Consider the following 230686-nt stretch of genomic DNA (forward strand, 5'->3'; position numbering starts at 1 on the left):
TTGCCGACGGGAAATACGTTTATTGCCGATACTTATGTGAATGATGATCCAAGCCCGGAAGAGTTGGCCGAAATAACACTGATGGCGGCGGACACGGTACGCCGTTTCGGCATTGAACCTAAGGTAGCCCTATTATCACGCTCAAGTTTTGGCTCTGCGGATTGTGAATCTGCGCGAAAAATGCGTAAGACGTTGGAATTAGTACAACAAATGGCGCCATCACTCGAGATTGACGGTGAAATGCACGGTGATGCTGCTCTGATAGAAACCATTCGTCGTGACATTATGCCGGACAGTCCGCTGAAAGGTTCTGCCAATCTGTTAATTATGCCAAATATGGAAGCGGCGCGTATCAGCTATAACTTATTACGAGTGACCAGCTCTGATGGTGTCACCGTTGGGCCTGTTCTGATGGGAGTCGCTAAGCCTGTCCATATTCTGACGCCAATTGCTTCTGTACGCCGTATTGTGAATATGGTGGCACTGGCGGCCGTTGAAGCGCAGACAACGCCGCTATAAATAAGGCGGATGATAACGTGCCTGTTTCAAGAATGAATCAGGGATAAATGCGTGAATCACCCTGTTAAGTCCAGACTTAGCAGGGTTTTTTATTTGTAAACGATTCTCATTATCTATAGTATGCGGGCAATTTTTCTTTTGATCATGGACAGTCATGAAAACATCTACCTACCATCGCGCCAAATGAGAATATGCTGATTTTGTCTGGTATACGCTGAAAGTGAGCGAAAATGTCACCCAATAATGGTAAGAATCATAGGGAAGTGGGTCATCAATAGATAAAAATAGTTTTCATTTATATAATGAATTGATTATCATTCGTTGCTATTTATTATTGACATAATGCGCCATAAGCAATGTTGACGGACATCACGTATAAAAATATTCACACTCATCATGTGACAAAATCCTTTCTCGCTGCGATTACACTGCATGCCTTGTTCGTAGGATGGTTGGTCTACAAACCTCAGGATGTGGATATTGAGGAGTTTCTGCCTCCGCCCGCGGTGATGGTAGAACTGTCAACACAGACGGAAGCCATCCATCAAATTCAGAAGCAATCAATTGGTATTGAACAACAGCACTCTGTTGCCAGTAAGCAACAGGAAAGCAAAATTGACGAAGTTAACATGCCGAAATGGGATATCAATGAAAATGCCTTGCTTTTAGTGGATAAGCAGAAGAAAAAAAAGAAAGAGCAAGAGACACCGAAAAAAACGCCACCCGTTAAACGCGTGCAAGCAAAAAAGCTGGAAAGTGAAAAATCCCGCAGTAGTGAGGCACCAACGACCAGTAGTGCGATGGCGAATAACGTGACGGTCCGTACTGCTGCCTCCTATGAAAGTAGTTCTGATGCTATCGCAGATGCTAAAGCCGTCTGGCAGGCAGAAGTAACCGGGCATTTGAATCGTTATAAAAAGTACCCGGCAGATGCGCAGAGAAGAAACCGAACAGGACGTCCGATCGTGAAATTTACCGTTAACGCATCGGGCATGGTGCTTGAAAATGAGTTAATACGACATTCAGGGACCCAGTCACTCGACAGGGAAGCAAGGATGGTGCTGGAAAGGTCACAGCCATTACCGAAGCCTCCCGACGTTATTTTAACTCATGGCAAGATCACGGTTGAACTGCCGATAGACTTTTATCTATCTCAATAAAAATACCAGACTGATGGCATATCACAGAATAAAACAGTATTTTCACCAGAGATGAAGGTGCCAAATAAAAAAGAGAGCGAGCGGCAAGGTTATACACGGTAAGAGAGTAATTTAAAGTCAATATGGCATTTACTCATTTCATCATCATATAAAATGAGGGTTAGGGAAGAGACGTATCGCCTTTATTTTTTTCTCTGGCTGGTCTTTGTGATCTGCGTCACCTGACTCTCAATCCAGCCATCTTGCAATCGTGTTTTTACGCTTTCGCCCGCTTTCACCTGTTTAACTTGCTTCAACAGCTTCCCATCGGATGTTTCGCTGATACTGTAACCGCGGCTCAATGTTGCCAGTGGACTAACGGCCTCCATTCGTGAGCAGGAAACGGCAAATTTTTCCCGATTATGGCTCAAGTGTCGCTCAATAGCCTGCTGTAAACGAAAATCAAATTGCTGGATAGCTTGGCGATAGTGCTGGATTTCCCGTCCTGGATGAGTTTGTAACAATCGCTGATTCAATTTCTCATATGAAATTAAACTTTGTTTTAGACGACGTAACAAACGATCAACTAACTTTTGTCGTAACTCAGCCAAATGATGCTGCTGGCGCGCTAATCGTAAATCAGGACTCTGTTGTTGCAGCCGGTGGTGCAACACATTGGAGGCTCGTTGCTTTTGCGCAAAAAAATAATCCATTGCCATTTCAAGACGTTGTTGCAGAGATTGAATTTGCCGCAATAATTCGATTTGATTGCGGCTAACTAACTCTGCTGCCGCAGAAGGTGTTGGTGCACGTAAGTCGGCAACAAAATCGGCAATGGTGACATCGGTTTCATGCCCGACAGCGCTGACGATAGGGATCTGGCTATGAAATATCGCTTGGGCAACGTGCTCATCGTTAAAACTCCATAGATCTTCCAGCGATCCTCCGCCACGGCCGACAATCAGGACATCACATTCTTGTCGCGCATTTGCCAATTCGATCGCCCGAATAATCTGTAATGGTGCTTCGTCTCCCTGAACCGCGCTAGGGTAAATCACAATCGGCAAAGAAGGATCGCGGCGTTTTAAGATATTCAGAATATCGTGCAGTGCCGCACCGCTGACGGAAGTAATGATCCCCAGCCGTTTGGCAGGTGAAGGAAGGGGTTTTTTATGAATTTGTTCGAAAAAGCCTTTCGTCGCAAGTTTTTGTTTTAATAGTTCAAACTGCTGTTGCAGTAAACCCTCTCCGGCGGGTTGAATATGCTCTACTATCAGCTGATAGTCACCGCGAGGCTCGTATAATGTAATCTGTGCCCGAACCAATACTTGCTGACCATTTTGGGGACGAAATGTTGCCCTCAGATTGTGGTTTCGAAACATGGCCGCCCGAATTTGTGCTCGTTCATCTTTCAATGTGAAATACCAATGGCCTGATGATGGCTGAGAAAAATTGGACATTTCGGCGGATAGCCAAATTCTGCCCATTTCCAGCTCCAATAGCTGACGAACTGTCTGATTCAGACGGCTAACAGAAAAAATTGCGGTATTGGTTGGTATCGACATGTGAGCTAGATCAAATTTTAAAACAAAGACTTAATTAATCGATATTAATCTCATTGCATGACTAATCAAGAATTTTTTTCAAAAAATGCTGGAGGCAACCGATTTCGGCCTGTATAATGCCGCGGCAATATTTTATCCCTCTTATTGCCCATAGCTTGGTGAGATATTGCTCATGTTACGAATTAAAAAAGAAGCATTAACTTTTGATGATGTATTGTTAGTTCCCGCCCACTCAACTGTCTTACCTAACACCGCAGATCTGTCCACTCAATTAACTTCCACTATTCGCCTGAACGTACCTATGCTTTCCGCTGCTATGGATACGGTAACGGAATCTTCACTGGCAATCGCACTGGCACAGGAAGGGGGAATTGGTTTCATTCATAAAAATATGTCAATCGAGCGTCAGGCTGAAGAAGTCAGCCGCGTGAAGAAACATGAAAGTGGTGTTGTGACTGATCCGGTGACTGTCACACCACAGACAACGTTACGTGAAGTCCACGAACTGACGGAACGTAATGGGTTTGCCGGATACCCGGTAGTCACTGAAGATAACGAATTAGTGGGTATCATCACCGGGCGTGATGTGCGCTTTGTGACGGATCTGGATCAGCCAGTCACGGCGGTAATGACACCGAAAGAGCGTCTGGTGACAGTCAACGAAGGCGAAGCCCGCGAAGTGGTTTTACAGAAAATGCACGAAAAACGTGTAGAGAAAGCCCTGGTTGTGGATGATAACTTCCATCTGCTTGGCATGATTACGGTGAAGGATTTCCAGAAAGCGGAACGTAAGCCGAACGCATGTAAAGATGAACAAGGCCGCCTGCGTGTTGGTGCTGCGGTTGGTGCGGGTATCGGCAACGAAGAGCGTGTTGATGCATTGGTGGCTGCGGGTGTTGATGTGCTGCTAATTGACTCTTCCCACGGTCATTCTGAAGGTGTTTTACAGCGTATTCGTGAAACCCGTGCTAAATACCCTAATCTGCAAATCATCGGGGGGAATGTTGCGACGGGTGAGGGCGCGAAAGCGTTGGTCGACGCGGGAGTGAATGCGGTTAAAGTTGGTATCGGCCCCGGTTCTATTTGTACAACCCGTATCGTGACGGGTGTCGGTGTTCCTCAAATCACGGCGATTGCGGACGCGGTTGAAGCGCTGGAAGGAACGGGGATTCCTGTTATTGCAGACGGTGGTATCCGTTTCTCTGGTGACATCGCCAAAGCGATTGCTGCGGGTGCCTCCTGTGTGATGGTCGGGTCCATGCTGGCAGGCACAGAAGAATCACCAGGGGAAATCGAACTTTATCAAGGCCGTTCATTCAAATCTTATCGTGGAATGGGTTCTTTGGGGGCAATGTCGAAAGGCTCTTCTGATCGTTACTTCCAGACGGATAACGCCGCCGACAAACTGGTTCCTGAAGGCATCGAAGGCCGTGTGGCTTATAAAGGATTACTGAAAAGCATCGTCCACCAACAAATGGGTGGTTTGCGCTCTTGTATGGGGCTGATGGGGTGTGCAACCATCGATGAACTGAGAACAAAAGCAGAATTCGTTCGTATCAGTGGTGCAGGCATTCAAGAAAGTCACGTTCATGACGTCACCATCACCAAAGAATCACCAAACTATCGTTTAGGTCTGTAATTTATTCAGCGTGGCCCATCACTGGGCCAGTGACTTTTTTATTTTTTTTATTGCCACTTGTTTTTGGAATTCATCTAAAATGACAACTAATATCCATCAGCATCGCATTCTTATCCTTGATTTTGGCTCGCAATATACCCAGCTTATTGCCCGCCGTATTCGTGAAATTGGTGTTTATTGTGAACTTTGGACATGGAATGTCACTGAAGAGCAAATTCGTGAATTTAACCCAGATGGTATTATTCTTTCCGGCGGGCCAGAGAGCACGACTGAGCACAATAGCCCAAGTGCCCCAGAATATGTTTTCAATGCAGGCGTCCCGGTTCTGGGCATCTGCTATGGCATGCAAACAATGTCTATGCAATTGGGTGGTCGCGTTGATAGCTCCGATGAACGTGAGTTTGGCTATGCACAAGTTGAAATCCAAAATAACTGTGAACTGTTCCGCGATATTCAAGATGCGCTAAGTGAGACCGGTCATCCGTTGTTGGATGTCTGGATGAGTCATGGTGACAAAGTGACAGCTATCCCAGCTGATTTTACAAAGGTTGCCAGCACAGATACGTGCCCGTTTGCCATTATGGCTAATGAAGAAAAACGTTTTTATGGTGTGCAATTCCACCCGGAAGTGACTCATACTCATCAAGGCCTGAATATTCTGAAACGTTTTGTGCTGGATATTTGTCAATGTGAAGTGTTATGGACGCCAGCTTCTATTATCGACGATATTGTCGAACGTCTACGTGCTCAGATTGGTGATGATCACGTCATTCTGGCGCTGTCTGGTGGTGTTGATTCTTCTGTGACGGCATTATTATTAAACCGTGCGATTGGTAAGCGCTTAACCTGCGTTTTCGTTGATAATGGCCTGCTGCGTTTGAACGAAGCGGATCAAGTGATGGCGATGTTTGAGGGTAAATTTGACCTGAATATCATCCATGTTAAAGCAGAAGATCGTTTCTTGTCTGCATTAGCCGGAATTGATGAGCCAGAAGCTAAACGTAAAACTATCGGCCATGTCTTTATCGATGTATTTGACGAAGAAGCGGCAAAACAAACCCAAGTCAAATGGCTGGCACAGGGTACGATTTATCCAGACGTGATCGAATCTGCGGCATCGGCAACGGGTAATGCTCACGTGATTAAATCTCACCACAATGTGGGTGGCCTGCCGGAAGATATGAAACTGGGGCTGGTTGAACCGCTGAAAGAGTTGTTCAAAGATGAAGTCCGTCGTATTGGTTTGGAACTTGGCCTGCCATATGACATGTTGTATCGTCATCCGTTCCCAGGCCCGGGTCTTGGTGTTCGCGTATTGGGTGAAGTGAAAAAAGAGTATTGTGACTTACTGCGCCGTGCTGACGCTATCTTTATTGAAGAGCTGCATAAATCTGATCTGTACAATAAAGTGAGTCAGGCATTCACCGTCTTCCTGCCTGTTCGTTCGGTGGGGGTTATGGGCGATGGCCGTAAATATGACTGGGTCGTCTCTTTGCGTGCGGTAGAAACGATTGACTTTATGACAGCTCACTGGGCACATTTGCCCTATGATTTTCTGGGGCGTGTCTCGAATAGAATCATTAATGAAATCGATGGTATTTCACGAGTGGTCTATGACATCAGCGGTAAGCCACCAGCGACAATTGAGTGGGAATAATCCCGCAATAAGAATTAGCTGGCACTGACTAGCAAAATAAGCATATAAGCCCATGTAAAAATGGGCTTTTTTGTTTTTGGTGCTTGTACTGTCTGGCACTGATTAGCAGCATCAAGCACAAGTTGAATGTGGTATTAAAGCCGGTATTATCGGAGCCAGATGCCATGATAACAGCCTGATACCATGCGATAGTTTTTGATCCCTTCATGGTATTAAAAATAAGTAATTATTTGTTTTCAAAGAAATTAAATCGTAATTTCCTACTGTTGTTTTGCATGGTATCAAAAAGTTAAAAAAGGATGAAAATTAATGCTGACTGATACCAAACTGAGAAATTTAAAACCGAAAGAAAAGCTCTATAAAGTGAATGACAGGGATGGGCTGTATGTAGCTGTCACGCCCGCTGGCTCTGTCTCATTTCGTTATAATTACGCCATCAATGGTAGGCAGGAAACGGTGACTTTTGGTCGTTATGGTATTGGCGGGATTACTTTAGCTGAAGCCAGAGAGAGACTTGGGGAAGCTAAAAGAATGGTGGCTGATGGTAAGTCCCCGGCTAAAGAAAAAGCCAGAGATAAAGCGAGAATTAAAGGTGCGGAAACATTTGGTGCATGGGCTGAAAAATGGCTTCGTGGGTATCAGATGGCTGACTCTACGCGGGATATGCGGCGATCAGTTTATGCTAGGGAACTTAAGGGTAAATTTGGCAACCAAAAGTTAAATGAAATCACACATGAAGACTTATGGGCGATCACTGACACCATTGTTGAACGTGGTGCGCCAGCGACAGCGGTTCATGCAAGAGAAATAGTGCTTCAGGTTTATCGCTGGGCGATTGAACGAGGCCAAAAAGTAGAAAACCCGGCAGATTTAGTGAGACCTGCAAGTATTGCAAAATTTGAACCCAGAGATCGAACATTAACGTCAGGTGAAATTGGTTTGATGTATCGCTATCTGGAGAAGGTCGGGACAACGCCATCAATTCGGGTTGCTGTAAAACTGCTATTGTTAACAATGGTACGTAAAAGTGAGTTAACTAATGCAACCTGGAGCGAAATTAATTTTAGTGAAGCAATTTGGACTATCCCAAAAGAGCGAATGAAACGCCGAAATCCGCATCTGGTTTTCTTATCGCGTCAGGTGATGGACATTTTAGTTGCTTTAAAAACCTTCGCAGGTGGTTCTGATTTTGTTCTTCCATCGCGCTATGACTCTGATGCGCCAATGAGTAGTGCGACCATGAATCGAGAGCTAGATCTTACGTATAAAGCAGCACAAAAAGACGGACACGACCTTGCTAAATTTGGACCTCACGATTTACGCAGAACAGCGAGTACGTTGCTGTATGAAGCAGGCTATAACACGGATTGGATAGAGAAGTGCCTGGCGCATGAACAGAAAGGGGTTAGGGCAGTGTACAATAAAGCAGAGTACCGTGAGCAGCGCACCGCTATGTTGCAGGATTGGGCTGATATGATAGATGAGTGGACACACTGAGTCATATTGATGTTAGTAATCAGCTAAGATTTGGCCTGACATAGTTATGATACAAAGCCAAATCTAATCTTATGGGGCATTTTGTACTGGAAGAGGGTATTACTAACATTATTAGATATTGGCCAATGTGGATAAGCTAATTAATTTACAACTCAGGGGAATATGGTTATTAATGCTCGGCCTTTGAAAAAGGCCGAGCATTAATAACCTAAAAAATCACTATTCTTCAGGTTCTTTTTCAATTTCTTGCGGTAGAGATGGAAGATTGTAGATATCATCAGGTGTGAAACCTGAGATTTGCTCAAGCAGTCTTTCTGAGGAAAGGATTGGTTGTTTTTTGCTTCGTTCATATTCGTTGTGAGAATAACTCCCTTCATTTACCCAGTCGAAATACCGATTGATGCTACCAATTAGGGTATTGCAGGTATGCTTGTTACTACTTGTACTGCCGATTGAGTGCTGCCCCGCTGTAAAGCGAATAGACGATTTGGCAATATAGGATAAGTCTTTGCCACTGAGTGTCGATAGATTTATTCGTTCTATTGTTGCCTCATTCAGGGCAAACTCTCTTGCCCAGTGTTCATCAACGTTGCCGAGATAGTACTCAAATGCGCTGTAAAAATAACCTGTTGTTATGAGTTTGCGGATTTGCCAAGCTACCTCTTTTTTATCATTGCGGCGCTCTAACTCTTCTAACAATATCGGTAACGCCATCAATCGGCTGTCCGAAATGCCAATGATATTTAAGTGAAATTTAGCATCCCACAGTATCTCATTAAAGTGATCCAGTGCGGAATCATCCAGCGCATTGAAAGAGGATATGGACATTTTAATTAATCCATTGATTGCCAGGGACTGGAAAAGCGCCTCTGTCATTGTATCTGAAGGAAATATGTATTTCCCAGAACGTGTTAATGTTTTGAATCCCCAATCATCACCGCAGCCATCAACAAAAGCACATAGTATCATCAGCATTCGAGTTGATATTTTTTCAAGCGAGGAGGGGGCAATATGTTCAGGATTTAATGGGTGATCAGTTCTCGTGCCAATTTTCTCCTCTAATTTGGCGATTGAGTGCCTGAGAGATACAGCTTTATCGTCATCATCAATGTAATCTATCCAGTAATCAGCTTCCTCGATATCAGCCATCGTTATAGCGGCATGTGCCGTGTTAAATGCTAGTGAACTTAGATAGTTAGTGTATCCTGCCGAAAGGTTGGGGGCACCGAAAAATCTCCTTGCAACCTCGATGCTGTGTTTGGGGTTTCTATCAATACTAAAATAGGATTCAAAAAAAAGCAGACTCTGGGATGTGTATTCACCAACTTGATGGGATATAAATTGAGTTAGTTTTTCAAGAGTTTGGAGTTGGCGTGAATTATCCAGCAGGATGCGGTGTGTTGCTTCATAAAAGGTTAGCAGCTGAGCATTACTCAGCTTGTTGATGTCAAAAATAGGCAACTCTTTATTAAAGGATGATGAAATGCCCATCAAACAGTTAAAGTAAGTAGTATATTGTTGCTTTGTACCCGAAAGAATAAAGGCCCTGATGATTTCCATATAGGGGCTGAGTGAGGTATCATTTTTCACCAAGGAAAGTACTGTGCTAATTTGCTCGCTAAACTCATACCGTTCATCTTGGTCTAATGCTGATTGAATTAGTGGTGTAATTGGGAGATCAGAAAACGCAATCAAGTTCAGAACAGCCTGTCTTTCTGTTTGAAAGGCTTTTTCCTCCCTTGCTACTACAGCTTTACTGAAATAATATTCTACAGTAGTCTCGCTAGCTTCTTCAGTATGAAGAATGACCTTTTCACAAACTGAGAAAAAACTCTCTTGTTTCTGAATTGGTACTTGTTCTTGAAGTGGCTTAGCCACACGAAATTTACGAGAGATATTGGCTTTAACTTGCTTTTTATTCCGCTTTTTCATCACTTAAATCCACTAGATAGCTTTAGACAAAGTGTACCGCGTAGTAGTTGCGAGCTCAATGAAACAGATGATTTATTGATCATTTGCGTTTGTTTGCGAGCATACCATAAAAATAGGGCTTCACTTTTATAGAATATTTGATAAACGGTTTTAGCTTCCTTCCCTTTAAGGCTAATGCCTTAGTCTTACTCAAATAAGTGAAACTCTTCACGTACAGACAGTATCGCCTTAGAAACGGCCTGGTTTGACGATGGTTTATTGGTGATTTCTCCCAACTTGATGCCAACCTGTTGGTTAGACAAACCTTGCCTACGGAGAACAAGCATACGTTTTTTGTTATCAGTCAGTCGGGAGTCAACCATTCTTCGTGCCAAATCGCGCAGCTCTGCTACATTAGTGGGGTCGAGTGATGAATCAAACATATAATGATAAAAATACTCATCGATTAACTTATCACCAGATTTTGCATTGTAGCGATCTGGATGGGCGATTTGGCATCGAAGCCTTAAAAGTTCTTGTTCAAATTGTTCTTTAGAGCGCATGGCTTGCTTATACATGGCGTTCCATGAGCCATCATGCAATTTTGGTCGGTGATTTAAGCAGTATGTGTGGCTTAAGTCTGGGCGTTTTTTCTTTCCCTTTTTTTCATAATCTTCGTATTCATCATCTTCAATAGTGCCATATTTTTTCCATGTTCTAACAAATATGGAAAATTCTGTTGGATTCCCACAGAAGGCGCAAAGTCTCATTTTCCTTTCGGTATTTAAGTCAATATCCGGTGCTAGCTTAGATCTTTTAGGTCGTTTCCCTTCGCAAAGAGAAAATAGCTCTTTAAGCATATCCTGAGTCGAAATAAATAAAATATCTTGTTCTGTGTATGAGCAATGATTAATAAAGTTACGCAGATGAATATGAATTTGATCGGTAGTAAAGTGAAAACCTTTTAACTTAATTAGCTCACTATAGGTTAAGTTTTCTTTTGATATTGGGCTATAGATGAGGTATGTCTTTGGAAGAGTAGCTAAATATTCAGCTATAGCGGGGTCAATTATTTTTTCAATCAGTTTAATAATATTATGACTTTTGGATTCCAAGGAATACGAATGCCATTCTTCTCGAAATAAGCTAACAGCATTGGATACAGATATGTCGGAATACTTCCAAATAGGGGTCGTGTATTAAATGGTTAGAAGGATCACTAAATATAGTTTTCACGCTCAATGAAAGTGCCTATCACTTTATCGTGCATTTCTTCAGATTTGGAATAACCGATTGTTTTTCTATTCAGCCTTTTTATTCGGGTACGATGGGTAAGGTTGGTTCTCTCTATACGTTGGGTAAATATCTTTCCAGTAAGATGGACTTCTTCAGGAAGACAATCATAAACGGCATAATCATCCGTACAGTAAAACCGGATATTAAAGGGTGACAAGAGTGCCAGTAGTTTTTCCCATGTTTTTCTGCTGCGATCCCCAAAAGTATGTGCCACTATCCGTTTCATACGCGGCTCCCAGGCATACCAGAGCCAGCGCTGATTTTTCTTACTCCCCACAAACGACCACTGCTCATCCACTTCACAGATAAGATGAATGTCATCCCCGTCAAGAGGAAGCGTCGTCACGTTCCGGGGGTTGAGTTTTTAAGCGTTTTCATCACAGTAGCTGTTGCCACCTTCAATACGCGGGCCGTGTCACGGATGCCGCTGTTATTCATCGCCATATCAATAATCTGCTCTTTGACTCCCGGTTTGCAAGCTTGATAGGTGTATGCCAACTGAAAGACTTTACTGCAGGCATAGCAGCGGTAGCGGGGATAACCTCTATGACCTTTTCCATGTCCTTTAACATCTTCTGATTTGTGACAATAACGACAATCAACTTCTACTTTAGCCATGTTCCACCACGAAATACCGGAAGATTATCATAACAACTAACTATTTAATACATGACCCAAATAGGGATATAAAACTCGCCAAGCTTATATCGTACTTTTTCTTCAGTTTCAAACATTTTTGCATCCAACCTTTTTGTCCAATCTATATCAGTAAATTACTGGAATCGTCAGGCATTATCAACTAAAGAATGACGTAAAGATTGGAGAAGCTATGAATGCTTTAGTAACGAAAAAAACGCTGATCAACCGTAAGACATTGTTGAAAATGATCCCATTATCAGACCGAACCATCTACAACTTGGAACAACGAGGGGAATTTCCTCGTCGCATTGTGCTGACAAGTCGGAGCGTTGCCTGGGATTTAGCTGAAGTTGAAAACTGGATAGAAGAAAGACGCAGATCACTGTTAAAAGCTGCCAGACCAGGAGATTTATGCAGGGAGTTATCATGGCGATTGAAATAATGTCTGCATTTACAAACGAACCACCTTTATTTGACTATGTTTTACCCAATATGGTCACTGGGACTGTAGGGGCAATAGTTGCTCCCGGAGGTGTAGGTAAGTCTATGCTGGCTTTGCAATTAGCTGCTCAGATAGCGGGTGGGCCTGATTTATTAGGAATGGGCGAGCTAATGACAGGTAATGTCGCGTATTTACCAGCTGAAGATCCAACGATAGCGATATATCACAGACTATATGCTTTAGGTGCAAGCCTTACTTATAAGCAACAGTAATCCGTGGCAAATGCACTCATGCTTGAACCTTTAATTGGGAAGTCCCCAAATGTAATGTCCCCTGAATGGTTTGATGATTTACGTAATATTACCCGAATTCTGGATAAAAAATTGGCGAAGTGCCTGTTCCAAGAGCAAAGTTTTGGTGCACACCAAAAACCGCTCTAAGAAGGAACAGGCAATGAACAAACTAGTTGAAATTTTCTGCGATGTCGATGACTTTTGTCGTTTTTCTATTCCTCAATGGGAACAGTTTTGTCTTAATAAGGGGCATCGTCTACGCCGCAGGCAAGGTCACATGTATCCCAGTGAAATGATGACCATCCTGATCCGCTTTCACATGTCGCATTACCGTGATTTTAAACATTTTTATCTGGAGCATATTTGGAAATATCATCATCACGATTTTCCAACTTTGCTCAGTTATACCCGTTTTGTCAGTGTTTCCCCTTCCGTTTTAGTGCCGCTGTGCAGTTATCTGACTCAGTTAAAAGGAAAGCCCACGGGGATCGCTTTTATTGATTCCACGAGTTTACGCGTGTGCCATAACATTCGTATTCCCCGCCATAAGGTGTTTGAGGGGGTGGCACAGCGAGGAAAAACCTCGATAGGGTGGTTTTACGGTTTCAAATTACACTTGATTGTTAACCATCAGGGCGAAATTCTGGCACTCAAAATCACCGCCGGTAATGTGGATGATCGGGAACCGGTTCGCGAATTAGCAAAAGAATTAACGGGTTCTCTTTATGGTGACAAAGGCTATCTTAGTCAAGAACTGGCAGGTGCTTTAGCGCAAGCGGGTGTAACGTTCATGACGAAAAAGCGCCGTCACATGAAAGCGCAAGTGCTGGCTGAATGGGATAATATAATGTTATCAAAGCGTTTTATTATTGAAACAATTAATGGGCAATTAAAAACCATTTCTCAAATAGAGCATTCCTGGCACCGAAGTATAAAAGGATTTCTATTGACCGTTTTAGGTGGTGTCATTGCTTACTGCCTAAAATGGAAGAAACCGTCACTGAAAGTTTTCTACTCAGAAGAAGATTTTCCAATGACGGCTTAAACGGAATTCGGATTATTTTAGCAAGATCTCATACTTACTCGCATATGGAATATTTCGACTATATTCAAAATTAGCTTTTCGGCTCATATCATTGTAGAACCGTTTTTCATTTGCCCCGGTTTTTCCAGTGCCATTGAGTGAATACAATAACGTGAATTTTTATTTTTTTATTTTTTTATTTTGTGACTCATCAAAAATCTTTATTATCCCTGTCCTCAATACCTCATAATAAATGGAGATTTTATGCATTGGTTTTTACGCACAGCGGTTTTTACACTTGTCTTACTGGGTGTGAGTTATAGCATTTATAGCCGTTTTTTCCCTTATGTAACAAACGAAAACAGGAAAGAAGAGATTGAAGTCACCACGCAAAACACGCTCCTACCGGTGACCAGTGAAGACTGGGGGATCATTCTGGGGGCGCCCTATGCGGTTTTTAATGGTCATGTGGTTAATGATTATACGCCTGAAATCGCCGAGGATAATGGCTTATCGTCGGCATGGGGGATCAAAAACCGGCAGGATTTACTTCAGCAATTATTTTGGCTCATTATGGAAGGGCACTCTACTGATTATTATGAAATAAGAGATACTGTTATTCACCTATCAAAAAACGATTTCGACATGTTATTGAGCAATATTGAAAAAAGTCAGTGGGATGAAACGGAAAAACAAGAACTCATTTGGCAATATAAAATGATGTATCACAATACCCATGACATTCAAAACATGGAATATCTGGCTTGGGATTATGTCCGGTTCAGTATGTTATGTTTAGAAGGTGCCCGATTGAAATATATCACCAAAGAAGAAGCTCAATCCTGGACGCGGATGTTAGCCCCGCGTCTGCGTAAAATGTATACGGGATGGGATGATTTGTGGCATCATTTATTTATCACACGTTGGTTCTGGTCGGCTCAGGATAAGCAATGGACAAGCAGCCAATCAGATTACCTTGCTATCGTGGATAATTTATTACAGGACAAGAGCAGCCCTGTGAACGTGATTCAATGGGATGTACCACTTTCCTCCACGGATACTACGTCATTTTCTGAGGCGCTGGTAAGCTTGCAATTACCTAAGTCCATGGTCACTTTAGAATTAGAAGGTGATGACGATGTTACTGTCGGGGTCGATGAATTAAATGAAATTATTCGAGCACATCTGAATATCTCTCCCCCTAAATGATATCTAAAATATAAAACATACAGGGGCACTGTGATCTGTGCCCCTGATAATCACTCTGGTGTTTTAGGCCCGTCAATATCTGGTACTGACGAACAGTCAATACGGTTCAGCAGCACACAGTTTTTTTCCACTCAGTGAGCATGGTCTGTTCTCTGTTAATGGACATATTGAGGTCTACGGCATATTGTAGCGGGCTATTGAGTTATTGGCCTGAGATAGACAATGCTGTTTTTCTGATTCCAGCTGCTATTGCAATTGCGTAGATGTTGGGGACGGATTTGTTATTCCGTCGGTCTCTTCCTCTGTAATCGGGAGTAACCCCGATCCAATCCGCTTTCTTCTCTTACTCAACGCATTCAGCTCTTATCATGACATCATGATAAGATTGTCGCTAAGCGTAAACTTGATAGACTCAGTGACAGAGTTTTTCCTCTTTCGCATATCGGGTTGGTGCTTTCGGAGACGTACGTTCGCAGACAATATAGCCCGCTCCCAACAACTTGAAATGCATATACCAAGATAATGGAATACTCATGATCAACCCAATTAACTCAATGGCGAGAAAAAAGCCCATAATCCGTTCGTGCAGTGTTGTCGATTTTTTCTTTTTTTTCTTTGTTCTGGTTTTTTCTAGTTTTTTTAGTTTTTCTGGCGTGAGAATTATGCCCAGATAGATTCCAAAAAGTAAAAAATACAGTATGAATGGCGAGGAAAAAACAAGCATGAACATGACCCAAGAAGATTCAACCCGGTCTTCCATCTTAAACGCCGCTATCAGTTCACTGCCCGCAGTGAAAACAACAAAAACCATGACTACTAACATGACTAATAAAAATAAAATAGTGCCAACCCTTTTTTCTGTTGTCATGGCTTTCTTCCCTATGTATTCGACGTGTTGTCCTGATTATGCTGATGGTCATCAGAATTTCAAAACATCATTCTATTATCAATACTAGGCCGTGTCCCTTAATGTAAATTGGTAGTATTATCATCTAAACGGTTTTCAATATAGGAAAAGATGATGGCACGCTACGACATTCCTGATGACGCATGGATATTGATAGAATCTTGTTTGCCCCTGGTTCATTCAGAACGGGCAGGACGTCCCTATGTTGAACACCGTCGTGTGATGAATGGGATGTTCTGGGTATTGTGCTCTGGAGCACCGTGGCGCGACTTACCGGAACGCTATGGGCCTTGGAAAACGGTCTATAACCGATTTAATCGTTGGTCAAAATCGGGCATTATCAACAAGATATTTAATCGGTTACTGTCCGTTCTGGATGAAAAAGGGTTGATTGACTGGACTGAAATTTGCCTGGATGGTAGCCATATTCGCGCCAGTAAAGAGGCCGCCGGCGCGAAAAAAAACAGCCCGATATCGCTGACGATCATGCGCTGGGTCGCTCACGCGGTGGTTATGGCACCAAAATCCACCTGGCAACCGACCGAAAGGGTTTTCCCCTCAACCTAATATTGACCGCAGGGCAAGCCCATGAAAGTCAATCCGCCATTCCATTGCTCGATGGCATTGGCGTCCAACGCAAAAATGGTTTCATGAAACGACGTGGCAAAGCCGTGCTGGCCGATAAAGGTTATTCGGGCGGAAAACTGCGCGGTTATCTGCGTAAATTGAGGGTCAAGAGCATTATTCCGTATAAAATCAATGAAAAAGGCAGTACTAATGGCCGCACAAAATTTGATAAACAGGCTTATCGTGACCGGAATGTGGTCGAACGCTGTTTCGGTTTTCTGAAAGGGAATCGGCGTATCGCAACCCGTTACGAAAAAACCGCCCGGAACTATTTATCGATGGTGAAATTAGGCTGTATTCGACTCTTTTACAAGCGGTTATATAATTAAGGGACACAACCTAGTACTACAGCCGTAATTGTTCTGTAAGCCGATGATTTCCCCGGCGACGATAATGACATTGTTGTGCCCGGTATTGATGCCGTCGTCGCCAGTCTGACCAATGTAAAACCTGTTCGATTGTTTCTCCCGCTTTTTCCATCAGCTTTGACAACAGCTTACGCAATTCCGCTACACTGAGCGGAACCTGGCCTGCCGGTGTTTTTTTTCTCCTCTACCCGCAGAACCGCCAGGACTGCATGGGCCAGTAACGACAAGGTAATATGCCGGTGCCAACTCTGCCATCGCCGCACTTCGTAGTGATCCAGTCCACATTTCCCTTTGATTTCCTTAAAGCCACTTTCGATTTCCCAGCGACAACCCGCCACCTGAACCAGCGTATTAAGATCCGCCTGTTCTCGCAAGGCATACACCACATAGTAAGCCCGTTCCTGTCTACTATCCCGGCTGCGGCGAACCAACAGATAATGACCATAACGCCGCTCCTCTTCACTGAGCTGTAAACGCCATAATGGCACAACAGCCCAGTCATACTCTCGCTCACCTTTTGTTCCCGTTCCCGCTGAGCGTGTTTTCCAGTCAGTGGCAGTCAACGTATCGGCAATCCGTTCAGCACGGAGATATTTGGGTCCTTGCCACCATAAAGGGGTATTACAGGGAATGGCTAACACGAAGGGCGGGTGTCGGGACGCCAGCCAGACCCTCAGACGACGGTCACGGCCATACACTTCATCCGCGGTCACCCAGCGACAGGGCACGCCAGCATCCCATGTCCGTTCCAGCATCTGCCGGGCTAACTGGGGTTTCGTTGCAAACGTGACACTGGCCGGGATACCCGCAGCTTCACAGCGGGCACGGTCATCGATCCACTGGCGAGGCAGGTATAAGGCCCGGTCAATAAAAGCATGACCGCCGTGGCCGCCGTAACACAGAAATACGCCTATCTGGCTGTTTTCTACTCGTCCAGCGGTCCCACTATACTGACGCTGTACCCCGGCAGAATGGGTCCCTTTTTTGATAAAACCGGTTTCATCAAGGATGAGAACCCCCTGTTCATCGCCCAAATGTTCAGTGACATAATCCCGCAGGATATCGCGGGCCATCTCGACATCCCAATCAGCGCGTTCCAGCAAATATTGAATGCCATCGGGGGAACTTTCCCCTAGCCATTCAGCCAGTTGCCAGCTATTTTTACGTTCAACATCACTGAGCAATCCCCGAAGATAGGCGAGGCTGCGTTGTCGTGGGCCGGTAGAGTGAAATAAGGGAGCCAGACGGGCATGTAATGCCTGTAGCGCCTGTTCCCAGATTTTGGCAGGGGATGGCATGTGACACCACCTTTGATTTAAGGAAGAAGAACCCCATCATGGCACAATATGGATTACGGCTGTAGTACTAACAATTGGCTAAATATCATAACAACGTCCATCAAGGCTCTAAATGTGAGTATCCCGCTAAAAAGTATCATTGACTTTCAGCGATCTTCCGCCATCCCTTTATCCGATGGTATTGACATACAGCGCAAAAATGGTTTTATAAAGCGGTGCTGGCTGATAAAGGCTATCCGAGCGAAAAACGCCGCAGTTATCTGCGTCAATTAAGAATAAAGAGCATGAATTTGTTTGTACATTTGGAGTGGATATGAACTACTACGCAGAGGATCACTTCTAGGTAACGTAAATAGCCTTGGAAGTGTTATGAAAAAACTTAAATTACAGTATAAAAATTCTGAGATATTCTCGGGAATAAGACGTGATTGGAAAAATTACTGCCGACTTTTGCTATGACCACCCAATCAATACATTCAGTCAATATGGCAAGCAACTTATTTTACCCAAGCTCAGGAAGAGAAAAGCTTAGAGTGTGATTCTTTTCACGCTTTATGTACAAAGCGAGTAAAACTAGGAAATATTCCTAATTCAACTAGGAGCTTAGCTCAAGCCAACCTTTCTTCAGTTTTTTAAACTGCACGGTAATAACCATACCTATAAAGATGATATCTACGAAAATTTTCGCTTTCTGGCGACTTATCTTTTTCATCCGCTTTAAAAAGATGTTTTTCTCATGGTCACCTAAGGATTCTCAAATGCTTAAGATTCTAGAACAAATTCGTAAACCGACACTGGATCTACCAGTGGAAGTACGCCGTAAAATGTGGTTTAAACCTTTCATGCAGTCATATTTGGTGGTTTTTATCGGCTATATGGCGATGTATTTAGTCCGTAAGAACTTTAATATCGCCCAAAACGATATGATCTCGACTTATGGCTTGTCGATGACGCAGCTCGGGTTAATAGGATTAGGTTTTTCTATTACTTACGGTATTGGTAAAACGGCTGTTGCTTATTATGCCGACGGCAAAAATACCAAACAATTTTTGCCATTTATGTTGATCTTGTCTGGCCTTGCCATGTTAGGGTTTAGCATGAGCATGGGACATTCCAGCATCAGTATTTTCCTGATGGTGGCATTTTATGCATTGAGTGGTTTTTTCCAAAGTATAGGCGGGCCTGCCAGCTATTCCACCATTACAAAATGGACGCCTCGCAATAAGCGTGGAACCTATCTGGGGTTATGGAATATGTCGCATAACGTAGGAGGCGCCGCCGCCGCTGGGGTAGCACTTTTTGGTGCCAACTATTTCTTTAATGGTCATGTGATCGGGATGTTTATTTTCCCTTCGATTATTGCGCTCATTATTGGCTTTATTGGGCTACGTTATGGCAGCGATTCGCCAGAAAGTTATGGTTTGGGCAAGGTAGAAGAGTTATTTGATGAAACCATCAGCGAAGAAGATCTTGCCGCAGAAGAAAACCAGATGACCAAATGGGAGATCTTTGTTGAATATATCTTAAAAAACAAAGTTATTTGGCTACTCTGTTTTGCCAATATCTTCCTTTATATTGTACGTATTGGTATCGACCAGTGGTCAACGGTGTATGCTTATCAGGAATTGGGACAATCAAAAGAAACGGCGATCACCGGTTTTACCCTGTTCGAAGTCGGGGCGTTGGTCGGTACATTAATGTGGGGGTATTTGTCAGACTTGGTGAATGGTCGCCGTGCTCTGGTTGCCTGTGTTTCTTTAGGTTTGATTATTGTTTGTCTTGAATTCTATCAACATGCAACCAGTGAATATATGTACCTGGGATCTCTGTTTGTACTGGGTTTCCTGGTATTTGGCCCACAACTGTTGATCGGTGTGGCTGCAGTTGGTTTTGTACCGAAAAAGGCAATCAGTGTAGCTGATGGTGTCAAAGGCACATTTGCCTACTTAATTGGTGATAGTTTTGCCAAGTTAGGTTTGGGCATGATTGCGGATGGTGTACCTATTTTTGGTCTGACTGGCTGGAAAGGGACGTTTGTTGCACTTGATACTTCTGCATTCATATGCCTTAGTTTGCTTGCTTTTGTCGCGATTGCGGAAGAACAAAAAATCCGGAAAATGAAGAAAGCCCGCTAAGTGATGATTGATATTGATGCTGCCGTTTTTTTTGACCCCGGCAGCATCTTTTCACGCCTTTTTCCAACATCTCATTTTTTATATCTTGCAAACGGCTGATGACAACCTACTGATTGCCATCATGCAGGCTATTGCGAAGCGATATCAATAGGAGTAGTTTATTCCGTTTATTAATCTGCTAACCAATAATGATGATTAAAGTAGCATTAGTTGATGATCATGTTGTTGTACGTTCAGGGTTTGCTCAATTACTGAATTTAGAACCTGATATTGACGTTGTGGGTGAGTTCGGTTCATGTGCCGAAGCCCGGCAAGGATTACCCGGATTGGGCGCAACGGTCTGTATCCTTGATATTTCGATGAAAGACGAAAGTGGATTGTCTCTCCTGAACGATCTCCCCTCAGGTATTAGCTGTATTATGTTGAGTGTGCATGATTCTGCCACTATGGTAGAAAATGCCCTGAGAGCCGGAGCCCGCGGCTACCTCAGTAAGCGTTGTAGTCCGGATGAGTTGGTTCAAGCGGTGCGAACGGCCGCCAATCATGGTTGTTATCTCACACCGGAGATTGTGCTTAATCTGACGTCATCAAAGAGTCATCTGGCACCATTGGAACATCTGACGAAAAGAGAACGACAAGTTGCGCAGATGCTGGCCAGTGGTATGGATGTTAAAGCGGTGGCGGCTGAACTGGGATTAAGCCATAAAACAATCCACGTCCATCGAGCCAATGCGATGAGTAAATTAGGGGTAACGAATAACGTGGGTTTGGCAAATCATTTTGCCATGAGTGATCACTCATGCGTCAATATCTGATTAATTCATTTTGTGGCTGCTTGTTGTTTTCTTGCTGGTGGTTTTGCTTATGGATCATTGCGTACCATTTTGTTAATGATTTTGAGTTGGCTATTTTGTTTTTCCCTTTTGCTTTGCGTCTTGGGATGGCTCTCCATACCCCCAAACGCTATTGGATAACCCTTTACGGTGCCGAATGGGGGCTGACCATTTGCTTAGCGTTCTTAATGGCACAGCCACAATGGTTGACCGTATTAACGGCCAGTATGATCAGTTTCCCGCTTATTGGGTTTGCCAATCATTATTATTGCGGCAGTCAATGGCAGCGATTTGTGATTATGGCCGGTATCATTCTGGCAACATCGATTATTAATGTGGTGGCGATAAGTCACCACAGTTCTGCATTGGGTATCGCATTCCTGGTGAGTTTAACAGGGGGTGTGATGTTAGTTCCTTTGTGTTATCTAATATGGCATTACCTGTTCCAAAATATTTGGCTGCCGCTGACGGCAAGTCTTGCCTCATATCGCCTTCAGTTTCATCTCAAACACGTTATTCTTTATGTTTTATTATTTGTACTGAATATCGTGCTCCAGGTGGGGCTTCCGAATGAATTGCGTTATTTTGCGCCATTTTGTTTAGCTATCCCCATTATCCTATTGGCTTTTCGTTACGGCTGGCAAGGTGCTGTCGTCGGTACGTTGTTGAACAGTATTGCATTGATTGCCGCCCGTAGTGGCGTTTCGCATATCGAAATCACGGATCTCTTGTTATCACTGTTGGTGCAGACAATCACGGGGATCATGTTAGGTCTGGCTGTACAGCGTCAGCGTGATCTCAATGCACAATTAAGGCGTCAACTCGATTGTAATCACAGCCTGTCTCGTCAATTGGTGAAAGCGGAAGAATCGGTAAGACGGGAGATTGCCTGTGAACTGCATGATGAAATTGGTCAGAATATAACAGCCATTCGTACACAAGCCAGTATTATTCAGCGGATAGAAGTGGCGCCGATGAGTGCCAATTGCGCCAAAATGATCGAAGCATTATCACTCAATATTTATGATACGACGAAAGGGCTATTAAGCCGGTTGCGACCTAAGATCCTTGATGATCTCGGCTTGAAAGAAGCGATAGAGCAATTATTGCGGGATATGAAATTTGAGGCGCATGGCATATTAGTGGATGTGCATTGGGCGGAGGATTCGGTTGCCGCGATTGAGCAACTCAGTGATACAACCAAAGTGACATTATATCGTCTTTGTCAGGAAGCGTTGAATAATGCCATGAAATATGCTCAGGCGGATCATATTGAGTTGTATTTTTCTGTTAAAGGTATGATTCATGTTTTGATCAAAGATAATGGTATTGGCTGTAAGGCCGAAGATCATATGAAAGGATTTGGTCTGCGTGGTATGCGTGAACGTGTACAGGCTCTCGGTGGCAAGTTCACCATTAACAGTGAAAAACAACAAGGTGATTCAATCTCGTCGGGGACGGATTTATCCATCATCTTGCCCAAACTTTAAGACACGATCATGACAGTTTCTTCTCCATCCAGCTTATTCAATAACTGCCAATTATCTGATGAAGAAATCAGAGAACGTTATCGTTATTGGCGTTTGCATATTATGTTGAGCCTTTATATCGGGTATGCCGTCTTTTACTTTACCCGGAAAAGTCTTAATTATGCGATGCCTGTTATGATCCCTGATCTTGGTTTTGATAAAGGGGATATTGGTCTGATGGGGACGCTATTTTATATCACATACGGGTGTTCTAAATTCCTGTCCGGCATGATTTCTGATCGTACCAATACACGCTATTTTATGGGCATAGGATTAATTGCGACGGGGATTATTAATATCTTTTTGGGGTTATCCAGTTCGGTTGTGATGTTTATCTTTTTATGGGTATTAAATGCGTGGTTTCAGGGCTGGGGTTCGCCAGCGTGTGCCAAACTACTGACCAGTTGGTATTCGCGCTCAGAGCGTGGTTTTTGGTGGTCGCTCTGGAATACTTCACATCATGTAGGTAGTGCACTGATTGCATTATTGATCAGCTTCTTGACACTACATGTTAGCTGGCGGGAAGGGGTGATTGTGCCCGGCTGTTTAGGCATTTTGGCCGGCCTATTTTTATGTTGGCGATTACGTGATAAGCCGACCACCATGGGATTACCGACTATTGGTCAGTTTCGTCATGATCATTTAGAAAAAATACATGAAAATCAAGGGAGAGGGTTAACAACGCGAGAAATATTGAAAACCTATGTTTTCTGCAATAAATCTATTTGGCTGCTGTCATTCAGTTATGTTTTAGTATACCTCGTTCGAACTGTGATTAATGATTGGGGCAATCTCTATCTGACAGAATATCACCATTATGATTTAGTCAGCGCAAACACAGTCGTCTCACTTTTTGAAGTTGGAGGCTTTGTCGGCTCACTGGTCGCGGGTTGGGGATCTGACAAAGTGTTTGGTGGCAATCGTGGGCCGATGAACCTGATATTTGCTATGGGCATTTTCTTATCCGTCGCGGCGTTATGGTTAATGCCGATGACGGGATTAATTTTTCAATCCATCGGCTTTTTTATCATTGGATTTTTTGTTTTTGGCCCCCAATTATTGATTGGGATGGCGGCTGCGGAATGTTCACATAAAGATTCTGCGGGGGCAGCCACGGGGTTTGTTGGTCTCTTTGCTTATACTGGCGCCGCACTTGCTGGTTATCCTGTTGCCATTATTTTAAAGTATTACCATTGGACGGGGTTATTTATGACGATTTCTGTCTGTGCAGTCATGATAGGCTTGTTATTACTGCCATTTTTGCAAGCTCAGGCTCCTCGGCAGAAGGTGTAGTTCATCTTTAAGACGACAGGGAGATGAGGTGTTACGTGTGATTTTTGTTTTATAAATGTTAAATGCGATCGCGCTATTTTTAAGTTATTCAGGGTTATTATGGTTTATAATAAAAATTCATTGTGTTAGCGGAAGAATAACCCTAAGAGTGTATGTTTGAAATATATTGTTTATGACATGATGTTCAGGTGTAAAACATAGGTAAAATTCATTGTTTGGTTTTCTATGAAAAAAGATGGTTGTAAAAAATCAATGTTTGCCAAAATAGGTGATTTTTGTAAAATAAATAAATGGGGAATATTCAGAAAAGAAATTTTATTTTTTTATTTTTTTTATTGTGTATCTTATTATTGCGGGGGAGTTTAATCTGGTTGAACCGGTGATTAAATATATCGACTATATTATGGCATTATTATTGTTAACGGCTTTTATCAGTATCATTGTTAAGGTGGTTAATTTATTTTATCCTGTAAAAGAAGAATATGAAAACAACAGAGATAAGTATTTAATTGAAAAAACGGGCCTTTCCTCTAAAATACTTGCGTTATTAATTTTAATTTGCTGCGTTATTGTCATTTCTTGTGTGTATATATTTATCACTGATACGGTTACATATCATTTTTCATTAACGTTATTCTTTGCTATGTTTAACAGTTCAATTATCTATTTAATGATAATAATCATTAAGAAAGTTTAATAATATGGTATCGTTTGTTGCAAAATAAGTCATTGACGGTTTTCTGGTAAGAAAGTGTCTGCTGAATTAAATAGCATGGTATAGTACGCCCCTGATTTTCCCTATTCATCGGAATGTTATGTCTTATCAATGTCCTTTATGTCATTCACCATTACTGTTTGCTCACCAGCAACTGGCCAGCCATCAGTGGCGTTGCGAAAACAATCATCAGTTTGATTGTGCAAAAGAAGGGTATGTCAACTTACTGCCTGTTCAGCATAAACGCTCAAAAGAACCCGGGGATAGTGTCGAGATGATGCAAGCGAGAAGGGCGTTTTTGCATTCGGGGCATTATCAGGCGTTGCAGCAAAAAACAATTGAGTTACTCAACAAATATTTGCCTGAAGAGGCTGAAACCATACTGGATATTGGTTGTGGCGAAGGTTATTACACTGCGGCGGTTCAGGAACAGTTGGATCTTCATCGGGATTTGGTGGTATACGGATTGGATGTCGCGAAAGTGGCGGTCCGCTATGGCGCTAAGCGGTATCCTCAGGTTAATTTTTGCGTCGCATCCAGCCATCGGTTGCCATTTGCCGCGCATTCACTGGATGGTATTTTGCGTATTTATGCGCCCTGTAAGCCAACAGAATTAGCCCGGGTCGTGAAAACCGGGGGGATTGTTCTGACCGTGACACCCGGTTTCCGTCATTTGTACCAATTGAAGGAATTAATTTATCAGGAAGTGCATTTACATCCTGAAAATCATGAGCTTTGGGAAGGATTTGAATTAATTTCAACTGACAACCTATCTTATGTGATGTCGCTAAATGGTGAACAAGCTCACCATTTATTGCAGATGACCCCTTTTGCCTGGCGGGCATCAGAAGATGTTAAAGCGCATTTGATAGCGAAAGAACAGTTTAATTGTGAGGCAGATTTCACGTTAAAAGTATATCGACGTATTTGATAACAAGAAGAGTGATGTGCGGCGGGCGATGTACAACCGATCTTGCGTTGCGGCTAATAACGCCGCAACAGGCTGAAGAAAAAGGTGCTCTTTCCAGATCATTGGCATCCATAATCATTTATTTTGCGTACATAAATAATTTAAGATGTTCGAATAATATATTGAAACCAATCGCAATTAAGATTAACCCGCCGACTAGCTCGGCCTTTTTGCCCAAGAGCGGGCCAATATAGCGACCAATGAGTATACCTAATGTGGCCATGATCATGGTGATAAGACCAATTGTCATGGCGGTGTGCAGGATATCTACTTGCAGGAAGGCAAGGCCAACACCAATTGCCATCGCGTCCAGGCTGGTTGCTATTGCTGTAAGAATTAATGTGACTGAACTATGACGTTGGGGCGTGGTTTTGTGAGCGGTTTCCGGCTCATTTTTGCAACTTTCCATGATCATTCGGCAGCCAAGAATTAACAGTAATGAAAAGGCGATCCAATGATCCCATTCCATAATGTATTGGCTAGCATACAAACCCAGCGACCAACCGATTAACGGTGTGCAGGCTTCAACCAAGCCAAAAATAATCCCGGTGCGGATAGCTTCGCGGAAATGTGGCCGGTGAAGGGTAGCGCCTTTTCCTATGGCAGCGGCAAAAGCATCCATAGAAAGGGCGAGAGCGAGAATAAGGGTTGCATAGAAACTCATCAAAATAGCCTCGGTTGGGTGATTCCATATACACACAACACGCCCCCAACCAATGGCGCGGTTATGTGTCTATGGTCTTGCCAACCGATTAATACTCAACTTCTTACAAGTTATTGTTTTATTAGCCTATAACTTGAAGTTTATCGAGTATAATAACCTAAAATTTATTTGGTTATTCAGGTATTCGTACCACGTTTTATTTTAAACGAGTATGTTGATACGAATTTTCCAGTGATTTTCTGGAACAGGCTACTCCCCAATGACTGCTGCGGACAATATCATATTCAGGATAAAAGGCAAAAATATTTTGTTATATTTTGAATATTGAAACGATAATGCTTATCGTTATCTTTATTTAAGGCAGTAAATAAGATCAATAAATCACATTGATCTTATTTGATGTACTGGATATTAAAACCAGTGAGGTTATTTATTTCTGATGAGAAATTGATAAATTTTTTCCAAATCATCCAGTTTTGTGACGGAGATATAGATCTTACGTTGTTCTAAATCCATCATGAGAATACCATCTTCAGATAAGTTGATGGCTTTGATGTTTTCATAAGCGAAAAAACGGTTGCTATAGTAAAAGCCGTTTTGTTTAAACATGAGTTTTGGTGAGCGAATATAACCTAAGTAGAGTGTCACCAATATGATAAATGATAATAAATAGGTGGTGAACGGGCTGCCATACGAGATAACATTATTATAAATAATAATGATAATCAAAATGATAAAGATCAGGGCATCAAGCCGATATTTTTTCTTGAGTTTTATGTTTAATAACGTTTTGCCTTTAAGTTGATTGATAATAAATTCGTCATAAATTGCAAAAGCGAGCATTAACACAATGGATACTATCAAGATGATATCATTCAAACTCATTTTATCCCCTGATTTGAAAATCAATAAGGTAACGTTTAATCAAAGGGGAGGATAACTCCTCCCCCTCTATTTTTAATTTGATCCGGTTTGCTTACCTAGATCATTTGGGAACAGCCAGAAAACCAAAATGGTAACCGATAATGCCGATGGCAAAGAAACCGACAATAATCCATAAAGGATTTACTTTTTTCCGTAATAGCCACATACAACCAAATGTTAATAGCAGTGGGGCTATACCCGGCAGTAATTTGTCCAGGATGGTTTGAATGGTCGTTATTTTCATCTCGCCGGTGAGTGGATCAGGGACTTTGGAAATCACGAAAGGGATATCGATTTTAGTCCAGCTATTAACCAACGCACCCATAACAAACAGACCCAGAATTGAGGCGCCTTCTGTCATTTTTTGCAGGAAACCGCCTCCCATATCTTTGACGATATCCATTCCCTTTTTATAACCATAGGTGACACCGTAATAACGTGTCAGCAAACGTATCAGGTTAAATAAGAAGAAGAACAGCAATGGTCCCAATAAGCTGCCGCTCATCGCAATACCGGCACCCAGTGCCGCAAAAACAGGGCGAACGGTGCCCCAGAAAATAGGATCACCGACACCAGCCAATGGTCCCATCAGACCGACTTTGATACCGTTGATAGCACCGTCATCAATATCTGCGCCATTAGCACGTTGTTCTTCCATCGCCATCGTAACGCCAAGAATAGGTGCAGCGACATAAGGATGGGTGTTAAAAAACTCCAGATGGCGTTTGATCGCTTGCTTTCTTTCTTCTGTATTGTCGGGGTACAGTCGGCGAATGGCCGGCACCATTGAGAAGCAAAATCCCAGTGCCTGCATACGTTCAAAGTTCCATGAGCCCTGAAATAAATTAGAGCGGAGGAAGACACCTCGGATATCACGTTGTGTCAGTTTTTTCTGACTCATGTTTGTTGTTTCTGACATGTTGTTCATCCTCTTAATCTAATTCGTTATCAAGGTCATTTGGGGTATTGCCAGCGGGGGCGGCTGCCTGTGATTGATTGTATTTTGGACTGAGCTGGATATACAAGATCGCCATAACGGCACCAATGATACCCAGTATCACAAGGTTCTGGACATAGACCGCGACGACAAAACCAAGATAGAAGAATGGCATGAGGTAGCCTGCGCGCATCATGTTAATGACCATGGCGTAACCAACGACAACAATCATTCCGCCTGCGATATTGAGTCCCATGGTGACAACTTCAGGAATGGAATGCAGCATCTCCTGGACACCGGATGTTCCAACGGATAATGCGACTCCCAATGACGGCAGGGCGATACGCATTGCCTGGAGCATTAATGCGGAAATGTGAAGAATGCTGATTGCTCGCAGATTACCGTTTTCTGCGGCTTTATCTGCGGCATGCTGGAAACCAACAGTCAGCGTGCGCACAATGATCGTCAGCACTTGACCCGCCGCAGCGAGAGGGATCGCCAATGCGATACCCGCGCCGATATCTTGTCCACCGGCGATGACCAGAATCGTTGAAATGATAGAAGCCAGTGCGGCATCCGGGGCAACGGCTGCACCAATATTCATCCAGCCAAGGGCAATCATTTCTAATGTACCGCCGATAATAATGCCGGTTTTTATATCACCAAGCACTAAGCCGACTAAGGTACAAGCGATCAACGGGCGGTGGAATTGAAATTCATCAAGAATTGACCCCATACCTGCTATACAGGCAACGATGAATATCAACACAAGTTGAACAACGGTAATGTCCATTGTCTTTCTCCTGTAACCAAATGTAATTTGGTAAGCATTTCGTTATTGAGTAATGGTGAGTAAAAGAATATCGATATTATTTCTTAAACTTTTTTCAGCAAATCCATCATGTTTAAACGGGTATCGCTGGCAACTTTGCGGGCTTCCAGTTCTATACCGCGCGCGTTCAGTTTTTCAAAGGCTTTAATGTCGGTTTTGTCAACGGAAATTGCATTATTGATCTGGGTTTTCCCTTGACGGAAAGCCATACCACCGATGTTGATGGATTCGATAGTGACACCATCTTCGACAATACGCAGCACATCTGTTGGGTTGGTGAATAGCAGCATGACACGTTCACCTGCATATTTGGGATTGTTGTAAACCCTGACACATTTAGCAACATCCACAACATGTGAACTGACGCCGGGAGGGGCAACTTGTTTCAATAAGGTAGAACGAACGGTGTCTTGAGCAACTTCATCACTGACTACAATGATGCGCTTAACATTCGTTTCTTTTGTCCAGCGGGTAGCAACTTGGCCATGAATCAGGCGATCATCAATACGAGCCAGGACTATCTTCATATGGCCGTTTGCAGACGTTGGCGAAACAGTCGAGGGTGAGACAGGTGGCACGCTGGGTTTGACCGGTTCAGGTTTTGTCGCTTCTTCTTCAACGTGTTCTGTTTTAAGCGCCCGAATACCTTCTTTCCCTGCCTCTAATGCAACAGCAACCAATTCTTTCATGGATGGATCGTCATCACGACACATAAACGCTTCAACAAGCATCGGCACGTTCACACCCGTAATGATTTCGTAGTTATCTTTGTCAATAACAATCCGGTTTGCGGCATTGAATGGACTGCCACCCCACGTATCGACGAAAAACAAAACACCTTGCGCTGTATTCAGCGATTCCAGCTTTTTGTTGTATTTATCAAATAATGTATCGGCATTTTCACCGGGTACAAAGTCGATATAAGCGACATTTTCTTGCTCCCCAATCAACATTTCTGTGGTATGAAGTAGCTGTTCTGCCGCAGCCCCGTGCGTGCCAATCATAATGGCTATACTCACTTGTGTTCCCCTTACTATAACAATTGAACTCAAACTTACTGAAGGCACATGCTCAACATTTCTAATGTATTGAACTTCCTATTCCATTAATAGGGTAGTCGTGAACATAAAACTGTCGCGAGAATTTGTCTCAAAATTTCACCTCGTCTGGTTTTATATTTCGTTACATAGGAAAATATGTCATTAGATTATCATTTGCAGGATTTGAGAAAATTGCTATGGGTCAGAAAAATAAATACAGGCTGTTTTGAGAGATAAAAAAAGATTTTTCACTAAAAAATAGCCAAAAACACACATTTAAATATTTATGATTTGTTCTTGGTTAGTTTCTTATTTTGTTTCCGGTAACATTTTATCCGTTTTTTCGTAAAAGAATTTGGATGTTTTATCGTGAAATAGAAAATAATGTACTTTATGAATTCGTTTCAGCCAAAATAATATCCCTACCGGATGGCAGGGATATTAGGTCAGATAAAAATGAAATATGATAAAAAATAGGCAATGCGCCTACTGACGCCATCACTTATCTTTAGATGAATGAGTGATAACTTATATTAGTCACACTGAACTTTTATGGCCAAACCCCCGCGTGAAGTTTCACGGTATTTAGCGTTCATATCTTTGCCCGTCTCATACATGGTTTCAATGACTTTATCGAGTGAGACACGGGGCTCACTGGTACGGCGTAATGCCATACGGGCAGCATTGATGGCTTTAACGGATGCAATCGCATTACGCTCAATACAAGGCACCTGTACTTGACCTGCGACAGGGTCGCAAGTCAGGCCAAGGTTATGTTCCATGCCGATTTCTGCTGCGATACATACCTGCTCAGGGCTTGCGCCAAGCAGTTCGGCAATGCCAGCGGCTGCCATAGAACAAGCCACCCCAACTTCACCTTGACAACCGACTTCAGCACCAGAAATAGAGGCGTTCATCTTATATAAAATGCCAATTGCACCAGATGCCAGGAAATAGCGGGTATACAATTCGGGTGTGACCGGCTCTATACAGTGGTTGTAATAGGCTAAAACCGCGGGAACGATCCCACATGCGCCATTGGTAGGCGCTGTAACAACTCGGCCTCCCGCAGCATTTTCTTCATTGACGGCCAATGCAAACATATTGATCAAATCAACCACATTCATTGGATCATTCGACAATTTATTTGATGATGTCAGCATACGGTGTAACGCAGCTGCACGGCGCGGAACACGTAATGGGCCTGGCAAAACCCCTTCAGTATTCAAACCACGCTCGATACAGGCTTGCATGGTGTCCCATACATCCGCGAAATACTCAGCGATTTCTTCTTTGCTGTGTAAATCCAATTCATTTTTCATCATCAAGCCAGAAACCGACAAGCCTGTTTTACTACAGTTCATCAGCAGTTCTGCCGCAGAGCTGTATGGGTAAGAAACAGGTTTGGTATCTTGGGATGGCTTGCCAAAATGTTCTTCGTCAACAATGAAACCACCACCGATAGAGTAGTAAGTTTTACTGTAGACTTTTTTATCACCTGCGAACGCATGGATTTGCATGCCGTTTTCGTGCAGTGATAGGTTATCGCTACGGAAGTTCATACCGCCATCGCGAGGAAAATCGACTTCATGTAAACCATTTGCCAGTGGCAAACGTTGGGTTTGCTCTACATCACAAATAAAACCTGGGATTGAATCAATATCAACAGTCGCTGGCATATTACCTGCCAGGCCCATGATGATAGCGATATCCGTATGGTGACCTTTCCCGGTTAATGAAAGTGAGCCGTATACATCAACAGCTACACGCGTGATAGAGGACATAACCCCCTGGTTTACAAGATCATCGACAAATTGTTTGCCTGCTTTCATAGGACCAACAGTATGAGAGCTGGATGGGCCAATACCCACCTTAAACATGTCGAAAACGCTAATCACGCCAGACTCCTTTAAGAGAAGAAGAGATATAGTTATTTATATAAAAGCGCGCTACTTTACTGTTATTTAGTAGTGTTGATAAAGGAGTTTACAGCTTTTTTTTAATTATAATAGCAATTGCTATGATTATGGATAAGTAGTGCACAGTTTTATGCCGTTTTTTGTACTGTTCAGGGTGTTTTTTGTACTTGTTGTGCCAAACGATAGATAATGGCGGCCGTTAATCCCCAAATCATATGTTCCTGATGCCAAAAAAAATAGACCCGGCGTTGTCGGTTGCGGCGTTTGATATCCAAATATCGGTAGTGGGAAAGGGACAGTGTGTCAACCAGTGGAACTTCAAAAATACCTGCGACTTCGGCGGGATTGGTCTGAAAAGAGATCGGTGCGGAAACTAGCCCAATGACGGGTGTGACGCAATAACCACCAATACTATCCAGAGGGGCTAATTGTCCCAATATTTGCACTTTATTTTGCGGTAGACTGACTTCTTCTTCTGCTTCACGTAATGCGGTGGCAATCAAGGAAAAATCGTCAGGATCGGCCGCGCCGCCCGGAAACGCAATTTGTCCTGCATGGGAACGAAGATTTGCGGCACGCTGGGTAAACAATAACGTTGGTTCTGGCTTACAAATAATCGGCAGTAATACCGCCGCGTTCCGTTGATGACTTGCCAATGGCACAGGTTGTATTGGCAATTGTAATTGAAACCGATGAATGAAGTCAGAAATCGATGTCATGGTCTCTATAATTCCCTTAATCGAGGTAAAATTTGGCCAAGTTTATCAAATGTTTCCTGATACTCTTTGTCAGCGACGCTGTCGGCGACAATACCGCCCCCCGCCCAACAGTAAATTTTTCCTTTTTCTGTGAGTAAGGTACGAATGGTAATATTGCTGTCCATTGTCCCGCAGAAGCTAATATAACCAATAGCACCACAATATCCATGCCTACGATGGGGTTCTAATTCTTCAATGATTTCCATTGCGCGAATTTTGGGCGCACCAGTAATTGATCCCCCCGGAAAACAGGCACGGAGTAAATCAGTGGCATGATATTGCTCAGGTAATGTCGCGGTGATGGTACTGACCAGATGATGTACGGCCGGAAAAGGTTCAACCACAAACAATTCAGGGACTTTGACAGAGCCGGGGATGGCCACTCGTCCAATGTCATTTCTCAACAGATCAACAATCATCAAATTTTCAGCACGATCTTTTCGTGAGTTTGCTAATATTTCTGCTTGTAGCTGATCTTGGGCAGGATCAGACAGGCGTGGGCGTGTTCCCTTTATCGGACGGGTTTGGATGTGATTATTTTCCAGAAGAATAAAGCGTTCAGGTGAAACACTGATAACATAGTGTTCCGGTAAGCGGATAAACGCGGAAAAAGGCGCGCGGTTACTTTTATTGAGCTGGACAAAGGCCTGCCATTCATCGCCCTTATAATCAGCCTGAAAACGCTGTGATAAATTGACTTGATAGCAATCACCTTCCCGCAGATAACGATGAATTTGCGCAATTTTTTCTCGATATTGTTGTGCCGTCATGTTGGATTGCCACTGACCGGTCAGAGAAAAATCTTCCGTCTTGGTTGCTTGCAGAGAAGCTAACCAGGCCATTCGTTCATCAATATGATGATAGCTCACTAATGTTGCTTGCTGTAGCTGATGATCAATAATCAATCCCCAATCGTAGATACCGATGGCCATATCAGGAAAGCACAGTTCATTAGCGGCCAGTTCGGGTAATTTTTCGACACGTCGTCCGAGATCATACCCCCATATACCTAGTGCTCCCCCCTGAAAAGGGAGGTCAGGATCAAACTGGGCATTGATATCACTGGCATGAAGATGTTCTTTTAGCAGGAGAAAAGGATCGTCCTGAGAAGAAGAACGCTCGCCACGATGATGAATTTCAGTCGATTTTCCTCGTGTAATAAATGTGGTAACAGGCTCGGCGACGAGAATATCAAACCGGTTATGCGGATGTTCAGCACTTCCAGAATGTAACAGCATGGCCCAAGGGGATGCAGAAAGGGGGGCAAAGTAGTGAATGGCAAGATCAGGCGAATAAGGTAGTTGTCGTTTTTGTAATACAGTTTTCATGACGGAATCAGTGTTTGGTTCTTCACAAGAGATGACAGAGTAATTCACGGAGATTATCACACAATCTTACGCCTGACTCAGGATAAAAAGGCTATAATCGGCGTTTGCTATTAATCGCTATATTTTGTTTAAGGTTATCGCTATGTTTTCAGGTATGCCGACATTATCTCATGAGGTGCAGCAAGCGGCTGTAGAACGGATCCATCAACTCATGTCAGAAGGCATGAGCAGTGGGGAAGCGATTGCCATCGTAGCCCGGGAGTTACGCGAAAAGCATCGGAACCATGAGCAGGTTCATGTTTTATTTGAAGATGATGAAAAATAGTTGCCATGCATTTTTAACAAAACTCACATAATGACTTTCTATGGCATGTTAATTTATCACAACGTTTAATCCACAAACTTTGGATGGTAATAGGAGGTAATATGAAGACAACTCAATGCATTCGCCGTATGGGTCTATTGAGTGCAGGTGTTCTGCTTTCTGTTTCGTTTACAGTAACAGCCGCTGAGAATGATCATGTGGCAAAGTTTATTTCTTGTAAGAATTTGACCAAAGATCAGGTCGCGGCACAGGTTAAGCAAGATTTCTTGCAGAACCGGATTAATCATTGGGATAAAGACAGAAAACAATTAGGCACATCGAAGCCGATTGCCTGGGTTAATGTTAATGATATGACTGGCGATACGAATGCCTTGCAGGTTCCCTTGATTGTCCGGGGAACGAAAAAGGATAAGAGTTACAACGTCACGATTGACTGCCAAAAAGAGACCATAAGTTATAGTGAAGTGAAGTAAATAACTGGTCATGCTATCTTTTGAATATAGACGGGATACAGAGAAAGTATCCCGTTTTATTTCAATGACGAAGAGGGCTTTATGACGGAACACAGGAAACTCTATCCCGCTTATGATGCGTATCAAACAGGGTATTTAGATACGGGAGAGGGGCATCAGATTTATTGGGAATTGTGCGGTAACCCGAAAGGCAAACCCGCCGTTTTCCTTCATGGTGGTCCGGGTGGGGAGATTGCAAACTATCACCGCCAGTTATTTGACCCTGAACGCTATCATATTATGTTATTTGATCAGCGAGGGTGTGGACGTTCTACGCCCCATGCGAGTCTGGAAAATAATACCACCTGGCACTTGGTTGCGGATATTGAGCGATTGCGTCAATTCATGGGCGTGGAAAAATGGTTGGTTTTTGGTGGTTCATGGGGATCAACGTTATCTCTGGCTTATGCTGAAAAGCACCCAAATAGTGTATCGGAATTGGTGTTGAGAGGAATATTCTTGCTCCGCCCACAAGAATTGCACTGGTATTATCAAGAAGGGGCGTCTCGTTTTTTCCCTGAAAAGTGGGAGCGTACTTTATCTATTCTCTCGGAAGAAGAGCGCAGCGATGTCATTACTGCTTATCATAAACGACTGACGAGTGAAGATTTACACGTACAGCTGGAAGCCGCCCGTTTATGGAGTCTTTGGGAAGGTGAAACAGTCACGTTATTGCCTTCCACAAGCTCAGACTTTTTCTCAGAAAATCATTTTGCTTTAGCATTTGCCCGTATTGAGAACCATTACTTTATCAATCATGGTTTTATCGATGAAACTCAGCAATTACTGGATCATATTGATGTCATCAGGCATATCCCTGCGGTAATTATACATGGTCGCTATGATATGGTGTGTCAGGTGCAGAATGCATGGGATTTGGCGAAGGCATGGCCGGAAGCTGAATTATGTATTGTTGAAGGTGCTGGTCACTCTTTTGATGAAACGGGCATTTTGCACCAACTCATCAGGGCGACGGATAAGTTTGTTGGAAAATAGTCACGACAACCACCCACAAAAAGGTGGTTGTTTTTTTATCATTCGGTCAACGGCTTTTGGGTTCATAAGGCAATCGTGATAAAAATCTCGATTGCTGGCGGTAGTGGTGCAAACGTTGTTGGAAATATTCCCGCAGATGTGATGGCTGTGATTGTTCAACGGTGCCAAGAATAACAGGGATATTATAGCGTTCTCTAAACGCAACGCCGGATGCTGCTAAATCAACATTGATCTTATCCATCTCATTTTTAGATAATTTGGCTAAGTTATGTTCCATTATGATGGCCTCTCTGAAAACGTATTTTCATCCCTCTGGGAAGAAAATTAATCGACTCTTTTGGGTTTGGTAAGTTGTTTAAAAAGTCAAAAATAGACTCAGTAAATATAAATAATATCAATTATCATTTCTATTGAAAGTGTTTTTTTGAATAAAAATATCATTAAATAAAATTGATTCTTGTTTTCTGATATTTAATGAGATTTATTCTTGTTAAAGATTAAAAAATAAATCATTATTTATCAATGCGTTAAATATTTTTATTTTATTTTTGTTTTATGTGATTTTAATTGGCATAATACGTCCAGTTTAATTATTTTTTAGGAGCGCCGTCCGATGTTAAAACAAGAAATGATCAAAAAATTAAATGAGCAACTAAATTTAGAATTCTATTCTGCAAATTTATATCTGCAAATGAGTGCATGGTGTAGTGATAAAGGATACGAAGGTGCGGCCGCATTTTTAAGATCCCATTCACAGGAAGAAATGCAGCATATGCAACGCTTGTTTGATTATTTGGGTGACACGGGTTCAATGCCTGTATTAGGGGCTATTCAGGCGCCCCCTGTTGAGTTTAATTCGATCGCTGATGTTTTTAATCAGACTTATGAACATGAAAAATTGATTACAGAAGAGATCAACAAACTCGCCCATGTTGCGATGATGACACAAGATTACTCTACCTTTAATTTCTTGCAATGGTATGTTGCTGAACAGCACGAAGAAGAAAAACTGTTCAAATCCATTCTGGATAAACTGGATATGGTTGGCGAAAGCGGAAAATCGTTGTTCTTATTGGATAAAGATCTGAAGGGACTGGCGATGGCGCCAACACACGCCTGAGATATATTCTAGTCTCCAGTTTATTGCTGTTTTGCTGGCTGCTCTGTCATGTGAAATTGTCCGGGCAGAGGCAGCCAGATAAATTAATTTGACTCCGTAACTCCCTACCTTGTTTTTATACAGGGTGAAATGGGTGTTACGGTTCTCTCTCTTTTATTTCCCATTCTATTTTTGCGTCGTGCTTCACAGGTCAAGACATTACTTGTCGATTGGCGCAGATCAAACATATTTTTTGCTATAGAATCCCTGCTCAGGTATAAAAATTCATCTGCATATTACAGGGTTATCTCTATGTTTATTCCCAACATCGGTTCATTTTGGACCAAATTATCTGCCCTTATGGTGCTGTTTGTGGGTTTGTCTTGTCAGCAGGCTTTGGCCCACGCCCATCTGAAAGATCAGACGCCGACAGAAAATACAACGGTCGAAGCAGCCCCGAAAGCCATCACATTGAGCTTCTCCGAACGTATTGAACTTGGATTTAGTCAGGTGAAATTGATTGGCCCGGAAAAGAATGTCATTCAAACAGGTAAGTTGGAACTTGATCCTGAAACCAAAACTAAGTTAATCCTTCCGCTTGAAGGTCAGCTTACTGCGGGTAAATACACGGTTGATTGGCGTGTCCTTTCTGTCGATGGTCATAAGACAAAAGGTCTCTATAGCTTTACTGTGAAATAATGATTTCTCTAGAATCTCTATCCATATTCTGCCGTTTCTCTCATTTTGTTGTCGTCATGTTGATGTTCGGTCTTAGCTTATTCACGGCAATGCTTGTTTCCGGTCATTTCTCGACACTGATGAGAGAACGGTTGAAAGTTGGCGTTTTAGTCAGCACTGTGCTGGCTTTTATAACCTCGATAATCTGGTTTATCGTACAGGCTGGATTAATGGGGGAAGGCTGGGACGATGTTTATTCACCAGATATATGGCTGGCGGTATTGGGAACATCGTTTGGGCAAGTGTGGATGTGGCAGTTATTGATCGCTGTTCTTGCCGTGGGTGGGTTGTTCCTTTCTAATGTTAAGGCCAGAAATTACCTGTTGTTGGGGTGCTCAATTTTTTTACTCTCCAGCCATGCTTTCCTTGGCCATGCGGCCATGTATGAAGGTCGCGTGGGGCTATTACTGCAAATTAACCAGGTTATCCATTTACTGAGCGCAGGTTATTGGTTTGGTGGGTTGTGGCCGTTCTTGCTGTGTTTACAATTTCCGCGCTTAAGGACGATATCGGAGACACATTTATCCTCTAATCAGGTGCATTCAGGTAATGAAACCGATGTTAAAAGCATGGCAGAAAAACCAGGCAATAATCGGAATAATAGTGGAGAGGTTGCCATTAACTTTTATTCGGATAGCGTATCAGCGATGAGAAAATTTTCGCTTTATGGGCATTTTGCTGTTTTTCTGGTGATTGCGACAGGGGTTGTCAGTAGTGTCATTTTAATACCGGGTTGGCCCATCTTCAATCAGACGCTTTCTGAATATCAATCCATGTTGTGGCTAAAAATAGCGCTGGTTGTTGGTATGGTATTTTTGGCTTTGATAAACCGTTATATCTTAGTTCCAAAATTGAAGCATAAAGGATGCTATCAGCAATTGATAATCAATAGTTGGCTGGAGATTATTTTGGGGACAAGTGCGTTATTATGTGTCGCTATTTTTGCAACACAGCCTCCTGCATGATCCTGAATGTTATTTCGGGGATATGAGCAGGAGAATGGGCGATAACATCATGATATGTATCTATCAGGGGAAATGATAATGAAACGACTATTTTGGGCTTTGCCTTTTTTGCTGTTTTCTTTCCAGGGCGTCACTGCACCGATAAAAACCATTAGCAAACTCCAGTTTGGTCAACAATGGGCATTTACCCGCGAAGAGGTAATGCTTGATTGTCGGGCAGATGGTGCATTGTTTGTGATAAATCCCAGTACATTGATGCAATATCCATTAAATGATCGGGCAACTCAGTTTATGAAATCCAATCAGGTTATCGCATCATCGTTGGACACGATCCTCTTAAATGATCCTGAACACCCCAATCAAAAGATGAGCATAGAGCCATTCCAAAAAGTAGCGCTAACTTTATGTGACCAGACGGATGATAAAAAGTAATTGTTAGTTTATGTTTTCAGAATGATATCATTACTAAAATTAACCAATTTTGATTAAAATTTGGTAAATTTTATCATCTCAACTACGCTTTAAGTGGCAAGTTGTTCTACGTCTCAATGGCAATTTTTAGCGCGGGGCTCCTTGATTGAGCCATTTTTCCCTAGGCCGAGTATAGGAATCGACTCGGCCTCTTTTTGTTCCTGAATAAAGAAAGAATATTTTACTCTCTTGTCAATAAATTATTTCATTTTCCTATAGATATAATCAATATATCCAATAAACTGCGATGCGCATTGCCTGCATGATGATGTGCCTTATTTCCCCTTGCGTTATGAGAGCGAATCAATGCATCTTGCAGTGCGCTGGATATAGAGGAAATAGCATAATCGATTAGAGTAATGATAAGATATTTTACCATGAGAATAGGGACAAGGGGATTCTCCTGGGCGCAAAACAGGCTATTCTTTAGTATAAACTGTGACATATCCCTAAATTTTATAAGTGAATAGGGGTAAAAATAATTAAAGAAAATTTTAATTCGAGAAGAGAATCGGTATTCTGAAGATGTTTAAAATGATCGTTATCAGTTTCTCTTAGGTTTTTATTGTGAATTTATTGTTGTTATTTTGTTTTTAACATATCGATTGCGTAGGGGCTTATGGATAGAAATAAATTTTATCAAGAGTTGACAGATAGCTTAATAGCACTGCTTTCGGGTGAGTATGATTTTATCGCTTCTCTTGCTAATACCAGTGCATTGTTATATGAACGTTTAGGTAATGTTAATTGGGTTGGCTTTTATTTAATAGATAATGATACCCTAGTATTAGGACCATTTCAGGGGAAGAACGCTTGTGTTCGTATTCCTATCGGAAAAGGCGTATGTGGAACGGCGGTCGCGAGTAAGCGTATACAGCGTATTGCCGATGTACATGCATTCCCCGGTCATATTGCTTGTGATGTCACCAGTAGTGCTGAAATTGTACTTCCTTTAGAAGTTAATGGGCAAATTATTGGCGTTTTGGATATTGATAGCACGGTTTTTGATCGGTTTGACGAAAATGATGAAAATGGCTTGAACACGCTAGTTTTCAGGCTTTGTGAGCATTTGGGGCAATGTGTTATGTCAAAATATCAACAACAGAACGTAACTTAACATATGTATAACGTGGCATTTATCAGCAACACTATTATAATGTCGCCTGTTCGTGCCTGCGCTGGTTGGCAAAACCGTTGTAATCAGGAAATTTCATGGAAAATCAACCTAAGTTGAACAGTAGTAAAGAAGTCATTGCTTTCTTAGCTGAGCGTTTCCCGCTTTGCTTCGTGGCAGAAGGTGAAGCACGTCCTTTGAAGATCGGGATCTTCCAGGACATTGTTGAACGTATTCAGAGTGAAGCGTGTTTAAGCAAAACACAGCTCCGTTCTGCACTGCGCTTGTATACGTCTAGTTGGCGCTACCTCTATGGCGTTAAAGAAGGGGCTCAGCGTGTTGACCTTGACGGAAATACGTGTGGTGAATTAGACGCTGAGCACATTGAGCACGCTCGTCAGCAACTGGCAGAAGCGAAAGCGCGGGTACAGGCTCAACGAGCTGAACAGCGTGCCAAGAAACGTGAGGCTGACAACGTATCTGACAAGCAAAGTGAGCGAGCTGTGAATAAAAAGCCGTCTCCGCGCCGTCAGAAGGCGTCCGGTGAGGGTGAAAAACGTCCAGCCCGTTCGCCAAATCGTCCACAACAATCGCGTAAACCCGTAGATAAAACCACGAAAAAAATTGCACAACCAGAGCTGATCTCAGTGACTGATGTATCCTCTTTGAAAGTCGGCCAGACAATCAAAGTTAATGTAGGAAAAAGTTTAATGGATGCCTCTGTACTTGAAGTTGCAAAAGATGGTGTAAGAGTGCAGCTACCAACGGGTTTAGCAATGATTGTACGCGCAGAACACTTAAAGTTCTGATACGGAGGCCAACCTGGGCATGAACAAACTCGTAACTTTGGCTTTCGTTTTAGGTCTATCATTTTCTGGCATAGGTTATGCGGATACTGATAATGGCAATGTTGCTAATGGTGACAAATCGACCAGTACCCATACCATTAACGGTCAAACGATAAATAACGGTCATGGTCCTGCTGTCGTTAGTCTGAGTCAGTTGCCAGATCTGCAACCAGAACTGCAGCATCCGACGATAAGTAATCGGATAGTGAATCGCTTTCTTCATTCACATTATCGTCAGTTTTATCTGGATGCGGATTTCTCAGGAAAAGTTTTTGATCGTTACCTAAACCAACTTGATTATTTACACAATGTTTTTTTGGCCTCTGATATCTCGCAGTTTGAGGCGCAAAAGGGAGCATTGGGAGAAGAGCTTGAGCATGGCAATCTGAAACTGCCTTATGCTCTTTTTAATTTGATGCAAAAGCGTCGTTTTGAACGCTATCAATATGTGCTTTCCCGGTTAGATCAGCCTGTTGATTTAAACAGTCATAACACAATTGAAACCAATCGTACAAAAGCACCTTGGCCAAAGAGCGTTGAGGAGCTGAATAAACTTTGGGATGCCAAAATCAAATCTGATTGGATAAATCTCAAGTTATCTGGAAAAAATGATAAAGAAATTAAAGAAACACTCACCAAACGCTACCGGACGTTACTGAGACGTCTCACGCAAACCAAAAGTGAGGACGTTTTCCAAAATATCATGCTGGCTTTTGCCCGTGAAATAGATCCGCATACCAGTTATCTCTCTCCTCGTGATACGGAACAGTTTAATTCAGAGATGAGTTTATCCCTTGAAGGGATCGGTGCTGTTTTACAATATGACGATGAATATATTTCGATTAGTTCATTGCTCGCAGGAGGTCCTGCGGCTAAAAGCAATTTATTGAAAGTCGGAGATAAAATCATTGGCGTTGGGCAGATGGGTAAGCCAATTGTTGATGTTGTCGGATGGCGTTTGGAAGATGTTGTTGCGCTTATCAAAGGGCCGAAGGGGAGTAAAGTCCGTCTTGAAATTACGCCAAGTGCGAAAGGGGCAAAAAACCATATTGTGACCTTAACCCGCGAAAATATCCGGCTTGAAGATAATGCTGTCAAGATGTCGGTGAAAACAGTAGGGAAGGAGAAAGTGGGTGTTTTGGATATCCCCAGTTTCTATGTCGGTTTGACTAACGATGTAAAAGTACAGTTACAGAAGCTCACCAAAGAGGGTGTTTCTGCGATTGTTATTGATTTGCGTGGCAATGGTGGTGGCGCATTGACCGAAGCGGTATCATTATCTGGTTTGTTTATTTCTACTGGTCCCATAGTTCAAATCCGGGATAACATCGGCAGGCTAAAAGAAGAAGCAGATACTGATGAGGCGATATATTATAAAGGTCCTCTGGTCGTTTTGGTTGACAATAGAAGCGCCTCTGCGTCTGAAATATTCGCGGCAGCGATGCAAGATTACGGCCGTGGATTAATTGTTGGTGAACCGACTTTTGGTAAAGGGACAGTTCAACAATACCGTCCGCTGAGTCGCATTTTTGATCAGATGTTACGTCCGCAGTGGCCAGAAACTGGCTCCGTGCAATATACGATCCAAAAATTCTATCGAATTAATGGAGGCAGTACCCAGCTGAAAGGGGTTACCCCTGATTTAATTATGCCAACGGGGGAAGTACCTTCTGACATAGGAGAAAGCCAGGAGAGTAATGCGTTACCTTGGGATAGCATACAACCTGCGCATTATACTTCCTCTAACGTGATTTCAGCGTTAACACCTCTCTTGATTGAGCAGCATAATCAACGTATTGCCAATGATCCTGAGTTTAAATATATCAAACAAGATATTGCTTACTACAAGGCCATCAAAGAGCGTAACGGCGTTTATTCTTTGAACTATGCTCAAAGAGAGAAGGAAAATAACGAATACGAAACAATGAGATTAAATCGTATTAATGAACGCTTTAAACGCGAAGGCAAAAAGTTGTTAAAATCACTTGATGATTTACCTAAAGATTATAAAGGGCCAGATTCTTACTTAGATGAATCTGTTAAAATTGCACTGGATTTGGCACACCAGCCTGCTGAAATAGCCGTAGCGAAATAATTTTAGAATTCGCGTATAGATAAAAAGGCTGGCTTGATAGCTGGCCTTTTTAGCATATTATCAGGTTGTGTTTTGTAAAGTTACGATGTTTTTATCACTTAACATCTTAAAAAACTTGAATAATATGGGGAGAATCCCCATTTCATAACTTAACTTTTCGTTATGCAGTTTGAACATTAAAGGAAGCAAATTTATATGATGAGAATCGCCTTGTTTCTTCTCACAAACCTCGCTGTTATGGTGTTGTTTGGAATCATACTTTCAATTACAGGTATCCAGCAGAGAAGTATGGCTGGTCTCGTAATTATGGCTGGTCTATTTGGTTTTGGTGGTTCATTCATTTCTTTACTACTATCGAAATGGATGGCTCTGCGTTCTGTTGGTGGTCAGGTTATTGAAAAACCTGCCAATGAAACCGAGGCCTGGTTAATGGAAACGGTACGTCGCCAGGCAGATCAGGTTGGTATTACGATGCCACAAGTGGCTATCTATGATGCGCTGGATATTAACGCATTTGCGACCGGAGCACGCCGTAATGCTTCACTGGTTGCGGTTAGTACAGGGTTACTGGACAATATGAGCCGTGATGAAGCTGAAGCCGTCATTGCACATGAAATTAGCCACATTGCAAATGGTGACATGGTGACGATGACCTTGCTGCAAGGTATTGTGAATACCTTCGTTATCCTCATCTCACGTATCATTGCACAAGCGGTAACCAGTTTCCTTTCCAGCAACGATGATGAAAAAGAAAGTGGTAGTAGTGGTAACCCCATTGTTTACATGGTGGTTTCGATGGTATTGGAGATCGTATTTGGTATTCTGGCCAGTATTATTACCATGTGGTTCTCTCGTTACCGTGAGTTTCATGCAGACGCTGGATCAGCAAAGTTGGTTGGGCGCGAAAAGATGATTGCTGCGTTGCAACGTCTTAAGACCAGCTATGAGCCTCAGGAAGAGGGACGTATGATGGCATTTTGTATTAATGGTAAATCAAAGAGTTTCAGTGAATTATTCTTATCTCATCCTCCATTGGATAAGCGTATCGAAGCGCTTCGTAGCGGTGAATATATAAAATAAATGCTCTCTTTTCTGCTTAGTCAGTAAAAAAATAACACAAGCAATTCACTGTTCTGTTAGTCAGATACAAAGCCGAGGCTCATCATGACCCTTGGCTTTTTTGATCCGCTTTTATTAACGATCTATAGAGAAAATATAGTGTAGTGGACCATTGCTTATCAGAAGGAATTGAAGGTGAAACATGAAAAAGAGGGTAACTTATAAACCCGCCTGTTTTGAACCTTATCGTCAAAGCGGGCGGGTTTATTGGACTTGAATTAAAATTGATTGAGAGCGGCTTCTTCGTTTTGCTCAAGTATTTCCTTATTGGTTTTTCCCATTAACTGACTGGTGATTGCACCTGCTGTCATCGCACCGTTCACATTGAGTGCTGTGCGCCCCATATCGATCAGCGGTTCAACAGAAATCAGCAGTGCGACTAACGTGACAGGTAGCCCCATAGCAGGCAAAACAATTAAGGCTGCAAATGTTGCCCCACCGCCAACGCCCGCAACACCCGCAGAACTGATAGTCACAATTCCGACAAGCGTTGCAATCCACACCGGATCAAAAGGATTGATACCAACGGTTGGTGCAACCATGACCGCTAACATCGCAGGATAAATACCTGCACAGCCATTTTGTCCGATAGTTGCACCAAAAGACGCAGAGAAGCTGGCGATGGACTCTGGTATACCGAGGCGACGAGTTTGAGTTTCAACATTTAAGGGAATACTCGCAGCACTTGAACGGCTGGTAAATGCAAATGTGAGTACCGGGCCTGCTTTTTTAAAGAATTTCAGGGGATTGATTCCTGTGAATACTAAAAGCCCGCCATGTACGACAAACATCAGACCAAGAGCGATATAGGAAGCAACAACAAAATTACCTAATTGGGTAATATCATGGAGATTCGAACTGGCAACAACTTTAGTCATTAAAGCCATTATGCCGTATGGCGTGAGACGCATAACCAATCTGACCAGTTTCATTGCCCAGGCTTGCATAGTATCAATAGCCATGAGCGCACGCTCACCACGTTCATGATCATCTTTAAGCATTTGTAGTGCGGCGATACCTAAAAATGTCGCAAAAATGACAACACTAATAATAGAAGTAGGGCGTGCGCCTGTCAGATCAGCAAAGGGATTTTTAGGAATGAAAGAAAGAATGATTTGAGGCACACCCATATCTGCAACCTTACCAATATAATTGCTTTCAATGGCAGATAAACGAGCCGTTTCTTGAGTCCCTTGAATGAGACCAGTTGCACTTAGACCAAACAAATTAGCGATGACAATACCCACTAAAGCGGAAATGGCTGTAGTGAATAGTAAAGTACCAATGGTAAGAAAGCTGATTTTTCCTAAGGAAGAGGCTTTATGTAAACGTGCAACTGCGCTTAGGATAGAAGCAAAAACCAATGGCATGATAACCATTTGTAGTAGTTGCACATAACCATTACCGACGATATTGAACCATTTAATGGATTCTTTCACGGTAATGTTGTCTGTTCCATAAATGAGGTTTAGTGCCAGCCCAAAAACGACACCGACAATCAGAGCTACAAGAACTTTTTTGGACAAGCTCCACTGATTTGAACTCGATTTTGCTAATAATATAAGTAGTGCTACAAAAATGAGCACATTGATGATGAGTGGTAAATTCATCCCTAATCTCCAAACTTATTTATCCTTTTATATCGTGAGTTGCGGTGTATCGTGCAGCTCGCAATATATGGATATCAGTATATGTGTATGTAATATCTATTTTTATATGATGATATGTAAGCGCTTTGGGGATGAGAAGGTACTCTTTGCTCTTGACCCAATCTGATGATTTGTAAGCTGTATTTCAATTTGAAATTTAACGATTACATATCATGAAATGCTGAAAGGAGAATGTTATCAGTATAAGAAGTTTCTTACTTATAATTAAATGGAATTTAATATAATTATTTTTTACTAGTCAGCTTAATTGATTATAAATGCTCATGTATTTTGTCTTTTTTTGTTAAGTTGACTGTCACTATCTAAGTGATTTAAAAGATTTCTTTTAGGGTTTAGCAAATAATTTTAAAAAATATTTATATTTTTTAGATAACCCCATTTAAACATGGGGTTATGCTAGCGTGTTGGACGCGGGTGAGTGAACTATTTGTAGAAATGCTGTAATTTATCAATATTAAATTTATCAAACTGTATTTTGTCAAACGGTGTTTTGTCTAAATAGTGAGTAAATGAAAAATTGATATGTTGTGGAAGAATGATCGCGATCACGACGACTAATACTGCAATAAAGCGTTCCGCTTTTTTGCGTTCTTTACCTCTGAGAACAGGAATACGAAAACGCATTTTCAGGGGCCATAACAGTGGAATACCGGCAGGTGTCAGCATATCAGCAATAAGATGGCTGATGTAACCGATAATCATGGCATGGATAAAGTCAGTCGGAATAGGCCAATCAGAAGGTATTTCAGTCTGGAATAGAGTAACCCCCACGAGTAGCGCTAACAAACTATGCGTAAATCCACGATGCCCACATAATCGTGCAATGGGAATGGAGATAAAGCGAAATAATCGACCTAATGTTGAGCTTGGGTGATCAATATCGGGTAACAATGAAGCCAGAAGTACACCGGGAAGCATGTGCAACCAGTCTCCCTGTGCTATTTCTGGCGTGATTTCTAGCTGGTGAGCCAATACAAGGCTGGCAACGGAAAAAAGAAGATGTCCTTCTGCTGTCATAACTATTTATGTTAACTGTTTCTATTAATTTATGTTGATTGCTGTTTATACATACAGTAAGGCAGTATAGAGGGTTTTGTCTCAGGATGATAGAGGGTAAATAAGAAAAATCTTTATTTTCATGTGATGAGTCAATCGATCTGTGCCATATCAAACAAACAGGCCGTCTCATTTGCCCTGCCATTACAGGGAAACAGATATGAGGTAATGGCAGTGCGCGGTTATCACGTAATATTTTCTATTGTTAATTTTTCCAATGAATTCAGTTTGATATCAGCTAATGACCAACGAGGATCATTGAAATGATTCGCCGAAGGAACCACAATTGAGCGCATTCGCGCCGCTTTGGTGGCGATCATACCGTTAAATGAGTCTTCCAATGTGAGGCAATGAATTGGCTTGACCCCAAGTTGGTTAGCTGCCAGCAAATAAACTTCGGGATGAGGTTTGCTGTAAGGTAACTGTGCAGCAGAAACAACAACATCAAAGTAATGCCGTAGGTTAAATAATTCAAGGACTTGTTCGAGCATCTCATAAGGTGAAGCTGAGGCCAGACCAATTTTCAACCCACGTTCGCGGCAGAGATTTAAAGCATATTCTACTCCTGGTAACAAAGGACGGCTTTCTTTAACGGATTGGACGACGTAATCAATGATGCGTTGCTCGGTTTCCCTTTTGGAAATGCCTTGCCAGGGGGAGGCTTGATACCATAATTCAACAACATGATCGATTCGTAACCCCAATGTATCAGGCAGTGTTGTGGCCAGATTCAAATCTAACCCTAGTTCACTGAATACCTTTTTTTCGCCTTGTTCCCAGTAAGGCTCAGAATCAATCAGCAAACCATCCATATCAAAGATAGCGGCTTCTATCGGTAAACGAAATGACATTTCATATCTCTCCGCGAGGTGATAATGATTAACGAGGTTTGATTGTAACAATCCCGGTCAATTAAATCTCGTTATCGATGATAGTAAAAAGAAGAAATGGAAAGGATGAAAAGACCCATCTTCTTAAAAAGAATGATGACCTTAGAGGGTGAATAAAAAGAATTTTGAGTTCATGAAAATGATATTGATAAATTTTTTTTATGTTTATTCAGATAAAAGTTTATCGATCGTATTTTGTACAAAAATAAAATTATCACCGCCGAAAAGATGACATTTATTCAATAAATAATAGAGTTGATAGATAGGTTGGCGCTCAAGGAAACCTTGGGGTAATGGCCAGATATTCTGGTAGCCATCAAATATTTGCAAGGGAAGCTCCGGGTAAAACGGCAGCATCGCCAGATCACATTCACGATCACCCCAATAACAAGCAGGATCAAAAGTGACGGCGCAATTATCGCCCAATGAGGCACAGTTCGTGGGCCACAGATCACCATGAAGGAGAGAAGGTTGGGGGTGGTGGTTATGTAATTTTTCAGTGATTATTTGGACAATTTGGCTAATATTACCAAATATCATGCCCTTATCAGCGGCAAGTTGTAATTGCCATCCGACGCGTTTTTCGGCATAGAAATGACTCCAGCGTTTTTGCCACCCATTAGGCTGTATGGTGGTTGCTAGCATGTTATCAAAATCAAAACCAAATTTAGGTTGCTCACTCCATTGATGCAGTTTTGCAAGATGCTGACCAAAAAGATAAGCACTATGTGCATCAAAGGGTTTTAAGGGCAAATACTCTAGCAGCAGGAAGCTATAATTGCGGTCGTGACCGACACCATAAACCTCGGGAACACGAGCCGTTTTACTGCGAGCCAGTAATTCCAGTTGTTCTGCTTCTGCCTTGAAAATGGGCAGCATTTCTTTCACATTGGATTTGATAAAGATATGTTGTTCACCGTATTCAATGTGCCAGGCACGGTGAATATCACCTCCTGCTAATTCCGTTTTATTGCGGATCTCAGCGTCACCAAAATGCTCACTTAATAGATGGTTCACTGTTTGCCACATGCTTCACCTCATTAAGTTGACAATTGCTATGGTTATATTACAGACAGATGTAATATTTGAACAGACTAAAAGTGGGTTTAATCGTAATTAATGAGGCTATATCTCAAATTTGATATAGCCTCTATTTTTTAATTTGATTTTTCTGGGATTGGCGATATCCGAGATGGCATGTTCCCTAGCGTTTCTTTGTTTATCTTCTTTCGGGCTAATTTTATCTGGTCATAAATAAGAGTCATAGTAAAGAAAATAGCCTGGATGATGACGATACAGGGACCTGTCTCACCGTCAATATGGAAACTGATGAGGGTTCCAAGTACGCTGGAGGAGACAGAAGCAAGCATTGCTACAATAAGCATACGATCGAAACTTCGGCAAAGCATGAAGGCAATAATGCCTGGTGAGATTAACATTGCAATGACCAGGATGATGCCAACCGCCTGCAATGAGGCAACAATGGTGAGTGCTAACAGAGATAACAATCCGTAATGAAGCCGTTTTACCGGCAGACCAACCACTCTGGCCTGATTAGGATCGAAACAGTAAAGCATAAAATCCTTTCTCTTTAGCAACACAATCGTCAGCGTAATCCCGGCAATGCCCAGTGTCTGGAGTAATTCATACTGGGTGATGCCGAGTATGCTGCCGAATAGAATGTGTGTCAGGTGTTGATCGGTATCTATACGCGTAAACAGGACTAACCCGAATGCAAACATACCTGAAAAAACAATACCCATGACGGTATCTTCTTTAATTCTGCTGTGTTCTTTTAGGTATCCAGTCGCAAATGCACAAGATATACCGGAAAGAAATGCACCGATGGCAAGTGGCATCCCCGTGATAAATGCAAGCACGATCCCCGGTAAAACAGCATGGGAAATTGCGTCTCCCATCAATGACCAGCCCTTTAAAACTAAATAACAGGAAAGCACCGCACAGACAGCACCCACAATAATGGCTGTAAAGATAGCTCTGCGCATAAACTCATGCATGAAAGGTTCAGTGATTAATTCAATTAATGTGTTCATGAGCGTCGTTCCTGGATCAATGCTAAAGATTCTTTTCTCGCTCGTTTGCGGGAAGCTAACATGCCATGTTTGGGGGCAAAAAAGAAGGCGAGCAGAAAAATCACTGTTTGCATGGTGACAATGACACCGCCGGTTGCACCATCGAGGAAATAACTCAGATAGGTGCCGAGCCCACTGGTGAGTGCACCGATGGTGATAGCAATGATCAACAAGTGTTTAAATCTATCTGTTAATAAATAGGCGGTTGCGCCAGGTGTGACTACCATTGCGATAACCAAAATGGCGCCTACAGTCTGTAATGCTGCAACAGTACAGGCACTTAATAAAGTGAAAAAAATGATTTTTAATCGAAGTGGTGATAAGCCGATAGAGCGTGCGTGAGTTTCGTCGAAGAAAACAACTAATAAATCTTTCCAAAGTGCCATTAAGATAACAAAGGAAACCCCGATGATGATCTCAACTTGTAAAACATCTTCATCTGCGATCCCCAAAATATTACCCATAATAATGGATTGTACGTTGACGGATGTCGGGTTTAAGGAAACGATCAATAATCCGACGGCAAAAAAAGTGGAGAAGATAAAACCGATCACTGCATCTTCACGTAACCGGGTGATATGACGAACTAATGTCATTGACAGTGCAGCAAGGATCCCCGTAAAAAAAGCACCACCGGCATAAGGTAAACCGAGAGCATATGCACCCGCTACACCAGGAACAACAGAGTGAGAGAGGGCATCCCCCATAAGTGACCAGCCTTTCAGCATCAAATAAGCCGATAGGAAAGCACAAACAGCGCCAACAAGGGCACTGACCCACATGGCTTTCACCATGTAGTTATAGTTGAAAGGTTGTAAAAGTAGCTCCATCATGGCTGGTTTCCCTTTTGTTTTGGACTTTGTCGTGGTGGAACATGATGATTATGCCCATAAAAGACGGCAGCACGTTCATCATCAGTAATCACTGTCAAGGAGCGTGAGTCATCGTCTTTATGTAATTCAGTGCCGGAAAGATTAATATGACGTAAAACCCCACCGAAGGTCATTTCCAGATTTTTTTGCGTGAACGTATTTTCCGTTTGACCGCTGGCGAGCACAGTGCGGTTGATCAAGATAACATGATCACAAAATTCAGGGACACTGCCAAGATTATGTGTTGAAACTAAAACCAAATGACCTTCGTCACGTAAGTCACGAAGTAAGTCAATGATCGCATTTTCTGTTTTAACATCGACTCCGGTAAAGGGTTCATCCAGCAATAAGACTTTGCCTTCTTGAGCTAATGCACGGGCTAAAAATGCGCGTTTTTTCTGCCCACCCGACAGTTCACCAATTTGGCGGTCACGCAGTTCTGTCAGACCGACGCGTTCAAGTGCTTCATTGACAATTTCATGGTCACGTTTGCTGGGGCGCCGCAAAAACCCCATTTTTCCATAGCGACCCATCATGACGACATCGGAAACTAAAACCGGAAAATTCCAATCCACATCTTCAGTTTGGGGAACATATGCGATGATATTTTGCTTCAATGCGGTTTTGATCGGTTGATTATTGAGGGTCACTTTTCCCTGAGAAGGGATAATTAATCCCATGATGGTTTTAAATAATGTCGATTTTCCACTGCCATTCATGCCAACCAGGGCGCAAATGGTGCCACCGGTAATATCAAAACTAGCCTCATAAATTGCTGTGTGTCCATTGTTGTAAGTGACAGTGGCGTTATCCACAATTAAATGGGGTTGCTCAAATAATGACTGTTGGTTTGATGATGAACGACTCATTGATTAAATCCTTTTGCGATAGTGTCGACAGTGGTATTCAGCAGATCGATATAAGTAGGTACTGGGCCTTTTGGGGTGGAGAGAGAGTCTACATAAAGTACTCCACCGTAACGGGCTCCAGTTTCTTTACTGACTTGTTTGGCGGGTTTATCTGAAACCGTACTTTCACTAAAGAGAACCGGGATCTTATTGGCTCTTACGGTATCAATAACACGTCTCACTTGTTGAGGTGATCCCTGTTCCTCAGCGTTGATCGGCCATAAATAGACTTCTTTAAAACCATAATCTTGAGTGAGATAGCTGAAAGCGCCTTCACTGGTTACCAACCAACGTTGTTCTTCTGGAATACGAGAAAGACGTTCTCTAAGAGGAGCATCCAATTGGGTTATCTTTTCGGCATAAACGTTGGCATTGTGATTATAAATCTCAGCATTCTCTGGATCATATTTAACCAGAGCCTGGCGAATATTCTCGATATAAATCAGTGCATTTTTCGGTGACATCCAGGCGTGAGGATTAGGATTCTGATTGTAGGGACCTTCACGGATGGGTAAAGGTACAATGCCTTCGGTTATCACAGCCGTCGGTTTATTTTCCATATTTTCAAAGAAGCGCTCGAACCAACGTTCTAAGTTTAAACCATTCCAGAGAATAAGGTCTGCACGTTGAGCTTTGATGATATCTTTGGGGGTGGGTTGATAATCATGGATTTCTGCACCAGGTTTTGTGATTGACTCAACAATTGCAGCATCTCCGGCAACGTTTTGAGCCATATCTTGAATAATCGTAAATGTTGTCACCACTCTGAATTTCTTCTCTGCATGAGCGTGTTGGCTGAATAATGTTATTGTGAACAGAACAATCATTAAATTGAATATTCGAAAAACAGCAGAAAGCGGGTGTTTTTTGTTCATCAGGATAAACCTTACCTGTTATACATATAATTATTGATAATGATTATCAGTATCGTTTGTGTAAAGTCAAGGCGATATCGGATGAAATTGATAATAGATAGAAAAATATTTTTGGTTTATCTGTAAAATTATATAATCTCTATAGGATAAATTCTATTTAGGGGAAGCTGCATGAAAATAAAACTCCGCCATACTATGGTGTTAGCGTTATTATTGACGGGGTGTGCAGGCCAACAAGCGCATCAGTCAGACGTTAATTCGCCAATGACGGCAAAACGTGTGTTTAATCACAATAAATCAGCCTTTGAACAGGGTAGATTAGCGAACAAATCCACGCCATTTGATCGATTTATTAAGCAAGCAGCGAAACGTTATGGTGTTGATGAAACGCTTATTAAAGCGATTATTCAGGTGGAATCTGGTTTTCGGCCAGCGGTTGTGAGTAAATCTAACGCGATTGGCTTAATGCAAATTAAAGCGTCTACAGCTGGGCGCGATGCATACAAAATGAAAGGGAAAGCCGGGCAACCGACGATACATGAATTGAAAGATCCTGCCACTAACATTGATCTTGGCACGGCTTATATCAGCATTTTAAAAAAATATCATCTGGATGGAATTACCAATCCAGAAACGTTGTATTATGCAACGATAGTCGCTTATGTTAATGGCGCTGGAGCATTGTTACGTATGTTTGATGCAAACCGGGCTATGGCCATTAATAAAATCAATCGAATGACGGCAAACGAATTTTATCAATATGTTCAAAATAATCATCCGGCGCCTCAGGCTCCGCGTTATTTGTGGAAAGTGAAAAATGCTTATGGTGCTTTTGAGGCAACTCAATAATTTTTTGTAAACTATAGTATTACTATTTTGAAATGATTATTTCACAAGTAATGTTGATTATTATTTTTTAATTAAAGATGTCTTTGATAATTTATGAGTTGAATTTTTTTTAAATAAAAAGAGCTGTTTAATAAAAATAATTATCAGCCGATAGAATAAAGTGATTTGAATTAATTCTATGGCATCAAACTTTATGTATGTTGGTAAGTTGTCCCATTATGGTGACAACAATGATGATGGATTTATACACCAGTTGAAGTCTATTCCAGTTATTCAATATCACCATTTGACCTTAAAAATAAACAGGATAATGATCGTATGTATGACAATCGCCTAATCACACTAGATACGATAAATCAATATATAAAGGAAGGAACCACAAGGAAGAGTAAAGAATGGAAAGCGACGATAGGTACAGCAAATACTGGTTTTGATATAGGTGATGATGGTTGTCCTTGCAACGATAAGAGTAATTAAAAATTCAACGAGTTAAATGTATGCTCACAGAGCTATTTTAACACTTACTCTATGTGATACTATATCATGCGAGTTAGGGCAAATGTACCGGATGCTTTTGAAATTGCGTTCCTAAATGTGTACACATCTTGCGGAGTGAAGCAAGAATTTGTTTCTAACGTGCTAACTAATAATGAATTTTATTTAATGCAAGTGATCTTTCGTGTGGATCACCACTGTATATAAGGATTTTAAATGCCTGTAATTACTCTTCCTGATGGTAGTCAACGTCAATTTGAACATGCTGTTTCCGTTATGGATGTCGCTTGTGACATTGGTGCTGGTTTGGCAAAAGCATGTATTGCTGGTCGTGTTAATGGCGAATTGGTCGATGCCTGTGAATTAATCGAAACCGATAGCAATCTTGCGATTATTACCAGCAAGAATGAAGAAGGTCTGGAAATTATTCGCCACTCATGTGCTCATTTATTGGGTCATGCCATTAAACAGTTGTGGCCTGATACGAAAATGGCTATCGGCCCTATCGTTGATAATGGATTCTATTATGATATTGATTTGGATCGTTCTTTGACTCAGGAAGATATTGAGCTGCTTGAAAAGCGTATGCTGGAACTTGCCAAAAAAGACTATGATGTCATCAAGAAAAAAGTGAGTTGGCAAGAAGCACGCGATACATTTGTAGCCCGTGACGAAGAGTATAAGATTCAGATTTTAGATGAAAATATCAGCCATGATGATCGTCCTGGTCTGTATCATCATGAAGAATATGTTGATATGTGCCGTGGGCCACATGTTCCTAACATGCGTTTCTGTCATCACTTTAAACTGCAAAAAGTGGCGGGTGCTTACTGGCGCGGCAATAGCGATAACAAAATGTTGCAGCGTATTTATGGTACGGCATGGGCTGATAAGAAGCAGCTTAATGCCTATTTGCAACGTCTGGAAGAAGCTGCAAAACGTGATCACCGCAAAATTGGTAAGCAGCTTGACCTGTACCATATGCAGGAAGAAGCACCAGGCATGGCATTCTGGCATAATGATGGTTGGACCATTTTCCGTGAGCTGGAAACGTTTGTTCGCATGAAGCTCAAAGAGTACCAATATCAGGAAGTAAAAGGTCCATTTATGATGGATCGTATCCTGTGGGAAAAAACCGGGCACTGGGAAAACTATAAAGAGCATATGTTCACAACCTCATCGGAAAACCGTGAATATTGTGTCAAACCAATGAACTGCCCAGGTCATGTTCAAATATTCAACCAGGGGTTGAAATCTTATCGTGATTTACCTTTGCGTATGGCTGAATTCGGGAGTTGTCACCGTAATGAACCATCCGGCGCTTTACATGGTTTGATGCGTGTACGTGGCTTTACCCAGGATGATGCCCATATTTTCTGTACTGAAGATCAAATTCTTCAAGAGGTCAGTAGCTGCATCAAAATGATTTATGATGTGTATGGCACATTTGGTTTTGAGAAGATTGTCGTTAAGTTATCGACCCGTCCAGAAAAGCGTATTGGTACAGAAAAACAATGGGATGAAGCCGAAGCCGATCTTGCTGAGGCATTGACCAAAAATGGCATTGAATTTGAATATCAGCCGGGTGAAGGGGCATTTTATGGCCCTAAAATTGAATTTACTCTATATGATTGTTTGGATCGTGCGTGGCAATGTGGTACTGTGCAACTCGATTTTTCACTGCCAGCACGTTTGAGTGCGTCGTATGTAGGTGAAAATAATGAACGTAAGGTTCCTGTAATGATCCACCGTGCTGTCCTGGGCTCTCTGGAACGCTTTATCGGTATCCTGACAGAAGAATATGCGGGCTTTTTCCCAACATGGTTGGCACCTCAGCAGGTCGTCATCATGAATATTACTGATAGTCAGTCAAATTATGTACAGGAATTGGTTAAAAAACTTCAAGATGCAGGCATTCGTGCAAAAGCAGACTTGAGAAACGAGAAGATTGGTTTTAAAATCCGTGAACACACTCTGCGTCGTGTGCCTTACATGCTTGTTTGTGGTGATAAAGAAGTCGAATCGGGAAAAGTCTCTGTTCGTACTCGCCGAGGCAAAGACTTAGGTAGCATTGACGTCAGTGCATTTACAGAAAAACTGCTGACAGAAATACGCAGTCGTAATCTTCATCAATTGGAGGAATAAGGTATTAAAGGCGGAAAAAGAATCCAACCGGCGCGCCCAAATCGCATTAATGAAGAAATTCGCGCCTCTGAAGTTCGTTTAACTGGATTAGATGGCGAACAGATTGGTATTGTCAGTCTGAGAGATGCTCTTGAAAAAGCTGAGGAAGCTGGTGTTGATTTAGTCGAAATCAGCCCAAATGCCGAACCGCCGGTTTGTCGTATTATGGATTACGGCAAGTTCCTCTATGAGAAGAGTAAGTCAGTCAAAGAACAGAAAAAGAAACAAAAAGTTATTCAGGTTAAGGAAATTAAATTCCGTCCTGGTACAGATGAAGGCGACTATCAGGTCAAACTACGCAACCTGATTCGTTTTCTGGAAGATGGCGATAAAGCCAAAATCACCCTGCGTTTCCGTGGGCGTGAAATGGCTCACCAGCAGATTGGTATCGAGATGCTTAACCGTATCCGTGACGATTTGAATGAACTGGCAGTGGTTGAATCCTTCCCAACGAAGGTTGAAGGCCGCCAGATGATCATGGTGCTCGCTCCTAAGAAGAAATAGTCAGGCAAACAAGTAATGAGCTTCAGCTAATTTTGGTTGAAGCTTATTCGCCTGATTAGTTCGTTGTAATTAACAATGCGAAGTGGAAATTAAAATGCCAAAGATTAAAACAGTACGCGGTGCAGCGAAGCGCTTCAAAAAAACCGCAAGTGGTGGTTTCAAGCGTAAGCATGCTAACCTTCGTCACATTCTGACTAAAAAATCAACCAAGCGTAAACGTCATTTACGTCCAAAAGGCATGGTCTCCAAAGGGGATCTGGGCCTGGTTGTTGCTTGCCTGCCGTACGCATAAGCAATTTTTTTAATTAGAACTTAGAGACGATAGGAGAAGTATATGGCTCGCGTAAAACGTGGTGTTATCGCACGTGCACGTCACAAAAAAATTCTGAAACAAGCGAAAGGTTACTACGGTGCTCGTTCGCGCGTTTATCGTGTTGCTTTCCAGGCTGTTATCAAAGCTGGTCAGTACGCTTACCGTGACCGCCGTCAGCGTAAACGTCAATTCCGTCAACTGTGGATTGCACGTATCAACGCTGCTGCACGTCAGAACGGCATGTCTTACAGCCGTTTCATCAACGGCCTGAAAAAGGCTTCGATTGAAATTGACCGTAAGATTCTGGCTGACATCGCTGTATTCGACAAAGTAGCATTTGCTGCTCTGGTTGAAAAAGCGAAAGGCGCTCTGGCATAAGTCAGGTTAAAGGGGGGAGCTTGCTCCCTCTTTTACTTTTTTCCATAATGTGGCTGACATTTGATTCCATGATGAGTGTAAAAAGGGTATAGGAGAAAGAACAAAATGATGAAGTTAGCTTTTTTTCGTTTCTTTTTTTACTTTAGCACCTGAAATCAGGGGGCTGTGCGCGTAAGAAAAGAAACGAAAAATAGCGCTTGAGCCTCCAGTGTGGAGGCTTTTTTATTTTTATGGACTCATTAACAGATAAGGTGAGGACATAATTTAACAACTAATCGGCCATCTGGCCAAAGGAAGAGGAAAACGATGTCACATCTTACTGAGCTGGTTGCGAAGGCAAAAGCAGCCGTGGAAGAAGCCCAGGATGTTGCCGCGTTGGATTTGGTGCGAGTTGAATACCTGGGAAAAAAAGGCCATTTAACTCTCCAGATGTCATCGCTGCGCGACTTACCGGCCGAGGAGCGTCCAGCGGCAGGGGCTGTTATTAATCAGGCGAAACAAGAAGTGCAGGAAGTATTGAATGCGCGTAAGGCAAAGCTGGAAGCTGAAATTCTGAATGCGCGTCTGGCTGTGGAAAAAATTGATGTTTCGTTGCCTGGCCGTCGTATGGAAAATGGTGGCTTACACCCCGTAACCCGCACCATTGAACGTATTGAAACTTTCTTTGGCGAGCTAGGTTTTTCTGTTGAATCTGGCCCAGAAATCGAAGATGACTATCATAACTTTGATGCTCTGAATATCCCTGCACACCATCCTGCGCGTGCAGATCACGATACTTTCTGGTTTGATGCGACACGTTTGTTGCGTACCCAGACTTCTGGTGTTCAGATCCGTACGATGAAAGATCGTCAGCCACCAATCCGTATTATTGCGCCAGGGCGGGTATATCGCAACGATTACGACCAGACACATACCCCAATGTTCCATCAGATAGAAGGGCTGATCGTTGATAAAAACATCAGTTTTACCAATCTGAAAGGAACACTGCATGACTTTTTAAATAACTTCTTTGAAGAAGATATGCAAGTCCGTTTCCGTCCTTCTTATTTTCCATTTACAGAGCCTTCTGCGGAAGTCGATGTGATGGGTAAAAATGGTAAATGGTTGGAAATATTGGGTTGTGGGATGGTGCATCCAAACGTCTTGCGCAATGTTGGGATTGATCCTGAAGTCTATTCTGGTTTTGCTTTTGGTATGGGAATGGAACGTTTGACTATGCTTCGATATGGCGTTACAGATTTGCGTGCATTCTTCGAAAATGATTTACGTTTCCTCAAACAATTTAAATAAGGCGGGTATATCTCATGAAATTCAGTGAACTCTGGTTACGCGAGTGGGCAAACCCTGCCATTAGTAGTGAAACATTGTCTGATCAAATCACCATGGCGGGTTTGGAAGTCGATGGTGTTGAAAAAGTGGCAGGTCAATTCCACGGCGTTTTTGTTGGTGAAGTTGTTGAATGTGGGCAACATCCAAACGCAGATAAACTGCGTGTTACAAAAGTGAATGTCGGCGGTGAACGTTTGTTGGATATTGTTTGTGGTGCACCCAATTGTCGGCAGGGGCTTCGTGTCGCTGTTGCGACAGTCGGGGCGGTGCTGCCGGGTGACTTCAAGATTAAGTCCGCGAAACTGCGTGGAGAGCCGTCAGAAGGAATGCTGTGTTCATTTTCAGAACTGGGTATTCCTAATGATCAGGATGGCATTATCGAACTGCCAGCAGATGCTCCGATTGGGACTGATCTGCGTGATTATATGCAGCTGGATGATAACGCGATTGAAATCAGTATCACACCAAACCGCGCTGATTGTCTGAGCATTATGGGTGTGGCCCGTGATGTTGCAGTTATCAATAAGTTGTCGATAACAGAAGCGAAAATCGAAGCGGTTAAACCCACGACAGATGCGACATTCCCTATTCGTGTTGATGCGCCTGAAGCTTGTCCACGTTATTTAGGGCGTGTGATCAAGAACGTGAACGTCAGGGCGACTACGCCATTATGGATGCAGGAAAAACTGCGCCGTGGGGGCATCCGTTCTATCGATCCGGTTGTTGACATCACCAACTATGTTTTACTTGAGTTAGGCCAACCGTTACATGCGTTCGATTTAGAACGGTTAAATGGATCAATTATTGTTCGCTTGGCTGAGCAAGGTGAAAAACTTACCTTATTAGATGGCAATGAAGTCGAACTTTCTGCTGAAACACTTATCATTTCTGATGAAAAGCAACCACTTGCAATGGCAGGTATTTTCGGTGGAGAATATTCAGGTGTTAATGCGGAAACGCAGCATATTATGCTAGAGTGCGCCTTTTTTGCACCATTGGCAGTGACGGGTCGTGCTCGTCGTTACGGTTTGCATACCGATGCTTCCCATCGTTTTGAACGGGGTGTTGATCCACAGCTTCAATATAAAGCGATGGAATATGCCACTCAGTTACTGATCGATATCTGTGGTGGGGAAGTCGGGGAAGTCGTTGATGTTACTAGCGAATCTCACTTGCCCAAACCCGCGACGATGACGCTTACCCGCAACAAATTGGATCGTCTAATTGGTCATCATGTTGCTGATGAGCAGGTAACGGATATCCTGACGCGTTTGGGTTGCCGAGTCACTGTCGGACATGAGAGTTGGCAGGTTGTAGCACCTAGCTGGCGCTTTGATATGCAGATCGAAGAAGATCTGGTGGAAGAGGTTGCCCGTATTTACGGTTATAATAACATTCCTGATGTACCTGTCCGTGCAGATCTGATAATGACGTCGCATCGTGAAGCGGATTTGTCACTGAAGCGGGTTAAAACAATGTTGGTGGATAAAGGCTATCAAGAAGCGATTACTTATAGCTTCGTTGATCCTAAGATTCAGCAATATCTTCACCCACAGGAAGAAGCCCTGATCCTGCCTAATCCCATTTCGGCGGATATGTCAGCGATGCGTTTGTCTCTGCTGACAGGGTTACTGGCAACGGTTGCTTATAACCAAAACCGCCAGCAAAGCCGAGTCCGTTTATTTGAAACAGGGCTGCGTTTTGTCCCTGATGAAAAAGCGGAACAGGGCATTCGTCAAGAATTAATGCTCGGTGGTGTTATTGCCGGAAACCGTTTCGAAGAACACTGGTCGATTGAAAAACAATCAGTTGATTTCTTTGATTTGAAAGGTGATTTAGAATCCGTTTTAGAATTATCTGGTAGACTACCTGACATTTCCTTTAAAGCAGAAGAACATTCAGCTTTACATCCTGGGCAAAGCGCTGGGATTTATTTAGGAAATAGTTATATTGGTTATATTGGTGTTGTTCATCCAGAACTAGAGCGTAAACTGGATTTAAATGGCCGTACTGTCGTATTCGAGTTAATGTGGGGCAGTCTGGTAGATCGCATTATCCCTGAGATGAAGGAAGTCTCTCGCTTCCCATCGAACCGTCGTGATATCGCCATCGTTGTGCCAGAAAATGTAGCAGCAGAAGATGTGTTGGCCGAATGTGAGAAAGTTGGCGTAAATCATATAGTTGGCATAAACTTGTTTGACGTGTATTGTGGTAAAGGGGTCGCGGAAGGCTATAAGAGCCTTGCTATTAGCTTAATTCTACAGGACACCATGCGTACACTGGAGGAAGAAGAAATTTCTGCGACTGTCGACAAATGCGTAACTGCATTAGCACAGCGATTCCAAGCATCCTTGAGGGACTGAACTTATGGCGCTAACTAAAGCTGAAATGTCTGAAAAACTGTTTGAAAAACTGGGTATTAGCAAACGTGAAGCTAAAGATCTGGTGGAGATCTTCTTTGAAGAAGTGCGTCGTTCTTTGGAGAATGGGGAGCAAGTAAAATTATCTGGATTTGGCAACTTTGATTTGCGAGACAAAAATCAACGCCCTGGCCGCAATCCGAAAACAGGCGAAGATATTCCGATTACGGCTCGCCGTGTTGTTACTTTCCGCCCTGGTCAAAAACTGAAGAATCGGGTGGAAAAAGCATTACCCAAAGAATAAGTGCATAAAAAGGCCGCGCAATATGCGGTCTTTTTCTTATTTTTTCTCTCAATGGTTTCATATCACATGCGCTCAGTTTATGAGTTGATCTCCTATCAGAGAAAGCGTAACCATCGCGTGATGGCAATGTTGTCTGTTCTATTCATCCTTCTTTTTATTTTGTCATTATGTGCCGGTGAAATCTGGTTTTGGCCGGATCAATGGCTATCGGAGCCTGCCCGGTTATTTATTTGGCAATTGAGACTCCCTAGAGCGATTGCCGTCATGGCTGTTGGTGCGAGTCTGGCGCTGTCAGGGGCAATTATGCAGGCTTTGTTTGAAAACCCGTTGGCAGAGCCGGGATTACTTGGGATCAGTAATGGCGCCGGAGTGGTGGTTGTCTGTTTAATCCTTATCTTCCAGGGTGTTGCACCATTATGGTTATTAAGTCTTGGCGCTGTGTTTGGGGCGCTTTTTATGACGGCTATTTTGTTGGGATTTTCCAGAAAATATCAAATGACCAATACCCGCTTATTATTGATTGGTGTTGCTTTTGGTGTGATCTTTGGTGCGTTGATGACATGGATGGTCTATTTCAGTACAAGTTTGGATCTCCGACAATTGATGTATTGGATGATGGGAAGTTTCAGCGGCATTGATTGGCGCCAAAAATGGTTGGTTATTGCATTGCTGCCTGCCATCTTAGGGTTGAGTGGCAAAGGTCATATTTTGAATTACCTCTCTCTGGGGGAATTACAGGCCCGACAACTGGGTGTTTCTCACCACAAATGGCGTAATGTATTTGTCTCGGTGATTGGGCTATTAGTTGGTTTGAGTGTGGCCCTTGCAGGAGCGATCAGTTTCATTGGCTTGGTGATCCCTCACATCTTAAGGCTGATGGGATTGACTGATCATAAAGCCTTGCTTCCGGCTAGTGCATTGGCAGGGGGCAGTGGTTTATTGTTAGCAGATTTAGTTTCCCGCCTGTCATTATCTCATGCCGAAATTCCTATTGGGGTTGTCACGGTGACGTTAGGATCTCCGGTTTTTATCTGGTTGTTATTAAGAACACGTCACTATTAAAGCAATACCATTCTTGGTTATGAATGTGGGCAAGGCGATAAGGATAATAACATGATCGGTCAGCCGATTTTGGCGCTGGATAATATAACGGTTACCAACAGATTACGTTCGTTGTCTGGATCTGTTACGGCTGGAAAGCAAATTCATTTGGTTGGGTTAAATGGCTCAGGGAAGAGCACACTGCTTTCGGTAATGGCGGGTGTTTTGCCTTATCGTGGTACTCTTCGCTTGAATGGCCGGAACTTGCGGGATTATCACCCGCATGAGCTGGCGACACATCGAGCCTGGTTTTCTCAATCGGCTTCTGTTCCTATCATGCCGGTTTTTCAGTATTTAGCTCTGTTCCGTCCTGGAAGCGCATCGTTGGTTCAGAGTGAACAGGTGTTGTATCAACTTTGCCAGCAAATGAAACTCCTTCCGTTGCTTGCGTTATCAATGGGGCAACTCTCTGGCGGGGAGTGGCAACGTGTCAGATTAGCCGGCGTTTTTTTTCAAATATGGCCGGAGTTAAATCCCGATGGGTGCTTACTTTTACTCGATGAACCAACCAATAACCTCGATATCACCCAAAAAGCCATTCTGGATAACTTAATAAAAAGATTTTGTGCATTGGGGGGAACGGTATTATTGAGCAGCCATGATCTTAACCACACTTACGAACAGGCCACTGAGGTCTGGTTGCTCTTACATGGAAAATTGTTAGCATCGGGTACGCCACAGAATGTAATGACAAATGGGAATTTATCTGAAATTTTTGAAGCAAATATTGGACATATCAAAAATGGTGACTATAAATTATGGAGGGTCAACCAAGTATAATTGCCACAAGTGAAACTGACCATAATCAATACCTGCTATCTATTCTTGGTATTTGGTTGATCTGAATTTATTTTTCGTTGATGTTTTTTTGAACATTTTCGGGTTAAAATAGATCAATTTAAATACAATTTCGGAATGTGCAAGCGCATAAAGCGATGATGGATGGTTTTATTATGGGCGGTTCTTTGATAGATAGTTTTTTGCCTTTTTCTCGTCCTGCCATTGGCAAAGAAGAGATAGCAGCAATAGAGAAGGTTTTACATTCAGGTTGGATCACGACAGGCCCACAAAACCATCAGTTAGAGCAGGATTTTTCTCTTCGATTTGGCTGCAAACATGCGATTGCGCTATGTTCTGCGACAGCGGGCATGCACTTAGTTTTATTAGCGCTGGGCGTCGGCCCGGGTGATGAAGTTATTACGCCTTCCCTAACTTGGGTTTCCACCATTAATCTGATCTGCTTGTTGGGCGCCGAACCGGTTATGGTTGATGTTGACCGTGATACATTAATGGTCAAAGCAGAAACCGTCAGAAAAGCAATAACATCAAAGACCAAAGCGATTATTCCTGTCCATTATGCGGGCGCACCTTGTGACCTTGATGCGCTTCGCGTTGTTGCTCAAGAAGCCAATATTCCCCTGATTGAAGATGCTGCTCATGCAGTCGGTACCCGCTATAAAAATGAATGGGTAGGGGAGCGGGGTAGCGCTATTTTTTCTTTCCATGCCATTAAAAATATGACCTGTGCTGAAGGCGGCATGTTAGTGACAGATGATGATGAGCTTGCCCAACGGCTCCGTTGTTTGAAATTTCATGGGCTGGCGGTTGACGCTTTTGATAGACAAATTCAGGGGAGAAAACCTCAGGCAGAGGTTATTGAACCGGGTTTTAAATATAATCTGTCAGATATTCATGCTGCGATGGCGGTTGTGCAGCTCGGCAAGCTGAACTCAATGAATGAACGTCGTCGCGCATTGGTTGCCCGCTATTCTGCTGCCTTGAGTCATTCTCCTTTGCAAATGCTGAAAGTGCCTGAATATGCACATTTGCATTCCCATCACCTTTTTATGGTACGTGTTGATAAAAATAGATGTGGAATTGACCGCGATACTTTCATGACATGCCTAAAGGATCACAATATTGGGACAGGCTTGCATTTTAGAGCCGCACATACACAGAAATATTATCGTGAGCGTTACCCACAACTTTCCCTGCCTGTCACTGAGTGGAATTCGTCAACACTTTGTTCATTACCTCTTTTCCCGGATATGAATAATGACGATGTAGATCGTGTTGTGAATGCAATCACGACAATTCTTGCGGAGCATAATTAAGTGATATTTGAGAAGATTAAAAAAGTTTCTATCGTTATTCCTGTTTATAACGAGGAAGAAAGTTTGCCTCAGTTATTGGAAAGAACGCTTGCCGTGTGCCAAAAACTAGAACAGAAATACGAATTAATTCTGGTCGATGATGGCAGCCGCGATAGCTCTTCTGACATCTTAACTCAGGTAGCTGAATCTCCTGAAAATCATGTAATAGCGATCTTACTTAACCGTAATTATGGGCAACATTCAGCCATTATGGCCGGTTTTCACCAGGCTGATGGTGATCTGATTATTACCCTTGATGCGGATTTGCAAAATCCGCCCGAAGAAATTCCCCGTTTAATTAAAACGGCAGAAGAGGGATATGACGTCGTCGGGACGCGTCGGGCTAATCGGCAAGATTCCTGGTTTCGTAAAACCGCATCAAAAATAATCAATGCAATGATCACCAAAGCGACGGGGCGTGTCATGGGGGATTATGGGTGTATGTTGCGAGCCTATCGACGCCATATTGTGCTGGCCATGCTCCAGTGCCATGAACGTAGTACGTTTATTCCGATTCTTGCCAATACCTTTGCGCGCAAAACAACCGAAATTGATGTCGCCCATGCCGAGCGTGAATTCGGGGATTCCAAGTACAGCTTGATGAACTTGATCAACCTGATGTATGACCTTCTGACGTGCTTAACAACCGCGCCATTGCGGTTATTGAGTGTCGTGGGAAGTGTCATTGCCATCACTGGTTTTCTGTTAGCGATGTTATTGATTGCGCTACGCCTGATATTTGGATCGATCTGGGCTGCGGAAGGGGTATTTACCCTGTTTGCTATTCTTTTCATGTTCATTGGTGCCCAATTTGTCGCCATGGGATTACTGGGGGAATACATTGGCCGGATATATAACGATGTTCGTGCCCGTCCGCGTTATTTTATTCAAAAAGTGGTCGGCGTTAAAAAGACCAATAATAATCAGGAAGAAAACTAATGAAAGCCGTTATTTTTGCCTATCATGATATTGGTTGTGTTGGACTTAATGCATTAGTTAAAGCGGGTTTTGATATTCAGGCAATCTTTACCCACACGGATAATCCGAATGAAAATCACTTTTTTTCGTCTGTTGCGCGCGTCGGCGCTGATTTGAATTTACCCGTGTTTGCGCCAGAAAATGTCAGTCATCCACTGTGGGTTGAGCGCATTCGCGAGATGAAGCCGGATATCATTTTCTCTTTTTACTATCGCAACATGCTGAGTCAGGACATTTTATCCTTGGCTGCAAAAGGCGCATTTAATCTTCATGGCTCTTTGTTACCACGATATCGGGGGCGTGCCCCGGTTAACTGGGCCGTTCTCAATGGCGAAACCCAAACAGGCGTCACATTACATAAAATGCTGGAAAAACCGGATGCGGGAGATATTATCGCGCAACAGGTTGTTCCGATTGGAGAAAATGATACGGCGCTGACCGTCCATGGAAAAATACGCACGGCGGCGGTTGAATTACTCGATAGCATTCTGCCTCAAATCAAAGCAGGTCACTATCCGTCAACACCCCAGAATGAAAGCCAGGCAACTTATTTTGGCCGTCGTACGGCTGCAGATGGTGAGATCGTGTGGAATCAGCCAGCCAAAGAGATTAATAACTTAGTCAGGGCTGTGACAGAACCCTATCCGGGTGCATTTACTTTTTTGGGTGAACGTAAGATGACAATCTGGCGTTCACGCCCACTTAATCAGAACCATGCAAAACGCCCTGGCACGGTCATATCGACTGATCCCTTGGTGATTGCCTGTGGTGATGGGGCGTTGGAAATTATTAGCGGACAAGGCGAGTCAGGACTTTATGTCCAAGGTAACCGACTGGCTTTTGAAATGGGCGTTGTGGCAGGCGGCTATGTTGGCTCGAAAGCAACGACCCAAGTTAACCGCCGTAAACGTGTACTGATTCTGGGCGTCAATGGATTTATCGGCAATCACCTGACTGAACGATTGTTAAGTGATGGCAATTATGACATTTACGGGATGGATATTAGCTCTTCCGCTATTGAACGATTTATTGGTAATCCCCGCTTTCACTTCATTGAAGGCGATGTCAGCATCCATACTGAGTGGATTGAATATCACATCAAAAAATGTGATGTCATTCTGCCATTAGTCGCCATTGCGACTCCGATTGAATATACCCGTAATCCTTTACGCGTCTTTGAATTAGATTTTGAAGAGAATCTTAAAATTGTTCGTTATTGTGTTAAATACAATAAAAGGATTATTTTCCCGTCAACATCGGAAGTTTACGGCATGTGTGATGACAAAGAATTCGATGAAGACACTTCTCGTCTGATTGTCGGGCCGATCAATAAGCAGCGTTGGATCTATTCCGTTTCTAAGCAATTGCTTGATCGTGTCATTTGGGCATATGGTGTAAAAATGGGATTGAAATTTACCTTATTCCGTCCATTTAACTGGATGGGACCAAGGCTAGATAATCTAGACTCGGCGCGTATTGGTAGTTCAAGAGCCATTACCCAATTGATTCTGAACTTGGTAGAAGGTTCCCCCATTAAATTGGTCGATGGCGGTGAGCAAAAACGTTGTTTTACGGATATTCATGACGGTGTTGAAGCACTGTTTAGGATCATTGAAAACCGGGATGGGTTATGTGATAGCCAAATCATAAATATTGGTAATCCGGCAAACGAAGCGAGTATTCGCCATCTGGCTGAAATGCTGTTGGCGAGTTTTGAGAAACATGAGCTGCGCGGGCATTTTCCGCCATTTGCCGGATTCAAGAAGATCGAAAGCAGCAGCTATTATGGACAAGGTTATCAGGACGTTGAGCACCGTAAACCGAGCATTAAAAACGCCGCGCGTCTGATCAATTGGAAACCCACGATTGATATGCAGCAAACCATCGATGAAACATTGGACTTCTTTCTTCGTGGCGCAGTTGAAGAATTCAACAGAACACACTAAAAACCAAGTAAAAATTTAGGCAGCAGAGAAGGAATAATGCCATGAAGAAAGTGGGTTTGAGAATTGATGTAGATACTTATCGGGGCACTAAGGAAGGTGTACCACGGTTGCTTGAGACTTTACAAAAGCACCATATTCAAGCCAGCTTTTTTTTCAGTGTCGGCCCAGACAATATGGGGCGTCATTTATGGCGGTTGTTGCGTCCTAAATTTTTCTGGAAGATGCTGAGATCAAATGCCACAGCACTTTATGGTCTGGATATTTTGTTGGCGGGTACGGCCTGGCCGGGGAAGAAGATTGCAAAAGATCTGGGGCATTTGATGAAGCAAACGATGGATGCAGGTCATGAAATCGGCTTGCATGCCTGGGATCATCAAGCCTGGCAGGCGAAAGTGGAACGCTGGTCAGAAGATGAATTAGCAGAACAAGTAAAATTAGGCGTCGATGCGTTAGAACAGGCAACTGGGAAGGTTGTCACTTGTTCAGCCGTTGCGGGGTGGCGGGCGGATGAACGTGTCGTGGCGGTCAAACAACCGTTTAATTTTGATTACAACAGTGATTGTCGGGGAACACATCCATTCAGGCCACTGTTACCTGATGGGCATGTAGGTACCGTACAAATTCCTGTCACATTACCCACCTATGATGAAGTTGTGGGGACATTAGTCAACGATGCGAATTTTAATCACTTTATTCTTGATGCCATCAAACATGATCAAGGTGTTCCTGTTTATACGATCCACACCGAAGTCGAAGGAATGTCGAAATCTTTACAGTTTCAAACTTTGCTGAATATGCTTTATCAACACAATATTAAATTTTGTAAATTAAGTCAGTTACTACCAGAAAATAGAGATTCACTGCCTGTCGGGAAAATTGTTCGCTCGGATTTTCCCGGTCGTGAAGGTTGGTTAGGTTGTCAACAAGAGGTGTAACGTAAACATGTTGAATATTAGGACGAGTAAAGCAGGAGCCATTTTGATGGCTCTTTTTTTTGTTCTTACTTACTTATTGCCTCTGAACAGCCGTCTATTATGGCAGCCAGATGAAACCCGTTATGCGGAAATTAGCCGGGAAATGTTGCAACGTGGCGATTGGATAGTCCCTTACTTTTTAGATGTTCGTTATTTTGAAAAACCCGTAGCAGGGTATTGGGTGAACAATATCAGCCAATGGATTTTTGGTGACAATAATTTTGCTGTTCGTTTTGGTTCCGTGTTCAGCATTCTCATCAGTGCGTTGCTTTTGGCTCGTTTGGCCATGATGATGTGGCAATGTCGTCAGACTGCGTTTGTCTCCAGCCTGATTTATATTTCCATGTTTATTGTCCTGAGCATTGGTTCTTATAGTGTGCTCGATCCGATGTTCTCTTTATGGGTGACAGCAGGGATCGTGAGCTGTTATTGGACACTCAAGGCGGTTACGACCAAAGAGCGGAGCCTGGCCTGGTGCGTCTTGGGGTTAACTTGTGGTATGGCTTTTATGACGAAAGGATTTTTGGCATTTGCGCTGCCCGTGTTAGCCATGATACCGATCACAATGTATCTGAAGCGGTTTCAGGAAATGGTGCGTTTCGGGTCTCTTGCCGTCCTTTCTGCTATTTTAATTAGTTTACCGTGGGTGATTGCTATTGCTCTGCGTGAACCGGATTATTGGCATTATTTCTTTTGGGTCGAACACATCCAGCGTTTTGCTTCTGAAAATGCTCAGCATATAGCGCCCGTTTGGTATTACTTACCGATATTGATCCTGGGGGTGATCCCGTGGTTAGGATTACTGCCTGGTGCTTTGATTAAGAGCTGGAAGGAGAAAAAAAGTCATCCAGAAATGTTTTTCCTGTTTTGTTGGTTTGTGATCCCATTCATATTTTTTAGTATCGCAAAAGGGAAACTGCCGACTTACGTTTTACCTTTTATCGGCCCTTTAGCGTTGATGATGGCAAAATATGGTGTTGATTGTGTTAAAAATGGCAATATGAAGGCGTTGAGAACAAATGGGCTGGTGAATGTCTTCATCGGATTGCTTGCCATTTTGATCCTGTTTGCCTTGCAATACTTAAAAACCCCCCCGTTTTATCAGCCGACAGAGTGGTTGAAATGGATCACAGGAATTCTTGCCTTTGGCGTTTGGGGGACAGTGGGTTATCTGTGTTTCATGCGTAATGGTAAATATTGGTTATGGGCGGCGGCTTGCTCCATTATGCTCAGCCTGTCGATAGGCCGTGCATTACCTGATCGGATAATAAACGCCAAACTTCCGCAGCATTTCATCCAACAAAATGAAAAAGAGTTAGCAGACAGTCAATATATCCTGGTTAGATCTGTTGGCGTTGGTGCCGCAATTGCGTGGGAATTAAAACGCAGTGATATTTATCTATTTGATCGTACTGGGGAATTAGAGTATGGGCTTAATTATCCTGATAGCCAACATCGATATATCACAGATACCGCGTTACCTGCGTGGTTAGCGAAAGCGCGTCAAGAAGGTCAGGTTGCCATTGTTTTTCTCTTATCTGCACAGGAGAAATTGCCTGAATTACCCGAGCCAGACGTTGTACGACGTAGCAATAGGCTTGTACTTATGATTTATAAAAAACAGTGATGAGCAGTAATATAACCTTATTGATTTTAGTCAGTTTACTCACCTGCCTGGGGCAGTTATGTCAGAAACAGGCGGTGATGTGTTGGCAGAAAGAGACTCCCTATAAAAGGGTTTCTATGGTGATGTGGTTATTTAGTGCGATTCTTCTGTTGGGTATTGGGATGATATTTTGGTTGCGATTATTGCAATTTTTGCCACTCAGTATTGCTTACCCTATGCTTAGTATTAATTTTGTTGTCGTGACTTTAATGGGGCAGTTTTTGTATCGGGAAAAAGTGGGGCTAAAACACTGGCTGGGGGTTTTGGCAATTATGGTTGGGATTCTATTAATGAGTTTGAGTTAATGAAGGGTTACCTCTGGGGTGTGGCGAGTGTTTTATTGATCACGGCGGCACAATTATTATTGAAATGGGGCGTTGTCCGTCTGGCAGATTTTTCGTTGTCAAGACATTGGCTGGATACTGACTGGCTTTGGGCAAATTATCATCTTTTGCTGATGATGATGGCAGGGTTGGCGGGTTATGCACTGTCCATGCTATGTTGGTTTTTCACCTTGAAATACTTGCCATTGAATAAAGCATACCCCATGATCAGCCTGAGCTATGTTTCTGTTTTTTTAATGGCTGTTCTATTACCCTGGTTTAATGAAACCCTCTCGTTGTTAAAGATATTGGGTATTTTTTTTATTCTATTGGGCATTTGGCTCATTAGTAGGCCGGAAACAAAACGATCGCATTAATGATTTTGATAAAGTTTATTATTTCTATATGTTTCTATTATGTTGACTGAGGGAAAGCAGATGATAATAAGAATGAGGCATGTGTGCTTATTATTGAGTTTGCTTATCGTAGGCTGTTCTAGCCCTGTTCCCAAATCTCATTCGCCGGCGTCGAAGGCGGCGCTCTCTGATCCCATCATGGTTATCTCGCAGTTAAAAGATCAATTTGAACAGTGGCATAATACGCCATACCGCTACGGTGGTTTGAATAAACATGGGATTGACTGTTCTGGCTTTGTTTACCGAACCTTTCATGACCGTTTTAATATTCTGTTGCCTCGGACGACTAGCGAACAATCCAAATTAGGCACACGGATCAGCAAAGATGATCTGATGCCGGGGGATTTGGTCTTTTTCAAAACGGGGGGTGGTAAAAGTGAATTGCATGTGGGGATTTATGATACGCACCATGAATTTATTCATGCATCCACAAGCAAAGGGGTCATCCGTTCTTCTCTTGATAATGTGTATTGGCGGCGTGTCTTTTGGCAGGCGCGTAGATTATGACTTTCTTTGAATCTTCTTCCCGATCCTTATTTTCCCTCGCATGGCGAGGGGAAAATAAGTTATTGTCTGAGATAAATTTGTGGCTGGTCAGTTTCAGGGTGTTGCATCACCCCTAAATCGGCCTGATACCATTGTTTAAGAATATCGTCACGCAGTACATCATGTGGTGTGCCGGATGCCACTAATCGCCCTTTGTGCAGCAGAATAATTTTATCAGCATAGAGTGCCGCAAGATTTAAATCATGGAGTACACAACAGACAGCAATGGGTTGCCGCCGCGTTAGGCGGTGAACCAGTCGCAGGGTATGTTGCTGGTGATAAAGATCCAATGCTGACGTGGGTTCATCCAAAAACAGACAAGATTCTGTTGGCTCAGGATGCCAAAGTTGAGCCAAAACCCTTGCCAGTTGAACCCGCTGTTGCTCTCCCCCCGATAGGTGCTGATAATTCCTGCTTCTCAGTTCCTCACATTCTGTTAACGCAATGGCTTCATCGATGGCGGTCATCTTGTGCGCATTTCCGTGGGGAACACGCCCCATGGCGATGACTTCTTCCACACTAAAAGGAAAAGAGAGAGAACTGTATTGCCGCATGACTGCGCGAATGCGAGCTAATGGCTGAGTTGGCCAGTGAGAAATAGGGATGCCTTTTAATAAGCAGAGTCCTGCATTGGGGGGAATGTAGCCAGTTAACAGACGCAATAACGTGGATTTTCCTGCTCCATTTGGACCAATAATTGCGACAACTTCGCCTTGACGAATCGAAAGAGAAACATCGTTGATTATTTGGCGCTGCCCGATGAAATAATGCAGATTTCGAGCCTCAATGACAGGAGTTGATATGCTCGGTTTCATCATAAACGGCCTCCTGATGGCTTAAGAATAAGCCATAAAAAATAGGGGGCGCCGATCAACGCTGTGATAAGACCAACCGGCATTTCAGCAGGAGAAACCCATGTTCTGGCCAATGTATCTGCTGTTAACAAAAGACATGCCCCTCCCAGCGCAGATATCGGCAGTAACCAGGTATGATCCCCTCCGAATTTGAGTCTGGCAAGGTGCGGGATAACTAATCCAATGAAACCAATGACACCCGTTAAAGCAACCGCACAGCCGACTAATAAGGCACTTAGCAGTAATAATTGGTATTTTGTGCGTTGGACATTAACGCCTAAATAGTGGGCTTCCTCATCGCCTAATTGCAGTAAATTGAGTTTCCGGGACTGGCTAAACGCCAGTATACAAACGGGAATAATAAATAATGCGGTAATCGTCAGGGTTGGCCACGCTATTTGACTAAGTGATCCCATCATCCAAATAGAAAACTGGCGTAATTGTTGGTCGTTACTGATATAACTCAATACGCCAATGAATGATGCACATAATGCATTGATGGCGATACCTGCAAGTAGTAGTTTTGACAGATTACCGTGGTTATATTTGTTAAGAATAAATATCAGGGATGATACCCATAAACTGCCAATAAAAGCAGCAACAATATGCCCGTATAACGCGATGCTGGCGGGTAGACTGAAAGGCAGAACAATCACCATAGCGACAGTCAATGCCGCCCCGCTACTGATCCCTAGTAAGCCCGGGTCAGCCAGAGGATTGCGAAATAACCCTTGCATTATGGCACCGGATACAGCCAGTGCAATGCCGACCAGGATCGCCAGCAAGATACGTGGTAATCGAATGTTTAACCAAATCTGCCACTGAGTGTCCTCCAAAGAGGACTCCCACAGTGTTTTAAAGGAAAGCGGTAATGCTCCCATATTTGCTGAGCTGATTGCTAAAAAGAACAGCAACACCCCCAGGATCATCAAACCCAAAGTGGGGGATTGAGAACGACTCATTGCACTTTCTCCGCAACATCACGGACTTGTTTCATCACCGTTGGTGTTTGCAAACTAAACCCAAGCAAACCCATTTCATCAACTACCACAACCTGTTTTTTCTTTCCAGCTGGCGTGAAACTTAATCCGGGAAGCTGCCAGACTTTATCCATCCCCCCCAACGTTTTTAGCCCTTCGGTGCTGATCAGTAACAAATCTGGTTTACTGGCAATAACCCCTTCCTGCGATAATGGACGGTATCCTTTAAAGCCTTGCATGGCATTTTTTGCACCAAGGGTGCGGATAATCTGATCTGCTGCTGTTTCTTGCCCCGCCGCCATTGGCATGATACCACCGTGACTCATGACAAAAACGATTTTAGTGGGAATCGCAGACGTGGTTATGCTGGCTAACTGTTGCCGATATTGGGCAACCAGTTCCTGACCCCGTTTTTCCTGGTTGACCGCCCTGGCGACGGTCATAATTTTTTCAGGAACGGCTTCTAACGAGGTTTCGCTGGTCACTTTAATGACTTTTACACCCGAATCTTCAACTTGCTTGAGTGCCAGAGAAGGCTGAGCTGATTCACTGGTGATCACCAGTGAGGGGCGCATGGATAAAATCCCTTCTGCATTCAACATTCTCATATACCCGATATCGGGTAGAGAAAGCAGTGCTTTGGGGTTTAGGCTGGTGCTGTCCCTTGCAACAACATGCTGTCCTTCGCCAAGAGCAAAAACAATTTCAGACACATCGCCACCAATTGTCACAATGCGTTCAGTAGAGAACGCGTTGCAAGAGAGGGTCAGCATAAATGTTAGAAGCCATTTTTTCATGCTAGACACGTTTCCTGTTCTGGTTGCAGTTTAGGCAAAGCGGCGATCTGTTCGCGCCATTGGGCTTGTTCAGGCGTGCCTTCAGTACGCTGACCATACAGTTGGGCGATTTGATTGCCATTTGCATCAAATAATTCCAGGCTGGTGACAAAACCACAGTCTGTTGGTTTGCGGGTTACCCAACTTTCGGCAATAGCACTTTCAATCAGATGCAGAGTGAAATTGTGGTTGAAAATGTTGAGCCATTTTTGATGAGAATTTTCTGCCTGATAAGGCATCAGACGCGCCAGTTTGCCGGTGAAAATCTGAACACAACCACGGTTTCCGACAAAGATCATGATTTCATTTTGATCTTGATGAGCGACTTCAACAAGTTTAGTTAATGCTGAATTATCAACACGATATGCCAAGTCCTCTTTCACTGCGTTGAAAATTTGTTGGCGATTAAGATTGTGGCGTTTCATCATGATAAAGAATTGATGAACGTCAGTCATTGCGCGCCATTCTTCATCTAGCTGTACTTTCAGTTGGTCGGTGACTTCCGCATGCTCAGGGATTTCTTCCGGCTGGATCACCAGAGCAGGATTTTCATTGGTCTGGTATTTTTCGATCAGGGCTTCCCATGCAGCCATGTCAGTATTACGGGTTGCATAAACTTTATGTAATGCATCACCCTGGCGATCAAAAAATTGAATGCTGTGGCGCAGACCATTTTGAGCTGGTTCAACTAAAGAGAAAACGCTACTCCAGTGGTCAAAGAATAGGCGTAGGTCAAGCTCACGTGGGTTGAGGATCAAACCGACATGTGGGCTGAATTTTGTATTCTCGTAGCGTCCAATATGTTCATGAACGGCGAAGTCATTACGGGTAATCGCCTTGGTTTCACCAACTGCGGCCAGTTCCTGAAGCAGAGTAGGCGCATCAATATTTAAACGCTTTGCATCAATACCGACACGGCTATGCAATAACTCTCCTTCGCTGACATTAAGATAAGCGGCCAGATCGCGTGCGTATTTGGCTTTGTTTTCTGCTTTGGCTTGTAAGTAACGTTCATAAAGAGTTGGATTCACAGTTGCTAGCTCCTTGAAAAGGGTGTTTAAAGATCATTTTTTTACAATAATACTGCTTGTTATTTACCACTGGTAGCTGACGAACAATTTCGCATTACGGCCACGCTGTAGTGCCCCTTGTGATGAGTAATAGGCTTTATCAAAAGCATTACCCAGTACAACGGAGGTAGTCAGCCCTTTGAATGTGTCATTGCCACGATAGCTGATATAGAAATCGTTCACCCCGTAACCTGTGTATTAATACAAATAACCGAACATCCCGCTGATATTTGGCAGGTGAGCTTGTCAGATCGCGTGTTACGTCAGAATAAATTTGCTGGATTTGGTCGAAAGCTGCTTTGATAGCCAATTTCTGTCGCATGCGGTTTTTCCAATAGCCGTTGACCATTAATCTTGACAAAATCGTTGGATAGTTCAGGAATAATCTGCTGCCGTAGGCGGTTGGTGTTGTAACGTTGACAATGGGCTAATTTTTCCATAACCAGATTTGAACAATAATTATTTTAATATTGAGAATAATTATCGTTTCAATGATGGGTAACTTCAAGTTATTTTTTTTGCCCCTGAAATAGATAGGTAATTTATTGATTTTAATTTGTTTTATTTCATGATTTCTGGCTTCAATAATCAGCAGAAGCCAGAATACGGACAGAATTCAGAAACGATTTTCCATCGCTTCGTTCAGGATACTGATAAATGTTTCCGTATCTTGCCAGCTAAGGCACGGATCGGTGATGGATTGTCCGTATGTCAGAGATGCTCCTTTGATCACTTTTTGTGTTCCCTCAACTAAAAAGCTTTCCGCCATGACACCCGCAATCGCCGATGAGCCAGATTGAATTTGCTCACCAATATTTCTTGCGATATCCAGTTGACGACGATGGATTTTCTGGCAATTAGCGTGGCTACAATCCACAATCAAACGTTCAGGCAGGTTAAATTCACGTAATTTGTGGCAGGCGGTGGCAATATCTTCGGCACTGTAATTCGGTTTTTTCCCGCCACGCATAATAATATGCCCATGAGGATTTCCGTGGGTCTGATAGATAGTCATCTGGCCATTTTTATCCGGGGATAAAAAAGTATGCTTAGCGCGAGCTGCCCGTATGGCGTCAATAGCGATGAGCGTATTGCCATCCGTTCCATTTTTAAAACCAACAGGACATGACAAGGCCGAAGCCATTTCCCGGTGAATCTGGCTCTCTGTTGTTCTGGCTCCAATTGCTCCCCAGCTAATTAAATCGGCAATATATTGACCGGTGACCATATCCAGAAATTCTGTAGCAGTAGGAACACCTAACGCATTAATATCAATCAAGAGCTTACGGGCAAGGGAGATCCCTTTATTAACCTGGCAAGATCCATCCAACATGGGATCTGAAATCAAACCTTTCCAGCCGACCACTGTTCTCGGTTTTTCGAAATAAGTTCGCATGACGATTTCTAGGTTATGTTGATATTTTGCGCGCAGAGCACGTAAATGGGCGGCATAATCAAGGGCGGCATCAACATCATGAATGGAGCAGGGACCAATAATGACCAATAAACGTTGGTCATGGCCTGTCAGGATGGATTCAATCCGCTTTCGTGACCCGGTCACATTCTGCAATAGCTTATCTGATATAGGATATTGTTTTGCAAGTGCTGTAGGTGTTATCAAACGATCAATACGGTGGGTTCTTAATTCATCTGTTTTGTACATATACTTTCTCGAATTCTACTTCACATTGAGACGGTGTCTGGTGTGATCGGAAAATCACAATAACTCAACTTCTAACAAATTCAACAGAGAATCATGATATTTGTGCAAAACAGTGTCGAGAATAAATTTTGCTAAACCCCTGGTATTTGGTAGTCAAAACATACGACGTTTCAGTCCCATACAGTCAATAATTTTGGTCGAAATTTCTTCGACAGAATAATTGGTCGTATTCAGGTAATTGATCTTATTTTTTCGGAATAAAGCCTCAACTTCTGCAATTTCAATCCGGCATTGATGTAATGAAGCATAACGGCTATTTTCCCGTCGCTCTTCACGAATCGCTGCCAGCCTTTCAGGGCTGATCGTTAGGCCAAATAATTTATGCTGAAAAGGTTTTAATGCTGCGGGTAATTGCAGATTATCCATATCGTCCGAGGTGAAAGGATAGTTTGCCGCCTGAATACCAAATTGCATGGCGAGATAGAGGCTGGTGGGTGTTTTTCCACAACGGGATACGCCGAGAATAATAACGTGAGCGTGTTCCAGGTTGCGTAATGAGATGCCATCATCATGGGCGAGGGCGTAATCAATGGCAGCAATGCGTGCATCATATTGCCCCAGGTTCTTTTTAGATAAGCCGTGAGTCCGATGTAATTCAGGCTTTGGTTCTAAACCGATTTCTTGTTGTAATGGTGCCACCAGGGTTTGAACAATATCCTGACAGAATCCCTCGCTACAGGTAATAATACGTCTGACCTCCTCTGAAATGATGGAATAAAAAACTAATGGTCTGATTCGGGTTTGCTGATATAGCGCGTTGATTTGATCCCTGATTTCTTCAGCTCTGGTTTGGTTTGTCACGAAAGGTAGCGTATAGGAAGTGATGGTAATGGGAAATTGGGATAGTACCGCGTGACCTAATACTTCGGCTGTAATTGCTGTTCCGTCAGAAATAAAAAAGACGTTGCGTTCGAATAAAGGGTCTTTGGGGACGAGGGAGGGATGTGTATCTATCATAGTTTCTTTATCTCTTTAATTGTATTCCTCTCAAACGGTATCAGCGTATCAAGTTTTTCAGATGATAGCTGTAAAAAAATAATATTGTTGGGTTGATCGATTCACCTTTCTATATCTGGCAACACAATGTGTTAGGCTATTTTCTGCTGTGAAGAACAGCATCAATTTTCCGATTTGTGCTTCCGAATATAAAAAAGGATAGTTTCTCATGTCCAATAGCGGCCTCACCTCAAGCAATGTGCTCTGGTATAACCAATTAGGTATGAATGACGTTAATCGGGTCGGGGGGAAAAACGCCTCTCTTGGCGAGATGATTACCAATTTGGCTGAACTTGGTGTATCAGTTCCCAATGGTTTTGCTACCACGGCACAGGCATTTAATGATTTTCTGGAACAAAGTGGTGTAAACCAGCGTATTTATCAATTGCTGGATGAAACCAATGTAGATGATGTTAATCAATTAGCTAAAGCTGGCGCACAGATTCGGCAGTGGGTGATTGATACCCCATTTACCGCCCAACTTGAAAAAGATATTCGTGATGCCTACCTGCAATTGTCTGAAGGTGAGCCGGATGCCTCTTTCGCTGTGCGCTCTTCTGCAACAGCAGAAGATATGCCGGATGCCTCGTTTGCTGGACAGCAAGAAACTTTCTTGAATGTGCAAGGCATTAATGCGGTGATGATCGCTATCAAACATGTCTTTGCATCATTGTTTAATGATCGCGCGATTTCTTATCGTGTTCATCAGGGGTATGACCATCGCGGTGTTGCACTTTCTGCGGGCGTGCAGCGCATGGTGCGTTCTGATTTAGCGTCATCCGGGGTGATGTTCACAATTGACACAGAATCCGGTTTTGATCAGGTTGTATTTATTACATCCGCTTATGGTCTGGGCGAGATGGTCGTACAAGGAGCGGTAAACCCTGATGAATTTTACGTCCATAAACCCACGCTGAAAAATAACCGTCCTGCAATAGTGCGCCGCAACCTTGGCTCTAAAAAAATCCGGATGGTCTATGCAGATAGCAAAGAACATGGCAAGCAAGTCCGTACGGAAGATGTCCCAGATGAGTTATGCCATCGTTTCTCCCTGACCGACAATGAAGTCGAAGAATTAGCCAGACAGGCGCTATTAATCGAAAAACATTATGGCCGTCCGATGGATATCGAGTGGGCGAAAGATGGACACAATGGCCAGTTATATATTGTGCAGGCTCGCCCTGAAACGGTTCGTTCAAATCAGCAGGTCATGGAACGCTACCAACTTAACGAGCAGGGGCACGTTTTGGTGGAAGGTCGGGCGATTGGGCATCGCATTGGAGTTGGCGCCGTCAAGGTTATCCATAATCTCAGTGAAATGGATCGTATTCAAGCGGGTGATGTGTTGGTCACTGACATGACTGATCCCGATTGGGAACCGATCATGAAAAAAGCGTCTGCCATTGTGACAAATCGGGGGGGACGTACCTGTCATGCTGCCATCATCGCTCGTGAATTGGGTATTCCTGCCGTTGTTGGTTGTGGTGATGCGACTGAACGTTTGCAAGAAAGCCAGCAAGTCACCGTGTCTTGTTCGGAAGGTGATACGGGGTATGTTTATCAGAATAAATTGGATTTCAGCGTTCAGAGTTCCCAAATTGATCAATTGCCGGAACTGGATGTGAAGATCATGATGAATGTGGGCAATCCTGATCGCGCATTTGATTTTGCCTGTTTGCCAAATGAGGGCGTTGGCCTGGCTCGACTGGAGTTTATCATTAACCGCATGATTGGTGTGCATCCGCGTGCGCTACTCGACTTCTCTGAGCAATCCCCTGAGTTGCAAGAACAGATTAACTCATTGATGATTGGCTATGATGATCCTGTTGAGTTTTATGTGGGGAAATTAACCGAAGGTATTGCAACGCTGGCAGCCGCCTTCTGGCCTAAGCGTGTGATTGTTCGCTTATCCGATTTTAAATCTAATGAGTATGCGAACCTGGTTGGTGGCGAGAAGTATGAACCTCACGAAGAAAACCCGATGTTGGGTTTCCGTGGTGCTGGGCGTTACGTTTCTGACAGTTTCCGTCAATGTTTTGCGTTGGAATGTGAAGCGGTTAAACGAGTACGTAATGTGATGGGGTTGACTAACGTTGAAATCATGATCCCGTTTGTACGCACCGTTGCTCAGGCTGAAGCGGTTGTCTCAGAGTTGGCTTCTCAAGGCTTGAAACGTGGTGAAAATAACTTAAAAATTATCATGATGTGTGAAATTCCATCGAATGCGTTATTGGCCGATCAATTCCTTGAGTATTTTGACGGTTTTTCCATTGGTTCGAATGATATGACCCAATTGGCTTTGGGATTAGATCGTGATTCTGGTGTGGTATCCGAATTATTCGACGAACGCAATGATGCAGTGAAACAATTGCTTTCTATGGCTATTCAGGCGGCGAAGCGTCAGGGGAAATATGTGGGTATTTGTGGACAAGGTCCTTCTGATCATGAAGATTTTGCGGAATGGTTAATGAAAGAAGGCATTGATAGCCTATCGTTGAACCCTGATACTGTCGTGAAAACGTGGATTTCTTTAGCTGAAGATCACTAATCGAATTTAAATTTAAAAGCCTGTTAGAATTGCTTACAGGCTTTTATATTCTATATGAATACACATGGAATATAGGTTAAATGATCTTTTTTAGTACAGATGATTAATGACAGAGAAAGTAAAAATAAATATAAAAAAAAAGCCTATCATGGGCTGACAGGCAAAGACTACACACAGCAATATATATTACTTCATTGAACTCAGACTATGGCGTTATAGCCTGAGTAGGCAATACACTGGGAAACATTTGTTTCGATGAAATGAATGTTAATTTAATAAATGAGTTTATTCATTAAGAATCTTCTTAATAAATCGCATTCAGAAAAGAAAATGCAGAAAAATAACTTTTTTGCAACAATATTCACATGCGCATTAATCTTTTTGCAAAAAAGTAGTGTATTTTAGCGAGAATTCTGGATGGTGTATTTATCCGTATGATAATTGCACGGGAATAGGGTTTTCCCGTGCAGTGATCTGACTATCTTAAATGTTTTTTTCGGAATGTTGTGCGATATCTACGCTCTTATCTTTAGGGTGAGGAACTTCATCCATCCATGCCAATAGCAGGCTATAAGAAACAGCCAGCACAACAGGCCCAATAAATAATCCAATAACGCCCAGTGAAATTATTCCGCCGATAACACCAGTCAGAATTAATACCATCGGTAAATCGGCACCAAGACGAATTAAGAAAGGGCGTAGAACGCCATCCATTGTGGTCAGTATCAGACTCCAGATAACCAAAATAGTGCCCCAGGTTGTTTCTCCTGTCCAATAAAGCCATGCGATAGAGGGAATGAGTACCAGTAAAGGCCCAAGCTGGGCAACACAGCAGACAAACATCAGCACGGTCAACAGCATCGGATAAGGTATGCCCACAATGGCCAGCCCGATCCCCCCTGCGATAGCCTGAACCAACGCGGTGACTACGATACCAAGAGCTACAGCACGGATGGATTGAGCGGCCAGTAACACCACGGCATCCCCCCGTTTATCTGCCAGCCGGATAGCAAAATGGCGAATACCCAGCATGACCTGCTCGCCTTTCCAATAAAGTAATATGCTGAACATGACCATGAGAACCAGGTGGAAAAGAAAGCGTCCGGCATTGGCTGCTTGGGCAAAAAACCACGTTGCGGCTTTTCCAATATAAGGCGGAATTTTATTGAGAAGTGCGTTACTGCCATCAGCAACTAAATCCTGCCACTTAAGCGATAAGCTATCGCCAATAACAGGTACCCTATTAAGCCATTCCAATTGTGGCAGTTGAAAAGAAGCAGGTGATTTTGCCCAAGCAATCAATGGCGCGCTGTTTTCCAATAAACTGCTGACAAGTAATGCAATCGGGATCACAAATAATAAGACCAGTAGCAATGTCATGACAGAAACGGCCATCCAGCGTTTTCCCCATAATCGTTGCTGTAATTTTTTCAATAATGGCCAGGTTGCGATAACCACCATGCCTGCCCAAATAAAGCCCAAAATAAAGGGGCTTAAAACCCAAAAGCTGGTGGTAATGAGCAATAAAATAAAAAATAGTGCAAATAGCAGCTTGAGCAAATCTTGGTGCGGTTGCGATTTTTCCATGAAATTATTTCTCTTAGTAATTAAAATGGCAGTTGGCAGTTTCCAGAGTAAATCAATATAACGTTACTTCATTGGTTGCTCAAAATCGATGAAGATTGTGATATGGTTGAAAACCTGCCTGCTCAGAAACCTGAAAATTATCTGAGTAGTGCTATCTAAGATAGTATTATAGATAAAGCAATGTGGATACTTATTAGAATAAGGGGCAATTAGCCAATGATCCCACGTATATTAAAAGCCCCCCATGTCAGTGAACTGACTCAGGACTATTTGACTGCACTCAAAGAAGCGGGTTTTACCGGAGATACGACCAGTAGTTATGCCGATAGGTTAACGATGGCAACAGATAACAGTATCTATCAATTGCTACCACAAGCCGTTGTATTTCCTCGCTCCAGTGCCGATGTTGTGTTGTTAGCAAGGGTAGCAGGAGAGGAACGTTTTAAAACCCTGACATTGGCTCCGCGGGGTGGGGGAACAGGGACAAATGGACAATCACTTAATAAGGGGGTTGTCGTGGATATGTCCCGTTATATGAAGCGTATTCTGGAAATTAACCCTGAACAAGGGTGGGTTAGAGTAGAAGCCGGTGTTATCAAAGACCAACTTAATCAATATCTAAAACCCTTTGGCTATTTTTTCTCGCCAGAACTGTCAACCAGTAATCGTGCCACATTAGGCGGTATGATCAATACGGATGCTTCCGGTCAGGGATCACTGGTTTATGGTAAGACCTCAGATCATGTATTGGGTGTCCGAGCTGTTTTATTAGGGGGGGAAATGTTAGATACCCGTCCTATGAGCACAGCATTGGCGGAATCGATTGCGCAGGAAGCGAGTACGACCGGTCGTGTTTATAAAACGGTCTTGGAACGTTGCCGTGAACAACGGAAATTGATCATTGAGAAGTTCCCTAAACTGAATCGGTTTCTGACAGGATACGATTTGCGCCATGTATTCAGCGATGATATGCAGTTTTTTGATCTCACCCGTATTTTGACGGGGTCGGAAGGGACGCTGGCCTTTATTACGGAAGCGACGCTGGATATTACACCATTACCTAAAGCCAGGCGTTTGGTAAATATCAAATATGACTCTTTTGATTCTGCGCTGCGCAATGCCCCGTTGCTAGTGGAGGCTAAGGCGCTTTCCGTTGAAACGGTAGACTCTAAGGTACTTAATCTGGCACGTGAGGATATCATTTGGCATTCAGTGAAAGAATTAATTACTGATGTTCCTGATAAGGATATGCAAGGCCTGAATATTGTCGAGTTCAGCGGTAATGATGAGCAAAAAATTGATCAGCAGTTGCAAACGCTGTGTTTACGCCTGGACAAATTGATGGAACAGAATCAGGCAGGCATTATTGGCTATCAGACGTGCCACGATTTGATAGATATTGAGCGCATTTATGCCATGCGGAAAAAATCCGTTGGATTATTAGGCAATAGCAAAGGTTCTGCTAAACCGATCCCCTTTGTTGAAGATACTTGTGTGCCTCCGCAGCATCTTGCTGATTATATTACTGAATTTCGCCAGTTGTTGGATAGCCACAAACTGGATTACGGCATGTTTGGGCATGTTGATGCGGGTGTTTTGCATGTACGCCCGGCGCTGGATATGTGTGATCCTCAACAAGAAATATTGATGAAACAGATTTCCGATGACATTGTTCATTTGACCGCCAAATATGGGGGTTTGTTATGGGGGGAACACGGAAAGGGGTTTCGGGCAGAGTATAGCCCGGCTTTTTTCGGCGAAGTCTTATATGATGAATTGCGTCGGATAAAAGCGGCATTTGATCCACTTAATCGGCTTAATCCAGGGAAAATTTGTCCACCTATGGGATTAGATGCACCGATGATGACCGTGGATGCCGCCAAGCGTGGAACTTATGATCGCACGATACCGGTTAATGTCAGAACCGCATTCCGTGGGGCAATGGAATGTAATGGTAATGGGCTATGTTTTAATTTTGATGTCAGAAGCCCGATGTGCCCATCCATGAAAATCAGTCAGCATCGCATACACTCCCCCAAAGGCAGGGCGACTTTAGTGAGAGAATGGCTGCGGCTTTTGACCGAGCAGGGTGTTGAACCCCGGTTATTGGAACAGGGACTGGATCAGGCGCGCCCAAGTTTGCGGGGGTTGATTGAAAAAACACGCAATAGTTGGCAGGCCTGGCGAGGTGAATATGATTTTTCACATGAAGTTAAAGAGGCGATGTCGGGCTGTTTAGCCTGTAAAGCGTGTTCCACACAATGCCCAATCAAGATCGATGTACCTTCATTCCGTTCTCGTTTTTTAGCGCTGTATCACAGCCGTTACCTGCGACCATTGCGCGATCATATTGTCGCCAATGTTGAGCACAGTACGCCGTTGATGGCAAAAGCCCCCCGGCTCTTTAATTTTTTCCTGAAACAGCCTTGGGTACAAACAATTAGCCAGCATACCCTCGGTATGGCTGATTTACCTTTACTCTCCTATCCGACATTACAACGACAGCTTGCTGGTCATTATGCAGCCAGGACCACACTGGAACAGTTGGAAGGTTTGTCCCCCCTTCAGCGTGACCAACATATGCTTATCGTTCAAGATCCTTTTACAAGTTATTACGATGCAAAAGTCGTCACGGACTTTGTGCAATTGGCTGAAAAATTGGGATATAAACCGGTGTTACTGCCATTTTCACCCAATGGAAAAGCGCAGCATGTTAAGGGATTTTTGCATCGGTTTGCTAAAACGGCAGGGAAAACAGCCGATTTTCTGAATCGGATTGCACGTCTGAATATCCCTATGGTTGGAGTCGATCCTGCGCTGGTTTTGTGTTACCGGGATGAATACAACGATATTCTTGGTAAACAGAGGGGAAATTTTACAGTTCAATTAGTCCATGAATGGTTAACGACTATTTTGCGGGAACAAGAAAATGTCAGTGACATTTCCATGCCAGGGCATCACTGGTATTTATTGGGGCACTGTACAGAAGTGACGGCATTACCGAATAGCGGTAAACAGTGGGCTGAGATCTTTCGACATTTTGGTCATCAATTAACGCATGTCAGTGTTGGATGTTGTGGTATGGCAGGCACCTACGGTCATGAAAAGAAAAATCTGGCGAAATCTGTTGGTATCTACAAACTTTCATGGGCACCGACACTGAATAATTTGTCTTTGGAACAATGCCTGAGCACCGGGTATTCATGCCGTAGTCAAGTGAAACGTATGGAAGGAAAACAACTTAAACATCCATTACAAGCCTTATTGGAGATAATGCTATGATTTGGAAGCGTAATATCGATTTGGATGCCCTTAATCAATTCAACGAGGGGTCTATCGTAAGACATGTAGGGATTGAATTTACCCAAATTGGTGATGATTTTATCGAAGGTATCATGCCTGTCGATCAACGAACTAAACAACCATTTGGGATCTTACATGGGGGAGCATCCGTCGTTTTGGCTGAAACACTCGGTTCATTTGCCGGTTATCTGTGTTCTGAAGGTGAACAGAAAGTGGTCGGTGTGGAAATTAATGCTAATCACCTTAAATCTGTCCGCGAAGGCGTTGTCAAAGGGGTCTGTAAACCTGTCCATCTTGGCCGCTCACATCAGGTTTGGCAGATTGATATCTATAATGATCAAAAACAACTGTGCTGTACATCCCGCCTGACAACGGCTGTTTTATCTTAATATTGTCACTGTTTTGTGTGTTGTTGTCTCTGCCAGTGTGTGTCTGGCAGGGACAGTTGGAGAATATTTCTGGTATAAAAAAGTAGCCCCCATGAATGCGATAGCATAGTTTGGCTAAGTAGGCTATTAATTAACCATCAACACTCAAGTATTCTTTTCAGGAAGCGCATATGAAGCGATTTTCAACTTTTACCGGCATGTTCTTGAGCAGTATGTTATTGCTCAGTGGGATGACTTATCCAGCCCATGCTATTGAATATCCATTGCCCCCTGCTAACAGTCGTCTGATTGGTGAAAATGCCACATATATTGTGCCCGATGGTGGGCTTTCGTTGGAAGCGATTGCAGCGAAATACAAAATCGGTTTACTGGCGATGTTGGAAGCTAATCCTGGCGTTGATCCCTATTTACCTACCCCGGGAACCCGGCTGATTATTCCGTCACAGATGCTGCTTCCAGATACTCCTCGCCAGGGAATTATCGTCAATCTGGCGGAACTTCGACTCTACTATTTTCCTCAAGGAAAAGATGTTGTCGTTGTGTATCCGATTGGAATAGGTCAACTTGGGCGAGAAACACCCACCATGACAACCTCGGTCAGTCAATTGATTAAACATCCGACGTGGACACCAACCGTGAATATTCGTCGGGATTATGCAAGCAGAGGTATTATTTTACCCGCCGTAGTCCCCGCAGGCCCGGATAATCCTATGGGGGATTTTGCGTTACGTTTGGCTGCCGGACATGGTGAATACCTGATCCATGGTACCAATGCCAATTTTGGCATTGGTATGCGTGTGAGTTCAGGGTGTATTCGTTTGCGACCCGATGATATTGAGAGTCTGTTTCGAACTGTTCCGCGAGGGACACGGGTTCAAATCATTAATGAACCGGTGAAATATGCAATCGAGCCCGATGGTCAGCGTTATGTGGAAGTGCATCAGCCTCTGTCAAATAAAGAAAACGATGATCCGCAAATGATACCGATCCCACGTTCTGAAGGCTTGATGAAATTTATTGAAGATCGTGGAACCGATGAAGCACTTGTCGATCAGGCCATTATGCGTCGCTCAGGTATGCCATTACAAGTGAATACTGGCTTGGTTATCACTCATCAACAAGAAAATAAAATGACAGAAAAAGAGGTTGCGCCCACCATTCAACCGGCTAAATTGCCGCCACTCCACCAGCCAACGCCGGTTTATCAATCTGAACCTTAAGAGGGTGGCTCAAATCAGAAAGTAGGGCAACAAAAAGAATAGCGTACTACTGTACGCTATTCTTTATTTACCTGATTATTTCTTGTATGAACGAACTTGGTTATTAAGACGCTGATTTGCCCGCGCCGCATCATCTTTAGCTGACTGTACATCAGAACGAACCGAATTAAGGTCACTGCTCAACTGGTCAACTTTAGAACCGAGAGTTTGTACCTGAGAGGCGAGTTGTTCAACTTTAGTTGCGCTTGAACAGCCTGCTAACAGAGTAGAAGCTAGAATTACTGCACCAAATACAACTTTAGTACGATTCATCACATTATCCTCTAGATTAAGTTAATCTCCAAATAGCCATCTAAGTATTACACAATCTATTTTAGAAAGAGAATAATTTTTTGCTATAGGAAAAATTCTATCATTATTTATCTTAAAAAAAAGAAAATAAATTTCGTATATTAACAATAAAATGATTTTTGATAGATGATTTAACTAGTCCAACCCTAAAGGTGACAGGGTGTATATTCTATTTACTTTTTTAGCATAATAAGCAAAAAAAGCGTGTGAACGATCATGCGCCTTATTCATTCCCGCCATGAATGATGTATTGTTGGATGGTAAGAAGCCCGCATGAATAGCACAAAATGCGTGCTTCTTTTTATGATTGCCAGCACGGCTCAAAATGATGACCGCGCTGGTGGCTGACTTATTTCGTTTTAGAGGACATGAACTGAAGAGGTATTTGTTGTACCACTGGGTACTAATGCACCCGATACCATCACAACAATATCCCCTTTGTGTGCCATACCACTTGCCAGTGCCGCTGCTTTACCGATACGGTAAAAATCATCGGTAGACGCGATTTCTTTAACAAGCTGAGTGGAAACACCTTTAACTAACAGTAATTGACGAGCGGTGATTTCATTCGTCGTTAAAGCAAGAATTGGCGCATTAGGGAAATATTTACGGATAGATCTTGCTGATTTACCGCCGTAAGTTGCGACGACGATCAGGGGGGAGGCCAGTTTTTCTGCAATTTCAACCGCACCACGACTGACCGCTTCAGTCACACGTAGTTTTTGTGTTTTGGTGTTTTCAATGCGGCTGCTCATAACGCGATCGGTACGTTCACAGATAGTCGCCATGATAGAGACAGCTTCGACCGGATATTTCCCTTTCGCACTTTCACCGGAAAGCATCACCGCATCGGTACCGTCTAAGATTGCGTTGGCAACGTCACCGGCTTCAGCACGGGTAGGGCGTGGGTTTTTGATCATTGAATCCAGCATTTGGGTCGCTGTGATCACAACCTTACGAGCGGTATTACATTTTTCAATCATCATTTTTTGCGCGAAGATAACTTCTTCTACCGGGATTTCAACCCCTAAATCACCGCGGGCAACCATGATACCGTCAGATGCTTCGAGAATTTCGTCGAAGTTATTCAGACCTTCCTGGTTTTCGATTTTGGAAATGATTTGGATATGTCCGCCGCCATGAGCGTTCAGGTGTTCACGAATCTCCAGGACATCAGCGCGTTTACGGATGAAAGAAGCCGCGACGAAGTCAACACCTTGCTCACAACCGAAGATCAAATCTTGTTTATCTTTCTCGGCCAATGCGGGTAAGTTGATGGAAACATTTGGCAGGTTAACCCCTTTGTTTTCGCCTAAATCACCATTGTTCAACACTTCACAGATGACTTCAGTCGCGGTCACGTCTTTCACCGTCATGGCGATCAGACCATCATCAACTAATACCGTATTTCCTGATTTCAGATCGTCTGGTAATCCGGCATAAGTCACAGCGACACGATCTCGGTTGCCAATAACGGATTTATCGGTTGTAAAGGTGAAAGTCTGGCCAGCTGTCAGGGAGACATCATTGCCATCTTCCAGTTTCATGGTGCGGATTTCAGGGCCTTTAGTATCTAGTAAAATGGCGGCTTTTTTGCCGGTTTTAGCGACCACTGCGCGAATGTTTTTAATGCGTTGACCGTGCTCTTCGTAGTCACCGTGAGAAAAGTTCAGGCGCATCACATTCATGCCCGCATTAAGCAATTCGGTTAATTTTTCTTCGGATTCTGTTTTTGGCCCGATAGTACAAACAATTTTGGTTTTTTTCATGACAATCTATCTACTGGTTTTTGTGGGTTAAAAGAGGGAACCGCCAACCATTGATTTTATCTATGCTGGGATCACCGGTGTTGTCGTTGCGCAACATAATAAGCAATAGAAAATGGAGAGCAGAAAGCGTCAAATGGTTTTTCTGTGTGAAGTCAGGTTTGTGCAGACCTGTGGATTGAGTTCGACTAATCATCTGTAATTTTTTCTGGATTCGGTAAATTAGTTTGCTGAAACCATTCAACTTATGACATAAGCGTATTATAGAGACTAATTTCTGTGAAATGAATCAAAAAAATAGTTCTTGAAAAGATTTACATACGGAAAAGAAAAATAACCTTACTTCATGTTAAAGAAATTCGTTAGTTGTTGCGCAAGTAGAATAAAAGTTTTTTTTAGTGTGCTGATTCAGCCGTGTTATAGGTGAAACTATATCGGAATCTTACCAGGATGAGAAATTTAAGAATAGAAGAGTAGTGCAAGAATCAAAGAATAATGGTGCGTCCGAGTGGACTCGAACCACCGACCCCCACCATGTCAAGGTGGTGCTCTAACCAACTGAGCTACGGACGCACATAGAATAGATTTATTATCAACCGGATATTTGGTGCGTCCGAGTGGACTCGAACCACCGACCCCCACCATGTCAAGGTGGTGCTCTAACCAACTGAGCTACGGACGCAATTTAAATTTCCGTGTTTGACAACGGGGCTGAATATTAACGGGCGATGTGCTTTCTGGCAAGGAGAAAATGCAAATTCTCGTTTAATTGCTCGCAATTGCATCGTTTAGTGTGAATTTGCTGCTTTTCCCCTTGGTGCTGATAACTTAATATACTGAAAGACAGTAAATTAATGAGTAGAACGTTTCAGAACATAATGAGCAGGTTGTTTTTGTGTCCATAGGATACGGTAACCCATCATCAATGCCGATGCCGTTAAGCCAATAATGAAGCCAATCCAGAAACCCTGTGGCCCCATCGGTTCAGTAACATAATCAGTTAACGCGAGAATGTAGCCACTGGGCAACCCTAATAGCCAATAAGCAATAAACGTGATATAGAAAATAGAACGGGTATCTTTGTATCCCCGCAATACGCCAGATCCAATGACCTGAACAGCATCAGAAAGCTGGTAAATAGCAGCAAATAGCATCAAATGGGAGGCAAGAATAACGACTTCCGGATTATCGTTGTACATAAATGCAATATGTTCACGTAGCAGTACGGTGAACATCGCCGTTATGCCTGCCAGTATTAATCCAATAATAATGCTTGTGTAAGCAGCTATTTTAGCACCTTCAATTGATTGTTGGCCCAGGTTATAGCCGACCCGAATGGTTGCTGCTATTCCCAGTGACAACGGGAACATAAACATCATGGAGCTGAAGTTGAGTGCGATTTGATGTCCGGCAACGGCAACGACACCGAGTGGAGAAACCAACAATGAGACAATCGCAAATAGCGTAACCTCAAAGAACATCGCTAAAGCAATAGGTAAACCAAGTTGCACAATCCGTTTTTGCATATGCCATTTGGGTGCGGCAAAAGCGTGGAATGTCTGGATATCCTTTTGGGAAGGGGCGAATTTTACGAATGCAAGCAGCAACAGGAACATCACCCAATAAACCGTTGCGGTTGCAACCCCGCACCCCACACCGCCTAATGCAGGCGCACCAAATTTACCGTAAATAAAAATATAGTTAACGGGAATATTCACCAGTAATCCAGCAACACCAATGATCATTGCTGGTTTTGTTTTCGATAGTCCCTCGCATTGGCCGCGTAAGACGAGATAGAACAAATAGCCTGGTGCTCCCCACATAATGGCGTGGATAAAATCGGTGGCTTTTTGTGCCAGGGCCGGCTCAATATTATGCTGTGATTCGATAATAAATCGACTGTTATACAATACGGCAATAGTCAGGACAGAAAGGAAAGCGGCAAGCCAGAATCCTTGTTGGATTTGACTGGCAACATTCTTTCTCTGACCTGATCCATTCATATGTGCCACAATCGGTGTCAAGGCAAGCAATAACCCATGACCAAACAAAATGGTTGGCAGCCAGATTGATGTACCGACGGCAACGGCTGACATCTCAACAGCCCCGGCTTTACCAGCCATGACTGTATCGACGAAACCCATCGCAGTTTGTGAAAATTGTGCAATGACAACGGGGATCCCCAGAGCGAGCAAACTACGCGCTTCATTTAAATATTTCTGCACGTACTACACCTTTTTGATTGAAAATGAATGAGAAAAAGAAATATTTGTGCGAGCAAACGATGTTAATGAAAAATATGTCGCTTATAAGCGTTCACATTGTATAGAACTCATTTTATTAATCCAATCATTGTACGATGATTATACTCAACAAATAGGACAATATGATTGAAGCAATCCTCAACTGAAACTAAACTCAACCGGAGAATTTTCAATTAGCATCGTGTGTTAAACAGCATTGTGTTTAAACATAGTGAGTGGGTCTAATCCGTTAGATGACATAATTTAAGAGGTTACCATGTTTACAGGTATCGTTCAGGGAAAAGCGCCGATAGTTGCCATTGATGAAAAAACGCACTTTCGGACTCATGTTGTTAAATTTCCGGCCGAATTATTATCCGGCATAGAGACAGGTGCTTCTGTTTCCCACAATGGTTGTTGTCTGACTGTGACTAAAATTGATGGTGACCTCATCAGCTTTGATTTAATGAAAGAAACGTTGCGTCTAACCAACCTTGGTGAACTTAAAACCGGTGATTTAGTCAATCTGGAAAGAGCGGCTAAATTTGGTGATGAAATTGGCGGACATTTGATGTCCGGTCATATCATGACTACCGCAGAAATTGCCAAAATATTTACTTCGGAGAATAACCATGAAATATGGTTCCGAATTCACGATAAGTCATTGATGAAATATATCTTGCACAAAGGATTTATTGGTATTGATGGGATCAGTCTGACCATTGGTGATGTTGTCAATAATCGTTTCAGTGTTCATTTGATTCCGGAAACATTGGCGCGCACAACCCTGGGCAAAAAACGATTGGGAGAAAAAGTTAATATTGAAATTGATCCACAAACTCAATCGGTTGTAGATACCGTTGAACGGGTTATGATCCAGAAAGAGCAGGAAAAATTAATGTTACAAGCTCAAAAGCAATAAGAAGAGTCAAAACGTGTTTCCAGATTACACTGTCACGTTGACAAAAACCTAATTTTTATAGAATGGGGAAAATACAGAAATAATATTTCTGTCATTTTCCCGCTAAACGGAAGCGTTATTTCGAAAAGAACGTCCCTCATCTAGGAACTCTTAATCCTTTCTCAATGCCTCGTGGACTGAACACTATCTGCCATAGCTGAATGTCTCTTGCGCGGAATGCGCCTGCGCAGGCATTAAGGTAATAGCTGAACATTCGCTTGAAGCGCGGGCTGTAGTTATCTTTTATTTCAGGCCAGGTGGCAATAAATCGCTCATACCATACCATGAGAGTTCGGTCATAATCTGCGCCAAAATTGTGCCAGTCTTCCATGATAAACTTTCCATTGGTTGCTTTGGCAATTTTAGGGATGGATGGTAAGCAGCCATTCGGGAAAATATATTTACTGATCCAGGCATCAGCGCCGAGTTTATCAATATTGGAACCGATGGTATGGAGCAGGAATAGCCCATCAGGAGTCAGATTTTTTTTCACAATATTGAAGTAATGGTCATAATTTTTCGGACCGACGTGCTCAAACATACCAACAGAGACGATACGATCAAACTGAAGGTTAAGGTCTCGGTAATCTTCAAGGATAATTTTGACATCGAGATCTTTGCAATGTTCCTGTGCATATTTTTGCTGCTCGGCTGAAATCGTTACCCCTGTAACCGAGACACCGTAATTTTTTGCTGCATAAGCGGCTAATCCTCCCCACCCACAACCGATATCCAATAAAGTCATACCAGGGGATAATTGGAGTTTTTCGCAAATCAGACGGAGCTTATGGGATTGTGCTTCTTCTAGTGTATTGGCCTCTTTCCAATAACCGCAAGAATACTGCATATGAGGATCAAGCATCCGGGTAAAAAGGTCATTGCCTAAATTATAATGTTCCTTACCGACAATCCAGGCCCGTTTGGGTGACTGTAAATTAAACATACGAGAAATAATTATTCTGAAAATATCTCTGGCATTTTGCGGTATACGATGTTCCAGATCTGCCCGTAATATTTTATAAAAGAAAATATCAAGGCGATCACATTCCCACCAGCCATCCATATAACTCTCACCCAAGCCCAGAGAACCCTCTTTCAATACACGCTTATAAAAATTGGGATTTTTAATGCTTATATCAAAAGGACGACTGCCGTTGATCTCGATATCAGCTTCCTGAAGTAATTCATAAGCGATTCGGTGCCAAGAATCGGTGATTGACTTTTTGTCTTCAATGAAAGATGAACTCATATACTCTCCAAACTCTCCAACATTTTTGTGATGGAATTCTTCAGTGTCATTTGTTGATGATTTTTATTATATTAAACCTATCCAAATTTATTTGGAAATAAAAATCATATATATCTTATTAATCCTGAAATTAGATAGAGATTCAGCGTTATGAATAACCTAAAATGCCAAGTTATTAGAATAATTGAGTCTTCATGAGTATACGAGTATATGAGTAAAATAATATTTAAACAATCAACTAAAGGTTACAGGAATAATGTAACCTTTAGATATTAATGCTTTTAGTAATTATTTATTTGGAAATTATTGAGCTTCTACCCAATGGTTTTTATCTGTTTTTTTGTAACCAATAACCCACCGCCATTGGAACAGAAGTCAATGCCATGACGGTTGCTGTTGATAAAAGAGGGTATTCCATAAATAGAGAAACAACGATACTTGCGACAAAACATAATCCCAATTGTAGCGCATTTTGTAATGCAGCTGCTTTACCACTACTCTTTGGGTACACAGACAGCGCATTTGCCACGGCAATGGGATAAGATGCGCCATTCATGGCAGCCATTACACAAAAAGGAATAAGAATAGCGATAAATGAAGGTGCGCTGGATAGAGAAATCAGGTAAATACTCGTCATGCTTACCGCATAGCCTATCAGCAAAAGTGGGAATACGGTTTCACTTTTCACTTTTTCCAATAAGAGACGGCAACCATATCCACCAATCATAAATGCCAGCGTCTGGGGGATATAACTTAGACCAATATCGGTGGCGTTATAACCCATACTATTCAGAATGGTTGGTGAACCCGTTAGCCAGGCAAAAAAACCGGCGCTGCAAGATGCATAGATCAAGACATTTCCGCTGAAAACCGGGGAAGCGAGTAACGTAAAGAAAGAAACTGTTTTGGTCTCAGTTCTGGATTCAATATTCGTATGCTTACTCGTCAGGAAAAATGTCGGTATCAGCAGTAACAGTGTCACGATCATTAAAACAAAGAAAATGATCCTCCAGCCGCTGTGGGTCAATAACCAGGCTCCCAATAAAGGGGCAAGGGCCGGAGAAAGAGCAACCAGAGGCATGATCATGGCAAAAACACGTTTGGTCTGTTCTGCATCATATCTATCGACGACCAGTGCCTGCCAGGTAACCGCCGCAGAACAAACCCCAACCGCTTGCATAAATCTCAAGATAAGCAACTGAATAGGATCAGTAATCCACAGCATAGCTAAACAACTAATGGAAAACAGAGAGAGTCCGATAATAAGAACAGGCTTTCGACCTAAGCGGTCAGACAATTGCCCCCATAAAAGCTGGGCAAAAGCAAACCCGGCCAGAAAAATGCTGAGACTTGCACTAATGGCATTTGTTGATGTCCCCAATTCTTCTTTCATTGCATCAAAAGCGGGCAGATACATATCGATGGCCAGGTAACCGAGCATACTCAGACCTGCGAGATAAAACATGAATGGAATAGCGTTTTTATGTGTATTCATTGTATTAACAACTTGATGTGGTCGTTGATAAAAAAATATTCAGCTTATTTTATATGGCATGATTTTTACTTGTGAAACGGTAATATTTGCATCATGTCGTGAAAAAATTTGAAAGGAAAATATATGTGGTCTGAATACTCTCTGGAAGTTATTAATGCTGTTGCCAGAACAGGAAGTTTCAGTGCGGCTGCATCAGAACTTCACCGCGTGCCTTCTGCTGTGAGTTATACGGTAAAGCAGCTTGAAGAATGGTTGGCAGTATCACTGTTTGAACGTCGTCACCGGGATGTTGAACTCACGGAAGCAGGGGCTATTTTTATCAAAGAAGCTCGTTCTGTTATCAAAAAAATGAATCACACCCGACATCAGTGCCAACAAGTTGCCAATGGCTGGCGGGGGCAATTCAGTATTGCGGTTGATCAGGTTGTCAAACCAGAGCGGACGCTTCGGCTAATTTTGGATTTCTACCGCCATTTCCCAGATATTGAATTATTCATCTATCCTGAAGTGTTTAATGGGGTATGGGATGCGTTGGTTGATGAACGCGTGGATGTTGCTATAGGGGCAACTCGAGCCTCTCCTGTCGGGGAACGCTATAGCTTCAGGGATATGGGATTCATGCCATGGCTGTGCGTTGTCAGCCCCGGCCATGAATTGGCGGCAATATCCGGAAAATTGAATGATGATCAAATGCGGCCTTATCCCAGTTTATGCCTTGAGGATACTTCGCGCAGCTTGCCTAAACGTAATACATGGGCTTTAGATAATCAACGGAGGTTGATTGTTCCGGATTGGGATGCAGGGCTGAGTTGCCTCATGGATGGACTGTGTGTAGGAATGGTTCCCAAGCATCGGGCGTTACCGCTGATCCGTAAGGGCAAGCTGACGACACTCGAACTTGAACAACCATTGCCTGATAGTCCATGCTGCTTGACATGGTTGCAAAAAAGCCATTCTCCGGCATTAAGCTGGTTACTCGATTACCTGGGGGATAGCAATACGCTGAATGCTGAATGGCTGCAAGAAAGTTAACTGTCAGCGGCGATAATCGATAAAAGGTCCATCCGCCACCGAGCGTCGTTCAACGAGGCGTGGATGGACTTCGATAGTTTGTGCATCCTCACGTTTATTGACGATTCTGTCCAATAACATCGAAAATGCCATTTGCCCTAAACGTTCTTTGGGTTGATGAATGGTTGTTAATGCTGGCGTGAAATAGCGGGCATTACGAATATTGTCGTAACCGATAATTGAAATGTCTTGCGGAACGCGCAATCCTAACTCATCGGCAGCACAAATTGCGCCCATTGCCATCACGTCGCCGCCACAGAAAACGGCGGTTGGGCGATGTTTCTGATTAAGGATCTTATACATGGCCTGATAACCGGATTCAGGTTCAAAATCACCTTGAACAATCCACTCATCTCGAATAGCAATGTTGGCCTCTTTCAATGCCTTGAGAAAACCGTGGTGGCGTCCCCCTCCGGTATTCCTGGCTAACGGTCCGGAAATGGAGGCAATTTCACGGTGGCCACGTTCAATAAGATAACGGCCAGCCAGGTAACCACCGTGAAAGGCGTTATCAATAATTGCATCGGTGAAATCCCCTTTGGACTCTCCCCAATCCATAACCACCATCGGAATATTACGATAGTCTTCTAGCATACCTAAAAGTTGTTCAGGGTATTCTGAACACATGACCAGCAAACCATCGACGCGCTTTTGTGCCAGCATTGCGAGATAGGCTTTTTGTTTATCAAGGTTGTTATGAGAATTACATAAAATCAGTGTATAGCCTTTGCTATAGCAGCTATTTTCAACCGATTCTATGATCTCAGCAAAATAAGGTGCCTCACTGGATGTGGCCAGTAACCCGATCGATTTGGTGTGGTTGACTTTTAAACTACGGGCAACAGCACTGGGCGAATAATTCAGTTCCTTAATAGCCGCCCAAACAGCAGCTTTGGTATCTTCGGCGACGAAACGGGTTTTATTGATAACATGGGATACGGTTGTGGTTGAAACACCAGCGTGTTTGGCCACATCTTTGATCGTTGCCATGATAAAAAGAACTCCTGACCTTATGGTCTAAATTTGTACACCCTTTATCTTTCAAATTTCCGTTTGGTTGACTGCATTAGCTAGCATTCCCCTGTAACTTGAAATTTATCAGGTATAGATATTTGTTAATCAATTGCCAACATATTTATATATAGGGTGATGGTTGGCAATAAGTTAGCGATGAACCGTGAATTTTGTCTGATCTAGCTCAAAAGTGGAAGTAATAATCGATGCTATAAAGAGTATGAATGAAATATTGCAGTCTGCTTTTTAGGTAAAACGGTGAATGACCACTTAAAATTTAGGGTGTTAGGGGGTCTTAATTTTATACAGAGGATATTCTATGAGTACAGATCTGAAGTTGGGATTGTTGGCGGCCGGTAGCGCATTAATCATGATTGTGTTTCTGGGAAGCCTCTGCCTGATTTGATCAAAGATCTAAAAGACGAATTTGTCACGCTCATTATTTTAATGATCTGTGACTTTAAGGGCGGTCTTTCAGTATGCGTTACTCAGTAAATGAAAGAAAACCGCCCTTGTTATTTCAAACTGGCGTGAACACTAAGCTTAATTAAGCTAAGTTTTCTTCAACAAATTTCCAGTTAACCAATGCCCAGAAGTGCTCCAGATATTGAGGCCGTGCATTCCGGTAATCGATGTAATATGCGTGCTCCCAGACATCAACGGTCAGCACAGGTTTATCATTACTCGTCAATGGGGTTGCGGCATTAGATGTGTTAACGATAGCCAAAGTGCCATCCGTTTTTTTGACTAACCAAGTCCAACCAGAACCAAAGTTTTTCAGAGCGGCATCAGTGAACTGCTGTTTAAACTCGGCAAAAGAACCAAAAGCATGATTGATAGCATCTGCCACTTTCCCACTTGGTTCGCCGCCACCATTTGGTGATAGACTATGCCAGTAGAAAGTGTGGTTCCAAATTTGCGCAGCATTATTGAAGATACCACCTTCGGATGTCTTGATGATCTCTTCCAGGGATTTCCCGGCAAATTCAGTCTCTTTAATCAGGTTATTCAGGTTGACAACATAAGCGTTGTGATGTTTGCCGTGGTGATATTCCAGAGTCTCTACAGAAATGTGTGGTTCCAGGGCATCTTTGGCATAAGGTAATGCGGGTAATTCAAAAGACATTGCATGCTCCTTTTTAATCTTGGGTTTTTGGCTCAGCAAACCATGACTGATAAACGAGCAATCATGAGCCGGGCAAATTTAGACTTATTATCGTATTTTTATTTGATCATTATCTTAACAACTTTTCGACTAAATAACAGGAGAAAAGATGTCACTACGTGACGAACTGACGCAGAACTGAGCTGTAACATCGATTGAATACAGTCAGTTGGCATGAAAATATCCAAGTCATTTGTCGCAGATCATGGCAAAAATTTGCCGTGTGAAGTTCACGGTAGAAAAATTAGCGTGGAAAATGGTATTCTGAATCAATCTTTATCTGATGCTGATAAATAACGCTTGCAGTTTTAAGGAAGCAAAAATGACAAATATTAATATGAATACTAATACGGTTACTGATACAACAGTTGCGGCAGTCATCGAAAAAATTGAACGCCAGATCAGAGAAAACCCCATTCTACTGTATATGAAAGGTTCTCCTAAACTACCAAGTTGCGGTTTCTCGGCCCAGGCAGTGCAGGTTTTATCTGCTTGTGGTGAGCGTTTTGCTTATGTGGATATCCTGCAAAACCCAGATATCCGTGCTCAATTGCCTAAGTATGCAAATTGGCCGACTTTTCCTCAGCTTTGGATGGATGGTGAATTGGTCGGTGGGTGTGACATTCTTGTTGAAATGTATCAGCGCGGTGAATTACAAACGCTGATCAAAGAGACGGCGGATAAATATCGTGAGCAAGAATAAAAAGCAATCATTCATTTGAATGATGAAAACCTGCCATAGCCCCATCCTTTTTACAGGGATGGGGCTTATTGCTGGTATGACATTAATTGATATGAGATTTGCTTTTTAAGCTTCGCCACTGGCTGGTTCTGTGGAAGGGAGTGGCCACCCGCCTAACCGTTTCCAGCGATTGACGAGTTCGCAGAAAAGTAAAGCTGTTCGATCAGTATCATAAAGGGCACTATGTGCCTGATTGCTGTCAAACGGAATTTCGGCGGTGATGCAGGCTTTGGCTAGGATGGTCTGACCAAGAACCAATCCACTGAGTGCAGCCGTATCAAAAGTCGCGAACGGATGGAATGGATTGCGTTTTAAACTGGCACGTTCAGTCGCCGCCATGACAAAATTATGATCAAAATTAGCATTATGGGCGACCATAATGGCGCGGTGGCAATTCGCACTTTTCATCCCATTACGGATCATTTTGAAAATAGCATGCAAGGCCGTGTATTCACTGACGGCACCCCGCAAAGGATTGGTGGGATCAATGCCAGTGAACGCGAGAGCAGCAGGATCAAGGTTAGCGCCTTCAAAAGGCTCAATATGGAAATGCAGTGTATCAGCAGGGGATAACCAACCTTTATCGTCCATTTTTAACGTAATTGCCGCAATTTCAAGTAAAGCGTCAGTCCGCGCATTAAAACCGGCGGTTTCGACATCAATGACAACGGGATAGTAGCCACGAAAGCGCCCACTTAACATATTTAGATCGTTTTGATTAGCCATCTGATTTTCTTCAGGATTCTGTTTTCATTCTAGAATAGCGGGTATTATGGCAAAATTTGCCATGTCTTGCAGAAGTAATGCGGATAATAAAGGGCAATGATCGATGCCCTTGTGTTTTTGTATGAATAACGTCTGGCTATAATTTGGTCTCTGTTTCCAGCGTTAGTGGCCTAATGCCTGGCTGGCGCTGGCATTTTCGATAAGTTCAATCTTATAGCCATCCGGATCTTCAACGAAAGCAATGACCGTTGTTCCCCCTTTAACCGGCCCTGCTTCGCGGATGACATTGCCTCCGGCAAGTCTGATTCGTTCACACGTCGCTGCAACATCATCAACGCCTAAAGCGATATGCCCGAATGCCGTGCCCATTTCGTAGTTTTCAACGCCCCAATTGTAGGTGAGTTCAATTACTGCGCCTTGACTTTCATCGCTATACCCAACAAACGCAAGGGAATACTTATACTCTGGATTTTCACTGGTGCGAAGTAGACGCATACCCATTATTTGCGTATAAAAATCGATCGAACGCTGCATGTTGCCAACACGGATCATCGTATGGAGTAAACGCATGATTACCTCTTGATCTTTATCGTTTGATGGAGACGCATCGCTTTCATTGAAAAGCGTTGCTCACATCTCTGCCTATGTCGGTTAACTATAACGTGTATAGATAAAATAATTCAAATTGCCCGTTTATTGATTAAATGCTGCCAGTGTTGTTATTTGGTTAATTGATGTTATTATTTTGTTTTGAAATTTAATGAGGTAGGTTTATACTGGTTAACAAAATAAATAGTTTCATATAGAAATAATAGGGCAATCTGAGGGCAGGAGGATGAGATGGCTGAACAATTAGAACTCTTTGCTATTCCAAATCCTTGTCGGGGAATTTGTGAATCGGATCCCCGTGGTTTTTGCCGAGGATGTTATCGCAGCAGGGAAGAGCGGTTTACGTGGATGACATTATCCAACAGTGAAAAAAGAAAAATATTGCGCTTATGTCATCTGAGATACCTAAGAATGTTGAGAGAAAACGGTATTGATAGAAATATTATTTCAAAATAAACCGGTCTATTTTAATTTTATGCTGAATTGATCAAAAAGACGCCGATTATATGAATTCCATTTGAGAGTGGTCGTAAAAGCAAAAAATATGACCAATAACAGATGGTGCATCATTTGTTTTTTTATCTCTTTTATTTGGCATAGGTCATATTAAGATGTTGTTTCAATGAGCTGGTGGAATGATTCCAGTAAAAATTTCTTATCAAACAATAAGTGATTGAACAATAAAGAAACTGTTTTGTTATCTTATTGTTTTTTATATTATTTATTCTAATATTATCAATTTTTGTAAGAGAAAAATGATATTAATGTAAAAATATATAGATTAGTGTTTGGATGGCGGTTATTCTTAGAGAACTTTCACCGTGTGAATATGTATATATTTTGAGAGCTTGTGCTTTTTTGTTGATATTTTAACTTACAATAGTTTAGTTTTGTGATTATTTTATACGGTTTATCTCTTGGGTGGATTAATGCGCAATTTTATTCGATGCGCCGTACAACTTCGCTCTTTAGAGCAACGAAGATGCCAACATTGAGTAATAAGCCAACGCGACACTAATTAGGTTATTAGTGAGATTTCTGACTTTACTAATGTAAGCATGGTATAAGGCGCGTATCCATTATTCATATGAATAAACTGATTGAATAATTCATTGATGTTATATGAGTCTCTAATTATAAGGAGGGGTAATTGGAATTGACATTGGGATCCGATTTGGCACGTTTAGTCCGTGTCTGGCGCGCTTTAATTGATCATCGTTTGAAACCGTTGAAATTAACTCAGACACATTGGGTGACTCTATACAATATTAGTCAGCTACCACCAGAGCAATCACAGATACAGCTAGCGAAAGCGATTGGTATTGAACAACCTTCTTTGGTGAGAACGCTTGATCAATTAGAAGAAAAGAAACTGATTACACGTCATACATGTGCTAATGATCGACGCGCAAAAAGAATCAAATTAACCGGAGAATCGGAGACGTTTATCAAAGAAGTGGATAGTGTTATTGATTTAACAAGGAAAGAAATTTTGGAAGGAATTACTCATGATGAGTTAATTTTGCTTGCTTCCGTAATAAAGAAAATTGAAAAAAATATTAACCAATTACATAAACAAGTCATATAAAAATTAGGCGATAAAAAAATCGCGGCCCAGATGTTGGGACTGGTCAGCCGCGATTTTTATCTTGGTATTATTTGCGTATCTTAGATTGGTGAAACAGTGAGAGACTCTCCACTGTTTGCAATCTTGATGCGTTGTCCTCTGCTGAAGACAGTGTTGTCCAATTTTTGGACTACAACGATGTTTTTTCCACTGTCCGTACGAATACTTAATTCAATCCCTTTCGCCTGGTCCATCGCCCCTTCGATTTTTTGACCCGTCAAACCACCGGCAATCGCACCCGCAGCTGTGGCGAGTTTTTGACCCGATCCGCCACCAACCGTATTCCCTAATAGCCCACCTAAAACAGCCCCGCCAATGAGACCCAGGACATTCGGGTCCCCGGCTTGTCTGCCTTTAATCGTGATGGGACGTACAGAGATAATGGTGCCATAGGTGACATCCTGAGCCTGTTTGGCCTGGTCAATAGAATAAGTATCACTAGAAAGTGCACCCATATCCGCACAACCGGACAAAGTGGTCACTACAACTGCACCAACCAGGAAACGTTTAAACATAGTTACTCCTAATTTTAAGACCTGATAGGGAACTTGATAATAAACCTATCATCAAGCATTCAGCTACTATTGTTAGCAGCGAATACGATTTATTGTTAACAGCAGAACTGATAACTTTGCCAGCCACTAATGATACCTATCCACCTATAAAATAAATGCTCATAATGAATGCTGAAAAAAATAATTCCTGAACAAAAGTTTAGCATGTTTTGTGAAGAGCTTTCCAAAACTCAGATTTTGTCACTGATAATAATCATTACACATATCGGGTTCGAATAAATGTGTTTTATAGTTCATGTTTGATTAAATGTAATCCATTATTAATAGAGGAATGTTTATGCATTCAGGACGTTATATTGGTGTGATGTCGGGCACCAGCATGGATGGGGTTGATGTTGTGTTGGCAGAGATTAGAGATAAAACAGTGACTCAACAACTGAGTTACTGTCATCCCTTCCCACAAGAGCTTAAGCAAAAATTGCTTTCTATATGTCAAGGTCAACAGACAACGTTATCCATAGTCGGGCGACTTGACCATGAACTTGGCACGCTTTTTGCGGAGGCTGTTCAGGGATTGTTGAATAAAGCTGCGTTGACAGCCAGTGCGATTACAGCAATCGGATGTCATGGGCAGACGGTATGGCATGAGCCGGACGGTGAGAAACCGTTTACGATGCAAATCGGTGATAATAATCGTGTAGCGGCATTGACTGATATTACAACAGTGGGTGATTTTAGACGGCGTGACATGGCTTATGGTGGTCAGGGTGCGCCTTTGGTGCCGGCATTCCATATGGCGGTATTGGGGCATCCGACGGAAAGGCGCATTATTTTAAACATGGGTGGAATCGCAAATATCTCGGCGCTTCTGCCTGATTCAGCCGTTAAAGGGTATGACACCGGTCCGGGGAATATGCTGATGGATGCCTGGACATGGCGGCATAAGCAGTTACCTTACGACAAAGATGCACGCTGGGCCAGTCAAGGGACTGTCAACGAATCTTTACTCCAAAAAATGCTTTCTGATCCCTATTTCGCACGTACTGCACCGAAGAGTACAGGACGTGAATACTTTAATATGGCATGGTTGGAAAAACAGTTAGCTGAATTTTCTGACATTGCTCCTGTGGATGTTCAAGCAACACTGGCTGAACTCACGGCAGCGAGCATTGCTCAGCAAGTTATCCTCAGTGGCGGATGTGATCGGCTGCTGGTATGTGGTGGTGGAGCCAGGAACCCATTGGTGATGCATCGGCTATCCGCTTTATTACTGGGAACTGAAGTCGCGCCGACGGATAAATATGGTTTGAGTGGTGATGATATGGAAGCGTTGGCATTTGCTTGGTTGGCATTCCGCACAATGTCCGGGTTGTCGGGTAATTTACCCTCCGTAACCGGTGCGGATAGAGAAACGATTTTAGGGGCAATTTATCCGATTGTCAGATAATGGATTACACATTAGGAAATTGAGGGTGAGAAATGTCAGAAAATAATGAAACAACTATTGCTGAACTTCGTCGCGAATATGTGCGTGGCGGGTTGAGGCGAAAAGATCTTACTGAAGAACCCATTGCGCTGTTTGAACGTTGGTTAAAACAGGTTTGTGAAGCGAAACTCAGCGATCCAACCGCAATGTGTATTGCGACAGTCGATGAGCACGGGCAACCTTATCAGCGCATTGTTTTGTTAAAACATTTTGATACCCATAATTTGGTATTTTATACCAATCTTGGCAGTCGTAAGGCAAAACATCTGGCTCAGAATAACCGGATTAGTCTCCATTTCCCGTGGTATCAGTTAGAACGGCAAGTCAGCTTTCTTGGTAAAGCTGAACGCCTGTCTCCGCTTGAGGTTATGAAGTATTTTCATAGTCGCCCAAGAGATAGCCAAATTGCGGCCTGGGCTTCTCAACAATCTTCAAAGATTTCTGCCAGAAGTATTTTGGAGGGGAAATTTTTGGAATTGAAACAGAAGTTTCAGAATGGTGAGATTCCTCTTCCGAGTTTCTGGGGCGGGTTCAAGGTCGAATTTGATTCAGTCGAATTCTGGCAGGGTGGGGCTAATCGTCTTCATGATCGCTTTTTGTATCGGCGCGAAGGGGATAAATGGCATGTTGACCGATTGGCGCCTTAATAATAAAGCTGTGATTTGTAAGGTAATAGGGAGATTCCCATTTTTAACACTAGCACTTATATGACGGGCGTTTTATGCTATAGCACTTGATTTATAACGAGATACTTATCCCCCCTGATGGATGTCAAATTGTAGCGTATTCCACAAAGGTGCAATTTTGTACAGGGGGTTGATAGGTGAAGAATACAAACCGATGGAGACATTAATGTCTAGCAATAACCTGATTAAACAACTGCAAGAGCGGGGCCTTGTTGCCCAGGTAACGTATGAAGCGGCGTTAGTGGAGAGGCTGGCGCAAGGTCCGATCTCTCTCTATTGCGGCTTTGATCCTACCGCTGACAGCTTGCATTTGGGCCATCTGGTTCCTTTGCTGTGTTTAAAACGATTTCAACTTGCTGGGCATAAACCGATTGCATTGGTTGGTGGCGCGACGGGTTTGATTGGCGATCCTAGTTTTAAAGCGACTGAACGCAAATTAAACACAGAAGAAACTGTCAAAGAGTGGGTTGAGAAGATCCGCAACCAGGTTTCTCCCTTCCTGAGTTTTGCAGGTGAAAATGGTGCAGAATTAGCCAATAACTACGAGTGGTTTGGTAAAATGGATGTGCTGACTTTCCTGCGTGATATCGGTAAGCACTTTTCTGTCAACCAGATGATTAATAAAGAAGCCGTAAAACAGCGTCTTAACCGTGATGATGTGGGTATTTCGTATACAGAGTTTTCTTACAACCTGTTGCAGTCATATGATTTTGCAAACCTGAATGGCACATACGGTGTTGAATTGCAGATTGGGGGTTCAGACCAATGGGGCAATATTACGTCAGGTATTGATTTGACTCGTCGTTTGCATCAGAAACAAGTGTTTGGCATGACAGTACCTTTGATCACTAAATCCGATGGCACTAAATTTGGTAAAACAGAAGGCGGTGCCGTTTGGTTGGATCCGAAGAAAACCAGCCCGTACAAATTTTATCAATTCTGGATTAATACCGCAGATGCCGATGTTTACCGTTTCCTGAAATTCTTCACTTTCATGAGCATTGAAGACATTAATGCGTTGGAAGAAGAAGATAAAACTAGCGGTAAAGCGCCACGTGCTCAATATGTTTTGGCCGAACAAGTGACTGGGATGGTGCATGGCGAAGCTGGTTTAGCGGCGGCGAAGCGTATCACTGACAGCTTATTCTCTGGCGCGATTGCTGATTTGACCGAAGATGATTTTGCCCAATTAGCCCAAGATGGTATGCCAGCCATTGAACTTGAAAAAGAAGCTGATTTACAACAAGCCCTGGTGACGGCGGGATTCGTTCCTTCCCGTGGGCAGGCGCGTACAATGATCAGTTCTAATGCAGTGTCCATCAATGGTGAAAAACAGTCCGAACCTATGTATGTATTTACAGAGCGTGATCGCCTGTTTGGGCTTTATAGTTTATTACGCCGTGGTAAGAAGCACTATTGCCTAATCAACTGGAAGTCTTGAATTAATTTTATTATAAAGGGCAACGATAATGTTGCCCTTTATGTATCTGACATTTTTGTCAATATCATTTATACCTATCGCACTTTAAGATGGATCTATTTTCCCGCGCGTGGCGAGAGGAAATAAAGCATACGATGTTGATTGGGTATATTCATCAATGAAGAAGAATAAATTAGGTTTTATCATGAACAATGTTCTTTCAATTCAGTCTCATGTTGTCTTTGGTCATGCTGGAAATAGTGCGGCTGTTTTTCCAATGCGCCGGATGGGAGTAAATGTATGGGCATTAAATACCGTTCAATTCTCAAATCATACACAATATCCTCAATGGCGTGGTTGTGTTATGCCACCTGAACACTTGGCTGACATTGTGCAGGGAATTGGTGAAATAAATAAATTGGCATCCTGTCATGCCGTTCTGAGTGGTTATATTGGTTCCGCAGAACAAGGAAATTATATCCTTAATATTGTGGAGCAGGTTAAAAAAGCCAATCCTGACGCATGGTATTTCTGTGATCCCGTGATGGGACATCCAGAAAAAGGATGCATCGTTGCGCCAGGTGTTGCGGAATTCTTCTGTGAGAAAGTCTTACCTGTCAGTGATATTATTTCACCAAATCTATTGGAACTTGAAACACTGACTATGCGGAAAATTGGCAGTGTGGAACACGCGATATCCGCGGCGCGTGAATTATGTGAAAAAGGCCCTGACATTGTATTAGTTAAGCACTTAAGTCGCGCAGGTTATCAGAAAAATAGTTTTGAAATGCTTTTGGTAACGAAAGAACATAGTTGGCATGTCAGTCGCCCGTTAATTGATACAGGAGCACGTCAGCCGGTTGGGGTGGGTGACTTAACAAGTGGGTTATTCCTCGTCAATTTATTGAAAAATCCATCTTTAACAGATGAAGCATTGCAGGCCGCTTTAGAGCATGTCTCAGCTGCCGTTTACGAAGTGATGTTAGAAACACAAAAGAGTGAAGAATATGAGCTACAGATAGTTGCCGCGCAAGATAAAATGGTGACTCCAGAGCATCAGTTTCATGCGGTGAAAATAGACTGACATAAGACATTATCGGCGAAAAATAGGCTTCCGGTCATGTTGACCCAGAGCAATATAGTGTATTACTGGAAGCAAGCACAAAGTGAGACAGGGAGAATATGAATGTAGCCGATATCACACGCAAAACAAGAAGTAGAAGAGAGAGTGGATAGGAAAGAGACGGCCTCATTCTTATTTTATGAATGAGACCATCTGCAAAAATTAACGATTTGTTACTTTAACTCTAATTCATTCATGGCAGCAATGCTGAAACCACCGTCAACATGCAAAATCTCACCGGTCACACCACCCGCCAGATCTGAACATAAGAAAGCAGCCGCATTACCGACATCTTCTGTTGTTACCGTGCGGCGAATAGGGGTAACTGCTTCACAGTGAGCCAGCATTTTACGGAAGTCTTTGATACCAGAGGCCGCCAGAGTGCGGATCGGGCCGGCAGAGATGCCATTAACACGAATACCTTCTACACCCATTGCATTTGCCATATAACGCACATTCGCTTCCAGAGAGGCTTTCGCCAGCCCCATGACGTTATAGTTAGGAATTGCACGCTCGGCACCTAGATAACTTAAAGTGAGGAGGGCTGAACCAGGATTCAGCATTTCACGGCAGGCTTTCGCCATGGCGACGAAACTGTATGCGCTGATGTCATGTGCAATTTTGAAGCCTTCCCGGGTGACGGCATTAACATAGTCACCATCAAGTTGGTCAGCTGGTGCAAAACCGATAGAGTGAACAAAACCATCGAATTTAGGCCAGACTTTACCGAGTTCAACGAACAAGGCGTCGATACTTTCATCTTCTGCTACGTCACAGGGCAGAACGATAGTTGAATTCAGTGATGCAGCGAATTCTTCGACACGAGGTTTCAGTTTGTCATTTTGGTAGGTAAAAGCCAGCTCTGCACCTTGATCGTGCATTGCCTTGGCAATTCCATAAGCGATAGACAGTTTGCTGGCGACGCCAGTAATGAGAATGCGCTTGCCGGTCATGAAACCCATAGCAGTATCCTTATTGTTCTTTGTGATCAAAATTATCTTTGTGATCAAACACCAAAAGTCATGGGAAAAATAATCAATATCCCCCCATGACCGCGGTATTTATTGTGAATAAACGGGGATGATTCTATCACGCCGGAGAGAAATGTGGTGAGTTTCCCATTCTGTTCCGATCAGTGATTAAAAGATATCCAATAAAAATATTAGGTGATATCTTGACGCCATGCTTCAGCAGACAACGCTTCACCAAAATGGCTGGCTATCAATTTACGTGTAATCTCATGCAGTGGAGACGCCAGAACCTCAGCGGTATTGCCACGTTCAACAACTTCACCTTGATGCATGACCAGTATTTGATCACTGATATGTTTCATCATACCGAGGTGTTGTGTCACATAGATATATGAAATTCCGTGTGTTTCCTGTAACTCGAGCATCAAATTGATTATCTGAGAGCGCATTGACATATCAAGAGAAGCCAATGCTTCGTCGGCAATAATGATTTGTGGCTGCAATATTAGGGCTCGTGCCAAAGCCACCCGCTGTTTTTGTCCTGATGCGAGCATATGTGGATAATAATTAGCATGATCTGGCAGTAAACCCACTTGACGTAAGGTCTGGTTGATGCGTTTTTCTCGTTCAGAGGGAGACAAGGCCGTATTCAGGATCAGTGGCATATCCAGAATCTGACCAACCCGCTGACGAGGATTGAGTGAAGTACTGGAATCCTGAAAAATCATTCGGATGCGTTGGCTGCGATAACTGTAATCGCCGTAAGATAGTGGATGGCTGTTAATCAGGATCTCACCTGAAGTCGGTTCAATCACGCCTGACAACATTCTCGCTAATGTGGATTTACCGGAACCATTTGCCCCAATAATGGCCAGTGTTTTTTTCGGTTGCAGGGTGAAACTCACCGGTTTTACCGCGTCAAGCTGATGACGGCGAAATAGCCCGGTATGATAGCGAAATGTTTTGGTCAAATTTCTGACGACCAATAATGTGTCAACCACTTACGATTCCTCAATATTCAACGGAAAATGGCAAGCGAATGCATGATTCTTGAGCACCCGCAACCGTGGCGTTTCGATACAGGTTTTTTGTGCGTAAGGGCAACGTGGCCCCAGGCGGCAACCTACCGGTAAATGTTCCAGTGAGGGAATAACGCCGGGCAGCGTATTTAGCCGACTTTTATGTGGCAGTGGGCTGCCAAAATCAGGAATTGCACGTATCAAAGCCTGAGTATAGGGATGATGAGGTTTCACCAGCAACTCATCCGGTGTGGCATTTTCCACGGTTTGGCCGCAATACAGGACATTGATGCGTTTAGCCAGCTTACTCATCATTTGCAGGTCATGGCTGATTAGCAGAATAGTCATGTTGTTATTCTGATTCAGACTCGATAGCAAACGAAATATCTGAGCTTGCGTCGTCGGCTCCATTGCATTGGTGGGTTCATCGGCAATCAGCAGCCGTGGCTGGTTGGCCAGGGCAATGGCAATCATCACTTTTTGGCACTCACCTTCCGTTAATTCATCAGGATAACTGTGCATAATGTCATCGTGATCTTTAATGCCAACGCGGTGCAATAGCTCAATTGCCCGACGTTTTCGCCAATGGAATCGTTGCCACCAACGGCCTTTATAGGTCCATCCAGGAATAGATTGAATAATCTGTTTACCAATGTTTTCCGATGGGTCAAGACATGACTGTGGCTCCTGAAAGATCATGGAAATATTGTGACCGATGACCTTACGGCGCTGACGTGGCGTCAGGCGTAATAAATCAATATCGTTAAAACGGAAACGATCCGCAGTGACGTTAAGATTATCTTTTGTGACGCCACAAATCGCTTTGGCAATTAAACTCTTTCCCGATCCTGATTCGCCCGCCAAACCCAGGATTTCACCTTCTATCAGTGAAATACTCATTCGGTCAACGGCCTTGACCGGGCCGGCTGCCGTCATAAATTCAATCGTCAGGTTTCGAATATCGATTAATGGCATTACTCAACTCCTGCTTTAATCGCGCGCTGTAGGCCGTCACCCAGTAAGTTGACTAGCAAGACACTCAACATAATTGCTATCCCGGGTAACATCACAATCCAGGGTGCTGAATAAAGTTGTTCCAATGAATTGGACATCATCGCGCCCCATTCGGGAGAGGGGAGTTGTGCACCAAGATTGAGAAACCCCAACGCTGCAATATCGAGAATAGCAATGGAGAGAGCACGGGTTAATTCGCTGACGATCGCTGCGGTGATATTGGGAAAAATGGCATAGCGCAAAATATGGTAGTTTGGTGCCCCGTCCAGGCGTGCTGCGATCGTGTATTCTTTATCCAGTTCGTCATGCACAGCGCTATAAACAGTGCGTATGATCCTTGGCAGCAATGCCAGTGAAACCGCAATCATGGCATGATTCAGGCTGGCTCCAACGAAAGCAACGACAATCATAGCCAATAACAAGGAAGGGATCGCCAGTAAAGTATCAAAAATATGGTTGAGAACCGCTGATTTCAAACCACGCGTGATGCCGGCAAAGCCACCGATGATTAACCCGATAATCGCTGCCGCCGCAGTGACAACCAACGCCCCGCCAAATGTGTAAGATGTGCCAATCAATAGACGGCTGAAAATATCACGTCCGAGATCGTCAGTCCCAAGGAAATAGGAGACGTCGCCCAAATTCGACCATGAAGGTGGCATAAGCTGCTTATCAAATTGATAATCAAGCGCATAGGGAGCAAGATATCTGCCCACTAAACTCAGCGTAATTAAAATTAATACCCCATAAAAACCCGTCATTGCCAATACATCGGCATAGAAAAATCGCCCGATCACTTTCAATGGTGATGGCATTTTTTTCTCACGGTAAACATTATCTAAAGGCATACCATTCCTTATGCTTCAGGGGATTCGCTATCGCCCCGATAATATCTGTCAGCATATTAATTGAAATAACCAGCATACCTATCACCAGCGTTCCGGCTGAGATTGCGGAATAATCTTGCTGGCGGATCGCATTAATCAGCCACGGCCCTAAACCTGGCCAATCAAAAACGTACTCCGTCACCATGGCTAACGTCAGCATGGTGGAAAACTGTAACCCTAATTTAGGAATGATAGGAGGTAAAGCATTATGTAATAGGTGACGGCGAATAATCGTGAGTCGGGATAAACCACGGGTTGCGGCGGATTTAATATAGTTTGCACTTAAGACTTCTTCAGCACTGTTGCGCATCAAGCGGATCACTTCTGTCGTCGGGGCAATCGCCAGCGTGATGACGGGCAGTATCATATGCAAAATAACGTTAATGATCATTTCATTGCGATAAGGCCCATTTGACTGCCAGGCATCAATCAGGGCGAAACCGGTCGCCTGTTTCATGGGATAGAGCAGATAAAATTGCCCTGAAACAGGTAACCAGTTCAGATTAAGAGAAAAAAGCAGCGTTAGCAGCAGAGCCAGCCAGAAAACCGGGATGGAGAAACCACATAGGGCAAATGTGCTGATAATGATATCTGCCTTCTTATTACGCCAAACAGCAGCAATAATGCCGAGAGGAATGCCAATTAATAACGCCATGGAAAAAGAGAGGATACAAAGCTCCATCGTCACCGGCAGGACAGCGTACAGTTGCTTAATGATCGGTTCTCCATTAATACTGGAAACACCCAAATCCCATTGGAACAAGCGAGAGAGATAACGCCCATATTCGCCTAACAGTGAGATGACATTCAGGGAATGGTGAGAGGTGAAATGCGTAAGGCTGAAACTGATCAGCGAAAGAAAAAATAACGTCACCATCAGAAGCAATAAACGGCGCAGGATATAAATAATCATCTTCTTCCCTTGTTATGTTCATCAGGGACGATAGCAGGCGGTATACGGTAAACCTTGTCGAAGGCACCGGCGTCGAAGGGGCTGAATATCAACCCTTTAATGTCATTGCGAAAACTCTGTAAACGCATTGAATAGGCCAGTGGCAATATGGGTAATTGTTGAGCGAGGATCGCCTGAGCAAGCTGATAATTTTCCATGCGTGAGTCAATGGATTGATTGAGTAAGGCTTGATGAAGGGCATCATCAAAAATTGAATTACACCAATTGCTTAGATTCGTTTTAGCGGCAATCGCAGCACAGCTCAGCAGTGGCCGGAAAAAACTATCGGGATCATTGCTATCAGCAGACCAACCAGCCAGCGCCAGATCATAATCCTTATTCTTCAGCAAATTTCGCTGGAAACCACCTTCCACAGGGCGAATGGCGACTTCAATACCCACTTTTGCTAAATCTGCCTGAATAAACTCGGCCATTTTCAAAGGACGTGGATTATAAGCTTGTGAAGCCGTAGGAACCCATAATGTTAATGCCAGTTCACTTATCCCCAGTTGGCTTAACATATGGCGGGATTTTTTGGGGTTGTATTCGGTGATCTCAACACGTTTATCATGCGCCCATGAGATATGAGGCAAAATAGAACTCGCTGTTTCCGCCATGTCATTGTAGATGGATTTCATCAGACGTTGGTTATTGATGGCATAAGCAATAGCCTGACGGACTGCTAACTTATCTAATGGGGGTTTACGGGTATTAAAGGCCAGATAGGCGATATTCATGCCTGGTAGTGATTCCTGGCTCAGATTGGGGTCATCATGTACGATTTTCAACTGGTGAGCGTCGGGATAAGCCAAAACATCGCATTCACCGGTTAATAATTTTGAGATCCTACCTGTTCCGCCAGTACCAATATCGATAACGACCTGTTCCAGATGGGGACGGCCTTCCCAGTATTTATCATGACGAACAAGGCGGATAAATTGCCCCATCTTATAATCTTTCAGTTTGAAAGGGCCTGTCCCGACAGGTTGCCAATCTATCTGCTGTTGTCGATGTATCTGCTGCAATTTTTGAGCATATTCTTCAGACAATATCGGTGCATGGCGTGTTGCCAGATGCCAGAGAAAAGAGGCATTAGGTGCATTCAGGCGGAATTCAACAGTATATTCATTGATTTTCCGAATATCTTTCACTGAATCGCCAAATTGTAAGCTATTAAAATAGGGGTAATTATCATGGACAGAATAGCTATCATGAACAGCATGATAATCATATGTTGTACGAAAGAGCCGACGGAAGCTGAAAACAACATCATCGGCATTCATCGTGCGGGTGGGCGTAAACCAATCGGTTGATTGGAAAGCCACATCATGGCGCAGGTAAAAACGATAGGTTGTTCCGTTATCCAGGATCGCCCATTTAGCCGCCAGTTCAGGCACCAAATGATAGGTCTGGGGATCAACGCCAAGCAGGCGATTATAAATCTGTGCCGCTAGCGTATTTACCGTTAAACCACTGATTGCTCTTTGTGGATTAAATGTATCCACATTGCCATTAACACAGTAAATAAAACCACTCTGGTGTATCGCGGCCGGAATATGAGACAAACTTGCCGATAGGTTGTCCAGCTTCGGTTCTGAAATCGTTTTAAGGGGTTCTGGTATGGGCTCCGCGCTAGCTTCTGGGATAGCATTCTGAGCTGCCAGAGCCGGAGCGGAAATCAACAATATAATCCAGTAAATCAAATAGCGCATATAAAACGTCAGTCATAATAAAAGAGTTTGGGTATTGTAACTTAATTAACGCTTTTTGCTCAAAAACAACGGTTAGATCACGATAATGAGAAGGGTTCTCAATAAAATGCTTTACAAACGTAACTGATAAGTATTATCATTCTCATCGTGCTTTCGGGGAGGCATCCTTGTAGGATCAACTATGCCATCTTGGAAAAGGCACGACATTGCTCACATTGCTTCCAGTATTTTTATAGCCGGCTCGGGTGCCGGCTACTTTTTTTTATCCTGTCTACTTACCCTGTCTATTCTGAATGAATGATCTTTGACTCACTGTGATTCGGGGCACTCTTTTGCACGTTTTGCCCATTGCAGATCGTAACCTATTGATGAATCCAGTCAGAAAATCTTTGGTTTAATCGTCATTATGGATGTTGAGATGGTGTTTTTTGATGAGTCCGCGTAATTGATGGTAAGTGAGGTGAAGTTTATCCGCCGCTCTTTTCTGATTGAATTGGCTTTCCGTCAACGCCTGGGCAATTAAATGCTTTTCGCTGTCATGTTGCCACTGCCTTAAATCAAGTGGTAATTCAGGAAGAGAACTCTCGGGTATTCCTTTATCCGTCGGTAAGGGGACAGATTGTTGTGATGATAAAAAGGGATTGATAACAATCGTATTTAATTCATTTTCATTATTACCCTGTCGATAAATGGAACGTTCTATGACGTTCTTGAGTTCACGAACATTGCCGGGCCAGTGGTAGGCAAGTAACTGTTGTCTGGCTTCAGCAGTAAATCCGGGAAAAAAGGGCAAATTCAATTCACGGCACATTTGAATCGCAAAATGTTGTGCCAGTAACATAATATCTTGTTGTCGTTGGCGCAATGGCGGAATATTGACAACATCGAATGCGAGCCTGTCGAGTAAATCAGCTCTGAATTTTCCACCGGCAGCCATAGCAGGCAAATCTTCGTTGGTGGCACAGATCAAACGAACATCGACCTGTAATGGCTGGATACCACCGACACGCTCTAAATGACCATACTCAATCACCCGCAGTAATTTCTCTTGGACTTGCATGGGAGCCGTGGCGAGCTCATCAAGAAACAGGGTTCCGCCATCAGCGCGCTCAAAGCGTCCTTGATGCTTTGCGTGGGCACCGGTGAACGCTCCGGCTTCATGACCAAAGAGTTCTGAATCAAGTAAATTTTCATTGAGTGTTGAACAATTCAGAGAAATAAACGGGTTCTGCCAACGTGGGGAAAGATAATGTAAACGATGGGCAATTAACTCTTTGCCTGTTCCGCGTTCGCCCAGAACTAAAACCGGTTTATTTAATTTTGCCACTGCGGAAACCTGTTCCAACATGTCGATAAAACAGTTTGCTTCACCTAATAGGTTGTCAATAAACTCAGGCATGATATTTTTCACCAAAAGTTGGTCAATTTAACTAAAATAGCTTATTGCAGTAAAAAAGCAAAGAGAAAATTATTTGATTAATTTCAATGAGATAAGAAAAATATAAAAGTTGGCATGTATCTTGTAATTCATTCAATGTCTTACTGTGTATCTTGTTATTTGTGTTAACAATAGACAGACATAACATACAAACATTCTAATGAAAGAGGTTGATCACTATGGGTATTTTCTCGCGCTTTGCTGATATCGTGAATGCGAATATTTCTTCCCTGCTGGATAGAGCAGAAGATCCACAGAAAATGATCCGGCTGATGATTCAGGAAATGGAAGACACGCTGGTGGAAATTCGGTCTACGTCTGCCCGAGCATTGGCCGAAAAAAAACAGCTTTTGCGCCGTATCAGCATGGGCGAAAACCAAATCGATAACTGGCAAGAAAAGGCCGAATTGGCATTGAGTAAGGATAAAGAAGATTTAGCGCGCGCGGCGTTGATTGAAAAACAAAAAGTCAGTAGCTTAGTTGAAACATTAACACACGAATTGTCTATTCTGGATGAAACGCTGGAACGCATCAAAGGCGAAGTGACTGAGCTGGAAAAGAAATTGATAGAAGCACGCGCGAGACAACAGTCATTGACGCTGCGCCACCAGGCTGCGGTATCTTCGCGCGAAGTCCGTCGTCATTTGGATAGTGGTAAAATCGATGAGGCGATGGCGCGTTTTGAACAGTTTGAACGCCGGATAGACCATATGGAAGCTGAGGCAGAGGTTGTTGGGCTGGGTAAACAGAAATCACTCGACCAGCAATTTGCGGAATTGAAAGCAGATGATGAAATCAGTGCGCAACTTGCGGCCTTGAAAGCTAAAATGACCATCAAAGATTCACAATGATAACTTATATCATGCATAACTAAGGAAAGAGAATGGGCTATATATTTCTTGGTATCCCTCTGATCATTTTTGTGCTTTTTGTCTTACCCATCTGGTTGTGGCTGCATTACAGCAACCAGAATAACCGTCGTGGTCAGTTAGGGGACAATGAAATTCAGCGTTTGGAACAACTGACGGAAAACGCCAGGCGTATGCAAGAAAGGATCAAAACGCTAGAAGATATTCTTGATGCAGAGCATCCAAATTGGAGGCAATCATAATGTCAACGCCATACCGGCAAAAACTTTACCGTCTGCCAGAACAGGGGATGGTCAAAGGGGTGTGTGCAGGGCTGGCAGATTATTTGAACGTGCCTGTCCCACTGATTCGTATTATCACGGTGTTATCGCTATTCTTCGGGTTATTTGGCATAACGGTATTGGCCTATATTATCTTGACCTTTGTCATCGATCCTGCCCCTGCGGGCTATCTGACTCAGGAAAAGAGCCAAGCGCCATCCGCACGAAAAATGTTGGACGCAGTGGATGATCAATTGAAAGCAGGCGAAGTACGTTTGCGTCAAATGGAACGTTATATTACGTCTGAAACTTATCATGTGCGTAGCCGCTTCCGCCAGCTTTGAGAGGTGGATACTCGACGATGAACAAAAATACCGTGAATCATTGAATTTTGAATAATTATTGAGTCATAAATTTAGCCCATGGCAGTAAGGCCAAAATGAAAAATGTTATGCTCAACATAAAACTCAACTCATTCTGACCGGTCAGATGAAACAGATTCACGGTATTCCTATTTAGGAGAAACATGAAACGGTTGCAAAATGAACTGACGGCACTTGTTCATCGCGGAATGGATCGCCATTTACGACTGGCGGTCACAGGATTAAGTCGCAGTGGAAAAACCGCATTTATTACTTCCCTGGTCAATCAACTTCTTCATGTACATAGTGGCGCCAGATTACCTTTGTTTTCGGCTGTACGTGATGGTCGACTGCTTGGTGTGAAACGAGTACCACAGCGAGATTTTGGCATCCCCCGTTTTGCCTATGATGAAAATATCGCCGCATTCTATGACACACCACCGCACTGGCCGATACCCACTCGTGGTGTCAGTGAAATTCGCTTAGCTTTGCGCTATCGTTCCGACGATTCTCTGTTTCGTTACCTCAAGGAAACGTCCACCCTTTATTTAGAAATTGTCGACTATCCGGGGGAATGGCTATTGGATTTACCCATGCTGGAACAAAATTATCTGGCGTGGTCGCGGCAGATGCAAGGATTGCTGAAAGGGGAAAGAGGGCATTGGGCTAAGCCGTGGTTAGCATTATGCGAACAATGTGATCCATTGGCTCCGGCTGATGAGAATTTACTGGCCAAAATTGCACAGTCTTATACAGATTACCTGCATCATTGCAAACACCAGGGCTTGCATTTTATCCAACCCGGCCGTTTTGTCCTGCCGGGAGATTTAGCTGGTGCGCCAGCGCTGCAATTTTTCCCGTGGCCGGATATCGACAACATCGGGGAATTGCAATTAGCCAAGGCAGGCAAACATACCAACATCGGGATGTTGCGTGAGCGTTTTGCTTATTACTGTGAGCATATTGTTAAAGGGTTTTATAAGACGCATTTTCTCCGTTTTGATCGGCAAATTGTTCTGGTGGATTGTTTACAACCTTTGAATAGTGGCCCGCAGGTTTTCAATGATATGCGACTCGCATTGACCCAACTTATGCAGAGTTTCCATTATGGTAAGCGCACGCTGTTTCGTCGTTTATTCTCGCCGTGCATTGATAAATTAATGTTTGCTGCCAGTAAAGCGGATCATATTACCGCCGATCAGCATGCCAATTTTGTTTCTCTGTTACAGCAATTGGTACAGGAAGCCTGGCAAAATGCAGCATTTGAAGGGATTAGCATGGATTGTGCCGGGCTGGCATCGGTTCAGGCAACAGAGAGCGGTATTGTGGTGCACGAGGGGGAAAAAATTCCGGCTATTAAAGGTCATCGCTTGTCAGATGATAAGTTATTGACATTTTTTCCGGGCGAGGTACCGCAACGTTTACCAAATCATGAATTTTGGCAAAAACAAGGGTTTAATTTTGAATCCTTCCGGCCAAGACAGATCAGCGCCGATACCGCATTGCCCCATATTCGCATGGATAGCGTGATGGAATTTTTATTGGGAGATAAATTAGCATGACCGACCCCTTGAAACCGAGAATTGATTTTGACGATGGTGTACCAACATCATCAGCGCCGTCACTGAAATCAAAAAAAGAATTCACTGAGCAGGAAAGCGAATTCTACCCGATGATGCCAGAGCTGGAAGCTGAGGATCAGGAGGGAGAATTTGAAGGTGCCGTGAATGCCGCGCTGAAACCGAAACGCAGTTTTTGGCGGAAAATGGTTTCTAGTGCGGTACTGTTATTGGGGATCAGTGTCGTTGCCCAATGTGTTCAGTGGATATATCAGGCATGGCAGCAGCATGACTGGATTGCGCTGGGAATTGCCACCGCTGGGAGCCTGATGATTGTTGCCGGAATCGGCAGTGTGGTAGGAGAGTGGCGACATCTTTACCACTTACGGCAGCGTACAGAAGAGCGGGATACGGCAAAAAAGCTCTTGCAAAGCCATGGCATTGGCAAAGGGCGCCAATTTTGTGAAAAGTTGGCAGAGCAGGCCGGAATTGGGCAACAACATCCGGCATTACAGCGTTGGCAGGCTGCGGTGCATGAAACCCATAATGATCGTGAAATAATCATGTTATACAGTCAATTAGTGCAGCCGATCCTGGATGCTCAGGCCAAGAAAGAGATCAGCCGCTCTGCGGCGGAATCGGCGCTGATGATTGCTGTCAGCCCATTGGCGATTGTGGACATGGCTTTTATTGCCTGGCGGAATATTCGGCTTATTAATCGAATTGCGGCGCTTTATGGGATTCAGCTGGGTTATTTCAGTCGTATTCGTCTGTTTCGGTTAGTCTTGCTGAATATGGCCTTTGCTGGTGCATCGGAATTAGTCAGAGAAGTGGGGATGGATTGGTTGTCACAAGACATTGCGGCTCGTCTTTCTGCCCGCGCCGCACAAGGGATTGGGGCGGGTTTGCTGACCGCCCGTTTGGGTATCAAAGCCATGGAATTGTGCCGCCCTTTACCGTGGCTCGAGGGTGATAAACCCAAGCTAGGGGATTTCCGGCATCAGTTGCTGACTCGGTTTAAAAGTGCTTCCCTCTAGTCACTTTTTATCGTTGATGATACGGATCTTACGAAAAAGTCTGTGATTCATTGATGTTCTTTTGGTTAGTTGGAATAAAGTGAAATGATCCCCCCTTGATGGCTGTTATATTGGGTTGACAGCTGACTTTTTTGTAAACTTTTGCTGACAAGGCTTCATCTATTGAGTCGTAACGGGTAACATTTCTGATCGTTAAGAGCATCGTGTCAATAAGGTCATCAAAATGCGATTGGAAGTTACTTGTCAGGATCGAATCGGGTTAACCCGCGAATTACTTGATCTACTGGTTTTACGAAATATTGATCTGAAAGGAATTGAAATTTCTCCTGCATGTCGTATTTACCTTAATTTTACTCAAGTTGACTTTAATGTTTTTCGGGAATTAATGGCAGAAATCCGCCGTATCAACGGTGTTATTGATGTCAGAACGGTTGCTTTCATGCCGTCAGAAAAAGAACATAAGGCGATGTGGACTTTATTGGAATCAGTGCCTGAACCCATTTTTTCAATTGACATGAAAGGTCATATTGAACTGGCTAATGCGGCTGCGTTGGCTTTATTTGAGGTCAGTAAAGAAAATATCAGCCAAAAAAATATTGGTCAACTGATTGGCCATTACAACTTCCTTCGCTGGCTTGAAAGTGAGGATCATCAACAACACTCAACGCAACTCTCCATTAAAGGGCAAAATTACGAGATAGATATTATTCCGATGCAGTTAACGGATGAAAATCAGGTAAGCAGATGTGTCGGCGCGGTTATTATGATGCGCTCTGAGGCATCTCGTTCAGAGAAATGTCGTAATGCGCCACTTAAAAAAGCCATCGTGAATGATGATGCTTTCGAACAAATTATTGCTGTCAGTCCTAAAATGTGCCAGGTGGTAGAACAAGCACGTAAAATGGCGATGCTTGATGCACCTTTGCTGCTGATTGGTGAAACCGGCACCGGAAAAGATGAATTTGCCGAAGCTTGCCATTTGCGAAGTGCGAGAGGAAAACAACCCTTTCTGGGGTTAAATTGTGCATCCATGCCGGATGATGTTGTCGAAAGTGAACTCTTCGGTTATGCGGCAGGGGCTTACCCAAATGCACTGGCGGGCAAAAAAGGTTTTTTTGAACAAGCTAATGGCGGTACGGTTTTATTAGATGAAATCGGTGAAATGTCGCCACAAATGCAGATAAAATTACTTCGTTTCCTAAATGATGGCATCTTTCGTCGCGTCGGTGAAGAGAACGAAGTCAAAGTGAATGTTCGGATTATCTGCGCAACGCAGAAAAACTTAATTGAGCTAGTGCAAAAAGGGACGTTTCGGGAAGATCTCTATTATCGGCTAAATGTTTTAACCATCACTCTGCCGCCTTTGCGGGAGCGTCAGGCAGATATCATGCCACTGACGGACTATTTTGTCGCGCGTTTTGCGGCAGAACAAGGATTGGACAAACCAAAATTTTCTTCTGATTTAGCGCAATTTCTGAATGGTTATCATTGGCCTGGAAACGTCAGACAACTCAGAAATGCGATCTACCATGCCTTGACTCAACTTCAGAGTAACAAACTGAACCCGCAGGATATTCAGTTACCTGAGCCAGAAGCAGAAGTTGCATTTAATGAAGATAGTCTGGTCGGGTCTTTGGATGAAATCAGCAAGCGCTTTGAGCGTTCTGTCTTAACACGCCTTTATCGCCATTACCCTAGTACGCGTAAGCTGGCCAAACGGTTGGGTGTTTCTCACACCGCCATCGCCAATAAATTACGTGAATATGGCCTGAGCGGTAAAAAACATCCGCTTGAACAGGAAGAGGATGAATAAGGGGTAAGTTCATCATTTAACACCCGGCCATGATTTTTTTCGTTGTTGAGTTATTAATGGATCAATATCGTAACCGATAAGGTTTGCCAATATATATTCATCCATCAACCCGCTTAAATAGCCGTCTTTATTGCAGAATGAGGCTATAAATTGACCGTTATATTGCGGATTGTTTGATTTATACATAAAGGGTACACGATATTGATCTCTGCCTTTTTGATATCCATGACTACCCTGCAAATGAATGACAATAAATTTATTTTCTTGCTTATCTGACAAGGGTTTTTGCTCTAGGACGGAAAATTATATTGACTTTTGTGATGGTTAAAGGGGAATTTTGATTAAAAAAATCAGGCGATGGTGAAATTTAAATCAGAATGAGTTATTCCAACACCGCCATAAAATTAGTTTTTAAAAACAATATCTCGCTGTGTTAGAAACACAAGAATCATTTTATGAATAATAAAACAATTACTTCAACACAGATAATGCACTGTCATAGTCAGGTTCATTGGTAATTTCACCGACCAGTTGGCTATAAATGACTTGGTTACTTTCATCCAACACAATGACAGCACGTGCAGTCAGACCGCCTAGTGGGCCTTCATTGATTGCAACACCATAATCTTCATGGAATTTTTCGCCGCGAAGGGTTGAAAGGGTGACAACATTGGACAACCCTTCAGAACCACAAAAACGAGATTGGGCAAAAGGTAAATCTGCTGAAATGCACAGCACGACCGTATTGTTTAATTCGCTGGCAAGTTGATTGAATGTACGGACAGAGGTGGCACAAACACCGGTATCAATGCTTGGGAAGATGTTAAGTACTTTACGTTTACCCGCGTAGTGGCTTAATGAAACATCGGCAAGATCTTTCGCAACCAGCGTGAATTCTTTTGCTGTTTGACCTGCTTGTGGAAAAGCGCCATTAACGGTGATATCACTACCTTGAAACTTGACTGTTTGTGTCATGATTTAATCCTTCTATAAAGTAAACTACGTCGCCAGTGTAAAGGAATTGTGCGATCTTGCCCACAAAAATAGAGACGAGATTGATGAAATGATTCTCCTAACCTTTAACTAACAATGTCTTATAATTTATTTTTAGGGTGATAATTAAACTCACAAGGCAAAAAAGTCAGCACAAAAATCCAGTGTGAATACATAAGGAGCAGATGTGGAAACAATCTATGGCTCGGTATTTAAAGATTCAAATGCGCTCTATGCTTGTCAGTTAAATGGTCAGGGGGGAATAACGGCATTTGGGGAAGATTCACTCATTACCGCAGAACAACCTGTTTGGCAACATCTGGATTATAAAAATCCGGCCTGTCACCAATGGATTATGAATACCGCCTTGCTACCCCCTTCTGTAAAAGAGGGATTGGTGAGCGAAAGTATTCGGCCGAAAGTGCTGCGTACCGGGGAAGGAACCTTGATTACCCTGAGATCGGTGAACCGCAATGACGATGCACGTCCTGATCACCTTGTTTCGTTCCGTATCTATATTAATGACAAAATAATTATTTCCAGCCGGCATCGAAAAATTCATTCCATCGATCAAGTCCAGGAAGATTTACACAACGGCGTTGGCGCAAAAAGCACCGGGGATTGGTTGATTGAAATAGCCAGCGCCATTACTGATGAGGTCAATGATTTTATTGAAGCGCTACATGAAAATCTGATTGAGTTAGAAGATGATATTTTGGAACAAAAAGTGCCGGGTCGCGGAGAACTGGTATTGCTGCGTAAGCAACTGATCGTTCTGCGTCGGTATATGGCACCACAGAGGGATATTTTTATTCGTTTATCCAGCGAACGGCTACCCTGGATGAGGGATGAAGAGCGTCGTTTAATGCAGGAAATTGCGGATCGGTTGGGAAGGGGAATGGATGATCTGGACAGTTGTATTGCCCGCACCGCGGTTCTTGCCGATGAAATCACGTCTATGATGGCGGACGCCATGAACCGACGGACTTACATGATGTCTCTGCTGGCGATGGTATTCTTGCCAACCACTTTTTTGACCGGGTTATTTGGGGTCAACCTGGGCGGTATACCGGGTAATAGCGATTCGTTTGGATTCGGCATATTCACTTTTTTGTTGTCACTATTGATGATTATTTTCGCCTGGTGGTTAAGGCGAAGTAACTGGCTGTAGTGATCATGTCTGGCGGTTTAATGCCCTCATGGTGCATCCATTATGCCTTTAATATCAACCAATTTGGGTTGCTACTGACAGCCTGTAACACTGGCTGTCAGCGCGGAACGTTGGAGAGCAATAATCTGCGTGATTAGTTGGGCTGAAGCGAATCAATTTCTTTAAATGTTGGTGACATCAATGAACATTGTTTCATGAATATTGGTTGACGACACAACGGCTTCGTTAAAAGCATACGCGTCTCTTTCACCCTCACGCGATAATGGCAAATTAACAAAATCGAACAGGGTCTTATCGGCTAATTGGCTTGGGCTGACATGTTGAATCGATTTAAAAATACTCTCTACCCGGCCAGGGGTTTTCTTATCCCAATCGACTAACATCGCCTTGATCGCTTGCCGCTGTAGGTTTTCTTGAGAACCACATAAATTGCAAGGAATGATTGGGAATTGTTTGTGCTCTGCATAGTCGATAAGATCGGTTTCCCGACAATAGGCCAGCGGCCTTATCACGACATTACGGCCATCGTCAGAGCGCAGTTTAGGGGGCATTGCTTTCATGCGTGCGCCATGAAACATATTCAGGAATAGCGTTTCAACGATGTCATCAAGATGATGGCCAAGTGCAATTTTTGTGGCGCCGATTTTTTCTGCAAAAGAATAGAGCGTGCCGCGACGTAATCTTGAACACAATCCACAGGTCGTTTTACCTTCAGGGACTTTTTCTTTGACAACAGAGTAGGTGTCTTTATCGACGATATAGTATGGAATATCCAGGCTTTCAAAATATTGGGGTAAAATATGTTCAGGAAACCCGGGTTGTTTCTGATCAAGATTGACGGCAACGATGCTGAATTTTATCGGTGCTGCTTTTTGCAGATTCAACAGGATATCTAACATCGCAAATGAATCCTTGCCACCACTGATACATGCCATTACAACATCATTATCTTCAATCATATTGTAATCAATAATCGCATTAGCAACGTTTCTCCGCAGGCGTTTCTGGAGTTTGTTGAATTCAAGTGTCTCTTTTCTCGTATCTTTTTGATTCATTGCGACTTCTCACATTGTCGATTGTATCGACGATAGATTTCCTGTTCGGATTTTTGGCAGGGGGAGGATTATACGGATTTTTCCTTTTGTTTGAAACAGCGCTGTATGCCGATGAAACCGGCTATCGATTCAGGCTTCATCGGGCCTCATGGAGAACGTCCGTTTTTTGAGCTATATGAGGCCGGTATTTCCGGCCTCATTTCTTCGTTGACGCAGAAAGATTATCCTGAATTGATCACGTATTGATGATTGCTTTACTAATAATAGAAATCGCTTCAGTCATATTTTCGTGATAATAATCATCAACCACGTTAATCACTAAGGGTTTAACGGCCCATTGTGAAATATTATTATCCGGTATTTTGGCTATCAATTGACTCATCGCCACGCCAACCTCGTCTTTAAAATAGGGACTCATTTGGCCGGCTTTAAATAAAGTGATGTTCGTATGTGTTAATTTTCCACTTAAGTGACAACTGGCTATGCCAGACTCAAAGGGAATTGCGCCTAATACCGTATTGATATAACTCTCGCTTGCTCCCATATCCTGCAATCGTCTGGTGAGCTGACTATATTCATGTAATAGATCTAATTTATTTCTCAGTTCTATTATTTCATCATTATTAATAATGGTATCCAATAAGAATAACTGAATATTTTTCGCTCCGAGTTGTTCTAACTGGAAGGCAATCTCCATCGCGATTTGACCACCTAATGACCAGCCTAAGAGACGAATAGGTTTATCAATGGGGGTTTCGGACAGGATTAACGTGATATAGATTTGAGTTATCTGGTATAGCGAGTCTATTCGGTTGTTCGTCCGGAAGTTGTAATTATCGATACCAATGCAGTTATACATACCTGCTAAGGCATTGGCTAGCGGCTCATAAACTTCGCTACCGCTATTAGCTGCATGTATCATGAACAGCTTTTCTGTTGCCGTTGACTCTGGGGTCAGGAAATTGAGTAAACTGGATTTAACACTATCTACTTCCAGCCATTGGGATAACAAAGCAATCGATTTGCAGTTAAACAGCACATTTAAAGGAATGTCTATGCCTATTTCACTTTGCATTGCGGTGGTCAGTTTAATCGCTGTCAGGGAGTTCCCCCCGATACGGAAGAAATTATCTTCAATACCTACCCGTTCCAATCCCAATACCGCTTGCCAAATCGCGCAGAGCTGATTTTCCAGCGCATTGCGGGGCGCGGTATAATGACGCTGATTTTTCCATACCGGCTCAGGCAGGGCACGACGATCGACTTTGCCGTTCAGCGTCAGGGGAATGGACTCAATTTGGGTAAAGCGGGTGGGCACCATATAGTCCGGCAGGCGGGCAGATAAATGCTCAATCAGTATTTCCTCTGAGACGAATCCATCGGTCACCAGATAGGCAATCAGCACGTTATTGCCTTGATGCTCACGATTAATCACCACCGCCTGCTTGACCTGTGGGTGAGACGTGAGAGCGCTTTCGATTTCCCCCAGTTCAATGCGGTAACCGCGGATTTTGACCTGATAGTCGTTGCGGCCCAGATACTCCAGCGTGCCATCCGGTCGCCAGCGTACTAAATCACCGGTTTTGTACAGGCGGGTGTAACCTTTGATCGTGTCTGCGGTCGTCGCAAATGGGTTTGCAATAAAACGCTCAGCCGTCAGTGCTGGCCGGTTTAAATAACCCCGAGCCAACCCGGCTCCGCCGATATACAATTCTCCCGGTGCGCCGATCGGGGACAGGTTGCCATATTTATCAATCACGTAGAGACGAACGTTACTGATGGCCCGGCCAATATTAGTGGGCATATCACCATCTTGATACTGTCTTTCGGTGGCACCCACGGTCACCTCTGTCGGGCCGTAAGCATTCAGGACATGACAGTGTTGACTGAAATAGGTCAGAACATCTAAGGACGGGGATTCTCCCGCCGTCACCAATACTTGCAGGGAAGAGAATTTTGTGCCAATTAATAATTTCAGCAAGGCAGGCGGTAAAGCCGCGATTTCAATGCCTTCACGCTGAATGAGTGTTGCAACTGCCGGGGCATTACGTTCTGCTTCGCTGCAAACGTAAAGGGTCAGGCCATGCAATAAACTGGAAAATAGTTCGAAAACCGACCCATCAAACACATAAGCGGCAAACATTAAGGCTTTTTTTCGCTTGGCGAGATTAAAAATATTGGCTTGTGTGGCAACCATATGAGCCACACTATTATGTTCAATCATGACACCTTTAGGCTGGCCGGTAGTGCCAGAGGTATAGATGATATAGGCTAAATCGGTTGATTGATTGATTTGTGCCGGATTTTCTACTGGCTGGTCTGCGGTCATTATCGGGTCATCCGCCGCTATCAGGATCGGCGGTTTAACAAGTGATCGAGCATATTCGGTCAGTGTCGCAACGTGTTGTTGTTGCGTGACCACATAAGCGGCGGCCGTATCTGTCAGAATAAACTGTACGCGCTCTGCGGGATAGGTTGGTGAAATGGGGACATAGGCTCCACCGGCTTTCAGGACGGCTAACAGACTGATCACCATCTCCAGACGACGATCAAGGTAGAGAGCGATTGGCGTATCCACCTGAATGCCGGTCGGTGTCTGTTGCAGACAGCGCTGGCGGATAATCCCGGCTAACTGGTTTGCCCGTTGATTAAGCTGGTGATAGGTCAGTGTTTCCCCTTCAAAGACCAGCGCGACATGATCCGGGGTCTTTTCCACTTGGGCTTCAAACAGTTGTTGCAGGGTTTTATCCCGTGGGTAGGGAGCATCGGTCTGATTCCAGGAATCAAGAAGGGTATGGCGTTCTCCTTCACTGAGCAACTGAATGGAGGAATGCGCTTGATGCGGGTGACAAGCCACGGCGTGCAGGATTCGTTCAAGCTGAGAAAGCAGACGTTGTGCCTGTTGAGCCGTCAGCCAGTCTTCACCGTAACTCAATTTGATGATGAAACGATCATCTTGTTCATAGGCCAGCAGTGACAGCGGATAATCTACTTTTTCGATAGCCCGGCGGAATGTCAGTGTATGCTCGATACCGTCTCCGTTTTCATGCACCACGGGAACCGGATAGTTTTCAAAAACCAGCAGGCTATGGAATAACCGCTCCCCGTCGGATTGCAGGCTGGAGAGTGAAATTGCACTGTGGCTGTTAAGTGCGGCGATATCCTGCTGTATCGCCTGCAACGTGCCCAGAATACTGTCGTGTTTGTTCCACTGTACTTGCAACGGCAGCGTATTGATATACAGGCCGACACTGGATTCAATGCCTTCCACCGGCACATCGCGGCCGGAAACGGTCGTGCCAACGAGGGTTTGCTCATCGCCGGTATAACTGTGCAGTAATTTATGCCAGGCAAATTGCAGTGCCACGTTCAGCGTGATGCCTTGCGTCCGGCAGGTGTTTTTAAGCTGTTGATAAGTTTCTCCCTGAACAGCGTGTTCCTGTTCGGCGGGATTTTCCACGGTTTTTATCTGGGTTAAATCAACGTGGGTGCTTAATAGTGGCGAAAGATCATTGGCGCCCTGGAATTGTTTTTTATATGTCGTCCAATAGGCGTCTGATTCAGCCTGGTGATCCAGATGATATTGCAGGGTAGCCAGATAAGCCTGTTCTGCGATGATCTGCGGTTGTTGTCCTTGTACCAGCGCATTGTAATACTCATGTACCGCCTGCAATAAAATCGGGCCACTCCAGCCGTCTGTAATGCAGTGATGTTGCGTGATCAACACGGTCATCCGTTGTTCATGGTGTTTGATAAGCGTAAAGCGGATTAACCCGGGCTGGCTTAAATCAAACGGCACTGTCCGGTCATGCTGTTGGATCGCATTAATCGCATGCTCCTGCTCTTCTGGTGGTAACGAACCAATATCCTTGATGGTGAAACTTTCTGCACCAAGACTGGCTTCTTTCGTCACAACTTGCAAAATCGCGTCTTCCCAGTTAAACGCTGTTCTGAGGATAGGGAAACGCTGCGAAGCCAGTGTCCAGGCTTGCTGATAGGCGGTAAGGTTGAGAGTGGTGTGATAATCCAACAAGAGCTGCGTACGATAGGCATCATCGTGTGGCTGCGCCAAATGATGATAAATAAATCCTTGCTGCAAGCTGGTAGCCGGATACAACGCTTCAATGGAATACTTTTGCTGAAGACGACGCAAAAGGTTACCTGAAAGGCCAGCAATGGCATAATCACTCGGGGTTTTCAGCCCGCCAGCCTGAGCCTGTTGTTGGCCTGCGGTGATAACCGCATTGAGTGCTTGATCAAAGGCGGTGATAAACACATGTGTTTGAGTTTGGGGCAAGCACGAATGAATGCTGAACTGCAACTGGCCAGCTTGAATCAAGCCATTAATATTGAGCAATAAATGATGACGGTGATCCTCTACCTCATGATCGGCCATGACAGTGCCACAATCGTCGCTGGTCAGAGACCAGACTTGCGGGGTTTCTCCACTTAACTGGCCGAGATAGTTGAAACTGATCGCGGGTAAATTTTCGCTTAGATAACCGGCCTGACGCAGCGCACCATAGCCAATACCTTTATTGGGTACAGCACGGAGCATCTCTTTGGTATCAATAATCGTCTTAGCAATATCGTCCTGCATGGTCAGCCGAACAGGGTAGACAGTGGTAAACCAGCCAACGGTTTCTGAGACATCCAGTGTGTTGTCGATGTTTTCCCGTCCGTGGCCTTCGAGTGTGATGTGGTTAATGGCTTGTGAAAAAACCGCCTGTAATGCCAGTGTCAGCGCACTGAGCAATAAATCATTGATTTCCGTGTGATAACCGCCGTTGGCTTCACGTAGCAGAACGTCAGTCAATGTGGCAGACAGGCTCAGATGATGCTGACGGGGTTCACTTGTAACAGAATGCGCATGATATTCTGCCATCACCTGCTGCCAATAGGAGATTTCCTGTTGATGGTGCTCTGCATACTGATAGACCGCATTCACCCACTGGCGATAGCTACTGGTCTTCGCTGGCAGCCGTTCAGCCTGTAACAATCTGCGCATATCTTCTGCGATAATCCGCCAGGAGACCACGTCAATAATCAGGTGATGAAAGGCGAAAAATAACCGGGCACTGCCATCATGATAGCCGGTCAGATGGGCAGCCTGCCATAAGGGGCCGGCGCAATAATCAAAGTGATTTTGCCATTGTGTCAGCTGTTGGTGTCGTGCTGCCTCATCGAGCTTGCTGATATCACAACACCGTAATGCGGGCAGCCAGGCCGGCATTTCTGCGGGATAACACTGACGATAACCCTGTGGTGTGTTGATAAAATGCGCACGTAACATATCATGCCGTTCGATGAGTGTGATCAGCGCGTGTTCAATCGCGGAGGCAGGGATGTGGCCGGGGAGTTGCATCATAAAGGCCTGATTCCAATGGTGTGAATGCGGAAGATCCCAGTTGAAAAAATCCTGCTGGATAGGCAAAAGGGCAAATTCTCCGCTTAATAATCCCTGCTCTGCAATCACGGTGACGGAGGATGACGTTTGGGTCAGCAAGTGAGCCAGACGGGCGACGGTCGGCGCGGTAAAAATCGATTGCACCTGGAGAGAAAAACCGGCCATCCGTAGCCTGGAAACCAATTTGATACTGACAATGGAATCCCCCCCAATACGAAAGAAATTATCGTTAATGCCAACCTGCGGCAGATCCAACACTTCCTGCCAAATGGTACACAATTGAGTTTCCAGTGCATTGCGGGGTGCAACATAATTGTTCTGCTGTCCCCATACCCGATCGGGCAGCGCCTGACGATCCAGTTTGCCGTTGAGTGTCAGCGGAATCGATCCCATGAACGTCACGCTGGCAGGCACCATATAGTCCGGCAGGCGGGCAGATAAATACTCAATCAGTGTCTCCTCTGAGACGAATCCGTCTGTTACCAGATAAGCGGCCAGTATTTTATGTTCTTGATGCTCACGATCAATCACCACGGCCTGCTTGACCTGTGGATGGGAAGTGAGGGTATTTTCGATTTCCCCCGGTTCAATGCGGTAACCGCGGATTTTGATTTGAGCGTCGTTACGTCCCAGATATTCCAGCGTGCCATCCGGTCGCCAGCGCACTAAATCGCCGGATCGGTACAGGCGGGTGTAACCTTTGATCTTATCGTCGGCGGTGGCAAAGGGATTCGGGACAAAACGTTCAGCCGTCAGTGCCGGCCGGTTTAAATACCCCCGTGCCAGCCCGGCACCGCCGATATACAGCTCTCCCGGTGCGCCGATCGGAGACAGATTGCCGTATTCATCAAGCACATAGAGACGGACATTATTAATCGCCCGGCCAATATTGGTGGCGATATCGCCAGAGTGATAGCGATTCCCTGTTGCGCACACGGTCACTTCTGTTGGACCGTAAGCATTCAGGACATCACGGTGTTGGCTGAAATAGTCAAGAAAGTCGAGGGAGGGGGATTCTCCCGCGGTCACCAATAGTTGCAGGGAGGGGAAGTCAGCCCCAATTAATAATTTCAGCATGGCAGGAGGTAAGGTTGCTATCTCTATGCCTTCTCGCTGAATAATCTGTTCAACTGCTGGAATATTGCGCTCTGTTTCGCGGCAAATATACAGCGTCAGGCCATGCAATAAGCTGGTAAATAATTCGGAAACCGAAGCATCAAAGACATAAGCGGCAAACATTAAGGCTTTTTTACGTTTGCTCACCTCAAACAGTTCAGCTTGGGCAGTGATCAGATGAACCGCATTTTTATGCTCGATCATGACGCCTTTGGGTTGCCCCGTGGTCCCCGAGGTATAAATGATATAGGCCAAATCTGTGGGCTGAGTGATGGGGGGCGGATTTTCCCTCCACGGGTCAGCGGTGGTTGTCAATTCATCTGCCGCTATCAGTATTGGTGCGCTAGCGATGGCCTGAGCGTAGTCGGTCAGGACGCGAAGATGCCGTTGTTGGGTCACCACACAAGACGCCGCCGTATCCGACAAAATAAACTGTACCCGTTGCGCAGGATATTCCGGTGAAATAGGCACATAGGCGCCACCGGCTTTCAGTACCGCCAGAATACTGATCACCATCTCCAGACTGCGGTCAAAGTAAAGGGCTATCGGCATGCCGGCCTGAACGGAGGCATGATGGTGTTGCTGGTAACGTTCGCGGATCACGCCGGCTAACTGATTCGCTTGTGCGTTTAATTGTCGATAGGTCAGTGCTTCTGTCCCAAAGATCAGCGCCACCTCATCCGGGGTCTTTGTCACTTGGGCTTCAAACAATTGATGCAGGGTTTTATCCTGCGGATAGGGGGCATCGGTTTGATTCCAGGTATGCAGCAAAGTATGGCGTTCTTTTTCACTGAGAAGCTGAATGGATGAATGTGCTTGGTGTGGGTGACAGGCCACGGCGTGCAGAATTCGCTCAAGCTGATCAAGTAAGCGCTGTGCCTGTTGAGCTGTCAGCCAGTCCTCACCATAACTCAATTTGATGATTAAACGCTCATCTTGTTCATAGGCCAGCAGTGACAGCGGATAATCTACTTTTTCGACAGCCTGACGGAATGTCAGAGCCTGCTCGATACCGTCTCCGTTTTCACTTAGCACCGGAGCAGGGTAGTTTTCAAATACCAGCAGACTGTGGAAGAGTCGTTCCCCATCGGATTGCAGGCTGGCGAGTGAAACGGCGCTGTGGTTGTTCAATGCGACGATGGCGTGTTGTATGTTGTGTAGGATTGTCGCGATACTGTCAGCCTTCGCCCATGACACAACCAGAGGCAAGGTGTTGATATATAATCCAACACTGGACTCAATCCCCTCAATGGGCACGTCGCGTCCGGAGACGGTCGTGCCGACAATGGTCTGTTCATCGCCGGTGTAACTGTGCAGTAATTTATGCCAGGCAAATTGCAGCGCGACATTCAGGGTGACATTTTGCGTCTGGCAAGTACGCTTAAGCTGCTGATAAATTTCCCTCTGGACCGAGAGTTGTTGCTCGGCGGGTTTTTCCACGGTTTTTATCCGGGCTAAGTCAACGTGAGTGCTTAATAGCGCGAAAAGATCATTGGTATTCTGAAACTGTTTTTTACATGCTGCCCAATAGGCGTCTGATTCAGCCTGATGATCCAAATGATATTGCAGAGTTGCCAGATAAGCTGGCTCCGCCACAACCGTCGGGACGTGTCCCTTGATGAGTTGGTTGTAATATTCATGGACCGTTTGCAATAAAATCGGGCCACTCCAGCCGTCAGCAATGCAGTGATGTTGAGTGATCAGCACCGTTATCCATTGTTCATGTTGTTTGATGACCGTAAAACGGATTAAACCGGGTTGGTGTAAGTCAAACGGCAGGTTTCGGTCATGTTGTTGGAATCCGGCAATGGCGCTGTCCCGCGCTTCTTCGGGTAACTGACTGATATCTTTAATGGTAAAATTCGCCGAACGAATACTGGCACCTGCGGTGACAATCTGCAAAATGTCGCCTTCCCAGTCAAATGCTGTTCTGAGAATGGGAAAACGCAGTGAAGCCAGCGCCCAGGCATGTTGATAGGCCGCGAGGTCGATATGGGTATAATAATCTAACAGCAGTTGCACACGATAGGCATCATCCTGTGGTTGGGTCAGATGATGATAAATAAAACCCTGTTGCAAACTGGTGGCAGGAAATATCACTTCGATATTGCTGTCCTTCTCGCCTTGACTGCCTGAGTTTCCGGGCGCGGCGATAACATCAGAATGATTTTCACCGAGGGCGAAATGGGCGAAATCTTCTTCGGAGAAGATATTGCTTTCATTTAAAAAAGTTAATAGGTTTTCTCTTTTTTCTTTCACCCGGTCAATCAGTTGAGTCGGGGGTGTTTCCCCGGCAAAGGCCAGCTTTAACTTATCTTGAGAAGCCCATACGGAGACATGATTTTTCTTGAGTTCTTTCAATAGCATCAACATATTTACACATCCAAAATTGTTTTCTTTTCTGAGTGGAGGTGTGAATTTTCATTATTCACATGACCAAAACGCTGAGTGAGCTGGTTGAGCTGATCCATAGAAACGCCATTAATGCCGTAATCACTGGCGGTTTTTAGCCCGCCTGCTTGTGCCTGTTTGTACCCGGCTGTGATAACGCGATGGAGTGCCTGCTCAAATGCGGTGATAAATACGGTTGTCTGGCTTTGGGATAAACGGGAATCCACCTGGAATTGCAACCTGCCCCTTTGCACGGCACCGTTGATAGCCAACAGTAAATGGTTGCCATTTTCACTGGCGATGACCGTTCCGGCTTCATCACTGGTCAGTGACCAGTCCTGGTGCTGAGTGCCGGCTAATTGGCCGAGGTAGTTGAAGCTGATGGTCGGCAAATCGTCGGACAGATATCCCGCCTGATGCAACGCACCGTAACCAATCCCCTTGTTCGGTATAGCACGCAGCATCTCTTTGGTGTGAATAATGGTTTCTGCAATATCGGCCTGCATGGCCAGCCGGACCGGGTATAAGGTGGTAAACCAGCCGACGGTTTCTGAGATATCCAGCGTATTGTCGATGTTTTCCCGACCGTGGCCCTCAAGGGTGATGTGGTGAATGGATTGTGAGAAGACGGCCTGTAATGCCAGCGTGAGCGCACTGAGCAGTAAGTCATTAATTTCCGTGTGATAACCGGTATTCGCTTCATGCAGAAGTGTATCGGTCAATTCAGCGGAAATACTCAGACTATGCTGGCTGGTTTCACCTGAAGCAGCAGGAGCCTGATAGCCTGCCATGACTTTTTGCCAGTAGGTCACCTCGTTTTGATGCTGTTGAGCATAGTGATGAACAGCGTTGACCCACTGCCGATAACTACTGGTCTTCGCGGGTAATGTCTTGTTCTGTAATAACAAACGCATATCTTCAGCAATGATCCGCCAGGAGACGGCATCAATAATCAGATGGTGGAAGGCAAAGAACAACCGGGCACTGCCATCGCGGTATCCGGTCAGATGTCCCGCTTGCCATAATGGGCCATGACAGTAATCAAACCCACTTTGCCATTGGGTAAGTTGCTGATGTAACGCTGTCTTTGAGAACGCACGGACATCACCGTGTTGCAATACCGGTATCCCGGAGGGCATTTCTGTGGAATAGCATTGGCGATAGCCGTTTTCAGTCCAGACAAAATGGGTACGTAACATATCATGCCGCTCGCTCAGCGTTATCAGTGCCTGCGTGATATCCGCGTGTCTGATATGACCGGGGATCTGCATCATAAGGGCCTGATTCCAATGGTGAGGATGCGAGAGATCCCAGTTGAAGAAATGCTGTTGGACAGGCAAGAGAGCAAATTCTCCGTGGAGTAACCCCTGTTCTGCAATCATGGTGACCGAAGAGGCCATTTGGGTCAGCAGCTGTGCCAGCCGTGCCACTGTCGGCGCTTCAAAAATGGATTTGATCTGGAGAGAAAAGCCCGCCTGTCGCAATCTGGAGACGAGTTGGATGCTGACAATGGAGTCCCCCCCGATACGGAAGAAGTTATCGTCAATGCCAACCTGCTCTAAACCCAATACGGCCTGCCAAATGGCACACAGTTGAGTTTCCAGTGCATTGCGAGGTGCGACATAATGGTTTCGCTTATTCCATTCCGGTACTGGCAGGGCACGGTGATCCACTTTGCCGTTTAGCGTCAGCGGAATGGCTTCTATGAAGGTCATGCTGGCGGGTACCATATAGTCCGGCAGACGGGATGATAAGTGTTCTATCAGTGTTTCCTCAGATATTGATCCCTCAGCCACCAGATACGCAGCCAGCACGCGATTGCCTTTATGTTCCCGGCCAATGACCACCGCGTGTTTTACTTGAGGATGTGTGGTCAGGACACTTTCGATCTCTCCCGGTTCGATGCGGTAACCCCGGATTTTGATCTGAAAATCATTGCGTCCCAGATATTCCAGCGTGCCATCCAGTCGCCAGCGTACTAAATCGCCGGTTTTGTACAGGCGAGTATAACCGTTGGCTTTATCTTCAGCCGTCGCAAAGGGGTTCGGGACAAAACGTTCCGCCGTCAGTTCCGGCCGGTTTAAATACCCCCGTGCCAGCCCGGCACCGCCGATATACAACTCACCCGGTGCGCCGACCGGAGACAGATTGCCGTATTCGTCAAGCACATAGAGACGGACGTTATTAATCGCCCGGCCAATATTGGTGGCGAGGTCGCCGTGTTGGTAACGTTTGCCGGTCGCGCACACGGTCACTTCTGTCGGGCCGTAAGCATTCAGAACATCCGAGTGCTGGCTGAAATAGTCAAGCACCTCTAAAGAAGGCGACTCTCCTGCAGTCACCAGAAGTTGCAGCGAGGGGAGTTCAGCGCCAATCAATAATTTCAGCAAGGCCGGCGGTAATGTGGCGATTTCAATGCCGGCTTGTTGGATAAGCGTTTCAATGGCCAGCGCATTGCGTTCTGCTTCACTGCAAATGTACAGCGTCAGGCCATGCAATAAACTGGTAAAGAGTTCGGAAACCGAAGCATCAAAGACATAAGCGGCAAACATTAAGGCTTTTTGGCGTTTGGTTACCTCAAACAGTTCAGCTTGGGCGGTGATCAGATGAATCGCATTTTTATGCTCGATCATGACGCCTTTAGGCTGGCCGGTGGTCCCCGAGGTATAAATGATATAGGCCAGATCAGTCGGGTGATTGACAGAAGGCGGATTTTCCTCCCACGGGGCGGCGGTGGTTGTCAATGCATCCGTCGCGATCAGTATTGGTGTGCTAGCGAGTGACTGAGCGTAGTCAGTCAAAACACTAAGATGCCGTTGTTGGGTCACCACACAAGGCGTCGCCGTATCCGACAAAATAAACTGTACCCGTTGCGCGGGATATTCCGGTGAAACAGGCACATAAGCGCCGCCGGCTTTCAGCACCGCCAGAATGCCGATCACCATGTCCAGACTGCGGTCAAGGTAAAGGGCTATCGGGGTATCAGCCAGCATGGAAAGCGGACTTTGTTGCTGGCAGCGGTCGCGGATAATATTGGCTAACTGGTTCGCCCGTTGGTTAAGCTGGCGATAGGTCAGCGTTGCCCCTTCGTATACCAGCGCAATGTTATCCGGGGTTTTGTCCACTTGGGCTTCAAACAGTTGTTGCAGGGTTTTATCCTGTGGATAAGAGGCATCGGTCTGATTCCAGGTGTGCAACAGGGTATGACGTTCTTGTGCCGACAGGGTATCCAGCCCGGCCAGCGGTTGTTTTTGATCCGCCACGAATGCGGTCAATACCTGTTGATAGTGATCTTCCAGTCGCAGGATGGTGGTTTCGTCAAACAAACTGATGGCGTAATTCAAACAGCCAGTAATGTGGGTTTGTTCATCCGACAATAACAGACTCAGATCAAATTTAGCGGGAGTATAGAGCGACTCATTCAGTGCAACCGGCCGAAATGGCAGATAGCCTTGCTCTCGTCGGCGCTCACCAAAACGTTGTAAGCTGAATGTGACCTGAAAAATGGGGTGGCGAGAGGTATCGCGTTCAATTTCCAGCGCGTCAACTAACTGTTCAAACGGCATGTCCTGATGGGATTTGGCGTCGGCGATTAATTGATGAGTTTGTTTAATCAGGCTCTCAACGCTGTCTGTTTGTTCAAGTTGCGCCCGCAAGACCAGTGAATTAACAAACATACCAATCAGTGATTGAGTTTGAGCATGGTGGCGGTTGTCGGTAGGCGTACCCAGAATGATATCGTGTTGTCCTGATAATTTTGCCAACGTGACATAAAAGCCACTGAGCAGCACGGTGAACAGGGTGGTTTCCTGTGTTTTTGCCAGCGCCCTTAATTGGCCTGATAGTGCGGTGTCCAGCGTAAAATTGAAATCCCGTCCCTGATAACTCACCTGTGCAGGTCTGGAATAATCGGTGGGTAAAGCCAGTGGTTCGTAGTTGGCTAAGGTTTGTCGCCAGTAGGCAAGCTGGCGTTCACGCACCTCACCTTGTAAATATGCCCGCTGCCACGCGGCGTAGTCGCCATAAGTAATCTCTAAAGGCGGCAGTTGGCTGTCACGGCCTTCTGACAGGGAATGATAAATTTCGGCCAGCTCGTCCATAAAAATATCAATGGACCAGCCATCCATGGCGATATGGTGCCACAAGATGAATAAGTAATGTTGATCAGCAATCTGGTAGTGGTGCAGGCGCAACCCCGGTTCAGTGGCCAGATTAAACGGCGTGGCAATCTCCGCACGAATGGCGTGCATCAACGCATCAGCATCGTCATGGGATAAGGTGCTTGATTCGATGACCAGATCCCTGTTCAGCAACTGTTGATAGCGTTGTCCGTCCCCATCATCAGGGTACAGCATTTTCATCACCGGGTGACGTTCAACCAATCGGTTAATGGCCGTTTCTAACCAGGGCAGGCAAGCACCGTTATCCAGTTGCAGCAGATAAGGGATATGATAAACATCAGAACCTTGTTCAAATTGCTCGATAAATAACATTCGTTCCTGAGCAAACGAGAGAGGATAGCGATCCCGATCGTGGTGAGGGATATTTGTACCGGTTTGTGGTTCCAGATGGCGTACCAGGGCGGCAATCGTTCTCAGTTTAAACAATTGCGTTAAAGAAACCTCGATGGCTAAGTCCCGGCGGATCGCGGCCGTCAATTTAATCGCTGTCACGGAGTCCCCCCCGATGCGGAAGAAATTATCTTCAATGCCAACCTGTTCCAGTCCTAATACCGCCTGCCAAATCGCGCATAGTTGGGTTTCCAGCGTATTGCGGGGCGCGACATAACGACGCTGATTTCCCCATACCGGCTCCGGCAGGGCGCGGCGATCGACTTTGCCATTCAGGGTCAGGGGGACGGACGCAATGCGGGTAAAACTGGCGGGTATCATATAGTCCGGCAAACGGGCAGATAAATGCGCAATCAGGGTGTCATCGGACAGGGTATCTGCTGTCACCAGATAAGCGACCAGCCGGTTATTTCCTTGATGCAGATGATTAATCACCACGGCTTGTTTCACCTGTGGATGAGAAATAAGGACTTTTTCGATTTCCCCCGGTTCAATGCGGTAACCACGGATTTTAACCTGAAAGTCGTTGCGTCCGAGATACTCCAGTTCACCGTTCGGTAACCAGCGAACCAAGTCACCGGTTTTATACAAGCGGGTGTAACCTTTCGCCTGATCTTCTGTCGTCGCAAAAGGGTTTGGAACAAAACGCTCGGCGGTCAGATCAGGTCGGTTTAAATACCCCCGCGCCAGTCCGGCACCGCCAATATACAGCTCTCCCGGCACACCGACCGGCGACAAGTTACCGTCACCGTCAAGCACATAAAGACGGGCATTATGAATCGCCCGGCCGATATTCGTGGCAATATCGCCATGTTGATAGCGTTTCTCGGTAGCACACACCGTGACTTCAGTCGGGCCATAAGAATTCAGGACTTCGCTGTGACGGCTGAAATAGTCAATAAAATCAGCGGAGGGGGCTTCTCCCGCTGTGACTAATAATTGCAGAGAGGGGAGCGCGGTACCCATTAAGAGCTTCAGTATGGCAGGCGGTAAAGCGGCGATTTCAATGCCTTCGCGCTGAATCAGTTTGGCAATTGCTGGTGCGTTGCGTTCTGCTTCACTGCAAATGTACAGCGTCAGACCATGCAATAAACTGGAAAATAATTCGAAAACCGATCCATCAAAAACATAAGGGGCAAACATTAACGCTTTTTTTCGCCTGGCGGCATGAAAAATGTTTGCTTGCGCGCTTACCATATGTGCCACATTTTGATGCTCAATCATCACCCCTTTGGGCTGGCCGGTGGTGCCAGAGGTATAGATGATATAGGCCAGATCAGTCGGTTGATTTATCGGTGGCGGATTTTCTCCGGGCTGATTAGGGGGGATGATGGGATCATCTGCTGCGATCAGGGTCGGAGCACCTGCAAGTGCCTGGATCGTGGTCATCAATGTCGGGAAGTGTCGTTGCTGAGTCACAATACAAGCGGTGGCGGTATCTGCCAGAATAAACTGTATGCGCTCTGCGGGATAGGCTGGTGAAATAGGTACATACGCCCCACCCGTTTTCAATACGGCCAGGATACTGATCACCATGTCCAGACTGCGATCAAGGTAGAGGGCGATGGGAGTGCCCGCTTGCATCGCAGCCGTGCTATTTTGCTGATAATATTCGCGGATTACCCCCGCGAGTTGATTCGCCCGCGCGTTTAACTGTCGGTAGGTCAGCGTTTCGTCCTCAAACACCACCGCCACATTCTCTGGCGTCTTTTCCACTTGGGCTTCAAACAGTTGTTGCAGTGTTTTATCCTGTGGATAGGGAGCATCGGTCTGATTCCAGGTATGTAATAGCGTATGGCGCTCTTCGTCACTGAGTAAGCGGATGGCGGTATGCGGTTGCTGTGGATGGTAAGCGACGGTATGCAGAATGCGCTCAAGCTGAGAAAGCAAACGCTGTGCCTGTTGAGCCGTCAGCCAGTCTTCACCATAACCTAATTTCATGGTGAAACTATTATCCTGTTCATACCCCATCAGCGACAGCGGATAATCCAATTTTTCAACGACCTGACGAAGCGTCAGAGCGTGTTCTATGCTTTCTTTGTTTTGACTGATTGCGGGAACGGGGTAATTCTCAAAACCAAGCAGGCTATGGAATAAACGTTCTCCGTCGGATTGCAGGCTGGCGAGTGAAACCGCACTGTGGCTGTTGAGAGCCGCGATATCCTTCTGGATGTCTTGTAAAATGGCAAGAATACTGTTTGCCGTGTTCCACTGTACGGTTAACGGCAGCGTGTTGATATACAGGCCGACACTGGATTCAATGCCTTCTACGGGGACATCGCGGCCGGATACCGTGGTGCCGACAATGGTCTGCTCATCGCCGGTGTAGTTATGCAGCAATTTATGCCAGGCGAATTGCAGTGCCACATTCAGGGTAATGCCTTGTGTCTGGCAGGTATGTTTGAGTTGCTGATAAACCTCCGCCGGTAACGTCAGCCGCTGCCCAGCGGGTTTTTCAATGGTTTTTATCTGTGTTAAATCAATAGGGTGGCTTAGCAAAGTGGACAGATCGTTTGTGCCCTGAAAGCCTTTTTTGCGTTCGGCCCAATAAGCCTCTGATTCAGCCTGATGATCCAAATGGTATTGCTGTGTGGCCAGATACGCTTGTTCCACCACAATCTGTGGTTCGCTTCCCTTGATCAGTTGGTCGTAATATTCATGCACCGTCTGCAATAAAATTGGGCCACTCCAGCCGTCAGCAATGCAGTGATGTTGGGTGATCAAGACTGTCAGCTGTTGTTCATGTTGTTTGAAGACCGTCAAGCGGATTAAACCGGGCTGGTTTAAATCAAATGGCTGGTTTCGGTCATTTTGCAGGTATTCGGCAATCGCGTTGTTCCGCTCTGCTTCGCCGAGTTGACGGATATCGTGGATCGTAACATTTTCCGGCCCAATACAGCTGTCAGCGGTGATAACCTGTAAAACATCGCCTTCCCAGTCAAATGCCGTTCTGAGGATAGGGAAACGCTGTGACGCCAGCTTCCAGGCGCACTGATAGGCCGCAAGATCGACATGGGTGTGATAATCCAACAGGAGCTGCCCACGGTAGGCATTATCCTGTGGCTGCGTTAGATGATGATAAATAAATCCCTGTTGCAAGCTGGTAGCCGGATACAGATTTTCCACCTGATAGCGCTGCTGAAAACGGTGTAAACGTTCCATGGAAATGGCTTTAAACGCATAATCACTTGGGGTTTTTATCCCGCCTGATTGCGCTTGTTGCTGACCGATAGCGATGACCCTGGTGAGTGCTTGTTCAAAAGCAGTAATAAATGTTTGTGTCTGTGTGGATGATAAACGGGAATGAACGCGGAATTGCAGCTGTTCTGACAGTACTTCCCCGTTGATATTCAGCAGAAAGTGACGATGATGCTCATCGGTGATCACCGTACCATCGGGCAGTGAGCCATCCAGCGAAAAGGGGAATTCAGCCTGATCACTCAGTGGTTCGAGATTACGTTGTTCGAGATTGAGGGGATCAACATAGTTAAACCTGATGGGGGGTAAATTGCCCGTCAGGTATCCGGCCTGATGTAACGCGCCATAACCGATCCCCTGATGGGGTACAGCACGCAGCATTTCTTTGGTGTGAATAATGGTTTCCGCAATATCGTTCTGCATGGTCAGACAAACCGGGTAGATAGTCGTAAACTGACCCACGGTTTCGGCGATATCCAGTGTATTGTCGATGGCTTCCCGCCCGTGCCCCTCAAGGGTAACGGTGTTGACAGCTCGGCAGAAGGTTGTCTGCAACGCCAGAGTGAGCGCACTGAGCAGTAATTCGTTAATGTTGGTGTGATAACCTAAATGGGCTTCCCGCCGTAAAATGTCGGTCAACTCAGCAGATAAGTGCAGTGAATGCACCGTCATTTCTTCTACTGCCGGATCAGTTCCCTGTTCAGTGATGATCTTCTGCCAGTAGGGAACTTCGTCTTGATGCTGTCGCGCATAGCGATGGACGGCCGCGACCCACTGCCGGTAACTACTGGTTTTTGCCGGTAAGGTTTCACCCCGCAACAACTTACGCATATCGTTGGCAATAATGCGCTGAGAGGTGGCATCAATAATCAGGTGATGAAAGGCGAAAAATAACCGGGGACGGCCATCAGCGTATCCGGTCAGTTGAGTAACTTGCCATAGCGGGCCGTGCCGGTAATCACCCTCCCTTTGCCATAAGGTCAGCCGCGCATGTTGTTCGGCTTTATCTATCTTGCGGATATCACAATGCCGTAATGTGGGGAATCCGGCGGGCATTTCTGCGGAATAGCATTGACGATAACCCTGTTCGGTGTCGGTAAAATGGGCACGTAACATATCATGTCGTTCACTCAGTGTTATCAATGCCCGCGTAATATCCGTGTGTTGGATATTATCCGGAAGCCGCATGATCAATGTCTGATCCCGAGGGTGAGAATGTGGTCGATTCCCATTGAAGAAAGCCTGTTGGACAGGCAATAAACCAAATTCTCCGCTTAATAACCCTTGCTCTGCAACACCGGCTACCGCAGATGAATTTTGAGACAGTAACTGCGCCAGCTGCGCCACCGTCGGCGCCTCAAAAATCGATTTGACTTGAAGGGAAAAACCGTTCTGCCGGAGTCTGGAAACCAGACGGATGCTGATAATCGAATCTCCCCCCATCCGGAAAAAATTATCCTCAATCCCAATCTGTTCGATTCCCAGAATATCCTGCCAGAGTGTACATAGCCGGATTTCTAATTCAGTGCGAGGGGCAATATAACGATTCTGGTCTTCCCACACCGGTGCTGGTAAAGCATGGCTGTCGAGCTTGCCATTGACGGTCAGGGGAATGGCCTCAATACGGGTAAAGCTGGCCGGTATCATATATTCCGGCAGGTGGGCAGAGAGATGTTCTATCAACATATCATTGGGCAGAGTTTCATCCGTCACCAGATAAGCCGCCAGGGCTTTATGACCGGCTTGCTCCCGATCAATGACCACCGCGTGTTTCACCTGAGGATGGGCAGACAGCGCCGTTTCAATTTCCCCTAATTCAATACGGTAACCGCGGATTTTGACCTGAAAATCATTGCGGCCGAGGTATTCCAGATTACCGTCCGGTAACCAGCGTACCTGATCACCGGTTTTATACAGACGAGTGTAGCCCTGGATCTGATCTTCGTCGGTGACAAACGGGTTTTCCACAAAACGTTCGGCAGTGAGCGCCGGTCGACCCCAATATCCTCGTGCCAGCCCCGCGCCGCCGATATACAACTCTCCGGGAGCACCGATAGGGGACAACCTGCCATCACGGTTAAGGACATACATCCGGGTATTATGGTGTGGTTTACCAATGGGAATATTGCCATTGAGTTCATCCGTGACTTCGAAATGCGTGACATCATTCGTGGTTTCTGTCGGGCCATAAAGATTAATGAGTCTACTTGCATGGCTGTTGATGGCTCTGAACGCATTGACATGGGACATTGTTAACGCTTCGCCGCCACACAGCACATAACGGATAGTCGCCGGTAACTGCTGGCCTACATCCCGTATGGTTTGGCAAAACGCCCCTAACATGGACGGGACAAACTGCACCACCGTCACGCCGGTTTTTTGGATCAATTGATACAACTCTTCTGGCTGTTTATGCATATCCGGTGATGCCATCACAATCGTGGCACCAACCCCATTAGCGGCGAGCAGCTCCCAGACTGAGGCATCAAAGGTATAAGGAATTTGTTGCAGCACGTTATCCGATGCATGTAATGGGTATTGGGATTGCATCCAACACAGGTGATTCATAACGTTTTGATGGGTCAACGCAACCCCTTTGGGTTGTCCGGTCGTCCCGGAGGTGTAGATAATGTAGGCCAGATCGGTACTTTGATTGATCGGCAGTAGATTCTCCACCGGCTGGTCTTGGGTGATTGCGTCGTCATCGGTGGCTATCAGCACAGGCGGAACAGCGAAGGTGCGAATACTTTTTTTCAGTGTGATCAGGTGGTTTTGTTGCGTCAGCACACATGGGCTTCCGGTATCTTCCAGAATAAACTGAACCCGCTCCGGGGGATATTCAGGCGAGATAGGGACATAGGCACCGCCGGCTTTAAGGACGGCTAAGAGACTGACGACCATTTCCAGACTACGATCAAGGTAAAGCGCGATAGGGGTATCTGCCCGCATGGGGGTATTGCGTTGTTGCTGGTAGCACTGGCGTATCACACTTGCGAGCTGGTTTGCTTGTTCGTTAAGCTGGCGGTAGGTCAGTGTGTTATCTTCGAATATCAGGGCGACATTATCTGGAGTCGCTGCTGCCTGGCGTTCAATCTGTTGCTGTAAGAGGTCATGTTGCGGGTAGGGGACGTCGGTCTGATTCCAGTGATGCAGTGTGTGACGCTCTTCTTCTAATAAGATCGGTAATTCACTGACGGACAGAGAAGGCGTATTAAGCAAAGCAGTCAATAAGTGCTGCAATCGCTTAAGTATTTTTTTTATATCTTGCTCGCTAAAATAGGCCTGCAAATAATCTATCGTTATTGTCAGCTCTTGATAATAGCCAAAATCTTGCAATCGAAAAACAATCGGGTCTGTATTAAATTTTCCATCAACAATATGATGCTGTGCCTGATCGATTTCAGCCGCTGATGCTGAAAGCCTTTCATAGAAGATAAAGATATTGGGTAAAGCAATGCCATGATGATTGGCCAGGCGCGTCAAGTGAGAATGAGGAAATTGGCTATGGGAATAGCTCTTTTTGAGGGCTAATTCCATTTTCTTAATCTGTTCTATCACGCTGACGGAATCTAAAATGTGGCAATGTATGGGATAGATATTGGATTGCATCCCGATCACATATTTCTCTGATCGGGTTTTTCTGCCATGCGTAATGGTATTAAAGGTTAATGCTTGTTGTCCGGTCAGCGCTGACATCATGATGATGACAAGACTTGAAAAGACAGTGAGAATATTGGTTTTATTTTCTTTGCAAAAATCAGTCAATTCTTTTTTCATTGAAAAGGGCAATGTCAACGTATCATGACCCGAACCGTTATTTTGATAATAAGGGGTTAGTTGATGTATATCTTTTTGGGTTAAAAAATCATACCAGTAATTTTTGTCTTTTTCATAACCGGCGGAACTCAGATATTCTTTTGCTTTTTCTATGCTATCTAAATATTGCGGAATTTCTGTTAACCAGTCGGTTGATGCGTCATTTTTCAGGCATGAATATAACTGATGGACATATTCATGGAATCGGAATAAACCAACACCATCCATGATAATATGATGGAATTTAGTGAAAAAATAATATTTTTCGCGGGTAACACGAATCAATGAAGCTTGATATAAAATCGGATTGGGAAGATTTATCGGTTGAGCTATCTGTTGTTGCATCCAGATATTTGCTTTTTTCTCAGGATCAGGCTGCTCGGTAAAGTCATGCAATATGATGGGTTCAGGGGCATGTTGTTGCTGAATAGATTGAACAGCTTCATTATCCGAATTTATGGATATGCATAACCTTAGCATATCAACGTGTTGATACAGTAATTGCCATGTTTGTTGCAAAATGGCCATATCAACCTTACCTTCCATCAGGGTATACCAGCCCAGGTTGTGTATCGGCGTATTTTCATGGAGGGTTTGCTCGTAAAATACATCTTCTTGAGCAGGGTGAAGGTCATACAAGTTCGAATTCAACGAACCCTCAGATTTTTTCATAATCAGTTATACGAATGCATTCCGTTTACAAGTTATTTGTGATCTCGCAACCTTTCAGCATTCTTCCTCATGCAAAAAAGTTAATATTTATTGGCTAATCGTTTAAATCTCTATTTCTTGATATATTTAAGTATACATCTCTGCTGCCTGCCTTATTTCACTTAATTTATTTTTGATTGAATGGTCATTGTTTATTATTCGTTATTCTCTCAGTAATGTTCTGTCATTATATTTATCTGATGACGGCACTTTACATTGAAATAGTGATTGTCATTTGAACTTAAGTCTATATTATTTTTTGTTTAATATGGTTGTGTTTTTATTTATTATGAGTGAAGCCCGGTATGGTTCAAAAGGGTTATTGTCATCTTTGATGAATTAAATTCATATTCCTCTGTTTTTATTGATATAAATTGTTTTTTTATTGTCTTTATATTGAAACAAATAATTCCATTTAATGACTTTCCCAATCAGTGACTCATGATTTTTAATGTTTTTTTATCAGTCGCAATAGGTATTTTAATGGACATTTTAAAGGGGGGGAGTTGATTGTTATTTGTTTTAATTAAATAAGGTTGGATGGTTAGCGGTGGGGATGATTTTTGACGTGAATATTGCGTTTTTATCAAATAGCGGTTAATTTTTTCAGGCGACGATAATATGATTTAGGCAAAACAGAGCGTAATCCGATAGTCAAACAGGAGAAAGAGATGCTGTCAAAGCAGGGTATTGTCCTCGGCAGTCTATTACTGATAGGGTGTTTATTGGCAGGTTGCAGTGGGCGACAGGCAGATATCCTATCAACCCGTGGCAAGCATTATCAATATTCTGAGTTGGGTCGCCCCTTAAGTCAGGATGCCAGTAAAAATTGCGCTGAAGCGGGAGGCATTCCGGCATTAACTAAGCAATTAAATGGGCATCAAGTGCCTGTTTGCCAATTGGCGAATGGACGTCGCTGTAACGAACAGGCGTTATTGGATGGGGGATGTTCATCCATCTGAGCTTTCCATGACAGCGACAGGTTTTTTCTTCATTCCGTAAATTGCCGGTAAGCACAATGGGCGCCCCGTGTGGGTGGCACCTTATGATGAATGGGATGACCACCCAGGCGAATTTCGCCTTTATCCAGTTGATAGAAAGAGAGTAATAAATACGCCAGCGTCGATTTACCACTGCCGCTAGAGCCAACAATGGCAGTCATACTGCCTTGGGGCGCATAAAATGAGACGTTTTGGATTGCCGGCTGGTGGGTGCCTGGATAGCTAAATGAGATGTTATTAACATGAATATCATGTTTAACCGGCGCGGTTAGTGAACCGGAAACTTGCGTTGCAATTTCTTCAATTTCTGCAATATGTTTTTCGCCCACCTGTGTCAGTACCGTCACATTGAGCAGAGGAATGATCCCGCTCAGGAGGGTAATGGTGGCAAACAGGAGCAGAATTGTGATGAGCATTTTATTTTCATAGAGAGCCGTTATACCCTTTCAAATGATGTTTTACGAAAATTCAGTGTGGTAAAACACAAAACAGATTGGGGAGACTAGTGGGAATCGAAAATGAGGGCTAGCGTGATAGGGACAAAAGTCGCGCGATACGTACTATTGATAATGATTATCACTAATGATAAATTGCGTGATATTTTCATTATGTACATATATAAAGTTAATCAATAATGACTTTAATACACATAATGTGCGGTTTTATTGTGGAAATAGCGGTTGAAACGGAAGCGATGCTAATTTTACAGGGGATATGAGATGAAGACGATTTATAGCGAGAAATTGGGCGTTTTTACTGCTGGTCATTGCGATAATAAACCTTCACAGAGGGGAGAAAATCATATCAATCCTGCGTTACTCACTGAGGAATTATCTGACGGCATTCACATCAATCGTATTCATCTGGAGCTGAATAAAGACTTTACCGAATATTGTGAAGGGCCGCCAACGGTATCCATTGCTTTTGTGCTCAGCGGAAAAGGAAAAATGGCCATTCATTGAGAACGGTGATGATTTAGAGATTAATCCGGGAACAATGATTTTTTTCTATTCGCCTAAGATGACGCGTGGTATGAACTTTTTTGGTTGTGGCACATGGCATATTCTTGATATCCGTTTTTCCCTGAATGAAATTGAAGCACAGGCGTTGCCCTCTTTTACCCCATTAACCACGGGTTTTGAAAAAAATGCCAGTTATAGTGATGTTTTAATGATGGCGTGTCCTATCTTTCCTCCCTTTATGCAGATAGTCAATCAAATAGAAGAGTGTCAATTAAATGGCAGCGTCAGAAAAGTTTACTTAAAGGCCAAAGCGTTAGAGATTCTCGCGTGTGTCACCGCGCAAATTTATGATTATCAATATAATCAGATCAACAGCTTGCAACGTCGCGCTGTCTACAACGCAATAAAGATCATTAATAGCGATTATCATTATCCCTGGACGATAAAAGCGTTAGCAAAAGCGGTCGGTTTGAATGAGCGGAAATTAAAAGAAGGATTCCGCGCCGTTGTTTTTCGTACGTTCCATCAATATCTGGAAAATGTGCGTATGACGACAGCAGAAGATTTATTGAAAAAGGGGATGAGTATTATTGAGGTTGCTGCCGCGGTGGGGTATTCCAGCCCAAGTCATTTTTCTAAACGATTCCGGCAACATTATTTGATCAACCCGAAAGCATGGCAGGTAAAATATGCCGTGAATCACACGTTAAGGGCGGAGCATATTATAGAGAAAAGCTCGTAAACGGTATGCCTGAATACCTTGCTGCACAGCCTGTCTCTTGATTTCTGCTATGTGACAAAGAGACGGCTGTACCGCAGGGGAGTTTCATCTTTAATATTTATTTTTGTATCCGTATAAACTGTTTTGCACTCGAACAAACTGACTTATCAGCACGAATATGCCCACGATGAAATAAGCGGCAAAAATGCCAAGCAGCCATTGCGGCATATCCAGCGTTAAAAATGCCCATTGTTTTATCGAACAATCGCCATAGGCCTGGAACACGGAAGGCAGCCAGTCATTCAAGGGGAGCCAGGATGGAAATTGGACAAAAAACTCACACGTATTAAACGGAGAAGGGTATAACTGCATCATGGTGTGATCCCAGGCCAGCCGCAATCCTTGCCAGGCACTGTAAATCCACACCAGAATCGCCAGCCAGCGTAACGGCGTTTTAGGTGCGATTGCCCCTAACAATGCCGCCCCCAAAATACCCAATAATGCGACCCGTTCGTAAATACACATCACGCAAGGCTGTAGCTGCATCACATACTGAAAATAGAGTGCTGTTGCTTCCAGAAGCAGAACGGTCAAGGCCATGAGTAACCAGGAAGCGCTTCCTTGAGCGCGTTGTTTTAAAAATTGAAACATTTTTCCCCACCTTTTTTATCTAGCTAATTGACATATTGTGCCGTTTCATGAGCGATAAAAACATAAACTTATTATCAATCAATCTATTTTTTTCAGAAAGGTCATGAATAAAAAAGCCGGAAAGTGTGGTGTGACACACTCTCCGGCAGGATACAACGATAAACTCAGTGAATGATGATTATGGGATGATTAAACCGAGTTTAACAAGATATTCAGTCGCCGGCACCAACCAGAACTCGACACATAATAGACCGACCAGTGTCATCACAATCGTATAAGGTAGTGCCATCATGACCATCCTGCCATAAGAGAGGCGGATCAGCGGGGATAGGGCAGAAGTCAGCAGGAATAGGAACGCGGCCTGCCCATTTGGGGTTGCTACGGAGGGTAAATTCGTTCCTGTGTTGATGGCAACGGCTAAATACTCATACTGTTGTTGTGAGATCAGGCCAGTTTTCAACGCCATCAGCGCTTCATTAATGTAGACCGTGCCGACGAAGACGTTATCAGAAACAGCTGAGAGCAACCCATTAAACAGATAAAATAAGGAAAGCTGTGATGCGGGTGACGATTGTAAAACAAATTGGATAAATGGCGTAAAGAGTTGTTGGTCAACAATCACCGCCACCACAGAGAAAAACACGGTTAACAACGCGGTAAATGGCAAGGCTTCTTCAAATGCTTTACCCAATGCATGTTCTTCGGTTACACCACAGAATGCGGTCGTTAAAATAATGACTGACAGACCAATCAAACCAACTTCGGCAAAGTGAAAAGCCAGTGCCACGATCAACCAGATGCCGATCAATGCCTGCACGACAAGTTGGGCTTTTTCTTGGCGGGTACGTTTCTGATTGGCTTTCTGGTCATAATTTTCCAAGACCAAGCGAACACGTTCAGGCAATTCAGCACCATAACCGAACAGTTTAAAGTGTTCCACTGACAAACAGACCAGCAAGCCACAAATAAAGACAGGAACGGTGACCGGGGACATATGGATGAAGAAATGGAGAAAATCCCAGCCAACGTGTTTGGCGATGATCAGGTTTTGTGGCTCGCCTACCATCGTCATGACACCGCCGAGTGCCGTACCGACTCCCGCATGCATGATCAGGCTACGCAGAAACGCCCGGAACTGTTCTAACGTCTGTTTCTTATCTTCGCTGTCAATGAATTTATCATCACTCAATTCAGCGTTGTTGTTTTGAGAAAGAAACTGGTGATAAATGGCGTAAAATCCCACGGATACACTAATGACAACCGCAATGACCGTCAGGGCATCAAGGAAAGCAGATAAAAAAGCACTTGCCAGACAAAATGCCAATGCCAGCATTTTTTTTGATCGGATACTTAACAGCAACTTCGTAAAAACAAACAGCAATAATTGCTTCATGAAGTAAATGCCCGCCACCATGAAAATCAGTAATAAAATGACTTCCAGATTATTGAGAATTTCGTGCCCGATTTGTTTTGGTGACGTCATACCGATGATGACCGCTTCAATGGCAAGCAATCCTCCGGGTTGCAGAGGATAGCATTTTAATGCCATCGCTAAAGTGAAGATAAATTCAACAACGAGCATCCAGCCCGCGACAAAGGGACTGACAAAGAAATAAACCAGTGGATTGATAATAAGAAAAACCATGATGGCCAGTTTGTACCAATCCGGCGAATTGCCGAGAAAGTTTTTCACCACTGCACGTCGGATACTGATTTCCATTATGAATAATATTCCTCTTTATGGATACGTGGAACAAAGGGAAAGGGTCTTATAGTATGCCGAAAACGATAGCAATTTAAGGGGGTTAACACACAATTAATCGATGAATAATTGCATTTTTTATGAGCGCTTTCACTCTTTCGGGGTTTATTTACCAGGTAACTATGTCGGGCTAACACATTCTGGTATGATCGGCAGCTATTATTAGCCAAGAAAACAGCGTTGGAATAATTAAAATTATGGTCATTAAGGCTCAAAGTCCTGCGAGTTTTGCGGAAGAGTATCTCATTGAAAGTATTTGGAATAATCGTTTTCCACCCGGTTCTATACTCCCCGCAGAGCGTGAATTGTCTGAATTAATTGGGGTTACCCGCACGACTTTGCGTGAAGTATTGCAGCGCCTTGCCCGTGATGGTTGGTTAACTATTCAGCATGGAAAACCCACCAAAGTGAATAATTTCTGGGAAACCTCCGGGCTGAATATTTTGGAAACGTTGGCGCGTCTTGATCATGATCGTGTTCCTCAGTTGATTGATAACCTATTGGCTGTGCGGACAAATATCGCTGCCATCTTTATCCGTACCGCTTTCAGGCACAATCCTGAAAAGTCACTGGAAATTTTGGCGGAAAAAGAAAATGTGAAAGATACGGCAGAGTCTTTCAGTGCTGTGGATTATGATATTTTCCGGGGTCTGGCTTTTGCATCAGGAAATCCCATCTATGGTCTGATTATTAATGGACTGAAAGGCTTATATACACGTGTTGGCCGTTATTATTTCTCCAGTCCGGAAGCGCGTGAGCTGGCGTTAAATTTCTACCAACAGTTAAGTTTACTGTGCCGGGAAAAATCCTATGACAAGATCATGGATTGTGTGCGGAGTTATGGTAAGGAAAGTGGTATTATTTGGCATGGCATGCAGAGCCTGATGCTCGATGAATTAGCTGAAGGTTCAATGAATTAGCAGTCTCACGTCTTGGTTGGTTAACCCCTTCGATTTTTGATTGCCCCCACGATTGGCCGCGTTTATTTACCCCAGTGATGTGGGTATAGATTTACGCGTTCATATCATGTCTGATGATATGATGCGGGATTATCCATATCGTTGGGGTATTGTTCTTAATCCCGCTTATACAATGCCGACTACGTACGCCTTCATACAGAAAGGCCGTCTTAAATACCCTGAACACCTTATTACCCGTTTCGGCATGCAGGCGAGGGTATCAATAATTCACAGAAAATCATCACCTCACTGTGTAATTCCATTTTTTAAATTTTTATGCTGTTTAATTCAGAATTAAACAATATAATATTCTATATATCTTATTTTATTTAGAATAAACAAAAATACATTTTGTAAATGCAATGTTGCTTTTTTCCGGCGAAATCACTTTGCCAGGGATAAATTAAAGGGGATAAACAGCATTTTTGTCTTTTTTATCTCATTGAATTTTATATTTTTGTGCCGTTTTTGTTTGTTTTTCAACGCATCAGACTTGTCGAGTGATGTAATTAAAATGTGATTTAAATCCTAAAGGATAATAAATTTTGCTACAGCCTATTATTCTGTATTGGCTTTTTATCATTAGCATATTATGCTTGCCAATATGACTTACCAATAGGGGGGTAGAATGAAGGTTCTTATTTTAGGCAGTGGTGTTATTGGTGTCACCAGCGCATGGTATCTTGCACAAGCAGGCCATGAAGTTATCGTGATTGATCGCCAAAATAGTGCAGCGGAAGAAACCAGTGCTGGTAATGCCGGTCAAATATCGCCTGGGTATGCGACGCCCTGGGGGGCACCGGGTATCCCACTGAAAGCAATCAAGTGGATATTTCAACGTCATGCGCCTTTGGCTGTGCGCCCTGATGGTTCCTTGTTTCAAGTACGCTGGATGTGGCAGATGCTGCGTAATTGCGATGCAAGCCATTACGCGATGAATAAAAGCAGAATGGTACGTCTGGCAGAATATAGTCGGGATTGTATTAAACAATTAAGGACGGAGACAGGAATTCACTATGAAGGTCGTCAGGGGGGAACACTGCAATTATTTAGAACGATGAAGCAATTTGAGAATGCCGCCAATGATATTGAGGTGTTAAAACAAGAAGGCGTTCCTTATCAGTTATTGACTACCGAACAATTAGCGACAGTCGAACCTGCACTGGCTCACTCGTCTCATAAATTGACCGGTGGATTGCAATTGCCGAATGATGAAACCGGTGATTGTCAGATTTTCACCAAGGCATTGGCCAAAATGGCCGAAAAAGCGGGTGTCACGTTCATCTTCAATAAACAAGTTAAACAGATTTTGACCGACGGGTGTAAAGTCACGGGTATCCAATGTGATGATGGGATCATGACAGCGGATCACTATGTGGTCGCTATGGGGGCTTACTCCACCGAGATATTAAAAGAGTTGGTTAAAATCCCGGTATATCCGATGAAAGGTTATTCATTAACCATGCCGATTATGGATGAGTCAAAAGCTCCCATCTCAACTATTCTGGATGAAACTTATAAAATTGCGATAACCCGGTTTGATAATCGGATTCGTGTGGGTGGAATGGCAGAAGTGGTCGGATTTAATTTAAATATCCCACAGAATCGTTGTGAAACGTTAAAAATGGTTGTACAGGATCTCTACCACAATGGGGGCAATATTGCAGAGGCATCATTCTGGACGGGTTTGCGTCCGATGACCCCTGATGGCACGCCGATTGTGGGGCCAACTAAATATACGAATCTTTATTTAAATACCGGACATGGCACATTAGGTTGGACGATGGCCTGTGGTTCAGGGAAATTACTGGCTGATTTAATTTCTGGCAAAAAGCCCGATATTGCGGCAGATGATCTCTCTGTATCCCGATATATCAATGGATTCAATATAAAAGTGAGTCCAATAAAGTCCCGCCTACATACAGCATAAATGAAATAAGAAGGAGCTGTTATGCCACGTCCTATTTTAGCAACGATCCACCTTGATGCATTCCGCCATAATTTGTCGATTATTCGCCAGAGAGTGAATAACAGTAAAATTTGGTCGGTCGTAAAAGCGAATGCATATGGTCATGGATTAAGCAGAATATGGCAATCACTCATGCAAACAGATGGATTTGCATTGCTTGACATGAATGAAGCGATTGATTTAAGGGAGCAGGGCTGGCAAGGGCCAATCTTGTTATTGGAAGGTTTTTTCAAACCAGCGGATTTGCAAATTATCAATCAATACCGCCTGACAACCGCAGTACATAGTCATTGGCAGATCGATGAAATAGAAAAAGCCAAATTGGATAACGCCATTGATATTTATTTGAAACTTAATAGTGGCATGAATCGCTTAGGTTTTACGCCAGAAGAGTATCCGCAGATAATTTCAAGCGTGAGGAGAATTAACAATATCAATTCAGTGACTTTAATGACGCATTTTGCCAACGCGGATAATGACGTGGGGGTTGATGGCCAATTTGCCGTTGTTGAACGTCTGCAAATGAATTCACTGCCGCATTGTCTGGCGAGTTCTGGTGCGATTTTATGGCATCCGAAAACACACGGGGATTGGGTTCGGCCGGGTATTATTCTTTATGGTGCCTCTCCGAGCGGGAGATGGTGTGATATTGCCAATATCGGGCTGAAACCCGCCATGACATTACAGAGTGAAATCATTGCCGTGCATGAACTGCCTGAGGGGGAAAAAATTGGTTATGGCGGTTGTTATACCACCCCGAAACCCATGCGTGTAGGCACCGTCGCCTGCGGTTATGCCGATGGATATCCACGGCATGCGCCAACGGGAACACCTGTCATGGTTGATGGTATTAGAACCCAATTGTTGGGGGCGATATCAATGGATATGATGACGGTTGATTTAACGTTATGCCCTCAGGCTCGTATCGGTAGTGTTGTTGAATTGTGGGGAGAAAATCTGCCCGTCGATGAAGTTGCAGAGTCCGCCGGCACTATTGGTTATGAACTTTTATGCGCTTTAGCCAAGCGTGTTCCTGTCACCGTGGTTTAATGTCTCCTGTATTTACCCTTTTCGGTATTGAAACAATGGTCAGGCATTTCATTCTTAGTGTTGGAATAAATGCCTGTTTCAGTCTATCTAACGACAAAATCGCGTCTGGATCGGTTGTTATTTTTTCTCGTTGCTGCCATTAAACTGACTGTTGTCTAAGAATTTACGACAGCGAATAACAATAGAAAGTCTGTCAGGATGACCATTCTTAGGTTTTAATGGATTGTTGATACGGGCTGTTTCAATACAAGCCATATTTTTGTAACCCTCTTTGCTCATGTCTTCCATGCTACTGGAAAGGGCCGCGCCAGGATTCCAACAAACAATATCGCTATGGTGAGCGTGGTGTATTTCAACTGTCCGTTTCCAGACAGGATCTCTGAGCAGGCTAAAATCGTCTGGTTCGGTATAAATACGGTCGGTTCTTCCGTGGAAGGCCAGATCTTCATGGGTATATTGTTCTCTATCAGAGAGGGTATCAATAAAGTGAGAACCTAGCCCACTGACCTGAACTCGATTGATGTCACTGATATTGAAATAAGAATGAAGAGCACAGGTGGCCTGGTATTCACCGTGAGCTTCCAGCTCTATTTCGCAAGTTTCGCCTAATTTAAAGCGTGCGATCAGCGTGAATTCATGTGGCCATAACTGATGGGTATAGGTGTTATCTTGCAATGTGAATGTCAATATAACGCCATTTTCATTCTCAGTATGGGCTTTAAATTCCCAGGGTAATATCCGTGCAAATCCGTGGCTGGGGGTTGCAGACGAACCAAACCAGGGCCAACAGATAGGAATACCACCACGAATAGCTGTACCAGCACGAAAGTGGGTGTTATCGCTGACCCATAATACAGGCTTTTCGTTGTTAGGCTGCCATGTCATCAAATGGGCGCCTTGAAGACTGATCACGCCACGGGCTTTAGGATGGGAAACAACAATTAATGGAAAATCACCGATGTTTCGTTGGCTGATATAAGGAGAAATCTGCTCTACAACGGGTAATGAGAAAATTTTGTCAAGCATTTGTCATGACCTTATGTAAACTCAATTTGGTAGTTGAATCCAGGAAAAAGAATAGCTCAATATGTTGGGGAGATAAACAGGGTTATTTTGTCTACGACAACAGGCATTTCAAATTTATTTTCGATGTGTTCCACACTGAAATTAAAATTTCTTTATTTTTATTGAGGAAAAAATGATAGTAGTGGTTACAAAACCATGAAAGCAGTCGTGTCACCTGAAAAGCCACCTGTTTACAGGTGGCTTTGTGAACACGGATAAAAACGCAATTATTTGGAGATATGAGCGATCAAATCCAGCACTTTGTTGGAATAGCCAGTTTCATTGTCATACCAGGAAACCAGTTTTACAAAGTTGTCGTTCAGTGCGATACCGGCTTTGGCATCAAAGACAGAAGTCAGTTTTTCGCCATTAAAATCAGTGGAAACCACGTCATCTGCAGTATAGCCCAGAATGCCTTTCAGTTCGCCTTCAGCCGCTTCTTTGATGGCATCACAGATTTCTGTGTAATTTGCGGATTTAGCCAGACGTACAGTCAGGTCAACAACTGAGACGTTAGGCGTCGGAACACGGAAAGACATACCCGTTAGTTTGCCGTTCAGTTCTGGGATAACTTTGCCTACCGCTTTTGCTGCGCCAGTAGAAGATGGAATGATGTTTTGTGCCGCACCACGGCCACCACGCCAGTCTTTCGCTGAAGGGCCGTCAACGGTTTTCTGAGTGGCTGTTGTCGCGTGAACTGTCGTCATCAAACCTTCGATAATACCGAATTTGTCATTGATAACTTTAGCCAGTGGAGCGAGGCAGTTAGTGGTGCAAGATGCGTTAGAAACGATATCCTGACCGGCATAAGCCTTGTGGTTAACGCCCATAACAAACATTGGTGTATTGTCTTTGGATGGGCCAGTCAAAACAACTTTTTTCGCCCCCGCCGCGATGTGTTTGCGTGCAGTTTCATCGGTCAGGAAGATACCCGTTGCTTCTGCAACAACATCAACACCCACTTCGTTCCATTTCAGGTTAGCTGGGTCTCTTTCAGATGTAACGCGGATGGTTTTGCCGTTAACAACCAACTGGCCATCTTTCACTTCAACAGTGCCGTTGAAGCGGCCGTGGGTTGAATCGTATTTCAGCATGTAAGCCATGTATTCTGCATCTAACAGATCATTGATCGCAACGATTTCAATGTCAGAGCGTTCTTGAGCAGCACGGAAAACAATACGGCCGATACGACCAAAACCGTTAATACCTACTTTGATAGTCATAGTATTCCACCAGCTATTTTTTAGTGAATTAAAAGTTGTGTCTAAAGTTACCAAAATCTTGTCAGTCGTCAAGCGGAATCGTGTCAACAATTGAAAAATATCAATTTTATAATCACCATCTAGCCGCTGGTTATCGCGCTGAAACAAGCTCCAGGCACACCATTATCGGGGTATAGGGCAATATTTAAAGTTACCATCGGTTAGATATGTGAGAACTATCACAATTAGTAAAGTAAATTGCTATGTTGAATGGGGTAGAATGCGTTTTGACATGTTGTTGTTGATTTTTTGTTGGTTTTTTATTGAAAATATTGGCCTTAAAAGGTGGTCATTATGACTAAAAGTCAAAATATTTCCCTTTCCATAGAACAGCTTAGTGAGTTTCAGCGTTATGTGACACAAGAAGCCGGCACTGAGCCGCCATTTTCAGGAAAACTACTGCATAATAAAAGAAGTGGTATTTATCATTGTTTGTGTTGCCGCCAGCCACTCTTTTTGTCTGATACAAAATTTGACTCAGGATGTGGATGGCCAAGTTTTTACCAATCGATTAATGAAGACTCCATTACATATATTGATGATTACTCTCATAATATGCACCGAATAGAGGTGCGCTGTCGCCACTGTCAGGCACATTTGGGGCATGTTTTTCCCGATGGCCCTAAACCGACAGGAGAACGTTTTTGTATTAATTCAGTAGCACTGCGTTTTGTGGATAAAGAAACGGGTGAAGAAACAACGGGTTAACAGAATATCTGAATAGGCCGAATTGAAATGCTGGATTGATAAGCTGAGTTAAAACGATTCAGCTTGTTTTAAGTGACTTTTAAGCCCCCATGATAGTCGTATTGGCCAGTAGCCTGCGAATAAACATGCCATGTATATTGTTAAATTGTGCATATAGCCATTAAGGAAATATCGATGAAGCTGGAGAATTTACTTTCTGCCATGACGCCCGAAATTTATCAACGGCTCGTTCAGGCTGTTGAACTCGGGAAGTGGCAGGATGGTGTCCCACTCACACCAGAACAAAGAGAATACAGTTTACAGGCGGTGATGCTTTGGCAGGCAAAGCATAACCATGATCCTGAACATATGACAATTGGTACCGATGGCCAAATTACGGTAAAAAGCAAACAGGAGTTAAGGGCTGTATTTCAGTCCGACATGGTGGCGAAATTGAAACCCCAGTCGGAAGACTGAAAAAAAATCAATTGACCACCTCGTCCTTACTCACATGACGAGAAAGAGGACGAGGTTATGTGTTCGTCGTAAGGCAGCCTCTCTCTTATTGTTTATCAACAATCATGTGATATGAAACGGCAATACCGGCGGCTTGACCAGCAAGGGATGGTTCATCACTGGCTAAGTACAATCCTGAGATATAATGACCATCGGCGGCATATTTTCTGTAGCGACTGGCATAGCGTTGACCAAGCCGCATTTGGCGACCGTCACTCAATGTAAAGAATGCCTCATCAACGGCCCCATTTCCCCACACTTCTATGCTGGTTATAACACTTTCATTGAGTTCAATAAAGGTTGTTTCTGAAGTCACAGTACCAAGAGTATAAGATGCGTTGTTTTCAAATGTGATTTTAATTCCACCGACTCGGGGGGCATTGCCGATCCTTGTGACATAACCCTCCAATGATTTTATTTTATTATATTGACCATTGACGAAAGAAGGTTTGAACGGTTCTTGCATTTGGTCATCTTCTGTAAGTGCCTGAATTCTCATTTTGTTTGTAGGACGATCGAAAACATTCGAATAGCTGATCGTTGTAGGGTAGAAGCCTTTATCAAGGCTATTGTTTTGTATATGCGCAATAACTTCAAGACATTCACAACCATGTAATAAACAATATCCTCTGACAGACAATAAATTATTGGTGATACTCTCTGCGGTTGACGTATTGATTGCATTATCATATTCACGATTATACGTATTATGGATATACTCATGTGACTTAGTATATAATTTATCGATAAGTTCTTTTAATTCGCCGACTTCAATATCGGTTAAACCGATATCTTCTTTCTTTTCGATGCCCATTTTCCAATAAGGCGCTTGTAACATAATGGTATTCGTGTACATGGGAAGAATTTGATAATTTGTTCTATCATCGAAAGATTTGAATTTTTCATCAATACTGACCAAAAACCTTGCCAGAAACATATAAGCATCATGGCTTTCCTGGCTGCCAGGAGAACTCTCTAGCATATGTTGCACATGTTCCATTTTTCCTTTAATTTCTTGTATATCTCCATTTAATATACCTTTAATGGTTTTTAAATTCGCTTCTTCTATCATCTGTTCGATTTTTTGGAGGATTTGATCCCAGGTATTGTCTGTCTGTTGAGGCCAGAACAGTCCTAATAAAAAAGAGATTGCAGAGCCTGGTCCGGGAATAAATCCTATGCCACCGATAATGGCATCTTTTATGATTGATGACATATCCCATTCATAATTGGGTGTCGAAATTGAATAAGGTGCTGTTGATAACTGATCATTCATTGGACTATTATTCATGATTTTTTGTACCTTAAAGGTGTTATTTAACTATTTAGTGATAATTATTGCCCCACAATATTCGTTTATTCACCCCTGCGTTTCAGGGATGAATAAGGCTGTCTTGTGTTTGTGCGAGGCAAGTTGACGTCTAATGGATATAGAAATAATACAGTTATATCATTACATGTTATATCCAGTCACAAAAGCCCGCTTATCTGTATCATTATAAATGACTACCTTACTGTAATATACGGAATTACTCGGTGATTTTAATATGCCATCCTCTCCTGCTTTGACCGTGATAGATGAATACTCGAACCATTCCGATGTAAACGAATGCGACCAGTAAAACACAGCTTTAATTGATGAAGCAGGGCCTGAGTTAGCGACATAATAATTAGGACGTGTTTCAGGAATAATGGGGGTATCCGTTCTGTCTGCTTGAATAGATGAGTGCGGCTCTATTGTCAGATCCCTATAATTCGTGACTGAGAGGGGTTCTGCATCAAGGGGTTTTTGGATATCCGTTACTGAACTGATATTGTTATTAATTGTTACACTACCACCACTGATATTGATTGTGATCATATAAACTCTCCTGTTTAATTTAACACATGGTTTTAATTAAAGTTTTTAAGGTATTTCATTTTTAAATAAAATCTATTTTGTTATTGTGTTTTATTTATTGGTGAATGAGTTGGTGTCTTATAATAATCAGGTTATCAAGATGGTGTAAAATATAAAAAATGGTTGTTTGGGTTAATATTTGTTGCTTTTAATAAATAATATTTGAAGTGAAATAGATATTATTTTTTTAAAATACGCTACGTATAGCGTATATTATTTAAAATAATATCTATTTTTCTTTTTTCAAAGAATTTCTCTGTTGATGATACGCATCCATCCCGATCATATCATCAGTCCGTTGAGGCGACTCAGGTGTAGTCTGAGTCACCTTGATCTTTAGCTCGGAAAGGCAGTCAGGTTTACTTATGTCACAAAATCGCGGTAACCCCGCTTTGGGTGACCAGGTTGGCGCCTTTCGCCGCCATGTCCTCAAATGCGTGTTGGCTGTCATTCGCCAGAATGTTGACACCTCGGCAGCCATCGGTAATGACATACGTCTCATAGCCGAGTGCCAGGGCATCAAGCACCGTAAATTTTACGCAATAATCAGTGGCGATACCCATCACAAACAGTCGCTGTATGTGCTGTTTGCTTAGCCATTCATGCAGGTAGGTTTTGCTCTTATGGTCATTGTCGAAAAATGCACTGTAGCTATCTATTTGGGGATTTTCACCTTTGCGGAAAATGGCCTGAATAGCCGATTGATTTAATGCAGAGTGAAACTCTGCACCAAACTGCCCCTGTACACAATGGTTCGGCCACCATCTTTGGGGAAGACCATTAAGCTCTCCCAATTCGCCAATTTTTTGTCCGGCGTTGGCGGCAAAACTCATGTGATTCGCAGGATGCCAATCCTGGCTTGCGATGACAGTGATATGCCTTTCCTGACAGAACGCAATCATGTTATTGGCGACCTCAATGACTGCATCACTTTCTTTCACCGCCAGCGTGCCCCCGGTACAAAAGTCATTTTGTAGATCGACAAGTAATAATGCTGTTTTCATCATTTTTCCCGATTGACCTGTTTATTATTCATCGGCATAACTCAATTCTCCACGCAGATTTTGTTGCATCAAGTGGCGAATTTCCTCAGTTGTATAAGATTGGCTCAATAAATAGTGCAATTTTGTTAAAGTCGCTTCGAAAGTCATGTCATACCCGCTAATAACCCCCGATGCGGCCAGAGAATGACCGGTAGCATAGCCTTCCATATTAACCCGGCCAGAAATACATTGTGTCAGATTGACCACAATAATGCCGCGCTCGGTGGCTTCCTGTAATGTTTTCAGTAAGTCGGTACGTTGAGGGGCATTGCCAACACCGTATGAGCGCAAAATCAATGCCTTGACCGGTTGCATCAGAATATTTTCTACCACCTGACTGGATAAGCCAGGATAAATCGTCACAACACCAATCGGTTGTGATGTGATCGGATTCACGACAAACTCGCCGTGACTGACAGGGATGGGATTTGTTTTGAAGGTGCGAATATTAATCCCGGCTTCCATCAACGGAGCGCAGTTAGGGGATGAGAAGGCATCAAAACCATCAGCATGGGCTTTGATGGTTCTATTTCCCCGAAATAACTTATTGTTGAAGAAGAGGCTGACTTCGTTGATAGGGTAGTTTGCTGCAAGATATAGCGCATTAAGCAGGTTAGTTTGCCCATCGGAGCGCAGTGCTTCCAGCGGAATTTGTGACCCTGTCACAATAATCGGTTTGTTGAGGTTTTCGAATAGGAAAGAAAGAGCAGAAGCGGTGAACGCCATGGTATCCGTACCGTGCAGAATGACAAAGCCATCATAGTCATGGTAATTCTGGTAGATATCCTTTGCGATAATACGCCAGTCGTCAGGACTTATATCAGAGGAGTCAATCAGCGGGTGATGCTCGCGGATAGTGAATGTTGGCATTTCTGGACGGTGAAATTCGGGCATTTTGGTGAGTTGTTGCTGTAAGTGACCAGAAACGGGAATGTATCCTTGAGAGGAATGTTGCATTCCAATCGTACCGCCAGTGTAAACAACATAGATGGATTTCTTCTGCATGATAACATCTCAATAAAAACAATTAACCGGATTATAGGGAGTATCAGGAATAAAAAAAGCCTGATGGTGAAATCAGGCTTTAAATTTGTCAGCGACTAAATGGGGCGTTTCTAGCGGACATCAACACAATCCAGACAGAAAGTATAGATATTCCGTGGATCATTCATATTGTTATAAAATGAGGCCTGCTTTTTCACATCTTGAACAGCTTCGGCAAATGGAGCCGGTAACATGGACTGCAAGGTGTTTGGTAACAGAGCCTGCGCGGATGAACCTATTCCGAACAAAAATTTCTCAGAAAATGAAGGCTTCGTTTGTATCCAGTCTAGCGATACGTTTTTGATCCCGGCTAATTCAGCTGCTTTTTTAACGGCATCATCAAAATCACCCAATTGATCAACTAAACCCCATTTTTTAGCGTCAATACCGCTCCAAACGCGCCCCTGAGCAATGTTATTGATTTCCTCAGTTGATTTATGGCGAGATTTTGCAACTAACTCGATAAACTTACTGTAACTATTTTCGGTCGCTAGCTGTATTAAATCGGCAGCAGTCTGGTTGAGACCTTTCGTGGCAGAAACATCAGCGAGTGGGCTGGTTGCAATTCCGTCGGTATACACACCAATGTCGTTGAGGGTCTTTTCAAAGGTTTGGATGATACCAAAAACACCAATAGAACCGGTTAATGTACTTGGAGACGCAATAATATAGTTAGCAGGCGTCGATATCCAGTAACCGCCTGAGGCCGTTACTCCCCCCATTGAAACGACGATGGGTTTTGCATTGCCTGTCTTATCATACTTGATTGCGTCCAATTCATTGCGAATAATTTCAGATGCACCGATGCCACCACCAGGGCTATTGACGCGTAATATAATAGCTTTTATGTGGGGGTTATGATGTGCTTCACGTAGTTGTTTAACAATAATATCACTTCCAGCCGTACCGAAGAATGATTGTTTACCTTCGACGATGGCGCCTTCTGCAACAATAACAGCAATATTCCCTGTATTATCGGTTGTGTTTTGAATAGGATGTTGGGCTATATAGTCATAAATGCTGATGTAATTGAAATGCTCTCTTCCTTTATCCCAACCAAATTCCTTGCGCATTTTATTTTCAACAACATTACGTGGCTCAATATAGTCCACCAGTTTGTTTTTATAGGCATACAGTGTGGCATCTCCGCCAACCTGACGGAATTTCTCGATTAAGTTATCCCCGGGAAAAACTTGTTCGACAGGAATATGTCTGTTAGCCGCAATAGTATTTAAATAATTATTCCAAAGCTCGTTAATCCAGAGGCTGTCTGCTTCACGCGCTTCTTTGGACATATTGTCACGTAAGATGGGTTCAACTGCTGATTTATACGTTCCCACACGGAAAACATGAGTGGATACTTTCAACTTATCTAACAGCGACTTGTAGTATATATGATTGCTTGATAAACCATGAATATCAACAACACCTAATGGATATAAGTATATTTTATCGGCATAGCTGGCTAAGTAATATTGTTCTTGACTATAAGAATCACCAATCGCAAAAACAGGTTTACCGGATGCTTTAAATTCATTGATGGCCTTACCAATATATTGCATGGAAGCTTGATCTGAGCCGAGAAATCTATCCAGCTTTAATACGATCCCTTTAATTTTATGGTCGTTTTTTGCGTGGCGTATACTGTTCACAATGTCGAACAAGGAAGCATCTTTATGATTGCCACTGGATGGGTTCATCAGACTCTGACCGAATTGTGCGAATGGATCGCGGGTACTGTTCTGGTCAGACACATAACCGGACAAGTCGATGTATAACGCACCCTGATAGTGACTGTCGGTTTTGGTATGTTGATGATAAGCGACGACGCCAGCAACAACAATAATAATAAGCACAATAAAAATGAGGTTGGAAATAAATTGACGAATAAAATTTAAGAACGCCCAACTCCACTTAAATAGGGTTGTGATGAAGTTCCATAAAGTACGCATATCGTCTCCAATTATGGTATCAAATGGGGTTATCCTAATCAGCTTGTTTGGAAATGTCAGCTGGAAATTGTGTACGTGGTTGAAAAAACAGTTTATGTACTTTCAATCGTTCGTGAATACACGGAGAATGTCAGTTGATGACAGATTATCTTATCTAGGAGAAAAGAATGAATGCTTTGGAACTTTTGTTGAATCGTCGTTCAGTTTCACGTTTAACAACCCCTGCACCCGAAGGAAAGGAATTACAGCATATTTTGGCTGCAGGCATGAGGGCGCCTGACCATGGTGCATTGCGTCCGTGGCATTTTGTCGTCATGCAGGGAAAAGGCATTGATAAATTCAGCCAGCTGCTTGCAAAAGCCGCTGTTGAAGGAGGATTAGGAAAAGACGTTGAAGAAAAAGCAAAAAGTGCTCCTTATCGGGCGCCTATGATTATTACGGTTATTGCGAAGGTTGTTGAACATGTGAAAGTTCCGGCATGGGAGCAAATCGTTGCGGCGGGCTGTGCCGTTCAAGCCATGCAAATGGCAGCAGTCGCGCAGGGTTTTGGGGGGATATGGCGTTCCGGTGCATGGACAGAAGATCCGATTGTCAGAGCCGGTTTGGGATGTGGGGAAAATGATAAAATTGTTGGATTCCTCTACCTGGGAACACCGGAACTCAAGATGCTAGCAAAAGTGACGACACCCGATTTGGCAAATTTTGTCAGTTACTTCTAACAGGAGCGACTAATGTCAACTAAAATCCGTTTGACTCAATACAGTCATGGTGCTGGGTGTGGCTGCAAAATAGTGCCGAGACTGACAAATGTTGATTCGGGTGGTTTATTGCTGGCCGTTTTGCCAGATGCCGTGGCAGCGGTAAAAGCCGTTGCACGTAGCCACAATATTGATCTTATTGCTATTGGTGAACTGACTGAGCCATGCTCAGACAGGGCATTAATTGAAGTTTTTGAATAATTCCATGCGTCTTTTTATTGCAGAAAAGCCTAGCCTGGCGAGAGCCATCGCGGATGTTTTACCAAAACCCCATCGACGCGGGGATGGGTTTATCGAATGTGGTAACCACCAGTTCGTGACCTGGTGTGTCGGCCATCTATTGGAGCAATCTGAACCCGATGCCTATGATAGTCGTTATGCTCGTTGGGTATTGGCTGATTTACCGATCATGCCTGAAAAATGGCAGTTAAAGCCACGGGCGGCTGTGGCTAAACAACTCAATACGATTAAATCCCTGTTGGAAAAGGCAAATGAAATCGTCCATGCGGGTGACCCTGATCGTGAAGGGCAGCTTTTGGTGGATGAAGTTCTGGATTTTCTCGATCTGGAGATTGAGAAAAAACAAAATGTCCAACGTTGCCTGATTAACGACCTGAATCCTCAGGCGGTCACAAAGGCCATTGGGCGGCTGCGAAGCAACCGGGAGTTTATTCCTTTGTGTGTTTCTGCACTTGCCAGAGCCAGGGCAGACTGGCTTTATGGCATTAATATGACCCGTGCTTATACCTTATTAGGTAAAAATGCAGGTTATCAGGGGGTACTATCAGTTGGAAGAGTTCAGACACCTGTGTTAGGCCTGGTTGTACGTCGTGATGAAGAGATAGAACATTTCGTGCCGAAAGACTTCTTTGAAGTGAAAGCACATATTGTGACGCCAAATGAAGAGCGGTTTACGGCCTTATGGCAACCGAGTGAATCTTGTATTGATTTTCAGGACGAAGAGGGGCGAATTATCCATCGGCCGTTGGCTGAGCATGTCGTAGCGCGCATTACGGGGCAACCCGCCTATGTTGCTGCTTATCAAGACAAGCGTGAATCAGAAACCGCGCCATTACCGTTTTCTCTTTCATCTTTGCAGATTGAAGCGGCCAAGCGTTTTGGCTTGAGTGCCCAGGAGGTGCTTGATCTTTGTCAGCGGCTTTATGAAACCCATAAGTTGATCACTTATCCACGTTCAGACAGCCGTTATTTGCCAGAAGAACATTTTGTGGGTCGTCATGCGGTATTGAATGCCATCTCGGTTCATGCCGCCTATTTACTCCCGCAGGATGCCTTGGATGTGGAGATAAGGAACCGCTGCTGGGATGATAAGAAGGTTGATGCTCACCATGCGATTGTGCCTACCGCTCGCAGTAGCCAAGTGAATTTAACAGAAAATGAAAACCATATTTATGGTTTGATTGCCCGACAGTACCTGATGCAGTTTTTCCCTGATGCCGTATTCCGAAAGTGTACGATTGAGCTTGATATTGCGGGGGGGAAATTTATCGCGAAGGCGCGTTTTCTGGCTGAAGCGGGTTGGCGAACTTTGCTTGGCAATAAGGAACGGGATGAGGAGAATGAAGGTACGCCATTACCTATTGTTGAGAAAGGCGATGAATTGTTGTGTGAGAAAGGAGAAGTGGTGGAGAAGCAGACTCAACCACCAAGGCCTTTTACTGATGCAACATTATTGTCTGCAATGACGGGAATCGCCCGATTTGTACAGGATAAGGCATTGAAAAAAGTACTCCGGGCAACCGATGGATTGGGAACAGAGGCGACCAGAGCGGGGATAATTGAACTGCTATTCAAACGAGAGTTCCTGTACAAGAAAGGGCGTCATATTCATGCTACTCCGGCTGGCAGGGCTTTGATTCATGTATTACCGGAGATGGCAGTATTACCAGATATGACGGCTCATTGGGAGTCTCGCCTGACACAAATCAGCGAAAAGAAATTCCGTTATCAGGATTTTATGCTGCCGTTACAGGAAACATTGCAACAATTAATCTGGCAGGCAAAACAGTACCGTAACCTGACCGCCTTTAGGAATTTGCCCCCGGTGTCTGCGAGTCCGAAGAAAGGCAAAGAAAAACAGATTAAACCCGGTAAAAATAGAGGAAAGAAAAAGCAAACCGATCAAGCTTAGTCCAGAATAATAACGCAGCATCATCACAGAGGATGCTGCGTTCCATTGTTGCGGCTCAGAGTTTGAATTCTGACCAAACAGGGGCGTGATCGGACGGTTTTTCCATGCTGCGAATCGCATAGTCAATACCGGAAGAGAGACATCTTTCTGCCAACGAATGGCTGGCAAGCAGCAAATCGATACGCAGCCCACGATTATCATCAAAGCCTTTTGAACGATAGTCAAACCAGGAAAACTGGTCACGGGCTTCAGGGTGTTGTGCCCGGAATGTATCAATAAATCCCCAAGTTTTCAGGCGATCCATCCATGCTCTCTCTTCGGGTAAGAAAGAACATTTCCCCGTCTTCAACCAGCGTTTCTGGTTATTTTCTCCGATACCAATATCAAGATCCGTTGGGCTGATGTTCATGTCTCCCATAATCAAGATATGGGATTTGGGAGAATGGTGAGTGTTTAAGTAGGTATGCAGATCCTGATAAAATTTTTCTTTTGCCGGAAATTTGATCGGATGATCACGGCTCTCACCTTGTGGAAAATAGCCATTGATGACGGTTAATAAACCAAGGGGCGTCTCGATATCGGCCATAATGATGCGACGTTGTGCATCATCGGCATCAGTCGGAAAACCTTTACGGATTTCTTTTGGTTGTTGACGAGTTAACAAGGCGACACCGTAATGTGATTTTTGACCATGAAAGAAAACGTGATAACCCAGTTTACCCACGTCTTCCAGGGGAAACATATCATCGTGGACTTTTATTTCTTGTAATCCGATAACGTCGGGTTGGTGCTGTTCAACAATGGCAGCGAGTTGATGGGGACGTGCTCTTAGTCCATTTATATTGAATGATATAAATTTCATATCGTTTTAATCACCTATTTAATCTGACTATTTTTAATGTTAACAGATATAAATAAAGATGTAACTGTTTATTAAGTAATAAATTTAGCCTAATTATCTTGATAACACGCCATTTTACTCCTATATGTAATACGATATTGAATATAATACTTTCGTTACCCTAAATTTACAGTGCCGAATCGTTTTAAAAATAATAAAAAATGCAACATGAATAATGTGGTAAATTAATTGATGTATAATAACCCATTAATTATTTGAAGTTATATTAAGCATTTGTTATTATAAGTTTCAGTAAAGATTTTTATCCTGAAAATTTATTTTATGTCATGTGTTACAAAAATTAATTAATGAAAAAGTAGAAGAGTTAATCAATCTCTGATAGAAATTTGAATGTGTAAGTCATGGTTATATTTATTAGTGGCTTACAATCACGGTGGAATATTCATCATGATATAGGTGAATTATATCGTTCATCTAAACCGCATTATTGCATCAGGGACTGACATTTTATATAAATGTCATTTGAAAAATAGCTGTTTTTATTGTACAAAATTATACCTTCATAATATCAAGTTTGATTTAGCGGTTACCTGATGAGAAGGCCATTTCAAGGAAATTATTTTAGCCACAAGTTATATAGGAACGGTGAATTATGTTTTTTTCTCGTAAATTAGAAGCATTCATGGCGGTGGTGGAAATGGGTTCTTTAAGCAAGGCGGCAAGAGTGATGAACCGTACGACTCCCCCAGTCGCTAAATCAATTAAAGACTTCGAAGCGACGTTAGGAAAGCGCTTATTTAAAAGGGAGAAGTTTGGTATGATTCTGACCAAAGACGGAGTGGAGTTATATAATGACTTGAAAGAACTTTATTTGAAAGAGAAAGAAATTACAAAGAAACACATTAGCGGGAGTATTTGTAATGTTGTGAATATATACCATGATTGGGGTAAGAAAAAACATCTGATTTCACTTTATAAAGCGGCGGATAGAAATAATGCTCAAGTTAATATATTACGCTTCTGTTATGATAACATTGATGAAATAGTTGATTATGAGGGTAATACAATAATCTTAAGCTCAGAAAAAATACTGAGTGATCGATTCAGTCTTGTACGAAAAATTGATGGGCCAAATTTGGGGATCTGCTGTCGTAAAGAGTTATTAGATGAAGTCAATGGGGATTTTACTCAATTGCTGAAAAAGAGAACATGGTTATGTGACCCAGTACTCTATAAAGGTAATTTGGTAAAGGGTTTGGAAGAGGAAATGATAAAAAGTGGAGAAAAAGTGAATATTCGGCAGATGGATAATATAGAATGCTGCCTCAATTTTATTCAGTCAACGGATTATGTTTGTATCACAGATTCCCACTCCGGTGCATTGGAAGGGGGAGACAGCTTAGGTTTCATTCCAATATCACGGCCTGATGCCGTTAATCAGTGTTATGTCTACAAATCAAAATCGCATTCAAGTGTATTAAATCGTTTCATCGACTCTGTTAGTGATATGGAGTAGATTGCATAAGCGGAGCGAGCAATCAGACTTTCCTGCTCCGCTATTGGTACTTGTCAGCGCTTAGAATAGATCCTGACATCTTATCCTGATGATTGATTCTGCTTATTTTACCCTGATCTAACTGGGATGCTGGCAGAGTAGATTAACGTCTTCTAACTCGATAATTTTGCGATTGTTTTTGTTTTCACTTGTTGATTAGCAAATATTGCTATGATTGTGTGAACTGTGGATGACATTCAAGAGAGTATGAATCTTTCATGGTGGTGGGGGAAGGATTCGAACCTTCGAAGTCTGTGACGGCAGATTTACAGTCTGCTCCCTTTGGCCGCTCGGGAACCCCACCAGATTTTTGAATTGTGTGCTGTCGTTAGCAGCGGACGGCATAATATCAAATAAACCGCCGCTGTAAAGCAGATAATTGAAAATAACGTATTGAACGACTGTTTTTTGATCTTAACGATCAAGATGCAACCTATTGGACGCTGCTGTCGAGGGAAAGCACCTTTTATGGCAGCGTGTATTTTTCCCTCTCATGTCATGGCACGTTATTTCAATGCATATCAAAGAATGACGGTACGATTACCATAGACAAAGACCCGCTGAGAAAACACCCAGTGTAATGCCTGGCTCAACACATTCTTCTCAACATCTCGTCCTGCACGCATCATCTCTTCTGCCGTATAGGTATGATCCACATTGATGACATCTTGAGTGATGATAGGCCCTTCATCCAAATTATCATTTACATAATGAGCGGTCGCGCCAATAATTTTTACACCACGCTCATAAGCCTGATGGTAGGGACGAGCACCGATGAAGGCGGGTAAGAATGAGTGATGGATATTGATGATTTGGTTCGGATAATGCTGAACAAACGCGGGTGTTAAAACTCGCATATATTTAGCCAATACAACATAGTCGGGCTGATATTGATCAATCTGAGTCATCAAGGCTTCATCATGTTGCTCGCGAGTTAACCCCTCATGACTGATGTAATGGAATGGGATACCAAACTGTTCAACTAACTGTTGCAGAATAGTATGGTTGCCGATGACAGCCGCAATTTCAACATCCAGCCCGCCGTAGGCACTTTTTACTAAAATATCACCAATACAATGCGCTTCTTTTGTCACCATAACAACGATACGACGTCGACCTGCTGTATTTAATTCACGATTTGAACCCGCCGGTAAAGCATCGTCCAGATCCGCCAGAAGGGTTTCATCATTAAAAATACCTTCCAGTTCGGTACGCATAAAAAATCGTCCGGTAAGATGATCAACGAACTCATTATTTTGCACGATATTTAATTGATGCTTGTAACAAATATTGGTGATTTTTGCGATTAACCCTTTTGAATCAGGACAGATTGTACGCAAGATTTTTTTTTGTATGTTTGCGTTTTGCATGGACAACGAAATCCTCAACTATTTTTCATTGTGTGTGAGTTGTGATGTTTGAAATCAGACAGTCATTCAATCGCAGCACTTCTTGTATTTTTTGCCTGAACCACATGGGCAAGGGCTATTTCGGCCGACCTGGGGACGAGTGCCATCAATATAAAACCAGCGTTGGTTGATGTGCAAAAAACGTGAGCGCTCATGAATTAATTGCTTATCTTGCTTTCCTGGTTCAATAAAGCAAGCGGAAAATTCAACATAGGCTTCGTGATGATGTTTCTCTTGATCCGTTTCCAGCACGTTTAATCCTAGCCATTGTACGCCAGCAAAACTTTGTTCTATTTCCGCCCGCCAGTTTTCAGCCTGACAATCTGGGTGCCAGGTAGCGATAAGGTAATCTGTATTTTGTGTAACATAAGCACTATATCTGGAACGCATCAAGGATTCAGCATCTGGGGCAGGACGATGGTTTTCGAGATAGGGGCGACAGCAAAGAGCGAAAGATGAGCCACTGCCGCAGGGACACATTATTGTCAAAATAACTCCAATTTTTTAAAGTGATTGCTGCTAATCTCAGCAATATAGCAACGAGATATGGGAATATAATAAGAGTATAAGTAGTCCAGATCTATTCGGCTATCACTGATTAATAATACGTAAACGAAGCTTCATTTTATGGCAATTCCGGATAGCGAATCATTGAAGTGTGATTCAATACCAGTGCACTGTATATCTGGTTGAATTAACTGGTATACTCGGGCGCGTTATTTTTACAAGTGCGATTTTCTTCATATAGACGATTTTTTCTGAAAGTTAATGCGATTGTTTAAGCTGTAAAGGAATTTTTTCAGTGAAAACAATCGGTAGGAGACGATGTAATGTCAGTAATCAATAAAAAGGTAAAAAAAGCGGTTATACCGGTTGCCGGTTTAGGAACCCGGATGTTGCCTGCAACTAAAGCCATTCCGAAAGAAATGCTACCTCTGGTGGATAAGCCGTTGATTCAATATGTCGTCAACGAATGTATTAAGGCTGGTATTAATGAAATTATTCTGGTTACACATTCATCTAAAAACTCAATAGAAAACCATTTTGATACCAGCTTTGAGTTGGAAGCGATCCTTGAGCAAAGGGTTAAGCGCCAGTTATTGGAGGAAGTACAGTCTATCTGTCCAAATCATGTGACCATCATGCAAACCCGTCAAGGTATTGCAAAAGGATTGGGACATGCGGTGTTATGCGCTAAACCACTTATTGGCGATGAGCCATTTGCTGTGATTCTGCCTGATGTCATTTTGGATGAGTACAGCGCTGATTTATCAACATATAATTTGAGTGAAATGTTGTCACGGTTTAACCGCAATGGGACAAGCCAGCTCCTGGTTGAACCCGTTCCCGTGGAACAGGTTTCGGATTATGGCATTGTTGATTGCCTGGGTGAACATTTACAGCCCGGTGATAGTAAGCCGATTGTCCGTGTTGTTGAAAAACCAAAACCAGAAGAAGCACCATCGAACCTTTCTATTGTTGGCCGTTACGTATTATCTGAAAAGATCTGGCCATTACTGGCGAAAACCCCTCCTGGTGCGGGCGGAGAAATACAACTCACAGATGCTATTGCCATGCTGATGGAAAAAGAGCCTGTTGAGGCTTATCATTTGCAGGGCCGTAGCCATGATTGTGGCAACAAACTGGGTTATATGCAGGCATTTGTTGAATATGGCATGAAGCATAAGGATTTAGGTAAATCGTTCACGGATTGGATAATGACCTTGCAGAATCAGGTTAAAGAATAATCTACTGGTAATTTAAGGTGTGATATGAAAGTTACTGTATTTGGTATTGGCTATGTAGGCTTAGTGCAAGCAACCGTCTTTGCTGAAGTCGGACATGACGTACTTTGCGTTGATGTTGATGCAACAAAAGTTGAAAACTTGAAAAATGGCCAAATTCCTATTTTTGAGCCGGGATTAACCCCTTTGGTAAAGAAAAATCATGCTGAAGGGCGGTTAAATTTTACAACGGATGCTAAAGCCGGTATTGCTCATGGCAAATTACAGTTTATCGCAGTAGGAACACCGCCTGATGAAGATGGTTCTGCTGATCTGAAGTATGTTATTGCTGTCGCCAAAACGATTGCGGAAAACATGGATGATGACAAAGTCATTGTTGATAAATCAACTGTCCCGGTCGGTACGGCTGATAAAGTCAGAGCCGCGATGCAAGCAACATTGGCGGCGCGCAATGTAGCGCTTTCATTTGATGTTGTTTCCAACCCTGAATTTTTGAAGGAAGGCGCCGCTGTTGCTGATTGTATGCGCCCTGAGCGTATTATCATTGGCTGTGATAATGACGCTGTGGTTGATATCATGCGTGAACTGTATGAGCCATTCAATCGTAATCATGATCGCATGATAGTGATGGATATCCGCAGTGCAGAACTGACTAAATATGCCGCTAACTGCATGTTGGCGACAAAAATCAGTTTTATGAATGAAATGGCGAACCTGGCAGAAATGTTGGGCGCTGATATTGAAAATGTCCGCCAGGGGATCGGTTCTGACTCTCGTATTGGTTACCATTTTATTTATCCGGGATGTGGATATGGCGGTTCATGTTTCCCTAAAGATGTTCAGGCATTGATCCGAACGTCTGAACAAATTGGATATACACCAAAAATTCTTCAGGCAGTGGAGCAGGTCAATCAGAAACAGAAGGGTAAATTGCCTGATTTTGTCAAACACCATTTCGGTCATGACTTATCAGGTAGAACATTTGCTATTTGGGGATTGTCATTTAAACCTAATACAGATGATATGCGTGAGGCATCAAGCCTTGTGTTGATGAAAACCTTATGGGAATGTGGTGCTAAAGTTCAGGCATATGATCCTGAAGCGATGCAGGAAGCTCAGCGTATTTATGGGCAGCGTGATGACTTAGCGTTAATGGGAACAAAAGAAGCTGCATTAAAAGGCGCTGATGCTTTGATTATCTGTACAGAGTGGCAAAACTTCAGAGCACCAGATTTTGATGTGATTAAAGATGCATTAAAAACACCAGTGATTTTTGATGGGCGCAATCTTTATGATCCTGAACGCCTGCAATCACGTGGTTTTATATACTATGGCATTGGTCGCGGCTCCTCAATCAAACCAGTCATTTGAGTTAATATATGAAATTTTTAGTTACAGGTTCTGCTGGTTTTATTGGTTTTCATGTTAGTCAGCGGTTATTAAATATGGGGTATGAGGTTATCGGTATTGATAACCTCAATGATTATTATGATGTTAATCTGAAGACGGCGAGATTAAATTTATTACTCCCTTATTCAAATTTTAAATTTGAAAAATTAGATCTGGCTGACAGAATTGCGATACCGGAATTGTTTGCCAGGCATCAATTTCAGCGCGTGATCCATTTAGGCGCGCAACCCGGTGTACGTTATTCAATAAAAAATCCAATGGCCTATATCGATGCTAATATCATCGGTCATATCAATATACTTGAAGGTTGTCGCCATCATAAGGTAGAACATCTATTATATGCTTCCTCCAGTTCAGTATACGGCTTAAATAAAAAACAACCTTTTTCTACCGATGACTCGGTTGATCATCCGGTTTCGTTATATGCAGCAACGAAAAAAGCCGATGAGTTAATGTCTCATAGCTATTCACACCTGTATCAACTTCCCACGACTGGATTAAGATTTTTTACCGTATATGGGCCGTGGGGTCGGCCTGATATGGCTTTATTTAAATTTACTAAAGCGATGTTAGAAGGTCAGTCGATTGATGTTTATAACCATGGCAATATGGTGAGAGATTTCACCTATATTGATGACATTGTTGAATCTATAATCAGATTGCAGGCTATCATACCGACTTCTAATAAAGATTGGTTGGTTGAAGATGGACAGATATCTGCCAGCGCAGCCCCCTATCGGGTTTACAATATCGGGAATGGGCAGCCAACAAAGCTAGGGGATTTTATTGCTGCCATTGAAACTTCATTAGGGATTGAAGCACAGAAAAACTTTATGGAAATTCAGGATGGCGATGTATTGTCAACGTGTGCAGATTCAAGCGCACTTTACAGTAAGATTGGCTTTTCGCCGGATACTCCGATAAAAGAAGGCGTGAAACAGTTTGTCGATTGGTATTTGAGCTTTTATCAGAAGCCGACTCAGTAAAACTAAAAAAAGGAGCTCAATGCTCCTTTTTTTATAAGATTATGTTAATAAAAAACTAAGTCAGTGTTAAGTTATTTTTTATCACATTGAGAATATGAAAGCGATTTAGCTGTTAATATAACTCGTTGTGTTTTTACACCAGCCCGTAATTAACCTAGTTAGTTATTTTAATCATAAAACAAAAATACCCTCAATAGGGTATTTCTGTTATTTAGTTTACAAAACAAAGGATTAGATCAGGAAATCTTCCAGTTTTTTGCCTTCATCAAGTGCTTTTTTGATCACAGCGGGTGTACGACCTTGGCCTGTCCAGGTTTTGGTTTCGCCGTTATCAATGTATGAATATTTAGCCGGACGAGCAGCACGTTTAGATTTACCCGTAGATTTACCACCTAAAGCATCCAATAAATCGCTTAATTCAATACCGTCTTTCTCCAGCATTTCACGGTATTCTTCAAGCTTACGAGTACGCTCTTCTATTTGTGCGCGAGCCTGACTTTCTTCATCACGACGTTCTTCAACAACAGTCGTCAGTTTTTCCAACATTTCTTCTAGAGTGCTAAGTTCACATTCTCTTGCTTGTGCGCGCAAGGTACGGATGTTATTTAAGGATTTTAAATTTTCGCTCATTGTCCTGGTCTCAAATATAATTAATGATGGCTGATGTAGGGATAATAATAGAATGCTATTTTATTTTCTGCAATAGTGAATTTACTTTATCAGGCTAAAACATGTCATTTTAAAATGCAATTTTTTTGAGAATCGATATATTGTGTTTTAATTCTGCTCTTGAGACTACCTTTTTTCAATAAACGTGAAGAAGGATTACTGTAAAGTTGAGTAAGGGATAGACCCGAGGGGATAAAACTAATTTATAACCAATTCGTAAGTAATGTTAACTGTTTAGTTTGAAATAAGTAGGCGAGTCAGGATGAGATAACCGTTTTTTTATGGGGAATCCATAAGTTATGATTAGGATGTATGAATTGAACAAAAGTAAACCACTATGATTATTCATGTTCAAAGGATGGAGGTAAAAATAACGATATCCTTGTGACGTTAATTTTGTTCATTTGGCATGCAATAAATACTTATGGTGCTGATTTTATATGCGCAAATGTGATGACTATCATGAAAATAGTTTTTCTTATTCATTCTAATTTTTTTCTGTTCCGCCACATTTGACGATAACTAGGATAATCTCAGCCAGAGTTTGTGGTAAACTAACATTGTTATATCGCCTGATTAAATTTGACAAGAGGATGGACGGGCCAATGGCTCAGCTTTATTTTTATTATTCTGCCATGAACGCAGGGAAATCAACTTCTTTATTGCAATCTTCCTATAACTATAACGAAAGAGGAATGAGAACGCTGATCTTTACTGCAGAAATTGATACACGATTCGGTAAAGGAAAGGTCAGCTCCCGTATTGGCTTATCCGCAGAAGCGTTGTTGTTCTCACCCAAAACAAATATTGCTGAGCTGATCAGACGTGAGAATGAGGCAAAAAAAGTTCATTGTGTTTTGATTGATGAATGCCATTTCTTGACGAAAGAACATGTCGAACAGCTTTGTGCGATTGTCGATTATGACGATATTCCCGTTCTTTGTTATGGTCTGAGAACCGATTTTCAAGGTGAGTTATTTAGCGGAAGTGAATGTCTTCTCGCCTGGGCCGATAAATTAGTGGAACTGAAAACCATCTGTCATTGTGGTAGAAAAGCCAGCCGTACGCTTCGTTTTGACGGTGATGGTAACGTTGTTTACGATGGGGCTCAGGTGGATATTGGTGGTAATAAAAAATACGTCTCTGTATGTCGTAGGCACTATACTGACATTATTCGTGAGGCTAAGGCAAAAAAAGCTTAATACTCCCCTCGTTGCTTATCGAAAAGTTGTTATCGAAAAGTATAAAACTGACAGATGAAAAAAAGAGACAATATAAAGGCGTTGGGTTATCCCAACGCCTTTTGAATTTCATCGTTCAGCTTATTATTTATTATTATTTCTTATTGTTTTTCCTATTTGCTTTTATGGACTCTTGAGATCGGTCTTGTTCTGTGAATTCACGGCCATAAAAAGAATCTAATAATAGTTGCTTCAATTCAGAAATTAATGGATAGCGTGGGTTAGCCCCAGTACATTGATCATCAAAGGCATCTTCTGCAAGTTTGTCTATTTTGGACAGAAAATCAGCCTCTTGCACACCGGTTTCGCGAATTGAGGCCGGGATGTCCAGTTGAGACTTCATTTCTTCTAGCCAGGCCAATAGTTTTTCAATTTTAGCAGTAGTGCGATCACCGGGGGCCGTTAACCCTAAATGGTCTGCAATTTCTGCATAACGACGCCGTGCTTGTGGACGGTCATATTGGCTGAATGCAGTCTGTTTTGTTGGATTATCGTTAGCGTTATAGCGGATCACATTACAGATTAACAGCGCATTAGCTAAACCATGCGGGATATGAAACTCAGAACCCAGTTTGTGCGCCATAGAGTGGCATACACCCAGAAATGCATTCGCAAAGGCAATACCGGCTATGGTTGCTGCGTTATGCACTCGTTCGCGGGCAACCGGGTTTTTTGCCCCGTCATGATAACTGGCGGGAAGAAAATCTTTCAGTAGCTTTAATGCTTGTAATGCTTGCCCATCAGAGTACTCATTCGCTAAAACAGAAACATAAGCTTCCAATGCGTGGGTGACAGCATCCAGTCCGCCAAAAGCACATAGCGATTTTGGCATATCCATGACCAGATTGGCGTCGACAATCGCCATATCAGGAGTCAATGCGTAGTCTGCTAAAGGGTATTTTTGCCCGGTGACATCATCGGTGACGACGGCAAAAGGCGTGACTTCTGAACCTGTCCCTGATGTGGTGGTAATGGCAACCATTTTCGCTTTCACTCCCATTTTCGGAAATTTATAGATACGTTTGCGGATATCCATAAAGCGCAGCGCCAGTTCTTCAAAATGGGTTTCGGGATGCTCATACATGACCCACATAATTTTGGCTGCATCCATAGGGGAACCACCGCCAAGAGCAATGATGACATCAGGTTTAAACAGATGCATTTGCTCCGCCCCTTTACGGACGATACTCAATGTTGGATCTGCTTCGACTTCAAAGAAGACTTCGGTTTCAATATCATGGTATTTCAAGACATTGATAACCTGATCGGCATAACCGCTATTAAATAAGAAGCGATCCGTGACGATAAAAGCCCGTTTCGTTCCTTCAGTCGCCACTTCTTCCAATGCGATAGGTAAAGAACCGCGTCGGAAATAGATTGATTTTGGAAGTTTATGCCACAACATATTTTCGGCTCTTTTGGCAACGGTTTTCGTATTGATCAGGTGTTTTGGCCCAACATTTTCAGAGATAGAATTGCCACCCCAAGAGCCACAACCCAGTGTCAGGGAAGGGGCCAGCTTAAAGTTATACAAGTCACCGATGCCGCCCTGCGATGCCGGGGTGTTGATCAATATACGTGCGGTTTTCATTTTGTCGCCGAAATATTTTATCCGTTCAGCCTGATTATCTTGTTCGGTATAAAGGCAAGAAGTATGTCCGATACCACCCATTTCAACCAGTTTTTCAGCTTTTTCGACCGCATCTTCAAAGTTTTTTCCGCGGTACATGGCAAGCAGTGGGGATAATTTTTCATGGGCAAAAGGTTCGGTTTCACTCACCAGCGTCACTTCACCGATAAGGATCTTCGTATTTTCCGGGACATGGATACCGGCTATTTCAGCAATTTTTGTTGCAGGCTGACCCACAATTGCTGCATTTAAGCTGCCATTTTTTAAAATAATCTCTTGCACTGCAGTTAATTCTTTGCCCTGGAGAAGATATCCACCGTGAGTTGCAAACCGTTCCCGCACCTGTTCATACACAGAATCAACGACGATGACGGATTGTTCTGAGGCACAAATGACACCGTTATCAAACGTTTTAGACATCAGAATGGATGCGACAGCACGTTTAATATCGGCCAATTCATCAATGACGACCGGTGTGTTACCTGCTCCGACACCAATGGCGGGTTTGCCTGAACTGTAGGCGGCTTTTACCATGCCTGGGCCACCTGTTGCGAGAATCAAATTAATATCAGGGTGGTGCATTAAGGCGTTTGAAAGTTCAACGGACGGTTCATCTATCCAACCGATAATATCCGCTGGTGCGCCTGCTTCAATGGCCGCGTTCAGAACAATGGCTGCCGCTTTGTTCGTTGCTTGTTTGGCGCGTGGGTGAGGGGAGAAAATAATCCCGTTACGGGTTTTCAGACTAATGAGTGCTTTAAAAATTGCGGTAGATGTTGGGTTGGTTGTTGGGACAATACCGCAAATCAGGCCAATAGGTTCAGCAATCGTCATCGTACCGAACGTATTATCTTCAGATAAAATACCGCACGTTTTATCATCTTTATAAGCGTTATAGATATATTCAGAAGCAAAGTGATTTTTGATCACTTTATCTTCTACAATGCCCATGCCAGATTCAGACACGGCTAATTTTGCCAATGGAATACGGGCGTCAGCGGCAGCAAGAGCGGCCGCTCGGAAAATGCGATCAACTTGCGCCTGAGAAAAACAAGCAAATGTCTGTTGGGCTTTTTTTACGCGAGCAACTAATTCATTGAGTTCCGTGACCTGAGTTACAGCCATAAATATTACTCCTGATAAATTTCTTAATGAAATGATAAATATAGGAATAGTTATCTTGCCTAAAGTTTTAACTTTGAAACTAAATAGAGCTTACCATTTACAGCCGTTTATATTGTGATTTAGATCATGAAAACATGAGGCTGACTCAATTCAGCTATTTTTAGCTTTTATTTTTAGAATAGGAAATATTCGTTAATATTTGAATGGATTTTAGCGTTTATTTAACGTTGAACGCACAGATTATTAACTTTATTTTTATTCTATTTCTGATAAAGAAGTGATCATTCATTGGAAAGGATTGTCATATTAATTAATTTAAAGTAATAAAATCGTCTCGATTTATCGTGTTTTTTAAGTATTGTGATAAGTTTTTTTTATTTTTCTGGGTACGGTGAGAAAGAAAAAATAAATTTTAAATCCATTGTTCATTATTGGTTCCTTTTAATTCGTATTCTCTGCAAAATACATACTGTAATTATTCACACTATTTTGCTTTTCATACTCTTATCGGGTTGGTGACTGGCCTTGCTGTTTTGTGATGAAGATGCATTTTTACTCCGCTGTGATTGCATTTTGTTAAAATAATGTTTATTATCTATTTTGATGAAGTTTCATGGGAATAGCCTGGATGGAAAAAATAAAATTAATATTTATCAATTGATTATATTGATAGTTTAAATGAATTGTATGCAATAGGAATGAAAGGTTTTCATGTTTCAACAAATCATTGTAAATAATAAATAACAATTATCATGTGCATATCGTTTTTTATTGAGGAAATGACCATCTGTTAACGTAATAAGTAAATGATCAGAGTGAGTAGATTAAGAACGATTCATTGACTGCTTATGACCTGGAGCGAAAAAGAAAAATGGGAAAAAAAATACCAACGTTGAATCAGCTGCTTTCGAGTATCGTTTTATTCTCTATTCCTGCGGCACAGGGTATGGCTGCGATTGTGCCGGCAGGTGTTACGCTAGCTGAAAAACAAGAAATCACTGTTAACAATGGTGTTGAAGTCACTTCATTGGATCCGCATAAAGTTGAAGGTTCGCCAGAAACGATCATTATCCGCAATTTGTTGGAAGGGCTGGTAACCACCGGGCCAAATGGCGAAACGCGGCCGGGTGTCGCAGAACGATGGGAAAATGAAGATGATAAAGTCTGGACATTTTATTTACGTGATGATGCCAAATGGAGTGATGGTCAGCCTGTTACTGCGCAGGATTTTGTCTATAGCTGGCGTCGTCTGGCGGATCCAAAAACAGGGTCACCTTATACCAGTTATTTACACTATGCCTATATTCAACATGCCGATGATATTCTGAAAGGAAAAAAATCGCCGGAACAATTGGGTGTTGAAGCGCTGGATGATCACCGTTTCCGGGTCACACTGAGTCAGCCTGTTCCTTATCTGGTGGATATGCTGAGCCATACGGCAATGAAACCTGTCAGACAGGATGTGATTGAAAAATGGGGGAATAAGTGGACATTGCCGGAACATTATATAGGTAACGGTGCTTATCTATTGAAAGATTGGGTCGTCAATGAACGTATTGTTTTAACCCGTAATTCCCGGTATTGGAACAATAAAGAAAGCATTATTGAAAAAGGAACTTTTTTGCCGATTGTTTCAGGCGTGAGTGGTATAAACCGTTATCGTAGTGGGGAAATCGATATTACTGATAATGCAATTCTTCCTGAATTATACAAAAAAATGAAACGCGATATTCCTGAACAATTACAAATTTCACCTTACTTATGCACGTTCTACTATGAAATCAATAATCAAAATCCGCTATTTAAAGATAAACGGGTGCGAGAGGCCATAAAACTGAGCCTTGATCGGGATATTATCACGGAAAGAATTATGGGGCAGGGGCAAATCCCCTCCTATGGATTTACTCCAACGTACATTGGTGATGGCCTGACGATTCATCCGGCATGGGCTGGCTGGACACAGGAACAACGTAATCAACGGGCAAGGGAATTGTTGAAAGAAGCGGGTTTTGATGCCAGTCATCCCCTGAAATTTACCTTGCTTTACAACACATCAGAACAAAATAAGCAACAAGCCATTGCAGCGGCTTCGATGTGGCAAAAAAATCTTGGTGCGAAAGTCACTTTGCAAAATCAGGAATGGAAAACCTCGCTCCAGAATCGTCATCAAGGACATTATGATGTCGCCAGAGCAACATGGTGTGGCGATTATAATGAGCCTTCTTCTTTCTTGAATACGCTGTTATCAAGTAGCAGTAATAATACTGCTTTCTACCAAAGTAGCGCGTTTGATGGCTATCTTCGTCAAGCCTTGATGACTAAAGATCATGCAGCACGTAAGGCATTTTATCAGTTGGCTGAAGCTCAGTTGGATAAAGATTCAGGATTGATACCGGTTTATTACCGTGTCAGCGTGCGCTTCATTCGTCCAACGGTTGGGGGAATGACAGGGAAAGATCCGCTGGATTATGTTGATTTAAAAAATTTGTATATTAAAAAGGTGGATAATTGATCGCCATTGTGAAATCTAGTTTTGCCGTAAACGAAATAGCCCACTTCAAATACAGATCATAACTATTTCAATGTGTGGGTATGACTCTGGTGGGTAAGATCAATATCAATTGGAGTGAGAATAAGATGGTAAATACAACGAAGAAAAGGCTTGCTGTTGGTATAACAGTCGCACTGAGCATGATGATGGGAGGGACGGCCTTTGCAGCGCAAGTACCTGCGGGTGTGCAACTTGCCGATTCAGCAAAACAGGTATTTGTTCGCAATAATGGGTCTGAACCACAATCATTAGATCCGCATAAAATTGAAGGTGTACCGGAATCTAACATTGCGCGTGATTTATTTGAAACGCTGGTGATCAATGATCCTGACGGTAAGATTATCCCAGGTGTTGCCGAACGTTGGGAGAATAAAGATTTTCAAGTTTGGACATTCCATTTACGTAAAGATGCAAAATGGTCTAATGGTGACCCTGTCACTGCTCAGGATTTTGTTTACAGCTGGCGCCGGATATCCGATCCAAATACGGCCTCCCCTTACGCCAGTTTCCTTCAATATGCCCATATTATTAATATTGACGATATCATCAAAGGTAAACAAAAGCCTGAGGCACTGGGCATTAAGGCATTAGATGACCATACCCTACAATTAACACTCAGTGAACCCGTTCCTTATTTAGTCCGCTTACTCGTTCACCCGACGACATCGCCAGTCCCTCGTGCAACCATAGAAAAATATGGTGAGCGGTGGACACAACCGCAAAATTTTGTCGGTAATGGGGCTTATAAACTGAAAAGTTGGGTGATTAACGAACGTCTTGTCCTGGAGCGTAGCCCGACGTATTGGGATGACAAAAAAACGATCATTAATCAGGTGACTGTCCTGCCTATTTCTTCGGAAATTACCGACGTTAACCGCTATCGGGCCGGCGAAATTGAGATGACCTATGAAAATTTGCCGGTTGAATTGTTCCAAAAATTGAAAAAAGAGATCCCCGAACAGTTGAAATCCAATCCGAAATTATGCACTTACTACTACGAAATTAATAATGCAAAGCCACCACTTAACGATCCTCGCGTACGTACTGCATTGAAACTGGGTATGGATAGAGATCTGATCACGAATAAGGTGAAAAATCAGGGGGATTTACCTGCTTATGGCTATACGCCACCCTATATTCATGATTTTAAAGATGAAAAACCGGACTGGTACACTAAATTAAATCAGCAACAGCGTAACGAAGAAGCTAAAAAATTGTTGGCCGAAGCCGGATTTACCAAAGATAACCCGCTGAAGATTAAATTACTGTATAACACCTCAGATCTGCATAAAAAATTAGCGATTGCGGCGGCTTCCATTTGGAAAAAGAATATCGGTGTTGACGTTTCTCTCGAAAACCAGGAATGGAAAACGTTCCTCGATTCCCGCCATCAGGGTAATTATGACATTGCCCGTGCAGGGTGGTGTGCTGACTACAACGAAGCCTCCTCTTTCCTGAACCCTATGTTATCCAATAGCAGTAATAATACCTCACACTATAAGAGCCAAGAATTTGATGCATTAATGAAAAAATCATTGCAAGTCAAAACGGATGAAGAACGCGCGGAAGTGTATGCCAAAGCCAATGCACAATTAGATAAAGATTCTGTCATTGTTCCGATTTTTTACTATACAAACACTCGTTTTTTAAAACCTTATGTCGGTGGTTATACCGGAAAAGATCCCTTGGATAATTTCCATACCAAAGATCTATACATAATAAAACATTAGGAATAAGACGGTGGCCCGACTGAGATTGGGTCACCTGCTGTCAGATAATTAAAAGCCACGGTTTGGCTAAATAATAGGAACGGGCAATGTTAAAATTTATCTTACGCCGCTGCTTAGAGGCGATCCCGACACTGTTTATACTTATTACGATTTCGTTTTTTATGATGCGGCTTGCACCGGGTAGCCCATTCACGGGGGAAAGAAAGCTGCCGCCAGAAGTGATGGCAAACATTGAAGCGAAATATCACCTGAATGATCCCATCTATAAACAATATTTCCACTACCTAATCCAGCTTTCCAAAGGAGATTTTGGCCCTTCATTTAAATATAAAGACTACAGTGTCAATGATTTAGTTGCAGAGGCTTTACCTGTTTCGGCTAAATTGGGATTTGCGGCTTTTATGATGGCAATCATATTTGGGGTCAGTGCAGGCGTGATTGCTGCATTAAATCAGAATACCAAATGGGATTACACGGTGATGGGATTTGCCATGACCGGGGTGGTCATACCCAGCTTTGTCGTTGCCCCCTTATTAGTTTTGATATTTGCCATAGTATTAAAATGGCTACCAGGAGGAGGCTGGAATGGCGGAACACCTAAATATATGCTCTTGCCGATGGTCGCACTTTCCCTTTCTTATATTGCCAGCATCTCCCGTATTACCCGCGGTTCCATGATCGAAGTCTTACATTCCAACTTTATTCGTACGGCTCGGGCTAAAGGTTTGCCATTAAGAACGATTATTCTTCGCCATGCCCTGAAGCCAGCGCTATTGCCTGTCATTTCTTATATGGGACCTGCCTTTGTCGGCATTATTACCGGCTCTATGGTGATCGAAACTATTTTCGGTTTACCTGGATTGGGGCAATTGTTCGTTAATGGCGCATTGAACCGTGACTACTCACTGGTACTCAGTTTGACGATTCTGGTGGGGAGTCTGACGATTATGTTTAATGCCATCGTCGATGTGCTGTATGCCGTCATTGATCCAAAAATTCGTTACTAAAGACGGGAGCACACCATGTTACTGAATAAAAAAAATAGCCAAGCGCTGGAAAATTTTTCTGAGCAGCTGGAAATTGAAGGTCGCAGCTTGTGGCAGGATGCACGCCGGCGTTTTGCGCATAACAAAGCAGCGATGACGAGTTTATGTGTTCTATTATTGATTACATTATTTGTCATCTTTGCCCCCATGTTGTCCCAATTTACTTACGACGATACCGATTGGAGTATGATGACGATGCCACCAGATTTTGCATCCGGGCATTATTTTGGCACTGACTCATCGGGACGTGATCTGTTGGTACGCGTTGCTATTGGTGGACGTATTTCATTAATGGTTGGCATTGCTGCCGCGTTGATTGCCGTGTTATTGGGCACCTTATATGGTGCGACATCAGGTTATCTCGGTGGCAAAATTGATATTATCATGATGCGTTTGTTGGAAATTCTTAACTCTTTCCCATTCATGTTCTTCGTTATCCTTCTGGTGACTTTCTTCGGCCAAAACATCCTGTTAATTTTCGTGGCGATAGGCATGGTTTCATGGCTGGACATGGCACGTATTGTGCGTGGCCAGACATTGAGTTTAAAGCGCAAGGAATTTATTGAAGCCGCGTTGGTTTGTGGTGTTTCAAGCCGTCATATTGTTCTGCGTCATATCGTTCCAAACGTCTTGGGCGTCGTGGTGGTTTATGCCTCATTACTTGTCCCCAGTATGATCTTGTTTGAATCCTTTCTGAGCTTCCTTGGTCTGGGAACTCAGGAACCCCTCAGCAGTTGGGGCGCCTTATTAAGTGATGGTGCAAACTCAATGGAAGTGGCTTCGTGGTTACTGCTATTTCCGGCGGGCTTTCTGGTCATGACCCTGTTTTGTTTTAACTTTATTGGTGACGGCCTGCGAGATGCCCTCGACCCGAAAGACCGTTAAGGAGAGCCTATGAATAGCGTAGAAACTTCAAAAAATGTTGCATCACTCTTATCGGTAAAAGAGCTGAATGTGGTATTCAATACACCTGACGGTCATGTAACGGCTGTGAACAAACTGAACTTTGACTTACAGGCCGGAGAAACGTTGGGGATTGTGGGGGAATCTGGCTCGGGTAAATCACAGACAGCATTTGCGTTAATGGGGTTGTTGGCCAGTAATGGTGCTGTCAGTGGTTCGGCGATTTTTAATGGCCGGGACATACTGAATCTGAATGAAAAAGCGCTGAACCGAATGCGGGCAGAAGAGATTTCGATGATATTTCAAGATCCCATGACTTCCCTTAACCCGTATATGCGGGTCGGTGATCAATTAACCGAAGTCCTGATGTTGCATAAAAATATGGGTAAAAGCGAGGCTTTTGAAGAATCTATCCGTATGTTGGATGCCGTTAAGATGTCGGAATCGCGTAAACGGATGAAAATGTACCCACATGAATTTTCGGGGGGTATGCGTCAACGCGTCATGATTGCAATGGCGCTCTTATGCCAACCGAAGTTACTGATTGCTGATGAACCGACAACGGCATTAGACGTCACGGTTCAGGCTCAGATCATGACGTTGCTTAACGAACTGAAAAAAGAATTTAATACTGCCATCATTATGATTACACATGATCTGGGCGTGGTCGCAGGTATTTGTGACAAAGTATTAGTGATGTATGCGGGGAGAACGATGGAATATGGTACAGCGCGTGACGTGTTTTACCATCCGACACATCCATACTCAATTGGATTGCTGAATGCAGTTCCTCGTCTGGACGATCATGAAGAATCATTAGAAACAATCCCGGGTAATCCACCTAATTTGTTGCGTTTGCCGAAGGGATGTCCATTCCAGCCACGTTGCCAATTTGCCACTGAACGTTGTGCTTGTGAAGAACCTCAGTTAGAAAAATTCGGCCCTGGGCGCTTGCGTGCCTGCTTCAGAGTTCAGGAGGAATTAGTATGAGCGCCATAGCTGAAAAACGGGTTTTATTGGAAGTCGATGATCTCAAAGTTTATTTTGATATTAAAGATGAAAAACAATGGTTCTGGCAGCAGGCAAAAACCTTAAAGGCAGTAGACGGTGTTACTTTAAGGCTCTACGAAGGGGAAACATTAGGCGTAGTGGGGGAATCCGGTTGCGGGAAATCAACCTTTGCCAGAGCTGTGATTGGGTTAGTTAAAGCGTCTGGTGGCGCAGTGTCATGGCTTGGCCAAAACTTGCTGGATATGAATGACAAGCAATGGCGGGATATTCGCAATGATATCCAGATGATTTTTCAGGATCCGCTAGCATCGCTGAATCCACGTATGACCATCGGCGATATTATTGCCGAGCCATTAAAAACGTATTATCCCAGAATGAAAAATGAGGAAGCCAAAGAAAAAGTTAAAAAGATGATGATGCGGGTTGGGTTATTGCCTAACCTGATAAACCGTTATCCTCATGAATTTTCTGGCGGGCAATGTCAGCGTATTGGTATTGCTCGCGCCTTGATTCTGGAGCCTAAGTTAGTTATCTGTGATGAACCTGTTTCAGCACTGGATGTGTCCATTCAGGCGCAAGTTGTTAACTTGTTACAAGAATTACAGCGGGAAATGGGGCTTTCACTGATCTTTATTGCGCATGACTTATCGATAGTCAAACATATATCCGACCGGGTCTTGGTGATGTACTTAGGTAATGCGGTCGAGCTGGGTACTTATGACGAGGTCTACCATAATCCGTTACATCCATATACCCGTGCGCTTATGTCAGCGGTGCCGATCCCTGATCCAGACAAAGAGCGCAATAAACAGATTGAATTATTGGAAGGCGAGTTACCTTCACCGATTAATCCTCCTTCTGGATGTGTATTCCGCACCCGTTGTCCAATGGCGGATGCTGAATGTGCGAAGACCCGGCCATTGCTGGAGGGAAGCTTTAAACATGCCGTGTCTTGTTTGAAGGTTGATCCGCTCTAACCAGAGATAGAGTGAATACATCAAAGTGACATTGTCACGAATTTAAATGCCCTCACACTGAGGGCATTTATTATTTTTTCCACAAGATATGGTAAATAGGATGAGATTTTTCCCGGCAGATCAAGATACGGGCAAAGATATCATCAATGTCGGCATCATCTGATTCAGCCAACCCAATAATAACTTCTGCAAAAAAATCCGGATTTAAATCAAAATCAACGTATTCAAACCAGGCGTCTGAAGGTGTTTGCAATTCAGCGCCGCCCCGTTCTTCAAATTGCAGATTAAACAATAGGCTATCAGCTGGATCGAGATTAGCAAGGGCTTGTTCCAAAAAGATATCGTAAGCTTTTTCAAGCGCCTCATCTTCAGTCATTCGATTGTTTAAGTCCAACGGCATAAAAGGTGTCGATTGATGTTCCATGATGGTAATGTCCGAAATGAGTAACAAAATAAAATTAAAACATGTTCCAGATTGAATGAATACTGTTATTCGTGTTGTCAGAGGCCGGAATAACAGGCCGGTTCGCTTTTGATTTGCTTTCAAGTGATGAATTATAAAAGCGGGCTAAAAAAGTAGCAGATGCGTTCAAGAATACGATGTCGCACCGGGCGTTTTTCCCATTTACTGTTTTCAAGTAAGGTTGAACGCATCATATAATCTTGTTGAACCAGCGTTAAATCACCGCCAAAATGTTTATCGTCAATCACAACCGTAATTTCAAAATTAAGCCATAAACTGCGCATATCTAAATTGACAGAGCCAACCATACTGAGCTGCCCATCGACCAAGACACTCTTGGTATGCAGCAAACCATCTTCAAACTGGTAAATTTTCACGCCGGCTTCCAGCAATTCAGAAAAGAACGCGCGGCTGGCCCAACGGACAAGAAATGAGTTGTTTTGGCTTGGCACAATGATGCTGACATCCACACCCCGCATAGCCGCAGTGCAAATAGCGTGCATGAGATCATCACTAGGAACAAAATAAGGGGTAGTCAGAATAAGCTGTTGACGGGCAGCAAAAATTGCGGTCATCAAGGATTGCTGGATCAATTCATCGGGGAATCCTGGCCCGGAAGCAATCACCTGAGCGGTATGATCACAGGCTTGCTCACCGGGCATCATAACGCTGTTTGGAGAAGGCGGAAGATGACGCTGGCCGGTTTCCATTTCCCAATCGAAAGCATAAATGATCCCCAATGTTGTCGTTACAGGGCCTTCCATTCTCACCATGATATCGACCCACTGGCCGACACCGGCACTTTGTTTGAAAAAACGCGGGTCCACCATATTCATGCTGCCAGTGTATGAAATATGATTATCGATCAGAATGATTTTTCTATGCTGACGTAAGTCCATACGCCGCAAGAATAAACGGAAGAGGTTGACCTTTAACGATTCGACAAATTCAATCCCCGCCTTGCGCATGATATCTGGATAAGGGCTGCGGAAAAATTGCCAGCTTCCTGCTGAATCAACCATGATTCGACATTTAACCCCCCGTTTGGCGGCGCGCATCAGGGCATCAGTGACTTGGTCGACCAATCCGCCGGATTGCCATATATAAAACACCATCTCGATATTGTGTTCAGCATTTTCGATATCCTGAATAATGGCTTTCAGTGAGTTATCGTAAGAGGTCATTAACTGCATTTTGTTACCTCTGACACCTTTGATATTTTGGCGACGTTCACACAGTTGAAACAATGGCGTCGCAACCTCACTATTTTCATCAGCAAAGATTTGCGGGGATTTTTTTAACTCGGCTAACCACCTGGCGACCGATGAACGCATTTGTCTGGCTTGTTCAACCCTGCGTTTTCCAAGATGCAGTTCACCGAATGATAAATAAGCCATGATACCCACCAGGGGAAGAATATAAATAATCAGTACCCAAGTCATTGCTGATGTCACAGGACGACGTTTCATCAAAACCCGGATAGTTATACCGGCAATAATCAGCCAGTATAAGAAAATCGCCAACCAGCTCAGTACAGAGTAGAAAATTATCATATGTGGCAATCAATCCTGTTTATTTCAGTTATTTATTCAGTCATTATCATCAGTTTCCAGAAATTCGGGGAAACTATCAACTTAATATGATGAATTGAATGACGAACAATGTTGGCAAAAATCGCTCATTACGATGAATCTCATTATAAATTAACTCGTTAGTGAGTTGTTTTGATTTTGTAAAACTTATGCAATTTGATACTCATAAAGCATGAATGATTTGTCATCATCATTAAATTAATCATTCTGAACAGTGCATGATTATGCCAGACTTGCAGGTCAGAGGGGCAATTGGTTGACATTTCTAATAGTGACGATTAAGAATAATGTGATTCACTTAATTAAGAGAGTTAGCCTGGAATATCTTATGAAACACAGCAGAAGAGAAGTAGGGCGTTGGAGAAGGCTTCGTCACAGTACCTGTCGGCGTCGTCGTTGGTTGGAAGGGCAGTCACGTCGTAATTTGCGAATCTATGCGATGCGTAAGATAAGGGCTTATAAACGTCGCCGGTCGATTTTGTTTATCCATCATACAGAGTGGGATTAATGCGGTATTCAGCAGCATATACCTGATAGGTTTCAATGCAGTCGAGCCAACAAAACAGCAACTTGAAATCTGTAGAGGATAAGATGTTTTCGAATCCTTATTGAATATGATAGTCATTTGCATTTAAACTAATTGAAAATTAACTGTTATGCTGCTGAGCAAGAAATCTTTTATGCGTTGGATACATTGGCCGATATTACTTTCCGTTTGTTTACATATTTCTGTTGCTGCGGCGCTTTTTCAAACTATCAAATCTGAGCAACAGCCAGAAGCCGTGTCTATGTCTGTTGCTATGATCCAGTTGGCTGCGCCGGAATCCTCCGTCTCTGAACCTGCCGAGCCTGAATCAGTAGAACCGGAGCCAGAACCGGAACCCATAGCGAAAATTGCGCTTCCGAAACCTAAGCCGGAGAAAAAACCGGAAGTGAAAAAAAGGCTTAAAAAAGAGTTAAAGCCGGTGGAGAAAAAGACGGAAAAAACCTCAGAACAGCCACTGAAACCCATATCTGATCAAAATGCTCAGAATGTAAAAAACGTGAGTGATCAGAAAGTCGATCCCCATGCTGTTAGCGAACAAGGTCATGGACAACAAGGGCCGAGAGCATTGAACAGGCCAGATCCCGAGTATCCCGCCAGAGCGATGCAGTTGGGTACAGAGGGGATAGTCAAAGTCAAATTCGATATTGATGAAAATGGTCGCGTCAAGAATATCGAGATTATTTCTGCGACCCCTAAAAATACCTTTGAACGATCGGTGAAAAAAGCCATGAGAAAATGGCGTTATGAAAAAATACCGGCTACCGGGCGCAGCGCGACGATTGAGTTTAAAACAACCGGGGTTGCACAATATTAACGGTTAAAATCCTACTTGCTAACGAATGAATAAAAAAGGGTACAAGTAAAAAATGTACCCTTTTTATTTACGCGTCATGTCTTGATGAATGGTTATTCAGCAACACTGCTTTCCAATTTGAAATGTCTTTTATCTTCAGGCAAAGGACGGGAGGCATTATTTTCATCAACGGCAACATAGGTGAAAACAGCGTCTGTTGCACGATAACGCTGACCTACCGGCTCTGAAGCCACTTTTTTTACCCAAACCTCAATATGGATAGTTATCGATGAATTTCCTGTTTTGAGACAACGGGCATAACAGCACACGACGTCACCTACCGCAACCGGTTTCAGAAAACTGATGCCATTTACGCTCACAGTTACTACGCGTCCCAGTGCAATCTCTTTTGCCAGAATTGCGCCGCCAATATCCATTTGAGACATCAGCCAGCCCCCGAAAATATCCCCATTGGCATTAGTATCAGCAGGCATGGCCAGTGTACGGAGAACCAATTCTCCGTTTGGTAAGCATTGTTGTTGTGTCATTAGAAAACTTGCTTTATTTGGTGAATACAACAATACCTGCCGCTGCATCGGCAGGTATCCATCATGAGGAGTACGATATTATTATTTTTGTTCGCGAGGCAGATAACGGTAGATATATACCATACTCACTACGGTAAAGACCAGAGTCAATGCCGTTAACCCGAACACTTTAAAGTTTACCCAAACGTCCTGAGGTAGCCAGAAAGCGACATAAATATTTGCGAGGGCGCAGGCAATAAAGAAGATAGCCCAAGCCATGTTCAGCCGGTTCCAGGCAAAATCAGGTAATTTTAATTCTTTACCTAACATTCGCTGAATCAAGGGTTTTTTCATCACCCATTGGCTAACCAGCAGAACCAAAGAAAAAATGCCATAAATGACAGTCACTTTCCATTTAATAAAGAGATCACTGTGGAAAGCCAGTGTTAATGTGCCAAAGAGGGTAACCATCGCAAATGTGATTAAGGCGGCTTTTTCAACTTTACGATACATGAAGTAAGTGATCGCCAGCGCTAATCCTGTTGCAGCAATCAAAGCGCCTGAAGCATAGAAAATGTCATACATTTTATAGACGACGAAAAAAACGACCAGAGGCAAAAAGTCTAAAAGTTGTTTCATGAGTTGAATCCATTATGAAGTCAATGATGGTAATTTTTTGAATTTGAGCCAGAGTGTATCAGATATTAATGAAATGGTTTATTTATCGGATAAAAACATTGGCTATCCGTTGGTGAAATAAAGTCAGCGGTAAGTTGAGGGAAAACCGGGCGTGTTGTCACTGATCTGATGATGGTTCATCCCGCAACAATAGGGCGGGATGAACGATTGAGTATTTATTGCATGCTGTTTGTCGTTTTATCTTGTGGTTTGGTCAGCATATACAAACGGAACAGGTAAACCAGTAACAGGGCAGATAAGAAGTTGTCCAGCACTGACAGCAAAATATCAGGCATTTTGGCAAGTACAAGCACCAGTATGAGTTTGATGGCCAGCCACAACAACATCGCCGGGAGCAACAAGCGGATATTGTTGAATCCCAATCGCCAGCTCTGTTGCATGGCAGCAAAAACATTTTTACCTTTCTCAAGTAGGAAAACAGGCGCCAGCGCGAAAGCAATAGAAAAGAGGATCCCAGGCAGGACCATCAAAGCATAACCAATCTGAATGATCAGAGTACAGATAAACATCAGTAACAACATCTTAGGTAGCAGTGTTACCGATAGCGTGCAGGCGGAAATCGCATTAGTTTGCTGACCGTTTGAGGAAATATTGATGAGAACCAGCACACTGGCGGTCAGTAAAGTACTGCCGAATATGCTGGTAAACAGGATCCCGAACATGGTGCGCATTAACATGAGCTGCTCATCTGACGTTAATTGAGCGACAAAATGTTGGATTTCTGAACTGCCGGAATTTTTGACAATGTTCTGTATTTCTGCCAACAGCTTGAGTTGTTCATCATTCGGCACGAATAAATGCCCTAGCAGTGTTGTCACCAATGCAGCCAAGACGGAGAGGATGACAACATTCAACAGTTGATTCCTTAAAAAGTTGATGCTGTCACGATACAGGGTATTTGCCGTAATGGGCATGAAGTGGCTCCTATCAAAAAAATAACAATAATGCCTGATTGTACCTTGTTTAAGGGATTATTGGATACCGAAGATTGACCTTTTGTCTCTGTCCTGTTGGCGCTGTCACTCATGAGTATCTGGAGATAGGATAAGTCGTTTTAATGGAATTTTTTTATTATGTATTCTCGTCATTTTAAAAATGAATATGAATAAAATATTGGGGATATGAAAATTAATACTCAGTTAATTTTGATTTGGATCAATTTAAAATAGGCTGCAAATGAAATAATAAAACAGTAAATACCTGACTGAGCCAAAAACTTTAAAAGATGTGATCTGTCTTGGATCATAACAGGAAACAAACGAGTATATTTCTGATTATTTTAAAACCACACAAATGGGATAGATGATGAAAAAGATTTCTGCGCTTGTATTGGCTGCGGCTACGTTAGCCCCGTCATTAACTTTTGCCCATGAAGCAGGTGATTTCTTGTTCCGTGCAGGTACAGCAACGGTAAGGCCACATGCGGGTTCTGAGAATGTATTAGGATTGGGATCTTTTGATGTCAATAATAATACTCAGTTAGGTTTAACTTTTGGCTATATGATCACCGACAATATTGGGGTTGAATTATTAGCGGCCACCCCCTTCCAACATCAGGTCAGTTTACCCGGAGTCGGTGAAATAGCGGAAGTTAAACAATTACCACCCACACTCATGGCACAATATTATTTTGGTACTGCAGAAAATAAATTACGTCCTTATGTTGGACTTGGTGTTAACTATACGACATTCTTTAGCGAAAAATTTAATAATAATTCGACTGTAAAAGCGGCTAAGTTAAATAGCCTGGATCTGAAGGATTCTTGGGGAGTTGCAGGTCAGGTGGGTCTGGATTATAAACTGGACAAAAACTGGATGCTGAATACGTCACTTTGGTGGATGAATATTGAAACGGATGTGAAATTCAAAACCGGAGATGTCGATAGAAAATATAAAACCCGCCTTGATCCGTGGGTCTTTATGTTCGGCGTCGGTTACAGTTTTTAATGAGTATAGTTTCTAATGAGAAAACCCATGGGGCATTATCGCCCCATTTTTTTATAATATTGCTCTTATTCAGGGTGAAATCTTCATTGTGTGGCATTTTTCATCGAGTGAACAAACCCCATTAATTTTTCTAGCATGATGTCAGGTTGCTGTAAATTATCCTCAATGATTTTGACAACGGCAGAACCCGAAATCGCGCCTGCTGCACCGCTGTTGATCGCCGTTATCACCTGTTCTGGTTCCGAAATACCAAAACCTTGTAGCGCCGGGGTGGCGTGGTATTCTTTGAGCTTGTTAATAATATGACTAATGGGCTGTTTGGCCCGATGTTCACTCCCGGTAACTCCCGCTCTTGACAGCAAGTAAGTATATCCGCGCCCAACTGAAGCGATTTCACGTAATAAATCGTCATCGGCATTAGGGGGACAAATCAAGATTGGGGCAATATCGTGACTGATGGCTGTTGCCCGGAAAGGTGATGACTCGGATAACGGGACATCGGCTACCAGTACAGAATCAACCCCCGCAGCTTTACAGAGACGGTAAAACTGATCAATACCATTGTGAAAGACGAGATTGGCATAAGTTAATAAGCCAATTGGCGTATTCGGGTGTTTGGCCCTGATTTTGGCCAGTAAATCAAAACACAATGCAGGCGTCACATTGGATGATAGCGCCCGGCGGTTAGCATTTTGGATCGTGGGGCCGTCAGCAAGGGGATCTGAGAACGGAATACCCAGTTCAAGTGCATCAGCTCCCCCTGAAATTAATGTATCAATAATTGCCAATGACAATTCAGGGTTAGGATCACCGAGGGTAACAAAGGGAACAAAAGCGCCTTGATTTTGCTTCTTTAGGTTTGCAAAAAGTTGTTCGTAACGTTCCATCAGATTTCCCCTCTGGATTTTAAAATATCGTGAACAGTAAAAATGTCTTTGTCTCCCCGACCGGATAAGTTAACAACGAATAATTGTTCTTTATCTGGTGCTTGATGGATCATTTTCAGGGCATAGGCCAATGCGTGAGAAGATTCTAATGCCGGAATGATACCCTCATGACGTGAGAGTTTTTGAAAGGCATCCAGCGCTTCATTATCGGTGATTGAAACGTAATCAGCTCTGCCAATACTATTCAGGTAGGCATGTTGTGGCCCAACGGAAGGAAAATCTAAACCCGCCGAAAGAGAATAAGACTCTTCTATTTGCCCGTCTTCTGTCTGCATGATGGGGGCTTTCATACCAAAATAGATCCCTAATTTTCCGTGTCTTAACGGGGCACCATGTTTTCCGGTTTCAATCCCCAGTCCGGCTGGTTCAACACCAATTAACCGGACATCATTGTCTGGTATAAATTCAGCAAACAGGCCAATGGCATTTGACCCCCCCCCGATACAGGCAATCACGGCATCAGGGAGTCGCCCCTCCTTTTCCAGAATCTGAGCTTTGGCTTCTTCGCCAATCATGCGCTGGAATTCTCGCACCATTGTTGGATAGGGGTGAGGGCCGGCGGCGGTACCCAATAAATAATGAGCCTTTTCATAGCGACCGGACCAATCGCGCATGGCCTCGTTACACGCATCTTTTAACGTTGCTGAGCCGCTGTGAACAGGGATCACTTCGGCTCCCATTAAACGCATACGAAAAACATTGGGAGATTGGCGCTCAATATCTTTAGCGCCCATATAGATCCGACATTTTAGTCCTAACAGGGCACACGCCAGCGCAGTTGCTACGCCGTGTTGACCCGCCCCGGTTTCTGCAATGACTTCGCTTTTGCCCATTCGTTTGGCCAGCAATGCCTGTCCTAAAACCTGATTGGTTTTGTGAGCCCCCCCGTGGAGCAAATCTTCGCGTTTCAGGTACAAACGTGTTTTGGTTCCTTGCGTCAAGTTTTGGCATAGCGTCAAGGCGGTAGGTCTACCGGCATAGTTCTTCAAGAGATCCTGAAAAGCAGCCTGAAATTCAGGATCGTGTTGTGCATCAATAAAAGCGTCTTCTAACTGATTAAGTGCAGGGATTAAAATTTGAGGAACGAATTGTCCACCGAAGTCGCCAAAATAAGGATTTAGTTTACTCATTATTCTACTCATCCGTTTTTGTCTGAAATTAGTGATAGCAACGTAATTGTTGAAATACGTGTTTGATTTTCTGACTACTTTTGATACCCGGAGAAACTTCGACGCCTGAGTTAAAATCCAGTCCATAGCAACCCAATGTGGCTGCCTGTTGGCAGTTTTCAGAATTCAGGCCGCCCGCCAGGAAACTGTTATGTTGCCGTTGTGGCGTGATTAACTGCCAGTCAAAGGGTTTTCCTGTTCCGCCTGAGCCATTATCCAGCAATAAGTGATCAACATTGGCGATTTCAGAAAACACCGTTGCTTCAGCCATTTCAATGGCTTTCCAAATTTCACAACGTTCAGGTAGCACAGTGCGCAAATTATTAATGTAATCTTCATCTTCATCGCCATGCAGTTGAACCGCTGTGAGTGAAAGGGTTTGGGCGATATGGCTGATAAAATCAATGGATTGATTTTGAAATACGCCAACATATTGCAGGGAGACATGATTGATAATTTGTTGAGCTGTTTGCAGGTTAATTCTGCGTGGTGATTTTTCAGCAAAAATCAAACCGCCATAAACGGCCCCCATCTGTAATGCTGCTTTGGCATCTTGCGAGCGCGTCAGGCCGCAAATTTTGTGATTACCGAAGATTAAACGTCGTAAAGCGAGATCGATATTTTGCTGTGCCATTAAAGAGCTGCCGATCAGAAAGCCATTAGCAAATTGGCTTAACTCCCGTACCTGACGATGCTGGTGGATACCGGATTCGCTGATGACAATCGTGCTTTCCGGTAAACCAACAGCCAATGTTCGTGTACGGTCTAAATCAATGGACAGATCACGTAAATCCCGATTATTGATGCCAATAACTTTTGCCCCTAATGTGACAGCGCGTTGACGTTCATCCTCATTACTGATTTCGGTCAGTACCCCCATACCCAGATGATGTGCCAATAATGACAGTTTGCGATACGTAGCATCATTAAGCACCGAGAGCATCAGTAGAATCGCGTCGGCTTGATAATAACGAGCCAGGTAAACTTGATAACTATCAATAATAAAATCTTTGCATAAAATGGGTTGATGTACAGCAGCACTGACCATTTTTAGAAAATCATAATTACCCTGAAAATATTTTTCATCGGTCAAGACAGAGATTGCCGCGGCATATGGCTGATAATTTTTAGCAATGCGAACAGGATCGAAATCCTCACGAATGACTCCTTTTGATGGGGACGCTTTTTTGCATTCTAAAATAAAAACGGTTTGTGCATGACTCAACGCCTGATAAAACCGACGGTGACTCGGCACAATTGCATCGATAAAACTTTCCAGGGGTTGTGCTGCCTGACGCGTAATCAGATATTTCGCCTTATCATCAATAATTTTCTGTAATATGCTGGTTTTCATGCTGGAGTCCTTACCGCCAATGTGGTGACTTTTTCATAAGCCTGACCGCTATAGAGAGTATCGAGTGCCCGTTGGGTATTTTCCCGCAGATCTTCCTGCCCGTGTATTTTCATCAAAAAAGCGACGTTGGCGGCGACCACATCGGCATGAGCTTTGTGGCCATCGCCTTGTAATAATTTTGCCAACATATCGCGGTTTTCTTCAGGTGATCCCCCTTTCAGTGACGATATTGGGTGGTGAGGTAAACCAAAATCGGCCGCGGTGAGCTGATATTGGTTCATCTCACCGAGATTGAGTTCTGCAACATGAATGGGGGCATGTAAGGCAATTTCATCCATGCCACCGCAGTGCACAACGGCAGCGCGTTGATAACCCAGGGTTTGTAAAGTGTGGGCTATTGGTACAACCAATTCAGGACAGTAAACCCCGATGAGCGATATCGGCGGTCGGGCTGGATTAATGAGTGGACCAAGCACATTGAAGAGTGTCCGGGTTTTTAACTGCTGGCGAACGTGTACCGCGTGATGAAATCCACGGTGATATTGCGGGGCAAACAGGAAGCAGATACCAATATCATCCAGCGCCCTGCGGGATTCTTCCGCCCGTGCATCCAATGCGATGCCGAATGCACTTAATAAATCAGATGACCCGGATCGGCTGGAAATACTACGGTTGCCATGTTTGGCGACTTTGAGTCCGCAAGCAGCGGCAATAAAGGCGCTGGCTGTTGAAATATTAATGCTATTTGTCCCATCGCCACCGGTGCCGACAATATCACAAAACGGGTAATCAGGGCGGGAAAAGGGTGCTGCGTTTGCCAGGAATGCCTGAGCGGCACCCGCAATTTCTTGTGGTTGTTCGCCACGTAGTTTCAGGCTAATTAATACAGCCGCCAGTTGTGCATCGCTCAATTCACCCTGAATAATGGCAGTGAAGAGTTGTTGGCTTTCCTGTTGAGTCAGTGTTTGCGCACTGAATAATTTGTCAAAAATTAACCGCATATGCCTATTCCTTCAAATTCATGTTTTAAAGGCAACATTGTTTAATTCAATGCCCACGCCAGAGTCTGCTCAAGTAGTTTGACGCCCTGCGTGGTTAAAATAGATTCAGGGTGAAACTGGAACCCACAAACTTTGTGCTCGTCATGGCGTACTGCCATGACCGTATCGCCGCATGAAGCGGAAACAATCAGGGTTGTCGGTACGGACTCAGCGGTAAGGGAGTGGTAACGAGCCACGGGCAACGGATTGGGTAAGCCGGAAAACATTCCTTGCCCATCATGCGTGGCCGGTGTTGCCTTACCATGTAGAATTTCCTGCGCCGCGGAAATTTTACCGCCGTAAGCTTCAATAATCGCTTGATGCCCAAGGCAAATCCCGATAACCGGGATCTGGCCTATTGCGAACTTAAGCAGTTCAGGCATACAGCCCGCTTCTGACGGTTTTCCCGGACCGGGCGATAACATTAAAAGTGGTGATGCCATCTCGTTAAGTCGGGCAATCATTGTGTCAGTTGGCAGAGTATTGCGGTAAATCACGACATGATGGCCATGCATACGCAGTTGATCGACGAGGTTATAGGTGAAGGAATCGATATTATCGAGCAGGAGAATATTCGCCATTAGAATAATACCTCCAGCTGATGGGCTTGCGTAATCGCGCGAATAACGGCTCTGGCTTTACTGTGCGTTTCATCTACTTCTGATTGGGGAATGGAATCCAATACCACACCCGCGCCCACTTGAACGGTAGCTTGCCCATTTTCTACATAGGCAGAACGAATCACGATACAGGTATCAAAATCACCTTTACCGGTGAAGTAACCGACCGCACCGCCATAGCTCCCCCGTCGCTCACCCTCATGTTCTGCGATAAGTTGCATCGCCCGGACTTTGGGAGCACCGGTTAACGTACCCATGTTCATGCAGGCTTGGTAGGCATGGAAGATATCTAGATCATGGCGAAGTGTCCCCACAACGCGGGACACCAGATGCATAACAAACGAGTAGCGATCGACTTTGGTTAAATCGGCAACGTGTCGACTGCCCGGTTCACAAATACGTGCCAGGTCGTTGCGGGCTAAATCAACCAGCATCACATGCTCAGACATTTCTTTCGCATCAGTGCGCATTTCCAGCTCAATACGGCTATCGAGATCGGCATCTAATTCGCCATTCTCACGACGGCCACGTGGACGAGTTCCGGCTATTGGATAGATTTCGAGCTGGCGGTTGCTGGCATCATACTTAAGCGCGCTTTCTGGTGAAGCACCAAATAGGCAAAAATCCTGATCTTGCATAAAAAACATATAGGGGCTTGGGTTTTGTTTTTTTAATGCGTGGTAGGCGTTCAGAGGCGCAGGGCATGGCAAGGTGAAACGACGCGATGGAACCACTTGAAAAATATCCCCTTGACGGACGGACTGTTGTAGTTTCTGCACAATATTGGCGTATTGCTCATCACTTTGGTTGTATTGAATGGTGGCATTAACCGGTAATATGGCAGGCGACAGGGGCGAAAGGGGGGCTGAAATGGTAGATGCCAGTCTTGTTAGACGTTCTTTAAGGCGTTCTCTTTCTGAATCGGATTTGCCAAATAAGGAAATTTGCAAGCGTGAATGCTGATTACGATGATCGGTTACCAATAGTGTTTCTGCGAGATAAAAGCAGAAGTCAGGGCAATGTTGGTGGTTTTTTACTGTAGGAAGGGGTTCAAACCCGGCGACTAAATCGTAAGCAAATAACCCGCCAACGAAAATGGCGTCGGGAGATTCGGAGTACGCTGCTAATGATGTCAAAGCACGTAATGCGTCAAAAACTGAATCGGATTTTAGCCGACTGTCTTCGTCCAAATGGCGTTCAGTAACAGGAAATTGTGCTCGCATCACATGAGATTCGACATGTAACTGCGCTTTTTCTGCAAGTAACGTGGCGAGGATGGGAAACAGGTTTTGGCCATTTGGGGTCAGAGCCTCAAAAATAACCTGCCGCCCGTTGGCGGTAATGCGCATGGCACTATCAATGATCAAGATGCTTTTGATACTATTTTTGCTTTGAATTTCAGCCGATTCCAGCAATAACGTCGCCGGACGATGACTACAAAGTTGATGAAAAAGCAGAGTTGGATCTGCCTGATAGAAAGTATCCGTCTGATGGATAGAGATATTCAATTCGTTGCCCGTCATTTTTCACCTCCCGTTGCTCATTTCAGCCACAACCATTTTCATTCACAACCATTTGCGCAATGAAAACAGGGCCATAAAAAAACCCGCCTGTTGTGGGCGGGTTTTGGCACTTGCGTATTTGTACTTATGTGCGTGCGCGTGAACCAACCGCCCTGAAGGGGAAGTTGTGCCACCAACGATTGATTTGCATCGTTTGCATAAATACGTTCATCTTTGAGTGCCTCATCTGTTTAATGATTTTTATAGCGATTTTTTAATCAATCCATGTACTAGTAAACTGGATCGAGTTTGACTTGTCAATCGTTTTTTTGCGGTCAGTCGAAATAAGATAAGGTGAGAAACCAATAAGAAGGGTATGAATAAGAAAATCGTCATTTAAGATGTGACTTTCGCCGCTTTCGTCTTATCCGCTGTGTTATCATTTCCGCTTCATACTTGATATCACTTGATAAAGAGTATCCGTGTTACCCGCCCGACAAAAACAGGTATAAAGCAATGACTGAAGCTGCCAGTGAAATGATAAAACGCTATGATCTGCATAGCCATACGACTGCTTCAGATGGTGTGTTATCACCGGAGCAGCTTGTGGACAGAGCCATCTCGATGGGTATTAATGTACTGGCTATTACTGATCATGATACGACGGACGGCATCCCATCTGCCTTCAACCATATACAGCAAAATAACTTGCCATTGACCCTCATCGCTGGCGTTGAAATTTCAACATCATGGGAGAATATGGAAATCCATATTATTGGCTTAAATATGGATATTAACTCTGTTCCCTTAAGACAACGGTTGACTCATCAGGTTGATTTAAGGAAACAGCGCGGGATTGAAATCGGGCATCGGTTAGCCAAAGCCGGTATTCCCGGAACCTGGGAAGGGGCATCTCGATTAGCCAATGGGGGGCAGGTTACCCGCGGCCATTTTGCTCGTTATCTGATTGAAGCCGGTATTGAACCGACGATTCCGAAAGTGTTCAAAAAATATCTGGCAAAGGGAAAAATCGGTTATGTCCCGCCGCAATGGTGTACAATTGAGCAGGCGATTGACGCGATTCACCAGGCAGGCGGACAAGCTGTCATTGCTCATCCTGGCCGATATGGGTTATCGATGAAATGGCTGAAGCGCTTAATCGCCTGGTTTAAACAATATGGCGGTGATGCAATGGAAGTTGCACAGTGTCAGCAAGCCCCTAATGAAAGGCAACAACTTGGTCAACTGGCAAGAGAATATGGTTTGAAAGTATCATTAGGATCGGATTTTCACCAACCTTGTTCATGGATAGAGCTTGGTCGCAATTTGTGGTTACCCGGTGATGTTGTACCGATATGGCACGACTGGTCACAGCTTGGGGCTGCATAGAAGTAGAGGTCATTTTTTTTATGAGCCAGTTTTTTTATATCCACCCGGATAATCCACAGAAACGTCTTATTGACCAAAGTGTGGAAGTGCTGAAAAAGGGTGGCGTTGTTATCTATCCTACTGATTCAGGTTATGCCATTGGTTGTAGTCTTGAAAATAAGGATGCGATGACGCGTATATGTCGTATTCGCCAATTGGACGGTCGCCACCATTTTACACTGGTGTGCCGTGATCTGTCTGAAATTGCAACTTATGCTCATGTGGATAATCAGGCGTTCAGGTTGATCAAAAATAACACACCGGGCAGTTACACGTTTATTTTGCAGGCGACAAAAGAAGTGCCGCGTCGTTTAATGAATGAAAAACGTAAAACGATTGGCCTGCGTGTACCTTCCAACTCGATTGCGTTAGCATTGTTGGAAGAAATGCGTGAACCGCTGATGTCCTGTAGTCTCATGTTGCCCGGCAATGATTTTGCTGAATCGGATCCAGAAGAGATTAAAGAGACATTAGGTAAACAAGTTGATTTAATTATTCATGGTGGTTATCTTGGGCAGCAACCGACAACGGTAGTCGATTTAACTGGGGATTCACCCGTCATTCTTCGTGAAGGCGAAGGCAACGTCACGCCTTTTTTATAAAGTATACGATTTAATTTTTTTACGACGCCTGTGAAGGCGACAACAGAGGTTGCTCAATGAGCGATAAAACAGAAAAGTTACAAAAAGTTCTCGCGCGTTCTGGCCATGGCTCCCGTCGCGAAATCGAGGGATATATCCAACAAGGACGCATCAGTATTGATGGCAAGATCGCAAAATTGGGTGATCGCGTTGAAGTAAGACCCTCAGTCAAAATTCGTCTGGATGGACGGATTTTGAATATCAAAGAACCACAGAAATCAGTTTGTCGTGTTCTGGCTTATTACAAACCGGAAGGTGAACTGTGTACCCGTCATGATCCTGAAGGTCGTCCGACCGTCTTTGATCGCCTGCCAAAAATGCAGGATGCACGCTGGATTGCCGTAGGGCGTTTGGATATCAACACCTGCGGATTATTGCTGTTTACTACGGATGGCGAATTGGCTAACCGTTTGATGCACCCAAGCCAAGAAGTTGAACGTGAGTATGCTGTTCGTATTTTCGGTGAAGTCGATAATGCAAAACTGCGTCAATTGAAACAAGGGGTAAAACTGGAAGATGGCCCGGCTTCATTCAAAACGATCACGTTTAAGGGTGGGGAAGGGATCAACCAATGGTACAACGTCACGTTGACAGAAGGCCGTAACCGTGAAGTCAGGCGTTTGTGGGAAGCGGTCGGTGTTCAGGTCAGCCGTCTGATCCGTGTGCGCTATGGTGATATTACTCTGCCGAAAGGTTTGCCGCGTGGTGGCTGGACCGAATTAGGACTGGAACAGACTAACTATTTGCGTCAGTTGGTGGGTCTGGGTGATGAAATTGTGACTAAAGTGGCCGTTGAACGTGATCAGCGTCGCATTAAAGCCAACCAGATACGCCGTGCAGTAAGACGACATTCGCAAGTGACATCCCGTCCAACAGGGAAACGTCCTGCCAGCAGCTCTCGTCAGAATGCAGGAAGGAAAACGACATCTAAAGGTCGTTAAGACGTTTTAAGCCGCTGTTTCAGTGTCATCAGCATTAAACTAAATTAATGCTAATCAATTTGAAACAGCGGATTCGTTTACCAATCAATGCCTTTCTGGGCTTTGATGCCAGCATCAAAGGCATGTTTCACCGGACACATTTCTGTCACTGTATCTGCATATGCCAACAATTCCCGATGGCATCCTCTGCCGGTGATAATCACACTCTGATGTGAAGGGCGCTGTTTGAGCGTCGTCAAAACATCGGCAAGTTCCAAATAGCCGTAATTGATCATGTAGGTCAATTCATCCAATACCACAAGATGTAATGAAGGATCGGATAATATCGTTACAGCTTGTTTCCAGGCGATTTGGCAGGCGGCAGTATCTGTTTCCCGATTTTGGGTCTCCCATGTGAAACCGGTTGCCATGACATGAAATTCCACACCATGTTGCGTCAGTAAATTCCGCTCACCGCTTTCCCATGTTCCTTTAATGAATTGGATAACACCAGCACGTTGCCCGTGGCCGACTGCACGAAGGACAGTGCCGAATGCAGCAGTGGTTTTTCCTTTTCCGTTTCCGGTGAATACGATGACGATCCCCCGTTCTTGCTGTGCAGCTTCTATGCGGGCATCGACTTTTTCTTTCAGGCGTTGTTGCCTTTTCTGATACTGGCTGTTATCTCTGGTCATGATTCGGCTGGCCCCGCTTTGCGACCGGGTTGGGCATCAAAGCTAATGCCAGAATCATTGCGGCTGTCATCCCCCATCAGATAAAGATAGACTGGCATAATATCCGCTGGCGTCTTTAACTTGGCCGCGTTTTCATCAGGAAAGGCTTCTGCTCGCATATTCGTGCGCGTTCCACCGGGGTTGATGCAGTTAATCCGTAGCATTGTGCCCTGATATTCTTGAGCCAAAACCTGCATTAGCCCTTCTGTGGCGAATTTGGATACCGCATAGGCTCCCCAATGACTCCGGCCTTCGCGACCAACACTGGAGCTGGTAAACACTAAGGAGCCGCTGGTGGATTGCAATAATAGTGGGATTAATGCCTGAGTCAGCATGAAAGCGGCGTTAACATTGACTTGCATCACGTCATGCCAAAGTTGGACGGGTTGTTCCATAATAGGGGCAACCGTGCCAAGCAAGCCAGCGTTGTGTAAAACGCCATCCAGATGTGAATAACGCTGAGCCAGATCGTGGCCGAATACCTGGCACTCTTTTGCGGTTACCGTCAGTAAATCCATCGTATAAATATCCGCAGGCAAACCCCCATCATGTGCAATCTGTTGTTTGACGGCTTCCAGTTTTGCGGTTGTACGCCCGAGTAAAATGACCTGTGCGCCGTAGCGGGCATACGTTAGTGCGGCTTCGCGGCCAATGCCATCGCCCGCACCAGTGACTAAAATGACTTTTTGTTGCAGCAGCTTGTTATTAGGTTGGTAATCAAACATCGGACAATCTTCCTGTATGACTGATGAATCGATGAGTTGCCATGTCAGAATGGCATATGTGAGTGATGGTTATAGTAGGGTTAAATAAACTGTTAGGGCAAGGCTCTCGGTTTTTCGTTAGAATGAAACATATTGTTCGTCATAAACTGTTCGTCATAAATTAATCAAGGTGGATCTGTGGAATATTTGTCTCTATACGGGTTGTTCTTAGCCAAAGTGTTGACCGTCGTTTTAGCCATTGCTGTTCTGGTGGTCGTTTGTATTGGTTTAGGGATGCGGAAAGCCATGCACAAAGGGGAATTGAAGCTCACTCATCTTGGTGAAGTATACCAGGATAGACAGCGTCAAATGCAGCAGGCTCGAATGAATGAAGCGGAACAAAAAATTTGGCAGAAGACATTAAAAAAGCAGCAAAAAGAGGATGCTAAACAGAAAAAATTAGCCGCTAAAACGGGTCAGAAAGATTTACTGAAACCGACTTTGTATGTGTTAGATTTTAAGGGTAGCATGGATGCCCACGAAGTGGATTCTCTCCGTGAAGAGATCAGTGCGGTGTTGGCGGTAGCAGACAAAAATGATGAAGTGTTATTGCGTCTGGAAAGTCCTGGTGGTGTGGTTCATGGCTATGGTCTGGCTGCATCTCAACTGGCTCGTTTTCGGCAGAAGGGAATACGTTTGACAGTTGCCGTGGATAAAGTGGCTGCCAGTGGTGGTTATATGATGGCTTGTGTGGCTGATCGCATCATTGCCGCCCCGTTTGCGATTATTGGTTCCATTGGCGTTGTGGCTCAATTGCCAAATATCCATCGATTTTTGAAGAAAAATGATATTGATGTGGAATTACATACCGCGGGTGAGTACAAACGTACCCTGACGGTTCTGGGCGAAAATACGGAACAAGGGCGTAAAAAGTTTCAGGAAGATCTGAACGAAACACATCATTTATTCAAATCATTTATTCATCAGCATCGACCTGCTTTAGCCGTGGAAAAAGTGGCTACCGGTGAATATTGGTATGGTACACAGGCAAAAGAGAATGGGCTAATTGATGATGTGGGTGTCAGCGATGATTTTCTGATTGAAAAAATTGAACATTGTGAAGTGATTGGTGTTTCCTATTTCCGCCGTAAACGTGTGGTAGAGCGTTTTATGGGCAGTGCGATGGAAAATGTTGATAAGCTGCTGATGCGTTGGTGGCAAAGGGGAGAAAAACCCCTGTTATAATCGTTGTGATATGCCGGTATATGCAGACAAACTGATATAAACGTGTAAACAGCCTAAAGTTAAACGCGGTTTTGGCAATGCCGATATCGCATACGAACAGTATGTAGATCGGCGGGTCAATAGGGGAGATGGCGTGATATCCTTTATTGCCCGCCCATTTAGGGATAATTGATCAATTAAGTCAGAATGATCTTGTCAGATTTTTAATCTATTAAATAATATTTTTCGGATAATAGATGAGCTAAATGTTTAAACATGTTAAATACAGCGGTGCTTTTTGCGGTAGGTAGCCCGTTTTCATCCAGAAAATATTCCCCGCGAAATACGAATATTCCTCCTCTTTGTTCTACCTTGTCTACATACATGCCCGGTATAAAATCTTCATGTTTTATCATGATTTCATTTGCTTTTTTCAGTAACTGATCCCGTTTAACGGGAAGGGTTTCAATTGGCATTGAATGTGCTCCTTCAGGAAATAAGTTGTTGCGCATCGTTTTTTATCAGGTAGAGTGTGGGCTTTTCGTCATGCAGATGGAAGATTTTGTTTACAACGGTTAAATCATACAATTTCAGGTCTATGTTGGTGTATAAAATACCCTAAATATTTCAAAGGGTTTTGCGCTTGAGCAAAAGTACAAGATAAAAATTAGTTGATATCTTGCAAATCTATCGCAATATAAAAAGAGGTTTTATTTTATATATCGCAACATAACGCCGTGATTTTCGCCATCTGAAAAGAAGATAATTAGGTAAAGGTAACTATGGCTAAAGCTCTTGTTATAGTGGAATCCCCGGCAAAAGCCAAAACAATCAATAAATATCTGGGGAATGACTACGTTGTAAAATCCAGTGTTGGTCATATTCGTGATTTGCCGACGAGTGGAACAGTGAGTCAAAAGAGTTCAAGCTCATCTACCGATAAGAATAAAAAGAAAGTCAAAAAAGATGAGAAAACGGCGCTGATAAGTCGCATGGGCGTCGATCCCTATCATGGTTGGGAAGCAAACTATCAAATTTTGCCTGGCAAAGAAAAAGTGGTTTCTGAGCTGAAAGTGCTGGCCGATAAAGCCGATCACATCTTTCTTGCAACGGATCTTGACCGGGAAGGAGAAGCGATTGCGTGGCACTTGCGGGAAGTGATTGGTGGGGATGATTCCCGCTTCAGTCGAGTGGTATTTAATGAAATTACCAAAAATGCAATCACGCAGGCTTTTGATAAACCGGGTGAATTGAATATTGACCGGGTGAACGCTCAGCAAGCGCGTCGTTTTATGGATCGCGTTGTCGGTTATATGGTTTCTCCGCTGCTGTGGAAAAAAATTGCCAGAGGGTTGTCTGCTGGACGAGTTCAGTCTGTTGCGGTTCGGCTGGTGGTTGAGCGGGAGCGCGAAATCAAGGCATTCGTGCCGGAAGAATATTGGCAACTGCACGCGGATTTAATGGCTAAGGGAGATACCGCTCTCCATATGGAAGTGACCCATGAAAAGGGGAAGCCATTTAAACCCGTTAATGCGCAACAAACGCAATCAGCCGTCTCTTTGCTTGAAAATGCGAAGTACACCGTGATTGATCGTGAAGATCGGCCGACATCCAGTAAACCGGGAGCACCATTTATTACGTCGACACTGCAACAGGCCGCAAGTACACGGCTTGGGTTTGGGGTGAAGAAAACCATGATGATGGCTCAACGTTTATATGAGGCAGGGCATATCACTTATATGCGTACTGACTCGACTAACTTGAGTCAGGAAGCCCTGGAAATGGTGCGTGGTTATATCGACAACCAGTTCGGTGAGAAATACTTACCGAAAAGTGCCAATGTTTACAGCAGTAAGGACAATTCTCAGGAAGCCCATGAAGCCATTCGTCCTTCTAATGTTGATGTGATGGCAGAAGAGTTAAAAGACATGGAAGCTGACGCGCAAAAATTGTATCAGCTTATCTGGCGTCAATTTATCGCTTGTCAGATGACACCTGCGAAATATGATTCCACAACCTTGTCTGTTAAGGCTGGCGATTTTGAATTGCGTGCCAAGGGCCGTACACTGCGCTTTGATGGCTGGACGAAGGTCATGCCAACTTTACGCAAAGGGGATGAAGATAATACGTTACCCGTCATTGATGTGGGAACCGTGTTTGATTTGCAACAATTAATACCAAGCCAGCACTTTACAAAACCACCGGCTCGTTTCAGTGAAGCCTCCCTGGTCAAAGAGTTGGAAAAACGTGGTATTGGTCGTCCATCCACTTACGCATCCATTATCTCAACCATTCAGGATCGAGGTTATGTGCGAGCTGAAAATCGTCGATTCTATGCGGAGAAAATGGGGGAAATCGTCAATGATCGTTTGGAAGAGAATTTCAACGAATTGATGAGTTATGACTTCACCGCCAGGATGGAAGACCAGCTTGATCATGTCGCCAAGAATCAAGCGAACTGGAAAGATGTTCTGGACGAATTCTTCTTCAATTTCAGTGAACAACTTGATGTTGCCAGTAAAGATCCTGATGAAGGCGGAATGCGTCCGAATGCAATGGTGATCACGTCAATTGAATGTCCGACTTGTCACCGAGCAATGGGGATCCGCACCGCGACAACCGGCGTATTCCTCGGTTGTTCTGGTTATGCCTTGTCGCCTAAAGAACGGTGTAAACAGACGATTAACCTTATCCCGGAAAATGAAATTCTGAATATTCTGGAAGGGGATGACGCTGAAACCAATGCATTACGAGCCCGTCGTCGCTGTAAAAAATGTGGTACAGCGATGGACAGTTATTTGATTGATAATCAGCGGAAACTGCATGTTTGTGGTAATAATCCGGCCTGTGATGGTTATGAAGTCGAAGCAGGTGAATTTCGTATCAAGGGTTATGATGGCCCGATAGTGGAATGCGATAAGTGTGGTTCAGAAATGCACCTGAAAGTGGGGCGTTTTGGTAAATACATGGGCTGTACCAACGAAGAGTGTAAGAACACGCGGAAGATTTTGCGCAGTGGTGAAGTCGCGCCCCCGAAAGAAGATCCGGTGCCGTTACCTGAACTAGCGTGTGAAAAATCCGATGCTTACTTTGTTTTGCGTGATGGTGCTGCCGGCGTTTTCTTAGCGGCGAACACATTCCCGAAATCGCGTGAAACGCGTGCCCCTTTGGTGGAAGAGCTTGTACGCTTTAAAGATCGTCTGCCGGAGAAGTTTCGTTATTTAGCGGAAGCACCGGTTACTGATCCTGAGGGAAATAAAACCATTGTCCGTTTTAGTCGGAAGACCAAACAGCAATACGTTTCTTCTGAGAAAAAGGGTAAAGCGACGGGCTGGACCGCTTTTTTTGCTGACGGGGCTTGGGATGTGAAAGAGAAATAATTATTCTCAGGATGAATTTGTGTGTTATTCCCTTATTGATGGGGGTATCTCATAGCGATCCATTTATTCAGATAAATATTTCTTTTTTTGAGAAAAATGTAACTTTTCTTGCTAAAAAGTCAGTCCATAGGGCTGGCTTTTTTTGTATTTCAATAAAATTGAAACACAATGTATCTGCAACAATCGGTTGATAATGGTTACTCAATCTCATTATTTGTTATATAAATAGACAGCAGGTGTTATAGTGGTTATATATTGATAAACATATATTCTATATAGTTATAAGTGAATGACGATTAGCAATATAGAAATTAATTAGACTGCAACACATTCATATATTTCATTATTAGGGACAGTGCTGATATGAAACTACAGCAATTGCGTTATATTGTAGAGGTGGTTAATCACAATCTGAACGTATCTTCTACGGCAGAAGGATTGTATACCTCCCAACCCGGCATCAGCAAACAGGTCAGAATGCTTGAAGATGAGTTGGGAATTCAAATATTTGCTCGCAGTGGTAAACATTTGACTCATGTGACTCCGGCTGGTGAAGAAATTGTCCGTATTTCACGTGAGGTTCTGTCAAAAATAGACTCCATTCGTTCTGTTGCCAGTGAACATACCTATCCTGATCGGGGTTCGTTATATATCGCAACGACGCATACACAAGCAAGATATGCGCTGCCTCCTGTGATTAAAGGCTTTATTGAACGTTATCCTAATGTATCACTGCATATGCACCAAGGCTCTCCAACTCAGATTGCCGAAGCCGTCTGTAAAGGAGACAGCGACTTTGCCATTGCGACAGAAGCACTTCACCTTTATAGCGATCTGATCATGTTACCTTGCTACCACTGGAATCGTTCTATCGTGGTAACAAAAGATCATCCTCTGGCCAATAGACAGAATGTCACGATTGAAGAATTGGCAGAATATCCGCTGGTAACCTACACATTTGGTTTTACCGGGCGTTCTGAATTAGATGTTGCCTTTGATCGGGTAGGTTTGAAACCTAAAATTGTATTTACAGCAACGGATGCTGATGTGATTAAAACTTATGTTCGATTGGGCTTAGGGGTTGGTGTGATTGCCAGCATGGCCGTAGAACCGGTTCAGGACGCCGATCTGGTTTGTATTGATATGCGGGATAAATTCGGTTACAGCACCACGAATATCGGTTTTCGGCGCAGCAGTTTTCTACGGAGTTATATGTACGATTTTATTTGGCGTTTTTCCCCTCACTTGACGCGCGATGTTGTAGATAAAGCGATCGCCTTGCGTACCAATGAAGAAATCGAAGAAATGTTCAAAGATATTGCATTACCGATCGTATAAAAAATCGGTTTAAGTCATGTTTGATGATTAATCACCCCCTAAGAGGTAAAGGGGGCGGTTAATCTGTTTCTTTCCAAAGTTATCTTTCTTTTTGCTGAAAAGACAATGAGTTTTGGCGTGCTGCCTGAAACTCACCACTGAAAAAATGGTCAGCATCTTCTATTGAAGATTTTTGGTTTTTAAGAATAAAGTTATCGAAAGCCGTTTTGATATCCTGATCTGCTAACGCTTGATAATTAAATAAAGAAATACAGGAGGAATACGCAAATTCAACGTGAATATTTTTATTAGAGGCGCAGTTTGACACAAATTTTGCATTGGTTCTGTCAAAATCGATTTTATACAGTTTCATCTTGGGAACATACATAACGCCATTTTCAACGCCAATGGCTTCAATAACATTGGCTACGGTGAGTGTGGAATAATAATCGCCGTTCCGTTTTAATCCAAGTCTTATAGCATCCCCTTGTTTTTGCAAGAAGTTAAAAAAACTGTTCAGGCTAGGAGAGTCTGCATTTAAAATAATATCCATGATAAGCTGAAGTAAATTAGTGGCAATGGAAATGCCCTTCATTTCATGCTGATAAGTTTGGCTTTCGATATTCATGACGCTCATCAAGGGCAATTTTGCCGTGATATCTCCCCAAAATTGGATGTCAGTCTTCTCTTTTTTGCCATGAACATCAGTATATTTTGTGATGTAATCAGCGACGATGGATGAAAGCGAAATTTGTATTCTTTTAATTTCATTCATTTTTTGTATGACACTGGCGTTGTCTACCAGGGTTGACGTAATCATAAATTGCACAAGGCCATCGGTATCACTGAGCTGATAATCTGATAAAGAAAATTTGTCTTTAATATCAGCGGAAAAAAACTTATCTGCCTGTTGTATCTGGCTGAGATAATGTCGGCATGCTTTATTTTTTGCTGTATTCATCATTTACCTCCCGTTGCTAAATAAATTTATTGCGTGTTTTGCGCCGTTTTTTCTATCCATCATTCGTCAAAATACATTTATTTATTTTCGTCAAACTTGGCTGAATAAAGCTTATCGCCTTTGGCAGTGTCATTATTAAAATTTATCAATAAATACGCGTTTATAGCGAGTAAGCAAAAAATGTGGTGGCAGAATAACAAATATTTACTTATGTGATATGTTTAATGGTGTTACTGACCATAAATAATAAGAATGGAGGAGTTATGTCGTTTAAATTGAAAACGGACTGCGCTTCAACGCTCTCGGTTGAGAGTCAATCGGGCAGTCATAAATCCACTGGCAGTTCAACCTATCACTATTACAGTTTACCTCTTTTATCTGAACAATTGGGTGATATATCCCGCCTACCCAAATCCCTGAAAGTTTTGCTTGAAAATCTCCTGCGCAATATGGATGGTGAATCGGTTGTGGAAGACGATTTGAAGGCGCTGGTGGAATGGCAAAAAAACGGTCATGCAGACCGGGAAATTGCGTATCGTCCCGCACGTGTGCTTATGCAGGATTTTACGGGAGTGCCGGCTATCGTAGATCTTGCTGCAATGCGGGAAGCCGTGTTGAGGCTCGGTGGAAATGTAGAGCAAGTTAATCCATTATCTCCCGTTGATTTAGTGATTGATCACTCGGTGATGGTGGATAAGTTCGGCACTGAGCAAGCATTTTCAGAAAACGTGCAAATAGAGATGACACGCAACTATGAACGTTATCTATTTTTGCGTTGGGGACAAAAAGCGTTTAATCGTTTCCGTGTCGTTCCCCCCGGAACAGGCATTTGTCATCAGGTCAACCTGGAGTATCTGGGAAAGACGGTTTGGTATGAACACCAGGCCGGTAAAAATGTGGCTTATCCTGATACGCTGGTTGGAACAGACTCCCATACAACCATGATTAACGGTTTGGGCGTTCTCGGCTGGGGTGTCGGGGGCATTGAAGCTGAAGCCGCTATGTTGGGGCAGCCGGTTTCCATGCTGATCCCGGATGTGGTTGGCTTTAAATTAACCGGGCAATTACGGGAAGGGATTACGGCAACGGATCTGGTTTTGACTGTGACACAAATGCTGCGTAAATACGGTGTTGTCGGTAAATTTGTTGAATTTTATGGTGACGGATTATCGTATTTGCCGCTGGCAGATAGAGCAACGATTGCCAATATGTCGCCGGAATATGGGGCAACCTGCGGTTTCTTCCCGGTTGATGACATTACATTAAGTTATATGCGTTTGACCGGACGTCATGAAGAGGAAATCGCGCTGGTCGAAGACTATTGCAAAATTCAGGGGCTATGGCGTAACGCGGGGGACGAACCTATCTTTACCCGCACCCTTGAGTTAGATATGTCGACGGTCGAAACCAGTTTGGCTGGGCCAAAACGTCCTCAGGATCGGGTTGCGTTAGGGAATGTCCCGCAGGCTTTTCAATCTGCGGTGGAATTGGATATTCATAAAATGCAGGAGGCTTCATCGACAGTTTCAACGGCAACCGAGGTCACTTTAGATAATCAAACGTTTTTATTGTCAGAGGGTGCAGTGGTGATTGCGGCGATTACCTCCTGTACCAATACGTCTAACCCCAGTGTCTTGATGACCGCAGGTTTACTTGCCAAAAAAGCGGTTGAAAAAGGGCTACAGCGTCAACCGTGGGTTAAAACCTCACTGGCGCCTGGTTCAAAAGTCGTGACAGATTATCTGAAATTGGCGGGTTTTATGCCATATCTGGAAAAACTGGGTTTTAATTTAGTGGGATATGGTTGTACTACCTGTATCGGTAACTCAGGGCCATTGCCTGAACCGATTGAAGCCGCCATTAAGCAATCTGATCTGATGGTTGGCGCGGTGCTTTCCGGTAACCGTAATTTTGAAGGACGCATTCACCCATTGGTGACAACGAACTGGCTGGCATCACCGCCGTTGGTCGTGGCTTACGCACTTTCTGGTAATATGAAAAAAGATCTGACGCGCGAGCCTCTCGGAAAAGATCAACAAGGTCATGATGTGTACCTGAAAGATATCTGGCCCACTAATGCAGAAGTTGCAGATGCGGTCGGCAAAGTGAAAACCGATATGTTCCACAAAGAATACAGTGCGGTGTTTGATGGTGATGAGAGCTGGCAATCGCTGAGTGTCGAAAGTTCAGCGACTTATCCCTGGCAGCCAGATTCCACTTATATACGACATCCTCCTTTTTTCAGTGAGATGACGGCTGAACCTAAACCGGTTACCGATATTCATCAGGCGCATATATTGGCGATTTTAGGGGATTCCGTTACGACAGATCACATTTCTCCTGCGGGAAATATCAAAGCAGATAGCCCTGCTGGACGTTATTTACAACAGCATGGCGTGACCCCCGAACACTTTAACTCTTATGGTTCGAGACGTGGAAATCATGAAGTGATGATGCGAGGAACGTTTGCTAATATCCGTATCCGTAATGAAATGGTACCCGGCATAGAAGGAGGATATACCCGTCATATTCCTTCACAATCGCAACTTGCTATTTATGATGCCGCGATGCGCTATCAAGAGGAAAAAATACCCTTAGCTATTATTGCGGGTAAAGAATATGGTTCAGGCTCAAGCCGTGACTGGGCGGCAAAAGGAACAAGATTACTGGGCGTCAGGGTGGTGATTGCGGGATCTTTTGAACGTATTCACCGTTCCAACTTGATTGGTATGGGCGTTTTGCCTCTGGAGTTTCCTCAAGGTGTCAGTCGCAAGACATTAAATCTGACAGGAGAAGAGAAAATTGATATTACAGGACTCGCTCATCTTCAGCCAGGGCAAACAGTGGCGGTGAAAGTGACTTACGCTGATGGGCGGGAAGTTGTGGTTGATACCCGTTGCCGTATTGATACGGACACCGAGCTGGCTTACTTTTATCATGATGGCATATTGCATTACGTTATTCGTAATATGTTGAAATAAATTAGCGATAAAAGGTGAGGGAAATAAAAACTGCGTCCACACCGACGCAGTTTTTTGTAGAACGGACAGACAATCATGCGCGAATTTTTCGCCTTATTTGAACAGTAGATGACCCATTCGATTTGCTTTCGTATCCAGGTAATGGGCATTTTTGGGATTACGCCCGACAATCAATGGGACACGTTCAATAACATTAATACCCGCTTCTAGTATGATCTCAACTTTTTTAGGGTTGTTGGTAAGAAGACGAATTTTTTTAATATTCAGTAGATTATACATATCTGCGCAAAGGGTGAAATCGCGCTCATCTGCGGCGAAACCTAATTGATGGTTAGCTTCAACCGTGTCAATGCCCTGATCCTGTAACGCATAAGCACGGATTTTATTCAGCAGACCAATATTGCGGCCTTCCTGACGGTGATAGAGCAAAACGCCGCAGCCTTCCTGACTAATTTGTGTAAGGGCTGCTTCTAATTGAAAACCACAATCACATCTCAGGCTGAATAGGGCATCTCCGGTGAGACATTCTGAATGGATACGCGATAATACTGGCTTATCACCGGAAATATCACCGAAAACAAGCGCGACATGATCGCGACCTGTTTTTATTTCTTCAAATCCAATCATCACAAACTCACCCCAGGGGGTGGGTAATTTCGCTTCAGCTACTCGTTTTAGCTGCATTTTTGTATTCATATGTTGCTTTGACTCGTTATAAATATGATGACGATACTTAGAAAATACCGGTTGAGAAATCAGCCAAAACTACGTAAAAAATTTCTCTGATGACAACGCATGTACGCCGATGGATTGTAACAGAAATTATGAATACGTATGTATGTTAAAGAGTCAGTCTATTCTTGATCATGGATAACGGTATTAACGTGCTAAACTATAGGCAGATTTTTGCAGAAAACGGTAGAATTGAACGTAATCACGCGGGATAATATCATAAAAAGAAAGAAATCATCATTTATTGCAATAAATCGCTTCCTTTGCGTGGATGAGAAATGCTAATTTAACACGCCACTGTGTCTGTTATTTGGCATAACGAATCAGCAACAATAGATAACAGGAAGAAATGTGAAATATTTTCTAATTTTATTACTGGCACTGGCTATTTTTGTTATCTCAGTAACACTGGGAGCAAATAATAATCAAATAGTGACATTTAATTATTTGATTGCTAAAGGTGATTATTCTGTATCCACATTGCTGGCTGCGTTGTTTGCTGTTGGCTTTGTTCTCGGTTGGGGAATTTGTGGCGTTTTTTACCTGCGTACCTGTGTTTCTTTGCGACAGGCAAAACGCAAAATCAAGCGGCTGGAAACGCAATTGGGGCAGCCCTCTGAATCATCGACAAAAGCCGTTTCTACCGTAGCATTAAACAAGGAATGATCCTCCATGTTAGAGCTGTTGTTTCTGTTGCTTCCCATTGCGGCCGCGTATGGTTGGTATATGGGGCGCAGAAGTGCTCAACAAGATAAACAACAATCCGCCGACCGCCTGTCACGTGAATATGTTGATGGTGTTAATTTTCTGCTATCCAATCAGCAAGATAAAGCAGTAGACTTATTTCTCGATATGCTGAAAGAGGATAGCTCGGCATTTGAGGCTCACCTCACACTGGGAAATCTATTCCGTTCTCGTGGTGAAGTTGAAAAGGCTATCCGTATTCACCAATCCCTGATGGAAAGTGCTTCACTGACATTTGAGCAGCGCTTACTTGCGATCCAGCAACTTGGGCAAGATTATATGGCTGCCGGTGTTTATGATCGAGCAGAAAACATGTTCATTCAGTTGGTTGACGAAACTGACTTCCGTGAAAACGCATTCAATTCATTACTCACCATCTATCAATCGACCAGTGATTGGAAAAAAGCCATTGGGATTGCAGAGAAACTTGTAAAGCTCGGTAAACACCCTTTTCGAGAAAAAATTGCCCATTTTTATTGTGAGCTGGCTTTGCAATGTATGGGGAGTGACGACTTTACGGGTGCGATGGGTTATTTGAATAAAGCGGTTCAAGTAGACAAAAATTGCGCCCGTGTTTCGATCATGTTTGGTCGCATTTATATGGCTCAGGGAGAATATGAAAAAGCAACTGATGCGTTGAAACGTATTCTCGAACAGGATAAACACGTTGTCAGTGAATCGTTGCCGATGCTGCAAGAATGTTATCAGCAGTTATCCCGACCGGATGAATGGCAAGCTTTTATTCAGCGCTGTGTAGACGAAAAATGTGGTGCAATTGCTGAGCTGTATATGGCCGATATTCTTGAAAAGAACGAAGGGCGTGATGTCGCTCAGAATTACATTAACCGGCAATTAGAACGCCACCCAACCATGAGGTTGTTTTATCGTCTGATGGATTACCATTTGACTGAGGCAGAAGAAGGGCGAGCTAAAGAAAGTTTGATTCTTTTGCGTAATATGGTCGGTGAGCAAATCCGGACGAAACCCGATTATCGGTGCCATAAATGTGGCTTCACCTCCCGTTCGTTATATTGGCATTGTCCATCATGCCGTTCATGGGACTCGATTAAACCGATCAGAGGGCTGGATGGTCAGTGACAGCGTCACGTGATCGACAGGCGTCTATAAGCAAGATATTGTGATAATTAATTCATATGATAACTGGTAACTCGAAGGGCCTAAAAATGACTTCCCACACTGCTCACACTTTAGCGAAACAGGTTGACTCGCCTGTTATTGTTGCATTGGATTATGACAATCAGAGTGCAGCGCTGGCATTTGTTGACAAGATTGATCCAAAATCTTGTCGTCTGAAAGTGGGCAAAGAAATGTTCACACTGTATGGCCCGCAATTTGTTCAAACGCTGCATCAGCGTGGTTTTGATGTGTTTTTGGATCTTAAATTTCATGATATTCCCCATACAACGGCAAGGGCTGTCGCCGCCGCGGCTGAACTGGGTGTATGGATGGTTAATGTCCACGCAACGGGGGGGGCGAGAATGATGACAGCGGCTAAAGATGCGTTACTGCCTTACGGTAAGGATGCCCCCCTGTTGATTGCGGTGACTGTGCTGACCAGTATGGAACAGTCTGATTTATTGGACATAGGCCTTGATATCACGCCAGCACAATATGCTGAGCGTTTGGCGTTGTTGGCAAAACAGTGTGGGTTGGATGGTGTCGTTTGCTCAGCTCATGAAGCACAACAACTGAAAACAGCATGTGGACAGACGTTCCAACTGGTGACACCGGGTATTCGCCCTGAAGGTGCTGCTGCCGGTGATCAGCGCCGGATCATGACGCCGCCTCAGGCGGTTCAGGCTGGCGTAGATTATATGGTGATTGGTCGTCCTATTACCCGATCAGACGATCCCGCATTGGCGCTACAGCAAATTAATCAATCAATAGGGCGCGTTCATGGATAATAACTCGCGTTTGGTTTATTCAACCGATCAGGGACGGATTCAGGAAACAGAAGTCAAACCTGCCCGTCCAACAGGTGATGGCATTGTGCGTATCCAGCGTCAAACCAGTGGCCGCAAAGGAAAAGGCGTTTGTGTAATTACGGGTATCGATGCCGATGACCAAACATTGATTAAGTTGGCAGCCGAATTGAAGAAAAAATGTGGCTGTGGCGGTTCTGTCAACGAGGGGAAAATCGAGATCCAAGGCGATAAACGTGACCTGTTGAAGCAGTTGCTGGAAGCAAAAGGCATGAAAGTGAAACTGGCCGGCGGTTAACTTCGGTCTGTTATACACCAATCCATAATAGACAAGCTATGCAGACAATAAACTGTATAGCTTGTGAATGCTAAATATATATTCCGCTTTACTGACTGGGCTTTATTTATCCAGCTCCTCGTTTTGAGTCACAATGCGTGCAGCGGCGGCTAATACATCGGGACGAGGGTGGGCTTCTTTGTTCTCTGGTTGGGTAAAGTAAGTCGCCAAAACCAGGGGCGTGCGCTTGGCGGTTGGCCAAATTACAGCAATATCATTGGTTGTACCGTAATCGCAGCGACCGGTTTTATCACCTACAAGCCAATCGTTTGGCACACCTGCCCGAATGCTGGTGTTACCGGTTGTATTTCCTTTTAGCCATACCGTTAGTTGTTCCCGTTGTGTTGTCGCCAAAGCATGCCCTAGTGCTAAATGGTATAAACTGTCTGCCATTGCTTGCGGTGTGGATGTGTCACGCTTATCACCCGGTACAGCGCTGTTTAACGCCGGTTCGGGACGATCAAGACGAAAATGATTATCACCAATAGTGCGGGCAAACTTTGTTACTTCATGCGGGCCATTAAGTTGGTTAAGCAGTAAGTTCATCGCCGTATTGTCACTATATTGTAGTGTTGCTGCGCTCAATTCCCCGAATGTCATGCCGTCTTTGAGGTGTTTTTCTGTTACAGGACTGTACTCAATCAGATCGGATTGCTGATAATGAACGCGTTGGTTTAATAAGTGAGCATTTGTTTCACTCTTTTTCAAAAGAGCGGATACTGCCATTAATTTACTGGTGCTGCATAGCGGAAAACGTTCATTCGCACGATAAGTGATAGTGGAATGATCAGAGGTATCTATCAACACCACACCAAGCCGACCATTGCTCTCTTTTTCCAGATTAGAAAGCTGGTGGATGATTTCTTTCTTGTGAGGAATGTGATGTTGATTTACAGCCGCGCAGGCTGGAAACGTCAATGATACACCAAACAAGGAAGTCAAAGCAGCGATGAAACGTTGTCTGTTTAATAAAGAAAGTTGCATATGAGATGCCTTTAGGGGTTAAAAAAACTGCCGCCATCAATGGCGGCAGAGATGTTCTATCGGGCAGTCACTTTAAAATAGGATTTAGACAGGACGAGCCACAATATTGCGGGTTTCCATTCTGACTTCTTCAATGCGGACATTGATGATGTCATTCAAGCGGTAAACCGTCTCGCCCTTAATTAATACGGAACCTGTTTCTTGACTGCATTGAAGTTCATCGCGGACAGCATGCAAGAATGGACCGGGTACAAATGCGACGGCACCATTATCGATCAGCCGTACTCTCAGACCACCCCGGGTGATATCGATAATTTCTGCCGGGAAGGTTTTCTCAGTACCAGCATGGGGGCTGAGGAAACGGGCATAGAGCCAATCGCCAACATCACGCTCTGCCATGCGGTTAGCGCGGCGGCGTTCTGTTAATTGCAGGCAAAGCGCTTCGGTCAATTTGTCTGCTTCAACTTGCTGAATAATGGCTTTCAGTAAGCGATGGTTGATGATATCGCTGTATTTACGGATAGGTGATGTCCAGGTCGCGTAAGCGTCAAACCCAAGCCCGAAATGTGGGCCGGGTTCGGTCTTGATTTCGGCAAAAGTCTGGAAACGGCGGAGGCGGCTGTCCAGGAATTGAGTTGGTTGTTTATCCAGTTCACGGCGCAATTCACAGAAACCTTCCAGTTTCAGTAAGGCTTCCGCATTCGCTTCAATACCGTATTCTTTGAGGACTTCAACGACTTGGTCAATTTGAGTGGCTTCAAAGCCAGTATGGACGTTATAAATACCAAAACCTAATTTATCACGCAGAACTTTAGCGGCACATAAATTTGCAGCGATCATGGCTTCTTCAACAATACGATTAGCTGAGCGGCGTTGTTCAATCACGATATCAACAACATTTCCGCCTTCATCAAGCATAAAGCGATAATCTGGGCGTTCTTTGAAAATCAACGCATTTTGCAGACGCCAGTGATTGCGGCGTTCACACATCTCTTTCAGCAGCGTGATTTGGGCCGTGACTGCTTCTGATTCTGGTTTCCAGCCTTCCTTGCCTTCTAACCAATCTGAAACTTCGTCATAAACCAGCTTATATTTAGATTCAACCCATGCCGTGAAGAACTGGATATCATCGCCCAATTGACCCTCAGCCAGAATAGAAACCTGACAAACCAGAGCAGGGCGGCGCACATTAGGACGCAGTGAGCACAGGTCATCAGATAATTCACGGGGAAGCATCGGAATATTAAAACCTGGCAGATAATTGGTGAAACTGCGTTGATAAGCAATTTCATCCAGTTCGCTACCGGCTTTGATGTAGGCCGTGGGATCGGCAATCGCAATAGATAGCTTCAGGCTACCATCGTCATTTTGGGTGATGTGCAGTGCATCATCCATATCTTCGGTGGTTGCACTGTCAATAGTGACAAAATCAAGCGCTGTCAGATCGATGCGTTCGATAGGGTGATTATCAGCATTATCATCCAACTGACAATCCTTCATTGCAGGGGCTTCACGCTCCAAATTGTGGCGGGTTAAGGTGACCCACCAGGGGGCGTAATGATCATCACCTTGCGTAATATAGCCAGTAATTTCAGCATGAAAACCGCGATCGCCTTTCAGGGGATGCCGACGCATTTCTGCGACGGCCCAATCGCCATTTTCAAAGGTATGGGTAATTTGGTTTGCAGGACGACAAGGAATAGCATCTTTTAATAATGGGTGGTCAGGAATAATCCAGAGCCGATTGTCGTTTTCTTTCTTCTGGATCCTGCCGACAAAACGGGTCAGAAAGGGTTCGACCAGAGAGTCAGGTTCGGCGATCTCTTTTTCTTTGTCTGTGTGGATAGCCGCGATAATTCGGTCACCATGCATTACTTTCTTCATATGAGGCGGTGGAATGAAGTAACTTTTTTGTCCATCAACTTCTAAAAATCCAAAGCCTTTCTCAGTTCCTTTGACTAAACCTTCAACACGCAAAGTTTGAGCGTGAAGTTGCTGTTTTAGCTGCGCAAGCAGCGGGTTATTTTGAAACATAATATTTGAGGAGTATGAAGTTATTATCGATAATTTAGGTAACAGTTTTACGCGAATCAGGGATATGGAGCAAGTAACATCTTATAAAAATAAGAAAAACTGTGGGGTACAACCTAAAATTGTCTACAGTGTGCCCATCCAACATAACCCGATAATCAGTGGGACACTATTATCCCCATATGCTTCTTTTTGGTGTAAATTGCGCTGGATTTGCTATAAAAGAAAACGCCAAATATCATCTCTTATGACGCAGGTTGTTGGATTGATGGGGCGGTTTGGGACGCTGTTTCCTATCGTGATAAATAGGAAACAGCCTGTTGGAGATTAAAGATAAAGTAATGATTCAGTGTATGGTATGCTTAAGTTATTCTGTTTTGCTCTCAAACTCACACAAGTCTTCAATAATACAAGATCCACAGCGCGGTTTACGAGCAATACAGGTATAACGCCCGTGTAAAATAAGCCAGTGATGACAATCAACTTTGAACTCAGCAGGCACCACTTGCAAAAGTTTCTTTTCCACCTCATCAACATTCTTTCCGGGGGCAAAGTGTGTTCGGTTACTGACGCGGAAAATATGGGTGTCAACCGCAATGGTTGGCCAACCAAACGCGGTGTTTAACACAACGTTCGCTGTTTTGCGACCAACCCCCGGCAGCGCTTCTAATGCTGCCCGATCCTCAGGCACTTCACCTTGATGTTTTTCTAGCAACATCCGGCAGGTTTTAATCACATTCTCAGCTTTAGTGTTATATAACCCAATGGTTTTTATATACTCTTTCAAACCATCAACGCCCAGGTCAAGCATGGCCTGCGGCGTATTCGCCACCGGATACAATTTTGCCGTTGCTTTATTCACACTGACATCCGTCGCCTGAGCAGACAATAAGACGGAAATAAGCAACTCAAATGGGGAGTTGAACACGAGTTCAGTCGTTGGGTGTGGATTGTGCTCCCGTAAGCGGGTGAGTATTTCAACCCGTTGTTGTTGTTTCATAACTGGTGACACCTTCAGCTTCTTGTGATATGGCTTCCACAGCCTTTGTCTACATTGTATTGGCGTGCTTTATTTTCTGACCGATTTTTCATTCGTTCATCAATGAGATATTTTCCGGCTAGCATTAAGCCTAATCCAATGAAAGCCCCTGGAGGCAGGATGGCGAGCAGGAAGGGCGAATCCATATGGATAATTTCAATACGCAATGATGTTGCCCAACTACCCAAAAGTAAATCTGCGCCATCAAACAGTGTGCCATTCCCCAGAATTTCGCGTATTGCGCCCAATACGAACAGAGCAAAAGTTGCACCGAATCCCATCGCAAGACCATCAATCATTGAATGATAGATTGAGTTCTTGGAGGCATAAGCTTCCGCCCGGCCAATCACGATACAGTTAGTCACTATCAAGGGAATAAAAATGCCCAATGATTCATAAAGCCCGAAGGCAAAAGCATTGATTAGCATTTGGACGGCACTGACGACGGACGCAATGATCATCACATAAATGGGAATGCGGATTTCATGAGGTACCCAACGACGCAAAGCAGATACTGCGATATTGGTACTCAGCAATACCAGGGTAGTCGCCAGACCTAATCCTAAAGCATTGGTTGCCGTAGAAGAGACGGCTAATAAAGGACAAAGCCCCAAAAGCTGCACCAATGCAGAGTTGTTTTTCCATAGTCCCTGACTAAATAGGTTTTTGGTTTCATTCATGGTTATTTCTCTCCACAGGTTGGCAGCGAAGAAAGTTGTGTCGGTATGGTTTCCAGATAAAGCGTTGTCCGTTTAACTGCATTGACAACAGCACGAGGTGTGATCGTCGCACCGGTAAATTGATCAAACTCGCCCCCATCTTTCTTAACTGCCCAGTTCGCATCGTTCTTTGCGGTCACTTTTTTACCTGAAAACGCATAGATCCAATCGGATATTCGGGTATCAATTTTGTCGCCCAGTCCTGGTGTTTCATGATGTTCTGTCACGCGGACACCTAACACTTTACCGGCGAAATCAGCGCCCACCAGTAATTGAATTGCCCCTGAATAACCATCAGGTGCCGTGCTTTCTAACGCAGCCGCCACCGGCTCACCATTTTCACGGGCGAGATAAAGGCGGTGAGGTTGGTTGCTGCCTAACGCCTTGTCTGTCACTAGATAACACTCATTTTGCATATCATTATTATAAACGTTAGGAGGAACAACTTGATCTAACAATATCTTATGCTGCAAAGCGGCTTGTTCAGCAATACGGTCTTTGGTTAATGAATAAACCATCGCCGTTAACCCTGTCGTGCAGGCGGCGAAAATTGCGAGAGTAATCCCGTGACGGCGCATAGTTTCTAACATGGTAATATGGTAATCCTCTCTTTTCCTATTGATGGCCGTAAGCACGGGGTTGAGTGTAATGGTCAATCAGTGGTACGCATATGTTCGCTAATAATACCGCGAAGGCTACCGCGTCCGGGTAACCGCCATAGACACGGATTATCCAGATAAGTCCACCAATGATGGCACCGTAAATCAGGCGACCTTTTGGCGTTGTTGATGCACTAACAGGATCGGTGGCAATAAAAAATGCGCCTAACATGGTAGCACCGGAAAAGAGTTGTAATAACGGTGGTGAATAGCGGGTCGGATCAATAAGCCAACTCAATAGTGCACACGCCCCTAGTGACAAAATAAATGCCGTTGGAATTTGCCAGTTAATGACTTTTCGGTTGAGCATCATCAGACCACCGGCCAGATAAGCAATATTGACCCACTGCCAGCCAATGCCAGCCAGAGCGCCCTGTAAGATAGGTTGTTGCAATACCTCACGGATATCATGGGTCAGCCTGCCAGTTTTAAAACTATCCAGGGGGGTTGCCTGGCTTAATCCATCAATACCTTGTTGCAGTTGTAATACTGTGGAACCATCGGGTGTATGTCCGGTGAAAATAACCATCAGGCTATCCCACGGTGTCAACGTAAATACCTGTAAACTCGCTGGAGGGTTCCAACTGGTCATTTGCACAGGAAATGAGATTAGCAGAACAACATAACCAACCATGGCAGGATTAAATGGATTTTGTCCCAGCCCGCCATATAAATGCTTAGCAATAATGATAGCAAAAAATGTTCCGAGCACGATGAGCCACCACGGTGCTAATGGTGGCAGGCTGATCCCTAAGAGTAATCCTGTGACTAAAGCAGAATTATCTTTGAGGCAGGGAAGAATCAACTGTTTTTTCAGGGTGATCGCAGCGGATTCCGCTAATAATGCGGTAATGACTGCCAACAAGATCTGAATCAGTGTTCCACAGCCAAAGAAATAGGTTTGTACTGCTATACCCGGTATTGCAGCTAAAACTACCCACAACATGATCTGGCTGGTGCTTTTTTGATTGTGTGTAAAAGGCGAACTTGCGACTTTTAGCAGGTTGTCAGTTTTTACTGGCCTAAATTTCATCGATAAATTTCACTATTCTATTGTAATATCTTGTTTTTCCTGAGCTAAAGCCGCTTTTTTGGATTTAGTACGAGCAATGGCCGCAGCAACGGCAGCTTTACGCGGATCGGTTTCTTCAGCTAATACTGTTGTCGTTGTATCCAGGTTTGCAGTCGCTTGTTTTTCTGCCTGACGAGCACGTAATTGTTCTTTTCTGGCCTTACGTGCTGCAATGGCTGCTGCATTATCAGGCAGTTGTCCCGCTTGAATGGTGATAGATTCACCCGTTGTGGCCTGTTTTTCTTTTACGCGGGCAAGAGCGGCTTGTACAGCATGTTGATCTTTGCTATCCACTTGAACCATCGATTTCTTATGGCGTTCTTCACGAGCCTGTTTTTCCCGTTCCATCCGGGCCTGTTTGGCTTCAAAACGCATTTTGGCTTCCGCAGAACGGCGTGTTTCTGCGTCTATCGTTCGTATTTCGGCTTTTTCCTGTCGATAGTATTGCACCAGCGGAATATTGCTTGGACATACATAAGCACAAGCACCGCACTCGATACAGTCGAATAAATGGTGGTTTTTGGCTTTTTCATGTTCTTGGCCACGACTGAACCAATAAAGTTGCTGAGGCAATAATCCGGCAGGACAGGCTTCAACGCATAAACCACAGCGAATGCAGGCCTCTTCCGCATCTTTGGGCGCCATTTCTTGTTGTGAAGGTGCCAGAATACAGTTACTGATCTTGACGATAGGAACGTTCAGGTCAGGTAGTGTAAAGCCCATTAATGGCCCACCCATAATGACCATTTGTTCTGAGCCAGGTTTAAATCCTGCTTGTTGTAACAGGAATTGAACCGGTGTACCAAGACGCGCCCAGAAATTACCGGGCGCAGTCACCGCCTCACCTGTCAGCGTGACAACGCGTTCGATTAATGGCTCCCCATCAATAATGGCGCGTTTTATCGCCACGACGGTTCCCACATTTTGCATGAGGATGCCAATATCAGAAGAACGCCCGCCAGAAGGAACTTCTTTGCCGGTCAGGATTTTGGTGAGTTGTTTGGCACCGCCAGAAGGATATTTTGTCGGAATAACGCGTACAATGATGGAATTATCCCCATTGAGTGCGGTGTTCAGAGCATGAATGGCCGCCGGTTTATTATCTTCAATCCCGATCAGCACCTGCTTTGGATTGAGCAGATGTATCAAAATACGGATACCTTCAATCACTTCTTTCGCATGTTCTTGCATTAAACGATCATCGGCGGTGATATAGGGCTCACACTCTGCGGCGTTAATGATCAATGTGTTGAGATTATGTCGGCTACCTTTAAGTTTTGTCTCTGTAGGGAAGCCCGCCCCGCCTAAGCCTGCGATGCCGGCTTGTTGAATACGTTTCAGTATTTCATCAGCACCCAGGGTTGTGTAATCCGTTATCTGTTGGCGTTCTCCCCATTGATCTTGACCATCGGGACGTAACCGGACGCATAATTCTTTCAACCCAGAAGGATGTGCCGTGACATAAGGCTCGATTGCCATAATAGTGCCGGAGGTAGACGCATGAACAGGAAGCGTTTTGCCCATCCCAATCGTTAATGCCTGGCCTTTCAACACCTGATCACCCACTTTCACCAGCAATTCCCCTTCAGGCCCTAAGTGCTGCTGTAGAGGAATGATTAACTCATCCGGTAATGGGGCTTGGCGTAGTGGGGTACAGCTAGATTGCAGCTTCATTTCCGGTGGGTGAATACCACCAGCAAAATCCCAGATTTTATTTTTGTTAAGCAAGTTGAATAGATTAAACATGGTTTTTAACCTCAACAGGCTTAGCAGGAGAAAATAAAGTTGGCTCTGGTGTGACGGAAATATTTTTGACCGGAATGGTGTTTAAATCCCATTTCCAGTTTGCCGTCGTCGTAGTAACGGGGATCATCGTAATGCAGTCTGTTGGGCAAGGTGCGACACACAGGTCGCAACCGGTGCAGAGATCTTCAACAATGGTGTGCATGGCACGGTTTGCACCAATAATCGCATCGACAGGACACGCCTGAATGCATTTTGTGCAGCCGATACAGTTTTCTTCATCAATGAACGCCACTTTTCTGGTGGGATTTTGAACATTTTCATCGCCATCCAGAGGCTGAGGATCAACCCCCAATAACTCTGCTATTTTGAGCATCGTTTGCTCGCCGCCGGGGGCGCATTTATTGATCATTTCACCATTGTTGGCAACGGCTTCTGCATAGGGGCGACAGCCTGGATAACTACATTGCCCACATTGACTCTGAGGTAATAAATTATCGATTTTTTCAACAATCGGATCTTCTTCTACTTTAAAACGACGAGCGGCAAAACCAAGAATGATACCAAAGGCTAATCCCAGAACACCTAACACGCCGATCGCAATCCATAATGACATCATCAGAATTTCACCAAACCACTAAAACCCATAAATGCGAGGGACATTAACCCGGCTGTAATCAGCCCTATCGAGGAACCCCGGAAAGGAGCAGGAATGTTGGCAACCGCCAGACGTTCTCGAATAGCGGCAAATAGCACCATGACAAGGGAAAAACCGACCGCAGCACTAAAGCCATAAACGGCAGATTGTAGAAAACCGTGGGATTGATTGACATTGAGTAATGCAACACCAAGTACAGCACAGTTGGTTGTAATCAATGGCAGGAAAATCCCCAACAGGCGATAAAGCGTTGGGCTGGTTTTACGAACGACTAATTCAGTAAATTGAACGACGACCGCGATGACAAGGATGAAGCTCAGGGTTCTTAAATACATTAAATCAAGCGGGACAAGAATAAACGTATTTATCAGCCATGAACTGATCGACGCCAGGGTGAGAACAAAGGTCGTTGCCAGCCCCATACCAATGGCGGTTTCGAGTTTTTTTGACACACCCATAAAAGGGCATAGCCCCAGGAACTTTACTAAAACAAAGTTATTGACCAGAACTGTGCCAATAAATAACAAAAGGTATTCAGTCATTGCTATACCTGAAAATAAGATAATAGAAAGTGGAACACGGCTTATATCGTCTGAATAGAAATTCCCCACTGGAATGTGGGGTAAGTGGGGGCAATGATAACAACCAATTGTGGGCTATGTTATCGATCTTGTGTGAAAGTCATTTTGACGTGATAAGCACGTTTTATTTCAGGAATGAAAGAAAATGGACGAATAAACGAAAGTTTTTATCGTAATCAGGACAAAATCATCAACCAGATAATAAAAATATTGGAAAAGCGGGGAAAAGACAATAGGAAAAAGAGCATCGGACAGAGATCAGGATTATTTGCTAACGTATGATAGTTGGTGATATTTTCTGATGCCTGGTTGGTCGTTATGGTATTACGATCATTAGCTCAAAGAGGTGGTTATGAGTGAGGTTTTAAACGTTGGTTTGGTTGGTTATGGTTATGCAAGTAAAACGTTTCATGCGCCATTGATCGCGGGGACAGCCAATGTTGAATTGGTTGCCATTTGCAGCAGCAATGTAGATAAAGTCAACAAAGATTGGCCAGCCGTATCTGTTGTCTCTTCCGCACAGGCACTTTTTGACGATCCGAATATTGACCTTATTGTGATCCCAACCCCGAATGATACTCACTACCCATTAGCCCAAAGGGCGCTGGCGGCGGGTAAGCATGTTGTTGTTGATAAGCCTTTTACTATTACAGTAGAGCAAGCCCAATCACTGAAAAAACAAGCGGAAGAAGCGAATTTATTGCTATCTGTATTCCATAATCGTCGTTGGGATTCTGGCTTTCTGACGGTACAGTCAATTATTAAGGAAAAGAAATTAGGCGCCCTGAAATATTATGCCTCCCACTTTGACCGTTATCGTCCCGTTGTTCGTCAGCGTTGGCGTGAAGCTGCCGGAGCGGGTAGTGGTATTTGGTATGATTTAGCGCCTCATTTGTTGGATCAGGCGGTGCAGCTTTTCGGTAAACCGCAGGCGATCACGACAGATTTAGGCATGATCCGCCCGAATGCAGAGACAGCAGATTATTTTCATACACAGCTTACTTATCCTGATTTGAAAGTTGTCTTACATGCCACCATGCTTGCTGCAACAGAATCACCTGTTTATACATTGCATGGGATGTCAGGGAGTTATATCAAGTATGGTTTAGATCCTCAGGAAGAGCGGTTGAAAGCAGGAGAAAGACCGCCACGGGCAGATTGGGGATATGATGCACGAGATGGTTATGTGACGTTGTCACAAGGGGATGATTTAATTACGCAGGTTATGCCAACAAGACCAGGTAATTATGGCACTTATTATGCCGCAATCCGGGATGCGATTTTGTTTGGCAAACCGAACCCGGTGACGGCTAGCGAAGCAATTTTGATTATGAAGCTGATTGAAGCAGGTGAAAAATCAGCAAAAGAACGGCGTACAATATGCATTGATTGATAAAGTGGCCGGTAGCGCAAGGAGAACTCTATTGATGAACGTGTTGCAGAAACTAAGAATTGACCCTTTTCTGGTGATCCTGATTACAGTGGTAATCATCGCATCGTTCTTTCCTTGTGAAGGTGAGGCTAAAACGTGGTTTCAATATTTAACAACGGCAGCGATTGCGTTGTTATTTTTTATGCATGGTGCGAAGTTATCCCGTCATGCCATTTTGGCTGGCATAGGGCACTGGCGGTTGCATCTGGTTATTTTCACTAGCACGTTTATTTTATTTCCTATATTGGGCATGGGATTAAGTTTTATCGTGCCAGAATGGATGTCACCAACGGTTTATATGGGGTTTCTTTATCTTTGTGTTTTACCTGCTACCGTGCAATCGGCTATCGCCTTTACTTCCGTTGCCGGAGGGAATGTTGCTGCCGCGATATGCAGTGCTTCCGCTTCAAGTTTATTAGGTGTATTTCTGTCACCATTATTGGTGGGTTTATTGATCCGGACTCATGAAGCGGGTGGACATCCTGATACGTGGCAAGCGATAAAAGATATTATCTTGCAGCTTATGGTGCCTTTTATTGTTGGACATTTATCGCGTCCTTTGATTGCTCGTTGGGTGGAAAAACACAAAAAATGGGTCAATATGACGGATCGTTCTTCCATATTGCTGGTGGTCTATGTTGCATTTAGTGAAGCGGTGGTGGAAGGTATTTGGCACAAAATAGATGCTTATTCGCTGCTGATGATTGGGATCGTCTGCTGTATTTTATTGGCGCTGGTATTAATGATTAATGTGTATAGTGCGCGTTTA

The 230686-nt window shown here is 43.6% G+C and carries 198 protein-coding genes, 3 tRNA genes, 1 pseudogene, 1 riboswitch and 2 other annotated features (2 of these 205 running past the window's edge); of the genes and pseudogenes, 104 read left to right on the forward strand and 98 right to left on the reverse strand.

Annotation, left to right across the window (positions count from 1 at the left end; translation table 11 throughout):
* Nucleotides 1-519, forward strand: the 3' portion of a protein-coding gene (gene maeB / locus XPG1_RS06675; protein WP_045958385.1) for an NADP-dependent oxaloacetate-decarboxylating malate dehydrogenase. Its footprint begins 1761 nt before the window's first position; 519 of the gene's 2280 nt are visible here — the last part of the coding sequence; its start codon lies off the left edge, out of view; the stop codon is at nucleotides 517-519.
* A 356-nt stretch (nucleotides 520-875) separates the two neighbouring features.
* Nucleotides 876-1679, forward strand: a complete 804-nt coding sequence (locus tag XPG1_RS06680; protein ID WP_045958386.1) for an energy transducer TonB — start codon at nucleotides 876-878, stop codon at nucleotides 1677-1679.
* Between the two features lie 182 nt (nucleotides 1680-1861).
* On the opposite strand, the gene xseA is transcribed toward XPG1_RS06680, so the two are convergent.
* Nucleotides 1862-3223 carry an exodeoxyribonuclease VII large subunit gene (gene xseA / locus XPG1_RS06685; protein WP_045958387.1) on the reverse strand — a complete coding sequence of 454 codons (1362 nt, stop codon included), beginning with the start codon at nucleotides 3221-3223 and terminating at the stop codon, nucleotides 1862-1864.
* Nucleotides 3224-3395: 172 nt separating this feature from the next.
* Here xseA and guaB point away from each other — a divergent pair, with 172 nt between their 5' ends.
* The 3 genes from guaB (at nucleotide 3396) to XPG1_RS06700 (ending at nucleotide 8016) form a co-directional block, all read left to right on the forward strand.
* Nucleotides 3396-4862 (forward strand): IMP dehydrogenase, encoded by a 1467-nt coding sequence (gene guaB / locus XPG1_RS06690; RefSeq protein ID WP_045958388.1) that lies wholly within the window; start codon nucleotides 3396-3398, stop codon nucleotides 4860-4862.
* A gap of 79 nt (nucleotides 4863-4941) precedes the next feature.
* Nucleotides 4942-6519: a glutamine-hydrolyzing GMP synthase gene (gene guaA / locus XPG1_RS06695; protein ID WP_045958389.1), complete on the forward strand. Its 1578-nt coding sequence runs from the start codon at nucleotides 4942-4944 to the stop codon at nucleotides 6517-6519.
* Between the two features lie 309 nt (nucleotides 6520-6828).
* On the forward strand, nucleotides 6829-8016 hold the full coding sequence (locus XPG1_RS06700; protein WP_045958390.1) for a tyrosine-type recombinase/integrase: 1188 nt from the start codon (nucleotides 6829-6831) through the stop codon (nucleotides 8014-8016).
* Between the two features lie 219 nt (nucleotides 8017-8235).
* Here the strand turns inward: XPG1_RS06700 and XPG1_RS06705 are convergent, their stop codons facing one another.
* The 3 genes from XPG1_RS06705 to XPG1_RS17995 all read right to left on the reverse strand — a co-directional run bounded on the left by XPG1_RS06705 (nucleotide 8236) and on the right by XPG1_RS17995 (nucleotide 11841).
* Complete coding sequence (locus tag XPG1_RS06705) at nucleotides 8236-9948, reverse strand: hypothetical protein (protein WP_045958391.1); 1713 nt, start codon at nucleotides 9946-9948, stop codon at nucleotides 8236-8238.
* 185 nt (nucleotides 9949-10133) lie between these two features.
* Complete coding sequence (locus XPG1_RS06710; RefSeq protein WP_197541115.1) at nucleotides 10134-11042, reverse strand: LuxR family transcriptional regulator; 909 nt, start codon at nucleotides 11040-11042, stop codon at nucleotides 10134-10136.
* A 104-nt stretch (nucleotides 11043-11146) separates the two neighbouring features.
* Nucleotides 11147-11841 (reverse strand): IS1 family transposase gene (locus XPG1_RS17995; protein ID WP_157879417.1). Its coding sequence is split into 2 segments (ribosomal slippage): nucleotides 11147-11589 and nucleotides 11589-11841, totalling 696 coding nucleotides; the frame shifts between segments, so codons are not numbered across the junction.
* 211 nt (nucleotides 11842-12052) lie between these two features.
* On the opposite strand from XPG1_RS17995, the gene XPG1_RS06725 reads away from it, so the two are divergent.
* The 5 genes from XPG1_RS06725 to XPG1_RS06740 all read left to right on the forward strand — a co-directional run bounded on the left by XPG1_RS06725 (nucleotide 12053) and on the right by XPG1_RS06740 (nucleotide 14830).
* The gene (locus tag XPG1_RS06725) at nucleotides 12053-12304 is read left to right on the forward strand and encodes a helix-turn-helix transcriptional regulator (RefSeq protein ID WP_045958393.1); all 252 of its coding nucleotides are present in this window, start codon (nucleotides 12053-12055) and stop codon (nucleotides 12302-12304) included.
* On the forward strand, nucleotides 12289-12576 hold the full coding sequence (locus XPG1_RS18915) for an AAA family ATPase (RefSeq protein ID WP_052708264.1): 288 nt from the start codon (nucleotides 12289-12291) through the stop codon (nucleotides 12574-12576). The genes XPG1_RS06725 and XPG1_RS18915 overlap by 16 nt, the downstream gene beginning before the upstream one ends.
* 18 nt (nucleotides 12577-12594) lie before the next feature.
* The gene (locus XPG1_RS19270; RefSeq protein ID WP_231853063.1) at nucleotides 12595-12744 is read left to right on the forward strand and encodes a hypothetical protein; all 150 of its coding nucleotides are present in this window, start codon (nucleotides 12595-12597) and stop codon (nucleotides 12742-12744) included.
* 13 nt (nucleotides 12745-12757) lie between these two features.
* Complete coding sequence (locus XPG1_RS06735; RefSeq protein WP_045958394.1) at nucleotides 12758-13642, forward strand: IS982 family transposase; 885 nt, start codon at nucleotides 12758-12760, stop codon at nucleotides 13640-13642.
* Between the two features lie 243 nt (nucleotides 13643-13885).
* Nucleotides 13886-14830, forward strand: coding sequence for a DUF1266 domain-containing protein (locus XPG1_RS06740; protein ID WP_052708265.1), 945 nt, complete (start codon nucleotides 13886-13888; stop codon nucleotides 14828-14830).
* Between the two features lie 50 nt (nucleotides 14831-14880).
* Here XPG1_RS06740 and XPG1_RS19150 read toward each other — a convergent pair whose 3' ends face one another.
* Both XPG1_RS19150 and XPG1_RS17025 read right to left on the reverse strand, forming a co-directional pair.
* Nucleotides 14881-14961, reverse strand: coding sequence for a tail fiber assembly protein (locus tag XPG1_RS19150; RefSeq protein ID WP_366301096.1), 81 nt, complete (start codon nucleotides 14959-14961; stop codon nucleotides 14881-14883).
* A gap of 281 nt (nucleotides 14962-15242) precedes the next feature.
* Nucleotides 15243-15698 (reverse strand): DUF1240 domain-containing protein, encoded by a 456-nt coding sequence (locus tag XPG1_RS17025; protein ID WP_052708266.1) that lies wholly within the window; start codon nucleotides 15696-15698, stop codon nucleotides 15243-15245.
* Between the two features lie 153 nt (nucleotides 15699-15851).
* Between XPG1_RS17025 and XPG1_RS18005 the strand changes: the two genes are divergently transcribed.
* Nucleotides 15852-16693, forward strand: a protein-coding gene (locus XPG1_RS18005) for an IS5 family transposase (RefSeq protein ID WP_157879545.1) whose coding sequence is annotated in 2 segments (ribosomal slippage) — nucleotides 15852-16194 and nucleotides 16194-16693 — 843 coding nt in all. Because the reading frame shifts where the segments join, the coding sequence is not laid out codon by codon here.
* Between the two features lie 16 nt (nucleotides 16694-16709).
* Here XPG1_RS18005 and XPG1_RS18375 read toward each other — a convergent pair.
* Nucleotides 16710-16868, reverse strand: coding sequence for a hypothetical protein (locus XPG1_RS18375; RefSeq protein ID WP_157879434.1), 159 nt, complete (start codon nucleotides 16866-16868; stop codon nucleotides 16710-16712).
* A complete protein-coding gene (locus tag XPG1_RS06760; protein ID WP_045958397.1) occupies nucleotides 16861-18030 on the reverse strand; it encodes an IS701 family transposase in 1170 nt (389 codons plus the stop codon). The genes XPG1_RS18375 and XPG1_RS06760 overlap by 8 nt, the downstream gene beginning before the upstream one ends.
* A gap of 758 nt (nucleotides 18031-18788) precedes the next feature.
* On the opposite strand from XPG1_RS06760, the gene uhpT reads away from it, so the two are divergent.
* From uhpT to rlmA, 5 genes are all read left to right on the forward strand, one after another.
* Nucleotides 18789-20165, forward strand: a complete 1377-nt coding sequence (gene uhpT, locus XPG1_RS06770; protein WP_045958399.1) for a hexose-6-phosphate:phosphate antiporter UhpT — start codon at nucleotides 18789-18791, stop codon at nucleotides 20163-20165.
* Nucleotides 20166-20356: 191 nt separating this feature from the next.
* Nucleotides 20357-20980 (forward strand): response regulator transcription factor UhpA, encoded by a 624-nt coding sequence (uhpA, locus tag XPG1_RS06775; protein ID WP_045960547.1) that lies wholly within the window; start codon nucleotides 20357-20359, stop codon nucleotides 20978-20980.
* Complete coding sequence (gene uhpB, locus XPG1_RS06780; protein ID WP_045958400.1) at nucleotides 20965-22488, forward strand: signal transduction histidine-protein kinase/phosphatase UhpB; 1524 nt, start codon at nucleotides 20965-20967, stop codon at nucleotides 22486-22488. The genes uhpA and uhpB overlap by 16 nt, the downstream gene beginning before the upstream one ends.
* A gap of 9 nt (nucleotides 22489-22497) precedes the next feature.
* The gene (locus XPG1_RS06785) at nucleotides 22498-23820 is read left to right on the forward strand and encodes an MFS transporter (protein WP_045958401.1); all 1323 of its coding nucleotides are present in this window, start codon (nucleotides 22498-22500) and stop codon (nucleotides 23818-23820) included.
* 815 nt (nucleotides 23821-24635) lie between these two features.
* Nucleotides 24636-25466 carry a 23S rRNA (guanine(745)-N(1))-methyltransferase gene (gene rlmA, locus XPG1_RS06795; RefSeq protein WP_045958403.1) on the forward strand — a complete coding sequence of 277 codons (831 nt, stop codon included), beginning with the start codon at nucleotides 24636-24638 and terminating at the stop codon, nucleotides 25464-25466.
* Nucleotides 25467-25584: 118 nt separating this feature from the next.
* On the opposite strand, the gene mntP is transcribed toward rlmA, so the two are convergent.
* The 8 genes from mntP to pabB form a co-directional block, all read right to left on the reverse strand.
* Nucleotides 25585-26169 carry a manganese efflux pump MntP gene (gene mntP, locus XPG1_RS06800; RefSeq protein ID WP_045958404.1) on the reverse strand — a complete coding sequence of 195 codons (585 nt, stop codon included), beginning with the start codon at nucleotides 26167-26169 and terminating at the stop codon, nucleotides 25585-25587.
* A 154-nt stretch (nucleotides 26170-26323) separates the two neighbouring features.
* Nucleotides 26324-26439: riboswitch (yybP-ykoY riboswitch) on the reverse strand.
* 156 nt (nucleotides 26440-26595) lie between these two features.
* The gene (locus tag XPG1_RS06805) at nucleotides 26596-27054 is read right to left on the reverse strand and encodes a DUF986 family protein (RefSeq protein ID WP_045958405.1); all 459 of its coding nucleotides are present in this window, start codon (nucleotides 27052-27054) and stop codon (nucleotides 26596-26598) included.
* Between the two features lie 100 nt (nucleotides 27055-27154).
* On the reverse strand, nucleotides 27155-28012 hold the full coding sequence (locus XPG1_RS06810) for a PTS mannose transporter subunit IID (RefSeq protein ID WP_045958406.1): 858 nt from the start codon (nucleotides 28010-28012) through the stop codon (nucleotides 27155-27157).
* 13 nt (nucleotides 28013-28025) lie between these two features.
* Nucleotides 28026-28823 carry a PTS mannose/fructose/sorbose transporter subunit IIC gene (locus XPG1_RS06815; protein WP_045958407.1) on the reverse strand — a complete coding sequence of 266 codons (798 nt, stop codon included), beginning with the start codon at nucleotides 28821-28823 and terminating at the stop codon, nucleotides 28026-28028.
* Between the two features lie 83 nt (nucleotides 28824-28906).
* On the reverse strand, nucleotides 28907-29881 hold the full coding sequence (manX, locus tag XPG1_RS06820; RefSeq protein WP_045958408.1) for a PTS mannose transporter subunit IIAB: 975 nt from the start codon (nucleotides 29879-29881) through the stop codon (nucleotides 28907-28909).
* 554 nt (nucleotides 29882-30435) lie between these two features.
* Complete coding sequence (locus XPG1_RS06825) at nucleotides 30436-31800, reverse strand: L-serine ammonia-lyase (RefSeq protein WP_045958409.1); 1365 nt, start codon at nucleotides 31798-31800, stop codon at nucleotides 30436-30438.
* Nucleotides 31801-31970: 170 nt separating this feature from the next.
* Nucleotides 31971-32540: a CoA pyrophosphatase gene (locus tag XPG1_RS06830; protein ID WP_045958410.1), complete on the reverse strand. Its 570-nt coding sequence runs from the start codon at nucleotides 32538-32540 to the stop codon at nucleotides 31971-31973.
* Nucleotides 32541-32545: 5 nt separating this feature from the next.
* On the reverse strand, nucleotides 32546-33907 hold the full coding sequence (pabB, locus tag XPG1_RS06835; RefSeq protein WP_045960548.1) for an aminodeoxychorismate synthase component 1: 1362 nt from the start codon (nucleotides 33905-33907) through the stop codon (nucleotides 32546-32548).
* A 142-nt stretch (nucleotides 33908-34049) separates the two neighbouring features.
* Between pabB and XPG1_RS06840 the strand changes: the two genes are divergently transcribed.
* The 3 genes from XPG1_RS06840 (at nucleotide 34050) to pip (ending at nucleotide 35740) form a co-directional block, all read left to right on the forward strand.
* Nucleotides 34050-34232, forward strand: a complete 183-nt coding sequence (locus XPG1_RS06840; protein ID WP_045958411.1) for a YoaH family protein — start codon at nucleotides 34050-34052, stop codon at nucleotides 34230-34232.
* 101 nt (nucleotides 34233-34333) lie between these two features.
* On the forward strand, nucleotides 34334-34705 hold the full coding sequence (yebF, locus tag XPG1_RS06845; RefSeq protein ID WP_045958412.1) for a protein YebF: 372 nt from the start codon (nucleotides 34334-34336) through the stop codon (nucleotides 34703-34705).
* Between the two features lie 81 nt (nucleotides 34706-34786).
* Nucleotides 34787-35740, forward strand: a complete 954-nt coding sequence (gene pip, locus XPG1_RS06850) for a prolyl aminopeptidase (protein WP_045958413.1) — start codon at nucleotides 34787-34789, stop codon at nucleotides 35738-35740.
* Between the two features lie 46 nt (nucleotides 35741-35786).
* Here pip and XPG1_RS06855 read toward each other — a convergent pair whose 3' ends face one another.
* Nucleotides 35787-36017 carry a DNA polymerase III subunit theta gene (locus XPG1_RS06855; protein ID WP_045958414.1) on the reverse strand — a complete coding sequence of 77 codons (231 nt, stop codon included), beginning with the start codon at nucleotides 36015-36017 and terminating at the stop codon, nucleotides 35787-35789.
* 336 nt (nucleotides 36018-36353) lie between these two features.
* On the opposite strand from XPG1_RS06855, the gene ftnA reads away from it, so the two are divergent.
* The 8 genes from ftnA (at nucleotide 36354) to htpX (ending at nucleotide 44150) form a co-directional block, all read left to right on the forward strand.
* Nucleotides 36354-36860 (forward strand): non-heme ferritin, encoded by a 507-nt coding sequence (ftnA, locus tag XPG1_RS06860; protein WP_045958415.1) that lies wholly within the window; start codon nucleotides 36354-36356, stop codon nucleotides 36858-36860.
* A gap of 291 nt (nucleotides 36861-37151) precedes the next feature.
* Nucleotides 37152-37538, forward strand: a complete 387-nt coding sequence (gene copC / locus XPG1_RS06865; protein ID WP_045958416.1) for a copper homeostasis periplasmic binding protein CopC — start codon at nucleotides 37152-37154, stop codon at nucleotides 37536-37538.
* Nucleotides 37538-38542: a CopD family protein gene (locus XPG1_RS06870; protein WP_045958417.1), complete on the forward strand. Its 1005-nt coding sequence runs from the start codon at nucleotides 37538-37540 to the stop codon at nucleotides 38540-38542. The genes copC and XPG1_RS06870 overlap by 1 nt, the downstream gene beginning before the upstream one ends.
* Nucleotides 38543-38620: 78 nt before the next feature.
* The gene (locus tag XPG1_RS06875; protein ID WP_045958418.1) at nucleotides 38621-38974 is read left to right on the forward strand and encodes a YebY family protein; all 354 of its coding nucleotides are present in this window, start codon (nucleotides 38621-38623) and stop codon (nucleotides 38972-38974) included.
* Nucleotides 38975-39632: 658 nt separating this feature from the next.
* Nucleotides 39633-40130 carry a GAF domain-containing protein gene (locus XPG1_RS06880; RefSeq protein WP_045958419.1) on the forward strand — a complete coding sequence of 166 codons (498 nt, stop codon included), beginning with the start codon at nucleotides 39633-39635 and terminating at the stop codon, nucleotides 40128-40130.
* A 95-nt stretch (nucleotides 40131-40225) separates the two neighbouring features.
* The gene (gene proQ / locus XPG1_RS06885; RefSeq protein WP_045958420.1) at nucleotides 40226-40936 is read left to right on the forward strand and encodes an RNA chaperone ProQ; all 711 of its coding nucleotides are present in this window, start codon (nucleotides 40226-40228) and stop codon (nucleotides 40934-40936) included.
* Nucleotides 40937-40955: 19 nt separating this feature from the next.
* Nucleotides 40956-43070, forward strand: a complete 2115-nt coding sequence (gene prc / locus XPG1_RS06890; RefSeq protein ID WP_045958421.1) for a carboxy terminal-processing peptidase — start codon at nucleotides 40956-40958, stop codon at nucleotides 43068-43070.
* A 195-nt stretch (nucleotides 43071-43265) separates the two neighbouring features.
* Nucleotides 43266-44150 carry a protease HtpX gene (htpX, locus tag XPG1_RS06895; RefSeq protein WP_045958422.1) on the forward strand — a complete coding sequence of 295 codons (885 nt, stop codon included), beginning with the start codon at nucleotides 43266-43268 and terminating at the stop codon, nucleotides 44148-44150.
* A gap of 257 nt (nucleotides 44151-44407) precedes the next feature.
* Here the strand turns inward: htpX and XPG1_RS06900 are convergent, their stop codons facing one another.
* The 8 genes from XPG1_RS06900 to XPG1_RS06935 all read right to left on the reverse strand — a co-directional run bounded on the left by XPG1_RS06900 (nucleotide 44408) and on the right by XPG1_RS06935 (nucleotide 52553).
* Nucleotides 44408-45799 (reverse strand): L-cystine transporter, encoded by a 1392-nt coding sequence (locus tag XPG1_RS06900; RefSeq protein ID WP_045958423.1) that lies wholly within the window; start codon nucleotides 45797-45799, stop codon nucleotides 44408-44410.
* A gap of 483 nt (nucleotides 45800-46282) precedes the next feature.
* The gene (locus tag XPG1_RS06905) at nucleotides 46283-46876 is read right to left on the reverse strand and encodes a metal-dependent hydrolase (RefSeq protein WP_045958424.1); all 594 of its coding nucleotides are present in this window, start codon (nucleotides 46874-46876) and stop codon (nucleotides 46283-46285) included.
* A gap of 224 nt (nucleotides 46877-47100) precedes the next feature.
* A complete protein-coding gene (gene hxpB / locus XPG1_RS06910) occupies nucleotides 47101-47766 on the reverse strand; it encodes a hexitol phosphatase HxpB (RefSeq protein ID WP_045958425.1) in 666 nt (221 codons plus the stop codon).
* A gap of 204 nt (nucleotides 47767-47970) precedes the next feature.
* Nucleotides 47971-48834 (reverse strand): fructosamine kinase family protein, encoded by an 864-nt coding sequence (locus XPG1_RS06915; RefSeq protein WP_045958426.1) that lies wholly within the window; start codon nucleotides 48832-48834, stop codon nucleotides 47971-47973.
* 128 nt (nucleotides 48835-48962) lie between these two features.
* Nucleotides 48963-49859, reverse strand: coding sequence for a metal ABC transporter permease (locus tag XPG1_RS06920; protein ID WP_045958427.1), 897 nt, complete (start codon nucleotides 49857-49859; stop codon nucleotides 48963-48965).
* Nucleotides 49856-50731 (reverse strand): metal ABC transporter permease, encoded by an 876-nt coding sequence (locus tag XPG1_RS06925; protein WP_045958428.1) that lies wholly within the window; start codon nucleotides 50729-50731, stop codon nucleotides 49856-49858. Before XPG1_RS06925 ends, XPG1_RS06920 begins: the two co-directional genes overlap by 4 nt.
* Complete coding sequence (locus XPG1_RS06930; protein WP_045958429.1) at nucleotides 50728-51639, reverse strand: manganese/iron ABC transporter ATP-binding protein; 912 nt, start codon at nucleotides 51637-51639, stop codon at nucleotides 50728-50730. Before XPG1_RS06930 ends, XPG1_RS06925 begins: the two co-directional genes overlap by 4 nt.
* A complete protein-coding gene (locus XPG1_RS06935; protein WP_045958430.1) occupies nucleotides 51636-52553 on the reverse strand; it encodes a metal ABC transporter substrate-binding protein in 918 nt (305 codons plus the stop codon). The genes XPG1_RS06930 and XPG1_RS06935 overlap by 4 nt, the downstream gene beginning before the upstream one ends.
* 171 nt (nucleotides 52554-52724) lie before the next feature.
* On the opposite strand from XPG1_RS06935, the gene XPG1_RS06940 reads away from it, so the two are divergent.
* The 19 genes from XPG1_RS06940 (at nucleotide 52725) to XPG1_RS07025 (ending at nucleotide 71333) form a co-directional block, all read left to right on the forward strand.
* The gene (locus tag XPG1_RS06940) at nucleotides 52725-53402 is read left to right on the forward strand and encodes a transglycosylase SLT domain-containing protein (RefSeq protein WP_045958431.1); all 678 of its coding nucleotides are present in this window, start codon (nucleotides 52725-52727) and stop codon (nucleotides 53400-53402) included.
* Between the two features lie 711 nt (nucleotides 53403-54113).
* Nucleotides 54114-56042, forward strand: coding sequence for a threonine--tRNA ligase (thrS, locus tag XPG1_RS06945; RefSeq protein WP_045958432.1), 1929 nt, complete (start codon nucleotides 54114-54116; stop codon nucleotides 56040-56042).
* A gap of 3 nt (nucleotides 56043-56045) precedes the next feature.
* Nucleotides 56046-56585, forward strand: coding sequence for a translation initiation factor IF-3 (infC, locus tag XPG1_RS17485; protein ID WP_071825345.1), 540 nt, complete (start codon nucleotides 56046-56048; stop codon nucleotides 56583-56585).
* 94 nt (nucleotides 56586-56679) lie between these two features.
* Complete coding sequence (gene rpmI, locus XPG1_RS06955; RefSeq protein WP_006118955.1) at nucleotides 56680-56877, forward strand: 50S ribosomal protein L35; 198 nt, start codon at nucleotides 56680-56682, stop codon at nucleotides 56875-56877.
* Between the two features lie 42 nt (nucleotides 56878-56919).
* Nucleotides 56920-57276 (forward strand): 50S ribosomal protein L20, encoded by a 357-nt coding sequence (rplT, locus tag XPG1_RS06960; RefSeq protein WP_010847342.1) that lies wholly within the window; start codon nucleotides 56920-56922, stop codon nucleotides 57274-57276.
* Nucleotides 57277-57378: 102 nt separating this feature from the next.
* Nucleotides 57379-57503, forward strand: a sequence feature (Phe leader region).
* Nucleotides 57385-57429 (forward strand): pheST operon leader peptide PheM, encoded by a 45-nt coding sequence (gene pheM / locus XPG1_RS19155; protein WP_366301101.1) that lies wholly within the window; start codon nucleotides 57385-57387, stop codon nucleotides 57427-57429. It overlaps the preceding feature by 45 nt.
* Nucleotides 57504-57582: 79 nt before the next feature.
* Nucleotides 57583-58566 (forward strand): phenylalanine--tRNA ligase subunit alpha, encoded by a 984-nt coding sequence (gene pheS / locus XPG1_RS06965; protein ID WP_045958434.1) that lies wholly within the window; start codon nucleotides 57583-57585, stop codon nucleotides 58564-58566.
* 14 nt (nucleotides 58567-58580) lie between these two features.
* Nucleotides 58581-60968 carry a phenylalanine--tRNA ligase subunit beta gene (gene pheT / locus XPG1_RS06970; protein ID WP_045958435.1) on the forward strand — a complete coding sequence of 796 codons (2388 nt, stop codon included), beginning with the start codon at nucleotides 58581-58583 and terminating at the stop codon, nucleotides 60966-60968.
* A gap of 4 nt (nucleotides 60969-60972) precedes the next feature.
* Nucleotides 60973-61269: an integration host factor subunit alpha gene (ihfA, locus tag XPG1_RS06975; protein WP_045958436.1), complete on the forward strand. Its 297-nt coding sequence runs from the start codon at nucleotides 60973-60975 to the stop codon at nucleotides 61267-61269.
* A gap of 66 nt (nucleotides 61270-61335) precedes the next feature.
* Complete coding sequence (gene btuC / locus XPG1_RS06980) at nucleotides 61336-62331, forward strand: vitamin B12 ABC transporter permease BtuC (RefSeq protein ID WP_157879455.1); 996 nt, start codon at nucleotides 61336-61338, stop codon at nucleotides 62329-62331.
* Nucleotides 62332-62382: 51 nt separating this feature from the next.
* The gene (btuD, locus tag XPG1_RS06985; protein ID WP_045958437.1) at nucleotides 62383-63150 is read left to right on the forward strand and encodes a vitamin B12 ABC transporter ATP-binding protein BtuD; all 768 of its coding nucleotides are present in this window, start codon (nucleotides 62383-62385) and stop codon (nucleotides 63148-63150) included.
* Between the two features lie 188 nt (nucleotides 63151-63338).
* Nucleotides 63339-64484 (forward strand): UDP-4-amino-4-deoxy-L-arabinose aminotransferase, encoded by a 1146-nt coding sequence (arnB, locus tag XPG1_RS06990; protein WP_045960550.1) that lies wholly within the window; start codon nucleotides 63339-63341, stop codon nucleotides 64482-64484.
* Nucleotides 64485-65462, forward strand: a complete 978-nt coding sequence (arnC, locus tag XPG1_RS06995) for an undecaprenyl-phosphate 4-deoxy-4-formamido-L-arabinose transferase (protein ID WP_045958438.1) — start codon at nucleotides 64485-64487, stop codon at nucleotides 65460-65462.
* Nucleotides 65462-67447: a bifunctional UDP-4-amino-4-deoxy-L-arabinose formyltransferase/UDP-glucuronic acid oxidase ArnA gene (gene arnA, locus XPG1_RS07000; RefSeq protein WP_045958439.1), complete on the forward strand. Its 1986-nt coding sequence runs from the start codon at nucleotides 65462-65464 to the stop codon at nucleotides 67445-67447. The genes arnC and arnA overlap by 1 nt, the downstream gene beginning before the upstream one ends.
* A gap of 41 nt (nucleotides 67448-67488) precedes the next feature.
* Nucleotides 67489-68382, forward strand: a complete 894-nt coding sequence (gene arnD, locus XPG1_RS07005) for a 4-deoxy-4-formamido-L-arabinose-phosphoundecaprenol deformylase (RefSeq protein WP_045958440.1) — start codon at nucleotides 67489-67491, stop codon at nucleotides 68380-68382.
* Between the two features lie 7 nt (nucleotides 68383-68389).
* On the forward strand, nucleotides 68390-70048 hold the full coding sequence (gene arnT / locus XPG1_RS07010; protein ID WP_045958441.1) for a lipid IV(A) 4-amino-4-deoxy-L-arabinosyltransferase: 1659 nt from the start codon (nucleotides 68390-68392) through the stop codon (nucleotides 70046-70048).
* Nucleotides 70048-70392: a 4-amino-4-deoxy-L-arabinose-phosphoundecaprenol flippase subunit ArnE gene (gene arnE / locus XPG1_RS07015; protein ID WP_045958442.1), complete on the forward strand. Its 345-nt coding sequence runs from the start codon at nucleotides 70048-70050 to the stop codon at nucleotides 70390-70392. The genes arnT and arnE overlap by 1 nt, the downstream gene beginning before the upstream one ends.
* The gene (arnF, locus tag XPG1_RS07020; RefSeq protein ID WP_045958443.1) at nucleotides 70392-70787 is read left to right on the forward strand and encodes a 4-amino-4-deoxy-L-arabinose-phosphoundecaprenol flippase subunit ArnF; all 396 of its coding nucleotides are present in this window, start codon (nucleotides 70392-70394) and stop codon (nucleotides 70785-70787) included. Before arnE ends, arnF begins: the two co-directional genes overlap by 1 nt.
* Before the next feature lie 60 nt (nucleotides 70788-70847).
* Nucleotides 70848-71333, forward strand: a complete 486-nt coding sequence (locus XPG1_RS07025; protein WP_045958444.1) for a C40 family peptidase — start codon at nucleotides 70848-70850, stop codon at nucleotides 71331-71333.
* Between the two features lie 59 nt (nucleotides 71334-71392).
* Here XPG1_RS07025 and XPG1_RS07030 read toward each other — a convergent pair whose 3' ends face one another.
* The 7 genes from XPG1_RS07030 to ppsR all read right to left on the reverse strand — a co-directional run bounded on the left by XPG1_RS07030 (nucleotide 71393) and on the right by ppsR (nucleotide 77792).
* Nucleotides 71393-72190 carry a heme ABC transporter ATP-binding protein gene (locus XPG1_RS07030; protein WP_436286822.1) on the reverse strand — a complete coding sequence of 266 codons (798 nt, stop codon included), beginning with the start codon at nucleotides 72188-72190 and terminating at the stop codon, nucleotides 71393-71395.
* Nucleotides 72187-73188 (reverse strand): FecCD family ABC transporter permease, encoded by a 1002-nt coding sequence (locus XPG1_RS07035; protein WP_045958445.1) that lies wholly within the window; start codon nucleotides 73186-73188, stop codon nucleotides 72187-72189. The genes XPG1_RS07030 and XPG1_RS07035 overlap by 4 nt, the downstream gene beginning before the upstream one ends.
* Entirely contained in the window at nucleotides 73185-74003 is an 819-nt protein-coding gene (locus tag XPG1_RS07040) for a heme/hemin ABC transporter substrate-binding protein (protein ID WP_045958446.1), read from the reverse strand. The genes XPG1_RS07035 and XPG1_RS07040 overlap by 4 nt, the downstream gene beginning before the upstream one ends.
* Nucleotides 74000-75073 (reverse strand): hemin-degrading factor, encoded by a 1074-nt coding sequence (locus XPG1_RS07045; protein WP_045958447.1) that lies wholly within the window; start codon nucleotides 75071-75073, stop codon nucleotides 74000-74002. The genes XPG1_RS07040 and XPG1_RS07045 overlap by 4 nt, the downstream gene beginning before the upstream one ends.
* Nucleotides 75074-75136: 63 nt before the next feature.
* Nucleotides 75137-75295 (reverse strand): hypothetical protein, encoded by a 159-nt coding sequence (locus XPG1_RS18385; protein WP_157879456.1) that lies wholly within the window; start codon nucleotides 75293-75295, stop codon nucleotides 75137-75139.
* A gap of 433 nt (nucleotides 75296-75728) precedes the next feature.
* Nucleotides 75729-76775, reverse strand: coding sequence for a 3-deoxy-7-phosphoheptulonate synthase (locus tag XPG1_RS07050; RefSeq protein WP_045958448.1), 1047 nt, complete (start codon nucleotides 76773-76775; stop codon nucleotides 75729-75731).
* A 153-nt stretch (nucleotides 76776-76928) separates the two neighbouring features.
* Nucleotides 76929-77792: a posphoenolpyruvate synthetase regulatory kinase/phosphorylase PpsR gene (gene ppsR / locus XPG1_RS07055; protein ID WP_045958449.1), complete on the reverse strand. Its 864-nt coding sequence runs from the start codon at nucleotides 77790-77792 to the stop codon at nucleotides 76929-76931.
* A gap of 208 nt (nucleotides 77793-78000) precedes the next feature.
* Here ppsR and ppsA point away from each other — a divergent pair, with 208 nt between their 5' ends.
* Nucleotides 78001-80379, forward strand: coding sequence for a phosphoenolpyruvate synthase (gene ppsA / locus XPG1_RS07060; protein WP_045958450.1), 2379 nt, complete (start codon nucleotides 78001-78003; stop codon nucleotides 80377-80379).
* A gap of 483 nt (nucleotides 80380-80862) precedes the next feature.
* On the opposite strand, the gene ydiK is transcribed toward ppsA, so the two are convergent.
* A complete protein-coding gene (gene ydiK / locus XPG1_RS07065; protein ID WP_045958451.1) occupies nucleotides 80863-81966 on the reverse strand; it encodes an AI-2E family transporter YdiK in 1104 nt (367 codons plus the stop codon).
* A 216-nt stretch (nucleotides 81967-82182) separates the two neighbouring features.
* Here ydiK and ydiJ point away from each other — a divergent pair, with 216 nt between their 5' ends.
* The 3 genes from ydiJ to XPG1_RS07080 all read left to right on the forward strand — a co-directional run bounded on the left by ydiJ (nucleotide 82183) and on the right by XPG1_RS07080 (nucleotide 86878).
* Nucleotides 82183-85248 carry a D-2-hydroxyglutarate dehydrogenase YdiJ gene (ydiJ, locus tag XPG1_RS07070; RefSeq protein WP_045958452.1) on the forward strand — a complete coding sequence of 1022 codons (3066 nt, stop codon included), beginning with the start codon at nucleotides 82183-82185 and terminating at the stop codon, nucleotides 85246-85248.
* Entirely contained in the window at nucleotides 85245-85658 is a 414-nt protein-coding gene (locus tag XPG1_RS07075; RefSeq protein WP_045958453.1) for a hotdog fold thioesterase, read from the forward strand. The genes ydiJ and XPG1_RS07075 overlap by 4 nt, the downstream gene beginning before the upstream one ends.
* A 170-nt stretch (nucleotides 85659-85828) precedes the next feature.
* Nucleotides 85829-86878 carry a L,D-transpeptidase family protein gene (locus XPG1_RS07080; RefSeq protein WP_045958454.1) on the forward strand — a complete coding sequence of 350 codons (1050 nt, stop codon included), beginning with the start codon at nucleotides 85829-85831 and terminating at the stop codon, nucleotides 86876-86878.
* Nucleotides 86879-86953: 75 nt separating this feature from the next.
* On the opposite strand, the gene XPG1_RS07085 is transcribed toward XPG1_RS07080, so the two are convergent.
* The 5 genes from XPG1_RS07085 to XPG1_RS07105 all read right to left on the reverse strand — a co-directional run bounded on the left by XPG1_RS07085 (nucleotide 86954) and on the right by XPG1_RS07105 (nucleotide 91220).
* Nucleotides 86954-87190, reverse strand: coding sequence for a major outer membrane lipoprotein (locus tag XPG1_RS07085; RefSeq protein WP_045958455.1), 237 nt, complete (start codon nucleotides 87188-87190; stop codon nucleotides 86954-86956).
* A 398-nt stretch (nucleotides 87191-87588) separates the two neighbouring features.
* The gene (pykF, locus tag XPG1_RS07090) at nucleotides 87589-88998 is read right to left on the reverse strand and encodes a pyruvate kinase PykF (RefSeq protein ID WP_045958456.1); all 1410 of its coding nucleotides are present in this window, start codon (nucleotides 88996-88998) and stop codon (nucleotides 87589-87591) included.
* 493 nt (nucleotides 88999-89491) lie between these two features.
* A tRNA-Val gene (locus tag XPG1_RS07095) sits at nucleotides 89492-89568 on the reverse strand.
* A 32-nt stretch (nucleotides 89569-89600) separates the two neighbouring features.
* Nucleotides 89601-89677, reverse strand: a tRNA-Val gene (locus tag XPG1_RS07100).
* Between the two features lie 169 nt (nucleotides 89678-89846).
* A complete protein-coding gene (locus XPG1_RS07105) occupies nucleotides 89847-91220 on the reverse strand; it encodes an MATE family efflux transporter (RefSeq protein ID WP_045958457.1) in 1374 nt (457 codons plus the stop codon).
* Nucleotides 91221-91515: 295 nt separating this feature from the next.
* Between XPG1_RS07105 and XPG1_RS07110 the strand changes: the two genes are divergently transcribed.
* The gene (locus XPG1_RS07110; protein ID WP_045958458.1) at nucleotides 91516-92160 is read left to right on the forward strand and encodes a riboflavin synthase; all 645 of its coding nucleotides are present in this window, start codon (nucleotides 91516-91518) and stop codon (nucleotides 92158-92160) included.
* Between the two features lie 136 nt (nucleotides 92161-92296).
* Here the strand turns inward: XPG1_RS07110 and cfa are convergent, their stop codons facing one another.
* Nucleotides 92297-93448, reverse strand: coding sequence for a cyclopropane fatty acyl phospholipid synthase (gene cfa, locus XPG1_RS07115; protein WP_045958459.1), 1152 nt, complete (start codon nucleotides 93446-93448; stop codon nucleotides 92297-92299).
* A gap of 328 nt (nucleotides 93449-93776) precedes the next feature.
* Nucleotides 93777-94943, reverse strand: coding sequence for a purine nucleoside transporter PunC (gene punC, locus XPG1_RS07120; RefSeq protein ID WP_045958460.1), 1167 nt, complete (start codon nucleotides 94941-94943; stop codon nucleotides 93777-93779).
* A 123-nt stretch (nucleotides 94944-95066) separates the two neighbouring features.
* On the opposite strand from punC, the gene punR reads away from it, so the two are divergent.
* Nucleotides 95067-95975 carry a DNA-binding transcriptional activator PunR gene (punR, locus tag XPG1_RS07125; RefSeq protein WP_045958461.1) on the forward strand — a complete coding sequence of 303 codons (909 nt, stop codon included), beginning with the start codon at nucleotides 95067-95069 and terminating at the stop codon, nucleotides 95973-95975.
* 3 nt (nucleotides 95976-95978) lie between these two features.
* Here punR and purR read toward each other — a convergent pair whose 3' ends face one another.
* Nucleotides 95979-97004, reverse strand: coding sequence for an HTH-type transcriptional repressor PurR (purR, locus tag XPG1_RS07130; RefSeq protein WP_045958462.1), 1026 nt, complete (start codon nucleotides 97002-97004; stop codon nucleotides 95979-95981).
* Nucleotides 97005-97575: 571 nt separating this feature from the next.
* Nucleotides 97576-98154 carry a superoxide dismutase [Fe] gene (gene sodB / locus XPG1_RS07135; RefSeq protein ID WP_045958463.1) on the reverse strand — a complete coding sequence of 193 codons (579 nt, stop codon included), beginning with the start codon at nucleotides 98152-98154 and terminating at the stop codon, nucleotides 97576-97578.
* 361 nt (nucleotides 98155-98515) lie between these two features.
* On the opposite strand from sodB, the gene XPG1_RS07140 reads away from it, so the two are divergent.
* Nucleotides 98516-98896 (forward strand): Grx4 family monothiol glutaredoxin, encoded by a 381-nt coding sequence (locus XPG1_RS07140; RefSeq protein ID WP_045958464.1) that lies wholly within the window; start codon nucleotides 98516-98518, stop codon nucleotides 98894-98896.
* Between the two features lie 105 nt (nucleotides 98897-99001).
* Here the strand turns inward: XPG1_RS07140 and rnt are convergent, their stop codons facing one another.
* Together rnt and gloA are read right to left on the reverse strand one after the other, a co-directional pair.
* Nucleotides 99002-99661 (reverse strand): ribonuclease T, encoded by a 660-nt coding sequence (rnt, locus tag XPG1_RS07145; protein ID WP_045958465.1) that lies wholly within the window; start codon nucleotides 99659-99661, stop codon nucleotides 99002-99004.
* 162 nt (nucleotides 99662-99823) lie between these two features.
* The gene (gloA, locus tag XPG1_RS07150; RefSeq protein WP_045958466.1) at nucleotides 99824-100231 is read right to left on the reverse strand and encodes a lactoylglutathione lyase; all 408 of its coding nucleotides are present in this window, start codon (nucleotides 100229-100231) and stop codon (nucleotides 99824-99826) included.
* A 270-nt stretch (nucleotides 100232-100501) separates the two neighbouring features.
* Here gloA and XPG1_RS17490 point away from each other — a divergent pair, with 270 nt between their 5' ends.
* On the forward strand, nucleotides 100502-100726 hold the full coding sequence (locus tag XPG1_RS17490; RefSeq protein ID WP_071825347.1) for a DUF1289 domain-containing protein: 225 nt from the start codon (nucleotides 100502-100504) through the stop codon (nucleotides 100724-100726).
* 694 nt (nucleotides 100727-101420) lie between these two features.
* A complete protein-coding gene (slyA, locus tag XPG1_RS07155) occupies nucleotides 101421-101858 on the forward strand; it encodes a transcriptional regulator SlyA (RefSeq protein WP_045958467.1) in 438 nt (145 codons plus the stop codon).
* 80 nt (nucleotides 101859-101938) lie between these two features.
* On the opposite strand, the gene XPG1_RS07160 is transcribed toward slyA, so the two are convergent.
* Nucleotides 101939-102412, reverse strand: coding sequence for an outer membrane lipoprotein (locus XPG1_RS07160; protein WP_045958468.1), 474 nt, complete (start codon nucleotides 102410-102412; stop codon nucleotides 101939-101941).
* Between the two features lie 337 nt (nucleotides 102413-102749).
* Here XPG1_RS07160 and anmK point away from each other — a divergent pair, with 337 nt between their 5' ends.
* The 4 genes from anmK to pdxY all read left to right on the forward strand — a co-directional run bounded on the left by anmK (nucleotide 102750) and on the right by pdxY (nucleotide 107088).
* Complete coding sequence (gene anmK / locus XPG1_RS07165) at nucleotides 102750-103859, forward strand: anhydro-N-acetylmuramic acid kinase (protein ID WP_045958469.1); 1110 nt, start codon at nucleotides 102750-102752, stop codon at nucleotides 103857-103859.
* 32 nt (nucleotides 103860-103891) lie between these two features.
* A complete protein-coding gene (pdxH, locus tag XPG1_RS07170) occupies nucleotides 103892-104545 on the forward strand; it encodes a pyridoxamine 5'-phosphate oxidase (protein WP_045958470.1) in 654 nt (217 codons plus the stop codon).
* A 205-nt stretch (nucleotides 104546-104750) separates the two neighbouring features.
* Nucleotides 104751-106025, forward strand: a complete 1275-nt coding sequence (gene tyrS, locus XPG1_RS07175) for a tyrosine--tRNA ligase (RefSeq protein WP_045958471.1) — start codon at nucleotides 104751-104753, stop codon at nucleotides 106023-106025.
* Nucleotides 106026-106209: 184 nt separating this feature from the next.
* Nucleotides 106210-107088, forward strand: coding sequence for a pyridoxal kinase PdxY (gene pdxY / locus XPG1_RS07180; RefSeq protein ID WP_045960552.1), 879 nt, complete (start codon nucleotides 106210-106212; stop codon nucleotides 107086-107088).
* A gap of 212 nt (nucleotides 107089-107300) precedes the next feature.
* On the opposite strand, the gene fabI is transcribed toward pdxY, so the two are convergent.
* The 7 genes from fabI to pspF form a co-directional block, all read right to left on the reverse strand.
* The gene (fabI, locus tag XPG1_RS07185) at nucleotides 107301-108089 is read right to left on the reverse strand and encodes an enoyl-ACP reductase FabI (RefSeq protein WP_045958472.1); all 789 of its coding nucleotides are present in this window, start codon (nucleotides 108087-108089) and stop codon (nucleotides 107301-107303) included.
* Nucleotides 108090-108289: 200 nt separating this feature from the next.
* On the reverse strand, nucleotides 108290-109099 hold the full coding sequence (gene sapF, locus XPG1_RS07190; RefSeq protein WP_045958473.1) for a putrescine export ABC transporter ATP-binding protein SapF: 810 nt from the start codon (nucleotides 109097-109099) through the stop codon (nucleotides 108290-108292).
* On the reverse strand, nucleotides 109100-110092 hold the full coding sequence (gene sapD / locus XPG1_RS07195) for a putrescine export ABC transporter ATP-binding protein SapD (RefSeq protein ID WP_045958474.1): 993 nt from the start codon (nucleotides 110090-110092) through the stop codon (nucleotides 109100-109102). It lies immediately after the preceding gene.
* Nucleotides 110092-110979, reverse strand: coding sequence for a putrescine export ABC transporter permease SapC (gene sapC / locus XPG1_RS07200; protein WP_045958475.1), 888 nt, complete (start codon nucleotides 110977-110979; stop codon nucleotides 110092-110094). The genes sapD and sapC overlap by 1 nt, the downstream gene beginning before the upstream one ends.
* On the reverse strand, nucleotides 110966-111931 hold the full coding sequence (gene sapB / locus XPG1_RS07205; RefSeq protein ID WP_045958476.1) for a putrescine export ABC transporter permease SapB: 966 nt from the start codon (nucleotides 111929-111931) through the stop codon (nucleotides 110966-110968). Before sapB ends, sapC begins: the two co-directional genes overlap by 14 nt.
* Nucleotides 111928-113682: an ABC transporter substrate-binding protein SapA gene (gene sapA / locus XPG1_RS07210; protein ID WP_045958477.1), complete on the reverse strand. Its 1755-nt coding sequence runs from the start codon at nucleotides 113680-113682 to the stop codon at nucleotides 111928-111930. Before sapA ends, sapB begins: the two co-directional genes overlap by 4 nt.
* Before the next feature lie 394 nt (nucleotides 113683-114076).
* Nucleotides 114077-115081, reverse strand: a complete 1005-nt coding sequence (gene pspF / locus XPG1_RS07215; protein WP_045958478.1) for a phage shock protein operon transcriptional activator — start codon at nucleotides 115079-115081, stop codon at nucleotides 114077-114079.
* Nucleotides 115082-115299: 218 nt separating this feature from the next.
* Between pspF and pspA the strand changes: the two genes are divergently transcribed.
* The 6 genes from pspA (at nucleotide 115300) to tyrR (ending at nucleotide 121020) form a co-directional block, all read left to right on the forward strand.
* The gene (gene pspA, locus XPG1_RS07220; RefSeq protein ID WP_045958479.1) at nucleotides 115300-115971 is read left to right on the forward strand and encodes a phage shock protein PspA; all 672 of its coding nucleotides are present in this window, start codon (nucleotides 115300-115302) and stop codon (nucleotides 115969-115971) included.
* A gap of 32 nt (nucleotides 115972-116003) precedes the next feature.
* Nucleotides 116004-116231, forward strand: a complete 228-nt coding sequence (gene pspB, locus XPG1_RS07225; RefSeq protein ID WP_045958480.1) for an envelope stress response membrane protein PspB — start codon at nucleotides 116004-116006, stop codon at nucleotides 116229-116231.
* Entirely contained in the window at nucleotides 116231-116593 is a 363-nt protein-coding gene (pspC, locus tag XPG1_RS07230) for an envelope stress response membrane protein PspC (protein WP_045958481.1), read from the forward strand. Before pspB ends, pspC begins: the two co-directional genes overlap by 1 nt.
* Before the next feature lie 182 nt (nucleotides 116594-116775).
* The gene (locus tag XPG1_RS07235) at nucleotides 116776-118173 is read left to right on the forward strand and encodes a YcjX family GTP-binding protein (RefSeq protein WP_045958482.1); all 1398 of its coding nucleotides are present in this window, start codon (nucleotides 116776-116778) and stop codon (nucleotides 118171-118173) included.
* The gene (locus XPG1_RS07240) at nucleotides 118170-119207 is read left to right on the forward strand and encodes a YcjF family protein (RefSeq protein ID WP_045958483.1); all 1038 of its coding nucleotides are present in this window, start codon (nucleotides 118170-118172) and stop codon (nucleotides 119205-119207) included. Before XPG1_RS07235 ends, XPG1_RS07240 begins: the two co-directional genes overlap by 4 nt.
* Before the next feature lie 223 nt (nucleotides 119208-119430).
* Entirely contained in the window at nucleotides 119431-121020 is a 1590-nt protein-coding gene (tyrR, locus tag XPG1_RS07245) for a transcriptional regulator TyrR (RefSeq protein WP_045958484.1), read from the forward strand.
* 12 nt (nucleotides 121021-121032) lie between these two features.
* On the opposite strand, the gene XPG1_RS07250 is transcribed toward tyrR, so the two are convergent.
* Both XPG1_RS07250 and tpx read right to left on the reverse strand, forming a co-directional pair.
* Nucleotides 121033-121299: a hypothetical protein gene (locus tag XPG1_RS07250; protein WP_045958485.1), complete on the reverse strand. Its 267-nt coding sequence runs from the start codon at nucleotides 121297-121299 to the stop codon at nucleotides 121033-121035.
* A gap of 192 nt (nucleotides 121300-121491) precedes the next feature.
* Nucleotides 121492-121995 (reverse strand): thiol peroxidase, encoded by a 504-nt coding sequence (tpx, locus tag XPG1_RS07255; protein WP_045958486.1) that lies wholly within the window; start codon nucleotides 121993-121995, stop codon nucleotides 121492-121494.
* Between the two features lie 205 nt (nucleotides 121996-122200).
* Between tpx and zntB the strand changes: the two genes are divergently transcribed.
* Nucleotides 122201-123184 carry a zinc transporter ZntB gene (gene zntB / locus XPG1_RS07260; RefSeq protein WP_045958487.1) on the forward strand — a complete coding sequence of 328 codons (984 nt, stop codon included), beginning with the start codon at nucleotides 122201-122203 and terminating at the stop codon, nucleotides 123182-123184.
* Nucleotides 123185-123345: 161 nt separating this feature from the next.
* On the opposite strand, the gene ttcA is transcribed toward zntB, so the two are convergent.
* From ttcA to XPG1_RS07275, 3 genes are all read right to left on the reverse strand, one after another.
* Nucleotides 123346-124239, reverse strand: a complete 894-nt coding sequence (gene ttcA / locus XPG1_RS07265; RefSeq protein WP_045958488.1) for a tRNA 2-thiocytidine(32) synthetase TtcA — start codon at nucleotides 124237-124239, stop codon at nucleotides 123346-123348.
* 235 nt (nucleotides 124240-124474) lie between these two features.
* Nucleotides 124475-133135 (reverse strand): non-ribosomal peptide synthetase, encoded by an 8661-nt coding sequence (locus XPG1_RS07270; RefSeq protein ID WP_045958489.1) that lies wholly within the window; start codon nucleotides 133133-133135, stop codon nucleotides 124475-124477.
* 2 nt (nucleotides 133136-133137) lie between these two features.
* Nucleotides 133138-145410: a non-ribosomal peptide synthetase gene (locus XPG1_RS07275; RefSeq protein WP_045958490.1), complete on the reverse strand. Its 12273-nt coding sequence runs from the start codon at nucleotides 145408-145410 to the stop codon at nucleotides 133138-133140.
* Between the two features lie 710 nt (nucleotides 145411-146120).
* On the opposite strand from XPG1_RS07275, the gene XPG1_RS07280 reads away from it, so the two are divergent.
* Complete coding sequence (locus tag XPG1_RS07280; protein ID WP_045958491.1) at nucleotides 146121-146411, forward strand: putative hemolysin; 291 nt, start codon at nucleotides 146121-146123, stop codon at nucleotides 146409-146411.
* Nucleotides 146412-146440: 29 nt separating this feature from the next.
* Here XPG1_RS07280 and XPG1_RS07285 read toward each other — a convergent pair whose 3' ends face one another.
* On the reverse strand, nucleotides 146441-146866 hold the full coding sequence (locus XPG1_RS07285; protein ID WP_045958492.1) for an ATP-binding cassette domain-containing protein: 426 nt from the start codon (nucleotides 146864-146866) through the stop codon (nucleotides 146441-146443).
* A gap of 303 nt (nucleotides 146867-147169) precedes the next feature.
* On the opposite strand from XPG1_RS07285, the gene XPG1_RS18925 reads away from it, so the two are divergent.
* Nucleotides 147170-147412 carry a hypothetical protein gene (locus XPG1_RS18925; protein WP_045958493.1) on the forward strand — a complete coding sequence of 81 codons (243 nt, stop codon included), beginning with the start codon at nucleotides 147170-147172 and terminating at the stop codon, nucleotides 147410-147412.
* 34 nt (nucleotides 147413-147446) lie between these two features.
* Nucleotides 147447-148154, forward strand: coding sequence for a helix-turn-helix domain-containing protein (locus tag XPG1_RS17030; protein ID WP_231853064.1), 708 nt, complete (start codon nucleotides 147447-147449; stop codon nucleotides 148152-148154).
* Nucleotides 148155-148244: 90 nt separating this feature from the next.
* Here XPG1_RS17030 and dsbB read toward each other — a convergent pair whose 3' ends face one another.
* Together dsbB and nhaB are read right to left on the reverse strand one after the other, a co-directional pair.
* Nucleotides 148245-148784 (reverse strand): disulfide bond formation protein DsbB, encoded by a 540-nt coding sequence (dsbB, locus tag XPG1_RS07300; protein ID WP_045958494.1) that lies wholly within the window; start codon nucleotides 148782-148784, stop codon nucleotides 148245-148247.
* 178 nt (nucleotides 148785-148962) lie between these two features.
* A complete protein-coding gene (gene nhaB, locus XPG1_RS07305) occupies nucleotides 148963-150504 on the reverse strand; it encodes a sodium/proton antiporter NhaB (protein WP_045958495.1) in 1542 nt (513 codons plus the stop codon).
* 239 nt (nucleotides 150505-150743) lie between these two features.
* On the opposite strand from nhaB, the gene fadR reads away from it, so the two are divergent.
* From fadR to alr, 3 genes are all read left to right on the forward strand, one after another.
* Nucleotides 150744-151466 (forward strand): fatty acid metabolism transcriptional regulator FadR, encoded by a 723-nt coding sequence (gene fadR, locus XPG1_RS07310; RefSeq protein WP_045958496.1) that lies wholly within the window; start codon nucleotides 150744-150746, stop codon nucleotides 151464-151466.
* Nucleotides 151467-152133: 667 nt separating this feature from the next.
* Nucleotides 152134-153435, forward strand: coding sequence for a D-amino acid dehydrogenase (locus XPG1_RS07315; protein WP_045958497.1), 1302 nt, complete (start codon nucleotides 152134-152136; stop codon nucleotides 153433-153435).
* Nucleotides 153436-153456: 21 nt separating this feature from the next.
* Nucleotides 153457-154524 (forward strand): alanine racemase, encoded by a 1068-nt coding sequence (alr, locus tag XPG1_RS07320; protein ID WP_045958498.1) that lies wholly within the window; start codon nucleotides 153457-153459, stop codon nucleotides 154522-154524.
* Nucleotides 154525-154641: 117 nt separating this feature from the next.
* Here the strand turns inward: alr and XPG1_RS07325 are convergent, their stop codons facing one another.
* Both XPG1_RS07325 and gapA read right to left on the reverse strand, forming a co-directional pair.
* Entirely contained in the window at nucleotides 154642-155550 is a 909-nt protein-coding gene (locus tag XPG1_RS07325) for a D-hexose-6-phosphate mutarotase (RefSeq protein ID WP_045958499.1), read from the reverse strand.
* Nucleotides 155551-155816: 266 nt separating this feature from the next.
* Nucleotides 155817-156812 (reverse strand): glyceraldehyde-3-phosphate dehydrogenase, encoded by a 996-nt coding sequence (gene gapA, locus XPG1_RS07335; RefSeq protein WP_045960554.1) that lies wholly within the window; start codon nucleotides 156810-156812, stop codon nucleotides 155817-155819.
* A gap of 333 nt (nucleotides 156813-157145) precedes the next feature.
* Here gapA and msrB point away from each other — a divergent pair, with 333 nt between their 5' ends.
* Entirely contained in the window at nucleotides 157146-157559 is a 414-nt protein-coding gene (gene msrB, locus XPG1_RS07340; protein WP_045958501.1) for a peptide-methionine (R)-S-oxide reductase MsrB, read from the forward strand.
* Nucleotides 157560-157733: 174 nt separating this feature from the next.
* A complete protein-coding gene (locus XPG1_RS07345) occupies nucleotides 157734-158015 on the forward strand; it encodes a YeaC family protein (protein ID WP_045958502.1) in 282 nt (93 codons plus the stop codon).
* A gap of 85 nt (nucleotides 158016-158100) precedes the next feature.
* Here the strand turns inward: XPG1_RS07345 and XPG1_RS07350 are convergent, their stop codons facing one another.
* From XPG1_RS07350 to sppA, 5 genes are all read right to left on the reverse strand, one after another.
* Nucleotides 158101-159345, reverse strand: coding sequence for an insecticidal delta-endotoxin domain-containing protein (locus tag XPG1_RS07350; RefSeq protein WP_045958503.1), 1245 nt, complete (start codon nucleotides 159343-159345; stop codon nucleotides 158101-158103).
* 162 nt (nucleotides 159346-159507) lie between these two features.
* Nucleotides 159508-159915, reverse strand: coding sequence for a hypothetical protein (locus XPG1_RS07355; RefSeq protein WP_045958504.1), 408 nt, complete (start codon nucleotides 159913-159915; stop codon nucleotides 159508-159510).
* Nucleotides 159916-160322: 407 nt separating this feature from the next.
* Nucleotides 160323-160958 (reverse strand): bifunctional nicotinamidase/pyrazinamidase, encoded by a 636-nt coding sequence (gene pncA / locus XPG1_RS07360; protein ID WP_045958505.1) that lies wholly within the window; start codon nucleotides 160956-160958, stop codon nucleotides 160323-160325.
* A 24-nt stretch (nucleotides 160959-160982) separates the two neighbouring features.
* Nucleotides 160983-162002, reverse strand: a complete 1020-nt coding sequence (gene ansA, locus XPG1_RS07365) for an asparaginase (RefSeq protein ID WP_045958506.1) — start codon at nucleotides 162000-162002, stop codon at nucleotides 160983-160985.
* A 110-nt stretch (nucleotides 162003-162112) separates the two neighbouring features.
* Complete coding sequence (sppA, locus tag XPG1_RS07370; protein WP_045958507.1) at nucleotides 162113-163993, reverse strand: signal peptide peptidase SppA; 1881 nt, start codon at nucleotides 163991-163993, stop codon at nucleotides 162113-162115.
* A 167-nt stretch (nucleotides 163994-164160) separates the two neighbouring features.
* On the opposite strand from sppA, the gene XPG1_RS07375 reads away from it, so the two are divergent.
* From XPG1_RS07375 to XPG1_RS07385, 3 genes and pseudogenes are all read left to right on the forward strand, one after another.
* A complete protein-coding gene (locus XPG1_RS07375; RefSeq protein ID WP_045958508.1) occupies nucleotides 164161-164712 on the forward strand; it encodes an NAD(P)H nitroreductase in 552 nt (183 codons plus the stop codon).
* A 96-nt stretch (nucleotides 164713-164808) separates the two neighbouring features.
* Nucleotides 164809-164952: pseudogene (locus XPG1_RS07380) on the forward strand (selenide, water dikinase SelD); the annotation flags it as partial.
* Nucleotides 164953-164956: 4 nt separating this feature from the next.
* Complete coding sequence (locus XPG1_RS07385) at nucleotides 164957-166903, forward strand: DNA topoisomerase III (RefSeq protein WP_045958510.1); 1947 nt, start codon at nucleotides 164957-164959, stop codon at nucleotides 166901-166903.
* Nucleotides 166904-166958: 55 nt separating this feature from the next.
* Here the strand turns inward: XPG1_RS07385 and xthA are convergent, their stop codons facing one another.
* A complete protein-coding gene (gene xthA, locus XPG1_RS07390; protein WP_045958511.1) occupies nucleotides 166959-167765 on the reverse strand; it encodes an exodeoxyribonuclease III in 807 nt (268 codons plus the stop codon).
* A gap of 652 nt (nucleotides 167766-168417) precedes the next feature.
* Here xthA and XPG1_RS07395 point away from each other — a divergent pair.
* Entirely contained in the window at nucleotides 168418-169281 is an 864-nt protein-coding gene (locus XPG1_RS07395; RefSeq protein WP_045958512.1) for a helix-turn-helix domain-containing protein, read from the forward strand.
* 258 nt (nucleotides 169282-169539) lie between these two features.
* Here XPG1_RS07395 and XPG1_RS07400 read toward each other — a convergent pair.
* From XPG1_RS07400 to XPG1_RS07410, 3 genes are all read right to left on the reverse strand, one after another.
* A tRNA-Tyr gene (locus XPG1_RS07400) sits at nucleotides 169540-169624 on the reverse strand.
* A 217-nt stretch (nucleotides 169625-169841) separates the two neighbouring features.
* Nucleotides 169842-170690: a formyltetrahydrofolate deformylase gene (gene purU / locus XPG1_RS07405; protein WP_045958513.1), complete on the reverse strand. Its 849-nt coding sequence runs from the start codon at nucleotides 170688-170690 to the stop codon at nucleotides 169842-169844.
* A 66-nt stretch (nucleotides 170691-170756) separates the two neighbouring features.
* Complete coding sequence (locus tag XPG1_RS07410) at nucleotides 170757-171218, reverse strand: YchJ family protein (protein ID WP_173425866.1); 462 nt, start codon at nucleotides 171216-171218, stop codon at nucleotides 170757-170759.
* Nucleotides 171219-171559: 341 nt separating this feature from the next.
* Here XPG1_RS07410 and galU point away from each other — a divergent pair, with 341 nt between their 5' ends.
* The 3 genes from galU to XPG1_RS07425 are packed head-to-tail and all read left to right on the forward strand — an operon-like array spanning nucleotide 171560 to nucleotide 174870.
* Entirely contained in the window at nucleotides 171560-172477 is a 918-nt protein-coding gene (galU, locus tag XPG1_RS07415) for a UTP--glucose-1-phosphate uridylyltransferase GalU (protein ID WP_045958515.1), read from the forward strand.
* 24 nt (nucleotides 172478-172501) lie between these two features.
* Entirely contained in the window at nucleotides 172502-173845 is a 1344-nt protein-coding gene (locus XPG1_RS07420; RefSeq protein WP_045958516.1) for a UDP-glucose dehydrogenase family protein, read from the forward strand.
* Between the two features lie 8 nt (nucleotides 173846-173853).
* Nucleotides 173854-174870, forward strand: a complete 1017-nt coding sequence (locus XPG1_RS07425) for an NAD-dependent epimerase (protein WP_045958517.1) — start codon at nucleotides 173854-173856, stop codon at nucleotides 174868-174870.
* Nucleotides 174871-175101: 231 nt separating this feature from the next.
* Here the strand turns inward: XPG1_RS07425 and XPG1_RS07430 are convergent, their stop codons facing one another.
* Nucleotides 175102-175500, reverse strand: a complete 399-nt coding sequence (locus XPG1_RS07430) for an H-NS family histone-like protein (RefSeq protein WP_045958518.1) — start codon at nucleotides 175498-175500, stop codon at nucleotides 175102-175104.
* Nucleotides 175501-176144: 644 nt separating this feature from the next.
* On the opposite strand from XPG1_RS07430, the gene XPG1_RS07435 reads away from it, so the two are divergent.
* Nucleotides 176145-176741, forward strand: coding sequence for a thymidine kinase (locus XPG1_RS07435; protein ID WP_045958519.1), 597 nt, complete (start codon nucleotides 176145-176147; stop codon nucleotides 176739-176741).
* A gap of 133 nt (nucleotides 176742-176874) precedes the next feature.
* Here the strand turns inward: XPG1_RS07435 and adhE are convergent, their stop codons facing one another.
* The gene (gene adhE, locus XPG1_RS07440; RefSeq protein ID WP_045958520.1) at nucleotides 176875-179535 is read right to left on the reverse strand and encodes a bifunctional acetaldehyde-CoA/alcohol dehydrogenase; all 2661 of its coding nucleotides are present in this window, start codon (nucleotides 179533-179535) and stop codon (nucleotides 176875-176877) included.
* Nucleotides 179536-180406: 871 nt separating this feature from the next.
* Between adhE and XPG1_RS07445 the strand changes: the two genes are divergently transcribed.
* The 6 genes from XPG1_RS07445 (at nucleotide 180407) to oppF (ending at nucleotide 187753) form a co-directional block, all read left to right on the forward strand.
* Nucleotides 180407-182047, forward strand: a complete 1641-nt coding sequence (locus XPG1_RS07445; protein ID WP_045958521.1) for an ABC transporter substrate-binding protein — start codon at nucleotides 180407-180409, stop codon at nucleotides 182045-182047.
* A gap of 125 nt (nucleotides 182048-182172) precedes the next feature.
* A complete protein-coding gene (gene oppA, locus XPG1_RS07450) occupies nucleotides 182173-183816 on the forward strand; it encodes an oligopeptide ABC transporter substrate-binding protein OppA (protein WP_045960555.1) in 1644 nt (547 codons plus the stop codon).
* 86 nt (nucleotides 183817-183902) lie between these two features.
* Nucleotides 183903-184823, forward strand: coding sequence for an oligopeptide ABC transporter permease OppB (oppB, locus tag XPG1_RS07455; RefSeq protein WP_045958522.1), 921 nt, complete (start codon nucleotides 183903-183905; stop codon nucleotides 184821-184823).
* Between the two features lie 15 nt (nucleotides 184824-184838).
* Entirely contained in the window at nucleotides 184839-185747 is a 909-nt protein-coding gene (gene oppC, locus XPG1_RS07460; protein WP_045958523.1) for an oligopeptide ABC transporter permease OppC, read from the forward strand.
* 9 nt (nucleotides 185748-185756) lie between these two features.
* Entirely contained in the window at nucleotides 185757-186755 is a 999-nt protein-coding gene (locus XPG1_RS07465) for an ABC transporter ATP-binding protein (RefSeq protein ID WP_045958524.1), read from the forward strand.
* Nucleotides 186752-187753, forward strand: a complete 1002-nt coding sequence (oppF, locus tag XPG1_RS07470) for a murein tripeptide/oligopeptide ABC transporter ATP binding protein OppF (RefSeq protein ID WP_045958525.1) — start codon at nucleotides 186752-186754, stop codon at nucleotides 187751-187753. Before XPG1_RS07465 ends, oppF begins: the two co-directional genes overlap by 4 nt.
* Before the next feature lie 70 nt (nucleotides 187754-187823).
* Here oppF and XPG1_RS07475 read toward each other — a convergent pair whose 3' ends face one another.
* Together XPG1_RS07475 and cls are read right to left on the reverse strand one after the other, a co-directional pair.
* Nucleotides 187824-188153, reverse strand: coding sequence for an HI1450 family dsDNA-mimic protein (locus XPG1_RS07475; protein ID WP_045958526.1), 330 nt, complete (start codon nucleotides 188151-188153; stop codon nucleotides 187824-187826).
* Nucleotides 188154-188308: 155 nt separating this feature from the next.
* Nucleotides 188309-189769: a cardiolipin synthase gene (cls, locus tag XPG1_RS07480; RefSeq protein WP_045958527.1), complete on the reverse strand. Its 1461-nt coding sequence runs from the start codon at nucleotides 189767-189769 to the stop codon at nucleotides 188309-188311.
* 367 nt (nucleotides 189770-190136) lie between these two features.
* Between cls and XPG1_RS17495 the strand changes: the two genes are divergently transcribed.
* Both XPG1_RS17495 and tonB read left to right on the forward strand, forming a co-directional pair.
* Nucleotides 190137-190316 (forward strand): YciY family protein, encoded by a 180-nt coding sequence (locus XPG1_RS17495; protein ID WP_071825349.1) that lies wholly within the window; start codon nucleotides 190137-190139, stop codon nucleotides 190314-190316.
* A gap of 172 nt (nucleotides 190317-190488) precedes the next feature.
* Entirely contained in the window at nucleotides 190489-191169 is a 681-nt protein-coding gene (gene tonB / locus XPG1_RS07485) for a TonB system transport protein TonB (RefSeq protein ID WP_045958528.1), read from the forward strand.
* Nucleotides 191170-191261: 92 nt separating this feature from the next.
* Here tonB and yciA read toward each other — a convergent pair whose 3' ends face one another.
* From yciA to XPG1_RS07500, 3 genes are all read right to left on the reverse strand, one after another.
* On the reverse strand, nucleotides 191262-191696 hold the full coding sequence (gene yciA / locus XPG1_RS07490) for an acyl-CoA thioester hydrolase YciA (RefSeq protein ID WP_045960556.1): 435 nt from the start codon (nucleotides 191694-191696) through the stop codon (nucleotides 191262-191264).
* Nucleotides 191697-191777: 81 nt separating this feature from the next.
* Nucleotides 191778-192314, reverse strand: a complete 537-nt coding sequence (locus XPG1_RS07495) for a septation protein A (RefSeq protein ID WP_045958529.1) — start codon at nucleotides 192312-192314, stop codon at nucleotides 191778-191780.
* A 215-nt stretch (nucleotides 192315-192529) separates the two neighbouring features.
* Entirely contained in the window at nucleotides 192530-193288 is a 759-nt protein-coding gene (locus tag XPG1_RS07500; RefSeq protein ID WP_045958530.1) for a YciC family protein, read from the reverse strand.
* A gap of 391 nt (nucleotides 193289-193679) precedes the next feature.
* Between XPG1_RS07500 and ompW the strand changes: the two genes are divergently transcribed.
* On the forward strand, nucleotides 193680-194321 hold the full coding sequence (ompW, locus tag XPG1_RS07505; RefSeq protein WP_045958531.1) for an outer membrane protein OmpW: 642 nt from the start codon (nucleotides 193680-193682) through the stop codon (nucleotides 194319-194321).
* A gap of 83 nt (nucleotides 194322-194404) precedes the next feature.
* On the opposite strand, the gene trpA is transcribed toward ompW, so the two are convergent.
* The 6 genes from trpA to XPG1_RS07535 are packed head-to-tail and all read right to left on the reverse strand — an operon-like array spanning nucleotide 194405 to nucleotide 200974.
* Nucleotides 194405-195208: a tryptophan synthase subunit alpha gene (gene trpA, locus XPG1_RS07510; RefSeq protein WP_045958532.1), complete on the reverse strand. Its 804-nt coding sequence runs from the start codon at nucleotides 195206-195208 to the stop codon at nucleotides 194405-194407.
* Nucleotides 195208-196398 (reverse strand): tryptophan synthase subunit beta, encoded by a 1191-nt coding sequence (trpB, locus tag XPG1_RS07515; protein ID WP_045958533.1) that lies wholly within the window; start codon nucleotides 196396-196398, stop codon nucleotides 195208-195210. Before trpB ends, trpA begins: the two co-directional genes overlap by 1 nt.
* A gap of 28 nt (nucleotides 196399-196426) precedes the next feature.
* Nucleotides 196427-197791, reverse strand: coding sequence for a bifunctional indole-3-glycerol-phosphate synthase TrpC/phosphoribosylanthranilate isomerase TrpF (trpCF, locus tag XPG1_RS07520; protein WP_045958534.1), 1365 nt, complete (start codon nucleotides 197789-197791; stop codon nucleotides 196427-196429).
* The gene (gene trpD / locus XPG1_RS07525) at nucleotides 197788-198792 is read right to left on the reverse strand and encodes an anthranilate phosphoribosyltransferase (RefSeq protein ID WP_045958535.1); all 1005 of its coding nucleotides are present in this window, start codon (nucleotides 198790-198792) and stop codon (nucleotides 197788-197790) included. Before trpD ends, trpCF begins: the two co-directional genes overlap by 4 nt.
* A 41-nt stretch (nucleotides 198793-198833) precedes the next feature.
* Nucleotides 198834-199412, reverse strand: a complete 579-nt coding sequence (locus tag XPG1_RS07530; protein WP_045958536.1) for a glutamine amidotransferase-related protein — start codon at nucleotides 199410-199412, stop codon at nucleotides 198834-198836.
* Nucleotides 199412-200974, reverse strand: a complete 1563-nt coding sequence (locus XPG1_RS07535) for an anthranilate synthase component 1 (RefSeq protein ID WP_045958537.1) — start codon at nucleotides 200972-200974, stop codon at nucleotides 199412-199414. Before XPG1_RS07535 ends, XPG1_RS07530 begins: the two co-directional genes overlap by 1 nt.
* Before the next feature lie 73 nt (nucleotides 200975-201047).
* Nucleotides 201048-201155, reverse strand: a sequence feature (Trp leader region).
* Between the two features lie 314 nt (nucleotides 201156-201469).
* Here XPG1_RS07535 and rnm point away from each other — a divergent pair.
* From rnm to rluB, 3 genes are read left to right on the forward strand one after another with little or no spacing between them, the layout of a single operon-like run.
* On the forward strand, nucleotides 201470-202342 hold the full coding sequence (gene rnm, locus XPG1_RS07540) for an RNase RNM (RefSeq protein ID WP_045958538.1): 873 nt from the start codon (nucleotides 201470-201472) through the stop codon (nucleotides 202340-202342).
* A gap of 20 nt (nucleotides 202343-202362) precedes the next feature.
* Nucleotides 202363-202983, forward strand: a complete 621-nt coding sequence (locus XPG1_RS07545; RefSeq protein ID WP_045958539.1) for an L-threonylcarbamoyladenylate synthase — start codon at nucleotides 202363-202365, stop codon at nucleotides 202981-202983.
* Between the two features lie 56 nt (nucleotides 202984-203039).
* Nucleotides 203040-203963, forward strand: coding sequence for a 23S rRNA pseudouridine(2605) synthase RluB (gene rluB / locus XPG1_RS07550; RefSeq protein WP_045958540.1), 924 nt, complete (start codon nucleotides 203040-203042; stop codon nucleotides 203961-203963).
* A gap of 77 nt (nucleotides 203964-204040) precedes the next feature.
* Here the strand turns inward: rluB and cobO are convergent, their stop codons facing one another.
* Nucleotides 204041-204637 carry a cob(I)yrinic acid a,c-diamide adenosyltransferase gene (cobO, locus tag XPG1_RS07555; RefSeq protein ID WP_045958541.1) on the reverse strand — a complete coding sequence of 199 codons (597 nt, stop codon included), beginning with the start codon at nucleotides 204635-204637 and terminating at the stop codon, nucleotides 204041-204043.
* Nucleotides 204634-205401, reverse strand: a complete 768-nt coding sequence (locus XPG1_RS07560) for a YciK family oxidoreductase (RefSeq protein WP_045958542.1) — start codon at nucleotides 205399-205401, stop codon at nucleotides 204634-204636. Before XPG1_RS07560 ends, cobO begins: the two co-directional genes overlap by 4 nt.
* Before the next feature lie 177 nt (nucleotides 205402-205578).
* Here XPG1_RS07560 and sohB point away from each other — a divergent pair, with 177 nt between their 5' ends.
* Nucleotides 205579-206625, forward strand: coding sequence for a protease SohB (gene sohB, locus XPG1_RS07565; RefSeq protein ID WP_045958543.1), 1047 nt, complete (start codon nucleotides 205579-205581; stop codon nucleotides 206623-206625).
* Between the two features lie 203 nt (nucleotides 206626-206828).
* Here sohB and XPG1_RS07570 read toward each other — a convergent pair whose 3' ends face one another.
* Nucleotides 206829-207080: a DUF2498 family protein gene (locus XPG1_RS07570; RefSeq protein ID WP_045958544.1), complete on the reverse strand. Its 252-nt coding sequence runs from the start codon at nucleotides 207078-207080 to the stop codon at nucleotides 206829-206831.
* A 306-nt stretch (nucleotides 207081-207386) separates the two neighbouring features.
* On the opposite strand from XPG1_RS07570, the gene topA reads away from it, so the two are divergent.
* Complete coding sequence (gene topA, locus XPG1_RS07575) at nucleotides 207387-209984, forward strand: type I DNA topoisomerase (protein WP_045958545.1); 2598 nt, start codon at nucleotides 207387-207389, stop codon at nucleotides 209982-209984.
* A 363-nt stretch (nucleotides 209985-210347) separates the two neighbouring features.
* Nucleotides 210348-211322, forward strand: coding sequence for an HTH-type transcriptional regulator CysB (gene cysB / locus XPG1_RS07580; RefSeq protein ID WP_045958546.1), 975 nt, complete (start codon nucleotides 210348-210350; stop codon nucleotides 211320-211322).
* A gap of 79 nt (nucleotides 211323-211401) precedes the next feature.
* Here the strand turns inward: cysB and XPG1_RS07585 are convergent, their stop codons facing one another.
* The gene (locus XPG1_RS07585; RefSeq protein WP_231853065.1) at nucleotides 211402-212265 is read right to left on the reverse strand and encodes an Evf family palmitoylated virulence factor; all 864 of its coding nucleotides are present in this window, start codon (nucleotides 212263-212265) and stop codon (nucleotides 211402-211404) included.
* A 260-nt stretch (nucleotides 212266-212525) separates the two neighbouring features.
* On the opposite strand from XPG1_RS07585, the gene acnA reads away from it, so the two are divergent.
* Entirely contained in the window at nucleotides 212526-215243 is a 2718-nt protein-coding gene (gene acnA, locus XPG1_RS07590) for an aconitate hydratase AcnA (protein ID WP_045958547.1), read from the forward strand.
* Nucleotides 215244-215336: 93 nt separating this feature from the next.
* On the opposite strand, the gene ribA is transcribed toward acnA, so the two are convergent.
* Nucleotides 215337-215927, reverse strand: a complete 591-nt coding sequence (gene ribA / locus XPG1_RS07595) for a GTP cyclohydrolase II (RefSeq protein ID WP_045958548.1) — start codon at nucleotides 215925-215927, stop codon at nucleotides 215337-215339.
* A 399-nt stretch (nucleotides 215928-216326) separates the two neighbouring features.
* On the opposite strand from ribA, the gene XPG1_RS07600 reads away from it, so the two are divergent.
* The 4 genes from XPG1_RS07600 to yciH all read left to right on the forward strand — a co-directional run bounded on the left by XPG1_RS07600 (nucleotide 216327) and on the right by yciH (nucleotide 218960).
* On the forward strand, nucleotides 216327-216641 hold the full coding sequence (locus XPG1_RS07600) for a LapA family protein (RefSeq protein WP_045958549.1): 315 nt from the start codon (nucleotides 216327-216329) through the stop codon (nucleotides 216639-216641).
* Between the two features lie 6 nt (nucleotides 216642-216647).
* Nucleotides 216648-217817: a lipopolysaccharide assembly protein LapB gene (gene lapB / locus XPG1_RS07605; RefSeq protein ID WP_045958550.1), complete on the forward strand. Its 1170-nt coding sequence runs from the start codon at nucleotides 216648-216650 to the stop codon at nucleotides 217815-217817.
* A gap of 86 nt (nucleotides 217818-217903) precedes the next feature.
* Entirely contained in the window at nucleotides 217904-218644 is a 741-nt protein-coding gene (pyrF, locus tag XPG1_RS07610; protein WP_045958551.1) for an orotidine-5'-phosphate decarboxylase, read from the forward strand.
* A complete protein-coding gene (gene yciH, locus XPG1_RS07615) occupies nucleotides 218637-218960 on the forward strand; it encodes a stress response translation initiation inhibitor YciH (RefSeq protein WP_045958552.1) in 324 nt (107 codons plus the stop codon). Before pyrF ends, yciH begins: the two co-directional genes overlap by 8 nt.
* A 102-nt stretch (nucleotides 218961-219062) precedes the next feature.
* Here yciH and bla read toward each other — a convergent pair whose 3' ends face one another.
* The 9 genes from bla to rsxA form a co-directional block, all read right to left on the reverse strand.
* A complete protein-coding gene (bla, locus tag XPG1_RS07620) occupies nucleotides 219063-219983 on the reverse strand; it encodes a class A beta-lactamase (protein ID WP_052708268.1) in 921 nt (306 codons plus the stop codon).
* An 84-nt stretch (nucleotides 219984-220067) separates the two neighbouring features.
* On the reverse strand, nucleotides 220068-222017 hold the full coding sequence (locus XPG1_RS07625) for an exoribonuclease II (protein ID WP_045958553.1): 1950 nt from the start codon (nucleotides 222015-222017) through the stop codon (nucleotides 220068-220070).
* A 364-nt stretch (nucleotides 222018-222381) separates the two neighbouring features.
* Nucleotides 222382-223014 carry an endonuclease III gene (gene nth, locus XPG1_RS07630; protein ID WP_045958554.1) on the reverse strand — a complete coding sequence of 211 codons (633 nt, stop codon included), beginning with the start codon at nucleotides 223012-223014 and terminating at the stop codon, nucleotides 222382-222384.
* Nucleotides 223015-223028: 14 nt separating this feature from the next.
* Nucleotides 223029-223733, reverse strand: a complete 705-nt coding sequence (locus XPG1_RS07635; RefSeq protein WP_045958555.1) for an electron transport complex subunit E — start codon at nucleotides 223731-223733, stop codon at nucleotides 223029-223031.
* A gap of 2 nt (nucleotides 223734-223735) precedes the next feature.
* A complete protein-coding gene (gene rsxG, locus XPG1_RS07640) occupies nucleotides 223736-224362 on the reverse strand; it encodes an electron transport complex subunit RsxG (RefSeq protein WP_045958556.1) in 627 nt (208 codons plus the stop codon).
* A 25-nt stretch (nucleotides 224363-224387) separates the two neighbouring features.
* Nucleotides 224388-225464 carry an electron transport complex subunit RsxD gene (rsxD, locus tag XPG1_RS07645; protein WP_045958557.1) on the reverse strand — a complete coding sequence of 359 codons (1077 nt, stop codon included), beginning with the start codon at nucleotides 225462-225464 and terminating at the stop codon, nucleotides 224388-224390.
* 12 nt (nucleotides 225465-225476) lie between these two features.
* The gene (gene rsxC / locus XPG1_RS07650; RefSeq protein WP_084717279.1) at nucleotides 225477-227249 is read right to left on the reverse strand and encodes an electron transport complex subunit RsxC; all 1773 of its coding nucleotides are present in this window, start codon (nucleotides 227247-227249) and stop codon (nucleotides 225477-225479) included.
* A complete protein-coding gene (gene rsxB / locus XPG1_RS07655) occupies nucleotides 227242-227865 on the reverse strand; it encodes an electron transport complex subunit RsxB (RefSeq protein WP_045958558.1) in 624 nt (207 codons plus the stop codon). Before rsxB ends, rsxC begins: the two co-directional genes overlap by 8 nt.
* Nucleotides 227865-228446, reverse strand: a complete 582-nt coding sequence (gene rsxA / locus XPG1_RS07660) for an electron transport complex subunit RsxA (protein ID WP_045958559.1) — start codon at nucleotides 228444-228446, stop codon at nucleotides 227865-227867. The genes rsxB and rsxA overlap by 1 nt, the downstream gene beginning before the upstream one ends.
* Before the next feature lie 391 nt (nucleotides 228447-228837).
* Between rsxA and XPG1_RS07665 the strand changes: the two genes are divergently transcribed.
* Together XPG1_RS07665 and XPG1_RS07670 are read left to right on the forward strand one after the other, a co-directional pair.
* Nucleotides 228838-229878 (forward strand): oxidoreductase, encoded by a 1041-nt coding sequence (locus XPG1_RS07665; RefSeq protein ID WP_045958560.1) that lies wholly within the window; start codon nucleotides 228838-228840, stop codon nucleotides 229876-229878.
* Between the two features lie 34 nt (nucleotides 229879-229912).
* A protein-coding gene (locus tag XPG1_RS07670) for a bile acid:sodium symporter family protein (RefSeq protein WP_045958561.1) crosses the window boundary here: on the forward strand, nucleotides 229913-230686 show its 5' portion. 216 nt of this gene lie beyond the right edge of the window; the window shows 774 of its 990 coding nt (coding positions 1-774); it begins with the start codon at nucleotides 229913-229915; its stop codon lies off the right edge, out of view.

Origin of the sequence: Xenorhabdus poinarii G6, from assembly GCF_000968175.1 — a bacterium.
In the GTDB taxonomy this organism is placed as follows: Bacteria; Pseudomonadota; Gammaproteobacteria; order Enterobacterales; family Enterobacteriaceae; genus Xenorhabdus; species Xenorhabdus poinarii.

What these genes read in the sequence shown, in the direction of transcription:
- yciH (WP_045958552.1), top strand. Translation starts at nt 218,637, where the DNA reads ATGGATAATAACTCGCGTTTGGTTTATTCAACCGATCAGGGACGGATT.
- btuC (WP_157879455.1), top strand. Translation starts at nt 61,336, where the DNA reads ATGCGCTCAGTTTATGAGTTGATCTCCTATCAGAGAAAGCGTAACCAT.
- yciA (WP_045960556.1), bottom strand. Translation starts at nt 191,696, where the DNA reads ATGACACAACAACAATGCTTACCAAACGGAGAATTGGTTCTCCGTACA.
- ydiK (WP_045958451.1), bottom strand. Translation starts at nt 81,966, where the DNA reads ATGGAAAAATCGCAACCGCACCAAGATTTGCTCAAGCTGCTATTTGCA.
- XPG1_RS07350 (WP_045958503.1), bottom strand. Translation starts at nt 159,345, where the DNA reads ATGAATAATAGTCCAATGAATGATCAGTTATCAACAGCACCTTATTCA.
- sapA (WP_045958477.1), bottom strand. Translation starts at nt 113,682, where the DNA reads ATGCGCTATTTGATTTACTGGATTATATTGTTGATTTCCGCTCCGGCT.
- trpD (WP_045958535.1), bottom strand. Translation starts at nt 198,792, where the DNA reads ATGCGGTTAATTTTTGACAAATTATTCAGTGCGCAAACACTGACTCAA.
- XPG1_RS07345 (WP_045958502.1), top strand. Translation starts at nt 157,734, where the DNA reads ATGAAGCTGGAGAATTTACTTTCTGCCATGACGCCCGAAATTTATCAA.
- tyrS (WP_045958471.1), top strand. Translation starts at nt 104,751, where the DNA reads ATGTCTAGCAATAACCTGATTAAACAACTGCAAGAGCGGGGCCTTGTT.
- pncA (WP_045958505.1), bottom strand. Translation starts at nt 160,958, where the DNA reads ATGAAAACAGCATTATTACTTGTCGATCTACAAAATGACTTTTGTACC.
- pykF (WP_045958456.1), bottom strand. Translation starts at nt 88,998, where the DNA reads ATGAAAAAAACCAAAATTGTTTGTACTATCGGGCCAAAAACAGAATCC.
- XPG1_RS07420 (WP_045958516.1), top strand. Translation starts at nt 172,502, where the DNA reads ATGAAAGTTACTGTATTTGGTATTGGCTATGTAGGCTTAGTGCAAGCA.
- tpx (WP_045958486.1), bottom strand. Translation starts at nt 121,995, where the DNA reads ATGACACAAACAGTCAAGTTTCAAGGTAGTGATATCACCGTTAATGGC.
- pyrF (WP_045958551.1), top strand. Translation starts at nt 217,904, where the DNA reads ATGACTTCCCACACTGCTCACACTTTAGCGAAACAGGTTGACTCGCCT.
- XPG1_RS07270 (WP_045958489.1), bottom strand. Translation starts at nt 133,135, where the DNA reads ATGTTGATGCTATTGAAAGAACTCAAGAAAAATCATGTCTCCGTATGG.
- XPG1_RS07475 (WP_045958526.1), bottom strand. Translation starts at nt 188,153, where the DNA reads ATGCCGTTGGACTTAAACAATCGAATGACTGAAGATGAGGCGCTTGAA.
- XPG1_RS07240 (WP_045958483.1), top strand. Translation starts at nt 118,170, where the DNA reads ATGACCGACCCCTTGAAACCGAGAATTGATTTTGACGATGGTGTACCA.
- XPG1_RS07085 (WP_045958455.1), bottom strand. Translation starts at nt 87,190, where the DNA reads ATGAATCGTACTAAAGTTGTATTTGGTGCAGTAATTCTAGCTTCTACT.
- rsxG (WP_045958556.1), bottom strand. Translation starts at nt 224,362, where the DNA reads ATGTTAGAAACTATGCGCCGTCACGGGATTACTCTCGCAATTTTCGCC.
- XPG1_RS06680 (WP_045958386.1), top strand. Translation starts at nt 876, where the DNA reads ATGTTGACGGACATCACGTATAAAAATATTCACACTCATCATGTGACA.
- XPG1_RS07315 (WP_045958497.1), top strand. Translation starts at nt 152,134, where the DNA reads ATGAAGGTTCTTATTTTAGGCAGTGGTGTTATTGGTGTCACCAGCGCA.
- lapB (WP_045958550.1), top strand. Translation starts at nt 216,648, where the DNA reads ATGTTAGAGCTGTTGTTTCTGTTGCTTCCCATTGCGGCCGCGTATGGT.
- ompW (WP_045958531.1), top strand. Translation starts at nt 193,680, where the DNA reads ATGAAAAAGATTTCTGCGCTTGTATTGGCTGCGGCTACGTTAGCCCCG.
- galU (WP_045958515.1), top strand. Translation starts at nt 171,560, where the DNA reads ATGTCAGTAATCAATAAAAAGGTAAAAAAAGCGGTTATACCGGTTGCC.
- oppB (WP_045958522.1), top strand. Translation starts at nt 183,903, where the DNA reads ATGTTAAAATTTATCTTACGCCGCTGCTTAGAGGCGATCCCGACACTG.
- pabB (WP_045960548.1), bottom strand. Translation starts at nt 33,907, where the DNA reads ATGAAAACTGTATTACAAAAACGACAACTACCTTATTCGCCTGATCTT.
- XPG1_RS07355 (WP_045958504.1), bottom strand. Translation starts at nt 159,915, where the DNA reads ATGATCACAATCAATATCAGTGGTGGTAGTGTAACAATTAATAACAAT.
- ppsR (WP_045958449.1), bottom strand. Translation starts at nt 77,792, where the DNA reads ATGATAGATACACATCCCTCCCTCGTCCCCAAAGACCCTTTATTCGAA.
- arnA (WP_045958439.1), top strand. Translation starts at nt 65,462, where the DNA reads ATGAAAGCCGTTATTTTTGCCTATCATGATATTGGTTGTGTTGGACTT.
- pspA (WP_045958479.1), top strand. Translation starts at nt 115,300, where the DNA reads ATGGGTATTTTCTCGCGCTTTGCTGATATCGTGAATGCGAATATTTCT.
- purR (WP_045958462.1), bottom strand. Translation starts at nt 97,004, where the DNA reads ATGGCAACGATCAAAGATGTGGCCAAACACGCTGGTGTTTCAACCACA.
- pspB (WP_045958480.1), top strand. Translation starts at nt 116,004, where the DNA reads ATGGGCTATATATTTCTTGGTATCCCTCTGATCATTTTTGTGCTTTTT.
- tyrR (WP_045958484.1), top strand. Translation starts at nt 119,431, where the DNA reads ATGCGATTGGAAGTTACTTGTCAGGATCGAATCGGGTTAACCCGCGAA.
- XPG1_RS07430 (WP_045958518.1), bottom strand. Translation starts at nt 175,500, where the DNA reads ATGAGCGAAAATTTAAAATCCTTAAATAACATCCGTACCTTGCGCGCA.
- oppC (WP_045958523.1), top strand. Translation starts at nt 184,839, where the DNA reads ATGTTACTGAATAAAAAAAATAGCCAAGCGCTGGAAAATTTTTCTGAG.
- copC (WP_045958416.1), top strand. Translation starts at nt 37,152, where the DNA reads ATGTTTATTCCCAACATCGGTTCATTTTGGACCAAATTATCTGCCCTT.
- XPG1_RS07035 (WP_045958445.1), bottom strand. Translation starts at nt 73,188, where the DNA reads ATGAGTCGTTCTCAATCCCCCACTTTGGGTTTGATGATCCTGGGGGTG.
- rlmA (WP_045958403.1), top strand. Translation starts at nt 24,636, where the DNA reads ATGTCTTATCAATGTCCTTTATGTCATTCACCATTACTGTTTGCTCAC.
- rnm (WP_045958538.1), top strand. Translation starts at nt 201,470, where the DNA reads ATGACTGAAGCTGCCAGTGAAATGATAAAACGCTATGATCTGCATAGC.
- pspF (WP_045958478.1), bottom strand. Translation starts at nt 115,081, where the DNA reads ATGCCTGAGTTTATTGACAACCTATTAGGTGAAGCAAACTGTTTTATC.
- XPG1_RS19270 (WP_231853063.1), top strand. Translation starts at nt 12,595, where the DNA reads ATGCTTGAACCTTTAATTGGGAAGTCCCCAAATGTAATGTCCCCTGAA.
- purU (WP_045958513.1), bottom strand. Translation starts at nt 170,690, where the DNA reads ATGCAAAACGCAAACATACAAAAAAAAATCTTGCGTACAATCTGTCCT.
- rsxC (WP_084717279.1), bottom strand. Translation starts at nt 227,249, where the DNA reads ATGTTTAATCTATTCAACTTGCTTAACAAAAATAAAATCTGGGATTTT.
- mntP (WP_045958404.1), bottom strand. Translation starts at nt 26,169, where the DNA reads ATGAGTTTCTATGCAACCCTTATTCTCGCTCTCGCCCTTTCTATGGAT.
- cfa (WP_045958459.1), bottom strand. Translation starts at nt 93,448, where the DNA reads ATGAGTTCATCTTTCATTGAAGACAAAAAGTCAATCACCGATTCTTGG.
- gapA (WP_045960554.1), bottom strand. Translation starts at nt 156,812, where the DNA reads ATGACTATCAAAGTAGGTATTAACGGTTTTGGTCGTATCGGCCGTATT.
- XPG1_RS06700 (WP_045958390.1), top strand. Translation starts at nt 6,829, where the DNA reads ATGCTGACTGATACCAAACTGAGAAATTTAAAACCGAAAGAAAAGCTC.
- XPG1_RS06760 (WP_045958397.1), bottom strand. Translation starts at nt 18,030, where the DNA reads ATGCCATCCCCTGCCAAAATCTGGGAACAGGCGCTACAGGCATTACAT.
- trpB (WP_045958533.1), bottom strand. Translation starts at nt 196,398, where the DNA reads ATGAGTAAACTAAATCCTTATTTTGGCGACTTCGGTGGACAATTCGTT.
- pdxY (WP_045960552.1), top strand. Translation starts at nt 106,210, where the DNA reads ATGAACAATGTTCTTTCAATTCAGTCTCATGTTGTCTTTGGTCATGCT.
- rsxD (WP_045958557.1), bottom strand. Translation starts at nt 225,464, where the DNA reads ATGAAATTTAGGCCAGTAAAAACTGACAACCTGCTAAAAGTCGCAAGT.
- rluB (WP_045958540.1), top strand. Translation starts at nt 203,040, where the DNA reads ATGAGCGATAAAACAGAAAAGTTACAAAAAGTTCTCGCGCGTTCTGGC.
- XPG1_RS07385 (WP_045958510.1), top strand. Translation starts at nt 164,957, where the DNA reads ATGCGTCTTTTTATTGCAGAAAAGCCTAGCCTGGCGAGAGCCATCGCG.
- pspC (WP_045958481.1), top strand. Translation starts at nt 116,231, where the DNA reads ATGTCAACGCCATACCGGCAAAAACTTTACCGTCTGCCAGAACAGGGG.
- XPG1_RS06705 (WP_045958391.1), bottom strand. Translation starts at nt 9,948, where the DNA reads ATGAAAAAGCGGAATAAAAAGCAAGTTAAAGCCAATATCTCTCGTAAA.
- arnD (WP_045958440.1), top strand. Translation starts at nt 67,489, where the DNA reads ATGAAGAAAGTGGGTTTGAGAATTGATGTAGATACTTATCGGGGCACT.
- bla (WP_052708268.1), bottom strand. Translation starts at nt 219,983, where the DNA reads ATGCAACTTTCTTTATTAAACAGACAACGTTTCATCGCTGCTTTGACT.
- XPG1_RS06785 (WP_045958401.1), top strand. Translation starts at nt 22,498, where the DNA reads ATGACAGTTTCTTCTCCATCCAGCTTATTCAATAACTGCCAATTATCT.
- XPG1_RS07530 (WP_045958536.1), bottom strand. Translation starts at nt 199,412, where the DNA reads ATGGCGAATATTCTCCTGCTCGATAATATCGATTCCTTCACCTATAAC.
- XPG1_RS17025 (WP_052708266.1), bottom strand. Translation starts at nt 15,698, where the DNA reads ATGACAACAGAAAAAAGGGTTGGCACTATTTTATTTTTATTAGTCATG.
- punC (WP_045958460.1), bottom strand. Translation starts at nt 94,943, where the DNA reads ATGAATACACATAAAAACGCTATTCCATTCATGTTTTATCTCGCAGGT.
- guaA (WP_045958389.1), top strand. Translation starts at nt 4,942, where the DNA reads ATGACAACTAATATCCATCAGCATCGCATTCTTATCCTTGATTTTGGC.
- XPG1_RS07030 (WP_436286822.1), bottom strand. Translation starts at nt 72,190, where the DNA reads ATGATGAAACCGAGCATATCAACTCCTGTCATTGAGGCTCGAAATCTG.
- XPG1_RS06870 (WP_045958417.1), top strand. Translation starts at nt 37,538, where the DNA reads ATGATTTCTCTAGAATCTCTATCCATATTCTGCCGTTTCTCTCATTTT.
- sapC (WP_045958475.1), bottom strand. Translation starts at nt 110,979, where the DNA reads ATGCCTTTAGATAATGTTTACCGTGAGAAAAAAATGCCATCACCATTG.
- XPG1_RS07570 (WP_045958544.1), bottom strand. Translation starts at nt 207,080, where the DNA reads ATGCCAATTGAAACCCTTCCCGTTAAACGGGATCAGTTACTGAAAAAA.
- rsxA (WP_045958559.1), bottom strand. Translation starts at nt 228,446, where the DNA reads ATGACTGAATACCTTTTGTTATTTATTGGCACAGTTCTGGTCAATAAC.
- arnE (WP_045958442.1), top strand. Translation starts at nt 70,048, where the DNA reads ATGAGCAGTAATATAACCTTATTGATTTTAGTCAGTTTACTCACCTGC.
- XPG1_RS07665 (WP_045958560.1), top strand. Translation starts at nt 228,838, where the DNA reads ATGAGTGAGGTTTTAAACGTTGGTTTGGTTGGTTATGGTTATGCAAGT.
- ribA (WP_045958548.1), bottom strand. Translation starts at nt 215,927, where the DNA reads ATGCAGCTAAAACGAGTAGCTGAAGCGAAATTACCCACCCCCTGGGGT.
- acnA (WP_045958547.1), top strand. Translation starts at nt 212,526, where the DNA reads ATGTCGTTTAAATTGAAAACGGACTGCGCTTCAACGCTCTCGGTTGAG.
- rsxB (WP_045958558.1), bottom strand. Translation starts at nt 227,865, where the DNA reads ATGATGTCATTATGGATTGCGATCGGCGTGTTAGGTGTTCTGGGATTA.
- XPG1_RS07535 (WP_045958537.1), bottom strand. Translation starts at nt 200,974, where the DNA reads ATGACGGGCAACGAATTGAATATCTCTATCCATCAGACGGATACTTTC.
- hxpB (WP_045958425.1), bottom strand. Translation starts at nt 47,766, where the DNA reads ATGTCATTTCGTTTACCGATAGAAGCCGCTATCTTTGATATGGATGGT.
- trpCF (WP_045958534.1), bottom strand. Translation starts at nt 197,791, where the DNA reads ATGAAAACCAGCATATTACAGAAAATTATTGATGATAAGGCGAAATAT.
- trpA (WP_045958532.1), bottom strand. Translation starts at nt 195,208, where the DNA reads ATGGAACGTTACGAACAACTTTTTGCAAACCTAAAGAAGCAAAATCAA.
- XPG1_RS06810 (WP_045958406.1), bottom strand. Translation starts at nt 28,012, where the DNA reads ATGTCAGAAACAACAAACATGAGTCAGAAAAAACTGACACAACGTGAT.
- sodB (WP_045958463.1), bottom strand. Translation starts at nt 98,154, where the DNA reads ATGTCTTTTGAATTACCCGCATTACCTTATGCCAAAGATGCCCTGGAA.
- XPG1_RS07280 (WP_045958491.1), top strand. Translation starts at nt 146,121, where the DNA reads ATGCTGTCAAAGCAGGGTATTGTCCTCGGCAGTCTATTACTGATAGGG.
- thrS (WP_045958432.1), top strand. Translation starts at nt 54,114, where the DNA reads ATGCCTGTAATTACTCTTCCTGATGGTAGTCAACGTCAATTTGAACAT.
- XPG1_RS07465 (WP_045958524.1), top strand. Translation starts at nt 185,757, where the DNA reads ATGAATAGCGTAGAAACTTCAAAAAATGTTGCATCACTCTTATCGGTA.
- yebF (WP_045958412.1), top strand. Translation starts at nt 34,334, where the DNA reads ATGAAGACAACTCAATGCATTCGCCGTATGGGTCTATTGAGTGCAGGT.
- fadR (WP_045958496.1), top strand. Translation starts at nt 150,744, where the DNA reads ATGGTCATTAAGGCTCAAAGTCCTGCGAGTTTTGCGGAAGAGTATCTC.
- xseA (WP_045958387.1), bottom strand. Translation starts at nt 3,223, where the DNA reads ATGTCGATACCAACCAATACCGCAATTTTTTCTGTTAGCCGTCTGAAT.
- XPG1_RS06805 (WP_045958405.1), bottom strand. Translation starts at nt 27,054, where the DNA reads ATGAGTTTGAATGATATCATCTTGATAGTATCCATTGTGTTAATGCTC.
- XPG1_RS06930 (WP_045958429.1), bottom strand. Translation starts at nt 51,639, where the DNA reads ATGAGTCGTTCATCATCAAACCAACAGTCATTATTTGAGCAACCCCAT.
- XPG1_RS17490 (WP_071825347.1), top strand. Translation starts at nt 100,502, where the DNA reads ATGGCTGAACAATTAGAACTCTTTGCTATTCCAAATCCTTGTCGGGGA.
- guaB (WP_045958388.1), top strand. Translation starts at nt 3,396, where the DNA reads ATGTTACGAATTAAAAAAGAAGCATTAACTTTTGATGATGTATTGTTA.
- XPG1_RS07635 (WP_045958555.1), bottom strand. Translation starts at nt 223,733, where the DNA reads ATGAATGAAACCAAAAACCTATTTAGTCAGGGACTATGGAAAAACAAC.
- dsbB (WP_045958494.1), bottom strand. Translation starts at nt 148,784, where the DNA reads ATGTTTCAATTTTTAAAACAACGCGCTCAAGGAAGCGCTTCCTGGTTA.
- pdxH (WP_045958470.1), top strand. Translation starts at nt 103,892, where the DNA reads ATGTCAGAAAATAATGAAACAACTATTGCTGAACTTCGTCGCGAATAT.
- XPG1_RS06875 (WP_045958418.1), top strand. Translation starts at nt 38,621, where the DNA reads ATGAAACGACTATTTTGGGCTTTGCCTTTTTTGCTGTTTTCTTTCCAG.
- fabI (WP_045958472.1), bottom strand. Translation starts at nt 108,089, where the DNA reads ATGGGTTTCATGACCGGCAAGCGCATTCTCATTACTGGCGTCGCCAGC.
- ttcA (WP_045958488.1), bottom strand. Translation starts at nt 124,239, where the DNA reads ATGAATCAAAAAGATACGAGAAAAGAGACACTTGAATTCAACAAACTC.
- nhaB (WP_045958495.1), bottom strand. Translation starts at nt 150,504, where the DNA reads ATGGAAATCAGTATCCGACGTGCAGTGGTGAAAAACTTTCTCGGCAAT.
- XPG1_RS07275 (WP_045958490.1), bottom strand. Translation starts at nt 145,410, where the DNA reads ATGAAAAAATCTGAGGGTTCGTTGAATTCGAACTTGTATGACCTTCAC.
- ansA (WP_045958506.1), bottom strand. Translation starts at nt 162,002, where the DNA reads ATGCAGAAGAAATCCATCTATGTTGTTTACACTGGCGGTACGATTGGA.
- XPG1_RS07080 (WP_045958454.1), top strand. Translation starts at nt 85,829, where the DNA reads ATGAAGCGATTTTCAACTTTTACCGGCATGTTCTTGAGCAGTATGTTA.
- htpX (WP_045958422.1), top strand. Translation starts at nt 43,266, where the DNA reads ATGATGAGAATCGCCTTGTTTCTTCTCACAAACCTCGCTGTTATGGTG.
- ppsA (WP_045958450.1), top strand. Translation starts at nt 78,001, where the DNA reads ATGTCCAATAGCGGCCTCACCTCAAGCAATGTGCTCTGGTATAACCAA.
- XPG1_RS06920 (WP_045958427.1), bottom strand. Translation starts at nt 49,859, where the DNA reads ATGAACACATTAATTGAATTAATCACTGAACCTTTCATGCATGAGTTT.
- XPG1_RS07285 (WP_045958492.1), bottom strand. Translation starts at nt 146,866, where the DNA reads ATGCTCATCACAATTCTGCTCCTGTTTGCCACCATTACCCTCCTGAGC.
- XPG1_RS07160 (WP_045958468.1), bottom strand. Translation starts at nt 102,412, where the DNA reads ATGTTTAAACGTTTCCTGGTTGGTGCAGTTGTAGTGACCACTTTGTCC.
- XPG1_RS07025 (WP_045958444.1), top strand. Translation starts at nt 70,848, where the DNA reads ATGATAATAAGAATGAGGCATGTGTGCTTATTATTGAGTTTGCTTATC.
- XPG1_RS17030 (WP_231853064.1), top strand. Translation starts at nt 147,447, where the DNA reads ATGATTTTTTTCTATTCGCCTAAGATGACGCGTGGTATGAACTTTTTT.
- XPG1_RS07050 (WP_045958448.1), bottom strand. Translation starts at nt 76,775, where the DNA reads ATGTACAAAACAGATGAATTAAGAACCCACCGTATTGATCGTTTGATA.
- XPG1_RS06725 (WP_045958393.1), top strand. Translation starts at nt 12,053, where the DNA reads ATGAATGCTTTAGTAACGAAAAAAACGCTGATCAACCGTAAGACATTG.
- XPG1_RS07375 (WP_045958508.1), top strand. Translation starts at nt 164,161, where the DNA reads ATGAATGCTTTGGAACTTTTGTTGAATCGTCGTTCAGTTTCACGTTTA.
- cysB (WP_045958546.1), top strand. Translation starts at nt 210,348, where the DNA reads ATGAAACTACAGCAATTGCGTTATATTGTAGAGGTGGTTAATCACAAT.
- XPG1_RS07140 (WP_045958464.1), top strand. Translation starts at nt 98,516, where the DNA reads ATGACAAATATTAATATGAATACTAATACGGTTACTGATACAACAGTT.
- XPG1_RS07075 (WP_045958453.1), top strand. Translation starts at nt 85,245, where the DNA reads ATGATTTGGAAGCGTAATATCGATTTGGATGCCCTTAATCAATTCAAC.
- XPG1_RS06915 (WP_045958426.1), bottom strand. Translation starts at nt 48,834, where the DNA reads ATGTGGCAAACAGTGAACCATCTATTAAGTGAGCATTTTGGTGACGCT.
- arnF (WP_045958443.1), top strand. Translation starts at nt 70,392, where the DNA reads ATGAAGGGTTACCTCTGGGGTGTGGCGAGTGTTTTATTGATCACGGCG.
- XPG1_RS06900 (WP_045958423.1), bottom strand. Translation starts at nt 45,799, where the DNA reads ATGAATTTACCACTCATCATCAATGTGCTCATTTTTGTAGCACTACTT.
- XPG1_RS07625 (WP_045958553.1), bottom strand. Translation starts at nt 222,017, where the DNA reads ATGTTTCAAAATAACCCGCTGCTTGCGCAGCTAAAACAGCAACTTCAC.
- XPG1_RS06935 (WP_045958430.1), bottom strand. Translation starts at nt 52,553, where the DNA reads ATGAACAAAAAACACCCGCTTTCTGCTGTTTTTCGAATATTCAATTTA.
- XPG1_RS18915 (WP_052708264.1), top strand. Translation starts at nt 12,289, where the DNA reads ATGGCGATTGAAATAATGTCTGCATTTACAAACGAACCACCTTTATTT.
- XPG1_RS06925 (WP_045958428.1), bottom strand. Translation starts at nt 50,731, where the DNA reads ATGATGGAGCTACTTTTACAACCTTTCAACTATAACTACATGGTGAAA.
- XPG1_RS06905 (WP_045958424.1), bottom strand. Translation starts at nt 46,876, where the DNA reads ATGACAGCAGAAGGACATCTTCTTTTTTCCGTTGCCAGCCTTGTATTG.
- XPG1_RS07395 (WP_045958512.1), top strand. Translation starts at nt 168,418, where the DNA reads ATGTTTTTTTCTCGTAAATTAGAAGCATTCATGGCGGTGGTGGAAATG.
- XPG1_RS06815 (WP_045958407.1), bottom strand. Translation starts at nt 28,823, where the DNA reads ATGGACATTACCGTTGTTCAACTTGTGTTGATATTCATCGTTGCCTGT.
- gloA (WP_045958466.1), bottom strand. Translation starts at nt 100,231, where the DNA reads ATGCGTTTACTCCATACGATGATCCGTGTTGGCAACATGCAGCGTTCG.
- topA (WP_045958545.1), top strand. Translation starts at nt 207,387, where the DNA reads ATGGCTAAAGCTCTTGTTATAGTGGAATCCCCGGCAAAAGCCAAAACA.
- XPG1_RS06940 (WP_045958431.1), top strand. Translation starts at nt 52,725, where the DNA reads ATGAAAATAAAACTCCGCCATACTATGGTGTTAGCGTTATTATTGACG.
- prc (WP_045958421.1), top strand. Translation starts at nt 40,956, where the DNA reads ATGAACAAACTCGTAACTTTGGCTTTCGTTTTAGGTCTATCATTTTCT.
- XPG1_RS18925 (WP_045958493.1), top strand. Translation starts at nt 147,170, where the DNA reads ATGAAGACGATTTATAGCGAGAAATTGGGCGTTTTTACTGCTGGTCAT.
- ydiJ (WP_045958452.1), top strand. Translation starts at nt 82,183, where the DNA reads ATGATCCCACGTATATTAAAAGCCCCCCATGTCAGTGAACTGACTCAG.
- uhpT (WP_045958399.1), top strand. Translation starts at nt 18,789, where the DNA reads ATGCTTAAGATTCTAGAACAAATTCGTAAACCGACACTGGATCTACCA.
- XPG1_RS07560 (WP_045958542.1), bottom strand. Translation starts at nt 205,401, where the DNA reads ATGTTTGATTACCAACCTAATAACAAGCTGCTGCAACAAAAAGTCATT.
- punR (WP_045958461.1), top strand. Translation starts at nt 95,067, where the DNA reads ATGTGGTCTGAATACTCTCTGGAAGTTATTAATGCTGTTGCCAGAACA.
- XPG1_RS06830 (WP_045958410.1), bottom strand. Translation starts at nt 32,540, where the DNA reads ATGACATCGATTTCTGACTTCATTCATCGGTTTCAATTACAATTGCCA.
- XPG1_RS07545 (WP_045958539.1), top strand. Translation starts at nt 202,363, where the DNA reads ATGAGCCAGTTTTTTTATATCCACCCGGATAATCCACAGAAACGTCTT.
- pheS (WP_045958434.1), top strand. Translation starts at nt 57,583, where the DNA reads ATGTCACATCTTACTGAGCTGGTTGCGAAGGCAAAAGCAGCCGTGGAA.
- XPG1_RS07235 (WP_045958482.1), top strand. Translation starts at nt 116,776, where the DNA reads ATGAAACGGTTGCAAAATGAACTGACGGCACTTGTTCATCGCGGAATG.
- XPG1_RS06735 (WP_045958394.1), top strand. Translation starts at nt 12,758, where the DNA reads ATGAACAAACTAGTTGAAATTTTCTGCGATGTCGATGACTTTTGTCGT.
- uhpA (WP_045960547.1), top strand. Translation starts at nt 20,357, where the DNA reads ATGATTAAAGTAGCATTAGTTGATGATCATGTTGTTGTACGTTCAGGG.
- XPG1_RS07110 (WP_045958458.1), top strand. Translation starts at nt 91,516, where the DNA reads ATGTTTACAGGTATCGTTCAGGGAAAAGCGCCGATAGTTGCCATTGAT.
- XPG1_RS07500 (WP_045958530.1), bottom strand. Translation starts at nt 193,288, where the DNA reads ATGCCCATTACGGCAAATACCCTGTATCGTGACAGCATCAACTTTTTA.
- XPG1_RS17495 (WP_071825349.1), top strand. Translation starts at nt 190,137, where the DNA reads ATGAAACACAGCAGAAGAGAAGTAGGGCGTTGGAGAAGGCTTCGTCAC.
- adhE (WP_045958520.1), bottom strand. Translation starts at nt 179,535, where the DNA reads ATGGCTGTAACTCAGGTCACGGAACTCAATGAATTAGTTGCTCGCGTA.
- sapB (WP_045958476.1), bottom strand. Translation starts at nt 111,931, where the DNA reads ATGATTATTTATATCCTGCGCCGTTTATTGCTTCTGATGGTGACGTTA.
- XPG1_RS07445 (WP_045958521.1), top strand. Translation starts at nt 180,407, where the DNA reads ATGGGAAAAAAAATACCAACGTTGAATCAGCTGCTTTCGAGTATCGTT.
- nth (WP_045958554.1), bottom strand. Translation starts at nt 223,014, where the DNA reads ATGAAACAACAACAACGGGTTGAAATACTCACCCGCTTACGGGAGCAC.
- rnt (WP_045958465.1), bottom strand. Translation starts at nt 99,661, where the DNA reads ATGGCTAATCAAAACGATCTAAATATGTTAAGTGGGCGCTTTCGTGGC.
- msrB (WP_045958501.1), top strand. Translation starts at nt 157,146, where the DNA reads ATGACTAAAAGTCAAAATATTTCCCTTTCCATAGAACAGCTTAGTGAG.
- XPG1_RS06840 (WP_045958411.1), top strand. Translation starts at nt 34,050, where the DNA reads ATGTTTTCAGGTATGCCGACATTATCTCATGAGGTGCAGCAAGCGGCT.
- oppA (WP_045960555.1), top strand. Translation starts at nt 182,173, where the DNA reads ATGGTAAATACAACGAAGAAAAGGCTTGCTGTTGGTATAACAGTCGCA.
- ftnA (WP_045958415.1), top strand. Translation starts at nt 36,354, where the DNA reads ATGTTAAAACAAGAAATGATCAAAAAATTAAATGAGCAACTAAATTTA.
- XPG1_RS07040 (WP_045958446.1), bottom strand. Translation starts at nt 74,003, where the DNA reads ATGAAAAAATGGCTTCTAACATTTATGCTGACCCTCTCTTGCAACGCG.
- pheT (WP_045958435.1), top strand. Translation starts at nt 58,581, where the DNA reads ATGAAATTCAGTGAACTCTGGTTACGCGAGTGGGCAAACCCTGCCATT.
- alr (WP_045958498.1), top strand. Translation starts at nt 153,457, where the DNA reads ATGCCACGTCCTATTTTAGCAACGATCCACCTTGATGCATTCCGCCAT.
- ihfA (WP_045958436.1), top strand. Translation starts at nt 60,973, where the DNA reads ATGGCGCTAACTAAAGCTGAAATGTCTGAAAAACTGTTTGAAAAACTG.
- anmK (WP_045958469.1), top strand. Translation starts at nt 102,750, where the DNA reads ATGCATTCAGGACGTTATATTGGTGTGATGTCGGGCACCAGCATGGAT.
- oppF (WP_045958525.1), top strand. Translation starts at nt 186,752, where the DNA reads ATGAGCGCCATAGCTGAAAAACGGGTTTTATTGGAAGTCGATGATCTC.
- sapD (WP_045958474.1), bottom strand. Translation starts at nt 110,092, where the DNA reads ATGCCATTAATCGATATTCGAAACCTGACGATTGAATTTATGACGGCA.
- arnT (WP_045958441.1), top strand. Translation starts at nt 68,390, where the DNA reads ATGTTGAATATTAGGACGAGTAAAGCAGGAGCCATTTTGATGGCTCTT.
- xthA (WP_045958511.1), bottom strand. Translation starts at nt 167,765, where the DNA reads ATGAAATTTATATCATTCAATATAAATGGACTAAGAGCACGTCCCCAT.
- proQ (WP_045958420.1), top strand. Translation starts at nt 40,226, where the DNA reads ATGGAAAATCAACCTAAGTTGAACAGTAGTAAAGAAGTCATTGCTTTC.
- tonB (WP_045958528.1), top strand. Translation starts at nt 190,489, where the DNA reads ATGCGTTGGATACATTGGCCGATATTACTTTCCGTTTGTTTACATATT.
- XPG1_RS06880 (WP_045958419.1), top strand. Translation starts at nt 39,633, where the DNA reads ATGGATAGAAATAAATTTTATCAAGAGTTGACAGATAGCTTAATAGCA.
- sppA (WP_045958507.1), bottom strand. Translation starts at nt 163,993, where the DNA reads ATGCGTACTTTATGGAACTTCATCACAACCCTATTTAAGTGGAGTTGG.
- XPG1_RS06740 (WP_052708265.1), top strand. Translation starts at nt 13,886, where the DNA reads ATGCATTGGTTTTTACGCACAGCGGTTTTTACACTTGTCTTACTGGGT.
- XPG1_RS07325 (WP_045958499.1), bottom strand. Translation starts at nt 155,550, where the DNA reads ATGCTTGACAAAATTTTCTCATTACCCGTTGTAGAGCAGATTTCTCCT.
- XPG1_RS07435 (WP_045958519.1), top strand. Translation starts at nt 176,145, where the DNA reads ATGGCTCAGCTTTATTTTTATTATTCTGCCATGAACGCAGGGAAATCA.
- XPG1_RS07585 (WP_231853065.1), bottom strand. Translation starts at nt 212,265, where the DNA reads ATGATGAATACAGCAAAAAATAAAGCATGCCGACATTATCTCAGCCAG.
- rplT (WP_010847342.1), top strand. Translation starts at nt 56,920, where the DNA reads ATGGCTCGCGTAAAACGTGGTGTTATCGCACGTGCACGTCACAAAAAA.
- cobO (WP_045958541.1), bottom strand. Translation starts at nt 204,637, where the DNA reads ATGACCAGAGATAACAGCCAGTATCAGAAAAGGCAACAACGCCTGAAA.
- rpmI (WP_006118955.1), top strand. Translation starts at nt 56,680, where the DNA reads ATGCCAAAGATTAAAACAGTACGCGGTGCAGCGAAGCGCTTCAAAAAA.
- btuD (WP_045958437.1), top strand. Translation starts at nt 62,383, where the DNA reads ATGATCGGTCAGCCGATTTTGGCGCTGGATAATATAACGGTTACCAAC.
- XPG1_RS07425 (WP_045958517.1), top strand. Translation starts at nt 173,854, where the DNA reads ATGAAATTTTTAGTTACAGGTTCTGCTGGTTTTATTGGTTTTCATGTT.
- cls (WP_045958527.1), bottom strand. Translation starts at nt 189,769, where the DNA reads ATGATAATTTTCTACTCTGTACTGAGCTGGTTGGCGATTTTCTTATAC.
- pip (WP_045958413.1), top strand. Translation starts at nt 34,787, where the DNA reads ATGACGGAACACAGGAAACTCTATCCCGCTTATGATGCGTATCAAACA.
- uhpB (WP_045958400.1), top strand. Translation starts at nt 20,965, where the DNA reads ATGCGTCAATATCTGATTAATTCATTTTGTGGCTGCTTGTTGTTTTCT.
- XPG1_RS06855 (WP_045958414.1), bottom strand. Translation starts at nt 36,017, where the DNA reads ATGGAACATAACTTAGCCAAATTATCTAAAAATGAGATGGATAAGATC.
- XPG1_RS07495 (WP_045958529.1), bottom strand. Translation starts at nt 192,314, where the DNA reads ATGAAACAACTTTTAGACTTTTTGCCTCTGGTCGTTTTTTTCGTCGTC.